General features: G+C 69.4%; 215 protein-coding genes, 4 tRNA genes and 2 pseudogenes (1 of these 221 running past the window's edge). 129 read left to right on the plus strand and 92 right to left on the minus strand.

Features of this window, described 5'->3' with window-relative positions; translation table 11 throughout:
- Both L0984_RS24420 and ftsY read right to left on the minus strand, forming a co-directional pair.
- Window positions 1-1,129, minus strand: a pseudogene (locus tag L0984_RS24420) (hypothetical protein); the annotation flags it as partial.
- 506 nt (window positions 1,130-1,635) lie between these two features.
- On the minus strand, window positions 1,636-3,093 hold the full coding sequence (ftsY, locus tag L0984_RS24425) for a signal recognition particle-docking protein FtsY (RefSeq protein ID WP_234196951.1): 1,458 nt from the start codon (window positions 3,091-3,093) through the stop codon (window positions 1,636-1,638).
- Window positions 3,094-3,123: 30 nt separating this feature from the next.
- Between ftsY and L0984_RS24430 the strand changes: the two genes are divergently transcribed.
- The 7 genes from L0984_RS24430 to pxpA all read left to right on the plus strand — a co-directional run bounded on the left by L0984_RS24430 (window position 3,124) and on the right by pxpA (window position 9,758).
- On the plus strand, window positions 3,124-4,581 hold the full coding sequence (locus L0984_RS24430) for a M16 family metallopeptidase (protein ID WP_234196952.1): 1,458 nt from the start codon (window positions 3,124-3,126) through the stop codon (window positions 4,579-4,581).
- Window positions 4,578-5,936, plus strand: coding sequence for a M16 family metallopeptidase (locus L0984_RS24435; protein WP_370646179.1), 1,359 nt, complete (start codon window positions 4,578-4,580; stop codon window positions 5,934-5,936). Before L0984_RS24430 ends, L0984_RS24435 begins: the two co-directional genes overlap by 4 nt.
- A 44-nt stretch (window positions 5,937-5,980) precedes the next feature.
- Entirely contained in the window at window positions 5,981-6,631 is a 651-nt protein-coding gene (locus tag L0984_RS24440) for an RsmD family RNA methyltransferase (RefSeq protein ID WP_370646180.1), read from the plus strand.
- Between the two features lie 98 nt (window positions 6,632-6,729).
- The gene (gene coaD / locus L0984_RS24445; RefSeq protein WP_234196954.1) at window positions 6,730-7,233 is read left to right on the plus strand and encodes a pantetheine-phosphate adenylyltransferase; all 504 of its coding nucleotides are present in this window, start codon (window positions 6,730-6,732) and stop codon (window positions 7,231-7,233) included.
- Between the two features lie 55 nt (window positions 7,234-7,288).
- Window positions 7,289-7,954 carry a 5-oxoprolinase subunit PxpB gene (gene pxpB / locus L0984_RS24450; RefSeq protein WP_234196955.1) on the plus strand — a complete coding sequence of 222 codons (666 nt, stop codon included), beginning with the start codon at window positions 7,289-7,291 and terminating at the stop codon, window positions 7,952-7,954.
- Entirely contained in the window at window positions 7,951-8,991 is a 1,041-nt protein-coding gene (locus tag L0984_RS24455) for a biotin-dependent carboxyltransferase family protein (RefSeq protein ID WP_234196956.1), read from the plus strand. The genes pxpB and L0984_RS24455 overlap by 4 nt, the downstream gene beginning before the upstream one ends.
- Before the next feature lie 23 nt (window positions 8,992-9,014).
- The gene (pxpA, locus tag L0984_RS24460; RefSeq protein ID WP_234196957.1) at window positions 9,015-9,758 is read left to right on the plus strand and encodes a 5-oxoprolinase subunit PxpA; all 744 of its coding nucleotides are present in this window, start codon (window positions 9,015-9,017) and stop codon (window positions 9,756-9,758) included.
- Window positions 9,759-9,800: 42 nt separating this feature from the next.
- Here pxpA and L0984_RS24465 read toward each other — a convergent pair whose 3' ends face one another.
- The 3 genes from L0984_RS24465 to L0984_RS24475 all read right to left on the minus strand — a co-directional run bounded on the left by L0984_RS24465 (window position 9,801) and on the right by L0984_RS24475 (window position 12,906).
- On the minus strand, window positions 9,801-10,970 hold the full coding sequence (locus L0984_RS24465; protein ID WP_234196958.1) for a serine hydrolase domain-containing protein: 1,170 nt from the start codon (window positions 10,968-10,970) through the stop codon (window positions 9,801-9,803).
- Window positions 10,971-11,130: 160 nt separating this feature from the next.
- Window positions 11,131-12,078 (minus strand): helix-turn-helix domain-containing protein, encoded by a 948-nt coding sequence (locus L0984_RS24470; RefSeq protein WP_234196959.1) that lies wholly within the window; start codon window positions 12,076-12,078, stop codon window positions 11,131-11,133.
- Between the two features lie 108 nt (window positions 12,079-12,186).
- Entirely contained in the window at window positions 12,187-12,906 is a 720-nt protein-coding gene (locus L0984_RS24475; RefSeq protein WP_234196960.1) for an alpha/beta fold hydrolase, read from the minus strand.
- 119 nt (window positions 12,907-13,025) lie between these two features.
- Here L0984_RS24475 and L0984_RS24480 point away from each other — a divergent pair, with 119 nt between their 5' ends.
- The 4 genes from L0984_RS24480 (at window position 13,026) to add (ending at window position 16,403) form a co-directional block, all read left to right on the plus strand.
- On the plus strand, window positions 13,026-13,640 hold the full coding sequence (locus L0984_RS24480; protein ID WP_234196961.1) for a Yip1 family protein: 615 nt from the start codon (window positions 13,026-13,028) through the stop codon (window positions 13,638-13,640).
- A 21-nt stretch (window positions 13,641-13,661) separates the two neighbouring features.
- Entirely contained in the window at window positions 13,662-14,351 is a 690-nt protein-coding gene (locus tag L0984_RS24485) for a histidine phosphatase family protein (RefSeq protein ID WP_234196962.1), read from the plus strand.
- An 8-nt stretch (window positions 14,352-14,359) separates the two neighbouring features.
- Complete coding sequence (locus L0984_RS24490) at window positions 14,360-15,292, plus strand: nucleoside hydrolase (RefSeq protein ID WP_234196963.1); 933 nt, start codon at window positions 14,360-14,362, stop codon at window positions 15,290-15,292.
- 70 nt (window positions 15,293-15,362) lie between these two features.
- Window positions 15,363-16,403, plus strand: a complete 1,041-nt coding sequence (gene add / locus L0984_RS24495; RefSeq protein WP_234196964.1) for an adenosine deaminase — start codon at window positions 15,363-15,365, stop codon at window positions 16,401-16,403.
- A 3-nt stretch (window positions 16,404-16,406) separates the two neighbouring features.
- Here add and L0984_RS24500 read toward each other — a convergent pair whose 3' ends face one another.
- From L0984_RS24500 to L0984_RS24530, 7 genes are all read right to left on the minus strand, one after another.
- Complete coding sequence (locus L0984_RS24500) at window positions 16,407-16,718, minus strand: type II toxin-antitoxin system RelE/ParE family toxin (protein WP_234196965.1); 312 nt, start codon at window positions 16,716-16,718, stop codon at window positions 16,407-16,409.
- A complete protein-coding gene (locus L0984_RS24505; RefSeq protein ID WP_255697616.1) occupies window positions 16,718-17,017 on the minus strand; it encodes a YlcI/YnfO family protein in 300 nt (99 codons plus the stop codon). The genes L0984_RS24500 and L0984_RS24505 overlap by 1 nt, the downstream gene beginning before the upstream one ends.
- A 21-nt stretch (window positions 17,018-17,038) precedes the next feature.
- The gene (locus L0984_RS24510) at window positions 17,039-17,935 is read right to left on the minus strand and encodes an ATP-binding cassette domain-containing protein (protein WP_234196967.1); all 897 of its coding nucleotides are present in this window, start codon (window positions 17,933-17,935) and stop codon (window positions 17,039-17,041) included.
- Between the two features lie 80 nt (window positions 17,936-18,015).
- Complete coding sequence (locus L0984_RS24515) at window positions 18,016-19,083, minus strand: ABC transporter ATP-binding protein (RefSeq protein ID WP_234196968.1); 1,068 nt, start codon at window positions 19,081-19,083, stop codon at window positions 18,016-18,018.
- Entirely contained in the window at window positions 19,080-19,979 is a 900-nt protein-coding gene (locus tag L0984_RS24520) for an ABC transporter permease (protein ID WP_234196969.1), read from the minus strand. The genes L0984_RS24515 and L0984_RS24520 overlap by 4 nt, the downstream gene beginning before the upstream one ends.
- 189 nt (window positions 19,980-20,168) lie before the next feature.
- Window positions 20,169-21,134 carry an ABC transporter permease gene (locus L0984_RS24525; RefSeq protein ID WP_234196970.1) on the minus strand — a complete coding sequence of 322 codons (966 nt, stop codon included), beginning with the start codon at window positions 21,132-21,134 and terminating at the stop codon, window positions 20,169-20,171.
- A gap of 18 nt (window positions 21,135-21,152) precedes the next feature.
- The gene (locus L0984_RS24530) at window positions 21,153-22,748 is read right to left on the minus strand and encodes an ABC transporter substrate-binding protein (protein ID WP_234196971.1); all 1,596 of its coding nucleotides are present in this window, start codon (window positions 22,746-22,748) and stop codon (window positions 21,153-21,155) included.
- 153 nt (window positions 22,749-22,901) lie between these two features.
- Between L0984_RS24530 and L0984_RS24535 the strand changes: the two genes are divergently transcribed.
- The gene (locus L0984_RS24535; RefSeq protein WP_234196972.1) at window positions 22,902-24,086 is read left to right on the plus strand and encodes a M20 aminoacylase family protein; all 1,185 of its coding nucleotides are present in this window, start codon (window positions 22,902-22,904) and stop codon (window positions 24,084-24,086) included.
- Here L0984_RS24535 and L0984_RS24540 read toward each other — a convergent pair.
- The 13 genes from L0984_RS24540 to L0984_RS24600 form a co-directional block, all read right to left on the minus strand.
- Complete coding sequence (locus L0984_RS24540; RefSeq protein ID WP_234196973.1) at window positions 24,074-24,316, minus strand: oxidoreductase-like domain-containing protein; 243 nt, start codon at window positions 24,314-24,316, stop codon at window positions 24,074-24,076. The genes L0984_RS24535 and L0984_RS24540 overlap by 13 nt on opposite strands.
- A gap of 38 nt (window positions 24,317-24,354) precedes the next feature.
- Window positions 24,355-25,092, minus strand: a complete 738-nt coding sequence (locus tag L0984_RS24545; protein ID WP_234196974.1) for a GntR family transcriptional regulator — start codon at window positions 25,090-25,092, stop codon at window positions 24,355-24,357.
- Window positions 25,073-25,906 carry an ABC transporter ATP-binding protein gene (locus L0984_RS24550; protein ID WP_234196975.1) on the minus strand — a complete coding sequence of 278 codons (834 nt, stop codon included), beginning with the start codon at window positions 25,904-25,906 and terminating at the stop codon, window positions 25,073-25,075. Before L0984_RS24550 ends, L0984_RS24545 begins: the two co-directional genes overlap by 20 nt.
- A gap of 10 nt (window positions 25,907-25,916) precedes the next feature.
- A complete protein-coding gene (locus L0984_RS24555; protein WP_234196976.1) occupies window positions 25,917-26,669 on the minus strand; it encodes an ABC transporter permease in 753 nt (250 codons plus the stop codon).
- A complete protein-coding gene (locus L0984_RS24560) occupies window positions 26,666-27,382 on the minus strand; it encodes an isochorismatase family protein (RefSeq protein ID WP_234196977.1) in 717 nt (238 codons plus the stop codon). Before L0984_RS24560 ends, L0984_RS24555 begins: the two co-directional genes overlap by 4 nt.
- Window positions 27,382-28,506: an ABC transporter substrate-binding protein gene (locus tag L0984_RS24565; protein ID WP_234196978.1), complete on the minus strand. Its 1,125-nt coding sequence runs from the start codon at window positions 28,504-28,506 to the stop codon at window positions 27,382-27,384. The genes L0984_RS24560 and L0984_RS24565 overlap by 1 nt, the downstream gene beginning before the upstream one ends.
- Before the next feature lie 178 nt (window positions 28,507-28,684).
- Entirely contained in the window at window positions 28,685-29,389 is a 705-nt protein-coding gene (locus tag L0984_RS24570) for a phosphoribosyltransferase (protein WP_234196979.1), read from the minus strand.
- A gap of 116 nt (window positions 29,390-29,505) precedes the next feature.
- Window positions 29,506-30,861, minus strand: a complete 1,356-nt coding sequence (locus L0984_RS24575) for a tetratricopeptide repeat protein (RefSeq protein WP_234196980.1) — start codon at window positions 30,859-30,861, stop codon at window positions 29,506-29,508.
- 34 nt (window positions 30,862-30,895) lie between these two features.
- A complete protein-coding gene (locus L0984_RS24580; protein WP_234196981.1) occupies window positions 30,896-32,386 on the minus strand; it encodes an ABC transporter substrate-binding protein in 1,491 nt (496 codons plus the stop codon).
- Between the two features lie 92 nt (window positions 32,387-32,478).
- Window positions 32,479-33,297, minus strand: coding sequence for an ATP-binding cassette domain-containing protein (locus tag L0984_RS24585; protein ID WP_234196982.1), 819 nt, complete (start codon window positions 33,295-33,297; stop codon window positions 32,479-32,481).
- Window positions 33,298-33,376: 79 nt separating this feature from the next.
- Window positions 33,377-34,372 carry an ABC transporter ATP-binding protein gene (locus L0984_RS24590; protein ID WP_234196983.1) on the minus strand — a complete coding sequence of 332 codons (996 nt, stop codon included), beginning with the start codon at window positions 34,370-34,372 and terminating at the stop codon, window positions 33,377-33,379.
- Window positions 34,373-34,430: 58 nt separating this feature from the next.
- On the minus strand, window positions 34,431-35,324 hold the full coding sequence (locus L0984_RS24595; protein WP_234196984.1) for an ABC transporter permease: 894 nt from the start codon (window positions 35,322-35,324) through the stop codon (window positions 34,431-34,433).
- Complete coding sequence (locus tag L0984_RS24600) at window positions 35,321-36,280, minus strand: ABC transporter permease (protein ID WP_234196985.1); 960 nt, start codon at window positions 36,278-36,280, stop codon at window positions 35,321-35,323. The genes L0984_RS24595 and L0984_RS24600 overlap by 4 nt, the downstream gene beginning before the upstream one ends.
- Window positions 36,281-36,381: 101 nt before the next feature.
- Between L0984_RS24600 and L0984_RS24605 the strand changes: the two genes are divergently transcribed.
- Complete coding sequence (locus tag L0984_RS24605; RefSeq protein ID WP_234196986.1) at window positions 36,382-36,660, plus strand: YfhL family 4Fe-4S dicluster ferredoxin; 279 nt, start codon at window positions 36,382-36,384, stop codon at window positions 36,658-36,660.
- 21 nt (window positions 36,661-36,681) lie between these two features.
- Here the strand turns inward: L0984_RS24605 and L0984_RS24610 are convergent, their stop codons facing one another.
- From L0984_RS24610 to L0984_RS24645, 8 genes are all read right to left on the minus strand, one after another.
- Window positions 36,682-37,191, minus strand: coding sequence for a hypothetical protein (locus L0984_RS24610; RefSeq protein WP_234196987.1), 510 nt, complete (start codon window positions 37,189-37,191; stop codon window positions 36,682-36,684).
- Window positions 37,192-37,221: 30 nt separating this feature from the next.
- Complete coding sequence (pth, locus tag L0984_RS24615) at window positions 37,222-37,851, minus strand: aminoacyl-tRNA hydrolase (RefSeq protein ID WP_234196988.1); 630 nt, start codon at window positions 37,849-37,851, stop codon at window positions 37,222-37,224.
- A gap of 141 nt (window positions 37,852-37,992) precedes the next feature.
- A complete protein-coding gene (locus L0984_RS24620) occupies window positions 37,993-38,625 on the minus strand; it encodes a 50S ribosomal protein L25/general stress protein Ctc (protein WP_017758154.1) in 633 nt (210 codons plus the stop codon).
- 126 nt (window positions 38,626-38,751) lie between these two features.
- Window positions 38,752-39,726 (minus strand): ribose-phosphate pyrophosphokinase, encoded by a 975-nt coding sequence (locus tag L0984_RS24625; RefSeq protein ID WP_234196989.1) that lies wholly within the window; start codon window positions 39,724-39,726, stop codon window positions 38,752-38,754.
- Between the two features lie 54 nt (window positions 39,727-39,780).
- Window positions 39,781-39,857, minus strand: a tRNA-Gln gene (locus L0984_RS24630).
- 70 nt (window positions 39,858-39,927) lie between these two features.
- A complete protein-coding gene (gene ispE / locus L0984_RS24635) occupies window positions 39,928-40,797 on the minus strand; it encodes a 4-(cytidine 5'-diphospho)-2-C-methyl-D-erythritol kinase (RefSeq protein WP_234196990.1) in 870 nt (289 codons plus the stop codon).
- Window positions 40,794-41,276: an outer membrane lipoprotein LolB gene (locus L0984_RS24640; RefSeq protein ID WP_234197189.1), complete on the minus strand. Its 483-nt coding sequence runs from the start codon at window positions 41,274-41,276 to the stop codon at window positions 40,794-40,796. Before L0984_RS24640 ends, ispE begins: the two co-directional genes overlap by 4 nt.
- Window positions 41,277-41,290: 14 nt before the next feature.
- On the minus strand, window positions 41,291-43,060 hold the full coding sequence (locus L0984_RS24645) for a tetratricopeptide repeat protein (protein WP_234196991.1): 1,770 nt from the start codon (window positions 43,058-43,060) through the stop codon (window positions 41,291-41,293).
- A gap of 82 nt (window positions 43,061-43,142) precedes the next feature.
- Here L0984_RS24645 and mutM point away from each other — a divergent pair, with 82 nt between their 5' ends.
- The 3 genes from mutM (at window position 43,143) to mutY (ending at window position 47,128) form a co-directional block, all read left to right on the plus strand.
- The gene (gene mutM, locus L0984_RS24650) at window positions 43,143-43,958 is read left to right on the plus strand and encodes a bifunctional DNA-formamidopyrimidine glycosylase/DNA-(apurinic or apyrimidinic site) lyase (RefSeq protein ID WP_234196992.1); all 816 of its coding nucleotides are present in this window, start codon (window positions 43,143-43,145) and stop codon (window positions 43,956-43,958) included.
- A gap of 99 nt (window positions 43,959-44,057) precedes the next feature.
- Window positions 44,058-46,028, plus strand: coding sequence for a dynamin family protein (locus L0984_RS24655; RefSeq protein ID WP_234196993.1), 1,971 nt, complete (start codon window positions 44,058-44,060; stop codon window positions 46,026-46,028).
- A gap of 29 nt (window positions 46,029-46,057) precedes the next feature.
- The gene (gene mutY, locus L0984_RS24660; RefSeq protein WP_234197190.1) at window positions 46,058-47,128 is read left to right on the plus strand and encodes an A/G-specific adenine glycosylase; all 1,071 of its coding nucleotides are present in this window, start codon (window positions 46,058-46,060) and stop codon (window positions 47,126-47,128) included.
- A 65-nt stretch (window positions 47,129-47,193) separates the two neighbouring features.
- On the opposite strand, the gene rapZ is transcribed toward mutY, so the two are convergent.
- Genes rapZ through L0984_RS24675 form a run of 3 tightly spaced genes read right to left on the minus strand, consistent with a single transcriptional unit; the run spans window position 47,194 to window position 50,663 of the window.
- Window positions 47,194-48,075: an RNase adapter RapZ gene (gene rapZ, locus L0984_RS24665; RefSeq protein WP_017758146.1), complete on the minus strand. Its 882-nt coding sequence runs from the start codon at window positions 48,073-48,075 to the stop codon at window positions 47,194-47,196.
- Window positions 48,076-48,080: 5 nt separating this feature from the next.
- Window positions 48,081-49,763, minus strand: a complete 1,683-nt coding sequence (gene recN, locus L0984_RS24670) for a DNA repair protein RecN (RefSeq protein WP_234196994.1) — start codon at window positions 49,761-49,763, stop codon at window positions 48,081-48,083.
- Window positions 49,764-50,663 (minus strand): NAD kinase, encoded by a 900-nt coding sequence (locus L0984_RS24675; protein ID WP_234196995.1) that lies wholly within the window; start codon window positions 50,661-50,663, stop codon window positions 49,764-49,766.
- 96 nt (window positions 50,664-50,759) lie between these two features.
- Between L0984_RS24675 and hrcA the strand changes: the two genes are divergently transcribed.
- Entirely contained in the window at window positions 50,760-51,773 is a 1,014-nt protein-coding gene (hrcA, locus tag L0984_RS24680; protein ID WP_017759773.1) for a heat-inducible transcriptional repressor HrcA, read from the plus strand.
- A gap of 62 nt (window positions 51,774-51,835) precedes the next feature.
- Here hrcA and L0984_RS24685 read toward each other — a convergent pair whose 3' ends face one another.
- Entirely contained in the window at window positions 51,836-52,600 is a 765-nt protein-coding gene (locus L0984_RS24685; RefSeq protein WP_234196996.1) for a Crp/Fnr family transcriptional regulator, read from the minus strand.
- 117 nt (window positions 52,601-52,717) lie between these two features.
- Window positions 52,718-55,618 carry an adenosylcobalamin-dependent ribonucleoside-diphosphate reductase gene (locus tag L0984_RS24690; RefSeq protein WP_234196997.1) on the minus strand — a complete coding sequence of 967 codons (2,901 nt, stop codon included), beginning with the start codon at window positions 55,616-55,618 and terminating at the stop codon, window positions 52,718-52,720.
- Window positions 55,619-55,780: 162 nt separating this feature from the next.
- Here L0984_RS24690 and L0984_RS24695 point away from each other — a divergent pair, with 162 nt between their 5' ends.
- Window positions 55,781-56,356 (plus strand): PadR family transcriptional regulator, encoded by a 576-nt coding sequence (locus L0984_RS24695; protein WP_234196998.1) that lies wholly within the window; start codon window positions 55,781-55,783, stop codon window positions 56,354-56,356.
- A 26-nt stretch (window positions 56,357-56,382) separates the two neighbouring features.
- Window positions 56,383-56,733, plus strand: coding sequence for a DUF3861 domain-containing protein (locus L0984_RS24700; protein ID WP_234196999.1), 351 nt, complete (start codon window positions 56,383-56,385; stop codon window positions 56,731-56,733).
- Here L0984_RS24700 and ppsR read toward each other — a convergent pair.
- Window positions 56,727-57,548 carry a posphoenolpyruvate synthetase regulatory kinase/phosphorylase PpsR gene (gene ppsR, locus L0984_RS24705; RefSeq protein WP_017757862.1) on the minus strand — a complete coding sequence of 274 codons (822 nt, stop codon included), beginning with the start codon at window positions 57,546-57,548 and terminating at the stop codon, window positions 56,727-56,729. The genes L0984_RS24700 and ppsR overlap by 7 nt on opposite strands.
- A 201-nt stretch (window positions 57,549-57,749) precedes the next feature.
- Here ppsR and ppsA point away from each other — a divergent pair, with 201 nt between their 5' ends.
- The 6 genes from ppsA (at window position 57,750) to dnaB (ending at window position 63,447) form a co-directional block, all read left to right on the plus strand.
- On the plus strand, window positions 57,750-60,143 hold the full coding sequence (gene ppsA / locus L0984_RS24710; protein ID WP_234197000.1) for a phosphoenolpyruvate synthase: 2,394 nt from the start codon (window positions 57,750-57,752) through the stop codon (window positions 60,141-60,143).
- Between the two features lie 241 nt (window positions 60,144-60,384).
- Complete coding sequence (gene rpsF / locus L0984_RS24715) at window positions 60,385-60,765, plus strand: 30S ribosomal protein S6 (protein WP_017757860.1); 381 nt, start codon at window positions 60,385-60,387, stop codon at window positions 60,763-60,765.
- A 1-nt stretch (window position 60,766) separates the two neighbouring features.
- Window positions 60,767-61,072, plus strand: a complete 306-nt coding sequence (gene priB / locus L0984_RS24720) for a primosomal replication protein N (protein WP_234197001.1) — start codon at window positions 60,767-60,769, stop codon at window positions 61,070-61,072.
- Between the two features lie 20 nt (window positions 61,073-61,092).
- Window positions 61,093-61,374: a 30S ribosomal protein S18 gene (rpsR, locus tag L0984_RS24725; RefSeq protein ID WP_017757858.1), complete on the plus strand. Its 282-nt coding sequence runs from the start codon at window positions 61,093-61,095 to the stop codon at window positions 61,372-61,374.
- A gap of 19 nt (window positions 61,375-61,393) precedes the next feature.
- Window positions 61,394-61,846 carry a 50S ribosomal protein L9 gene (gene rplI, locus L0984_RS24730; RefSeq protein ID WP_234197002.1) on the plus strand — a complete coding sequence of 151 codons (453 nt, stop codon included), beginning with the start codon at window positions 61,394-61,396 and terminating at the stop codon, window positions 61,844-61,846.
- A gap of 188 nt (window positions 61,847-62,034) precedes the next feature.
- Complete coding sequence (gene dnaB, locus L0984_RS24735; RefSeq protein WP_234197003.1) at window positions 62,035-63,447, plus strand: replicative DNA helicase; 1,413 nt, start codon at window positions 62,035-62,037, stop codon at window positions 63,445-63,447.
- 140 nt (window positions 63,448-63,587) lie between these two features.
- On the opposite strand, the gene L0984_RS24740 is transcribed toward dnaB, so the two are convergent.
- From L0984_RS24740 to L0984_RS24765, 6 genes are all read right to left on the minus strand, one after another.
- The gene (locus L0984_RS24740) at window positions 63,588-64,289 is read right to left on the minus strand and encodes a helix-turn-helix transcriptional regulator (protein WP_234197004.1); all 702 of its coding nucleotides are present in this window, start codon (window positions 64,287-64,289) and stop codon (window positions 63,588-63,590) included.
- 12 nt (window positions 64,290-64,301) lie between these two features.
- On the minus strand, window positions 64,302-64,805 hold the full coding sequence (locus L0984_RS24745) for an EVE domain-containing protein (protein WP_234197005.1): 504 nt from the start codon (window positions 64,803-64,805) through the stop codon (window positions 64,302-64,304).
- A gap of 4 nt (window positions 64,806-64,809) precedes the next feature.
- Entirely contained in the window at window positions 64,810-65,181 is a 372-nt protein-coding gene (locus L0984_RS24750; protein WP_234197006.1) for a VOC family protein, read from the minus strand.
- A 174-nt stretch (window positions 65,182-65,355) separates the two neighbouring features.
- Window positions 65,356-67,092, minus strand: coding sequence for a PhoH family protein (locus L0984_RS24755; protein WP_234197007.1), 1,737 nt, complete (start codon window positions 67,090-67,092; stop codon window positions 65,356-65,358).
- Window positions 67,093-67,285: 193 nt separating this feature from the next.
- On the minus strand, window positions 67,286-67,762 hold the full coding sequence (locus tag L0984_RS24760; RefSeq protein WP_234197008.1) for a peroxiredoxin: 477 nt from the start codon (window positions 67,760-67,762) through the stop codon (window positions 67,286-67,288).
- A 153-nt stretch (window positions 67,763-67,915) separates the two neighbouring features.
- A complete protein-coding gene (locus L0984_RS24765) occupies window positions 67,916-68,302 on the minus strand; it encodes an Mth938-like domain-containing protein (protein WP_234197009.1) in 387 nt (128 codons plus the stop codon).
- A 68-nt stretch (window positions 68,303-68,370) separates the two neighbouring features.
- On the opposite strand from L0984_RS24765, the gene L0984_RS24770 reads away from it, so the two are divergent.
- From L0984_RS24770 to moaD, 6 genes are read left to right on the plus strand one after another with little or no spacing between them, the layout of a single operon-like run.
- Window positions 68,371-69,594: a pyridoxal phosphate-dependent aminotransferase gene (locus tag L0984_RS24770; RefSeq protein WP_017757303.1), complete on the plus strand. Its 1,224-nt coding sequence runs from the start codon at window positions 68,371-68,373 to the stop codon at window positions 69,592-69,594.
- 52 nt (window positions 69,595-69,646) lie between these two features.
- Window positions 69,647-70,969 (plus strand): homoserine dehydrogenase, encoded by a 1,323-nt coding sequence (locus L0984_RS24775; protein WP_234197010.1) that lies wholly within the window; start codon window positions 69,647-69,649, stop codon window positions 70,967-70,969.
- Between the two features lie 10 nt (window positions 70,970-70,979).
- A complete protein-coding gene (gene thrC / locus L0984_RS24780; protein ID WP_234197011.1) occupies window positions 70,980-72,398 on the plus strand; it encodes a threonine synthase in 1,419 nt (472 codons plus the stop codon).
- Entirely contained in the window at window positions 72,395-72,940 is a 546-nt protein-coding gene (mobB, locus tag L0984_RS24785) for a molybdopterin-guanine dinucleotide biosynthesis protein B (protein ID WP_076511829.1), read from the plus strand. The genes thrC and mobB overlap by 4 nt, the downstream gene beginning before the upstream one ends.
- On the plus strand, window positions 72,933-74,228 hold the full coding sequence (locus tag L0984_RS24790; RefSeq protein WP_234197012.1) for a molybdopterin molybdotransferase MoeA: 1,296 nt from the start codon (window positions 72,933-72,935) through the stop codon (window positions 74,226-74,228). The genes mobB and L0984_RS24790 overlap by 8 nt, the downstream gene beginning before the upstream one ends.
- Complete coding sequence (gene moaD, locus L0984_RS24795; RefSeq protein WP_234197013.1) at window positions 74,225-74,482, plus strand: molybdopterin converting factor subunit 1; 258 nt, start codon at window positions 74,225-74,227, stop codon at window positions 74,480-74,482. The genes L0984_RS24790 and moaD overlap by 4 nt, the downstream gene beginning before the upstream one ends.
- A gap of 85 nt (window positions 74,483-74,567) precedes the next feature.
- Here moaD and L0984_RS24800 read toward each other — a convergent pair whose 3' ends face one another.
- Entirely contained in the window at window positions 74,568-75,515 is a 948-nt protein-coding gene (locus tag L0984_RS24800; RefSeq protein WP_234197014.1) for a dihydrodipicolinate synthase family protein, read from the minus strand.
- Between the two features lie 336 nt (window positions 75,516-75,851).
- Here L0984_RS24800 and L0984_RS24805 point away from each other — a divergent pair, with 336 nt between their 5' ends.
- Window positions 75,852-76,331 carry a molybdenum cofactor biosynthesis protein MoaE gene (locus L0984_RS24805; protein WP_234197015.1) on the plus strand — a complete coding sequence of 160 codons (480 nt, stop codon included), beginning with the start codon at window positions 75,852-75,854 and terminating at the stop codon, window positions 76,329-76,331.
- A gap of 63 nt (window positions 76,332-76,394) precedes the next feature.
- On the opposite strand, the gene L0984_RS24810 is transcribed toward L0984_RS24805, so the two are convergent.
- The 7 genes from L0984_RS24810 to L0984_RS24845 all read right to left on the minus strand — a co-directional run bounded on the left by L0984_RS24810 (window position 76,395) and on the right by L0984_RS24845 (window position 85,180).
- Window positions 76,395-80,498 (minus strand): pilus assembly protein, encoded by a 4,104-nt coding sequence (locus tag L0984_RS24810; RefSeq protein WP_234197016.1) that lies wholly within the window; start codon window positions 80,496-80,498, stop codon window positions 76,395-76,397.
- The gene (locus tag L0984_RS24815; protein WP_234197017.1) at window positions 80,495-81,127 is read right to left on the minus strand and encodes a pilus assembly PilX family protein; all 633 of its coding nucleotides are present in this window, start codon (window positions 81,125-81,127) and stop codon (window positions 80,495-80,497) included. Before L0984_RS24815 ends, L0984_RS24810 begins: the two co-directional genes overlap by 4 nt.
- Complete coding sequence (locus L0984_RS24820) at window positions 81,121-82,320, minus strand: PilW family protein (RefSeq protein ID WP_234197018.1); 1,200 nt, start codon at window positions 82,318-82,320, stop codon at window positions 81,121-81,123. Before L0984_RS24820 ends, L0984_RS24815 begins: the two co-directional genes overlap by 7 nt.
- Window positions 82,317-82,793: a type IV pilus modification protein PilV gene (gene pilV / locus L0984_RS24825; protein ID WP_234197019.1), complete on the minus strand. Its 477-nt coding sequence runs from the start codon at window positions 82,791-82,793 to the stop codon at window positions 82,317-82,319. The genes L0984_RS24820 and pilV overlap by 4 nt, the downstream gene beginning before the upstream one ends.
- Window positions 82,787-83,416: a GspH/FimT family pseudopilin gene (locus tag L0984_RS24830; RefSeq protein WP_370646187.1), complete on the minus strand. Its 630-nt coding sequence runs from the start codon at window positions 83,414-83,416 to the stop codon at window positions 82,787-82,789. Before L0984_RS24830 ends, pilV begins: the two co-directional genes overlap by 7 nt.
- Entirely contained in the window at window positions 83,416-83,919 is a 504-nt protein-coding gene (locus L0984_RS24835; RefSeq protein WP_370646188.1) for a type IV pilin protein, read from the minus strand. Before L0984_RS24835 ends, L0984_RS24830 begins: the two co-directional genes overlap by 1 nt.
- A 304-nt stretch (window positions 83,920-84,223) precedes the next feature.
- The gene (locus L0984_RS24845; protein ID WP_234197193.1) at window positions 84,224-85,180 is read right to left on the minus strand and encodes a Bug family tripartite tricarboxylate transporter substrate binding protein; all 957 of its coding nucleotides are present in this window, start codon (window positions 85,178-85,180) and stop codon (window positions 84,224-84,226) included.
- Window positions 85,181-85,412: 232 nt separating this feature from the next.
- On the opposite strand from L0984_RS24845, the gene clpB reads away from it, so the two are divergent.
- The 3 genes from clpB (at window position 85,413) to L0984_RS24860 (ending at window position 89,946) form a co-directional block, all read left to right on the plus strand.
- The gene (gene clpB, locus L0984_RS24850) at window positions 85,413-88,034 is read left to right on the plus strand and encodes an ATP-dependent chaperone ClpB (RefSeq protein ID WP_234197021.1); all 2,622 of its coding nucleotides are present in this window, start codon (window positions 85,413-85,415) and stop codon (window positions 88,032-88,034) included.
- Between the two features lie 154 nt (window positions 88,035-88,188).
- Window positions 88,189-88,536, plus strand: coding sequence for a hypothetical protein (locus tag L0984_RS24855; RefSeq protein WP_234197022.1), 348 nt, complete (start codon window positions 88,189-88,191; stop codon window positions 88,534-88,536).
- A gap of 51 nt (window positions 88,537-88,587) precedes the next feature.
- Complete coding sequence (locus tag L0984_RS24860) at window positions 88,588-89,946, plus strand: amidase (RefSeq protein WP_234197023.1); 1,359 nt, start codon at window positions 88,588-88,590, stop codon at window positions 89,944-89,946.
- 53 nt (window positions 89,947-89,999) lie between these two features.
- On the opposite strand, the gene L0984_RS24865 is transcribed toward L0984_RS24860, so the two are convergent.
- Together L0984_RS24865 and L0984_RS24870 are read right to left on the minus strand one after the other, a co-directional pair.
- Complete coding sequence (locus L0984_RS24865; protein ID WP_234197024.1) at window positions 90,000-91,502, minus strand: CapA family protein; 1,503 nt, start codon at window positions 91,500-91,502, stop codon at window positions 90,000-90,002.
- Window positions 91,503-91,568: 66 nt separating this feature from the next.
- The gene (locus L0984_RS24870; protein ID WP_234197025.1) at window positions 91,569-92,351 is read right to left on the minus strand and encodes a transporter substrate-binding domain-containing protein; all 783 of its coding nucleotides are present in this window, start codon (window positions 92,349-92,351) and stop codon (window positions 91,569-91,571) included.
- 204 nt (window positions 92,352-92,555) lie between these two features.
- Between L0984_RS24870 and L0984_RS24875 the strand changes: the two genes are divergently transcribed.
- The 4 genes from L0984_RS24875 to L0984_RS24890 all read left to right on the plus strand — a co-directional run bounded on the left by L0984_RS24875 (window position 92,556) and on the right by L0984_RS24890 (window position 95,695).
- Window positions 92,556-93,341: an enoyl-CoA hydratase/isomerase family protein gene (locus L0984_RS24875; RefSeq protein WP_234197026.1), complete on the plus strand. Its 786-nt coding sequence runs from the start codon at window positions 92,556-92,558 to the stop codon at window positions 93,339-93,341.
- 40 nt (window positions 93,342-93,381) lie between these two features.
- Window positions 93,382-94,569 (plus strand): acetyl-CoA C-acyltransferase family protein, encoded by a 1,188-nt coding sequence (locus L0984_RS24880; protein ID WP_234197027.1) that lies wholly within the window; start codon window positions 93,382-93,384, stop codon window positions 94,567-94,569.
- A gap of 31 nt (window positions 94,570-94,600) precedes the next feature.
- Window positions 94,601-95,200, plus strand: coding sequence for a DUF938 domain-containing protein (locus L0984_RS24885; RefSeq protein ID WP_234197028.1), 600 nt, complete (start codon window positions 94,601-94,603; stop codon window positions 95,198-95,200).
- A 141-nt stretch (window positions 95,201-95,341) separates the two neighbouring features.
- Window positions 95,342-95,695: a VOC family protein gene (locus L0984_RS24890; RefSeq protein WP_234197029.1), complete on the plus strand. Its 354-nt coding sequence runs from the start codon at window positions 95,342-95,344 to the stop codon at window positions 95,693-95,695.
- Between the two features lie 54 nt (window positions 95,696-95,749).
- Here L0984_RS24890 and L0984_RS24895 read toward each other — a convergent pair whose 3' ends face one another.
- Window positions 95,750-96,646 carry a LysR family transcriptional regulator gene (locus tag L0984_RS24895; RefSeq protein ID WP_017762371.1) on the minus strand — a complete coding sequence of 299 codons (897 nt, stop codon included), beginning with the start codon at window positions 96,644-96,646 and terminating at the stop codon, window positions 95,750-95,752.
- 109 nt (window positions 96,647-96,755) lie between these two features.
- Here L0984_RS24895 and L0984_RS24900 point away from each other — a divergent pair, with 109 nt between their 5' ends.
- Complete coding sequence (locus L0984_RS24900) at window positions 96,756-97,769, plus strand: TerC family protein (protein ID WP_234197030.1); 1,014 nt, start codon at window positions 96,756-96,758, stop codon at window positions 97,767-97,769.
- A 74-nt stretch (window positions 97,770-97,843) separates the two neighbouring features.
- On the opposite strand, the gene L0984_RS24905 is transcribed toward L0984_RS24900, so the two are convergent.
- On the minus strand, window positions 97,844-98,041 hold the full coding sequence (locus tag L0984_RS24905) for a hypothetical protein (protein WP_017762369.1): 198 nt from the start codon (window positions 98,039-98,041) through the stop codon (window positions 97,844-97,846).
- A 98-nt stretch (window positions 98,042-98,139) separates the two neighbouring features.
- Between L0984_RS24905 and L0984_RS24910 the strand changes: the two genes are divergently transcribed.
- Complete coding sequence (locus tag L0984_RS24910; protein ID WP_234197031.1) at window positions 98,140-99,063, plus strand: MurR/RpiR family transcriptional regulator; 924 nt, start codon at window positions 98,140-98,142, stop codon at window positions 99,061-99,063.
- Here L0984_RS24910 and L0984_RS24915 read toward each other — a convergent pair.
- Window positions 99,050-99,880 carry an HAD-IIA family hydrolase gene (locus L0984_RS24915; RefSeq protein ID WP_234197032.1) on the minus strand — a complete coding sequence of 277 codons (831 nt, stop codon included), beginning with the start codon at window positions 99,878-99,880 and terminating at the stop codon, window positions 99,050-99,052. The two genes, L0984_RS24910 and L0984_RS24915, sit on opposite strands and share 14 nt — an antisense overlap.
- A gap of 188 nt (window positions 99,881-100,068) precedes the next feature.
- Here L0984_RS24915 and L0984_RS24920 point away from each other — a divergent pair, with 188 nt between their 5' ends.
- From L0984_RS24920 to L0984_RS24940, 5 genes are all read left to right on the plus strand, one after another.
- Entirely contained in the window at window positions 100,069-101,004 is a 936-nt protein-coding gene (locus L0984_RS24920) for a phosphate/phosphite/phosphonate ABC transporter substrate-binding protein (protein WP_234197033.1), read from the plus strand.
- Between the two features lie 44 nt (window positions 101,005-101,048).
- Window positions 101,049-101,888 (plus strand): phosphonate ABC transporter ATP-binding protein, encoded by an 840-nt coding sequence (locus tag L0984_RS24925; RefSeq protein ID WP_234197034.1) that lies wholly within the window; start codon window positions 101,049-101,051, stop codon window positions 101,886-101,888.
- A complete protein-coding gene (gene phnE, locus L0984_RS24930) occupies window positions 101,885-102,922 on the plus strand; it encodes a phosphonate ABC transporter, permease protein PhnE (RefSeq protein WP_234197035.1) in 1,038 nt (345 codons plus the stop codon). Before L0984_RS24925 ends, phnE begins: the two co-directional genes overlap by 4 nt.
- A gap of 184 nt (window positions 102,923-103,106) precedes the next feature.
- Entirely contained in the window at window positions 103,107-103,316 is a 210-nt protein-coding gene (locus L0984_RS24935; protein WP_234197036.1) for a hypothetical protein, read from the plus strand.
- 61 nt (window positions 103,317-103,377) lie between these two features.
- Window positions 103,378-105,630 carry a phosphocholine-specific phospholipase C gene (locus L0984_RS24940; protein WP_234197037.1) on the plus strand — a complete coding sequence of 751 codons (2,253 nt, stop codon included), beginning with the start codon at window positions 103,378-103,380 and terminating at the stop codon, window positions 105,628-105,630.
- A 152-nt stretch (window positions 105,631-105,782) separates the two neighbouring features.
- On the opposite strand, the gene L0984_RS24945 is transcribed toward L0984_RS24940, so the two are convergent.
- The 3 genes from L0984_RS24945 to L0984_RS24955 form a co-directional block, all read right to left on the minus strand.
- Window positions 105,783-106,766, minus strand: a complete 984-nt coding sequence (locus L0984_RS24945) for a GGDEF domain-containing protein (protein WP_234197038.1) — start codon at window positions 106,764-106,766, stop codon at window positions 105,783-105,785.
- 196 nt (window positions 106,767-106,962) lie between these two features.
- Window positions 106,963-107,958 (minus strand): YcjF family protein, encoded by a 996-nt coding sequence (locus L0984_RS24950; protein WP_234197039.1) that lies wholly within the window; start codon window positions 107,956-107,958, stop codon window positions 106,963-106,965.
- A gap of 159 nt (window positions 107,959-108,117) precedes the next feature.
- Entirely contained in the window at window positions 108,118-111,066 is a 2,949-nt protein-coding gene (locus tag L0984_RS24955) for an autotransporter outer membrane beta-barrel domain-containing protein (RefSeq protein WP_234197040.1), read from the minus strand.
- Window positions 111,067-112,030: 964 nt separating this feature from the next.
- On the opposite strand from L0984_RS24955, the gene L0984_RS24960 reads away from it, so the two are divergent.
- Window positions 112,031-112,828, plus strand: coding sequence for an IclR family transcriptional regulator (locus L0984_RS24960; RefSeq protein WP_234197041.1), 798 nt, complete (start codon window positions 112,031-112,033; stop codon window positions 112,826-112,828).
- Between the two features lie 68 nt (window positions 112,829-112,896).
- On the opposite strand, the gene L0984_RS24965 is transcribed toward L0984_RS24960, so the two are convergent.
- From L0984_RS24965 to gstA (L0984_RS24985), 5 genes are all read right to left on the minus strand, one after another.
- The gene (locus L0984_RS24965; protein WP_234197042.1) at window positions 112,897-113,871 is read right to left on the minus strand and encodes a Bug family tripartite tricarboxylate transporter substrate binding protein; all 975 of its coding nucleotides are present in this window, start codon (window positions 113,869-113,871) and stop codon (window positions 112,897-112,899) included.
- 57 nt (window positions 113,872-113,928) lie between these two features.
- Complete coding sequence (locus tag L0984_RS24970; protein WP_234197043.1) at window positions 113,929-114,918, minus strand: Bug family tripartite tricarboxylate transporter substrate binding protein; 990 nt, start codon at window positions 114,916-114,918, stop codon at window positions 113,929-113,931.
- Window positions 114,919-114,945: 27 nt separating this feature from the next.
- Complete coding sequence (locus L0984_RS24975; RefSeq protein ID WP_234197044.1) at window positions 114,946-115,920, minus strand: Bug family tripartite tricarboxylate transporter substrate binding protein; 975 nt, start codon at window positions 115,918-115,920, stop codon at window positions 114,946-114,948.
- Between the two features lie 30 nt (window positions 115,921-115,950).
- On the minus strand, window positions 115,951-116,610 hold the full coding sequence (gene gstA / locus L0984_RS24980; protein WP_234197045.1) for a glutathione transferase GstA: 660 nt from the start codon (window positions 116,608-116,610) through the stop codon (window positions 115,951-115,953).
- 94 nt (window positions 116,611-116,704) lie between these two features.
- Complete coding sequence (gene gstA, locus L0984_RS24985; protein WP_234197046.1) at window positions 116,705-117,331, minus strand: glutathione transferase GstA; 627 nt, start codon at window positions 117,329-117,331, stop codon at window positions 116,705-116,707.
- A 502-nt stretch (window positions 117,332-117,833) separates the two neighbouring features.
- On the opposite strand from gstA (L0984_RS24985), the gene L0984_RS24990 reads away from it, so the two are divergent.
- The 13 genes from L0984_RS24990 to L0984_RS25050 all read left to right on the plus strand — a co-directional run bounded on the left by L0984_RS24990 (window position 117,834) and on the right by L0984_RS25050 (window position 129,516).
- Entirely contained in the window at window positions 117,834-118,820 is a 987-nt protein-coding gene (locus L0984_RS24990; protein ID WP_234197047.1) for a Bug family tripartite tricarboxylate transporter substrate binding protein, read from the plus strand.
- Between the two features lie 39 nt (window positions 118,821-118,859).
- Window positions 118,860-120,422 (plus strand): acetolactate synthase large subunit, encoded by a 1,563-nt coding sequence (locus L0984_RS24995; protein ID WP_234197048.1) that lies wholly within the window; start codon window positions 118,860-118,862, stop codon window positions 120,420-120,422.
- A gap of 40 nt (window positions 120,423-120,462) precedes the next feature.
- Window positions 120,463-121,257 (plus strand): SDR family NAD(P)-dependent oxidoreductase, encoded by a 795-nt coding sequence (locus L0984_RS25000; protein WP_234197049.1) that lies wholly within the window; start codon window positions 120,463-120,465, stop codon window positions 121,255-121,257.
- Window positions 121,258-121,292: 35 nt separating this feature from the next.
- Window positions 121,293-122,330 (plus strand): WD40/YVTN/BNR-like repeat-containing protein, encoded by a 1,038-nt coding sequence (locus L0984_RS25005; RefSeq protein ID WP_234197050.1) that lies wholly within the window; start codon window positions 121,293-121,295, stop codon window positions 122,328-122,330.
- A gap of 16 nt (window positions 122,331-122,346) precedes the next feature.
- Window positions 122,347-122,847, plus strand: coding sequence for a VOC family protein (locus L0984_RS25010; RefSeq protein ID WP_234197051.1), 501 nt, complete (start codon window positions 122,347-122,349; stop codon window positions 122,845-122,847).
- A 44-nt stretch (window positions 122,848-122,891) separates the two neighbouring features.
- Entirely contained in the window at window positions 122,892-123,494 is a 603-nt protein-coding gene (locus L0984_RS25015) for an amino acid synthesis family protein (RefSeq protein WP_234197052.1), read from the plus strand.
- A 19-nt stretch (window positions 123,495-123,513) separates the two neighbouring features.
- Entirely contained in the window at window positions 123,514-124,386 is an 873-nt protein-coding gene (locus tag L0984_RS25020; protein WP_234197053.1) for an alpha/beta fold hydrolase, read from the plus strand.
- Entirely contained in the window at window positions 124,383-124,679 is a 297-nt protein-coding gene (locus tag L0984_RS25025; protein ID WP_234197054.1) for an NIPSNAP family protein, read from the plus strand. Before L0984_RS25020 ends, L0984_RS25025 begins: the two co-directional genes overlap by 4 nt.
- A 40-nt stretch (window positions 124,680-124,719) precedes the next feature.
- The gene (locus L0984_RS25030; RefSeq protein WP_234197055.1) at window positions 124,720-126,426 is read left to right on the plus strand and encodes a bifunctional 3-(3-hydroxy-phenyl)propionate/3-hydroxycinnamic acid hydroxylase; all 1,707 of its coding nucleotides are present in this window, start codon (window positions 124,720-124,722) and stop codon (window positions 126,424-126,426) included.
- Between the two features lie 22 nt (window positions 126,427-126,448).
- Window positions 126,449-127,876, plus strand: coding sequence for an NAD-dependent succinate-semialdehyde dehydrogenase (locus L0984_RS25035; protein ID WP_234197194.1), 1,428 nt, complete (start codon window positions 126,449-126,451; stop codon window positions 127,874-127,876).
- A gap of 7 nt (window positions 127,877-127,883) precedes the next feature.
- Complete coding sequence (locus L0984_RS25040; protein WP_234197056.1) at window positions 127,884-128,021, plus strand: hypothetical protein; 138 nt, start codon at window positions 127,884-127,886, stop codon at window positions 128,019-128,021.
- Between the two features lie 49 nt (window positions 128,022-128,070).
- Window positions 128,071-128,667: a nitroreductase family protein gene (locus tag L0984_RS25045; RefSeq protein ID WP_234197057.1), complete on the plus strand. Its 597-nt coding sequence runs from the start codon at window positions 128,071-128,073 to the stop codon at window positions 128,665-128,667.
- Between the two features lie 108 nt (window positions 128,668-128,775).
- Window positions 128,776-129,516 carry an IclR family transcriptional regulator gene (locus L0984_RS25050; protein ID WP_043118971.1) on the plus strand — a complete coding sequence of 247 codons (741 nt, stop codon included), beginning with the start codon at window positions 128,776-128,778 and terminating at the stop codon, window positions 129,514-129,516.
- A 321-nt stretch (window positions 129,517-129,837) separates the two neighbouring features.
- On the opposite strand, the gene L0984_RS25055 is transcribed toward L0984_RS25050, so the two are convergent.
- Window positions 129,838-129,913 (minus strand) — tRNA-Lys (locus L0984_RS25055).
- Between the two features lie 288 nt (window positions 129,914-130,201).
- Here L0984_RS25055 and L0984_RS25060 point away from each other — a divergent pair.
- From L0984_RS25060 to L0984_RS25075, 4 genes are read left to right on the plus strand one after another with little or no spacing between them, the layout of a single operon-like run.
- A complete protein-coding gene (locus L0984_RS25060) occupies window positions 130,202-131,275 on the plus strand; it encodes an NAD/NADP-dependent octopine/nopaline dehydrogenase family protein (RefSeq protein ID WP_234197058.1) in 1,074 nt (357 codons plus the stop codon).
- Complete coding sequence (locus L0984_RS25065) at window positions 131,265-132,329, plus strand: 3-hydroxybutyryl-CoA dehydrogenase (protein WP_255697617.1); 1,065 nt, start codon at window positions 131,265-131,267, stop codon at window positions 132,327-132,329. Before L0984_RS25060 ends, L0984_RS25065 begins: the two co-directional genes overlap by 11 nt.
- Complete coding sequence (locus L0984_RS25070; protein ID WP_234197059.1) at window positions 132,326-133,132, plus strand: alpha/beta fold hydrolase; 807 nt, start codon at window positions 132,326-132,328, stop codon at window positions 133,130-133,132. Before L0984_RS25065 ends, L0984_RS25070 begins: the two co-directional genes overlap by 4 nt.
- Window positions 133,129-133,995 (plus strand): quinone oxidoreductase family protein, encoded by an 867-nt coding sequence (locus tag L0984_RS25075; protein ID WP_234197060.1) that lies wholly within the window; start codon window positions 133,129-133,131, stop codon window positions 133,993-133,995. Before L0984_RS25070 ends, L0984_RS25075 begins: the two co-directional genes overlap by 4 nt.
- 75 nt (window positions 133,996-134,070) lie before the next feature.
- On the opposite strand, the gene L0984_RS25080 is transcribed toward L0984_RS25075, so the two are convergent.
- Window positions 134,071-134,547 (minus strand): MarR family winged helix-turn-helix transcriptional regulator, encoded by a 477-nt coding sequence (locus tag L0984_RS25080; protein ID WP_234197061.1) that lies wholly within the window; start codon window positions 134,545-134,547, stop codon window positions 134,071-134,073.
- Window positions 134,548-134,689: 142 nt separating this feature from the next.
- Between L0984_RS25080 and L0984_RS25085 the strand changes: the two genes are divergently transcribed.
- The 21 genes from L0984_RS25085 (at window position 134,690) to L0984_RS25185 (ending at window position 159,767) form a co-directional block, all read left to right on the plus strand.
- Window positions 134,690-136,861 carry a thiamine pyrophosphate-dependent enzyme gene (locus tag L0984_RS25085; protein WP_234197062.1) on the plus strand — a complete coding sequence of 724 codons (2,172 nt, stop codon included), beginning with the start codon at window positions 134,690-134,692 and terminating at the stop codon, window positions 136,859-136,861.
- Window positions 136,862-136,880: 19 nt separating this feature from the next.
- A complete protein-coding gene (locus tag L0984_RS25090; RefSeq protein ID WP_234197063.1) occupies window positions 136,881-138,419 on the plus strand; it encodes an indolepyruvate oxidoreductase subunit beta family protein in 1,539 nt (512 codons plus the stop codon).
- Window positions 138,420-138,432: 13 nt separating this feature from the next.
- Window positions 138,433-139,437, plus strand: a complete 1,005-nt coding sequence (locus tag L0984_RS25095; RefSeq protein WP_234197064.1) for a PDR/VanB family oxidoreductase — start codon at window positions 138,433-138,435, stop codon at window positions 139,435-139,437.
- A gap of 27 nt (window positions 139,438-139,464) precedes the next feature.
- The gene (locus tag L0984_RS25100) at window positions 139,465-140,784 is read left to right on the plus strand and encodes an aromatic ring-hydroxylating dioxygenase subunit alpha (protein ID WP_234197065.1); all 1,320 of its coding nucleotides are present in this window, start codon (window positions 139,465-139,467) and stop codon (window positions 140,782-140,784) included.
- Between the two features lie 2 nt (window positions 140,785-140,786).
- Entirely contained in the window at window positions 140,787-141,284 is a 498-nt protein-coding gene (locus tag L0984_RS25105; RefSeq protein WP_234197066.1) for an aromatic-ring-hydroxylating dioxygenase subunit beta, read from the plus strand.
- An 11-nt stretch (window positions 141,285-141,295) separates the two neighbouring features.
- Window positions 141,296-142,924, plus strand: coding sequence for an AMP-binding protein (locus L0984_RS25110; protein WP_234197067.1), 1,629 nt, complete (start codon window positions 141,296-141,298; stop codon window positions 142,922-142,924).
- Window positions 142,924-144,099 carry a thiolase family protein gene (locus L0984_RS25115; protein ID WP_234197068.1) on the plus strand — a complete coding sequence of 392 codons (1,176 nt, stop codon included), beginning with the start codon at window positions 142,924-142,926 and terminating at the stop codon, window positions 144,097-144,099. Before L0984_RS25110 ends, L0984_RS25115 begins: the two co-directional genes overlap by 1 nt.
- Before the next feature lie 85 nt (window positions 144,100-144,184).
- Window positions 144,185-145,438 (plus strand): SDR family NAD(P)-dependent oxidoreductase, encoded by a 1,254-nt coding sequence (locus tag L0984_RS25120; RefSeq protein ID WP_234197069.1) that lies wholly within the window; start codon window positions 144,185-144,187, stop codon window positions 145,436-145,438.
- Window positions 145,439-145,460: 22 nt separating this feature from the next.
- Window positions 145,461-146,282 carry a cyclase family protein gene (locus tag L0984_RS25125; protein WP_234197070.1) on the plus strand — a complete coding sequence of 274 codons (822 nt, stop codon included), beginning with the start codon at window positions 145,461-145,463 and terminating at the stop codon, window positions 146,280-146,282.
- Window positions 146,279-147,019 carry an SDR family oxidoreductase gene (locus L0984_RS25130; RefSeq protein ID WP_234197071.1) on the plus strand — a complete coding sequence of 247 codons (741 nt, stop codon included), beginning with the start codon at window positions 146,279-146,281 and terminating at the stop codon, window positions 147,017-147,019. The genes L0984_RS25125 and L0984_RS25130 overlap by 4 nt, the downstream gene beginning before the upstream one ends.
- 216 nt (window positions 147,020-147,235) lie before the next feature.
- Window positions 147,236-148,402, plus strand: a complete 1,167-nt coding sequence (locus tag L0984_RS25135; RefSeq protein WP_234197196.1) for an ABC transporter substrate-binding protein — start codon at window positions 147,236-147,238, stop codon at window positions 148,400-148,402.
- 122 nt (window positions 148,403-148,524) lie between these two features.
- Window positions 148,525-149,670 (plus strand): ABC transporter substrate-binding protein, encoded by a 1,146-nt coding sequence (locus L0984_RS25140; RefSeq protein WP_234197072.1) that lies wholly within the window; start codon window positions 148,525-148,527, stop codon window positions 149,668-149,670.
- A 44-nt stretch (window positions 149,671-149,714) separates the two neighbouring features.
- A complete protein-coding gene (locus tag L0984_RS25145) occupies window positions 149,715-151,031 on the plus strand; it encodes an aromatic ring-hydroxylating dioxygenase subunit alpha (protein WP_234197073.1) in 1,317 nt (438 codons plus the stop codon).
- A 215-nt stretch (window positions 151,032-151,246) separates the two neighbouring features.
- Window positions 151,247-151,765 (plus strand): aromatic-ring-hydroxylating dioxygenase subunit beta, encoded by a 519-nt coding sequence (locus L0984_RS25150; RefSeq protein WP_234197197.1) that lies wholly within the window; start codon window positions 151,247-151,249, stop codon window positions 151,763-151,765.
- Between the two features lie 40 nt (window positions 151,766-151,805).
- Window positions 151,806-152,975: an ABC transporter substrate-binding protein gene (locus L0984_RS25155; protein WP_234197074.1), complete on the plus strand. Its 1,170-nt coding sequence runs from the start codon at window positions 151,806-151,808 to the stop codon at window positions 152,973-152,975.
- 61 nt (window positions 152,976-153,036) lie between these two features.
- Window positions 153,037-154,092, plus strand: a complete 1,056-nt coding sequence (locus L0984_RS25160) for a branched-chain amino acid ABC transporter permease (protein WP_234197075.1) — start codon at window positions 153,037-153,039, stop codon at window positions 154,090-154,092.
- Complete coding sequence (locus L0984_RS25165) at window positions 154,089-155,876, plus strand: branched-chain amino acid ABC transporter ATP-binding protein/permease (protein ID WP_234197076.1); 1,788 nt, start codon at window positions 154,089-154,091, stop codon at window positions 155,874-155,876. Before L0984_RS25160 ends, L0984_RS25165 begins: the two co-directional genes overlap by 4 nt.
- Window positions 155,873-156,610, plus strand: coding sequence for an ABC transporter ATP-binding protein (locus L0984_RS25170; RefSeq protein WP_234197077.1), 738 nt, complete (start codon window positions 155,873-155,875; stop codon window positions 156,608-156,610). Before L0984_RS25165 ends, L0984_RS25170 begins: the two co-directional genes overlap by 4 nt.
- Window positions 156,597-158,198: an ATP-dependent acyl-CoA ligase gene (locus L0984_RS25175; protein ID WP_234197078.1), complete on the plus strand. Its 1,602-nt coding sequence runs from the start codon at window positions 156,597-156,599 to the stop codon at window positions 158,196-158,198. Before L0984_RS25170 ends, L0984_RS25175 begins: the two co-directional genes overlap by 14 nt.
- 2 nt (window positions 158,199-158,200) lie before the next feature.
- Complete coding sequence (locus tag L0984_RS25180) at window positions 158,201-158,968, plus strand: SDR family NAD(P)-dependent oxidoreductase (protein WP_234197079.1); 768 nt, start codon at window positions 158,201-158,203, stop codon at window positions 158,966-158,968.
- Window positions 158,969-159,191: 223 nt separating this feature from the next.
- Entirely contained in the window at window positions 159,192-159,767 is a 576-nt protein-coding gene (locus L0984_RS25185; protein ID WP_234197080.1) for a MarR family winged helix-turn-helix transcriptional regulator, read from the plus strand.
- Window positions 159,768-159,819: 52 nt separating this feature from the next.
- Here the strand turns inward: L0984_RS25185 and L0984_RS25190 are convergent.
- A tRNA-Pro gene (locus tag L0984_RS25190) sits at window positions 159,820-159,896 on the minus strand.
- Window positions 159,897-159,910: 14 nt separating this feature from the next.
- Complete coding sequence (locus L0984_RS25195; protein WP_234197081.1) at window positions 159,911-160,618, minus strand: glutathione S-transferase N-terminal domain-containing protein; 708 nt, start codon at window positions 160,616-160,618, stop codon at window positions 159,911-159,913.
- A 311-nt stretch (window positions 160,619-160,929) separates the two neighbouring features.
- Here L0984_RS25195 and L0984_RS25200 point away from each other — a divergent pair, with 311 nt between their 5' ends.
- The 3 genes from L0984_RS25200 to L0984_RS25210 all read left to right on the plus strand — a co-directional run bounded on the left by L0984_RS25200 (window position 160,930) and on the right by L0984_RS25210 (window position 164,485).
- The gene (locus tag L0984_RS25200; RefSeq protein ID WP_234197082.1) at window positions 160,930-161,754 is read left to right on the plus strand and encodes a GNAT family N-acetyltransferase; all 825 of its coding nucleotides are present in this window, start codon (window positions 160,930-160,932) and stop codon (window positions 161,752-161,754) included.
- 97 nt (window positions 161,755-161,851) lie between these two features.
- The gene (ppk1, locus tag L0984_RS25205) at window positions 161,852-163,990 is read left to right on the plus strand and encodes a polyphosphate kinase 1 (RefSeq protein ID WP_234197198.1); all 2,139 of its coding nucleotides are present in this window, start codon (window positions 161,852-161,854) and stop codon (window positions 163,988-163,990) included.
- 33 nt (window positions 163,991-164,023) lie between these two features.
- Complete coding sequence (locus L0984_RS25210; protein WP_017760638.1) at window positions 164,024-164,485, plus strand: SixA phosphatase family protein; 462 nt, start codon at window positions 164,024-164,026, stop codon at window positions 164,483-164,485.
- A 140-nt stretch (window positions 164,486-164,625) separates the two neighbouring features.
- On the opposite strand, the gene L0984_RS25215 is transcribed toward L0984_RS25210, so the two are convergent.
- A complete protein-coding gene (locus L0984_RS25215) occupies window positions 164,626-166,143 on the minus strand; it encodes a Ppx/GppA phosphatase family protein (protein WP_234197083.1) in 1,518 nt (505 codons plus the stop codon).
- A gap of 218 nt (window positions 166,144-166,361) precedes the next feature.
- On the opposite strand from L0984_RS25215, the gene pstS reads away from it, so the two are divergent.
- From pstS to phoR, 7 genes are all read left to right on the plus strand, one after another.
- On the plus strand, window positions 166,362-167,399 hold the full coding sequence (gene pstS / locus L0984_RS25220; protein ID WP_234197084.1) for a phosphate ABC transporter substrate-binding protein PstS: 1,038 nt from the start codon (window positions 166,362-166,364) through the stop codon (window positions 167,397-167,399).
- A 218-nt stretch (window positions 167,400-167,617) separates the two neighbouring features.
- Window positions 167,618-168,541, plus strand: coding sequence for a phosphate ABC transporter permease subunit PstC (pstC, locus tag L0984_RS25225; protein WP_017762160.1), 924 nt, complete (start codon window positions 167,618-167,620; stop codon window positions 168,539-168,541).
- Window positions 168,538-169,449, plus strand: coding sequence for a phosphate ABC transporter permease PstA (pstA, locus tag L0984_RS25230; protein WP_234197085.1), 912 nt, complete (start codon window positions 168,538-168,540; stop codon window positions 169,447-169,449). Before pstC ends, pstA begins: the two co-directional genes overlap by 4 nt.
- Window positions 169,450-169,468: 19 nt before the next feature.
- Window positions 169,469-170,248 carry a phosphate ABC transporter ATP-binding protein PstB gene (gene pstB / locus L0984_RS25235; RefSeq protein ID WP_017762158.1) on the plus strand — a complete coding sequence of 260 codons (780 nt, stop codon included), beginning with the start codon at window positions 169,469-169,471 and terminating at the stop codon, window positions 170,246-170,248.
- Between the two features lie 20 nt (window positions 170,249-170,268).
- Window positions 170,269-170,970, plus strand: a complete 702-nt coding sequence (gene phoU / locus L0984_RS25240; protein WP_234197086.1) for a phosphate signaling complex protein PhoU — start codon at window positions 170,269-170,271, stop codon at window positions 170,968-170,970.
- Window positions 170,971-171,148: 178 nt separating this feature from the next.
- On the plus strand, window positions 171,149-171,841 hold the full coding sequence (gene phoB, locus L0984_RS25245; RefSeq protein ID WP_017760498.1) for a phosphate regulon transcriptional regulator PhoB: 693 nt from the start codon (window positions 171,149-171,151) through the stop codon (window positions 171,839-171,841).
- A gap of 112 nt (window positions 171,842-171,953) precedes the next feature.
- Window positions 171,954-173,312 carry a phosphate regulon sensor histidine kinase PhoR gene (gene phoR, locus L0984_RS25250; protein ID WP_234197087.1) on the plus strand — a complete coding sequence of 453 codons (1,359 nt, stop codon included), beginning with the start codon at window positions 171,954-171,956 and terminating at the stop codon, window positions 173,310-173,312.
- A 45-nt stretch (window positions 173,313-173,357) separates the two neighbouring features.
- Here the strand turns inward: phoR and L0984_RS25255 are convergent, their stop codons facing one another.
- A complete protein-coding gene (locus tag L0984_RS25255; protein WP_234197199.1) occupies window positions 173,358-174,410 on the minus strand; it encodes an HD domain-containing phosphohydrolase in 1,053 nt (350 codons plus the stop codon).
- A gap of 27 nt (window positions 174,411-174,437) precedes the next feature.
- Window positions 174,438-175,136: pseudogene (locus L0984_RS25260) on the minus strand (SOS response-associated peptidase family protein); the annotation flags it as partial.
- A 120-nt stretch (window positions 175,137-175,256) separates the two neighbouring features.
- Here L0984_RS25260 and L0984_RS25265 point away from each other — a divergent pair.
- The 5 genes from L0984_RS25265 (at window position 175,257) to L0984_RS25285 (ending at window position 177,194) form a co-directional block, all read left to right on the plus strand.
- A tRNA-Asn gene (locus L0984_RS25265) sits at window positions 175,257-175,332 on the plus strand.
- A gap of 472 nt (window positions 175,333-175,804) precedes the next feature.
- Window positions 175,805-175,999, plus strand: coding sequence for a hypothetical protein (locus L0984_RS25270; RefSeq protein WP_234197088.1), 195 nt, complete (start codon window positions 175,805-175,807; stop codon window positions 175,997-175,999).
- Window positions 175,989-176,270, plus strand: coding sequence for a hypothetical protein (locus tag L0984_RS25275; protein WP_234197089.1), 282 nt, complete (start codon window positions 175,989-175,991; stop codon window positions 176,268-176,270). Before L0984_RS25270 ends, L0984_RS25275 begins: the two co-directional genes overlap by 11 nt.
- Window positions 176,236-176,907, plus strand: a complete 672-nt coding sequence (locus tag L0984_RS25280; RefSeq protein WP_234197090.1) for an SOS response-associated peptidase — start codon at window positions 176,236-176,238, stop codon at window positions 176,905-176,907. The genes L0984_RS25275 and L0984_RS25280 overlap by 35 nt, the downstream gene beginning before the upstream one ends.
- The gene (locus tag L0984_RS25285; RefSeq protein ID WP_234197091.1) at window positions 176,904-177,194 is read left to right on the plus strand and encodes a hypothetical protein; all 291 of its coding nucleotides are present in this window, start codon (window positions 176,904-176,906) and stop codon (window positions 177,192-177,194) included. Before L0984_RS25280 ends, L0984_RS25285 begins: the two co-directional genes overlap by 4 nt.
- A 16-nt stretch (window positions 177,195-177,210) precedes the next feature.
- Here the strand turns inward: L0984_RS25285 and L0984_RS25290 are convergent, their stop codons facing one another.
- Genes L0984_RS25290 through L0984_RS25300 form a run of 3 tightly spaced genes read right to left on the minus strand, consistent with a single transcriptional unit; the run spans window position 177,211 to window position 178,723 of the window.
- Complete coding sequence (locus L0984_RS25290; RefSeq protein WP_234197092.1) at window positions 177,211-178,320, minus strand: tyrosine-type recombinase/integrase; 1,110 nt, start codon at window positions 178,318-178,320, stop codon at window positions 177,211-177,213.
- Window positions 178,320-178,583 carry a hypothetical protein gene (locus L0984_RS25295; protein ID WP_234197093.1) on the minus strand — a complete coding sequence of 88 codons (264 nt, stop codon included), beginning with the start codon at window positions 178,581-178,583 and terminating at the stop codon, window positions 178,320-178,322. Before L0984_RS25295 ends, L0984_RS25290 begins: the two co-directional genes overlap by 1 nt.
- Complete coding sequence (locus L0984_RS25300) at window positions 178,580-178,723, minus strand: hypothetical protein (protein ID WP_234197094.1); 144 nt, start codon at window positions 178,721-178,723, stop codon at window positions 178,580-178,582. Before L0984_RS25300 ends, L0984_RS25295 begins: the two co-directional genes overlap by 4 nt.
- 135 nt (window positions 178,724-178,858) lie before the next feature.
- Between L0984_RS25300 and L0984_RS25305 the strand changes: the two genes are divergently transcribed.
- On the plus strand, window positions 178,859-179,110 hold the full coding sequence (locus L0984_RS25305; protein ID WP_234197095.1) for a hypothetical protein: 252 nt from the start codon (window positions 178,859-178,861) through the stop codon (window positions 179,108-179,110).
- 177 nt (window positions 179,111-179,287) lie between these two features.
- Here L0984_RS25305 and L0984_RS25310 read toward each other — a convergent pair whose 3' ends face one another.
- From L0984_RS25310 to L0984_RS25380, 15 genes are all read right to left on the minus strand, one after another.
- Window positions 179,288-179,566 (minus strand): hypothetical protein, encoded by a 279-nt coding sequence (locus L0984_RS25310; RefSeq protein WP_234197096.1) that lies wholly within the window; start codon window positions 179,564-179,566, stop codon window positions 179,288-179,290.
- Window positions 179,563-181,470, minus strand: coding sequence for a DNA cytosine methyltransferase (locus L0984_RS25315; protein WP_234197097.1), 1,908 nt, complete (start codon window positions 181,468-181,470; stop codon window positions 179,563-179,565). Before L0984_RS25315 ends, L0984_RS25310 begins: the two co-directional genes overlap by 4 nt.
- Window positions 181,464-182,786 (minus strand): hypothetical protein, encoded by a 1,323-nt coding sequence (locus L0984_RS25320; protein WP_234197098.1) that lies wholly within the window; start codon window positions 182,784-182,786, stop codon window positions 181,464-181,466. Before L0984_RS25320 ends, L0984_RS25315 begins: the two co-directional genes overlap by 7 nt.
- Complete coding sequence (locus L0984_RS25325; protein WP_234197099.1) at window positions 182,779-183,417, minus strand: hypothetical protein; 639 nt, start codon at window positions 183,415-183,417, stop codon at window positions 182,779-182,781. Before L0984_RS25325 ends, L0984_RS25320 begins: the two co-directional genes overlap by 8 nt.
- Window positions 183,418-183,419: 2 nt before the next feature.
- Window positions 183,420-185,519: a ParB/RepB/Spo0J family partition protein gene (locus L0984_RS25330; RefSeq protein ID WP_234197100.1), complete on the minus strand. Its 2,100-nt coding sequence runs from the start codon at window positions 185,517-185,519 to the stop codon at window positions 183,420-183,422.
- Window positions 185,516-185,956 carry a hypothetical protein gene (locus tag L0984_RS25335; RefSeq protein ID WP_234197101.1) on the minus strand — a complete coding sequence of 147 codons (441 nt, stop codon included), beginning with the start codon at window positions 185,954-185,956 and terminating at the stop codon, window positions 185,516-185,518. The genes L0984_RS25330 and L0984_RS25335 overlap by 4 nt, the downstream gene beginning before the upstream one ends.
- A complete protein-coding gene (locus L0984_RS25340; RefSeq protein ID WP_234197102.1) occupies window positions 185,953-186,657 on the minus strand; it encodes a hypothetical protein in 705 nt (234 codons plus the stop codon). Before L0984_RS25340 ends, L0984_RS25335 begins: the two co-directional genes overlap by 4 nt.
- Window positions 186,657-186,827, minus strand: coding sequence for a hypothetical protein (locus L0984_RS25345; protein WP_234197103.1), 171 nt, complete (start codon window positions 186,825-186,827; stop codon window positions 186,657-186,659). Before L0984_RS25345 ends, L0984_RS25340 begins: the two co-directional genes overlap by 1 nt.
- Window positions 186,828-186,986: 159 nt before the next feature.
- Window positions 186,987-187,349 (minus strand): hypothetical protein, encoded by a 363-nt coding sequence (locus L0984_RS25350; RefSeq protein ID WP_234197104.1) that lies wholly within the window; start codon window positions 187,347-187,349, stop codon window positions 186,987-186,989.
- A gap of 7 nt (window positions 187,350-187,356) precedes the next feature.
- The gene (locus L0984_RS25355) at window positions 187,357-187,506 is read right to left on the minus strand and encodes a hypothetical protein (RefSeq protein WP_234197105.1); all 150 of its coding nucleotides are present in this window, start codon (window positions 187,504-187,506) and stop codon (window positions 187,357-187,359) included.
- A complete protein-coding gene (locus L0984_RS25360; protein ID WP_234197106.1) occupies window positions 187,503-187,691 on the minus strand; it encodes a hypothetical protein in 189 nt (62 codons plus the stop codon). The genes L0984_RS25355 and L0984_RS25360 overlap by 4 nt, the downstream gene beginning before the upstream one ends.
- Window positions 187,688-188,002, minus strand: a complete 315-nt coding sequence (locus tag L0984_RS25365) for a hypothetical protein (RefSeq protein ID WP_234197107.1) — start codon at window positions 188,000-188,002, stop codon at window positions 187,688-187,690. Before L0984_RS25365 ends, L0984_RS25360 begins: the two co-directional genes overlap by 4 nt.
- Window positions 187,999-188,562 carry a hypothetical protein gene (locus L0984_RS25370; protein ID WP_234197108.1) on the minus strand — a complete coding sequence of 188 codons (564 nt, stop codon included), beginning with the start codon at window positions 188,560-188,562 and terminating at the stop codon, window positions 187,999-188,001. The genes L0984_RS25365 and L0984_RS25370 overlap by 4 nt, the downstream gene beginning before the upstream one ends.
- Before the next feature lie 9 nt (window positions 188,563-188,571).
- Entirely contained in the window at window positions 188,572-188,775 is a 204-nt protein-coding gene (locus L0984_RS25375) for a hypothetical protein (RefSeq protein ID WP_234197109.1), read from the minus strand.
- 691 nt (window positions 188,776-189,466) lie between these two features.
- On the minus strand, window positions 189,467-190,186 hold the full coding sequence (locus L0984_RS25380) for a LexA family protein (protein WP_234197110.1): 720 nt from the start codon (window positions 190,184-190,186) through the stop codon (window positions 189,467-189,469).
- Here L0984_RS25380 and L0984_RS25385 point away from each other — a divergent pair.
- Window positions 190,185-190,457, plus strand: a complete 273-nt coding sequence (locus L0984_RS25385) for a transcriptional regulator (RefSeq protein WP_234197111.1) — start codon at window positions 190,185-190,187, stop codon at window positions 190,455-190,457. The two genes, L0984_RS25380 and L0984_RS25385, sit on opposite strands and share 2 nt — an antisense overlap.
- A gap of 176 nt (window positions 190,458-190,633) precedes the next feature.
- Here L0984_RS25385 and L0984_RS25390 read toward each other — a convergent pair whose 3' ends face one another.
- Complete coding sequence (locus L0984_RS25390) at window positions 190,634-190,810, minus strand: hypothetical protein (protein WP_234197112.1); 177 nt, start codon at window positions 190,808-190,810, stop codon at window positions 190,634-190,636.
- A gap of 229 nt (window positions 190,811-191,039) precedes the next feature.
- Between L0984_RS25390 and L0984_RS25395 the strand changes: the two genes are divergently transcribed.
- The 27 genes from L0984_RS25395 to L0984_RS25525 form a co-directional block, all read left to right on the plus strand.
- Complete coding sequence (locus tag L0984_RS25395; protein ID WP_234197113.1) at window positions 191,040-191,411, plus strand: hypothetical protein; 372 nt, start codon at window positions 191,040-191,042, stop codon at window positions 191,409-191,411.
- Entirely contained in the window at window positions 191,411-192,421 is a 1,011-nt protein-coding gene (locus tag L0984_RS25400; RefSeq protein WP_234197114.1) for a toprim domain-containing protein, read from the plus strand. The genes L0984_RS25395 and L0984_RS25400 overlap by 1 nt, the downstream gene beginning before the upstream one ends.
- A 4-nt stretch (window positions 192,422-192,425) precedes the next feature.
- Window positions 192,426-194,060, plus strand: a complete 1,635-nt coding sequence (locus L0984_RS25405; protein ID WP_234197115.1) for a primase-helicase family protein — start codon at window positions 192,426-192,428, stop codon at window positions 194,058-194,060.
- 259 nt (window positions 194,061-194,319) lie between these two features.
- The gene (locus L0984_RS25410; protein ID WP_234197116.1) at window positions 194,320-194,637 is read left to right on the plus strand and encodes a hypothetical protein; all 318 of its coding nucleotides are present in this window, start codon (window positions 194,320-194,322) and stop codon (window positions 194,635-194,637) included.
- Between the two features lie 5 nt (window positions 194,638-194,642).
- Window positions 194,643-195,224: a hypothetical protein gene (locus tag L0984_RS25415; protein WP_234197117.1), complete on the plus strand. Its 582-nt coding sequence runs from the start codon at window positions 194,643-194,645 to the stop codon at window positions 195,222-195,224.
- A gap of 2 nt (window positions 195,225-195,226) precedes the next feature.
- Window positions 195,227-197,752, plus strand: a complete 2,526-nt coding sequence (locus L0984_RS25420) for a DNA methyltransferase (RefSeq protein WP_234197119.1) — start codon at window positions 195,227-195,229, stop codon at window positions 197,750-197,752.
- On the plus strand, window positions 197,749-198,858 hold the full coding sequence (locus tag L0984_RS25425; RefSeq protein ID WP_234197120.1) for a phosphoadenosine phosphosulfate reductase domain-containing protein: 1,110 nt from the start codon (window positions 197,749-197,751) through the stop codon (window positions 198,856-198,858). The genes L0984_RS25420 and L0984_RS25425 overlap by 4 nt, the downstream gene beginning before the upstream one ends.
- Window positions 198,855-201,023, plus strand: a complete 2,169-nt coding sequence (locus L0984_RS25430) for a phage terminase large subunit family protein (RefSeq protein WP_234197121.1) — start codon at window positions 198,855-198,857, stop codon at window positions 201,021-201,023. The genes L0984_RS25425 and L0984_RS25430 overlap by 4 nt, the downstream gene beginning before the upstream one ends.
- Entirely contained in the window at window positions 201,020-201,463 is a 444-nt protein-coding gene (locus L0984_RS25435) for a hypothetical protein (RefSeq protein ID WP_234197122.1), read from the plus strand. Before L0984_RS25430 ends, L0984_RS25435 begins: the two co-directional genes overlap by 4 nt.
- A gap of 204 nt (window positions 201,464-201,667) precedes the next feature.
- Window positions 201,668-202,369 (plus strand): hypothetical protein, encoded by a 702-nt coding sequence (locus L0984_RS25440; RefSeq protein ID WP_234197123.1) that lies wholly within the window; start codon window positions 201,668-201,670, stop codon window positions 202,367-202,369.
- On the plus strand, window positions 202,366-202,593 hold the full coding sequence (locus tag L0984_RS25445; protein WP_234197124.1) for a DUF6148 family protein: 228 nt from the start codon (window positions 202,366-202,368) through the stop codon (window positions 202,591-202,593). The genes L0984_RS25440 and L0984_RS25445 overlap by 4 nt, the downstream gene beginning before the upstream one ends.
- The gene (locus L0984_RS25450) at window positions 202,593-204,194 is read left to right on the plus strand and encodes a phage portal protein (protein ID WP_234197125.1); all 1,602 of its coding nucleotides are present in this window, start codon (window positions 202,593-202,595) and stop codon (window positions 204,192-204,194) included. The genes L0984_RS25445 and L0984_RS25450 overlap by 1 nt, the downstream gene beginning before the upstream one ends.
- Entirely contained in the window at window positions 204,191-205,528 is a 1,338-nt protein-coding gene (locus L0984_RS25455) for a S49 family peptidase (RefSeq protein ID WP_234197126.1), read from the plus strand. The genes L0984_RS25450 and L0984_RS25455 overlap by 4 nt, the downstream gene beginning before the upstream one ends.
- A 5-nt stretch (window positions 205,529-205,533) precedes the next feature.
- Window positions 205,534-205,926, plus strand: coding sequence for a head decoration protein (locus tag L0984_RS25460; protein ID WP_234197127.1), 393 nt, complete (start codon window positions 205,534-205,536; stop codon window positions 205,924-205,926).
- A 2-nt stretch (window positions 205,927-205,928) separates the two neighbouring features.
- Window positions 205,929-206,939 carry a major capsid protein gene (locus L0984_RS25465; RefSeq protein ID WP_234197128.1) on the plus strand — a complete coding sequence of 337 codons (1,011 nt, stop codon included), beginning with the start codon at window positions 205,929-205,931 and terminating at the stop codon, window positions 206,937-206,939.
- A gap of 2 nt (window positions 206,940-206,941) precedes the next feature.
- Window positions 206,942-207,190 (plus strand): hypothetical protein, encoded by a 249-nt coding sequence (locus L0984_RS25470; protein ID WP_234197130.1) that lies wholly within the window; start codon window positions 206,942-206,944, stop codon window positions 207,188-207,190.
- On the plus strand, window positions 207,187-207,516 hold the full coding sequence (locus tag L0984_RS25475; protein WP_234197131.1) for a hypothetical protein: 330 nt from the start codon (window positions 207,187-207,189) through the stop codon (window positions 207,514-207,516). Before L0984_RS25470 ends, L0984_RS25475 begins: the two co-directional genes overlap by 4 nt.
- Window positions 207,516-207,995 (plus strand): hypothetical protein, encoded by a 480-nt coding sequence (locus tag L0984_RS25480; RefSeq protein WP_234197132.1) that lies wholly within the window; start codon window positions 207,516-207,518, stop codon window positions 207,993-207,995. The genes L0984_RS25475 and L0984_RS25480 overlap by 1 nt, the downstream gene beginning before the upstream one ends.
- A gap of 23 nt (window positions 207,996-208,018) precedes the next feature.
- Window positions 208,019-208,783, plus strand: coding sequence for a hypothetical protein (locus tag L0984_RS25485; protein WP_234197134.1), 765 nt, complete (start codon window positions 208,019-208,021; stop codon window positions 208,781-208,783).
- 76 nt (window positions 208,784-208,859) lie between these two features.
- The gene (locus L0984_RS25490; protein WP_234197136.1) at window positions 208,860-212,639 is read left to right on the plus strand and encodes a tape measure protein; all 3,780 of its coding nucleotides are present in this window, start codon (window positions 208,860-208,862) and stop codon (window positions 212,637-212,639) included.
- Window positions 212,636-213,046 (plus strand): hypothetical protein, encoded by a 411-nt coding sequence (locus L0984_RS25495; protein ID WP_234197137.1) that lies wholly within the window; start codon window positions 212,636-212,638, stop codon window positions 213,044-213,046. Before L0984_RS25490 ends, L0984_RS25495 begins: the two co-directional genes overlap by 4 nt.
- Window positions 213,047-213,051: 5 nt before the next feature.
- Window positions 213,052-215,094, plus strand: a complete 2,043-nt coding sequence (locus tag L0984_RS25500) for a hypothetical protein (RefSeq protein ID WP_234197138.1) — start codon at window positions 213,052-213,054, stop codon at window positions 215,092-215,094.
- Window positions 215,095-215,098: 4 nt separating this feature from the next.
- On the plus strand, window positions 215,099-216,721 hold the full coding sequence (locus tag L0984_RS25505; RefSeq protein WP_234197139.1) for a hypothetical protein: 1,623 nt from the start codon (window positions 215,099-215,101) through the stop codon (window positions 216,719-216,721).
- A 9-nt stretch (window positions 216,722-216,730) separates the two neighbouring features.
- Complete coding sequence (locus tag L0984_RS25510) at window positions 216,731-217,945, plus strand: hypothetical protein (RefSeq protein WP_234197140.1); 1,215 nt, start codon at window positions 216,731-216,733, stop codon at window positions 217,943-217,945.
- Window position 217,946: 1 nt separating this feature from the next.
- Window positions 217,947-219,314 (plus strand): family 16 glycoside hydrolase, encoded by a 1,368-nt coding sequence (locus L0984_RS25515; RefSeq protein WP_234197141.1) that lies wholly within the window; start codon window positions 217,947-217,949, stop codon window positions 219,312-219,314.
- A complete protein-coding gene (locus tag L0984_RS25520; protein WP_234197142.1) occupies window positions 219,311-219,733 on the plus strand; it encodes a hypothetical protein in 423 nt (140 codons plus the stop codon). Before L0984_RS25515 ends, L0984_RS25520 begins: the two co-directional genes overlap by 4 nt.
- A 13-nt stretch (window positions 219,734-219,746) precedes the next feature.
- Window positions 219,747-220,790: the 5' portion of a hypothetical protein gene (locus tag L0984_RS25525; RefSeq protein WP_234197143.1), read on the plus strand. It continues 822 nt past the right edge of the window; only the first 1,044 of its 1,866 coding nucleotides appear in the window; it begins with the start codon at window positions 219,747-219,749; its stop codon lies off the right edge, out of view.

A 220,790-nucleotide genomic window follows, 5' to 3' on the forward strand; every position in this document is an offset into this window, starting at 1 on the left:
CGGTGGGGTCGAGCAGGGCATCTGCGTCGGCATCCGCATCCGCATCCGCATCCGCATCTGCGTCCGCATCCGCATCCGCGTCCGCGTCCGCGTCCGCGTCCGCGTCAGCATCGGCGTCGGCGTCGGCATCGGCATCGGCATCGGCATCGGCATCGGCGTCGGCGTCTGCGTCTGCGTCAGCGTCAGCGTCGGCGTCTGCGTCTGCGTCAGCGTCAGCGTCAGCGTCAGCGTCAGCGTCAGCGTCAGCGTCAGCGTCAGCGTCTGCGTCTGCGTCTGCGTCTGCGTCGGCGTCGGCGTCGGCGTCGGCGTCGGCGTCGGCGTCTGCGTCCGCATCGGCATCGGCATCGGCATCCGCATCCGCATCCGCATCCGCATCCGCATCGGCATCGGCATCGGCATCGGCATCGGCATCGGCATCGGCATCGGCATCGGCATCGGCATCGGCATCGGCATCGGCATCGGCATCAGCATCAGCATCAGCATCAGCATCAGCATCAGCATCAGCATCGCCGTCATCAGGCGGGGTCGTGGGCGGGTTGGTGCCGCCAGGCTGTGTGAGGAAGACGGGGAAGGCCGTGCCGTTGTCGTCGCCGCCGCCGGCCAGTGCGCCCAAGACCAGTCCACCGCCCAGGGCGGCCAGGGCGAACTCGCCGAGCCCGAGGCCGCCGGCCATCGGGGGCGCGCCTTTCTTCACGGCCAGCGCGGCGGAGTCGACGCCCGAGTCGACCTGCAGATCGCCCGAGGCAAGTCCCACATCGAGCTGGGAGCCGCCGCCTTCGAGCGCGCGGGTGGTCACGGTGGCGTCCGTGCCACCGACGAAGGTGCCGCTGATCGGCTGGGCGTTCGGCCCCGTCGGGTTGAACACCACGCCTGCCTGGCCGTCCTGCGGCACGAGGACCCGGTCACCGGCCTGCAGCAACTGGTTGGCCTGCGCCGGGATATCCACGCCGTCGCGCACCACCATCACGCCGGGCGAAACACTGGTCAGCGTTCCAATTCCGGCGGCGGCATTGGCGGTGCCCCCCCCCATCGGAATTGGCGTGGCCATGACGCCCGCGGATGAGGCCTGCGCCATGAGTACAGGGGCCGTGCCGGAATTGCCGGCCGTGTCGGTCGTCGTCGTTGCCATCGCTCTTGCTCCACGCGTCTGGTTGAAAGATGCGGCTGAAGGGGGCAAGACGTGTGCCGCAGCGAAAGCGGCCACGGGCACGCACAAAAGTGTGGATTTTTTGGCGTTTTGAGGGGGCTGCCGGGGTCCTCGCCCAGGATGTTCCGGCGGGCGTTACGTAACGGCCGCGGTAACGAAGCGGTGACGTGCCGGGGGTCGCAGGGGCGCCATGAGGCTGCGCGAAACGTCGAAATTCAATTCGGACGAAATAGACCGAACCGTGGAAAAACAATTCTTTTGCGTACGGATTGCCGGCCAATCCGGAATTGAAATTCGAGGCCAGGGGCCAATCGGAATCGGCACGGCCAATTGCTGGCAGGGGCTTGTCCCGCCCACGGCCCGCGCGCGACGGGCGGTTCGACGCAGCCGGACTTTCCTGCGGGCGGGGTCATGGCGGGCCGGCGATCAGCTGCGCCGGTCCGCCGAAGCGGCGGCCGCGCATGGCGAGCCGCCGCGCCTGCGCGCAATCAGCCCACCAGCGCCTGGGCGAACTCGCGGGCGTCGAAGGTCTCGAGGTCCTCGAGCTTCTCGCCCACGCCGATGAAGTAGACCGGCACCGGCGCCGTGCCCGGCTTGGTCCGGGCGCGTTCCTCGCCCCAGCGGGCGATGGCGCAGAGCACGCCGCCCTTGGCGGTGCCGTCGAGCTTGGTGACCACCAGACCGGTGAGGCCCAGCGCATCGTCGAAGGCCTTGACCTGGGCCAGCGCGTTCTGGCCGGTGTTGCCGTCAATGACCAGCAGCACCTCGTGCGGCGCGGCCACACCGCCGGCCGCGTCGGTGTCGGCCTTGCCGATCACGCGCTTGATCTTCTTGAGCTCGTCCATCAGGTGCAACTGCGTGGGCAGGCGGCCGGCGGTGTCGACCAGCACCACGTCCTTGCCGCGCGCCTTGCCGGCGTTGACGGCATCGAAGGCGACGGCCGAGGGGTCGCCGCCCGCCTGGCTGACGATCTCGACCAGGTTGCGGTCGGCCCAGATGGCGAGCTGCTCGCGAGCGGCGGCGCGGAAGGTGTCGGCCGCGGCCAGCAGCACCGTGCAGCCTTCGTTGGCCAGGTGCTTGGTGAGCTTGCCGATGGAGGTGGTCTTGCCCGCGCCGTTGACGCCCGCGACCATGATCACGGTGGGCGTGTGTCGGCCGATCTCCAGCGGCTTTTCCAGCGGCTTGAGCACCTCGGCCACGGCGTCCACCAGCAGGGCGCGCACGGCCTGCGGCGTGGTGGCGCTGTGGCGCCACACGCGGTCCTTCAGGTCCTGCAGGATGTGCTCGGCCGCTGGGATGCCGGTGTCGGCCATCAGCAGCGCTTCTTCCAGCTGTTCGTAGAGCTCGTCGTCGATCTGGGCATTGACGAACACGGCCTGGATGCCGCTGCCGGTCTTCTTGAGCCCTGTGCGAAGGCGGTTGAGCCAGCCCTGCCGCGAGGGCTCGGGCGCCGGCTCGGCAGCGACGGGCGGCGCCGGCCGCACCACGGGCGTCGGCGGGGCGACCGGCACGGGGGCGGGCGTGGCGACACTGGCGGGCGGCGCTGTGGGAGCCGGTGGGGTCGGTGGCGTCACCGGTGCCGGGGCAACCGACGGGATGTCGCGGCCGGCAGGAGCGGGCGTCTGGGCCGGCGGCACGACGGGGGGCACCGCAGGCGTCGGCGCCGGGCTGGGTGTTGGGGCCGGGGGCTGCGGTGCGACCGACGGGCCGGGCGATGCCGGAGCAACCGGGGCCGGTGCCGGCGCGGGCGCCACCGGTGCCGCGGCGGGAGGCAGCGGCGAAGGCCCCGGGGTCGGCGCGCTCGGCTTGTTTCCGAACCAGCTCGACGGCGAGAACACCGAGCGCCCGCCGCCGGCTTCAGGGGCCGGCGCAGGTGCAGGGGAGGGCGGGGAGCCGGCCGGCGCCGCAGGCTCCGCCGGCGGCTTTTTCTTGAAAAAACTGAACATCCAGGCGCTTTTTAGAATCCGAGCCATTCTATGAAACACCCCCCGCCGAGCCGCCGGCCCCTTGCTGCGGCCCTGCTGGCGGCCTGCCTTGTACAGGCGGTGCCCGTCCATGCCCAGCAGCCCCCCGCCGAAGGGGCGCCCCTCACCCCCTCCGCATTGCCTTCGGCGGCCCAGCCGCCCCAGCAGTTCCGGCTGGCCAACGGCATGACGCTGATCGTGCAGCCCGACCACCGCGCCCCCACCGCCGTGCAGATGCTGTGGGTGCGTGTCGGCTCCGTCGACGAGCTGGACGGCACCAGCGGTGTCGCGCACGTGGTCGAGCACATGATGTTCAAGGGCTCGGCCCAGCTCAAGCCGGGCGAGTTCTCGCGCCGCGTGGCGGCGCTGGGCGGGCGGGAGAACGCCTTCACCACCCGCGACTACACCGGTTACTACCAGCAGATCCCCGTCGAACGGCTGGAAGAGGCCATGCGCCTGGAGGCGGACCGTTTTGCCAGCAACCAGTGGCCGGACGACGAATTCAAGCGCGAGATCGAGGTGGTGAAGGAAGAACGCCGCATGCGCACCGAAGACCAGCCCCGCGCACTGCTGGGCGAGCAGCAGAACGCCGCCATCTTCGACGCTTCGCCCTACCGGCGGCCGGTGGTCGGCTGGATGAGCGACCTGTCGGCCATGACGCCCGACGACGTGCGTGCCTTCTACCGCCGCTGGTACGTGCCCGACAACGCCGCCGTCGTGGTGGCCGGCGATGTCGACCCGCAGAAGGTGCGGGCCATGGCCGAGCGCTACTACGGCCGCATCCCGGCGCGCGCCGTGCCGATACGCAAACCCTACACCGAGCTGCCGCAGCGCGGCATCCGGCGCATCGAGTTCAAGGCACCCGCCGAGCAGGCCTATGTGTCGCTGGCCTTCCGTGTGCCGCAGCTGGACTCGTTGGACCAGGACTCCGATGCCTGGGCCCTCCTTGTGCTGGCGGCAGTGCTGGACGGCTACAACGGCTCGCGGCTGGACCGTGCACTGGTGCGCGGCCCCGAGCGCGTGGCCGACGGCGTGAGCGCCGGCTACGGCCTCTACGGCCGCGGGCCGCAGCTCTTCTACCTGACCGGCGTTCCGGCGGCCGGCAAAACCACCGAGGCCGTCGAGGCGGCCTTGCGTGCCCAGGTGGCGCGCATCGCCCAGGAAGGCGTCTCCGAGGCCGAACTCGCCCGCGTGAAGACGCAGTGGGTCGCCAGCGAAACCTACAAGCGCGACTCGGTCATGGCCCAGGCGCGCGAGCTGGGCAGCCAGTGGGTGCAGGGCCTGCCGCTCGACGCCGATGCCCGCATGCTCGCCAGGCTGCTGGCCGTGACGCCGGCCCAGGTGCAGGCCGTCGCCGGCCGCTATTTCGGGGACGACCAACTGACCGTCGCCACGCTGCGGCCGCAGCCCATGTCGTCGGCGGCCAAACGGCCGCGCAGCCCCTTCGGCCCGGTGGGAGAGATCCGATGAAGCGCGCTCTTGTCCTGATGCGGCGCTGTCGCCGCACCGCCCTGCTGGCCGTGCTGGCCGGCGCCGCCGGCCTGGCCCAGGCGGGCGTGGCGATCGAACATTGGCGCCTGGCCAACGGCGCGCAGGTCTACCTGGCGCGCACCCCGGCCCTGCCCATCGTCGATGTGCAGATCGACGTCGACGCCGGCAGCCGGCGCGACCCCGCCGCCCAGTCCGGCCTGGCGGGCGCCACGGCCGGCATGGCCGAGAAGGGCGTGCGGGCCAGCGGCAGCGAACCCGCGCTGGACGAGAACCAGCTGGGCGAAGCCTGGGCCGACCTGGGCGCCGAGTTCGACGTCGGCGCCAGCGCCGACCGCATGAGCTTCAGCCTGCGCAGCCTGGCCGATCCGGCCCTGCTGGCCCGCGCGGCGGCCCTGGCCTCGCGCGAGATCGGCGAGCCGGCCTTCCCCGACGAGGTCTGGCGCCGTGAACGCGAGCGCATCGCCGCCGGCCTGCGCGAGGCCGACACCCGGCCGGCCAGCGTCGCCGGACGCGCCTTTGCGCGCGATGTCTACGGTGGCCATCCCTACGGCCAGGAGATGACCCAGGCGACCTTGGCGGCCATCGGCATCGAGGACATGCGGCGCTTCCATGCCGAGCTCGTGCGGCCCTGCCGGGCGAAGGTGAGCGTGGTGGGGGCCATCGACCGGCCTGGCGCCGAACGCCTGGCGACGCAGCTGCTGTCTCGACTGCCGCAGCAGGGCTGCCCGGCGCTCGCCGCCGTGCCCGAGGTGCCGCCCCTGGCCGAGGCCCGGCTGGAGCGCATCCCCTTCGACGCCGCGCAGGTTCATGTGTGGATCGGCCAGCCGGGCTATCGCCGGGCCGATGCCGACCACTTCGCGCTCACGTTGGGCAACTACATCCTGGGCGGCGGGGGCTTCGTCTCGCGCCTGACCGAGGCGGTGCGCGAGAAGCGCGGGCTGGCCTACAGCGTCTACAGCGGCTTCTCGCCCGGGCTGCATGCGGGCGCCTTCCGCATCGGCTTCCAGACGCGGCCCGAGCAGGCCGAGCAGGCCGTGGCCGTGGCGCGCGAGGTGCTGGCGAAGTTCGTCGCCGACGGGCCGACGGCGGCCGAACTGCAGGCCGCCAAGGACAACCTGATCGGCGGCTTTCCCCTGCTGCTGGACAGCAACCGCAAGCTGCTGGGCAACGTGGCCAACATCGCGTGGAACGACCTGCCCCTGGATTACCTCGACACCTGGCGCGAACGCGTGAACGCCGTCACCGTCGAGGACGTGCGCGCCGCCTTCCAGCGCAAGCTGCAGCCGCAGCGCATGGTGACGGTCATCGTGGGCGGCACGGAGAAAGCGCGCTGAGCACGGCGGGGCGCATCGGCGCCCCGGCGTCTTCGGTCCGGGTCATGTGCGCCGTTAAGCTCGGCCCGATGAACCGAAGCAAGTCCTCCACGAAGGCCGGTGCGGGCCGGCCCCACGAAGTCCGCATCATCGGCGGCGCGTGGCGCCGCACGCGGCTGCCCGTCGCCGATCGGCCCGGTCTGCGCCCCACGCCCGACCGGGTCCGCGAGACCCTCTTCAACTGGCTGGCCAGCCTGGCGGGTGCCAGCGGCGGCGAGCTGCCGGGCTGGCGCTGCATCGACGTCTTCGCCGGCACCGGCGCGCTCGGCTTCGAGGCGGCCTCGCGCGGTGCGGCCGAGGTGCTGGTCTGCGAGCAGGATGCCGCGCTGCTGCAGCAGATGAAGGCCACGCGCGACAAGCTGCAGGCCGATGCCGTGCAGGTGCAGCGTGGCGATGGCGCCGCCTGGCTGGAGCGCAGCAGCCCGCGCCACTGGCATGCCATCTTCCTCGACCCGCCCTTCGAACAGGCGGCGCTGTACGAGCGCGCACTCAAGGCCGCGGCGGCAGCGCTGCAGCCCGACGGCGTGGTCTATCTGGAGGCCGACCAGGTCTGGACCGACGAGCGCCTTGCGCCTTACGGGCTGGCCGTCTTCCGCCACCTCAAGGCAGGCGCTGTGCATGCGCACCTGCTCAAGCCCCTGGCGCCCGCGACCTGAGGCGCGTCCGCGCGACCCGGGCGCGATATGGTGCAGTGCAGCGTGGCGTACATAATGCGCGCCGAGACAACCCCCGGCCCCCGACCCAGGAGGAAGAGATGACGACCGATGTGATAGCCGTCTACCCCGGCACCTTCGACCCCATGACGCTTGGCCATGAGGACGTGGTCCGCCGTGCCACGCAGCTGTTTCCGAAGGTGATCGTGGCCGTCGCGGCCGGACACCACAAGAAGGCGCTGTTCTCGCTGGCCGAGCGCATCGAGATGGCCCGCGCCGTGGCCGAGCCCTTCGGCGACCGCGTGACGGTCGAGAGCTTCTCGGGCCTGCTGCGCGACTTCGTGGTCGAGCGCGGCGGCAAGGCCATGGTGCGCGGCCTGCGCGCCGTGACCGACTTCGATTACGAATTCCAGCTGGCCGGCATGAACCGCTCGCTCATGCCCGAGGTCGAGACCGTCTTCCTCACGCCCAGCGACAAGTACCAGTTCATCTCCAGCACCTTCGTGCGCGAGATCGCCATGCTCGGCGGCGAGGTGGACAAGTTCGTCTCGCCGCATGTGCAGGAGCGGCTGGCCGCCAAGGTGCGCAGCCTGGGCCGCGAATGAGGCCGATGGGCGGACCCGTGCACGTTCCGGACTCGCCCGCCGTCCTTCGCGCGGCATGAACGCGCCGGCCCTTCCCCGCCTCCACGCCTTGGGCGACGCCGCCCTGCTGTGCGAGCTGCCGCCGCCTGCCACGCTGCCGGCGCAGCAACGCATCTGGGCCCTGGCGCGCGAGGCCGCCGCGTGGCCCGAGGTGCAGGAAGTGCTCCCGGGCATGAACAACCTCACCCTGCTGTTCGATCCGCAGCAGGTCGATGCCGACGAGCTGGAGTTGCGCGTGCTCACCGCATGGCCCGCGCTCGCCGTCGAGGCCCCGGGCGCCGGCCGCGTCGTGGAGATTCCGGTCGCCTATGGCGGCGAGCACGGCCCCGACCTGGGCGACGTCGCCCGTCACACGGGTTTGTCTCCGGCCGAGGTGGTGCGCCGCCATGCGGCCGGCGAGTACGTGGTCTACCTGCTGGGCTTCTTGCCCGGCTTCGCCTTCATGGGCGGTCTGGCGCCAGAGTTGCACACGCCGCGCCGCCGCGAGCCGCGCACCGCGGTGCCGGCGCGCTCGGTGGGCATCGGCGGTGCGCAGACGGGCATCTATCCGCTCGACTCCCCGGGCGGCTGGCAACTGATCGGCCGCACCGCGCTCACGCTGTTCGACCCGGCTGCCGAGCCGCCCACGCTGCTGCAGCCGGGCGACCGGGTGCGCTTCGTGCCTGAAAGCGTGACGCTGTGATCCTCGTCCACAAGCCCGGCCTGGTGGCCTCGGTCCAGGACCTGGGCCGGGAGGGCCATCGCCAGCGCGGCATCTGCCCGGGCGGCGCGTTGGACCGTGCGGCGCTGGCGGTGGCCAACCGGCTGGTGGGCAATGCGTATGGCGCCGCCGGGCTCGAACTCACGATGGGCAACGCCGAGTTGCGTTTCGAGGCGCCGACGCGCATCGCACTGATGGGCGACGACTTCGGCGCCCGCCTGGACGGTCGCGCGTTGCGCCCGGGCTGGAGCGTGCCCGTGCAGGCGGGCGCGCGCCTGGTGCTGGGCGGCGTCAATGCGCAGGCGGGCAAGGCCGGCGTGCGCAGCTGGCTGGCCGTGGCGGGCGGCATCGACGTGCCGCAGGTCCTGGGCTCGCGCAGCACCGACCTCAAGGCCGGCTTCGGCGGGCTGGACGGCCGCGCGCTGAAGAAGGGCGACCGGCTGGCGCTGGGCGTGTCGGCGCTGGCCGAGGCACAGCGCGCGCGGCGCGCCTTCGGCATCCACCTGCTCGACCCCTGGCGCGACGAGGGCGCCGACGAGCCGGTCTGCGCGCTGCCGCCCGAAGACGGTGTGTGGCCGCTGCGCGTGATGCCCGGCCCCGAATACGCGCAGTTCGGCGCAGCGGCGCGCGCGCAGTTCTGGCAGGCCGCCTGGCGCATCACGCCGCAGAGCAACCGCATGGGCAGCCGGCTCGACGGCCCGCCGCTGCGGCGCGAGCAGGAGGCCGACATGCTCTCCGCCGGCGTGGTGCCCGGCACCATCCAGGTCCCGCCCTCGGGCCAGCCCATCGTGCTGATGGGCGATGCCCAGACCACCGGCGGCTATCCGCGCATCGGCGTGGTGGTCCGCGCCGACCTGTGGAAGCTGGCGCAGGCGCCGCTGGGCAGCCGGCTGCGCATGGTCGAGGTCGACGCCGCCGCGGCGGCGCGGGCCTGGCAGGCGCTCGAACGCTGGCGCCACGACATCGACCGCGGCCTCGCCGCGCTCGGCTGGCCGGCGGCGCCGCCGGTACGCCTCTGACTCTCTTCCTGGAGCAAGGAACCATGCAGATCGACCTGAATGCCGACCTCGGCGAAGGCGCCGGCAACGACGAAGCCCTGCTGGGCCTGGTGAGTTCGGCCAACATCGCCTGCGGCTGGCATGCCGGCGACGCGCTGACCATGCAGCAGTGCGTGCGCTGGGCGCTGGCCAAGGGCGTCGCCATCGGCGCGCATCCCAGCTTTCCGGACCGCGAGAACTTCGGCCGCAGCGCCATGCAGCTGCCGCCAGCGCAGATCGTGGCCGACATGCTCTACCAGATCGGCGCGCTGGACGCGATCGTGCGTGCCGAAGGCGGGCGCCTGGCCCACGTCAAGCCGCACGGCATGCTCTACAACCAGGCCGTGAAGGAACCCGAGCTGGCCGCGGCGCTGTGCGAGGCGGTGCGCCGCTTCGACCCGTCGCTCAAGTTCTTCGGCCTGGCCGGCAGCGGCATGATCGACGCGGCTCGCGCCGCCGGCCTGACGCCGGTCGAAGAGGTCTTCGCCGACCGCGGCTACATGCCCGACGGCAGCCTGGTGCCGCGCAGCCAGCCGGGCGCGCTGATCGAGAGCGAAGAGCAGTCGCTCGCGCAGACGCTGTCGCTGGTGCGCGACCGGAAGGTCACCGCCATCGACGGCAGCGTGGTGCCGGTCAATGCGCAGAGCGTGTGCCTGCACGGCGACGGCGCCCATGCGCTGGCCTTCGCGCGCCGCATCCGCGAGCGGCTGGCCGCCGAGGGCATCGGCGTCGTGCCCTTCGCGGGCTGACGCTCGCTTTCGCCCTTGGCGCCGGGCAGGCAGCGCAGGCGCTCAGCCCAGCGTGTCGTACACGCCCTTCTCGAAGCGGTAGAGCAGCTCCATCACCCGCGCATCCGCGAAAGGGAAGGTCTGCGTGGCTAGCAGCCCGGCGATGCCGGTCTGCGGATCGATCCAGAAGAAGCTGTTGGCCAGGCCCGCCCACGACAGGCTGCCGGCGGGCCGGCCGGTGGGCGCCGGTTGCTCGTTGATCTGGAAGGCCAGGCTCCAGCGCTTGGTGATGCCGGGAAAGAACTCCGCATCGGCCGTGAGCGGGATGGCCGCCTTGAGCAGGCTCACGCGCGCATTGCCGATCTGGTTGAGCGACAGGTGCGTGGTCACCGTCTCGGGCCGCAGCACGCGCTCGCCGTCGAGCTGGCCCAGGTTGAGCACCATGCGCATGAAGCGCGCGTAGTCGCCCATGGTGCTGTAGAGCCCGCCGCCGCCCATGTGGAATTCGGGCTCCTGCGCGATCTCGAAGGGGAAGGGCGCGAAGGCGCCGTCCTCGCCGCGCAGATGCACGCCGGCCAGGCGCTGGCGCATGTCGGGCGTGATGCGGAAGCCGGTGCTCGCCATGCCCAGCGGCTCCCAGAGGTTCTGGCGCATGAACTTGCCCAGCGTCAGGCCGCTGACGGCCTCGACCATGCGGCCGGCCCAGTCGATGCCCACGCCGTATTCCCAGCGCTCGCCGGGGTCGGCCACCAGCGGCAGCCTCAGGGCCTTGAGCTGGCAGCCGATGACGCCGGGGATGTCCAGCGCCGCCTGCACCTTCTGCATGTCGGGGTTCCAGATCTCGTAGCTGCAGCCGGAACTGTGCGAGAGCAGGTGGCGCAGCGTGATCGGCCGCCTGGGCGGCCGGGTGGTCGGCCGGCCCTCGGCGTCGAAGCCGGTCAGCACGCCCAGTTCGCCGATGGCGGGCACCACGCGGGCAGCGGGCGCGTCCAGGTCGAGCAGGCCGCGCTCCACGCACTGCACGGCCGCCACCGAGGTGATGGCCTTGGTCATGGAGGCGATCCAGAGCACGGTGTCGGGCGTCATGGCGACGCCGCTGCCGAGCTGGCGCTCGCCGGCGGCGCCTTCGTAGCGCAGGCCGTCGCGGTCGGCCACGAGGGCCACCACGCCGGGGGCCTGGCCGCTGGCCACGCCTTCGGCCAGGATCGTGTCGAGGGTCGTCTTGAGGGTCATGTCTGTCTCCTGTGTCGTTGGAAGCGCACCCGCCGGCGTACGCACGCGGGCGCGGCGGCCGCGCGGGCGGCCTGCCGGAAAAAAGTCTAGGAAGCCGGGGCGCCGGCGGCTCGCCGTATCGCGCCAACCGGCTGGCCGCTGCGTGCCAGCGCGCAAGCGCCTAGCGCAGGGCCTGGGCGCGGAAGGCGGCGGGCGCGATGCCGCGCTGGCGCAGGAACTGCCGTGCGAAGTGCGAGGCATCGGCAAAGCCGCATCGCCGGCCGATCTCGGCCACGCCCAGGTGGCGCAGGCGTGGTTGCACCAGCATGCCGGCGGCGGCCTCCACGCGCAGCGCCATCAGCGTGGGCAGGAAGCCGCGGCCCCCGGCCGCCATGGCGCGGTGCAGGGCGCGCAGCGACACGCCCGCTTCGGTGGCGACCTCGGCGGCCGTCAGCCCGGGTTGCATGAAGCGCGCGCGCAGCACGCCGAGGATGCGGGCCTGCGCATCGGCCGGCTCGGGCTGCGCCGGCGCGTGCGCATCGCCCAGCAGCGAGAGCAGGCCGCCGAGCTGGGCCTCGATCAAGGCGTCATGGTCGGCCGGCTGTTGGCGCAAGGCCCGGGGCACCAGCGCCTCCTTGACGCCGCGCAGCGCCAGGCCCCAGCCGGCGTCGGCGCGCAGCGGCCGGCCGATGAGCCGGGCCGGGTCGGCCACCCAGTGGGCCACCCAGTCGATGGGCAGCTCGATGGACAGGTCGTCCAGCCCTGCGCCGAAGTCGAAGGCATAGGGCTCGCGCGAGTCGATCAGCACCGCATCGCCCGGCTGCAGCAGGGCCATGTGGCCGGCCTGGGCGGCGCGCCAGGGCAGGCGCGGCTGGGAGAGCAGGTAGTAGGCGTTGTGCTGGCTGCGTGCGATGTCGGCCGCGCCGCGCACGATCTTCTGTGGCGTGCCGCGCGCCTGGTGCGGCAGGATGCGCTGCAGGGCACAGCGCTCGATGCTGCCGAAGAAGCCGTCGCGTTGCAGCGGCACGGCGTCCATCTCCAGCACGGTGGCATGCAGCGCATCGCGCCAGCCGCGCAGCCGCTGGGGCTCGGGCAGGCTTTCCGAAGACCAGGAACAGAGGTTTCTCATGGGCGACCTCGGCAGCGGACGGGAGGCCGAGCATACGTCCGGCGGCGTGCGGCGAGGCTGACGCCGGAGACGGGCGCTGCTTCGTCGGGCGCGCGACGTGCAGGGTGATCAGCGCAGGAAGGGCGCCAGCCAGCGCAGCAGCGCCGCGTTCACCGCCTCCGGCGCTTCCATGGTGAGCATGTGGCCTGCCTCGGCCAGCCACACCACCTCGGCCTGCGGGATCAGCGCCGCCATCGCGTGCGTGCAGTCGGGCGGTGTGAGACGGTCGGCCTCGCCGCACATCAGCAGCACGGGGCAGCGCAGGTCGCCCAGGTGCAGCCGCGCATCGGGCCGCGCCATGACGGCGCGGTTCTGGCGGATCAGCTGTTCGGCGCCGGCATCCAGCACCATGGCCAGGTAGCGCTGCACCAGGGCCGGGTCCGTGGCATTCGTCGGATGGAAGGCGAAGGCCACGTTGGCGCGGATCACCGCCTCGGCGCGGCCGGCGGCGAACTCCTCGATGGCGGCGCTGCGCAGCGCATGCATCTCCGGCGTTTCCGGCAGGGGCGAGGTGCCGAGCAGCGCCAAGCCGGCGATGCGCCCGGGCGCCTGGCGTGCGGCCTCCATGGCCACCATGCCGCCCATGGAGGCACCGGCCAGCAGCAGCGGGCCGTCCTCCTGCGCCAGCAGCGCGGCGGCCATGGCTTCGATGGTGTCGTGGTGGCGGCTGACGTCGGCCACACGGGGGCGCAGCGCGGCCGGCATGGCCGGCATCTGTGCCTCCCACAGGCGTTCGTCGCAGGCAAGGCCGGGCAGGAAGACGAGGCGGGGCAGGGCGGTGTCGGACATGCGGCCATTGTTGCAGCGGCCGTCGCGCGGTGCGCCATCGGCATAGGCTGCACGGCCAGCAGCCAGCGCGGTGCTGGCTGCCTAGACTGCGCGTCGATCCAACGCCGGAGCCCCTTTCCATGAACCTGGTCCAACGCGTGCAGGACATCCTGCTGCGCCCCAAGCACACTTGGCCCGAGATCGAGGCCGAATCCACCGACGCGGCCACGCTCTACCGCGAGTACGTGCTGATCCTGGCGGCGATCCCGGCCATTGCCGGCTTCATCGGCCTGTCGATCATCGGGGCCGGCGCGTTTGGCGTCAGCTTCCGGCTGCCCATCGTGACGGGGCTGGTGCAGGCGGTCGTGAGCTATGGGCTGTCGCTGGTGATGGTCTATGTGCTGGCGCTGATCGTGGACGCGCTGGCGCCCAGCTTCGGCGGGCAGCGCAGCCCGATCCAGGCCCTCAAGCTGGTGGCCTATGCCAGCACCGCCGGCTTCGTGGGCGGCATCTTCGGCCTGCTGCCCTCGCTTGCGGTGCTGGGGGCGCTGGTGGGCCTCTATTCGGTCTATCTCTTCTACACCGGCGTGCCGGTGCTCATGAAATGCCCGGCGGACAAGGCGCTGGTCTACACAGTGGTGTTCGCGCTGTGCGCCATCGTGGCCTCGCTGGTGCTGGGTGCGCTGCTGTCGGTGTTCACACCCGCTCCTCGCATGCCGGTGGGGGCCTTGCCCCTGGCTCTGCCTCTGGCTTGACAGGAACAGGGCCGGCCCGCCATGGACAATGGCCGGCGCATGCCCACCGACCTGATCCTCATCCGCCATGGCGAGACGGACTGGAACCGCGAATTGCGCTTCCAGGGCCACATCGACGTTCCCCTCAACGACACCGGCCACGAGCAGGCGCGGCGCCTGGGCCTGGCCCTGGCGCACGAGCCGGTGCGCCACATCGTCTGCAGCGACCTGCTGCGCACCCAGCAGACGGCGGCGCCCGCGGCGCAGCAGCTGGGCCTGCCGGTGCGCACCACGGTCACGCTGCGCGAGCAGTCCTTCGGCGTGGGCGAGGGCCTGCGGGCCGAGGAGATCCGCGAGAAGCATCCCGAAGCCTGGGACGGCTGGCTGCGCTTCGAGGCCGACCGCTCGCTGCCGGGCGGCGAGAGCACGCGGCAGTTCCATGCCCGCGCGATACAGGCTCTGGCCGACATCGCCGCGCAGTACACGGAGGGCCCGGTGCTGGTGGTCACGCATGGCGGCGTGCTCGACATGGTCTGGCGCACGGTGCACGGCCTGGGCCTGGACGGGCCGCGGCAGAGCGACATTCCCAATGCCGGCATCAACCGCATCCGCATCGACGACCCGGCGAGGCCCGAGGCGCTGGTCATCGTCGGCTGGGCCGAGACGGCGCACCTGCAAGGCCTGGGCCCGCAGCCCAGCTACGACCAGCGGCGGCATCTCAAGCTGGGTTGAACTGCGGCATGAACCACGTCTGGATCGACACCGACCTCGGTTTCGACGACCTGGCCGCCGTGATCACGGTGGCGCAGCAGCCGGCCTGGACCATCGACGGACTCTCCCTGGTGGCCGGCAATGCGCCGCTGCCGGTGGTGACGGACAACGCCCTGCGCGCGGCGCACTGCTTCGGCTGGCGCATGCCGATCCATGCGGGCTGCGCGGCGCCGCTTGTGGGCACGCTGGTCACGGCGCAGAACATCCTGGGCGACGACGCGATGGCCTCGGCTGGCGAGCAACTGCCGCCTGCGCGCGCGGTGCTCGATGCGCTGCCTGCGGTCGATGCCCTGGCCGCCTGGCTGCGCCAGGCCGACGCGCCGGCCACCGTGCTGGCCCTGGGCCCGCTCACCAACATCGCCACGCTGTTGCAGCGCGACGCCACGCTGGCACCGCGCATCGGCCGGCTGGTCTGGATGGGCGGCAGCGCCGGCCCGGGCAACCACACGGCCGCGGCCGAGTTCAATGCCGCGGTGGACCCGGAGGCCATCAACGTCGTGCTCGATGCCGGCGTGCCGCTGGAGATGGTGGGCCTGGATGCCTGCCGCCAGGTGCGCGTGCATGCCGACGATGCGCAGCGCCTGCGTGATCTGGGTACGCCGCGCGGCCGGCTGCTGGGCGACCTGCTGCTGGGCTATGTGCGCATCGCCAGCCCCGACGGCCGCCTGCCCATGTCGCTGTACGACCCCACGGCCGCTGCGGCGCTGGTGGACGCCGACTGCATGCAGTGGCGCCCGGCCCATGTGGTGGCCGAGTGCGAGGGCCGCCACACCCGCGGCATGACCGTGGTGGAGTGGCGCGTGCCGCGCAAGGCCACGGCCAATGCGCGGGTGGCCCACATCGCCGACGAGGCGCGCGTGCGGCGCGTGGTGCTGGACGCCCTGGCCGCCGCCGCGGTCTGAGCCCGAGCCCTGCGCTCGGTCGGGCGCTGCGCATCACGCTCACCGAGGCGCCCCGCACTACGATGCCCCGATGACCGACGCGCTCACCGACTTCTGCCACGCCCTGCCCAAGGTGGAACTGCATTGCCACCTGCTGGGCACCGTGCGCCACGCCACCTTCAGCGACCTGGCGCGGCGCGCGCAGGCGGCCATCACCCAACCCGAGATCGACGCCTTCTACATCCGCGGCGAGAAGCCGGTCGGTGTGCTCAAGGCCCTGCGCACGCTGGACGCGCAGCTCATCCGCTCGCCTGACGACCTGCACCGGCTGACCTACGAATACCTGCAGGACGCCGCCGCCCACACCGTGCGCTATGCCGAGTTCTTCTGGAACCCCACGGGCACCGCGCAGAAGTCGGGCATCGCCTATCCGCAGGCGCTGGCCGCCATCGTGTGCGCCATCCATGACGCCCAGGCGGACCACGGCATCGTGGGCCGGCTGATCCCCGCCATCGACCGCGAGGCCTCGCCCGAGGCCGCGGTGGAGATGGTCGAGTGGGTGCGTGCGCACCGCGTGGACGAGGTGGTGGGCATCGGCATCGACTACAGCGAGATCGACCACCCGCCCGAATGGTTCGCACCCGCCTATGCGCTGGCGCGCGAGGCCGGGCTCAAGACCACGGCCCACGCCGGCGAGTTCGGCATGCCCTGGACCAACGTGCGCACCGCGGTCGATCTGCTGAAGGTGGACCGCATCGACCACGGCTACACCATCGTCGATGCGCCCGACTTCGCGCGCGAGTGCGCCGAGCGCGGCATCGTCTTCACCGTGGTGCCGACCAATTCCTACTACCTGCGCACCCTGCCGCCCGAGCGCTGGGCGCTGGACCACCCCATCCGCCGCATGCCGGGCCTCGGCCTGCGCATCCATCCCAACACCGACGACCCGACGTTGCACCTGGTCACGCCCACGCAGGCCTGGCGCAAGATGGTGAGCGACTTCGGCTTCACGCGCGAGGACCTGCGTGGCTTCATGCTCAATGGCCTGGACGCGGCCTGGATCGACGACAGTACGCGCCGCGACTGGCGGGCAGCGTTCACGCGCGAGTTCGATGCGCTGACGGTGGCGTGAAGCTCAGAGGTAGTCGTCCTCGCGCTGGTGGCGCAGGGCGGTGACCACGACTTCGCGGTCGCTTTCGATCTGGAACAGGGCCACATAGCCCGAGCCGCCGAACGGAATGACCAGCTCACGTTCGAGCCGATCGTCGAAGGCGATGCGGCACGTGAAGGGATTGCGCCGCAGGATGGCGAACTCCTGCTGGATGGCATCCATGGCGCGCCCGGGAAGGTCGAAGTCGCCGTGCTTCAAGGCCGCGTCGACCAGGAAGTCTTCCAGGCGCTGGAGGTCTTCGAGCGCTTCCGGCGTCAACCGGACCGTGTAGCCCATCAGCGGGGAGTCGGTTTCTTGCCGGCGGCCTTCGCCTTTGAAAGGCGAGCTGCCATGCGGCTGCGCATGGCTTCCAGCGCTTCGTCGGCGTCATGGAGTTCGCCCGTTTCTCGCGCGCGGGCCAACGAAGCGCGCCCCCGGGCGATGAATTCCTGTTGGGCCTGGCGGCGCCGCGCCGCATCGACAGCGGCGCGCTCGACGAACTGCGACAGGCTTTCGCCTTCGAGCAGCACGTTCTCGATCTGTTGCCTCACGTCGGCCGTGACGCGCACGGGCGGCAGTTGTGCGTTTTTCAGCATGTCCGCAGTGTAGTGCAGATGCTATGCGTCCAAGCGCTGCGTCGTGCTCGCTCCCCCCATCGACAGCCGGCCCGGATCCGGCACCGGTGTCGCCGCCAGCAGCCGCTGGGTGTACGCATGCTGCGGCCGCTCCAGCACCTCGTCGGCGCTGCCGCTTTCGACCACGCGGCCGCCTGTCATGACCAGCACGCGGTCAGCCAGGGCGCGGACCACGCCCAGGTCATGCGTGATGAACAGGTAGGCCAGGCCGCGCGCGCGCTGCAGCTCGGCCATCAACCGCAGGATCTGCGCACGGATGGAGACGTCCAGCGCCGAGACTGGTTCGTCCGCCACGATCACGGCCGGCTGGGAGGCCAGGGCGCGGGCGATGCCCACGCGCTGGCGCTGACCGCCCGACAGCTCGTGCGGCAGCCGGTGGCGGAAGTGCGCGGGCGGCAGGCCGACCTGCTCCAGCAGTGCATCCACCTCGCGGGCGCTCGCAGCCGCGTCGAGTCCGCGGTTGTGGCGCAGCGGCAGGGCCACGCTCTGGCCGATTGTGTGGCGCGGGTTGAGCGAGCCGCCGGTGTCCTGGAAGACGACTTGAACCTCGCGGCGGAAGCGCTGCCAGGCGGCGCCGCGCAGCTGCGCCACGTCTTCGCCGCGGAACAGCACCTGGCCGCTGCTGGGCGCCGTGAGGCCCAGCAGCATGCGACCCAGCGTGGTCTTGCCGCTGCCGCTTTCGCCGACCAGGGCCACCACCTCACCGGGGTGGATCTGCATCGAGACGCCATCGACCGCCAGCTGGGTCTGGCGCGCGCGCCACAGGCCGCCGGTGCCGCGCTGGGCGAAGCTGCGGCCGACGTCGCGGGCTTCGAGCAGCGGCGCAGTGCTGGCAGCGCGCTGGGCGTCGGCAGGTGATGGTGCGATGGATGCGTCCACAGGCATCTGCACGCCGGCTATCGGAGAACCCTCTGCATGGCTTGCAGCAGGAGCGCGGCTCGGCGCGGTCGTGCGGATGCTCATGCGCCAGCCTCCACCGAGCGCCACGCATTGGCGCTGCCACGCTCGGCACTCAGGTGGCAGCGGTCCGCGCCTTCGCCCATGCCGCTGCCCAGCAGCGCCGGCGGTTGCACGTCGCACAGACCGGGGCGCGCGATGGGGCAGCGCGGATGGAAGCGGCAGCCCGTCGGCCAGCGCCCGGCGATGGGCACCGCGCCCGGAATGGAGAACAGCGAATGCGCCCGCGAGCGCGGCGTCAGGATGCTGCCCAGCAGCCCCTGCGTGTAGGGGTGGCGCGGTGCGGCGAACAGCGGGCCGACGGCCTCCTGCTCGACGATCTCGCCAGCGTACATCACGTTGACGCGCTGGCAGGTCTCGGCCACCACGCCCAGGTCGTGGGTGATGAGCAGGATGCCCAGGTCCAGCTCGCGCCGCAGCCGCGCCAGCAGTTGCAGGATGCCAGCCTGCACCGTCACGTCGAGCGCGGTGGTGGGCTCGTCGGCGATCAGCAGGGCGGGCCGCATGGCCAGTGCCGCCGCGATCAGGATGCGCTGGCGCTGGCCGCCCGACAGCTCGTGCGGGTACTTGCGCGCGGTCTGTGCAGGCTGGGGCAACTCCATCAGCTCGATCAGCTCGCGCACGCGGGCGTCGAGCCCGTCGGTGCGGCCGTGGGCGCGCAGCGGCTCGGCGATCTGGCGGCCGACGGGGATCAGCGGGTCGAGGTAGCTGGTCGGGTCCTGGAAGACCATGCCGATGCCCGCGCCGCGCACCTGCCGCAGCGATTCCGCGTCCAGGCCACGCAGGTCGCGGCCCTGCAGCCGCACCTCGCCCCCGGCCACGCGGGCCAGCGGCGAGGGAAAGAGGTTCATCAGCGCGAAGGCCGTCATCGACTTGCCCGAGCCGGACTCGCCCACCAGGCCCACGGCCTCGCCGCGGCGCACGGTGAAGCTCACATCGCGCACCACGCGCAGCGCCTGCGTACCGCGGCCCACGTCGACCGACAGGCCGCGCACGTCGAGCAGTGGCGGCTCGGCCGACGCGCTTTGCGGATCGCTGCCGAACATCGCGGAGGAGGATGTGCCATTCATCGGAAGGACTCCCCGCGCGGATTGAGCGCATCGTTCAGGGCGTCGCCCATCAGGTTGAAGCCGAGCACGGTGAGCGCAATGGCCAGGCCCGGGAAGACCGACATCCACCACGCATCGCGCAGGTACTGCTGGGCCTCGTTGAGCATGGTGCCCCAGGAGACGAGGTTCGGATCGCCCAGGCCGAAGAAGCTCAGGCTGGCCTCGATCAGGATGGCCATGGCGATGTCCAGCGAGCCGAGCACGATGATGGGCGCGGCCACGTTGGGCAGGATCTCGCGCAGGATGATGCCGCCATGGCCCATGCCCGCCACGCGCGCCGCCTCCACGAACTGCGACTGCCGCAGGCTCGCCACCGACGCCCGCACCACGCGCGCCAGTTGCGGCCACGAGAGCGCGGCGATCACCATCACCATCTTGGCGACGCTGGTGCCGTAGAGCGCGATGACGATCAGCGCCACCACGAAGCGCGGCAGGGTCTGAAAGAACTCGGCCGTGCGCATGAGCACCGCATCCAGCAGCCCGCCGAAGTAGCCGGCCAGCGCGCCCACGACGACGCCGACGGCCACCGCGAGCAGCGCGCTGGCCACGCCCACGATCAGCGAGATGCGCGAGCCGTGCACCACCCGCGCCCAGACGTCGCGGCCCAGGTCGTCGGTGCCCAGCCAGTGGCCGGCGGACAGTGGGGGGAGCAGCGCATCGCCGCCGCCCGAGAGCGGATCGACCCGGCCCACCCAGGGCGCCAGGATCGCCGTGGCCAGCAGCAGCACCAGCCAGGCGAGTGCGAGCCGGCTGCCGGGCCGGCGCAGCAGCCGGCGCCAGAAGCCGGCATGCTGGAAGGCCGTGCCCACCGCGGGCTCGTTCGCCAGCGGCAAGGAAGGAGAAGAGGAGGAGGTCATCGTCGTCTCGCCATGACAGCGCAAGAGCACGGCATTGCTCCCTCTCCCCTCGCGGGAGAGGGCGGGGGAGAGGGGGCGGCGGCGCTGGCATAGCGCGAGGCTGCGGGCATGGGCACACCCCCTCTCCCCAACCCCTCTCCCGCGAGGGGAGAGAGGCTCGAGGCCGCGCTTCGGTCGAGCTGCTTCATCTCAGGTGCGTTCCAGGCGCGGGTCCAGCAGGCGATGCAGGATGTCCGTCAGCAGGTTGGCCAGCACCACCGTCACCGACACCATCAGCAGGATCGCCAGCATCACCGGATAGTCGCGCTTGGCGATGGATTCGTAGAGCAGGCGGCCAATGCCCGGCCAGGCGAACACGGCCTCGATCAGCGCCGAGCCGGCCAGCACGAAGCCGAGGTTGTAGCCAATCACGGTGAGCACCGGCGCCGCCGCGTTGCGCAGCGCATGGCCCAGCACCACCTGCCATTCGGCACTGCCGCGGGCGCGGGCGGCCAGGATGTAGTCGGCATTCATCACCTCCAGCATCGAGGCGCGCGTGATGCGGGTGATGAGCGTGAGGTAGCGCATCGACAGCGCCAGGGCCGGCAGCAGCAGGTAGCGCAGGTGCTGCACGAAGCCTTCCCAGCCCGGCGCCACGCCGCGCACCGGGTTGTAGCCCTGCGAAGGCAGCCAGCCCAGCCCGATGGCGAAGGCCAGGATCAGCAACTGGCCGAGCCAGAAGTCCGGCACCGCATAACCGGCCGACGATGCGGCCTGGACCACGGAATCGGCCGGCCCGCCGCGCGCCCGGGCCGCCAGCACGCCGAAGGCGACGCCCAGCACGCTGGCGAGTCCCAGCGCGGTGAGCGTGAGCTCTAGCGTGGCGCCCAGCCGCTCCAGGATCAGGCTGGCCACCGGCTGCTGGTTGGCGAAGGAATAGCCGAAATCGCCCTGCAGCACCTTGCCCAGGTAGTGCAGCAGCTGCATCCACACGGGCTTGTCCAGGCCGTAGTCGTGGCGCATCTGCGCAAGGTATTCGGGCGGCGCCGGAAAGTCGCCGACCAGCAGCGTGATCGGGTCGCCGGGCGTGAAGGCGATCAGCAGGAAGTTGAGCACCACCACCGCGAGCAGCAGCGGCACCGCCTGCAGCAGGCGGCGCAGGATGAAGCGTCCCATCGGGCTGGCGGGCCGCGCTCAGTCGGCGCGGCGCACGCCGGCCCACTGGTCGCGGGCGTCCAGCGCGGGGAAGACGCCGCTGAGCTTCTTCGAGGCGGTGTCCACCGTCTCCTCGTCGAACAGCACCAGCGAGGGCAGGTCCTCGTTCAGGATCACCTGCAGCGCCTGGTAGTCGCGGGCACGCTGGGCGCGGTCCACCGAGGTGGCGGCCTCGGCCAGCAGCGCATCCACCTTGGGGTTGGAATAGCCGCTGGCGTTGGTGTTGGGCGCCGTGCCGGTGTAGGTGGTGTACAGCCGCGTGTAGCCGATAGCCGGGTCGCCGGCCGAGAAGTACGAGGCCAGCGTCATGTCGAAGTCGCGCTTGGCGAACACGCGGTCGTAGTACACCGAGCGCTCCAGGGGCTCCAGTTTCACCTCCAGGCCGATCTGGCGCAGGTTGTCCTGGATGATCTGGGCCTGCGCCCGCATCTGTGCGCGGCCGGCGTCGAAGGGCATGCGCAGCGTGGTCGTGCCGGGCTTGACGCCCAGCTTGTCGAGCAGGGCCTTGGCCTTGGCCGGGTTGAGCGGGTACTTGCGGTCGTAGCCCACCTCGTCGTTCATCAGCCACTTGAAGCCGTCGCCGAAGGCGCCGGCGCCCGGCCGGGCGATGCCGTTCATCACCTGCTTGACCAGCCGCGGCCGGTCGATGGCGAAGGCCAGCGCATGGCGTGCCTCCACCTTCGACAGCAGCGGCGACTGCGTGTTGAACATCAGGAAGTAGATGGCCGGGATGTTGACGCCGCGGCGCGTGGACAGGCCCTTGTCGGCCAGGATGCGCGGCACCTCGGGCTTGGGCGTATAGAAGTCCAGCAGCCCGTCGATCTCGCCCGTCTGCAGCGCCGGCACGCGGTTGGCCGCCTGCGGAATGACCTGGAAGATCAGGCTCTGCAGGTAGGGCTTGCCGGCGTCCCAGTACTGGTCGTTGCGCACCAGCGTCAGGGTGGAGCCGCGCTTCCATTCGCTGAACTTGAAGGGGCCCGTGCCCACCGGCTTCTGGTTGGCGGGGTTGGTGCCGACGTTGCCGTTCTCGTACAGGTGCCTGGGCAGGATGGGTGCGTCGAACACCGTCATCTGCGACAGGAAGGGCGCATAGGGCTTCTGCAGCTTGATGACGACGGTGGAGGCATCGGGTGCCTCGACCTCCACGCCCAGGTTCTTGAACACCGGCGCCGCACGCGGATGCAGCTTGCCCACGATCTCGGTCAGCGAGAAGCGCACGTCGGCGCTGCTGAAGTCGCGGCCGTCGTGCCACTTGACGCCCTTGCGCAGCGTGAAGCGGTAGGTCTTGCCGTCGGGCGAGACGGTCCAGGCCGTGGCCAGCGAGGGCTGCGGGTTGTATTGCTGGTCCAGCCAGACCAGCCCTTCGAGGATCTTGGCCGACACGTCGCCGGCCGCGAAGTCGGTGGTGGTGCCCAGGTTGAGCGTGGGTGGATCGGCATCGATGCCCAGCACGGCCGTGCCCTTGCCGGTGGCGGCCCAGGCGCGCGGACCCGCGGCCAGCCCGCCGGCCAGGGCGATGGCGCCCAGGCCGAGCTGGCGGCGGGTGAGGGAAGGAAGGAGGTCGGAGGGTGCCATGGTGTTGTGGGTTCTGGGCAGGCCGGGAGGGCACTGTTTATAGCAAGTTCAGGGCCATTTGCCGGGGGCTGGCGCAGCGGCGCAGAATGCGCGCCTTCGGCTGACCGGCGCCTGCCCGTCGCCGTGTGGCATGGCAACTGCAAGACCCTTCGCATGATCGACGTCCCCATCCATCCCGGCATCGCCGCCCACCTCGACGACATGGTGGGCCTGCGCCGGCAGATCCATGCCAACCCCGAGCTGGGCTACGAGGAAGAGCAGACCAGCGCACTGGTGGCCGAGCGCCTCGCGCGCTGGGGCTACACCGTGCACCGCGGCCTGGGCGGTACCGGCGTGGTGGGCACGCTGACGGTGGGTGCGGGTGGCAAGCGCCTGGGCCTGCGTGCCGACATGGATGCGCTGCCCATGACCGAGACCACCGGCCTGCCCTGGGCCAGCCGCCAGCCCGGACGCATGCATGCCTGCGGCCACGACGGCCACACCGCCACGCTGCTGGCGGCGGCGCAGGTGCTGGCCGCGAGCCGGGCTTTCGAGGGCACGCTCAACCTCATCTTCCAGCCTGCCGAGGAAGGCCTGATGGGCGCCAGGCGCATGGTCGAGGAAGGCCTGTTCGAACGCTTTCCCTGCGACGCCGTCTATGCGTACCACAACGAGCCGGGCTTTCCGGCCGGGCGCTTTGGATTCCTGGCGGGGCCGATCTACAGCTCGTCCGACACGGCCGTCATCACCATCGAGGGCAAGGGCGGCCATGGCGCCATGCCGCACACCACGGTGGACCCGGTGGTCGTGGCGGCGCACCTCATCCTGGCGCTGCAGACGCTGGTCTCGCGCGAGGTGGACCCGAACGACATGGCGGTGGTCACCGTGGGTTCGGTGCACGCGGGGCAGGCACCCAACGTGATTCCCAACACGGCCGAGCTCAAGCTCACCATCCGCGCGCGGCGGCCCGAGGTGCGGGCGCTGCTGCGCGACCGCATCACGGCCATGGCGCCCGCACAGGCGGCGGTGCACGGTGCCACCGCCAAGGTCGACTATCAGTGGAAGATGCCGCCCTGCGTCAACGATGCCGGAGCCGCCGCGTTCGCCCGCGAGGTGGCACTGCAGACCATGGGCGAGCGGGCGCTGATCGCGGACATGGCGCCGCTGCAGGCCAGCGACGACTTCGCCTTCATGCTCAATGCAGTGCCAGGCTGCTACTTCATCGTGGGGAACGGCGACGGCACGCCGGGCAACGGGCCGGGGTGCATGGTGCACAACACGGGCTACGACTTCAACGACGAGATCCTGCCCAGCACGGCGAGCTACTGGGTGTCGCTGGTGCAGGCCTACCTGCGCTGATCGCTGCCTGTGGCCTTCGCGGCCGTGAGCGCCTCCTGCGCGTCTTCCATCCACCAGTCGGCAGCGGCATAGAAGCCGTCCCACACGCAGCCGTTGCAGCCGCGGCCGCAGCAGGTGGTGGGCTCGGGCGGCGGTGGGCGCAGCGGCACGCCCGCTTCGGCCGCCCGGCGCTGCATCCGCGCGAAGAGTTCGCGGACCTGGGGCAGGGCGGGCGGCGTGGCGGCGTTCATGGGGCGCCGAGTGTAGGAGCGGCCAGGCGCCCACGGCTTCAGCCCTCTTCGGCGTGATGGCGAAGGTAGAGCCCCAGCACGATGTCGCGCACGCTCTGCACATGCGCGGCCACGGCCCGGGCGGCGCCTTCGGCGTCGTCGCGGCGGCAGGCCGCCACGATGACGCGGTGGTCCTCGTTGGAGCTGCGGTTGAAGCCGGCCAGGGACAGCTGCATGAAGGACATGCGCTGGATGTGCCCCTGCAGCATGGCCAGGATGTTGCGCGACAGTGGCAGCTCGGCCGGCGCATAGAGCAGTTCGTGGAAGCGGCTGTTGCAGTCGCTGAAGCGCCAGGCGTCCGTGGCTACGTCCATGTCCCGGATCAGCGACTCGGCCTGGTCCAGCATCGTGGGTGTGAGCCCTGCCGCCGCCGTGCGCATGAGGTGCGGCTCGATCATCAGCCGCAGCTCGAAGGCGTCGCGCAACTGCGCCAGGGTCGGCGCCTTGACGAGGGCGCCGCGGTTGAGCTGCAGTTCGACGAAGCCCTGCGCTTCGAGCGTGCGCAGTGCCTCCCGCACCGGGATCTTGCTGACGTGGAACAGGGCGGCCAGCTCGTCCTGGCGCAGTGCGCGCCCGGGCGCCAGCAGGCCGCGCACGATGGCCTGGTGCAGCACATGCACGATGTCGTCGGTGGTCGGCCGTGCACCCGCGGTGCCCAGGCGCTCGCGCACCAGGCGGGCCAGCGGGCTCTCTGCGGCTGGCGCGAGCGCCACGGCCTCAGGCCTGGCGCTCGCCATGGCCCTCGTGGATCCTGTCGCGCACGAAGGCGCAGATCTGGTTGAACACCGGGTCTTCCTGCAGCCCTGCATGCCGTGGCCGCGCGAGCGGCACGCGGATGTCGGCCACGATGCGCGAGGGCCGCGCGTTCATCACCAGCACCCGGTCGGACAGCAGCACGGCCTCGCGGATGCTGTGGGTGATGAAGACGGCGGTGCGGCGCTGCTGCTGGTCCCACAGGCGGGCCAGCGCCAGGTTCATGTCGTCGCGGGTGATGGCGTCCAGGGCCGAGAAGGGCTCGTCCATCAGCAGCAGCCGCGGGTCGTGGATGAGGCCGCGGCAGATGGCCACGCGCTGGCGCATGCCGCCGGAGAGTTCGGCCGGGCGCTTGTCGCGGAAGTCCCACAGGCCGGTCAGGCGCAGCAGCCGCTCCGCTTCGGGCCGGAACTCGGCCACCGGACGCCGGTGCGCCCGGATGGGAAAGAGCACGTTGTCTAGCACGCTCTTCCAGGGCAGCAGGGTCGCGTCCTGGAACACGTAGCCGAAGTCGCGCCGCGGACCGTCCACGGGCGTGCCGCCGACGCGGATGCGGCCGGCACTGGGCGCTTCCAGCCCGCCGATCATGGACATCAGCGTGCTCTTGCCGCAGCCGCTCGGGCCGACCAGGCTGACGAAGTCGCCCTCGTCGATGTCGAAGTCGGCATGCGCGACGGCCTGCACGGCGCCGCTGCGGCCGTCGTAGGTCTTGCCGGCGTCCTGCACGCTGAGGTAGCTCGCCGTGCGGTCGGGGGCTGTGCTGCGCGGGAGCAGCCAGGAGGGTGCGTTCGGGGTCATGGTCATGGCATCAGCCACCGAAGCGGCGCTGGGTCCAGCGCTCCAGCATCGCCACCAGGCCATAGAAGGCCAGGCCGAAGAAGCACAGCACCAGGATGGCCGCCAGGATGAGCGCGGTGTCGGCCTGGGCCGAGGCGAACAGCACCAGGTAGCCCAGCCCCGCCTGCGAGGTGATGAACTCGCCCACCACCACGCCGATGATGGCGAAGGTGGTCGCGATCTTCATGCCGCTGAACACGTAGGGCAGCGCATGCGGCAACCGCACCCAGGCGAAGACCTGCCAGCTCGACGCGGTGAGCGCCCGGCACAGCCGCAGCAGCGACCGGTCCACATGGTCCAGCCCCGCGAGCGTGGCGATCACCACCGGAAAGAAGCTGATGAACACCGAGAAGGTCAGCCGCGACTGGAAGCCGATGCCCAGCCATACGATGAACAGCGGCGCCAGCGCGATCTTGGGGATGAGCTGGAACAGCACCACGTTGGGATAGAGCATGTCGCGCATCAGCGCCGATGCGCTGAGCAGGGCGGCCAGCGCCACGCCCAGCACCGATGCGATGGCGAAGCCGGCCACGCTTTCCCACACGGTGGGCCAGGCATGGTGCATGAGCAGCGGAAAGGTGTCGACCAGCCGCGCGGCGACGGCGCTGGGCGCCGGCAGCAGCACCTCGCGGATGGCGAAGACGCGCACCGCGGCCTCCCAGGCCAGCAGGGTGACCAGGGCAAAGGCCAGGGGCAGGACGATGCGGCGCAACGGTGCTGTCATGGGGCGATGGCCTCGGCGCCCGGCGCCGCCAGACCCTCCAGGAAAGCCACCATGTCGGCGGTCGTGGCGGTCCAGCCGAAGAACTTCTGGATGTTGAACACGCTGGATTCATAGACGGACGGCGGGCCGGCCTGCAGCGTGGCGTCGGCGACCATCACGGCGAAGAACTCGCGGTGGAAGGCATCGCGCACGGCGGTCTCGACGCACACATTGGTGTTGACCCCGACGAAGACCAGGGTGGTGATGCCATGCGCCCGCAGCATCATCTCCAGGTTCGTGCCGGCGAAGGCGCTGTAGCGGGGTTTGTGCACCACGGGCTCGTGCGGCAGCGGCTGGAGGGCTTCGACGATCGCATGGTCCCAGGTGCCGCGGATCAGCAACTGGCTGCCGGGATGGGCGCGCATGTACTTGAGCGGATTGGACTTGTGCCACATCGGCGAGCGGCGTGGCCCTGCTTCGGCCAGCGAGGGGCTCCAGCCGTTCTGCGCATGGACCACCATGAGCCCCGCGCGGCGTGCCGCCTGCAGCACCTGCGCCGCACGTTCGATCACCGGCGGCGTGCCGCTGACATCGAAGCCGGCCAGGTCCAGGTAGCCGCCGGGCGACAGGTAGCCGTTCTGCATGTCGATCACCACCAGCGCCGTCTGCGAGGCGCAGGCCTCCAGCGGCTCCGGCAGGGTCGGCAGCGTGATCGCCCTGGCCTGCGCGGCCATCAGGCCATGCCCACCAGCTTGGCGTAGGGCGCCACGTTGCGCCGCACCGCATCCCATTCGGCGGCGCTCAGCTTGATGCGGCCGGCGAAGCGGTTGGTGGCCAGGTCTTCGGGCACCAGCGGCTTGGCATCGGCCTTGAGTGCCCCGGCGCGCGCGGCCAGCGAGATCATGCCGGCCAGCTTGGGAATGCTGCTGTAGCCCATGCCGTGCTCGATGGCCTCGGGCGCCACCATGGTGGCCTGGGCCAGGCCCTGCGACAGGCGGGCGTTCTCCTTGCCGCCCTTGGTCAAGGCGATCTCGGGCTGGGCCTTGAACAGGATCTCCAGCGATTCCTCCGGCTTCTTGAGCGTGTAGACCACCGATTCGAGGATGCCGTCGACCATCGCCTGGCACAGCCCCGGGTCGGCCTGGATGGTCTCGGTGCGGGCGATGACCTGGGCCGCATACAGCTCGATGCCGGCGGCGGACCAGGGGATGAAGCGGGTCTTGACGCCCAGGGAGTCGAGCACGGGGATGCTGGACGAGCCGATGGCCGTGATGGCGTCGACCTGCTTGTCCATGAGCGCGCGTTCGATCAGCCGCGCATCGAGCTGCTGGCGCGTGACCTTGGCGAGGTCGATGCCGGTCTTGGCGGCGTAGGCGGCCCAGTAGGGCGACTCGGCCGACGTGGCGACGGTGCCGACGCGCTTGCCTTCGAAGTCCTTGGGGCCGCGGATCGGCGAGTCGGCCAGCACCAGGTTGCCCATCAGCGAGTCGTAGCCCACGGTGGCCAGTGCCTGCAGCGGCAGGCCGCGCGCCATGTTGACCAGGGTGCCGCCAAAGAACACGACGCCCATGTCGAACTGCTTGTTGGCCACGGCCTGGGCCGCGGCCACCGAACCGTTGCCGCGCGACACGGTCAGGTCGATGCCGCGCTTCTTGAAGAAGCCCAGTTCCTTGCCGACCATCGGCCAGTAGTTGGAGCCGTTGACCACCCACGGCAGGGTGATGCTGATGGCGCGGGTCTGCGCCAGGACCGGGGCCGAAATGGTGGCGCCGGCCGCGGCGGCGGCCTGCAGCCAGCTGCGGCGGGTGAGAGTGCCTGCAGGCGCGTGCGGGCGAGTGGTCGGGGCGGGTTGGGACATGCGGGACTCCATCGCACACCCTGGCGCGGCAGCAGCGCGGCCGGGGCGCGAGCCGCTGCATGCACCAGAACGTATACGAAAAGGGATACGGAAGGGTGATGCGGCTGCTTCAAGCAGTTTGCGTACCACCTTGGCAGCGGAGCGGCGGCCGCGATGCCCAGGCGGGCTCCGCGGGCGCTCAGTCCCGCGGCACCCAGCCCTCGTCGGTGGCGCGCAGCAGCGGGCTTTCGAACACGCCGACCACGCGGGCGACGCGCTCCGGCCCCAGCGTGTCGCGCCACCGGTTGCCCTGGCGCATCGCCACGCCCACCGCCGCCACCTGCACGCCGATGGACTCCAGCATGGTCCAGGGCGCCAGCAGGGTGCGGCCGCTGCTCACCGCATCGTCCACCACCACGGCGCGCTTGCCCTGCACCAGCGGCAGCAGGTGCGGGTCGAGGTAGACGCGCTTGCCGCCTGTCGGCGTGGTGATCGACTGCACCGCCCCCGACAGCGCCTCGTCGTACCAGAACTTGCGCGAGTAGCCGAGCGGTACGTACCGCGCGTGGCCCAGGTGGCGGGCCACCAGCGGCGCGAAGGTCAGGCCCAGCGTGGGCAGGCCGATCACGACCTCGGGTGCCAGCGGTGCCAGGCGCTCGGCCAGCAGGCGGCTGAGTTCATCCACCACGTCCAGCGAGGCCTGGTTGCACAGGAAGGAGGCGACCGCCAGGCCCGGGTCGTCGGCCATCTGGCGGATGGGCAGCACCAGCACCCGGCCGTCCGGCAGCGTGGCGGGCACGCCGTGGCGCCACGGCGGCGTGGGCGCCGGTGCGGCGTCGGCCGGCAGCAGTTGCTGCCAGTAGTGGGTCGTCGGCTCGGTGAAATGCGGGACGGGCGTGGTCATGGAAGGGCGGAGGCCGAAGACGATGAGAGGGATGCGGGGGCAGGGGCCGATGGAGGCGCGGCGCCAGCAGCGCACGCCGACGGCGTGTCGCACACGCCGTTGCAGCGGCCGCGTGCTCAGTGCGCCACCGGCGGCAGCCCCAGGCCGGCGTGGATCGTATCGGCCAGCCGCGCCAGCCGCAGCGATTCCGGCTGGCCGTTGCGCTGCGGCTGCACCACGTCCAGCGCCTGCGCCAGGTGGCGGGCTTCGCCGCTGCGCACCAGCGCATCGACATGGATCTGGCCGAAGAGGTCGCGCTGCGCATGGCTGCCGCCGATCTCGATCATGCGCGGCAGCGCAGTGCCCAGTGCCTCGGCCGCCTTCTTGAAGTCGCCGCGCGCATGGGCCACCAGGCCATGGGCCGCGGGCACGCAGACCTTTTGCCAGGCATGGCGGCTGGCTTCCGGCGCCTGGGGCGCGAAGGCCTCGATGCGCGCCAGCAGGGCGTCGGCCTCTGGCCGGGCAGCGCGGGCCAGGCCGTAGAGGTACTGCAGGTCGAGGAAGGGCAGCACCTGGTCCTGCGTGTGCTCGGCGAGGTAGGTGCCCAGTTCGGTCCAGCGCTCGCCCACGTCCTGGCCGGCCAGTTCGAGCCGCGCGAGCAGCGACACGGCGCCGATCTGATCCTGCGAATAGGCCTTGGCCACGCCCCAGCAATGCCGGTCATGCACGGCCAGCGCCTCGTCGGCACGGCCCAGGTCGATCAGGAACAGCGCCAGGTGCCACCAGTTGTGCGTGACCATGAAGGAGTTCAGGCCCGTCCAGGTCTCGCTCACGTCCTCCATGAAGGCCAGGCCTTCGCGCAGCCGGCCTTCGGTGAGCATGACGTGCGCCAGCGCATGGTGGGCCCAGGGCTCCTTGCGCTGCAGGGCGATGGCGCGGCGGGCGCTGGCCTCGGCCTCGCGCAGGCGATGGCATTGCTCGAAGCCGAAGGCCACCATGCCATGAACCTGTGCCACGTCGGCCGCATGCGGCAGGGCGGCCAGGCCGAGCCGCAGCATGCCGGCGCAGTCGCCCAGGTTGAAGCAGTGGTACTGGCCCAGCTTGACCGAGACCAGGTCGCGCGGGAAGTCGCGGGCCTGTTCCTCGTGCAACTGCACCGCGCGGCGCATGTCGCCCTCCACCCAGGCGGCCACGGCCTCGATGAAGCGCCGTTCGCGTTGCGTGACGCCGGCGGCACCCGCCCGCGCGCGCTCGATGTGGGGCCGGGCGGCGGCGGGCGCATCGCCCGTCTCCGCGAACATCTGCAGGGCCGCCGCATAGGCCTGGAAGAGCGGCGCGTCGTCGTCGTGGCCTTCGGTGACCAGGTTGGCCGCCTTGGATTCGCAGGCCAGGAAGCCAGAGGCGAAGTTGTCGATCAGCCGTCGGCTGGTGCTGTCGCTGACGCTGATCGGATTGCCGAACGGATCGGCGGGCAAGTTGGAGGCGGCGGGCATGCATCCATTCTGCCGCCGCCTCTTCAACCAGGCATCAGCCCCAGTGCAGCGCGGCCAGGTCGTTGCAGAAGATGGGCATCTGCGTCCACAGGCCCTTCACGCTCTTCTTGGCGATCACCGGGAACTGCGGCTGGTACATGAAGCCGTTGGCCGCGTCCTGGGCCAGCAGCTTCTGCGCGTCGCCCAGCAGCTTGTTGCGCTCCTTGGCGTCGCCCGTCGTCTTGATCTTGTCGTAGAGCTGGGTGAAGGCCTTGTTGTCGTAGCCCCAGTAGTAGTCGGGCTTGGAATAGTTGCCCAGGTCGAAGGGCTCGACGTGCGAAATGATGGACAGGTCGTAGTTGTGGCCGCCGCCGTAGGTCTGGCTGAGCCACTGGGCCCACTCGACGTTCTGCGTCTTGACGTTGATGCCTACCTTGGCCAACTGGGCCACGACCACCTCGCCGCCCTGGCGGGCATAGGGCGGGGGCGGCAGCGTCATGGTGAGTTCCAGCGGCAGCTTGACGCCGGCCTCGGCCAGCAGCTTCTTGGCCTTCTCGGGGTCGTAGGGGTTGATGCCGGTGGTGTCCACATAGCCGGGCGCGCCGGGCACGTAGTGGCTGCCGATGGGCGTGCCGAAGCCGTCGGCCGCGCCGTCGATGAAGGCCTTGCGGTCGATGGCGGCCAGGATGGCGCGGCGCACGCGCACGTCGTCCAGCGGCTTCTTCTTGCTGTTGATGGCCACGATGGTCTTGGCGCGCGAGCCGCCCAGGATCACCTGGAACTGCGGGTTGGCCTTGAACTGCGGCACCACGCGCGTGGCGATGCGCGGGAAGGCGTCCACGTCGCCGGCCATCAGCGAGGCGGCCTGCGCGGCCGGGTCGGAGATGAAGCGGAAGACGATCTTGTTGAGCTTGGCCAGCTTGGGGTCGCGGAAGCCGTCCCACTTGCTCAGCGTCAGCGTCGAGCCCTTGGCCCAGGCGTCCAGCTTGTAGGGGCCGGTGCCCACGGGCTTGGCGGCGTTGCCGTCGGCGCTCTTGGGCTCGACGATCACGGCCGTGGCCTGGCCCAGCACGAAGGGCAGGTCGGGGTCGATCTCTTTGTTGATCAGCACCACGGTGTACTCGTCCACCGCCTGCGTGCTGATGGCGGCGAAGGTGCGCTTGTCCTTGTTGGTGCTCTTCTCGCCACCGGCACGGTCGAAGGCGAACTTGACGGTCTGCGCGTTGAAGGGCTCGCCGTTGCTGAACTTCACGCCGCGGCGCAGCTTGAAGGTGTAGGTCTTGAGGTCGGGCGAGACTTCCCAGCTCTCGGCCAGCAGGGGCGACACGCTGCCGTCGGCATTGATCTTGGTGAGCGTTTCCAGGACGTTGTAGAGCACGACTTCGCCGATGGCCGAGGCGGCGCCGGCGGTCGGGTCCAGGCCCGGCGGCTCCAGCGTCATGCCCAGCACCATGGTGTCCTTGCGGCTCTGGGCCAGCGAGGCGAGGGGGCTGGCCAGCGCGACAGAGGCGCTGCCGGTGACCAGGAGGGTGCGACGATTCAACATGAGGTGATCTCCGAAAAGGCTGACGGAAACGGGTCTCGAGCGGCCGGCGGCCCCTCGGCGCGGGCCATTGTGGCCCAACTCTGGAGCGGCTTTCAGGCCGCGTGCAGCACATCGCCGGAGGGCGCATGCTGCACCGCCTCCAGCAGGCCGCGGGTGTACGGATGCTCCGCCTCGCGGAACAGCCGCTCGGGCGGCCCCTGCTCGACGATGCGGCCCTTGAGCACCACGCAGACGTCGTCGCACAGGTGGTTGACGACGGCCAGATCGTGGCTGATGAGCAGGTAGCTCACGCCGAACTGCTGCTGCAGGTCCTGCATGAGGTTGAGCACCTGGGCCTGCACCGACACATCAAGCGCGCTCACCGGCTCGTCGGCCACGATGAGCTTGGGCCGGGTGATGAGGGCGCGGGCGATGGCGATGCGCTGGCGCTGGCCGCCCGAGAACTCGTGCGGGTACTTGTCGATGTCGGTGCTGCGCAGGCCCACGGCGGCCAGCGACTCGGCGGCGCGCTCGCGCTGCTCGGCGCGCGAGGCGTTGGCGAGCGCGTCCAGCGGCTCGGCCACGATGCGGCCCACGGTCTGGCGTGGGTCGAGCGAGCCGTACGGGTCCTGGAACACCATCTGGAAGTCGCGGCGCGCGGTGCGCAGCTCGGCGGCCGACAACCGGTTCAGGTCGCGGCCGAGCAGCTCGATGCGGCCGGCCGTGGGCTTGTCCAGCCCCATCACCAGCCGGGCGATGGTGGACTTGCCCGAGCCCGATTCGCCCACGATGCCCAGGCTGCGTCCGGCCTGCACCTCGAAGCTCACGCCATTGAGGGCCTTGACGGTGGGGGGCGGCGAGAAGAGCTTCTCGCGCGGCAGCGCGTAGTGGCGGACCAGGTCGGTGACCTTCAGCAGGGGCGGGGTGCTCATCGGAAGGCCCTGGAGAGGAGGGAAGCGTCGCGCATGGCGGCGGCTGCGTCTGCGCGCGTGGTGAGGGCTTGGCGCGCGCTCATGCGGTGGCTCCTTCGGCCGCGGCCGCGGCAACGGCCTCCAGCCGCAGGCAGCGCACCGCATGGTCGCCCGGCAACTGCGTGGGCGGCACCGGCGTCGTGTGGCAATAGTCTTCGGTGAAGCTGCACCGGCCGGCGAACGGGCAGCCGGCCGGCAGGTCAACCAGCTCGGGCACGCTGCCGCGGATGGTGGCCAACCGGCCGCCGCGCGGCGCGCCCAGCACCGGCCGGGCCGCGAACAGGCCCTGGGTGTAGGGATGCGCCTTGGCCGCGAACACCGAGGTCGTCGGTCCGCTCTCGACCACGCTGCCGCCGTACATCACCAGCATGCGCTGGACGTTGTTGGCGATCACGCCCAGGTCGTGCGAGATCAGGATCAGGCCCATGCCGCGCTCCTTCACCAGGTCCTGGATCAGGTCGAGGATCTGCTTCTGGATGGTCACGTCCAGCGCGGTGGTGGGTTCGTCGGCGATCAGCAGGTCGGGCCCGCAGGCCAGCGCCATGGCGATGCCGATGCGCTGGCGCTGGCCGCCGGAGAACTGGTGCGGGTACGCGTCCAGCCGCGAGGCCGCGTCGGGAATGCCCACGCGGTCGAGCAGGGCCAGCACTTCCTTGCGCGCGTCGGCCTTCGACAGGCCGCGGTGCAGCCGCAGCGGCTCGCCCACCTGGCGGGCGATGGTGTGCACCGGGTTCAGCGCCGTCATCGGCTCCTGGAACACCATGCCGATGCGGTTGCCGCGGATGTCGCACAGCGCCTTCTCGGGCAGGCCCACGAGTTCCTGGCCGTCGAAGCGGATGCTGCCCGTCACGCGGGCCGTGTTGGGCAGCAGGCCCATCAGCGCCATCACGGTGATGGACTTGCCGCAGCCGGATTCGCCGACGATGCCCAGCGTTTCGCCACGCTCCAGCGAGAAGGAAATGCCGCGCACCGCCTCGGCCGGGCCGCGGTGGGTCTGCAGGCCGATGTGCAGGTCGTTGACGTCGAGCAGGGCCATGGTCAGCGCGCCGCCCGGTGCAGGCCGGGCGCGTAAAGGGAGGCGGAAGGAATGCGGTTCATCGGGCGCGGGCCAGGCGGGGGTCGAGCAGGTCGCGCAGGCCGTCGCCCATCAGGTTCAGGCCGAGCACCGCCATGGCGATGGCCGCGCCGGGCCACACCGCCAGCAGCGGCTGCTGGAACATCAGCGTCTGCGCCTCGCTCAGCATGCGGCCCCACGAGGGCTGCGGCGGCTGCGTGCCAAGCCCCAGGTACGACAGCGCCGCCTCGGCCAGGATGGCGATGGCGAAGCGGATGGTGATCTGCACGATCAGCACCGCCGAGATGTTGGGCAGCACGTGCTGCACCGTGATCGCGAACGGCCCCTTGCCGCAGGCCTGCGCCGCCGCGATGTACTCGCGCGACCACACGGCATTGGCCGAGGCGCGCGTGATGCGCGCAAAGATCGGGATGTTGTAGATGCCGATGGCGATGATGGCGTTGACGATGCCCGCGCCGAACACGGCCGTTAGCATGATCGCCAGCAGGATCGCCGGGAAGGCCAGCGAGAAGTCGGTCAGGCGCATGATGGCCTCCTCGACCCAGCCACGCTTCGCCGCCGCGAGCAGGCCCAGCCCCGTGCCGGCCACCAGCCCGATGCCCACCGCGATGATGCCCACCAGGATCGAGGCCCGCGCCCCCACCAGCAGCAGCGAGGCCACGTCGCGGCCGAAGGCGTCCGTGCCCAGCCAGTGCTGGGCCGACGGTCCGGCCAGCTTGTTGGCCATGTCCATGTCGTAGGGCGACCAGGGCGTCCACACGAAGGACAGCGCGGCCGCCACGATCAGCGCCAGCGTGAGCACGCCGCCGATCATGAAGCTGCGGTGGCGCAGCGCGCGCTGCCAGAAGCCGTGCCGGCTCGCAGGGCGGCCGGCGGCGGGGGGCGTGGCCGCGGGAATGCCGGCGCTGCTCATATGTCGGAAGCCTTGATGCGCGGGTCGATCACGGCATAGAGCACGTCGACCACGAAGTTGACGATCACCACGAAGGCGGCCAGCAGCATCACGCAGTTGCGCACCACGACCAGGTCGCGGTTGCTGATGGCCTGGAAGATCAGGCGGCCCAGGCCGGGCAGGTAGAACACGTTCTCCACCACGATGGTGCCGGCCAGCAGTTCGGAGAACTGCATGCCCATCACCGTGATGACCGGGATCAGCGCATTGCGCAGCACATGCAGCCACAGCACGGCGCGCTGGCTCACGCCCTTGGCGCGGGCGGTGCGCACGAAGTCCTCGCGCATGACCTCGAGCACGGCCGAGCGCGTGATGCGCGCCAGGATCGCGGCCTGCACCACCGCCAGCGACAGCGCGGGCAGCAGCAGCGACTTCACGCCGTCGAGGATGCCGCCCGCGCCTTCGCCCCAGCCGTCGAAGCCGCCCGCCGAGAACCACTGCAGCTTCACCGAGAACAGCAGGATCAGCAGGATGGCGAACCAGAAGTTGGGAATGGCGATGCCCACCTGCGTCAGGCCCATCAGGCCCACGTCGCCCAGCTGGTTGTGGCGCGCGGCGGCCGTCATGCCCACCAGCAGCGCCAGCACCGTGGTCAGCAGCATGGCCATGAAGGCGAGGGGAATGGTCAGCTGCAGCCGCTCCAGGATCAGCTCGGCCACTGGCGAGCCGTAGGTATAGCTGTCGCCCAGGTTGCCGGTGAGCATGCCGCCGACCCAGTGCCAGTAGCGCGTCCAGGCCGGCTGGTCCAGGCCCAGCTTGGTGGCCAGGGCCGCCACGGCATCGGGCGAGGCATCCGGGCCCATCAGCATCTGGGCCGCGTTGCCGGGCAGGATTTCGAGAACGAGGAAGATGATGACGGACGCCCCGATCAGGGTGCCGACCAGCGTCGCCAGACGCTTGAGAAGAAAGAGACTCATCGTGAAAGCTGGGCCCGCGAAGGCAAGCGGCGCAGCATAACCGGACAGGGGAATGATTCACGCGCATGCAACGTGCGTGCCCGCCCAGGGATAATCCGGGGATGGCCCTGATGATCACCGACGAATGCATCAACTGCGACGTCTGCGAGCCGGAGTGCCCCAACGACGCGATCTCGATGGGCGAATCCTTCTATGAGATCGATCCGCACCGCTGCACCGAATGCGTGGGCCACTTCGACGAACCGCAGTGCGTGCAGATCTGCCCCGTGGCCTGCATCCCGGTCAACCCGGCGCATGTGGAGACGCGGCCGATGCTGATGGCCAAGTACGAGCGGCTGACGGGCGCCGTGTCCGTGGGGCCGGTCGAGCCGCAGCGTTGAGCGCTGCGGCGCCAGGCCGCTTCACGCCTCCGACTTTTTCTTCTTCTTTTTCTTGGCGCCAGCGGGTGCCTCGCCCGCGGCACGTGCGCTGAAGTCGCCGCCGACGGTGGCGCGCTTGGGCGCGCGGGGCTTGTTCAGGTGGTGGTCGGCCAGTGCAGGCCCGGCGTGTTGCGCCGGGGGGTGGTCGAAGACGGCAGGCCGCTGACCATTGGCCCGGTCTTCCATCCGCTCCCGCTCGCGGGCCATGGCATCGGCGCGGCGCTGGATGCGGTCGGTCTGGGCCTGCGCCTCGCGGGCCTTCTGGGGTGATGACGGCGGGGTCTCGTCGAGCGAGCGCCCGTTGTCGCAGGGGATCTGGCTGTAGGTGTTGCCGCAGCGCCAGATGGTCCCGCTGCGAGCCGGCTGGGGCTGCGCCTGCGCTGCTGCAGTCGTTGCCAGCAGCACCGTCAGCACGGCGAGCATGGACTGCCGGCCCGGGCGCTGCCCTGGATGATCGTGGTGCGCCGGTTGTTGGTGGTGGATGGGTCGCACGGTTCCTCCCTGATCGAACGAGTGGTGGATCTAGCCTGGCGGTTTTTCCGCAGGCGCGTTCTCCTGGCGCGGCGGCTTGGGCCGGGGCGGCTTGTGGGTGTGGATCTGCTGCATCGCGGCGGTCATGTCGCCGGCCAGGAGGGTGGGGACCGCCCGCAGGCTGCGGACGATGGCGTCGTCGATGGCATCGCGCTGTTCGCGCAGGGGCTTCTTGAGCACCCAGTTCACCACCTCGGACTTCACGCCCGGATGGCCGATGCCGACGCGCAGCCGCCAGTAGTCGCCGGTGCCCAACTGCGCATGAATGTCGCGCAGGCCGTTGTGGCCGGCGTGGCTGCCACCGAACTTGAGCTTGGCCTGGCCGGGCACTACGTCCAGTTCGTCGTGCACCACCAGGATTTCTTCCGGCGCGATCTTGAAGAAGCGGGCGAGCGCCGCCACTGACTTGCCCGACAGGTTCATGAAGGTCTGCGGCTCCAGCAGCCAAACTGTCTGGCCGCCCACATTCGTTCGGGCGGCCAAGCCGTGGTAGCTGCGCTCGGGTGCGAGGTGGAGCTTCCAGTCGCGGGCGAGGGCGTCGATCCACCAGAAGCCGGCGTTGTGGCGCGTGTCCTCATATTCGGGCCCCGGATTGCCGAGGCCGACGAAGAGCTTGATCATGGATGGATTATCCCGGCGCCTGGCCGGGCCAAGGAGAGAAGGAGTAGGCGATCGGCCCATGAAAAAGGCCCGCGCGAGGCGGGCCTGTTCGAGCCGTGAGGCGGGTGCACCGAAGGTGCGCAGCCTCGGGCGAAGAAGCAATTACTTCTTCTTGCCCTTGCCCTTGGCGGGCTCGGCAGCCGGAGCGGGCGCAGCAGCAGGCGCCTCTTCCTCGACCACAGGCGCCACGGCCGACACAATCACGGGGTTCGGCTTGCCATGGGTGATGGCCTTGGCGCGGCCAGGCAGCTTGATGTCGGCCAGGTGCACGGTACCGCCAGCAGCCAGACCCGACAGGTCGACCTCGATGAACTCGGGCAGGTCGGCCGGCAGCACGCTGATTTCGATTTCCGTCATCACGTGGTTCACCAGGTTCTGGTGCAGCTTGACGGCTTCGGACTCTTCTTCACCCTTGAAGTGCAGCGGCACCTTCACGGTCAGGCGGGTGCGGGCATCGACGCGCTGGAAGTCCACGTGCTGGACCAGTTGCTTGTACGGGTGGTACTGCACATCGCGCAGCAGCACCTTGGTCACGTTGCCGCCCAGGTCCATCTCGAGGATGGAGGAGTGGAAGGCTTCCTTCTTCAGGGCGTGCCACAGGGCGTTGTGGTCGAGCTCGACCAGTTGCGGCTGGCCTTCGCCACCGTAGACGATGCCGGGCGTCTTGCCCGAATTGCGGAGACGGCGGCTCGCACCCGTGCCCTGCTTGGCGCGCTCGAAAGCGACGAATTTCATAAGTGACTCCTGTGAGGCCTGGACCGAAGGCCCGCCTCTGTGGCACCCACCGCGACCAGTGCGGTGCCGTTCGACAAAAAGGCGCCGCGAGGGCGCCCACTGGAAGTTCCAGGACCGGAATGCGCCTCAGGCGGCGCTGTCCGAATCCGAGAACAGGCTCATGACCGATTCGCCGTTGGCGATACGGTGGATGGTTTCCGCGAAGAGGGGGGCCACGGACAGCTGGCGGATCTTGCCGCAGGCCAGGGCGCCGTCGGACAGCGGGATGGTATTGGTGACGCAGACCTCGTCGAGGGCCGAGCCCTGGGCGATGCGCTCGATGGCGGGACCCGAGAAGACCGGGTGCGTGCAGTAGGCGTACACCTTCTTGGCGCCGCGCTCCTTGAGCACCTCGGCCGCCTTCACCAGCGTGCCGGCCGTGTCGATCATGTCGTCCATGATCACGCAGTTGCGGCCTTCGATCTCGCCGATGACGTGCATCACCTCGCTGACATTGGCCTTGGGGCGGCGCTTGTCGATGATGGCCAGGTCGCAGCCCAGCTGCTTGGCGATGGCGCGGGCACGCACCACGCCGCCGACGTCGGGGCTCACCACCATCAGGTCTTCGTAGTTCTTGGTGCGCAGATCGCCCAGCAGAACCGGAGAGGCGTAGATGTTGTCGACGGGGATGTCGAAGAAACCCTGGATCTGGTCGGCGTGCAGGTCCATCGTCAGTACGCGGGAGACGCCGACGGTCTGCAGCAGGTTGGCGACGACCTTGGCCGAGATCGGCACGCGCGAGGAGCGCGGGCGGCGGTCCTGGCGGGCATAGCCGAAGTAGGGGATCACGGCGCTGATCCGCTCGGCCGAGGCGCGCTTGAGCGCGTCGACCATGATCAGCAGTTCCATCAGGTTTTCGTTCGTGGGCGCGCAGGTGGACTGCACCACGAAGACCTCACGGGCCCGCACGTTCTGGTTGATCTCGACCGTGACCTCGCCGTCGGAGAAGCGGCCGACGCGCGCAGCGCCAAGCGAGGTGTGGAGATGCTGAACGATCTCTGCTGCCATGCCCGGGTTGGCATTGCCGGTGAAAACCATGAAGTCAGGATGTGGGGCCTGCATGTGTGCTTCCCGGCGGTCAGAGAGAAAAGGTGGAGCCTGATGCTTTAGAGCATTTGGCAGGGGAGGAAGGACTCGAACCCTCGAATGCCGGAATCAAAATCCGGTGCCTTAACCAACTTGGCGACTCCCCTACACAGGAGGACGGTCCAGTGACCATCCACCGATGAATGTCGCAACCAACCGCGAGCGATTGGTTATTGCCTACGCGGCCCAGCCCTGGAGGGGATGGTGCGCGAGATTGCTGCAGATCCGATGTTGCCAACCCTCGGGAAGATCCTTCGAGAGATGATCGATCGGGCCTTGCGGCGCATCGTTCGGCAGCTGCGCGAAGACGGCACTTCCGGAGCCGGTCATCCTGGCACTGAGGCCTTGTGCATCGAGCCATTGAAGGGCTTGACTCACTTGCGGACAAAGCCGCTGGGCAACCGGCTGCAGGTCGTTGTGTCCGAATCGGAAGATTCGTTTGCCGTCCTGAGCAGCGAAGACAGAAACTATAGCAGGTTTTGTGGCCCTGTGAAGATCATCCGCAGAAAAAATAAGGCGTGTGTCGAGTCCAGCCTCTGGCTTGAGCACGGCGAAGCGGGCTGCGGGCAGCGTCAGCGGAGTGATCTGCTCGCCGATGCCCTCGACCCACGCATTGCGGCCGCGCAGAAAGAAGGGCACGTCGGCGCCCAGGGTGAGGCCGATGCGTTCGAGTTCGGCGAGCGGCAGATCCAGCCGCCAGAGCCGGTTCAGTGCCAGGAGGCAGGTGGCCGCATCCGATGAGCCGCCGCCCATGCCCGCCTGCGCCGGTACGCGCTTGTGCACGCCGATGTGTGCGCCCTGCTGCGTGCCGGTCGCGCTCTTCAGCGCGCGGGCTGCGCGCAATACGAGGTCCTCGACGGGCAGGGGTTGTCCCAGGTCTTCGCGCGACAGGCCACCGTCCAGGCGCAGCTCCACATGCAGCGTGTCGCACCAGTCGATCAGCATGAACACCGACTGCAGCAGGTGGTAGCCATCTGCACGCCGACCAGTGATGTGAAGGAAGAGGTTCAGCTTGGCAGGCGCGGGCAGGTCATAGAGGGCCTTCACGGCGAAGGGCGCTCGAAGACGACGCGCAGCTGCGCGGTGGGCAGGGGGGCATCGCGCGTCGCCTGGAGTCGGCCTTGCGCCACCTGCGACAGTTCGGCCCGCCAGCCCGGAACCTGGGCCGGGCGGCCCTGCAGCCATTCGAACAATGCGTCGATGGGCAGTGCCGCGCCGGTCACGGCCTCGGTCAGCGCGGCGATGGAGGCGAAGCGTCGCTGCTGTGCGCCATCGCGCAGCACGGCGGTGCCGGGGCTCCATTGCAGGGCGCCCAGGGTGTTGCCAAGCGGCGTGGTCAGCAAGAGCTCGCCCTGCTCCGGATTGCCGTCCAGCTCGAACACGGCTGCGAAGGACTGCGGCGGGTTGCTGTCGACCGACAGGGACAGGCGGCCGCTCCAGTGGCTGCTGCCCGTGTCCGCGCGGCGTGCCGCCTGGGGGGCGGCGCAGCCGGCCAGCGCAAGGGTGGCGCCCGCCACGCCGGCCATCAGCACGCGTCGCTTCACAGCTTGACGCGCAGGCGCCGCAGCGTGGCCTGCAGGGTCTCGTTCTCCGCGTCGGCCATGGAGGCCTCGCGCCAGATGCTCAGCGCACGGTCGCGTTGGCCCTGCGCCCACAGCACCTCGCCGAGGTGGGCGCCGATCTCCGGATCGGGCCGCGTCTTGTAGGCGCCTTCGAGGATGCGCTGCGCCTCGGCCATATTGCCGAGCCGGAACTCGACCCAACCCAGGCTGTCGGCGATGAAGGGATCGTTGGGCGACAGTTCCACCGCCTTGCGGATCAACTGGCGGGCTTCCGGAAGACGGATGTTCCGATCAGCGAGCGAATAGCCCAGCGCGTTGTACGCGTTGGCATTGTCCGGCTTGAGGGCGATCACGCGGCGCAGCAGCCGTTCGGTCTCGTCCACGCGGTTGAGCTTCTCGGCCGCCATGGCGAGGTCGTAGAGCAGGTCGGCGTCGTTCGGCGCCTGGGCGCTGGCGGCGGCAAGCAGGTCGTACACGGCCTGGTTCATCTTGGCCTCGCGCAGCACCTGGGCTTCGGCCTGCAATTGCTGGCGGCGGTCGGCATCCGTGCGTGCGGGCATGCTGCGCACGATCTGGCGTGCCTCGGCCACCTTGCCTTGCTTGGCCAGCAGCATCGCCCGACGCAACTGGGCGGACGCCATGTCCTCGTCGCCCTCCACGCGCGACAGGTACTGTTCGGCGGCGGCGAAATCCTTGCGACGTTCTGCCAACTGGGCGAGCTGCAGGTAGGCCTGCGCGATGCCGCGGGCGCGTTCGTCCGCATCGCTCTGGCGGGTGGCGAGGTCCAGGTAGCGCTGCAGGGACGTCTGCGCGGCCGCGTCCTGATGGACCTGCGCCTGCAGGGAGCCGAGCAGCAGCCAGGGATCGGGCAGGTCGGGTCGGCTGCGCGTGAGCGTCTCCATCTGCGCCGTGGCCTCGTCGTAGCGCTGCCCCAGTGCCAGTGCGCGGGCATAGGCCACGCGCGCCTCGGGCAGGGCGTCCTCCTGGCTCAGGTAGCGGCGTACGAGCGCCTCGGCTTCGGGCCGGGACGGGTCCATCAGTTCGAGTGCCAGCACGGCAGGCGCGTCGGCCTTCGGGTCGGCGGCGTTGCCCTGCTGGGCAGCCGCCAGGGCGCCGGCGGTGTCGCCTGCGTTCAGGCGCAGACGGCCGACGGCCGCCCAGGCCAGGCCAGCCGAGGGGGCGCCCGCCTTCAGTTCATCCGACAGGCCTTGTTCGAAGGCCTGGGCAGCGGCCTGCTTGTTGGACGCCCGGCTGTAGGCCCGGACGGCGCTCGCAAGGGCTGCGGGGCGCTCCGGTACCGGCGTGGCGGCCAGGTCGGCACGCAGCGGGTCCACGGTCTCGGTCAGGCGGCCCAGCAGGATCAGGATCTGCAGCTCCAGCCGGCGCGGCTCCCGGGCGTCCGGGATGGCTTGTTTCCAGGCTCGGACAGCCACCAGGGCAGCCTCCGGTGAGCGGGCGCGCACGGCGACATCGACGGCGCGCTGGAAGAGGGCCGGCTCGCGCGTGCGGCGAGCGGAGTCCAGGAGCAGTTGGAAGCCCTCGACCGGATCGCCGTCGCGGGCGTTGAGTTCGCCCAGCAGCACTTCGTAGAACAGCTCGGCCGTCATGGCCGAGGGCTGGGCTGGTTCTGCCGCCGGGGCGGGCGGCGCGGGTGGTGGACCGGGGGGCACCGACTGCGCGGCGGCGCTGAGCGAGGCGAGGGTCAGAACGGCTGTCGCCAGATGGCGCCGGCGGGGCAAGGGACTCATCGAACCATAATAATCCAAGCCTTTGTCCGCATCTGGGGCGAGGGCGATGGTGCGCTGCTCCTGCGCATGCGGCGTGTTTCCGATGCCCGAGCTCCCAGAAGTCGAAGTCACCCGCCGCGGTTTTGCCGACCGCATCGCCGGCGGCGTCATCACCGCCCTGCGTGTGGGCAAGCCGCTGCGATGGGCGCTGGAGGTGGACCCGGACGCGGTGGTCGGGCGCACCGTGGTGCAGGTGCGGCGGCGTGGCAAGTACCTGCTGATCGATCTCGACCGGGGCATGCTGCTGGTGCACCTGGGCATGTCGGGCAGCCTGCGGTTTGCGCCGGCGCTGCCCGAGCCCGGACCGCACGACCACTTCGACCTGACCACCACGCGTGGCACGCTGCGGTTGAACGATCCGCGGCGCTTCGGCGCGGTGATCCATGTCGATGGCGAGGACGCGCCGCTGGCGCGCAAGCTGCTGGGTGGGCTGGGCATGGAGCCGCTCGGCGATGCCTTCGACCTCGGCCGCTTCCACGAGGGGCTGAGAAGACGGCGCGCGCCGGTCAAGCAGGTGCTGCTGGCCGGCGACGTGGTGGTGGGGGTGGGCAACATCTACGCGTCCGAGGCACTGTTCCTTGCCGGCATCCGGCCGACGGTGCCGGCGGCCCGTATTTCACGGCCGCGTGCCGCACGGCTGCATGCCGCCGTCCGCGAGGTGTTGGCGCGCGCGGTCGAGGCGGGCGGCAGCACGCTGCGCGATTTCTCCCACATCGACGGTCAGGCTGGGCACTTCCAGTTGCAGGCCATGGTCTACGGACGGGCAGGCGAGCCCTGCCGGCAGTGCGGGGCGCCAATCCGGCTTCTGCGCCAGGGCCAGCGCTCGACCTATTTCTGCCCGAATTGCCAGAAGGCCTGAGCGCCGTACGGATCGGAGCCCCGGGCGCCGACGCCTTGCCGGTGGGCGGTGAAGGGCATTCGCAACTGTTATATTTTGTAAATTCTTCCGCAGGCGTCCGTGAGCGTTCCTTTCTCCCAGCAGTTCGAGCAGCACGGCGCGTGGCGACGCAGTCTGGCCCATCGGCTGCGTTGGCTGGCTTCCTGGCTGGGCGACAACGACCTGCTCGATGACGCCGTGGCCGAGCGGCTGAGGGATGCCGAGTCCCTGATGCGCGACAGCCGGGTCATGGTGGCCTTCGTCGCGGAGTTCTCGCGCGGCAAGTCCGAGCTGATCAACGCCTTGTTCTTTGCGGACTATGGCCGGCGCATCATGCCGGCCAGCGCCGGACGCACCACCATGTGCCCCGTGGAGCTGCGCCATGACGCGGGGCAGGCCCCCGGGCTGCGGCTGCTGCCGATCGACACGCGGCTCGTGCCCCGGTCGCTGCAGCAGTGGCGCGAATCGTCCGAGGGCTGGACCGGGATTGCCCTGTCGCCGGATGACGGCGAGCAGCTCGCGGCCGCCATGCAGAAAGTGGCCGAGGTCGACCGTGTCCCGCTCGAACGGGCCAAGGCGCTGGGTTTCTGGCGCGAGGACGCTGGCGACGACGCCCTGCCCGTGGATGCCCACCGGCACGTCGAGGTCCCGCGCTGGCGCCATGCGGTGCTCAACCTTCCGCATCCCCTGCTGGAGCAGGGCCTGGTCATCCTGGACACGCCGGGCCTCAACGCCATCGGCGCCGAGCCCGAGCTCACGATGAGCCTGCTGCCCCAGGCCCACGCCGTGCTGTTCATCCTGGGGGCCGACACGGGCGTGACCCGCTCCGACCTCGCCATCTGGCGCGAACACCTGGGCGGGGCCGCACCGGCCGTTGCCTCGCGCATCGTCGCGCTGAACAAGATCGACACGCTGTGGGACTCGCTCAGCGCACCCGGACAGATCGAGGCCCAGATCGAACGGCAGTGCGCCCTGTCCGCCGACATGCTGGGCGTGCCCCGCCGGCGCGTGCTGCCGGTGTCGGCGCAGAAGGGCCTGCAGGCGCGCATCGCAGGCGATGCGCCGCTGCTGCAGGCCAGCCGGTTGCCGGCCCTCGAGGCGCTGCTGGGCCAGGGGCTGCTCGCCGAAAGGGAGGCCATCCTGCGCCGCGCCGTGGAGGGCGGGCTGGACGCCTTGCGCGCCGAGGCACAGCGCATCCTGCGCCTGCGCCAGCGGGAGCTGACGGAGCAGGGCATGGAGCTCGAAGGCCTGCGCGGCAAGAACACCGCCACGCTGCGGCACATGATGCGCCGGGTCGAGCAGGAACAGTCGGAATTCGAGGCGGGCGCCGAACGCGTCTCGGCCCTGCGCGCCGTGCTGGGCAAGCGCATGCGCGAGATGCAGGCCGTGCTCGGCCCGACGGCCCTCAAGTCCGACATGGCGCAGTTCGCGCAGGCCTTGGGCCGGCCCGGCATCAAGCTGCAGCTTGCGCAGGTCTACGCCCGCACCTTCGACGGGCTGCGCACCAACCTCGGCGATGTGCAGGCCACCATGGCCGAGCTGCAGGCCATGCTGCATGCGGCCTTCCGCCAACTCAATGCCGAACATGGCTTTGCCCTGCAGGCCCCGGCCGAGCCCGATCTGTCGAAGTACATTGCCGAGATGAGCAGCATCGAGCAGAGCCATCTGCACTACCTCGGCATGGGCAACATCCTGCGCCTCGTGCAATCCGAATTCTGCGAGCGGCTGGCGCAGGCCCTGTCCAGCCGCGTGCGCACCGTCCGCGACGCCGCGCTGGGCGAGATCGAGGACTGGCGCCGCAGCGCCTTTTCCCAGATGGACCGCCAGATGAACGAGCGCCGCGCCACCTATGCCCGGCGCGTGGAGTCGATGGCCCGCGTGCGCGACGCCGCCAGCAGCCTGGACGAGCGCCTGGCGGAACTCGCCGGCCAGGGCGCGCAGCTGCGCGCCCTGGAGCAGCGGCTGCGCGACCTCTGCGAGGTGCTCGTCGGCCGCAAGCCCGAGCCCGGCGCCCCGCCGGCTGCCGGCGACACCCAACTGCGCGCGGCGTGAGATCCGCCGCGACCGACGCCGCACCGGTCGTGCGGCAGGCGCGCCAATGCGCCGATGCGTTCTGGCTGCGCCTGGTGACCTGGCAGAAGACGCATGGCCGCAGCAGCCTGCCCTGGCAGAACACCCGCGACCCCTACCGGGTCTGGCTGTCCGAGATCATGCTGCAGCAGACGCAGGTGTCGACCGTGCTGGGCTACTACGAGCGCTTCCTGACGCGCTGTCCCACGGTGGCGGACCTGGCTGCCGCGCCCGAGGACGAGGTCATGGGCCTGTGGAGCGGACTGGGCTACTACAGCCGCGCACGCAACTTGCACCGCTGCGCCCAGGACGTGGTCGTGCGCTTCGGCGGCAGCTTTCCGCACAGCGCCGAACTGCTGCAGACGCTGCCCGGCATCGGCCGCTCCACGGCGTCCGCCATCGCCGCCTTCTGCTTCGGCGAGCGGGTGTCGATCATGGACGGCAACGTCAAGCGCGTGCTCTCGCGCCTGCTGGCCTTCGAGGGCGACCTGGCGAGCAGCGCCAACGAGAAACTGCTGTGGAAGGCGGCCGACGAACTGCTGCCGCCCGAGGGCGACACCGAGGCCATCTCCCGCTACACCCAGGGCCTGATGGACCTGGGCGCCACGGTCTGCCTGCCGCGCCAGCCGCAGTGCCTGATCTGCCCGGTCGAGGCGCTGTGCGAAGGCCGCCGCCAGGGCGATCCGGCGCGGCTGCCCATCAAGACGCGCAAGCTCAAGCGCAGCGCGCAGTCGCTGTGGCTGCTGCTGGCGCGCTCGGCCGACGGGCAGGCGGTGTGGTTGCAGAAGCGGCCGGCCAGCGGCATCTGGGCCGGCCTGCATGCGCTGCCAGTCTTCGACAGCGCTGAAGCGCTGGAGGACGCCCTGCCGACGGCGTTGCGGCCGGCGTTGCGGCATCTGCCGGCTTTCCTGCATGTGCTCACGCACAAGGACCTGCACCTGCATCCGGTCGAGGTCGACGCCGCGCGCAGCGAGATGGCTGGTCTGGAAGGGCGGTGGGTGGCCGCCGAGGACTGGCCGGCGCTGGGCCTGCCTGCGCCGGTGCGTCGGTTGCTGGAAGAGCGCGCCACCCGGATCGGCTGAGTCCGCCGGGTGGGACCCGGGTCAGGACGCCTCACCCGGGGCGCTGGAGCCCGGGCGACCAGCGGTTATTCGGCGTCCATCTCGCGGTGCCGCCGCAGCGTCACCCAGCGTTCGCCGAAGGTGCGGGCCAGTTGCTCGACCAGGAAGACCGAGCGGTGCTGACCGCCCGTGCAGCCGATGGCCACGGTGACATAGCTGCGATGGTCGTCCGCCAGCGCATCCATCCAGTGCTGCAGGAACTGCTCGATGTCGCCGAACATGCGTGCCACGGCATCGTGCTGGCGCAGCCAGTCGATCACCGGCTGGTCGCGGCCGGTCAGCGGGCGCAGCGCCGCCACGTAATGCGGATTGGGCAGCATGCGCACATCGAAGACGTAGTCGGCATCGAGCGGCACGCCGCGCTTGAAGGCGAAGGACTGGAACACCAGGGTCAGCGTGCGCTGCGGCGCCTCGATCAGGGCCTTGATGTAGGTGCGCAGCTGGGCCGGGCGGATCAGGCTCGTGTCGATCAGGTCTGCGCCCTCGCGCAGTTCGGCCAGCAGTTCGCGCTCCAGCTCGATGGCCTGGATCAATGCGCGCTCCTGCTCCGGCGCGTCGACGCCGCCGTGCTGGCGCGACAGCGGATGGCGGCGCCGGGTCTCCGAATAGCGGCGCACCAGTGCCTCGGTGGTCGCGTCGAGGAACAGCGAGCGCACGGCCATGCCTTCCTGCCGCAGCGCCGCCAGGCGGATGGGCGCCTTCGACAGCGAGGTGCCGCTGCGCGCATCGATGGCCACGGCCACCAGTGGCGCCTGGTTCTCCTTCTGCAGTCGGATGAAGTCATCCAGCAGCTCGGGCGGCAGGTTGTCGACGCAGTAGTAGCCGGCGTCTTCGAGCGCGGCCAGGGCCACCGACTTGCCGGAGCCGGACATGCCGGTGATCAGCACCAGGTCCATGGAGGGGTTCATCGTCGTCAGCTTTCCTGCGGGCTCAGCATTTCGCGGGCATGGGCGAGGGAGGCGGCCGAGACACGCTCGCCGCCCAGCATGCGGGCGATCTCCTGCATGCGGCCTTCGCCGTCGAGCGGCGCGACCGTGCTTTCCGTGACCGGCTGCGGCTTGCCGCCCTGTGCGGTCGCCGCATTGAGCGTGCGTTTGGCCACGCGCAGATGGTGGTCGGCGCAGGCCGCCACCTGCGGCAGGTGGGTCACGGCCAGCACCTGGCGATCGCGGCCGAGCTGGCGCATCAGGCGACCCACGGTGTCGGCCACTGCGCCGCCGATGCCGGTGTCCACCTCGTCGAAGATCAGCGCCTGCGCGGTGCCCAACTGGCTGGTGGTGACGGCAATGGCCAGCGCGATGCGCGACAGCTCGCCGCCCGAAGCCACCTTGCCCACCGGCCGCGGGGTGCCGCCGGCATGGCCGGCGACGAGGAAGGCGATGTCTTCCATGCCGTGGCGCGCTGGTTGCGGCAGCGGCTGCAGCTCGACGGCGAAGCGGCCGCCCTGCATGCCCAGGCCCTGCATCGCTTCGGTAATGGCCGCGGCGAGCTTGGGGGCGGCCTTCTTGCGGGCCTGGCCGACGGCGCGTGCCTCCTTGTCGAAGGCCTGGCGTGCCCGCTGCTCGGCCTGTTCCAGCGCGGCCAGGTCGGCCTGCGCTTCCAGCGTCTGCAGTTCCTGCCGCCAACTGGTGAGCAGGGCAGGTAGCTCCTCGGGCGGGCGGCGGTAGCGGCGGGCCAGCGACATCCACAGGCCCAGGCGTTCGTCCAGCGCCTGCAACTGGTCGGCGTCGGTCTCGGTACGGCGCAGGTAGCCGTGCAGCGCATGCAGCGCGTCGGAGGCCTGGGCCAGGCTGCCGGCAAGTTCGTCGCCCAGCGCCTTGAATTCGGGCTCGATGTGGGCCAGGTCCTGCAGGCGGTCGGCGGCGCGCGAGAGCAGGGCCAGGGCGCCCTGTTCGTCCTCATCCAGCAGGCCGGTGGCGGCCTGCGCGGCGTCGATCAGTGACTGGGCATTGGCCAGGCGCGTGTGCTGGCTGGAGAGTTCTTCCCACTCGTCCGCGCCCGGCGCCAGCTTGTCGACCTCGCCGATCTGCCACTGCAGGCGTTCGCGCTCGCGCAGCAGGCTTTCCTGTGCATTGCGGGCGGCTTCCAGCGCGGTGCCGGCCTGGCGCCAGTTCTGCCAGGCGGCGTCCAGGGCGGCGGTGCGGACGCCGGCGTAGGCGTCCAGCAGCCCGCGCACGGCATCGGGCCGGGTCAGGCTCTGCCACGCATGCTGGCCGTGGATGTCCAGCAGGTGGCCGCCCAGTTCGCGCAGCTGCGTGGCGGTGGCCGGGCTGCCGTTGATCCAGCCGCGGCTGCGGCCCTGGGTGTCGACGGTGCGGCGCAGCAGCAGGGTGTCGCCGGCCTCGAAGCCGCCTTCTTCCAGCCAGGTGCCGAGCGCCGGGTCGGCGTCGAATTCGGCGCTCACATCCAGTCGCTCGGCGCCTTCGCGCACGGCGCCGGCGTCGGCCCGGTTGCCCAGCGCCAGTTGCAGGGCGTCGATCAGGATCGACTTGCCGGCGCCGGTTTCGCCCGTGAGCACGGTAAAGCCCTCGGCCAGGTCCAGGTCGAGGGCGCGGACGATGACGAAGTCGCGCAGGACGATGCGTCGCAGGGCCACTCAGGAGCCTCCTTCGTTCCAGTGAAGTTTCTTGCGCAGGGTGTCGAAATAGCTCCAGCCGCGCGGATGCAGGAAGCGCACGCGGTGCTCGGAGCGCCGCACCAGCACCTGATCGCCATGGGCGAGCGAGGCAAGGGACTGCATGTCGAAATTGGCGCTGGCGTCGCGCCCGCCCACCACCTCGACCGAGATCTCCTCGGCGTCGGGCAGCAGGATCGGCCGGTTCGACAGGGTGTGCGGCGCGATCGGCACCATCACCCAGCCGGGGATGGAGGGATGCAGCATCGGCCCGCCCGCCGACAGCGCATAGGCGGTGGAGCCCGTGGGCGTGGCGATGATCAGGCCGTCGGCACGCTGGTTGGCCACCAGATGCCCGCCGACCGAGACGCGCAGCTCGACCATGCCGGAGGTGGCGCCGCGGTTGACCACCACGTCGTTCATGGCCTGGGCGGTGAACACGACCTCGCCGGCGCGCATGACCCGCGCCTGGATCAGGCTGCGGTGGTCTTCCTCGTACTCGCCGGCCAGCATTGGCGTGAGTGTGGCCTCGTAATGTTCCAGCGGGATGTCGGTGACGAAGCCCAGGCGGCCGCGGTTGATGCCGATCAGCGGCACGCCGTAGCGGGCAAGCTGGCGGCCGATGCCGAGCATCGTGCCGTCGCCGCCGACGACCAGGCCCAGGTCGCATTGCTCGCCGATTTCCTGCACCGTGAGCAGGGGCCAGCGGCCGGCGCGCGGCACGCCGTCCTCGCCGCATTCGGCGCTGCTGCGCTCGAGCACCACGACGCAGCCGCGCGACTCCAGGAACGCCGCAATGCCCTCGATGACGGCATCGCGCTCGCGCGCGGCCGTCGCCTGGTACTTGCCGATGAGCGCCACATGGCGGAAGGGTGCGTGCATGGGGACAAATTACATCACGACACCGGAGGCGTCCCACCGCGTGGCAAGGCCTTGTCCGCCGCCTATGGATCGCGGGCCGCGGGGTATCATTTGCCGATGCTGGACGACCGCGCCAAGCTGCTGCTCAAGACCCTGGTGGAACGCTACATCGCCGACGGCCAACCCGTCGGCTCGCGCACGCTCTCGCGCGCCGCCGGTCTCGAGCTTTCCCCCGCCACCATCCGCAATGTGATGGCCGACCTCGAGGACCTGGGGCTGATCGTCAGTCCCCACACCTCGGCCGGCCGCATCCCCACCGCGCGCGGCTACCGCCTGTTCGTCGACACCATGCTGACGGCGCAGCGGGCCCAGTTGCAGGCCACGCCACCCAGCCTGCCGCCGGACCAGCCGCAGAAGGTGATCGCCAGCGCCGCGCAACTGCTCTCGAACCTGTCGCAGTTCGTGGGCGTGGTGATGGCGCCGCGGCGCACCACGGCCTTCCGGCACATCGAATTCCTGCGGCTGTCGGAGCGCCGGCTCCTGGTCATCATCGTCTCGCCCGACGGCGACGTGCAGAACCAGGTGATCTTCACCGACCGGGACTACACGCAGTCGGAGCTGATCGAAACGTCGAACTACCTCACCGCCCACTACGGTGGCCTGTCCATCGAGCAGGTGCGCGACCGCCTCAAGGGCGAGATGGACGGCCTGCGCGCCGAGATCGCCTCGCTGATGCAGGCGGCCGTCCAGGCGAGCTCGCAGGCGTTTTCGCAGGCGCAGGAGGAAGTCATCATCGCGGGCGAGCGCAACCTGCTGGCCGTGAGCGACTTCTCCAGCGACATGGGCCAGCTGCGACGCGCTTTCGAGCTCTTCGAGCAGAAGGCCGAGCTGATGCGGCTGCTGGACATGTCCAGCAAGTCCGACGGCGTGCGCATCTTCATTGGCGGCGAAAGCCAGGTGGTGCCGTACGAAGAGCTGTCGGTCGTCAGCGCCAATTACGAGGTCAACGGCGAGGTGGTTGGCACCCTGGGCGTGATCGGACCGACCCGCATGCCCTACGACCGCATGATCCAGATCGTGGACATCACGTCGCGGCTGGTCAGCAACGCGCTGAGCCACAACAACAAGTAGCGGTTCGCCGCGGCACGGGCGAGGCGCCGAGGCGCGCGACCCGCGTTGCGGCCGGTCGCCGCTCAACGCGCCGGCGCTTCCCCCGCCAGCGCCTGCAGCGCCGGCACGTCGCGGATCAGCACGACGTAGCCATGCATCTCGATGCAGCCCAGTTCCACCAGCCGGCGGAAGCAGCGGGACAGCGTGGCCTGCGCCATCACGAGCTGGCGCGCAATGGAGCGCTTCTGCACCGGCAGCCGGACCGAGCGGTCCTTGCCGGCGGGCTCGAAGGGCTCGCGCAGCAGCCAGGCGGCCAGCCGGCCCAGCACGTCCTTGGTGGCCAGTTCGTGCCGGCCATCGGTCAGCTGGCGGATTCGCTCGGCCATCACCAGGCCGACGGCGCGCTGCAGGGCGGGGTCCTGCCGGGCGGCTTCGAGCAGGTGCTCCAGCGGCAGCGCCGCCAGGGTGACGCGGGCCGGGCACACGGCCGACTCGATCCAGTCCGATTCCAGCCAGGCGGAGGCCAGATCCAGCCATTGGCCGGGACCCAGGACGCGGTTCTCGACCAGGCCCCCATCCGCACCGATGCGGCCAACCACGATGCGGCCTTCGGCAACGAGCCACCACGACGGTGGATGGTTGTCCGGCATGGCGGCGATGGCGCCTTTGGGCAGCACATGCAGGCGCAGGGCGCCGGCCAGCCGCTCCAGCGTGGCCGGTGCCGGCTCGCACGGGGCGAAGGCACCGCGCAACAGGGGCACGCCGGACAGCACGACCGGCCGCCGCCCGGTGGCGGCTTTCCAGCGCCGCGCTTCGGGGCGCGGGGCGTCGGAGGTCAGGGAGGACAAGGCCGGCAGCATGAAAGGTCGGGGTGGCGTCAGGTGGTCGATGCCCGACTCTGCCCACGATGCGACCGCGCTGCCTTGAGCCAGCGCAAGGGTTGGCGGATCGGCCGCCGCCTGCGCTCAGCCGCACAGTCCGGTGAAGCCGCAGGCGGTACAGAAGCTGCAGCCGTCCTTGCGGATCAGGGTGGCGTTGCCGCATTCGGGGCAGGCGGTACCGGCCATGGCCTGCTGCACGCCCGGCGCTGTGGCGGCAGGGGCCGCCAGGATGCCCATCTCCTGGAGCGGAAAGCCTTCCTCGTCCAGCACACCGAGCATGGCGTAGCGATGGATCACCAGCCGCGCCAGGTACGCCACGGTCGAGGGCCAGGTCTGCTGCCGCCGCACCTTCGGGTCTAGGCTGGGCACGAAGGCCATGAAGTGGCCCAGCGGCTCGGCATAGCTCAGCAGCTTGCGCAGCTTCATGCCGATCCAGGCCGGGTCGATCACCCGCATGTCCAGCGACAGCACGCGCGCCAGGCCGTCCAGTGCGCGCGGGTAGTTGCCCGAGAAGCCCAGGGCGCAGGGCCGGGTGTGGGGGGCGCCGCCGGGGCTGGGCAGCAGCACCTCCTTGAGCGTGAGGGTGAAGGCTTCGCCCGTGGCCGGGTTCTCGATGTCCACCGCCCAGGCCAGCGTGCCGGAGGGGCCGGTGTGCGGCTCGTCCAGGCTGAACAGGGCGTCGAGCACCGGCGTGCCGGGTGCGGGCGGGTTCCACAGGCCCAACTGCTCGCAGCGCCAGCACAGCACGGCGGCGGTGGCGGCAACCACACCGGGGAAGGTGCGGACCTCGCCATGGGGTGGGAAGGGCATGTCGAAGGGGCGCTCCTCCTGCACGGTGGCCAGCGCGTCGAGCTTGAGGCGCACCCATTCGGCGTCGCGCGCCCGCAGGTCCATCGACAGCGTCTTGGCCAGGGCGCCCAGGCCGCGCGGCTGCTCGGCGCCGTTGACCCACACCTCGAAGGGCAGCGGGCTGGCGCCCTCGCCGCCGTCCGGGGCCTCGCCGACGAAGAGCGCGAACTGCCCGTGCGGATGCCGCACCATGGTGCACCAGGCCGCATTGCCGGCGGGAAAGTCGGGCCGGCCGGGCCAGCGCAGCGAAGCCAGCACGGGCTCGCGCGGCAGGCGCTCCAGCGCCAGGCGGCGGTCGGCGATGTCCGGCGCGGGCAGGGCGGTGGCCGGCTGCGGCACGCTGAGCACGGCGCCCAGCACGGCATTGGGCCGGTAGGTGGCCAGGCCCTTCAGGCCGGACTGCCACGCCTGCAGGTAAAGATCCTGGAAGGCCGCGTAGGGATAGTCGGCCGGCACGTTCACCGTCTTGCTGATCGAGGTGTCGATGAAGGGCGCGACGGCGGCGACCATGGCCGCGTGCGACTGGGCGCTCATCTCCAGTGCCGTGACGAATGCGGGTGGCAGCGGCGCGTCCGGCCCGTGCAAGTGGCGGAACAGGCGCCAGGCATGGTCCTCCACCGCGAATTCCTGGAAGGTGCCATCGGCCATGCGCTTCTTGCGCTGGTAGGTCCAGCTGAAGGGCGGCTCGATGCCGTTGCTGGCGTTGTCGGCAAAGGCCAGGCTGATGGTGCCGGTGGGCGCGATCGACAGCAGGTGCGAGTTGCGCAGCCCGTGGCGGCGGATGCGCTCGCGCAGCGCGGCCGGCAGGCGTGAGGCGAAGCGCCCGCGCTGCAGGTAGAGGTCGGCATTGAACAGGGCGAAGGCGCCGCGCTCGCGCGCCAGTTCGGCGGAGGCGGCATAGGCCGCGTCGCGCAGCCGCTCGGCGATGTGGGCCGCCATCTGCCGCGCCGCCTCCTCGTCGTAGCGCAGGCCGAGCATGGCCAGCGCATCGCCCAGGCCGGTGAAGCCCAGGCCGATGCGGCGCTTGGCCATCGCTTCCTCGCGCTGGCGGGGCAGGGGCCAGATCGACACGTCGAGCACGTTGTCGAGCATGCGCACGCAGGTGGGGATCAGCGCGTCGAAGGCCGCCTCGTCGAAGCGGGCCTCGGGCTCGAAGGGCTGGCGCACGAAGCGCGTGAGGTCGATGGAGCCCAGGCAGCAGCAGCCGTAGGGCGGCAGCGGCTGTTCGGCGCAGGGATTGGTGGCGGCGATGGTCTCGCAGTAGCCGAGGTTGTTGTCGGCATTGATGCGGTCCAGGAAGAGCACGCCCGGTTCGGCGTGGTCGTAGGTGGCCCGCATGATCTGGTCCCACAGCGCCCGGGCCGGTACGCGGCGGTACACCCACAGGCCGTCGCCGCGCGGATGGGCGCCTTCGGCCCTCTGCGCGTCGCCCGGCTCGGCGCGGTGCACCAGCTCGATTTCGGCATCGGCCTGCACGGCCTGCATGAAGGCGTCGGTGATGCCGACCGAGATGTTGAAGTTGCGCAGGTCTCCCGCGTCCTTCGCGTGGATGAATTCCTCCACGTCCGGATGGTCGCAGCGCAGCACGGCCATCTGGGCGCCGCGGCGGGCGCCGGCCGATTCCACCGTCTCGCAGGAGCGGTCGAACACGCGCATGTAGCTCACCGGGCCCGAGGCGCTCGATTGGGTGCTGCGCACCCGGGTGCCCTTGGGCCGGATGCGCGAGAAGTCATAGCCCACGCCGCCGCCGCGCCGCATGGTCTCGGCCGCTTCGGTCAGGGCCGTGTAGATGCCGGGATGGCCGTCGTCGTCCTCGGCAATGGAATCGCCCACCGGCTGGACGAAGCAGTTGATGAGCGTGGCTTCCAGCGGGGTGCCGGCGGCCGAAAGGATGCGGCCAGCGGGGATGAAGCCGGCCTCCAGCGCATCGAAGAAGGCGCTTTCGAACTGGGCGCGGCGCTCTGGCGCCTCGACGGCAGCCAGCGCCCGGGCCACCCGCCGCCACACGTCGCCGACCTCGCGTTCGTCGCCCTTGGCGTATTTCTCGCGCAGCACGTCCTGGCTGATGGCCTGGGCGGGCGGGACGGTGGTGTTCAGGATGGACACGGGCAACTCCTGGCGGGTGGGCCGCTGCATTGCCTGGGAGGGGCGTAGCAGCGATCAGGCGAACTGTATGGAAATCCAGCTCCGCGGTCTGTCGGAAGACCCCTTTCGCGCCGTGGGCTGGAGTTTTTAAACTCGTTCTTGATCTTTCAAGATATATCATTGAGTCATCTTGAGCTTATTGAAAGAAGCGTGATGACTGAAGAATGGATGCACCCGGGGCGCGGCGGCGGTCGAGGCCATGGCCATCGGCGTTCAGGTGCCGACACGCTGGCCGAGGGGGCGATGGAAGGCCGCGGTGGCGGCCGGCGCCCGCGCCAGCTGGAGCCCGGCGACCTGCGACTGCTGATGCTCCATGCGCTGGCCGCCCAGCCGAGCCATGGCTATGAACTGATCAAGGCGATCGGAGAGTGGGTCGGGGGTGACTACACCCCCAGTCCGGGAACCGTCTATCCGACGCTGGCGTTGCTGGAGGATCTGGGCCTCGCCCGCTCGGAAGCCAGCGATGGGGGCCGCAAGCGCTTCCATCTGACGCCCCCGGGCGAGGCGGAACGTGCTGCGCAGGCGTCGGCCATCGAGGCGGTGCTGGAGCGCCTGGCGCAGGCGCGGGCCCGCGCCCATGCGCGCCGGCTCCCCGAGATCCGCCGCGCGATGGAGAACCTGAAGATGGCGCTGCGCCTGCGCCTGGAAGGCGAGATGGAGTCGACGGAACTGGTCCGTCGACTCGCCGAGATCATCGACCGCGCCGCGGTCGAGGTGGAACGCGCCTGAGAGGCGCCCCGACAGAGAGACCGACCATGAAACAACACCGCTACCAGATCGCCGTCGAACACCTGGCCGATGCGCACGGCAACCCGTCCACCCACGCCGAGCCGCTGCGCTTCGAAGCCGGCAACCACGACGACATCCTCGCCATCGCCGAGCGCATGCGCGGACGCGGCGAATTTCCGCCCGACACAGCCAATGCGTTGGCCGTGGGCCTCAAACTGTTCAGCGAGGTGATGCTGGAGAACCGCGGCCATCCGCTCTTCGCGGAATTCGCGCCGCACTTCCGCGCCTTCATGCAGCACCTGAAGAAGGGCCCGCAGCGAGCCGCCGGCGATGCGCCGGCGACCGACGTCTCGCCCGAATCCGACCAGGCTCAGTAGTTGAGCCGCTCCGGCCGCAGCTCCTGCAGGATGGTGGTCGCGATCTCCTCGATCGACTTGGTGGTGGTCGACAGCCAGCGGATGCCGGCGCGGCGCATCATGGCCTCGGCCTCGCTCACCTCGTAGCGGCAGTTCTCGATGCTGGCGTAGCGCGAATTGGGCCGCCGCTCGTTGCGGATCTCGGCCAGCCGCTCGGGCTGGATGGTCAGGCCGAAGATCTTCTTGCGGAAGGCGATCAGCGCCGGCGGCAGCTGCCGGCGGTCGAAGTCCTCGGGGATCAGCGGATAGTTGGCTGCCTTCAGCCCATGCTGCATGGCCAGGTAGAGCGAGGTCGGCGTCTTGCCGCTGCGGCTCACGCCCACCAGGATCACGTCCGCCGCCTCCAGGTCCGCATGGCTCTGGCCGTCGTCGTGCTGCAGGCTGAAGTCGATGGCGGCGATGCGGTCGTGGTATTCCTTGCTCTTGCTGATGTCCGAGAAGCGACCGATGCGGTGGTTGGACTTCATCGCCAGCTCGATCTCCAGCGGCCGCACGAAGGTGCCGAACAGGTCGAGCAGCATGCCCTTGCAGCCGGTCTCGATCACCTCCAGCACTTCCATGTTGGCCAGGGTGGTGAAGACGATGGGCCGGTAGCCCTCGAGTTCGGCCGTGTGGTTGATCTGGCGCACCGCCTGGTGGGCCTTGTCCACCGTGTCGGTGAAGGGCATGCGCACGTGGCGCGCCTTGAGCTCGAACTGGTTGAGCACGGCATTGCCGAAGGTCTCGGCGGTGATGCCGGTGCCGTCCGAAACGAAGAAAACGGTGCGCTTGTGCATGGGGCGGCCTGTAGTTTCTGTCCTGCGGCGCCGGCTCGGGCCGGCCCCTACAATCCCGCAGATTATCGGCGCGTGCCCTCCGCGCGCCGCACCCGCATCCCTTCCCATGCAGTCGCCCCGCGCACCCAGAGCAAGAAGAACGATCGCGCCCGGCTGCCCGCTGCATGGAACGCACCGCTTTTTAAACTCCGGAGTCTTCCCATGTCTGCACTGTTCGAAGCGACCGCCCTGGTCGTCCCCTTCGAAAACCTGAGGATGAGCGATGTCGAGGCCGTTGGCGGCAAGAACGCCAGCCTCGGCGAGATGATTTCCCAACTGCCCGAGGGCGTGCGCGTCCCCACGGGCTTTGCCACCACCGCCCACGCCTTCCGCGAATTCCTGGCGCATGAAGGCCTGACCGAACGCATCGCCCAGCGCCTGGCCACCCTGGACATCGAGGACGTGCGCGCCCTGGCCGCCGCCGGCGCCGAGATCCGCGGCTGGATCGAGGCCCAGCCTTTCCCCGCCAACCTCGAGAAGGCCGTGCGCGACCATTTCGCCAAGCTGAGCGCGGGCAACGACCAGGCCAGCTTCGCCGTCCGTTCTTCCGCCACCGCCGAGGATCTGCCCGATGCCTCCTTTGCCGGCCAGCAGGAAACCTTCCTGAACGTCGTCGGCATCGAAGACGTGCTGCACAAGATGAAGGAGGTGTTCGCCTCCCTCTACAACGACCGCGCCATCAGCTACCGCGTGCACAAGGGCTTCGCCCATGACGTGGTGGCCCTGTCCGCCGGCGTGCAGCGCATGGTGCGCTCCGACCTGGGCGCCGCGGGCGTCATGTTCACCATCGACACCGAGTCGGGCTTCGACCAGGTCGTCTTCATCACGTCCAGCTACGGTCTGGGCGAGACGGTGGTGCAGGGCGCCGTCAACCCGGACGAGTTCTATGTGCACAAGCCGATGCTCGAAGCCGGCAAGCGCGCGGTGATCCGCCGCAACCTGGGCTCCAAGCTGATCCAGATGGAATTCGCCACGCCGGAGGAGAAGAAGGCCTCGGGCAAGCTGGTCAAGACCACCGACGTCAAGGCCGAGCTGCGCAATCGCTATTCGCTGACCGACGCCGAGGTCGAGCAACTGGCGAAGTACGCCATGGTCATCGAGAAGCACTACGGCCGCCCGATGGACATCGAGTGGGGCAAGGACGGCACCGACGGCCAGCTCTACATCCTGCAGGCCCGCCCCGAGACGGTGAAGAGCCAGCAGCAGGGCAAGGTCGAGCAGCGATTCAAGCTCAAGGGCAAGAGCGCCGTGCTGGCCGAAGGCCGCGCCATCGGCCAGAAAATCGGCACCGGCCCTGTGCGGCTGGTGCACAGCATCAGCGAGATGGACAAGGTGCAGGCCGGCGACGTGCTGGTCACTGACATGACCGACCCGAACTGGGAACCGGTGATGAAGCGCGCCAGCGCCATCGTGACCAACCGCGGCGGCCGCACCTGCCACGCGGCCATCATCGCGCGCGAACTGGGCATTCCGGCCGTGGTGGGTTGCGGCGACGCCACCAGCCTGCTCAAGGACGGCACGCTGGTCACCGTCAGCTGCGCCGAGGGCGACACCGGCCACATCTACGACGGCCTGCTGGAGACCGAGGTCACCGAGGTCCAGCGCGGCGAGATGCCCAAGATCCCGACCAAGATCATGATGAACGTGGGCAATCCTCAGCTCGCCTTCGACTTCGCCCAACTGCCCAACGAGGGCGTAGGCCTGGCGCGGCTGGAGTTCATCATCAACAACAACATCGGCGTGCACCCCAAGGCCATCCTGGACTATCCGCAGGTCGATCCCGACCTGAAGAAGGCCGTGGAATCGGTGGCCCGCGGCCATGCCTCGCCCAAGGCCTTCTACGTCGACAAGGTGGCTGAAGGCGTCGCCACCATCGCGGCGGCCTTCTGGCCCAAGCCGGTCATCGTGCGCCTGTCGGACTTCAAGTCCAACGAGTACCGCAAGCTGATCGGCGGCAGCCGCTACGAGCCGGAGGAAGAGAACCCGATGCTGGGCTTCCGCGGCGCGGCGCGCTACATCAGCGCCGAGTTCGGCGAGGCCTTCGCCATGGAGTGCGAGGCGCTCAAGCGCGTGCGCAACGAGATGGGCCTGACCAACGTGCAGATCATGGTGCCTTTCGTGCGCACGCTGAAGCAGGCCGAGCGCGTGACGACGCTGCTGGGCGAGCACGGCCTCAAGCGCGGCGAGAACGAGCTCAAGATCATCATGATGTGCGAGGTGCCCAGCAACGCCATCCTGGCGGACGAGTTCCTGCAGTACTTCGACGGCTTCTCGATCGGCTCGAACGACCTGACGCAGCTCACCCTGGGCCTGGACCGCGATTCCGGCCTGGAACTGCTGGCGGCCGACTTCGACGAACGCGACCCGGCGGTGCAGGCCATGCTGTCGCGCGCCATCGAGGCCTGCAAGAAGCAGGGCAAGTACGTGGGCATCTGCGGTCAGGGCCCCAGCGATCATCCCGACTTCGCCCTGTGGCTGGCGGACCAGGGCATCGCGTCGATCTCGCTCAACCCGGACAGCGTGATCGAGACCTGGCAGCGACTGGCGCAGCGCTGATCGCAACCTGCAGCGCTGCGAGGCCGACCCGGCATGTCGCCGGGACGGACGCACATTGAAAAGGGCGGCCCGTCTGTGCGGGCCGCCTTTGTCTTTGCAGCTTCTGGAAGAACGCTGGCGAGGTTTGCCCGTTCCGGCATATACTCGTGGGCTTTCCCTTGCCACACTGCCTGGACGCGGCGGGTGGCTTTTCTGGACGGTGCGCCTACGCGCATGTGTCCGCAAACCCCCAAGGAGTGTCATGCGTCACTACGAAATCATTCTGCTGATCCATCCGGATCAAAGCGAGCAGGTTCCGGCCATGCTGGAGCGTTACAAGGGCATGATCGCCGCCGGCAACGGCAAGGTGCATCGTGTCGAAGACTGGGGCCGCCGCCAGCTGGCCTACCAGATCAACAAGCTGAACAAGGCCCACTACCTGTGCGTCAACATCGAGGCCGACCAGGCCGTGATGTCCGAACTGGAGCATGCCTTCAAGTTCAACGACGCCGTGCTGCGCCACCTGACCGTGCTGAAGAAGAAGGCCGACACCGGCCCGTCCTCGATGATGAAGACCGTCGAGCGCGAGGAAGCCCGCAAGGCCCAGCAGGCCGAGTACGCCGCCAACAACAGCAGCAACTGATGTGGCTGCGCCCGCGGCGGCCAACCATCTGCTCCTGACGGCCTGCATCGAAGAGATCGCCGCCTTGCGTTTCACCCCGGCCGGACTCCCGGCCATCGACCTGCGGCTCGACCATGAGTCGACCCAGGACGAAGCCGGACAGACCCGGCAGGTGAAGGCGGCACTCAAGGCAGTGGCCTTTGGCGCAGTGGCCGAGCGGCTCGCACGGCAGGCGCTGGGCAGCCAGTGGCGGTTCCAGGGTTTCCTGGCCAACCCCCGCAACGGCAAGCACCCGGTGCTCCACGTCACGGATTTTCAGCAAGATTAATTTTCGACAGAGGTCCCTCCATGGCCACGTTCAAGAAATTCAACAAGGACAAGCGTCCTAAGCGCAACACCCAGTCGCTGCTGTTCAAGCGCAAGCGTTTCTGCCGCTTCACCGTCGCCGGTGTCGAAGAGATCGACTACAAGGACATCGACACCCTGCGCGACTTCGTCGGCGAGAACGGCAAGATCGTGCCGGCCCGCCTGACCGGCACCCGCGCCATCTACCAGCGTCAGCTGAACACCGCGATCAAGCGCGCCCGCTTCCTCGCGATGCTGCCGTACAGCGACCAGCACCGCGTCTGAGCCGGAAGGAGTACATCCCATGCAAGTCATTCTTCTGGACAAGATCGTCAACCTCGGTGCGCTCGGCGACATCGTCAAGGTCAAGGACGGTTATGCCCGCAACTTCCTGATCCCTACCGGCCGTGCCCGCCGCGCCACCGAATCGGCCAAGGCCGAGTTCGAAGCCAAGCGCGCTGAACTGGAAAAGTCTGCCGCGGCCAAGCTGGCCGAAGCCCAGTCGCAAGGCGAGAAGCTGTCGGGCTCCACCGTCAAGCTGACCCAGAAGGCCGGCGTCGACGGCCGCCTGTTCGGCTCGGTGACCAACCACGACATCGCCGACGAACTGAAGAAGTCCGGCTACGACGTGGTCAAGTCGCAAGTGCGCCTGCCCAACGGCCCGATCAAGACCGTGGGCGACACCACGGTGAGCGTGGCCCTGCACACGGACGTGGTCGTCGAGATCACCGTCACGGTCTACGGCGAAACCGCCTGATCCCCCTTGCGAACGGCCGGCGGATTTCCGCCCGCCCTCGCATTTCAAGGCCGCCTCCGGGCGGCCTTGTCATTGGCGCGCCGGCCAGTTGTCCCGGCCTGCGCACCGGAAGCCCACGGGTTGTCCCCAGACTTATCCCGTGACTCGGCTGCCATGGCGGCCTAGCATCGCCGCCTGCACTGCACGCCATGTCCGCTGTCTTTTCTCCCTTTGCTCCCAACGATCCTTCCGGTGACCGCCAGGTGGCGCAGCTGCGCGTGCCGCCGAACTCGGTGGAAGCCGAATCCAGCGTGCTGGGCGGCCTGCTGCTCGACAACAGCGCCTGGGACCGCGTGGGCGACCTGCTCACCGACGGCGACTTCTACCGCCACGAGCACAAGCTGATCTTTGCTGCCGTCGGCCAGCTGATCAACGGCAACAAGCCGGCCGACGTCATCACGGTGCACGAGCACCTGCAGAACCTCGGCCAGTCCGAGGAGACGGGTGGCCTGGCCTACCTCAACTCGCTGGCGCAGTTCGTGCCGAGCGCGAGCAACATCCGCCGCTACGCCGAGATCGTGCGCGAGCGGGCGGTGCTTCGAAAGCTGATCTCCGCCGCCGACGAGATCTCCACCGCGGCCTTCAATCCGCAGGGCAAGGCCGTGGACAAGATCCTGGACGAGGCCGAGCAGAAGATCTTCAACATCGGCGAAGAGGGCGCGCGCAACAAGCAGGGCTTCCACAGCATGGACTCGCTGGTGGTCGAGCTGCTGGACCGCGTGACCGAGATGGCCGACAACCCCAACGACATCACGGGGGTGCCGACCGGCTTCTACGACTTCGACCGCATGACCTCGGGCATGCAGGCTGGCGACATGATCGTGCTGGCGGCGCGGCCGTCCATGGGCAAGACCTCGCTGGCCATCAACATCGCCGAGCACGTGGCGCTCAACGAGGGCCTGCCGGTGGCGGTGTTCTCGATGGAAATGGGTGCCGCTCAGCTGGCCATCCGTATCGTGGGCTCCATCGGCCGCATCGACCAGGGGCACCTGCGCACCGGCAAGCTGACCGACGAGGAATGGCCGCGCCTGACCGAGGCCATCGAGAAGCTGCGCAACATCTCGCTGCACATTGATGAGACGCCGGGCCTGACCACCAGCGAGCTGCGCGCCAATGCGCGGCGGCTGGCGCGCCAGTGCGGCCAGCTGGGCCTGATCGTGGTCGACTACCTGCAGCTGATGAGCGTCTCGGGCGGCATGGCCGACGAGAACCGCGCGACGGCGGTGGGCGAAATTTCCCGCGGCCTCAAGATGCTGGCCAAGGAGCTCAAGTGCCCGGTGATCGCGCTGTCGCAGCTGTCGCGCGGCGTGGAAAGCCGCACCGACAAGCGCCCGATGATGAGCGACCTGCGCGAATCGGGCGCCATCGAGCAGGATGCGGACGTGATCATGTTCATCTACCGCGACGACTACTACAACAAGGACTCCAAGGAGCCGGGCGTCGCCGAAGTGATCATCGCCAAGCAGCGGAACGGCCCGACCGGCACGGTGAAGCTGGCCTTCCTGAAGCCGTTGACCAAGTTCGAGAACCTGGCAGGCGGCTTCGGGGGCGATGACTTCTGAGTAGGAGCGACCGCCGACCCGCTGGTGAATGCACCGCGGCGGGAGGCCGGCGTGGCTGGGGGCGCTCCCGATGCTGCATGTGCGGTGCGCCGTCGTGGCAATCCGCACGCTCTGTTTCTTGAACGTCGCCGGTCGGCCGCTCAGATGCTGCGGTCGTCCGCGCAGTTGGCTTCGATCCGGCGGCGCAGGTCGGCCAGTGTGCGACCGGGCTCGTCCCTGAAGCCTTCCTCCAGCATGCGCGCATCGCGGATCCGGTCCATGCGGAAGGCGCGGAAGTCCTGCCTCAGCTCGCACCAGGCGGCCAGCGTCCAGACCTTGCCCCAATAGAAGCAGCCCAGCGGACGCACCTGGCGCTCGCTGGGCTTGCCGCCCTCGTCGCGATAGTCGAGCCAGAGCTTGCGGCGCGCCTGCACTGCCTCGCGCAGGGTGCGCAGGTGGACGCGGGTCGCGTCGTCCAGGGCGATGGCGGGCGCGTACAGCGCCAGCGACTCGGCGGCCGCGCGCGCCGTTGGCGGCAGCACCGACAGGATCTTGCCCAGCGCGCCGTCGATGTTGTCGCCCAGCGCCGGATCGACCCAGCTTTGCGCCAGCCGTGCCGCAGCCACCAGCGCCCGGGCCTCGTCCTGCGTGAACATCAGCGGCGGCAGGTCGAAACCCTGGCCTAGCCGGTAGCCGATGCCGGCTTCGCCCTCGAGTGGCACGCCCTGGCGCTGCAGGTCGGCGATGTCGCGGTAGACGGTACGCTCCGACACCTCCAGCCGCCCGGCCAGGAAGGCGGCCGTGGTGAGCCGCCGGCCGCGGATCAGCTGGACGATCTGGAACAGGCGGTCGGCACGGCGCATGGGGGAAACGGATCAGGCGGGATCGGCGATGGGAAGGCGGGCCTGCATGGCGGCGGCGATGCGGCGCATGTCGTCCGCGCTGATCTCGAACAGGCCGAAGCGCAGCTTATAGCCCCATCCGCGGCGGTCTCGGGTGAAGTCCAACTGGTCCACCAAGCCGGCGATCGGCACCTCGCAGGCCTCGGCGTAGTGCATGTCGCGCCGCCATGGCACGAAGCCGCCGCCCATGTCGGCCTGGTAGGGCGCGGACGCGGCGACCGTGCCGACCGAGACGAAGGCCTGCAGCCGGTCGCGCGCGCCAAAGTGCTCGGAGGGCGCGTAGTAGGCTACGCAGTCGCCCGTCGCCAGGCGCCGCAGCGGCGCGCCGTGGCCATGGCACACCTGCATGAAGCCGGCGGGCCGGTGATCGCGGCCCAGGCGGGCATGTTCGGCGCTGGCCACGGCGATCCAGTGGCGGGCCGGCCGGGCGGACGCGCTGCACGGCGGCATGAGCAGGCCGAAAGGTGGGGGCGGCATGGCGTCAGTCCAGGGCATGCAGGCCGACCACATTGCCCTCGGGGTCGCGCACCAGGGCGAAGTAGCCGATGCCGGGCGCGATGAGCGTGCGCGGCGCGACGACCTGGCCACCGGCGGCCACGGCACGGTCGAGGGCCCCCTGCACGCCCGGCTCGCAGTCGAGGTAGACGACGGTGCCGCCCTCGGCCGGGCGGTGGCCCTCGCGGCGCACGAGACAGCCGCCGGCGCCGGGCTTGTCGTGGTCGAACACGGCCATGATGTCGCCGCCCACGTCCTCGGTGCCGCGCATCGCGCGGTCGAGCATGCGTTCGTAGAAGCGCTGGGCAGCAGCAAGGTCGGTGACGGGGATCTCGAACCAGGTATTGGCATTGCGCATGGAAAGCTCCTTCCGGTGGTGTTGAACAGGAGCGTGATGCTGCGCCGGGCCTCCTGACAGCGTGTTGTCAGGAGGCCGGCGGCGGTCCGCATTCGGCCTTCGATCGCCCAGGAAAAAGCCCGCGCGGCCTGGCGGCGGCGCGGGCTGACGGCGATGCGAGCGTCTACGGCCGCGTCAGAGCACGTCGCTGGCGAAGTCGGCCAGCCGCGAGCGCTCGCCGCGCGCCAGCGTGATGTGGCCGCTGTGCGGCCAGCCCTTGAAGCGGTCGACCGCGAAGGTGAGGCCCGACGAGCCCTCGGTGAGGTAGGGCGTGTCGATCTGCGCCAGGTTGCCCATGCAGATGATCTTGGTGCCCGGGCCGGCGCGGGTGATCAGCGTCTTCATCTGCTTGGGCGTCAGGTTCTGTGCCTCGTCGATGATCACGTACTTGTTGAGGAAGGTGCGGCCGCGCATGAAGTTCATGCTCTTGATCTTGATCTTGGAGCGGATCAGTTCGTTGGTGGCTGCGCGGCCCCATTCGCCGGCGCCGCCGTTGTCGCCCTTGGCCAGGAACTCCAGGTTGTCGTCGAGTGCGCCCATCCAGGGGCCCATCTTCTCTTCCTCGGTGCCGGGCAGGAAGCCGATGTCCTCGCCCACGCTCACGGTGGCGCGGGTCATGATGATCTCGGTGTAGCGACGGTCGTCGAGCACCTGCGTCAGGCCCGAGGCCAGGGCCATCAGCGTCTTGCCGGTGCCGGCGGTGCCGGTCAGCGTGACGAAGTCGATGTCCGGGTCCATGAGCAGGTTCATGGCGAAGTTCTGCTCGCGGTTGCGCGTGGTCACGCCCCAGACGGCGTTCTTGCCCGAGCTGTAGTCCTTCAGCGTCTTGAGCACCGCGGTCTTGTCGCGCACCTCGGTCACGCGGGCGTACATGCTCGGCTCGCCGGGGGCTTCGAAGTAGACGAACTGGTTGATGTACAGGCTGGGCACCATCGGGCCGGTGACGCGGTAGAAGGTGCTGCTGCCCGACTGCCAGCTTTCCACCGCCTTGCTCTGGCGCGTCCAGAAGTCGGGCGGCAGCGCGAGCGAGCCGGAATACAGCAGGTCGCCGTCCTCGAGTGCCTTGTCGTTCTGGTAGTCGTCGGCGGCCAGGCCCAGGGCGCGCGCCTTGACGCGCATGTTGATGTCCTTGGACACCAGCACCACCTCGCGTCGGTCGGCGCCCTTGTTCTTTTCGTGGAGCGCGCGCAGGGCCTGCACCACCCCCAGGATCTGGTTGTCCGCCTTGCCCTGGGGCAGGCTGGTGGGCAACTGGTAATCGAGCGGCTGGGTCTGGAAGAACAGCCGGCCACCCGCTTCCTTGTGGCCGGTGGTGTCGAGCTTGAGCCCTTCGCCCATGTCGGCGCCCTGCGCGCCCGCCAGGGCGTCGAGCGTGCGGCTGGCCTGGCGGCCGTTGCGCGCGACTTCGGTCGTGCCTTTCTTGTGGCCGTCCAGTTCCTCCAGCACGATCATCGGCAGGTAGATGTCGTGCTCCTCGAAGCGGAACAGGCAGGTCGGGTCGTGCAGCAGCACGTTGGTGTCGAGCACGAACAGGCGCTTGGGGCCGGTCTTCTTCACGCTGCGCTTGCGGCGATCCTGGGCCGGCTCCTCGGCGGCACGGCTGGCCAGCGGTGCCGGGGGCAGCGGGGCGACGACTGGCTCCGCCTGGCGGACCGTGATCGGCGCCGCGACGGGCGCGAGCGCCACGGCTGGCGAGGCACCGCCTGCATCGGGCAACTGGCGGTCGTCGAACAGCGTGGGGGATTCTTTCCGCGCGTCCGTCTGCCGTTCAGCCGAAGTACGGCGCGCCTTGGGGGCGGCGCGCGCCGGTGCGTCGAGCGCTTCCGGCGAAAGCAGGGCTGCACGCTTGGTCGGGGCGGGGGGCAGGGGCATGGAGGAACAGGCTCGCTGAAAAGTCGCGCGCAAAGGCGCAGGGGCCGAAAAACGAAAAAGCCGCCTGGAGACCAGGGCGGCTTCTTTCGGGGGATGCTGTCGTCGGGCTCAACGGCATGGGGCCATTATGCACACCGACCGGGCTCCCTCTCGTGACGGACAGCGCCGCTTGGCGATGAACGCCACCAGGGCGTCAGGTGGCCTTCTTGAGCGCCTTGACTTCCTTGAGGACCTCGTCCACATGGCCGGGCACCTTGAGTCCGCGCCATTCGGCCTTGAGCACGCCGTCGGGGCCGATCAGGAAGGTGCTGCGCTCGATGCCCTTGACCTTCTTGCCGTACATGATCTTGTTCTTGACCACGCCGAACATGTGGCACATCTTTTCTTCGGTGTCGGCGATCAGTTCGAAGGGCAGCTCGAGCTTGGCCTTGAACTCGTCATGGGACTTCATGTTGTCGCGCGACACCCCGAAGACCACCGCGCCGGCCTTCACGAAATCCTTGTAGTGGTCGCGGAACTGCATGGCCTCGGTGGTGCAGCCGGGCGTGTTGTCCTTGGGGTAGAAGTACAGCACGACGGTCTGGCCGAGGTGGGACGTGTTCGAGACCTTGATTCCGCCGGTGGCGCTGGCATCGAATTCGGGAATGGGTTTGTTGACAACGATCGCCATGAAACTTGTAATCTCCGCTCTGGGTTCCCGAGAAATGACGCGAAACCGGGATCCCTTGATGCAACGTGGTTGCGTTCCACGACGCAAGCATGTGCAAATTCTTCGAGGGAACGCGGTCCGGTCTGCAACCGCCGATTTTATCCCGATTGCCAATCAGCGGATAGCCGTCCGTGCTTCCAAAAGGAGGGCGGCGACCACATGGCGCCCTTCGCCGGCCAGGATGTTGTAGGTGCGGCAGGCGGCGGCGGTGTCCATGGTCTCCACCCCGGTGCCCGCCGCGATCAGCGGGGCAAGCCATGCAGGCTTGGGAAAACGGATCCGCTCCCCGCTGCCGAAGATCACCACCTCCGCCTTCAACGCGGCCAGCTGTGCGAAGTGCGCGGGCGTCAGCGCCTCGAACCGGTCGCAGGGCCAGTCGAAACGCTCGTCGCGCGAGCCGACAACCACGCTCGCATCCACCCGCTGACCATTGATGGCCACCCATCCAGGCCCCGTCGCGGTAACGGTCTGGACGTCGTGTTTGTCGGGCTGGAGCTTCATCGGGAGGGGGCTTTCATCTGTGTTCCAATTGTAGGTTTCCCCTTTTGGCGGCGCCCCTCGGAGGGACTTTGAAAGCGATCAAGAAATCGGCCAAGCTGGCCCATGTGCTGTACGACATCCGCGGTCCCATCATGGACGCGGCCAAGCAGATGGAGGAAGAGGGCCAGAAGATCATCAAGCTGAACATCGGCAACCTCGCGCCCTTCGGCTTCGATGCGCCCGAAGAGGTGCAGCAGGACATGATCCGCCACCTGCCGGCGTCGGCGGGCTACTCCGACAGCAAGGGCATCTTCGCCGCGCGCAAGGCGGTGATGCACTACACCCAGCAGCAGGGCATCGCCGGCGTCACGCTCGAGGACATCTACCTGGGCAACGGTGCCAGCGAACTGATCGCCATGGCCACCAACGCGCTGCTGGACGACGGCGACGAACTTCTGCTGCCCGCGCCCGACTATCCGCTGTGGACCGCCGTCACCAGCCTGTCGGGGGGCAAGCCGGTGCACTACCTGTGCGACGAGGCCAACCAGTGGATGCCCGACCTGGACGACATCCGCGCCAAGATCACGCCGCGCACCAAGGGCATCGTGGTGATCAACCCCAACAATCCCACGGGCGTGGTCTACAGCGACGCGCTGCTCAAGGGCCTGGTTGAGATCGCCCGCGAGCACGAGCTGGTTCTGCTGGCCGACGAGGTCTACGACAAGGTGCTGTACGACGGCGTCAAGCACACGGCGCTGGGCAGCCTGTCGACCGACGTGCTGACGCTGACCTTCAACTCGCTGTCCAAGAGCTACCGCTCCTGCGGCTACCGCGCGGGCTGGATGGTGGTGTCGGGCGACAAGCGCGCCGCCAGCGACTACATCGAAGGCCTGAACATGCTGGCCAACATGAAGCTGTGCTCCAACGTGCCGGGCCAGTGGGCCATCCAGACAGCGCTGGGCGGCTACCAGAGCATCAACGAGCTGGTCGGCCCCGGCGGCCGGCTGCGCCGCCAGCGCGACCTGGCCTACGACCTGATCACCTCGATCCCCGGCGTGAGCTGCGTCAAGCCGCAGGCGGCGCTGTACATGTTCCCGCGGCTCGACCCCAAGGTCTATCCCATCGCGGACGACCGGCAGTTCTTCCTCGAACTGCTCAAGGAAACCCGCGTGATGCTGGTGCAGGGCACCGGCTTCAATTTCCCCGACCAGCAGCACTTCCGCATCGTCTTCCTGCCGCACGAGGACGACCTGCGCGAGGCCATCGCCCGCATCGAACGCTTCCTTGCGCGCTACCGCCAGCGCCACGCCTGATTCCCGAGCATCCCGATTGACTGACGAGTGATCCGCTATGACGACTGAATCCATGAAACCCATCCAGGTCGGCCTGCTCGGCATCGGCACCGTGGGCAGCGGCACCTTCGAAGTGCTGCGCCGCAACCAGGAAGAAATCCGCCGCCGCGCCGGCCGCGGCATCGAGATCGCCATGGTGGCCGACCTCGACACCGAGCGCGCCCGACGCGTGGTGGGCGAGGGCGTGAAGGTGGTGGGCGACGCCCGCGAGGTGATCGCCAATCCCGAGATCGACATCGTGATCGAGCTGATCGGCGGCTACGGCATCGCCAAGGCGCTGGTGCTGGAGGCCATCGCGGCCGGCAAGCATGTGGTCACGGCCAACAAGGCCCTGCTGGCCGTGCATGGCACCGAGATCTTCGCGGCCGCCCACCAGCGCGGCGTGATGGTGGCCTTCGAGGCTGCGGTGGCCGGTGGCATCCCGATCATCAAGGCGCTGCGCGAGGGCCTCACCGCCAACCGCATCGAATGGATCGCCGGCATCATCAACGGCACCACCAACTTCATCCTGTCGGAGATGCGGGACAAGGGCCTGGACTTCGGCACCGTGCTGAAAGAAGCGCAACGCCTGGGCTATGCCGAAGCCGACCCCACCTTCGACATCGAAGGCGTGGACGCCGCCCACAAGCTCACGCTGATGAGCGCCATCGCCTTCGGCGTGCCGGTGCAGTTCGACAAGGCCTATGTCGAAGGCATCACGCAGCTGGCCGCGCAGGACATCAAGTACGCCGAGCAACTGGGCTACCGCATCAAGCTGCTGGGCGTGACGCGCCGGACGCCCAAGGGCATCGAGCTGCGCGTGCACCCCACGCTGGTGCCGACCAAGCGCCTGCTGGCCAATGTGGAGGGCGCCATGAATGCCGTGGTCGTGCACGGCGACGCCGTCGGCACCACGCTGTACTACGGCAAGGGCGCGGGCAGCGAGCCCACGGCCAGCGCCGTGATCGCCGACCTGGTCGACATCACCCGCCTGCATTCGGCCGACGTGCAGCACCGCGTGCCGTACCTCGCCTTCCATCCGCAGTCGATGAGCGACCTGCCCGTGCTGCCGATGAGCGAGGTCACCAGCAGCTACTACCTGCGCCTGCGCGTGGCCGACCAGGCCGGCGTGCTCGCCAAGGTGACGGGCCTGCTGGCGACCGCCGGCATCAGCATCGACGCCGTGCTGCAGCGCGAGGCGGAGGACGTGGGCGGCGAAGGCTCCACCGACACCGACCTGATCATCCTCACGCACGACGCGCGCGAAGGCGCCGTGGACAGCGTGATCGCCGAACTGCAGGCCCTGCCCACGGTGCTCGCCCCGGTGGTGCGCCTGCGCAAGGAAGAACTGCGCTGAAGACGCCGCGATGAACTACCTTTCCACCCGCGGGGACCCGACCCCCCGCAAGTTCTGCGAGATCCTGCTCGAAGGCCTGGCCCCTGACGGCGGCCTGTACCTGCCCGAGCGCTATCCGCAGGTCGATGCCGCCATGCTCGCGCGCTGGCGCACGCTGGCCTACCACGAGCTGGCCTTCGAGATCCTGTCGCTCTACATCGACGACATCCCGGCCGACGACCTGCGCACGCTGTGTGCAAAGACGTACACCGAAGAAGTCTTCGGCACGGCCGACATCACGCCGCTGCGTGAGCTGGAAGACGGCGTCTACCTCGAAGGGCTGTCCAACGGCCCGACGCTCGCCTTCAAGGACATGGCGATGCAACTGCTGGGCAACCTGTTCGAATACGAACTGGGCCGCCGCGGCGAGCAACTGAACATCCTGGGCGCCACCAGCGGCGACACCGGGAGCGCCGCCGAATACGCGATGAAGGGCAAGAAGGGCGTGCGCGTCTTCATGACCTCGCCCGACGGCCGCATGAGCCCCTTCCAGCAGGCGCAGATGTTCAGCCTGCAGGACGCCAACATCCACAACATCGCCATCACCGGCGTGTTCGACGACTGCCAGGACATCGTCAAGGCGGTGAGCAACGACCTGGCCTTCAAGCGCCAGTACCGGATCGGCACCGTCAATTCGATCAACTGGGCACGCCTGCTGGCCCAGGTGGTCTACTACTTCAAGGGCTGGATCGAAGCCACCGGCCCGCAGGGCGGCGAGGTGAGCTTCACCGTGCCCTCGGGCAACTTCGGCAACGTCTGCGCCGGCCATGTGGCGCGCATGATGGGCCTGCCGATCCGCAAGCTGGTGGTGGCCACCAACGAGAACGACGTGCTCGACGAGTTCTTCCGCACCGGCGTCTACCGCGTGCGCGGCGCGGCCGACACGCACGAGACCTCCAGCCCGTCGATGGACATCAGCAAGGCCAGCAACTTCGAGCGCTTCGTGTTCGACCTTTTGGGCCGCGACGGCGCGCGCACCAAGGCGCTGTTCCAGGACGCGCTGGCGCGCGAAGGCAAGTTCGACCTGAGCGCCGACCCGGTCTTCGCCGATGCGGCGGGCCGCTTCGGCTTCCGCTCGGGCCGCAGCACGCATGCCGACCGCCTGGCCACCATCCGCGACACCGACGAGCGCTTCGCCGTGCTCATCGACACCCACACGGCCGACGGCCTGAAGGTGGCGCGCGAGCACATTGAGCCCGGCGTGCCGATGGTCGTGCTCGAGACGGCGCTGCCCATCAAGTTCGCCGCCACCATCGTCGAGGCCCTGGGCCGCGAGCCCGACCGGCCGGCCAGGTTCGAGGGCATCGAGTCGCTGCCCAAGCGCGTGGTGCGCATGCCGGCCGACGCCGAGCAGGTCAAGCGCTACATCGCCGAGCACTGCGCCGCATGAAGGTCGTGGTCTTTGCCGGCTACTCCGGGGCGGGCAAGACCACCCTGGTCGAGCGGGTGATCGCCGAGTTGCGCGGCCAGGGCCAGCGCGTGTCGGTCATCAAGCATGCCCACCACAAGTTCGACATCGACCATCCCGGCAAGGACAGCTGGCGCCATCGCCAGGCGGGTGCCTTCGAGGTGGTGGTCGCCTCCGACCGGCGCATGGCGCTGATGCGCGAGTTCGAGCAGCCGACCGAGCCCGACGTGCATCACCTGCTGGCCGAACTGTGGGACGGCGTGGACTGGGTGCTGGTCGAGGGCTTCAAGCACTGCGACCTGCACAAGGTCGAGGTCATGCGCCGCATCGAGCCGGGCCAGGAGCCGCGTCCGGCGCTGTATCCGCTGGACGATTCCGTCTGCGCCATCGCCACCGACACGACCGAGAACCTGCCCCAGCCCACCGGCCTGCCGGTCTTCGACCTGGACGATGCCGCGGGCGTGGCGCAGTGGCTGCTGCAGAGCGGCGAACGCTTCGTCTACCACCCCGAGCACCATGTCTGACGCAACCGCTGCCCCGGCGCCAGCTGCGCGCCGCCCGCTGATGCCCCTGGACGACGCCCTGGCCCGGCTGATGGCCCAGGCGCAGCCGCTGGCGGGCATCGAGGACTACAACACCTTCGACGCCGATGGCCGCGTGCTGGCGCGTGACCTCGTCGCGGCGCTCACCGTGCCGCCGGCGGACAACAGCGCCATGGACGGCTATGCGGTGCGCACCGCCGACTGCGCCGCGCCGGGCACGGTGCTGCGCGTGGCGCAGCGCATCCCGGCCGGCAGCACGGGCGAGCCGCTGGCGGCCGGCACGGCGGCGCGCATCTTCACCGGCGCGCCCATCCCGCCCGGTGCCGATGCCGTGGTCATGCAGGAAGACACCGAGGCCCTGCCCGAAGAGGGCAGCCTGGGCCGGGTCCGTGTGACGAACCTGCCGCAGGCCGGCCAATGGATCCGCCGCGCTGGCGAGGACGTCGAGCGCGGCAGCGTGGTGCTCGCCGCCGGCCAGCGTCTCACGCCCCAGGCGCTGGGCCTGGCCGCCAGCATCGGCTTCGCCAGCCTGCCGGTGCGCCGCCGGCCGCGCGTGGCGATGCTTTCCACCGGCGACGAGCTGGTCATGCCCGGCACCATCGCGCCCGAGGCCATGCCGCCCGGCGCCATCTACAACTCCAACCGCTTCTTCCTGCGCGCGCTGCTGCTGCGCATGGGCTGCGAGGTGCAGGACCTCGGGCTGGTGCCCGACCGGCTGGAGGCCACCATCGACGGCCTGCGCGCCGCCGCCTCGCAGAACGACCTGATCATCACCACCGGCGGCGTGTCGGTGGGCGAGGAAGACCATGTGAAGGCCGCCGTGCAGTCGCTCGGCACGCTGGAGCACTGGGCGCTGGCCATCAAGCCGGGCAAGCCGTTCGCGTACGGCACCATCGCGCGGCCGGCGCTCGAAGAGGGCGGCATCGAGCTGTGCCATGTCTGCGGACTGCCGGGCAATCCGGTCTCCAGCTTCATGACCTTCCTGCTGCTGGTGCGGCCCTTCCTGATGGCGCTGCTGGGCGCCACCCAGGCCGTGCCGGCCGCGGTGCAGATGACGGCGGGCTTCGACTGGCCGCGGCCCGACCGGCGGCGCGAGTTCCTGCGCGCGCGCATCGGCGCGGACGGCCGTCTCGAACTTTTCGCCAACCAGGGCTCGGGCGTGCTGACCTCCACCGTGTGGGGCGACGGCGTGATCGACAACCCGGGCGGCCAGGCGATTGCGGCTGGCGACACGGTGCGCTTCATCCCCTTCGGCGCGTGGCTGGCATGACGAAGACCATCCGCGTCCGCTATTTCGCCTCGATCCGCGAGGCCCTGGGCACGGGCGAAGAAGCCATCACGACCCAGGCCGAAACGCTCGGCGCCCTGCGCGACGAACTCATCGCACGGGGTGGGTCGCATGCCGCCGCGCTGGCCCGCGGCCGCGCCGTGCGGCTGGCGCTGGACCAGGTGATGGCGAGGGACGACGCCGCGCTGCGCGACGGCGCCGAGGTCGCCTTCTTTCCGCCCGTGACAGGCGGCTAGGGCCGGTCAACGGCCCCTGGGCGTCTGCCACCGTCCTCTGCGTCATCGGCCCGGCGCTGTCGTGTCCCGATGATGCTGATCGACCTCAGCCGCCGCTGGACAGCGCCGCATCCAACGCCAGCAGGCGCGCCGTCAACGCCGCACCGGCGCTGGTCATCGGTGCGCGCAGCTCACCGGCCATCTCGCCACGGCCGCTCAGCAGCGCCTTGATCGGTGCCGGGTTGGGCGCCTCGAACAGCCCTTCGATCAGCGGCAGCAGCGGCTGCCACAGCGCCCGGGCCTCCAGCAGCCGGCCCTGGCGCAGCAGCGTGATGACGCGGGCCAGCCGTGCCGTCTGCACGTGGGCGCAGGCCGCAATGGCGCCGCAGCCGCCTTCGGCGACGGTGGGGAAGATCTGGGCGTCCTCGCCCGCCAGCACCTGCAGCCGGCCGTCGGCGAGGAGGGCGCGGGTCTTGCCGAAGTCCCCGCCGCAGTCCTTGATGCCGACGATGCGCGGGTGGGCGGCCAGGGCCAGCAGCGTGTCGCGGGCCAGCGTGCTGCCCGTGCGATACGGGATGTCGTAGACGAGCACCGGCACCGGGCTGGCATCGGCCAGCTGCTGGAACCAGTCGAGCAGGCCGGCCTGCGAAGGACGGATGTACAGCGGTGCAGGCAGCAGCACCCCAGCCAGCTCTGCGTCGACGAGTGCGCGCAGCCGCTGCGCGGTGTCGCCCAGGTGGTAGCCGGAGATGCCGAGCACCCGACGCACGCCGGGTGCTACGCCGGCGATGGTGGCCAGCACGGCCTGCTGCTCGGCATGGCCCAGGGACGCGGCTTCGCCCGTGGAGCCGCAGACCACGAAGCCGGCGATCGGCTCCGCGGCCAGACGCAGGGCCAGCGCTGCCAGGGCCGCATGGTTCACGGCACCGTCACGGAAGGGCGTGACGAGCGGTACCCAGAGGCCCGAGAAGTCGCGGCTCGGCGAAACATTCGGCGATGCGCCGACGGCGTCCGATGCCGCATCGGTGGAGAGGAGGGAGGAGAAAGAGGACACGCGTTTTCCTTGAACAACAGGCTTCGACCGACGACGAGGCCGTGGGCGGATGCAGGCAACAGGGGAAACGCAAGGACGGCTGCTGCCGCCCGGAGGCTGCCGTGTCGCTCATCCGACGACGGCAGCCGCAGCTCCGGTCAGATGAGCTGGACTTTCTTGGCTTTGGTCGCAGCCGCCGGCTGCACGCCGACCGCCTGGGCGCGATGCCGGGCGGAGAGCGTGTACAGGAAGCGGGTGGCCATGGGGCGCGAGTGTAGCGACCCTGGGCCCGCCCGCCCGCGCCCGCCCGGGGCTAGCCACACCGCCCGCCGACATCGGGCGCGGCAGAATGGGCGGATGACTGCCCCATCGCGTGTTCGCATCCAGACCCAGGACTTCGACCTGACCACCGAGGTGGCCCTGCTGCGGGCGGGCAACGCCGGCGTCGGTGCTGTCTGCGCCTTCGTCGGCACCGTGCGCGACCACAGCGACGGCGCCACTGTGGCGGCCATGGAGCTGGAGCACTACCCCGGCATGACCGAATCGTCCGTCGAGGCCATGATCGACGAGGCGCATCGGCGCTTCGACATCCTCGGCGCACGGGTGGTGCACCGGGTCGGGCCGCTGCAGCCGACGGACCAGATCATGATGGTGGCGGTGGTCTCGGCCCACCGGGGCCAGAGCTTCGAGGCCTGCGAGTTCCTGATGGACTACCTCAAGACCCAGGCGCCGTTCTGGAAAAAGGAATCCACGCCCGATGGTGCCCGCTGGGTCGACGCACGGGTGAGCGACGACCGGGCGTTGGCGCGGTGGGGGCTGGACCTGCCGAACGCATGAGCGCCACGCGGGCGTCGGTCGTGTAACGGACCGGCCCGGGTCGCCTGTCGGCATCCACGCGTCTCAGGAGCCGTCCTGCAGCCGCCGCCAGGAGATGCGGCGGGTGCCGGCCGCGGTGGTGGAGGTGGGCACCGTCGTGATCTTCACCGCGCCGGTCGAATCCTTGGTGGTGGCCACGATCCGGCCCGAAGGCGTGATCGAGAGCGTCGCCGCGCTCGACACGCCGGCGCTCGACAGCAGCGCCCCCACGTTGGTGGTCCCCGTCACCGCCAGGCCGGTGGCGAAGTTCACGTAGTTGATGAAGCTCGAGCCGCCCGTGGTGCAGGCGCCGGCATTGCTGGGCGTGTTCGACACGTAGACCAGCGTGCCCGCGTACAGGATCGGGTCCACATCGACCCGCTCGCCCGAGCGCGGCAGGTCGGCGAACCAGCCGTTCATCGTGCGGAAGTCCATCGTGGTGTTCGCCAGGCTGCTGGCCGTGCGCGTGCCGGCGTTGTCGGTCAGCGTGATCGGCATGAAGCAGTTGATGGTGGAACCCGTGGTGCAGGCGTTGGTGCGGGGCGTGTTGAACAGGGCGCTGGTGCTCGTGGTCAGCGGGTCCTTGATGGCGTACATGGTCTGCGCCTGCGTGGTGGTCACGTCGGTCACGCCCAGGTAGGCGCCGGTGCCGACGAAGACCACGTGCTGCCCGGCTGCCAGGCCCAGTTCGGGCGTGGTGGTGACGGGTTGGCGGGTGTTGGCTGCATCGGTCAGCACGGCCAAAAGCTGCACGGGTACGGTGCCACCGCTGGCGGTCAGGCTCCGCAGGTCGAAGCGCCAGAGATTGCCGTAGAGGTCGCCGCCGTAGACCTGCGTGGCGGTGTTGTCGACGGTGCTGTCCGTCCAGGCGCTGATCTGCGACAGGCCGCTGGGGCAGGGCGCTGCCGAGCAGCCGGTGACCGTGCCCGTGCCGCTGGTGCCCAGGCCGTTGCCGATCTTCTTGATGACCGCGCCGGTCACGGCGTTGAGCACCCAGATCGTGCCCTGGCCGCTGCCGGGCGACAGGTTGTTGTAGCCCGAGCTGACGATGGCGACCCAGGTGCCGTCCGACAGCTTGGTCACCACCGGGGCGCCGTAGGTGAAGCCCACGTCGTCGTCGCGGCGGCTGGTGGGCAGCACGCTGCTGCTGCCGAATTCCCACAGCACCGTGGGCGAGGCCGGGTTGGTCACGTCGAGCGCCCAGTAGGCACGGCCGCCGCCGCCCAGGCCACCCACCAGGATCGTGCGCCAGCTGCCGCTGGCGTACACGTCCGCCTGCGTGATCTGGCCGTCGACGAAATAGCTGTGGTTGGCGGCGTAGTTCTTGTCGGCGAGCTTGTACAGATTGGGCAGCAGCACGGAGGGGATGTAGGCCCAGGCCTCGGCGCCGGTGCCGGCATTGATGGCGTGCAGCATTCCGTCGTTGGCACCCACGTAGACCATGCCGGTGCGCGAGGCCTGGCTGGACTTGTAGGCGGCGTAGCCGGTGTCCGCGTAATTGCGCAGGGGCGCCTGCACGTACACCGGCGCCGAGTTGACGATGTCGCCCAGCACATGCGTGCGCGAGCGGTAGTAGCGGGTGCGCGGCGTGCCCTCGTTGCTGCGGTCGCCGCGCAGGTAGTTGACGAGGTTGAGGCCGCCGGCGCCGGTGGTCGTGCCGGCCTGCGTGCTGTCCACCCGCTGGTCCGCCGGCAGGCAGCTGGTGCCGGCCGTGCACAGCTGGGACATCGACGAGATGGACGCGATCTGGAAATAGCCCTGCATCGTCGGCGTGAGCGAACTCCAGTCGAAGCTCACCCGGACGTTGTTGGTCGCGTCATAGGTGAAGAGGGTGCGGGCGGTGTAGGTCGTGTTGTCCAGCAGCGGCGCCGTGGTGAGGGCGCCGGAGTTGCTCGCGCAGTCGCTGCCCGCGCCCGACAGCGACCAGTCGGGTGTGGTGCCGGTCGCGCCCGTGGTGGCATCCACGGGGTAGCGTGCCAGGTCCCCGAACCACTTGCCCGAGCAGAAGGTCGCCGAGTAGGTGTAGCTGTTGGTGCTGGTGCTCAGCACCTGGGCGCTCTGCGCCACGGCCGCGGAGCTGGCGGTGGTGGCGTCCACCGTGTTCAGGAAGTTGCTCAGTCCGGCCTTGATGTCGGCGGCGTTGGCGGCGCTGTAGTAGGTGCCGCGGCCGTTGACGGCGGCGTGCCAGAGGTCGTCGATGGCCGTCTGCGTGTCGCCCACCGGCGCCGGCCAGGTGCAGCGGCCCGAGCTTTGCCAGATGCAGGTGCCGGCGGTCTGGGTGCTGCCGCTCGTGAGCGTGCCATTGGCCACGTCGAAATAGTCGCCACTGGTGGCGTTGGCATAGTCCGGGTCGTAGAGCATGAAGCCCGAGGCCCCCAGCCCGATCGTGGACGTGACCATGTTCTGCCACTTGTTGGCGTAGGCGTTGCTCGAGACGTCGGTGCCGGCGCTGTTGGTGGTGTTGCCGAAGGCCGAGGCGCGCAGGTCGGTGACGTAGTAGTACTCGGCCACGTCGGCCAGCGTGTCGGCGATGGCGTTGCCGTCCAGGAAGGGCCGCGATTCGGCGCCATCGCGATCGCCGATGGCGCCGCCGGTGACGGTGACGCCCAGCTGGCCGGTGGCGGTCGAGGCGTTCCAGTAGCCGTCGGTGGACAGCAGCGTGTAGTTGCGCTGGCAGGCGTACTGCATCGGGTCGGTCGTGGTCACGCCGTTGATGCTGCTCACCTTGGCCGCGTAGTACTGGCCGGCCTGCGACAGCGCGAAGCGCAGCGGCGTACCGCCGCCGGGCAGGGCGGTGGTCAGGCGGCTGTACCACAGCTGCTTCTGGCCGCCGCTGCCCGCGTTGTTGTCCGCCACGTTCAGGAAGTTGGTGGTGCCGCTGCTGTTGTTGATGCTCATGTACCCCAGCCGGTAGTTGGCCGTCAGGGTGTTGAAGGCGATGCTGGTGGCGCTCTTCATGGCCTGCATCCGCGTGCGGTAGTACGCCCACCAGTTGGCGAAGTTGGTCATCTCCTCCGCGTAGGTGCAGGTGGTGGTGTTGGTGGTGCAGTCGGTGCGGGTGCTGGCGCGGGTCGTGGTGCCGGGGTAGGTGTAGGTGGCCGTGCTGGACGTGATCGTCGTCAGCAGGTTGCTGCCGGGCGTGCCGCCGCTGAAGGCGGAGGGCGTGACCGAAAGCACGCCAGAGCTGGTGACCACCGGCGTCGCCGTCGTGCCGCCGCTCGCCGCGTTCACGGTCACGGTGCTGCCGCTCACGCTGGCGCTGTAGCCCGAGACCTGGCAGTTGCCCGTGGCGGCGGCCGTGCAGTTGTTGATGTTGGCGGCGATACGCGAGGCCACGGTCGAGGTGCTGGTGCTGCCCGAGGTGGTCCCCGACAGGATCTCCAGCCCATTCACCTTGATGCTGCTCACGCTGGTGTTGGTGAACAAGGCGAAGCCCGAGACTGAAATGGTTGCCGTGGCTGGAATTCCGGCGGGGCGTTCCCAGGTGTAGGTGGCCGGTGCACTGCTGCTGTCGATGCGCGAGGCCTGGCAGTTGGTCAGCGACGCCGACGTGCACCAGCGCAGGTAGGCCGGAAAGGGGTAGGTCGTCGAGGGCGCGTTCTGCGTGTTGCAGGTGCGCAGGTTGGCAGCGGTGCAGTACTCGCCGGGCACGAAGGTGTAGTAGTAGGCCTGGCTGGTGAGGTTCTGCGTGCTGCCCGAATTGGAGTTGGTGAACAGGTTGGTGGTGCCGGTGTTCGGGATGTTGCTCGTCGACATGGCGCCGAAGCCGTCGTAGGGCACCCGCGTCCAGCTCGACGTGTTGGCCGCCGTCATGCTGGGATAGCTGCTGCCGTCGTAGTAGAGCGGCGGCGAGTAGGTGATGGCCGGGTCGTAGTACACGCCGTTGAAGCGGCTGTTGCGCACCAGCGGATCGTTGCCGGCATAGTCGCCCGCCCAGTCGGGCATGAAGTCCCACACCATGCTCCCGGAGTTGTCGAGCACGTACAGGATGTTGGGCTTGACCAGCGTGGCGCTCGACGTTTCCAGCGGGGCGGTGGCCAGGTCGGTCACCGCGCCGAGCGCCGGCGCCACCAGGCCTAGCGCCAGCAGGCCCAGGTGCACCCGCCAGCTGCGGGCGCGCGCGACGTGACGGCGAAGGGATGCATTCATAGCGCCACCATGGCTTGGATGAAGGAGACGGTGTTGCGCGGCCCCGCCACGCGCACGGTGATGCGGTAGTACACCTGAGCGTTGGTCGGAGGCGCCAGGCTGCCGGCCTTGCGGCTGCTGGAGGTGTCCAGCGCCAGCGGCGAGGCGCTGCATCCGTTGGTGCTGGAGGCATCGCCGGCCGTGCTGCACATGCGCTGGATCAGGTAGGCGGGGGTGTTGCCTGCGCTGTCCTGGGCGGGACTCAGCGTGACGGCGGTGTAGCCGGCCGCGACGAGGGTGTTCCAGACCGTGGTCCAGGTCTGGCCGCTGGCCGGGTCGGTGCGCACTGCCGCATAGCCGGCGGCCTTCTGGTCGCAGGCGAGCACCGTGGTGCCGGTGCTGCAGGTGCCCAGGCCCGACACGCTGGCCTTGCCCGTGCTGTTCTCCAGCCACGCGATGGCCGCCTCGACGGCGCGGTCGGCCGACGTCGCGGCCGCCTGTTCGAACGCGAGGTTGCCTGCGATGGTGGCCGAGGTGGAGACAGTGCGCATCAGGCCCAGGGCCGCCAGCGTCATGATGACCAGCGCCACCAGCGCAATCACCATGATGAAGCCGCGCTGGCCGCGGCGTGGCCGGCGCGTGCTCAGCATTTGACGTTGCCCCCCTGGTAGCTCTGCTGGTTGCCGTTCCAGATGATGTTGCGCAGCGGGATGCTCACCTCGATGGTCTTGTAGCGGTAGTGCTGCCATTCGCTGTTGCCGCTCAGGTCGATGGGGGCGGCCGTGGGCGTGACGGTGGCGAGCGTGCTCGTGGTGCTGGTGTTGGCCGTGGCACCCGACCAGGTCGGCGCGGCCGTGGTGACGAGCGCCTTGTCGTACTGCTGGCTGCGTGCCACCAGCGCCAGGCGCAGCCCGATCACGCGCAGCCAGCCGCAGTACAGCGGCACGGTGCCGCCGCTCGCCGGCGTGGTCTGGTCGAAGCTGTCGACCACGCCGTCCATGACCGGTGGCGTGCTGCTGGTGCCGCTGGTGTCGCGGCCGTACTGGGCACGCAGGCTCACCACATTGCTGGCGATCGGCACCCACACCGCGCTGTTGCTGGTGGCGCTGCTGCTGCCGCAGTTGTTGACCAAGTAGTCGCACATGGTCAGGTTGCCGTTGCGCACGGCAAAGGCATGGATGTTCGGCCGGGCCCCCAGGTTGTAGGCGCCGCTGTTCAGGGGCAGGCTGGCTGTCGCCGAGGTCAGTGTCAGGGCCGAGCCGGAGATGGCCGTCACCCGGCCCAGGCGCAGTGCGCAGGCCGAGCTGCTGTCGCGCGTGGTCCCGGCCGCCACCACCCAGTCGCCGACGGCAAAGCTGGTGGGCGTGCTGACCGTGAGGCTGGTCGATGTGCTCACGGCCAGGGTCGCGTCGCCCTCGGACGGGCTGCCGGAGGCGCCGCCGATGACCAGCAGCGTGTCGGTGTTCGCGTCGCCCGCCGGCACCAGCGAGGTGGCGGGATTGACCGTCACCGGCGCCAGTGCCCCCAGCGTCACGGCCGCGCCATCGCCGGTCGTGGTGTAGCCCAGCGAGCAGCCGAGCAGCGTGTAGGCGCTCAGGCCCAGGCCGGCCTGCGTCAATTCGCGGCTGAGCAGGTGCGAGGCGATGGCGCCGTTGATCTGCGCGTCGCCGCTGCTGCCCGCCAGCCGCTGCTGCGTGCTGGTGGAAGAAAGCAGCTGCAGGATCACCAGCACGGCGAACATGCCGATGAGGATGCCCACCATGATCTCGACCAGGCTGAAGCCGCCCAGGCGGCTGCGGCGCCCGGTGCGGGGGGCAGGGAGGGTAAGGCGGGTGGCGGTCATGGCTTCATCTGCGCCAGGGCGACGTACTGGTGGGCGGTGGCATCGCCGGGGCCCTTCCAGAAGATGGTGATGGTGGCCAGGCTGGTACTGACGGGCGATGTGCCGCCGCCGCTCACGGTGCTGAAGGTGACGGTGGGGGCCAGCGTGCTGCTGTCCGCCCCGGGCAGGCCCGAGTTGGTGACCGCGGCGCGCCAGCTGGCATAGCCGGCGCCGTTGCCGCTGCTGCCGTAGTTGCCCTGCAGCGTGGCGGCGGTGCGGTCGCTCATCCACATGCGGCCGATCAGGTCGTTGGCCAGCATGGCCGCGGTGGTGCGGTACTCGGCACCCGAGGCCTGGCGCACGGCCGTGGCATAGAGGCCGGCGATGCCCAGCATGCCGATGGCGAAGATGGCCAGCGCGACCAGCACTTCGATGATGGTGGCGCCCTGCTGCGGCCGGGCGCGGCGGGCGCGGGTGTGCACCGGGGTCAGCATTTCATGGGGTCGTTGGTGGTGGTGCGGGTCAGGTCGCACAGGCGCGCGTCGCCGCTGACGCTCACGGCGATGCGCAGGCAGCGCACGTTGCCGCCCTGGGCGATGCAGCTGCCGCCGCTGCTGCCCAGGTCGACCGTGAACTGCGCCGGCGTCGCGACGGTGGGGTTGGTGGTGCCCGTCATGCGGCCGAGCGGATCGAAGGCGATCACGCCGCTGCCGCTGGCGGTCAGGGTGATGTCGCTGGTCGCATTGCTCACCACCGGACTCTTCTGGATCAGGAAGGGCGAGACGGTCGCGCTGATGGCGCCGGCGCAGCCCGAGGCCGGCGACACGGAGGCGCCGGCGTTGCTCACCCAGAAGGGCCCGCTGGTGCTCAGCGCGCAGCCGTTGTCCAGGGTGGTCACCAGCTGGAAGCGCACGTTGGCGTTGCGGCGGATGGCTTCGGCGCGCGCCTGCTGCAGCCCGGCGCGCAGCGACTCGGCCGTGGTGCGCACCCGGGCGTTGCGCATCCAGTCGCCGAAGGCGGGCACCGCGAGCGCCAGCAGGATGGCCAGCAGGGCCACGCCCACCATCAGCTCGATCAGGCTCATGCCCCCCGCGCCCCGCCGACGCCCCCGCTGCATCAGCAGATCCCGCCCTTGTTGGTGACCCAGCAGTTGTTGGGCGTGGCGGCCGTCCAGCCGGAGACGCCGGTGATGGTGCTCGTCTTGTTGCCGTCCTGGTCGACGGTGTAGGTGAAGCCAGCCATGCTGCCGGAGCCCATGGCGGTGAGGGTGTAGGTGGTGGTCGAGCCGTTCGTGTTGGCCGCGCCGGGCGTGCAGCTCAGGCCGAAGTACTTCAGCGTGACCGCCGCCTGCATGGCGCCGCAGACCGTGGCGGAACCGGGCGCGGAGTAGGTCTTGGCGTCCTGGAACCATTGCTCCATGCGCCCCTGGTAGGCGGCGAGGTTCGAGGTGGCCTCGGGGATGCGCCCGCGGCGGACGTAGTCCGAGTAGGCGGGCAGGGCGATCGCCGCCAGGATGCCGACGATGGCCACGACGATCATCACCTCGATGAGGGTGAAGCCCGCCGACGCGGGGCGCCGTAGGCGGCCGGAGGAGGAGAGGGGGCAGTGCGAGGAGGTCACGTCAAGATTCTTCATATTGCAAACAAGTGCAATATTCCTCGAACTTAACGTGGCGTCGGGCGGGTGTTAACGCTTTCGGTTGACGTTCATTAACATTTCCGACGAGCGGTTTTCATGGCGCGACGAGTGGCACGGGCGGCGCTTGGCTCTGTCAGAGGGCCGGCCTCGTCCCCGTGCATGGGTGGGCCTGCCCGGCAGCCCGCGACCTTCCCGACCGAGGGCGGACATGAAAAAGCCCCGGGCCGGAAGCCGCGGGGCAAGTGGGACGTCGGTGCCGTCGGCCGCGCAGGCGCGGCCCACCGGCTCACTGGGGCTGGAAGCCGCTGTCCTTGATGATGCGTTCCCAGGTCTGGGTATAGCTGCGCACGCGGCCGGCGAACTGGCCCTGCGGCTCGTAGTTCACATGCAGGCCCATGTCGACCAGCTTCTTCTTGGTCTCGGGCTGCGCCAGCACCTTCTGCAGCGCCGCGCTGAACTTGTCGATGACGGGCTGGGGCGTGCCCACGGGGGCGAAGACGCCGTACCAGGGATAGTCGTCCAGGTTGTCGAAGCCGAGTTCGGTGAAGGTGGGCACCTGCGGCAGCAGCGGATCGCGCTTGGCGCCGATGGCGGCCACCACGCGGACCTTGCCGGTGCGCTGCAGTTCCATCAGGTCGGGCACGCCCGCGATGCCGGCAGCGATCTGGTTGCCCATCATGTCGGCCAGCAGCGGCGCGCCGCCGCGGTAGGGCGCGGCCTGCACGTCGATGCCGTACTTCTTGCCGATCAGCTGCGTCAGGAAGACCGGGATCGAGCCCGGCGCGGGCACGCCGATGGAGTCCTTGCCGTCCTTCTTGGTCTTCACCCACTGGACGTATTCCTGGATCGTCTTGGCGGGCGTGCCGCCCGAGACGGCCAGCACGTTGGAGAAGGTGGCGATGCCGGCCACGGGCGTGAAGTCGGCCGCGGGGTTGAAGCCGGGGTTCTTGGTCACGGCCGGCAGGATCGAGATCGTGTGGTCGTGCGACACGAAGAAGACGTGGCCGTCGGCCGGCGCGGTCTTCAGGTACTGCGCGGCGATCTGTCCGCCCGCGCCGGCGCGGTTCTCCACCACCACGGGAGTGCCCAGCTCGTCCTTGAGCTTGTCGGCGATGGTGCGGGCCAGCGCGTCGGTGCCGGCACCGGCCGGGAAGCCGACCAGCAGGCGGATCGGACCGGTCGACTGGGCCTGGGCCAGACCGGCGGCGACCAGCAGCGCGCCGAGTGCGAAGGTGCGGCGCATCAGGCCCGGACGAAAGACAGAAGGCAGGGACATGGGGCAGAACTCCGAGGAAAAAAGCGAGCGTACCCGCAACAGGGACAGGGGACCGACTCGTTTGTTGAAGGAATGATCCATGGTTTCACCAATGGATCATGTGAGAGGTTTGAGCCAACGCAAGAGATGTGCCCGCGCTGGTCTTGAATCGTCCGCGGCCAGCCCAATCTCCCCGTCAACCCGGAGGTTTTTCACCACCATGCGCCAAGACAAACTCACCACCAAGTTCCAGGAAGCCCTGGTCGACGCCCAATCGCTCGCCCTGGGCAATGACAACGCCTACATCGAACCCGCCCACCTGCTGCTGGCCATGCTGCGCCAGAGCGACGGCCCGCGCCCGCTGCTGGAGCGCGCCGGCGTCAACGTGCCGGGCCTGAGCCAGGCGGCCGAGCAGGCCGTCAAGAACCTGCCGCAGGTGCAGGGCGGCGACGGCGTGCAGGTCGGCCCCGAACTCGGCCGCCTGCTGCAGGCCACCGAGAAGGAATCCATCAAGCGCGGCGACCAGTTCATCGCCAGCGAGCTCTACCTGCTGGCCGTGGCCGACGCCAAGGGCAGCGTGGGCGACATCGCCCGCCAGAACGGCCTGACGCGCAAGTCGCTCGAAGCGGCCATCGACGCCGTGCGCGGCGGCCAGTCGGTCAACAGCGCCGATGCCGAGGGCCAGCGCGAGGCCCTCAAGAAGTACACGCTGGACCTCACCGAGCGCGCCCGCATCGGCAAGCTCGACCCGGTGATCGGCCGCGACGAGGAAATCCGCCGCGCCATCCAGGTGCTGCAGCGCCGCAGCAAGAACAACCCCGTGCTGATCGGCGAGCCCGGCGTCGGCAAGACGGCCATCGTCGAAGGCCTGGCCCAGCGCATCGTGGCCGGCGAGGTGCCGGACTCGCTCAAGGGCAAGCGCGTCCTGTCGCTCGACCTGGCGGCACTGCTGGCCGGTGCCAAGTTCCGCGGCGAGTTCGAGGAACGGCTCAAGAACGTGCTCAACGAGCTGGCCAAGGAAGAAGGCCAGGTCATCGTCTTCATCGACGAGATCCACACCATGGTGGGCGCCGGCAAGGCCGAGGGCGCCATGGACGCCGGCAACATGCTCAAGCCCGCCCTCGCGCGCGGCGAGCTGCACTGCATCGGTGCCACCACGCTGGACGAATACCGCAAGTACATCGAGAAGGACGCCGCGCTGGAGCGCCGCTTCCAGAAGATCCTGGTGGGCGAGCCCAGCGTGGAGGACACCATCGCCATCCTGCGCGGCCTGCAGGAGAAGTACGAGGTGCACCACGGCGTGGAGATCACCGACGCGGCCATCGTCGCGGCGGCCGAGCTGTCCAACCGCTACATCACCGACCGCTTCCTGCCCGACAAGGCCATCGACCTGATCGACGAGGCCGCGGCCAAGATCAAGATCGAGATCGACTCCAAGCCCGAGCAGATGGACCGGCTGGACCGGCGCCTGATCCAGCTCAAGATCGAGCGCGAGGCCATGAAGAAGGAGACCGACGAGGCTTCCATGCGCCGCCTCGAACTGCTCGACCAGGAAGTGGCCAAGGTGCAGAAGGAGTATTCCGACCTGGAGGAAATCTGGAAGTCCGAGAAGGCCGCCGCCCAGGGCTCGGCCCAGATCAAGGAAGAGATCGACAAGCTGCGCTTCCAGATCGAGGAATCGACCCGCAAGGGTGACTTCAACAAGGTCGCGGAGATCCAGTACGGCCGCCTGCCCGAGCTGGAGAAGCGCCTCAAGGAAGCGCAGGCCAAGGAAGCCGGCGCCGACGGCAAGGGCAGCGGCAACCGCCTGCTGCGCACCGAGGTGGGCGCTGAAGAAATCGCTGAAGTCGTCTCGCGTTCCACCGGCATCCCGGTGTCCAAGATGATGCAGGGCGAGCGCGAGAAGCTGCTGCGCATGGAAGACAAGCTGCACGAGCGCGTGGTGGGCCAGGACGAGGCCATCACCGCGGTGGCCAATGCCATCCGGCGCTCGCGCTCGGGCCTGTCGGACCCGAACCGGCCGACCGGCTCCTTCCTCTTCCTGGGCCCCACGGGCGTGGGCAAGACCGAGCTGTGCAAGGCGCTGGCGGGCTTCCTCTTCGACAGCGAGGACCACCTCATCCGCATCGACATGAGCGAGTTCATGGAGAAGCATTCGGTGAGCCGGCTGATCGGCGCGCCGCCCGGCTACGTGGGCTACGACGAAGGCGGCTACCTCACCGAGGCCGTGCGCCGCAAGCCCTACAGCGTGGTGCTGCTCGACGAGATGGAGAAGGCCCATCCGGACGTGTTCAACATCCTGCTGCAGGTGCTGGACGACGGCCGCCTGACCGATGGCCAGGGCCGCACCGTGGACTTCAAGAACACGGTGATCGTCATGACCAGCAACATCGGCTCGCCCATCATCCAAGCGATGGCGGGACGCGACCAGCAGGAGGTGAAGGACGCCGTGTGGGACGAGCTGCGCAATCACTTCCGCCCCGAGTTCCTGAACCGGATCGACGAGACGGTGGTGTTCCACGGTCTGGACGCGAAGAACATCGAGGCCATCGCCGCCATCCAGCTGGAGGTGCTCAAGGCACGGCTGGCCAAGCTGGAGATCGGCCTGGACGTGGCGCCGGCCGCGCTGGCCGAAGTGGCCAAGGTGGGCTTCGACCCGGTGTTTGGCGCGCGGCCGCTCAAGCGGGCGATCCAGCAGCGCATCGAGAACCCGCTGTCGAAGCTGCTGCTGGAAGGCCGCTTCGGGCCGAAGGACGAAGTGCGCGTGACCGTGGACCCGATCCGCGAGCCGGGCGCCTTCCACTTCGCCAAGGCGGGCGAAAGCGCCGAGGCGGCTGCCTGATCGCAGCGCCTGGCGCCCACAGGAGGCCTGCGCCCTTTGAAGGCGCAGGCCTTCGTGCATCTGCGCCCTGAGCGCACGCGCGTCTCCTGCTGCTTCTTTTCAATTCGTATCGATGCGGGAACCGCAGGTTTCCGCCTTCGCCTAAGCTTTCATGATGAACTTCCTGATCCGAATCGTCCTCGTGCTCATCGGCCTCGTCTTTGCGGCGAGCCTCGCCGTCGCAGCCCTGCTGCTGGCGGCCGTGCTGATGGTTCGGAGCCTGTGGGCGCGGCTGACGGGCAAACCGGTGTCGCCCCTGGGGGCGGCGGTGTTCGGCAGCCGCTTCGATCCGCGCGCCGGCTTCGAGCGCTTCCGCGCCGCGGCCGAGGCCCGCAAGCCCGAGCGCACCGCGGCCGACGAGATGGCCGCGCGGGCTCGTGGCGAGCTGGTGCCTGCCGGCCGTCGCGGCTTCAACGCCGACGTGAGCGACGTCAGCGCCCGTCCGGTCGGCCGCGACGACTGAGCATTCTTGCGGGCGCGCGGCCCGCCGCCGGGGCGTGCTAGAAACGCCCGCATGACCTCCGCGCTTCCTCCCATTTCCGAACTGCGCCGGCGCATCGCTGGTGGCGCCCTGACGCACCTGTCACTGGTCGAGCAGGTACTCGAAGGCGCCTCGGCGCCGGCCGCTGGCCACGTCTTCACCCGCCTCTATCCCGACGCCGCGCGGGCGGCCGCGCACCATGCCGATGCCATGCAGGCCGCGGGCGTGACGATGCCCCCGCTGGGGGGGCTGCCGGTGTCGATCAAGGACCTGTACGACGTGGCCGGGGAGGTCACGCTGGCCGGCTCGGTGGCCTGCCAGGGCGAGTCGCCAGCCAACCGGGATGCAGCGGCCGTGGCACGGCTGCGGCTTCAGGGCGCCGCCATCGTCGGCAAGACCAACATGACCGAGTTCGCCTTCTCCGGCGTGGGCATCAATCCGCACTACGGCACGCCGCGCAATCCGGCGGATGCGCAGGTGGCGCGCATTCCCGGCGGCTCCTCCAGCGGCGCCGCGGTGTCGGTGGCGCTGGGGCTGTCGGTGGGCGCGCTGGGTTCGGACACGGGCGGCTCCATCCGCATCCCGGCCGCGCTCTGCGGGCTGGTGGGCTTCAAGAGCACGCAGTCGCGCACGCCGCGCGACGGGGCCTTCGAGCTGGCCCGCTCGCTGGACACCGTCTGCGCCATGGCGCGCACGGTCGAGGATTGCCTGGCCTTGGACGCTGCCATCGCCGACACGCCGCTCGTGGTGCGTCGGCGCGACGGCGTGGCGGGCTTGCGCCTAGCCGTGCCGACCTCGCTCATGTTCGACGGCGTCGAGCCTGCCGTGGCCCGCGCCTTCGACCGCGCGCTGTCGTGCCTTTCGGCTGCGGGGGCGCTGGTGACCGAATTGCCGCTGGAGGAATTGACCGAGATCGCCCGCATCAACGCGCCCGGTGGCTTCTCGCCGGTGGAGGCCGCGGCGGTGCACCGCCATCGCATCGGCGCCCGGCGTGCCGAGTACGACCCCCGCGTGGCGGCCCGCATCGACCTGGGCATGTCGGTGGGGGCGGCCGACTACATCGCCATGCAGGACGGCCGCCGGGGCTGGATCGCGCGCATGGAGGCGGCCTTGCAGGGTTTCGACGCGCTCGTCTGCCCCACCGTGCCGATCACCGCGCCGCCCATCGACGAACTGCTGGCCAGCGACGAGGCCTTCTTCAAGGCGAATGGCCTGCTGCTGCGCAACACCTTCGCCATCAACTTCCTCGACGGCTGCGCCTTCAGCCTGCCCTGCCAGGCGCCGGGCGAACTGCCGGTGGGGCTGATGCTGGCCTCGGTGCGCGGCGACGATGCGCGGCTGGCGGCGGCCGCGTTGGCGGTGGAGGCGGCGTTGCAGGCGGCCCCTGTCTGAGCCGTTCGCGGACGCCAGGCCGAAGTGCCCGGGCCGCCGTGCCCGGTCGCGGATCAGGCGGCGCCGCGCGTGGCGGGCAAGTCGAGCACGATGCGCTGCGGCATCCGCACCCAGGCATGCCGCTGGTCCGGGCCGATCACGCGCACCAGCACATCCAGGACGCCGCTGCGCAGCCGGTCCTTGGGAGGCGGGCGCAGCAGCACCTCGTCGCGGTAGACCAGTCCCGGTCGCCACAGTGAGGTGGGATGCATCCAGTCGCAGGGGTCGTGGTCGGAGTCGCCGCCCCAGGCCAGCGGCGGCTGCGCGCCGTCCTGGCACACGGCGCGGATCTCTAGCCGCCAGTCCTGCGCCAGCGGGTGCGCCGCCAGTCGCCAGAAGGACGTGACCCGCAGCAGCGCGCGGCCATCGAGGCGCGGCGGGCCGATGCGCAGGCCCAGCAACCGCAGCGGGCCGAAGTCGCAGGGCGCAGGCAGACGGGCGTCGGCCGGCACCTCGTCGGCCAGCCATTCGGGTGCAGGCACCTGCGCCGCCCTTAGCTGGGGCAAATTGCGCACCGGCCAGGGGGCGCCCTGAGGCGAAAGCGCCAGAAAGGCCGTGCCGTCGGCATTGCGGGTGAAGTGGCTGCCGAGGGCCTCGCTGCGTGCCATGAAGCACGCCACGGTCGACTCGGCGTGCGCGCCTTCATCCTGCCGCGAGTGGCCGAAATCCACCCGCAAGGGCGTGAAGCCCACCCGTTCGATGCCGCCGGGTCCCAACGTCAGCGAGAACACGCCGCCCCGATGGTCCTGGCGCTGAACGGCGTCGAACAGCAGGTCGCCCGCGTCATGCAGGATCGGCCGGCCTTTGTGAATCTCCACGCCCTGGACCACATGGGCGGAGGCACCGAGCACTGCGTCGGCACCGAGGTCGATCAGCGTGCGACAGAAAGCGCGCGAATGGGCATCCGGTTCGGCGGCGAAATTGCGGCCGGCATGCACGGCCACCAGCACCGCGCTGGCGAAGCGCCGGGCGAATCGGATCGGCCCGGCCAGGTGCTTGCGCAGCCCATCCAGATCGGCTGTCCGCAGGTAGGCGTGGCCCGGTCGACCGGGGCCGGCGGCGCTGCTGGCCTGGGTGGTGTCCACGGCGAACAGGGCGATCAGGAACGGCCCTGCGTCGCACCAGAGCGGCCGGAAGGCCTGAACATCGTCCAGGCCCGAGCCGACTTGGCCGATGCCTGCGGCGGCCAGCCAGCGATGTTGATCGAGCATCGCGGCGGGCCCGTAGTCGCCGCTGTGATTGTTGGCCGTCACCACAACGTTCACGCCCGCTTCGGTCAGCACACGCAGCATGTCGGGCCGTGCGCGAAAGTGGTAGGGGCCCTTCTCGCCTTTGTCGAGGGCCGGCGTGCCCAGCGGCGACACCACGCATTCGAGGTTGACGATGGTGAGGTCCGCCTCGCGCAGGACGGGGACGTCCAGCACGGGCGAGGGCAGGGCAGCCGCACGGGCATGCTGGCGCCGGCCAAGATTGACGTCGCCACCCCAGGCGATGACCGCGCGTGCGGCCGGGTTCATTTGCCCGGGGTCACCCGATGGCTGGTGCATGCGGAAGGACGTCCGATTGTTCGCGACAGGCCGCGCTCACTTCAGCCATTTATCCGCGGCTTGCCGCAGCGCGCCACGCGTCTCCAGCTGGTCCCAGACGAAGTTCATCACGCGCAGGTAGTCGGTGTCGTCGGCCGGCAGCATGAAGCCCAGCTTGCTCGGCGGGGTTAGCGGCGTGTCGATGAAGGCGGCATGCAGGCGCGGGTCGGCCTTGGCGTAGACCAGCGCCTCATAGGTCTCGGTGATCATCACGTCGCCCTTGCCCTCGGCGATCAGCGCGGGGATCTCGGCGTTCTTCTCGTGGGTGCTGACCTCGGCGGCCTTGAGGTTCTCCAGCACGAAGGCCTCGTTGGTGCCGCCGGGGTTCTTGATGACGCGCACGCCGGGCTGGTTGAGCGATTCGAGCGTGGTGAACCTGGCCTTGTCGGCCGCGCGCACCAGTGCCACCTTGCCGAAGGGCGCATAGCCCGGGAGCATCGCCACCACGCGCAGGCGCGTCACGTTGCGCGTGATGCCGCCCACGGCCAGGTCGTACTTGTCGGCCTGCATGTCCTTGAGCAGGTTGGGCCAGGTGGTGGGCACCCATTCGATGCGAACGCCCAGCTCCTTCGCCATGCGCTCGACCAGGTCGATGTCATGGCCCGAGTAGCCGTCGCCGGTCTTGATGGCGAAGGGCCGGTAGTCGCCCGGCGTGCCGACGCGCAGCACCTTGGTGTCCAGCACGCGGTCCAGGCGCGGGCCGGCGTGGGCGGTCGAGATCAGCGTGAGGCCGGCGACCAGGGCGGTGGCTGCGAAGGAGAAGAAACGACGGGTGAGCATGGGCGGTGGCTCTTCGGGGAAGTGGAAGTGCGCGCATTGTGCGGCGCGCCCGCCGCGCGCCGGCATGGGTGACGCGTGCCCGGCATCGGCGACCGGCGCGGCGCCGCGGTGCCGGGGCGCGCGCCGCAGGAGGCCGTCCCTAGAATCCGGCGGCCCGCCCGTCCATCGCCGGCAGCGGGCGTCCTTCATCGGAGACAAACGAGCATGAGCGACGACGCATCCCCCCTGCTGACCTCGCGCGAAGGCGCGGTGGCCATCCTGCGATTCAACCGGCCGCAGGCGCTCAACGCCATCGACGTGCCCATGGCCCAGGCCTTCCTGGCGGCTGTCCAGGGGCTGGCCGCCGATCCGGGCGTGCGGGCCCTGCTGCTGTGCGGCGAGGGCAAGGGCTTCATGGCGGGCGGCGACCTGGCGGTGCTGTCGGCCGATCCGCAGGGCGGCGCTGCCGCGCTGATCGGTCCGCTGCACGAGGCCCTGCAACTGCTCGCCACGCTCGACCTGCCCGTCATCGCCCAGGTGCACGGCGTGGCGGCCGGTGCGGGCCTGAGCCTGATGCTGCAGGCCGACTTCGTGCTCGCCGCCAAGGGCACCCGCTTCAACCTGGCCTACGTCAACATCGGCGCCAGCTGCGACGTCGGCGCCTCCTGGGCGCTGCCCCGCTGGGTGGGCCTGCGCCGCGCGCTGGAGATCGCGATGCTGGGCGACATGCTCGACGCCGAGGCGGCCGAGCGCATGGGCCTGATCAACCGCGTGGTCGAACCCGACGCCCTGCCGGCCGAGGCCCTGGCGCTGGCGCAGCGGCTGGCGGCCGGCCCGACCCGGGCGCTGGGCCAACTGCGGCGTCTCCTGCGTGGCAGCGTGGAGCGCGATCTTCCGGCACAGTTGGCGGCCGAGGAGGCCGCCTTCCAGGCCTGTGCCGCCACCGCCGATTTCCGCGAAGGCGTCGACGCCTTCTTCGCCCGGCGCAAGCCCGCCTTCCAGGGCCGCTGATCCGCCGCCCGCTTTCGACTTTCACGACGAGGACTTCACCATGACCCCACGCGACATCTACGTCGTCGGCACCGCCCGCACGGCCATCGGCACCTTCGGCGGCGCCCTCAAGGACGTGCCCAACACCCAGCTCGCCACTACCGCCGTCAAGGCCGCCCTGACCCGCAGCGGCGTGGCGCCCGACGCCATCGGCCATGTGGTGATGGGCAACGTGATTCCCACCGACACCAAGGACGCCTACCTCAGCCGCGTGGCCGCCATCGACGCGGGCTGCCCCATCGAGACGCCGGCCTTCAACGTGAACCGGCTGTGCGGCTCGGGCCTGCAGGCCATCGTGTCGGCGGCGCAGGCCATCGCCCTGGGCGACTGCGACATCGCCATCGGTGCCGGCTCCGAGTCGATGAGCCGCGGCCCGTACTTCGACACGGCCGCCCGCTACGGCGCCCGCATGGGCGACGTGCAACTGGTCGACTACATGCTGGGCATCCTGCACGACCCCTGGCAGAAGATCCACATGGGCATCACGGCCGAGAACGTGGCCGAGCGCCACGGCATCACGCGCGAGCAGCAGGACGCCCTGGCCGCCGAGAGCCACCGCCGCGCCGCCGCCGCCATCGCCGCGGGCCGCTTCAAGGAGCAGATCGTCCCGGTCGAGATCAAGACCCGCAAGGGCGTGGTCGTCTTCGACACCGACGAGCACGTCAAGGCGTCCACCACCGTCGAAGTGCTGGCCGGCATGAAGCCCGCCTTCAAGAAGGAGGGCGGCACGGTCACCGCCGGCAACGCGTCGGGCATCAACGACGGCGCTGGTGCCGTGGTGCTGGCCGAAGGCGAACGCGTCAAGGCGCTGGGGCTCAAGCCGTTGGCGCGCCTGGTGGGTTATGCCCATGCGGGCGTGGAGCCCGCGTACATGGGCATCGGCCCGGTGCCGGCCACGCGCAAGGTGCTGGCGCGCACCGGCCTGAAGGTGAGCGACCTGGACGTCATCGAGTCCAACGAGGCCTTCGCCGCCCAGGCCTGCGCCGTGATGAAGGAGCTGGACTTCGACCCGGCCAAGGTCAACCCCAATGGCTCGGGCATCTCGCTGGGCCATCCCGTGGGCGCGACCGGCGCCATCATCACCGTCAAGGCGCTGGCCGAGCTGCACCGGGTGCAGGGCCGCTATGCGCTGGTGACCATGTGCATCGGCGGCGGCCAGGGCATCGCCGCCATCTTCGAGCGCGTGTGAGGCGCACGCGCAGCCAGGCGAGGGCGACGCGGTGCCGGGCCTGATCACCAGCCCGGCGGCCGAGCGCAACAAGGGGCCGATCCTGGCCGAGTTGCTGCGCCTGCTGCCGGTGCGCGGCCACATGCTGGAGGTGGCGGCCGGCACCGGCCAGCATGCGGCGCACTTTGCGGCGGCGCTGCCCGAATGGACCTGGCTGCCCACCGAGCCCGACGCCGCCATGCTGCCCGCCATCGCGGCGCGCACGGCCGATCTGCCCCAGGTGCTGGCGCCGGTGGCGCTGGATGTGCGCGAGGCCTGGCCCGTCGCCCCGGCCAGCCTGGACGCCGTGTACTGCGCCAACATGGTCCACATCTCACCCTGGGACTGCACAGAAGGCTTGATGCGGGGCGCGGGCCGGGCGCTGCGGCCGGGCGGGCTGCTGGTGCTCTATGGCCCCTATGTGGTCGAAGGCGAGCCCCTGGCCCCCAGCAACGCGGCCTTCGACGCCGACCTGCGCCGCCGCAATCCCGCCTGGGGGCTGCGGACGCTGGCCGAGGTCACGGCAAAGGCGGCCGAGGCCGGGCTCGACGCGAAGGAGCGGGTGGACATGCCTGCCAACAACCTGCTGCTGGTCTTCGTGCGGCGGGCCTGAGGGCGCCCGTCGGCCGCAACCCGGCCGGGCCCGGGTCGGCGCAATAAGGCGGGCTGCGATCCTACGTCGTCCTACGCCGACGTCTCTCCATCCCCCGCCCGGCTCGGTCGCATATTGAGCGCGCAAACTGCAGAGACACCCATGCGCATCACCAACATGCTGGCCGGCGTGGCCGTGAAGGACCTGGACCAATCCATCGCGTGGTATGCGCTGCTCATCGGCAGCGCGCCCGTGCGCCGCGATGCCGAAGTCGCCGAATGGCGCTTCGAAGGGGGTTGCTGCCTTCGGCTGATGCGACAGACGCGGGGCGCGGCGGGTGCGTCGGTCACGATGGTGGTCGACGACCTGGATCAGCAGCTGGAGCAGATGGACTTCGCAGGCCTGCGCCCGACCCGGCGCCAGGATGCGGATGCCGTGCGCATCGCCTTCCTGCGCGATCCCGATGGCAACCAGCTGGTGCTGGCGCAGGTACTGAGCGCGGCGCTCGCCTGCTGACTTCTTCCCGCCTTCGCCCGTTCCGGTCACCCTTCGCGTTGCTGGCGTGCGTTCTCAGCGTGCGCGGGCGTGGGCTTCGATCTGCTGCACCAGCGGATGATGCTGGCCCCGCCGCGACCGGATCAGGTGGATCTCCTCCTGCAGGTCGTCGCTGCGGCCCAGCAGCCGCAGCCCGCGCATCAGCCCCAGGTCGCCGGCCCCGAGCCGGCTGACCGGAAACACCCCCAGCCCACGGGCCGCGAACACCGCCAGCAGCGCGGAATCCTCGAACTCGCCCGCCACGCGCGGGCGCAGGCCATGCCGGTCGAACCAGCGCTCCAGTTGCGGGCGCAGGGCCGAATGCGCGGTCGGCAGCAGCACGGGCAGGTCGGCCAGGCTCTGGGGAAACTGGCGCATGGCGGCCGCACGCACCAGCGCCGCCGGCCCCCACCAGTCGACGGGTGCCTCGGCAATGCGATGGCTGCTCAGCCGCAGGGCCGGCCTGGAGGGCGCCGGCTGGCCGGCCAGAACCATGTCGAGGTGGTGCATGGCCAGCTCGCCCAGCAGTTGCTCCAGTTCCCCCTCATGGCAGACCAGGCGCAGGGCCGGGGTGTGCAACACCGGCTCCACCATCGCATGCGCGGCGAGCTTGGAGATGCCGTCCGACAGTCCGACGGCCAGGCGCACCGCCGGCTCGGTGGCGGCCTGGCGGACCAGCTCGGGCAGCTCCTGGCCGAGCTGGAAGATCTCCTCGGCCCGCTGCAGCGCGGCCATGCCGGCCTCGGTCAGCGCGACGCTGCGGCCCTCGGGCTTGAGCAGCTGGTGACCCAGCGACTTCTCCAGTTCGCGCACCTGGGCGCTCACTGTCTGCACCGCCACGCCCAGCCGCGCGGCCGCCTTGGAGAAGCCGCCCTCGCGCGCCACGGTCCAGAAGTAGTGCAGGTGCCGGTAGTTGAAGTCGTAGGACGCCATGCCTTGAAGTTTCGTAAAAACCGAAGGGTTGTTCCATCTCTGGCTGGTTTTTCTTGAGCGGATGGCTGGGCATCATCGCCGCCAGTTTCACTCCAACACCCCCGACACCATGGAAACCCTGCTCTCCTTCCTTGCGGCCGACTTCCTCGGCCGGCCGGCCGGCCTCTGGCTGGCCTTCATGGCCATCGTGGTCACCCTGCTGGCGCTCGACCTGGGCGTGCTGCACAAGGGCGACCGCGAGATCGGCGTGCGCGAAAGCCTGCTGCTCTCGGGCGGCTACATCAGCGTGGCCCTGCTCTTCGGCGGCTGGGTCTGGGGGAGCCTGGGTGCGCAGAGCGGCATGGAATACCTCACCGGCTTCATGATCGAGAAGTCGCTGTCGATGGACAACGTGTTCGTCATCGCGCTGATCTTCAGCTTCTTCGCCATCCCGCGGCAGTACCAGCACCGGGTGCTGTTCTGGGGCATCCTGGGCGTGATCGTGCTGCGCGCGCTGCTCATTGGCGCAGGCGCGGCCCTGATCACCAACTTCAGCTGGGTGCTGTACTTCTTCGGTGCCTTCCTGGTGTTCACCGGCATCAAGATGTGGCGCATGGCCGATGCCGAGCCCGACATCGCCAACAACCCGGTGCTGCGCTTCCTGCGTGGCCGCATGCGGGTGACCGAAGGCCTGCGCGGCAACGCCTTCACGGTGAAGGAGGTCGACCCCAAGACCGGCCGCGTGGCCCGCTTCGCGACGCCGCTGCTGCTGGCCCTGGTGCTGATCGAGATCGTGGACCTGGTGTTCGCCGTGGACTCGGTGCCGGCCATCTTCGCCATCACCACCGATCCGTTCATCGTCTACACCAGCAACATCTTCGCCATCCTGGGCCTGCGCGCGCTGTACTTCGCGCTGGCCGCGATGATCCATCGCTTCCATTACCTCAAGTACGCGCTGGCCCTGGTGCTGGTGTTCATCGGCACCAAGATCTTCCTGGTGAACTTCATCGGCAAGTTCCCGCCGGTGATCTCGCTGGCCGTGACCTTCGGACTGATCGCGGGTGGCGTGCTGTACTCGCTCTACCGCACCCGCGGTCAGCAGGCCGAGACGCCGCCGTTGCCCGACCAGTCGGCCGCGCGCTGACCGTCGGCAGGCCCCGCGAAAAGCGGCCGGGGTTGGCGCCCCGGCCGCTTTTTTTCCTGGGCGCGGCGCGGGGCTCAGCGGGTCTCGGACTGCATCTGATGCAGCGCCTGCTGGCCCGCATGGAGCGCCGACATCAGGGTCGGGAAGGTGCCCAGCGATTCGCACAGTGGCACGTCCTCCTCGTCCAGGCGTTCGACGATCAGCCAGGCATAGCGGCGGTAGGGCGGGGGCGTCTGCGTGGCGAGGACGGCGAACGGCTGGGAAGGCGACATGGCCGGCAGCTTGGCGGGCTTTCAAGTCGGCCTCATGAAGGCGCGGGTGGGGGCCCTGTGGCCGGGAGCGCCATGTCCGCCGGGTAAGCTCGCGCCCCATGAAGCGCAGCAGCCCCGCCCGACCGTCCCATGCCAAGACCCCTGCGCCTGCGCCCCGGCCGGCCGCAGCGGGCGGGCAGGCCCTGGCGGTGCTCGCGCGCATCGAGACGCTGTGGTCCTCGCTCGGGCCGGTGGGCCAGCGCATCGCCAGCTTCATCGCCAACCATCCCCGCGAGGTGGTGCACATGTCGGTGAGCGAGGTGGCCGAGCGAACCGGCTCCAGCGAAGGCAGCGTGGTGGGCCTGTGCAAGAACCTGGGCGCCACCGGCTTCCAGCAGGTCAAGATCGCCCTGGCGCAGGAGATCGTGCGACCGGTGCAGTTCATCCATGAGGACCTCGACCCGCAGGACACGTCGGCGGCCGTGATCCGCAAGATCTTCCAGAGCAACATCCAGACCCTGCACGACACGCAGGCCTCGCTCGACGCGGCGGCGCTGGAGCGCGCGGTCAAGCTGCTGCGCGAGGCCGAGCGCATCGAGATCTACGGCATCGGCAGCTCGGCCACCATCGCCGAGGATGCGCACTACCGCATGCTGCGCATCGGCCTGAATGCCAAGGTGGTGGTCGATTCGCATGTGCAGGCGATCTGTGCCTCGCTCACCGATGAACGTGTGGCGGTGCTGACCATCTCGCATTCGGGCAGCACGCACGAGACGGTGACGGCCACGCGGCTGGCCAAGGAGGCGGGCGCCTCCACCGTGTGCATCACCAACTTCGGCAAGTCGCCCCTGCAAGCATTCGCCGACGTGGTGCTGTTCACCATGGCGCGCGAGACCCATTTCCGCACCGAGGCCATGACCAGCCGGCTCGCGCAGCTGGCCATCATCGACGTGCTGATCGCGTGCCTGGCGCTGTCGGACTACGACACCGCCGTGCGCACCCTGCGCCAGACCTTCGACGTGCTGTCGATCAAGCGCTACTGAGCCGTACCGGCGCCGCCGGCAGGGCCGCCAGCTGCGCCACGGAGGCGGCGTGGGCGCCGGGCGCATCGCCCACCAGCAGGCAGGCCAGGCCCATCCGGGCCGCACCGGCAGCGTCGGTGGCCGGGTTGTCACCCACCACCAGCGTGCGGGCCGGGTCGGCGCCCAGGCAGCGCAGCCCCTGCTCGAAGAGAAGCGGCTCGGGCTTGCCCACCACGCGCCAGGGCCGCACGCCGCTGGCGGCCACCACGGCGGCCAACAGGGCGCCCGTCTCCGGCACCAGGCGGCCCTGCGGACCCGGATGGCTGGTGTCGACATTGGCCACCAGCAGGCGGGCGCCGCCGCGCAGCTCGTGCACCACGGCCGACAGCCGGGCGTGGCTGAAGCGCAGGTCCAGCGCCAGCAGCACCACGTCGGCTCCTGTGGCCACGGGCCGCAAGCCCCGGCCCGCCGCGAGCCGCTGCAGGGCCGCGCTGCCCACCACCATCACGCGCGCGCCGGGCTGCTGCCGTGCCAGCAGGTCCACGGCGCCTTCGCCAGCCAGCACGATGCGCGCAGGCGGCACCCGCAGGCCCAGCCGCCGCAGGCGCAGCGACAGGCCCTGGGCCGTGTGCGTGGAGTTGTTGGAGACGATGGCGAAGCGGCCCTCGAAGCGCGCGAGCAGCTCGGCGGCGCCGTCGATGGTTTCGTTCTGCCGCACCAGCGTGCCGTCGAGGTCCAGCAGCAGGTGGTCGGCCCGTGCCAGCGCGTCGCGGACGGAAGCGCCCGTCTTCTGCAGGGGCAGCGGCGACGGGCGGGCGAGGGAAGCGAAGGTGTTCATGAATCGACGGGGCAGGCGGCCGGCGGGCAGGGCGCCGGCGTGGGGCGGGATTCTATTGAGTAAAGCTCAGTAGATCGTATTGAATAAAATGAGCTTATTTCATTTGCCTGTCATCTTGGCTTCCTAAGCTCACCGGCATCCGAGCGGCACCGGCCCTCGTCCCCGCCTCAGCAACGAAGGAATCCATCATGAAGAAGCTCCTGGCCCTCGCGGCCGCCGCCGTCTCGCTCACCGCCATGCTGGCACTGCCTTCGGTCGCGCAGACCGTCGCCGACGGCTCGCGCGAGCATCCGCTGCGCGTGCTGCTGATTCCCGCCGATGGCGGCACCGAATCGGGCACCAAGGCCGACTACGCGCCAGTCTTCAACGCCGTGAGCCGGGCCACCGGCCTGAACTTCGACCTCAAGGTGGGCCAGTCCTACGGTGCCGTGGTGGAGGGCATGTGCAACCAGCTGGCCGACATCGCCTTCTTCGGGCCGGTGTCGTACGTGCAGGCCCACAAGCGCGGCTGCGCGCAGCTGCTGGCCGTGGGCGTGGAGAAGGGAGCCTCGGTCTACTACGCCGGCATGTTCGCCAAGGCCGATGCGCCCATCGCCACCATCGCCGACGTCAAGGGCCGGCGCGTGGCCTTCGGCGACGTCAATTCGGCCTCCAGCTTCACCTTCCAGGTCGCGATGCTCCTGGACGCAGGCATCGATCCGGCGCGCGACCTGGCCGCCATCCGCATGACGGGCAGCCATGCCAGCAGCCTGGCGGCGCTGGTCCAGGGCCAGGTGGACGTGGCCTCGCTCTCCTTCGATTCGTACGAGAAGGCGGTCAAGCAGGGCGCGGTCGATCCGAAGACCATCAAGGTCGTCGCGCGCAGCATGGCCATTCCCTATCCGCCGCTGGCGCTCAACGCCCGCCTGCCCGAGGCGATGAAGGCCCGCCTGAAGGAGGCCTTCCAGACCGTCAACAAGGCGCCGGGCGTGACGCCCGAGATGATCCGCGGCTACGGCGGCGCGCGCATCGACGGCTACGACACCCGCTTCTCGGAAGACGAGTTCAACGTCGCGGCCGAGAAGCTGGGCCTGCTGACGGACGACCTCAAGGGCCGCATCCTCGCCAAGGCGGCCGAGCGTTGAGCGCCGGCGCCCGCATCCCGATCCCCCATACCGGAGGCCTGCCCATGCTGTGCTTCGACTCGGTCGCCCTGCGCCATGCCGACGGCACCCAGGCGCTGGACGGTGTCTCGCTCGACGTGCCCGCGGGCCAGTTCTGCGTGGTGCTGGGGGCTTCGGGAGCGGGCAAGTCCACGCTGCTGCGCACGGTCAACGGCCTGGCCCGGCCCACCGCGGGCGCGGTGCGCGTGCAGGGCACGCCGGTGGCGCCGCGCAACCTGGCCCGCCTGCGCCCGCGCATCGGCATGATCCACCAGCAGTTCAACCTGGTGGCGCGGGCCACGGTGGCGCAGAACGTGCTGTGCGGCGCGCTGCCGGCCATGCCGCTCTGGCGCGTGCTGCCGGGCCTGTTCACGGAGGCGGCCCGGCGCAAGGCCTGTGCGCTGATCGAGGCCGTCGGCCTAGGCGAGGAACATCTGCTGCGCCGGGTGGGCGAGCTTTCCGGCGGGCAGCAGCAGCGCGTGGGCATCGCGCGCGCCTTCATGCTCGATCCGCCGCTGGTGCTGGCCGACGAGCCCGTCGCCAGCCTGGACCCGCAGACCAGCCACGACGTGCTCGACCTGCTGCGCCGCCAGGCGCGCGAGCGCGGCGCCACCGTGCTGTGCAGCCTGCACCAGCTCGACCTGGCGCGGGAGTTCGCCGACCGCATCGTGGCGCTGCGCCGTGGCCGCGTCGTGTTCGATGGCGCGCCGCAGGCCTTCGGGCAGGACGCCTTCGAGGCGGTCTACGGGCGCAGCGCCGAGACGCCGGCCCAGGCCGCGTCTCCGGCCGGACGCCGCCCCTTGCCCATCGCGGCGCCGATGCCGCCGTCGGCGCTGCCGGCCGGTCTTCTGGAGCTTGCGCCATGACGGTCCCCGCATCCTTCGCGACCGGCGCGCAGGCGCCCGTGCGCCCCGCGGCGCAATGGGCCTTGCCGCGGCCCTTCGGCCTGCGCACGCTGCTGGTCCTGGCGCTGGTGCTGGCCGGCGGACTCTGGGCCGGGCAGCGCGTCGAGCTGGGCCGCATGCTCTCGCTCACGGGCGAAGGCGTGCTGGCGGCCGTCGGCCTGCGCGAGCAGTCGCAGGTGCTGAACGGGCTGGGCACGATCGCCCGGTCGCTCTTTCCGCCGCAGATTTCCGAGCGCACCGAAGTTACCCGCATCGAGGGCTTCGACCGCCAGCGGCTGCCCTGGCTCTCCCACATCGAGACGGTGGAGATGCACGAGCCGCGGCTCAATCCGCAGACCCTCGCCATGGAGGACCGCGTGGTGCGCCAGGAGGTGCTGGTCGAGCCGCTGGGCTACCTGTGGCATGTGGCGGCCAAGATGCTGGAGACCTTCGAGATCGCCGCCTGGGCCACGCTGATCGCCGTCGTGCTGAGCGCGCCGCTGGCCTGGTGCAGCGCCCGCAACTACGCGCCGCACCGGCTGGTCTATGCCGCGGCGCGGACGGTGGTCGGCCTGCTGCGGGCGGTGCCCGAACTGGTGAGCGCGCTCTTCCTGGTGCTGGCCTACGGCTTCGGTCCCATCGCCGGCGTGCTGGCGCTGGCCCTGCATGCGGCCGGCTTCCTGGGCAAGTTCTACGCGGAGGACATCGAGACCGCCGACAAGGGCCCGCAGGAGGCGCTGCGCGCCATCGGTGCCGGCCCGCTGGCGGTGATGCGCTTTGCCGTGCTGCCGCAGGTGATGCCGGGCTTCATCGCCTACACGCTCTACGTGCTGGACCGCAACGTGCGCATGGCCACCGTGGTGGGCCTGGTGGGGGCGGGCGGCATCGGGCAGGAGCTCAAGGGCCGCTACGACATGTACAACTATGCGCATGTCGGGACGATCCTGATCGCGATCTTCCTGACGGTGCTGGTGCTCGACCGCGTCGCCGCCCGGCTGCGCAGCCGCTATGGCTGAGCCCTGATCCCGCGCTGGCCGCTTGACGCGCGCCTGTCCGCGCCCCGGCCTGCCGCCGCATTCCGCTTTCCTCGTCTGCCCGATTCCGTGGGGCCTGCCCGGCCCTGCGGATCGGTCCTGGCCGCGCCCTGCGCGCGCGTGCCTTCTTCTCCCCCTCGTGTCCTTCGATCCCAAAGGAAACCCCATGAAGACAGCATCTTCCCGATACGGCCTCGCTGCGGCGGGCCTTCTCCTGTGCCTGGCCCTCGGCGCCTGCGGCGGTGGCAGCGGCGGTGGTGGCCTGGCCTTCCTGCCCGGGCAGGGCGCGCCGGCCGGCAATGGCAACGGCAGTGGCACGCCGCCCGCCGCGGGCGGCGGCACGGCCGCCGAGCCTGCGCTCAAGTGCGCGCCCTGAGCCCCTGGCGCACCGCCTTCTTCACCGAATCCCCTGTCGTCCCTGGCGTTGAAAGAACCCCATGAACCCCTCTTCCCGTCGCGATTTCTTCCGCAAGTCGGCCGGTGCGCTCGGCGCAGCCTCGGCCCTGAGCGTGCTGCCGCCCGCCATCCGCAAGGCCCTGGCCGTCGAGGCCGCGGTCGACAAAGGCACCATCGATGACGTCAAGCACATCGTCATCCTGATGCAGGAGAACCGCAGCTTCGACCACTACTTCGGCACCCTGCGTGGAGTGCGCGGCTTCGGCGACCGCTTCCCGCTGCCGCTGTCCACCGGCAAGCCGGTGTTCTACCAACCCAACCCCAGCGGCGGCGCGGACATCCCGCCCTTCCGCCGCGACTCGCGCATTGCCAATGCGCTGATCGGCTCGGGCACGCCGCACAACTTTCCCGACCAGCAGGCAGCCTGGAACCAGGGAAAGATGGACCGCTGGATCCAGTTCAAGAACCAGGCCACGATGGGCTACTACCTGCGCGACGACATCCCCTTCCAGTTCGCGCTGGCCGATGCCTTCACGCTGTGCGACGGTTACCACTGCTCCATCCTCACCGGCACCGATCCCAACCGGATCATTTTCTGGTCGGGCTCCAACTTCAATCCGGAGCTGCGCAAGAAGGGCATCAACAGCACCGATGCCGACTCCGAGCCCGTCAACTCGCGCTGCTGGCCCAGCCCCTCGAACTGGGTCGCCGGCCGCGCGCAGCAGGCGGACGGCTCCGGCCAGGTCGATCCGGGCACTGGCGCCTACAACTACAAGTACGTCAACACCGCCTTCAAGTGGGACACGCTGCCCGACGTGCTGCAGAGGGCCGGCATCAGCTGGCACATCTACCAGAACATGAACAACAACTGGACCGGGGCGATGCACGGCTGCCTGGCCTTCCAGAGCTTCCGCACCGCGCAGCCGGGCTCGCCCATCTACGAGCACGGCCTCACCGGCGGCCCGGCCACCGCCGATGGCGCCACCAACTTCCTGGCCCAGCTCAGGCAGGACGTCATCAACAACACGCTGCCGCAGGTCTCGTGGGTGCTGCCCACGCAGGCGCTGGCCGAGCATCCGGGCAGCAGCGAGGGCGTGGCCGGTGCGGCCGACTTCATCGCCGACGTGCTGGACGCGCTCACCGCCAATCCGGCCGTGTGGAGCAAGACGGTGCTGTTCGTCACCTTCGACGAGAACGACGGCTTCTTCGACCATGCGGCCATGCCGGCGGTGCCGTCGTACGACGCCAGCGGCAACCTGATGGGCAAGTCCACCGTGTCGCTGGACGGTGAGTACTTCGACGCCTCGGTCGGCAGCTACCTCAAGGCCGAGGACACCACCAGCGGCAAGATCCGCCCCTGGGGCCTGAGTTCGCGCGTGCCGATGTACGTGGTCTCGCCCTGGAGCAAGGGCGGCTGGGTCAACTCGCAGGTGTTCGACCACACCTCGGTGGCCCGCTTCCTGGAGCAGCGCTTCCGTATCAGCGTGGACGCCATCAGCCCCTGGCATCGCGCGGTGTGCGGCGACCTGACCTCGTGCTTCGACTTCGCCACGCCCAACGATCCGGTGGTGCCCAGGCTGCCCGACACGAGCAACTACGCGGCCATCAATGCCGCGCAGCGCCTGCTGCCCACCTCGCCCGTGACCACGGCGCCGGCCACGCCGCAGCCGCTCTACCAGGAGACCGGCACGCGCCCCTCGCGCGCACTGCCCTACGAGCTGCACACCAGCGCGCGCGTGGAATCGCGTGGCATGGTGCAGCTGATCTTCAGCAACACGGGCAGCCAGGGGGCCGTGTTCCATGTCTACGACAAGCTGCACCTGGACCGCATTCCGCGCCGCTACACCGTGGAAGCGGGCAAGCAGCTGTCGGACTACTGGGACGCCGGAGCCTCCGATGGCGGCAAGTACGAGCTGTGGGTCTACAGCAGCAACGGCTTCGTGCGCACCTTCAAGGGCGATGCGCTCGCCCAGGACGCGGCCGGCTTCAAGCCCGAAGTGCAGGTCTGCTACGAGCCGGCGGGCGGGCAGGTCTACGTCAAGGTGCGCAACGCCGGCAAGGCCGCCGGCAGCGTCACCGTGACGTCCAACGCCTACCGCAACGACGGGCCGTGGACGCTGGCCGTGGACGCCGGCGCCACCGGCATGCTGCACTGGAACCTGGACGGCAGCGGCCGTTGGTATGACTTCACGGTCGCCGCCGCCGGCATGGAGCGCCGCTTTGCCGGCCGCGTGGAGACCGGCAAGCCCAGCGTGAGCGACCCGGCCATGGCGCTGCACCTGGCCAAGCTCTGAAGCCCGCCACCGCGGCCCGGCCGCCAACCGGGACGGCCGCTACGGCATCAACTTGGGCCGAGGCGTGACGCGGCGCGTGCGTGGTGACGTGGCGGGCGCTGATGACGGGCCTGTTCGCCTGCGCGACCACGCCGCCGGCCAGCCCCGGGCGTTCAATGCGCGCGCCCGCCGCCCGGGGCCGGGCGCTGCTGCTTGTGCCGGTACATGGCCCGGTCCGCGTCCTGGAGCAGGTCGTGGATGTCGGTGCCTTGCCGGGGCGACCAACGGGCCAGGCCCGCGCTGTAGCGCAGGGCCATGGCCGGCGGGCGGCCCGCGTTGCAGTCGTCGATGACGGCCCGCAGCCGGGCGAGCGCCGCCTCGGCCGCCGCATCGTCGGCATGGCTCATGAGCACCACGAACTCGTCGCCGCCCAGCCGCGCGCCCACGTCGGCCGCGCGGAAGACCCGCCGCAGCGCCTCGGCAAAGCGCTGCAGCGCGGCGTCGCCCTCGGCATGGCCGAAGCGATCGTTGATCTGCTTGAAGCCGTCCAGATCGAGAAAGAGCAGCCGCGCGGGCATGGCCAGCCGCTCGCACACCTTCAGCACATGGCCGCCCAGCAGTTCCAGGCCGCGCCGGTTGCTGAGCTGGGTGAGGTGGTCGGTGGTGGCCGCGTGGGCGGCGATCAGCTCCTCGCGCACCATGTCGGCCAGGTCGCGCAGCAGGGCGCGGTCCTCTCCCGTCAGGTGGCGTGGCTCGCGGTCGAGGATGCACAGCGTGCCCAGACGCAGGCCCTGCCGGTCCGTCAGGGGTGCGCCGGCATAGAAGCGCACGCGCGGGTCATCCACCACGAAGGGGTTGTCGTGGAAACGCTCGTCGAGGGTGAGGTCGGGCACCTCCAGGATCCCGTCCTGCAGGATGGCGTGGCCGCAGAAGGACGTCTCGCGCGCCGTCTCTGCCGTGTCGAGGCCCTGGCAGGACTTGAACCACTGGCGGTCGGTATCGACCAGCGAAACCAGGGCGATGGGCACCTGGAACATGCGGCGCGCCAGGCGGGTGACGCGGTCGAAGCGTTCCTCGGGCGGCGTGTCCAGCACCCGCAGGGCATGGAGGGCGCACACGCGGGCGGTGTCGTCGGGTGGAATGGGGGCAGCAATCATGGCGCGGGTCGAAGGCGCGGCGCGGCGGCCATGGCGGGCGGGCAGGCGCCGGCGGGCTTCGCACGTTGGGATGTCTCCAGGGAGAAGGGCGGCGGGCGGCCGGGGACGGCCCACGATGCGATCCATTCTGCGGGCCGTGTCCCGCACGGGGCAAGATCAGCCGAAAGTGCTACTTCTTGCAGCCGGCGCCGGCGGCTCAGCGCCAGCCCTTGGCCAGGGCCATCACCTTGCCCAGGTCCATCTGGCTGGCCTGCTGCTGCATCTGCGGCAGGTGGCGGCCCTGCAGGCCCTTGCCCTGTTCGAGGATGCTGGCGTAGCTGTCCTTGAGCATCTGCGGCGAGAAGCTGCGGCCCCCGGCGTAGTAGCGCCGGGCCAGGTGACCCAGCGCATAGGTGGTGGCGAAGCTCATGCCCGAGCTCACAGCCTGTTTGCCAACCCCGCCCAGCAGCCCGCCGCCCATCTTGCCGAACAGCCCGCCGATCAGCTTGCGGCCGGCCTGCTCGAGGTACTGCGAGGTCAGGCCGACCCCGGCGGTGGCCAGGAAGTCCTTGATGTGGCCGCGGTCGAGCTCGTAGCCGTGGGCCTGCCCGATGGTGTAGACCAGCCGCATCTGCAGCGGAATGATGGCCAGCGTGGACAGGGTCTCGGGCAGCAGTTCCAGCGCGCCACAGGTGATGGCGGCCTTGAGGATGCGGTCGTCCAGTTCGGCGCCGTCCACCGCGGCGGCCGGTCGTGCGGCGGGTTCATCGAGCGGTGTGGGCGGGAGGGCTGCTGCGCCCGCGGCAGCGGCCGGCGCCAGGGCGGTCGGGCCGGCCAGGGGCGCCTCGGCCAGCGTGCGGGCCTCGGACTCGAAGGCTTCTGCCGCGCCGTCCAGCGCCAGGACGCGGCGGGCCTCGGCCAGGAAGGCCTGCTCGCGGGGGGACAGGGCGCCGTCGGCATCGCACACGCACACGGCCATCTCGTAGGCCAGTTGCCGGGCGCCGCGCTCGGGCAGTCCCTGTGTCACGTCGGCCAGCGTCACGCGCTGCAGCAGCACGTCCTGGTAGAGCGTAGGCAGGTGCACCGCGCCCTCGGCGCCCAGGCCCTGGGCGATGCGGCGGATCTCTTCGCGCTCGCGCTCGTGCTTGTCGCCATCGGCAAAGGCCGCCATCAGGCTGAGCGACAGGGTGGCGCGTAGGGCGGAGGTGTCCATGAAGGCATCCTTTCTGGGTGAAGAACGCCAGTCAGGTCATGGTCAGGAAGAAAAGTTTCCGCGAGGCCAAGGGCCGGCCTTGCGGGCACTCGGCCCGGCCCTGGCGCCCGGCCCCCGGCGGAGGCGACCGGGCCGCCCGAACCCGCGCCGGGGTGCCGCTCAGAACCGGAAGTCCAGATTGCCGCGCAGGCCCTGGCTGCGGGCGTGGCTGCCGAACTGCCCGGTGTAGGACAGGCGCAGCGAGGCATTGCGTGCGAGTTGCGTGGACACGCCGGCCTCGACGAGGGCGGCGTTCTTCGCGATGGGCACGCCGCTCACGCCGAAGGCGTCCGAGCCGAGGAAGCGGAAGCTGGCCTGCGGCGTGGTGTCGCCGAAGGCATGGCGCCAGGCGAGCGAGGCGCTGGCGGTCAGGGTGCGCCCGCCCAGGTTGAACTCGCCCGAGCCGCGCAGTCCCAAGGTGGAGAAGTTGACGTCGGTGTTGCTGCTGCCGGAGGTCAGGGCCGCCACGCCGCCGCGCTCGGTGAAGCCGTCGGTGCGCACCGCCACATGCGCCAGGCCGGCGAAGGGCTCGAGCGCCACCGCGCCGGCGTCGATGCGGTAGCCCGCCTCGGCGAAGGCCTGGAAGGTCCGGCCGTCGTACTTGGCCGACAGGCCGTTGGCCAGGCCGCTGAAGACGACGTCGCGATGGGTGCTCACGTCGCTCCAGGTGTAGGCCGTGCCCAGCCGCACGCCGACGCCGCCGACCTGCGTGCCGCCGTAGGCGCCCAGGGTGTAGCCGTTGGACGAGCCCGAGGCGCTGCGTCCGTCGCCGTCGTACGAAGCATGGCCGTAGCCCAGCAGCACACCGGCCCGGGCCGTGTCGAAGACGGGCAGGTCCGCGCCGCCGACGAAGCCACCCGTGTCGTGCGAGAGCGAGGAGGCATTGCCGTTGCCGCTCGTCTTGCCCCAGGTGCCGTAGACGTGGGACCACACGGCCAGGCCGTTGGCGTCGGCACTGGCGCCTGCCGGCACGGTCGCAGCGCCGGAGGCGGCGCGCAGCCGGTCGATGGCGGCCGTGCGCACGAAGCGGCTGTCCTCCACCATCGCACCGCGGAGGGAGGCGTGGATCTCGCCCGAGAGCTGGTCGAAGGCGACGCGGGCCTGGGCGTCGTCCGGCAGGTAGCCGATGGCGGTGCGCAGGGCGCCGCCGGCGGCCAGGCTCTGCAGCGCGCCGGCCGTGGCGACCTGGTTGGGCGTGAGCGCCGCGCTGGTGAAGGCGCGCACCTGCTGGGCGGCGACGTAGACGCTGCCCGCGTCGGTGCCGGTCGTGAGGGCGTAGAAGGTGGAGATGCCGGTGTCGCCGGTCAGCACGTAGCGGCCGGTGACGCCGCCGTCGGCGGTCAGCACCGTGTAGCGGTCGGTGAGGCTGAAGGGCGCGGTGCTGCCGTAGCGCGAGACATGCAGGACGGCGCCATCGGCGATCTGGGCCGTGCCCTTGACGGCGATGCGGTCGGAGGTGCCGGTGCCGGGCACGAACTCGGCCTCGTAGGTGGAGCCGGCGGCCTGGGTGTAGTTGCCGGCGACGGTGAGCGTGCCGGGGCTGTTGCCGGGCGCCACGGTGGCGCCGGACTGCAGGCTCAGGCTGCCCACCGTGCCGCTGCCCGACAGGCGCGCGCCGCTGCCCACCGTCACCGCGGAGCCGGCCAGCGAGCCGTTGACCCGCAGCTCACCGCCCTTGACGGCGGTGCTGCCCGTGAAGGCCGAGCTGTCGCCGCTCAGGATCGTGGTGCCGGCCAGTGCCTTCAGGGTGCCGTTGCCGCTCAGCGTGCTGCCGAACAGCAGGCCCGTGCCCGTGTGGTTGAAGACCAGCTCGCCCGCGCCGTCGCCGAAGACGATGCCGTTGGCTGCGATCACGTTGCCGGGTGCGGCCGCGGCCTGGCCTTCCTGGGCGCCGATGACCAGCTTGCCGGAGCCGCTGTCGTAAGCGATGCGCACCTCGTTGTCGGCCTTGATGGTGCCGCCGTCCGAGACCACGACCAGCGCGTCGCCCGCGTAGCCGACGTAGAAGTTGCCGCGCGTCGGCGTAGTCAGCGCCGTGTTGGCCTTGGCCCAGAGCTGCGAGCCGTTGCCGGTCACCACGGCCACGCCCTTGGAATGCGGGTCCATGCCCACGCCCACCGTGCCGCCCCAGGCGGTGGCGCCGTCCGCGATGGTCAGCAGGCCATTGCCGTTGACCGGATCGACGTCGCGCGAGCCGTTCTGCCCGCCGACATAGATGCGCTGCTCGCCGATGAAGCTGGTGCCCTGGCCCGTCACGGTCATGGTGGTGGCCCAGGCGCCGCTCGCACCGACGTAGGTGCCGCTCGTGTAGAGGCTGGCGCCGCCCGAGACCCGGATGTTGCCGCCATCGGCGCTCAGCCAGCCCGAGGACGTGGCCTGCAGATCGTTGGGGTCGGTGGGGTCGCCGATCTCGACGCGGGTACCGGCGCCCGTGAAGTTGAGCGTGGCCCCCGCGCCGGTGTAGACGCCCGTGCTGCGGATGCGTGCCGTGGCACCGTCCGAGATGGTCAGGGTGCCGGTGGACCCCGGGCTTTCGTTGCGCGCGACGTCGACGCCCGCGGTGTTCTCCCACAGCGTGCCGGCACCGCTCACGGTGAGCGAGCCCGAGCCGCCAGCGGGCGTGCCGCCGGCCACCTCCCAGGTCGGCGTGCCGAGGGCCAGCCGGCGAGACACCAGGTGCGCGCCGCCGGTGACGGTGAGCGAGCCGGTGCCGTTGCGGCCGATGGTCATTTCCGAGGTGTTGGTCAGCATCGAGCCGGGGCCGCTGACCACGACGCTGCCGCTGCCGCCCGTGGCGCCGATCACCCCGAGGGCGGCGGTCAGTCGGCCGCCGCCGCTGATGGTGAGGCGCGTCGTGTCCGCGAGGCTGGTGGCCAGCGAGAAGGCATTGAGGGTCACCGATTGGTCGGCGATCAGGATGCTGCCCGTGCCGTTGAGCACGGCCGTGTCGGTGCTGCCGGGGACCGCGCCGCCGATCCAGTTGCCGGCCGTGGACCAGTTGCTGCCGCTGGGGTCCGACCAGCTGATGTCGGCGGCATGGGCTGGCCCCCAGATGGACGCCAGCAGCAACGGAAGAGCGAGGCGTTTTGGCAGCCGCACGAATACTTTTTTTTGCACGTCGTATTTCGTGTCTTCCGGGTGCGGCGGGCGCTTTGCTGAATGTGGGGCCATGGGTGTGATCTCCTTGGTGAAGACCGGACATTGGCGTTGGGTCCGATCAATTGGCTGGGAAATTGAATTGGCAGGCGCACCGAGCCGCGGCGCAAAGGCAATGGCTCGCGCGAAATGAATTTAAAAGGAATTGCCCCGCTGCCAGGCGGCGTCGGGGCCCGCGGATCAGGGCGCTGCGGCCATGCGCACCGCTTTCCGGGCGGGCCGAGGGGTGCCTGCCCCGGTATCGGCGGGTGTGTTCGTCCAGGGAAGAACGCTCGCTTCATGGCGAGGTGGGATGCAGCTTTCAAGGACTGCAGATCGACGGCTCATGCCCCCTCCGGAGACTCATTGTTTTTGATTCATGGATCGTCGGGATCCGACACGGAACTGGCGGCCCGCATCCCGGCGAGCGAATAAATCGGCTTTCAATCCGGGAGCGCCATAGCGTATGTTGTCGGCGCGCAGGAGGCAAATATTTTTTCCCGCCTGTTGTTCACGGTCAATTTCACAATTGATCGTGATTAATTGAAACGGTGAATTTGCATCTGAAATTTCTGGCGGGGCGGCGCAAGATTTCGGGTCGGCAATCCGCCCGACGACCTCGCGTTCCTCCGGGCCGGGGCGTGCTGTCTGGCGCTGCAGCGCGGCGATGCGCTGGCTCAGCCGCGCAACCGGGATGCCGCTGCTGTGGCCGGCCGGCCGGCTGCGCTTGCGGTGGAACCTCTGCCTGTGCCGCCTTCGCTACCATCGTGTGAAGCAGTGATGTACAAGGAAAGTCGAGTCGATGGCGCACAAAGGCCGGCGCAAGGCGCTGCAGGAACCAGTCGAGCCGGCCGCGCGCCCGGTACAGATGGATGAAGATGAAGGGCCGGAACGGCGCGTGCAGACCGATGCTCTGGACGAGGCCGGAGCCGAGCCCCCATCGCGTGCGGCCAGCGAATCCAGCCTGTCCCGCCTGCTCGGCACACTGGGCCTGTTCTCCACCGACGCCCCCTCGCTCACGGTCGAGGAGATCGCCGCCCGCCTGGGCGTGCCCAAGAGCACGGCCTACCGCTACATCCAGGAGCTGTCGAAGGTGGGCCTGCTGGTGCGCCTGGACCGCAGCATCACGCTGGGTCCGCGGATCATCGAGCTGGACCGCTGCATCCGCGAGTCCGACCCCGTGATCCGCGCCGCCGCGCCGCCGATGCGCGAACTGGCCGAGCAGACGGGGCTGGACGTGTTCCTGTCCAAGCTCTACGGCCATTCCATCATCACGGTGCACACCGAGTTCAACGACCCGCTGCCGCATCTGCGCTATGGCCGCGGCCGGCCGGTGCCCGTCTCGCGCGGTGCCAGTGCCAAGGCGCTGGTGGCCTTTCTCCCGGCGGCGCGGCTGCGGCGGCTTCACCAGGAGCTGGCGAGCGAATCGCCGGACACGCTGCCCTGGGAGGCCTTCTACGAAGAGGCGCAACGCATCCGCCGCGAGGGCTACTGCCGCACCTCGGGCGAACTCAATGTGGGCAAGACGGGCGTGTCGGCGCCCATCTTCGGCCGCGGGCGGCTGGTGGTGGCCAGTGTCACGGCGCTGGGCAGCGATGCGCGGCTGGCGCTGTTCGACGCCGAAGCCATTGCCGAACTGGTGCAGCGAACGGCCCACATGATCAGCGTGCGGCTGTCGGCGGACGGCCACCTGTAGCCGGCCGCGGTGCAGCCCGCTTCGTATGGCCAGGCCGCTGGCGTGATGCAGGGCCTGCCGCGCGAGGCTCAGAAGACGATGTTCGCCTTCTTGACGATGGGCGCTGCAGCCGCCAGCGAGCGGCGCCAGGTGTCCATCGCCTGGGCCGGCGTGCTCACGACGGGTTCCAGGCCCAGGGCCACCATGCGGGCCTGCACGTCGGCATCGGCGGCGATGGCCTGCAGCGCCGTGGCGAGCGTGCTCACCACCGACGCGGGCGTGCCGGCCGGCGCGAAGACGGCGAACCAGCCGGCATTGCCCATGTCGCGCACGCCCAGTTCCTCGAAAGTGGGCACCGCGGGCAGGGAGCGCACCCGGCGCAGTCCCGTCACCGCCAGGGGGCGCACCGAGCCGGCCGTGACCATGGCCTCGACCGCGGCGACGGTGAGGAACACCGCATCCACCTGTCCACCCATCAGGTCCGTCAGGGCGGGGGCGGAGCCCTTGTAGGGCACGTGCAGCAGATCGATGCCGGCCGATTCGGCCAGCACCTCGCCCATCACGTGGGCCGACGAGCCCGCGCCGAAGCTGCCGTAGCTGAGCTTGTTGGCCCTGGCCCGCTGCAGAAAGCCGCGGAGGTCGTGGGCCGGGCTGTCGGCACGCACGGCCAGCACCAGCGGCGCATTGGCCATGACGCTCACGATGGTGAAGGCCTCCTGCATGGTCTTGCCCGGTGCCACCGACTGCTTGGAGGCCAGGGCGGCGATCACATGGGTGGAATTGCTGCCAAACATCAGCGTGTGGCCATCGGCCGGCGCCTGCAGCACGGCGCGGGCCGCGATCAGGCCGTTGGCGCCGGGGCGGTTGTCGATGACCACCGTGCCGCCGAGCGCCGCCTGCAGCTTCTGGCCAATGAGCCGGGCCACGGTGTCGGTACCGCCGCCGGCGGCGAAGGGCACCACGAGGTTGATCGGGCGCTCGGGCCAGGCCGCGGCGCGGGCCATGCTGCAGCCCGCCGCGGCGAGTGCGGCCAGGGTGGCCAGCGCCTGGCGGCGCTGTGGCAAGAAGGTTGTGCGTGAAGAAGGCATGGAAGGTCTGGAGAACAAGAGAGTGGGGAGCCGTCAGTCGACGTGGATCTGCCGCGCCTTGACGATGCGCGCATAGGTGGCGCGGCCCTCGGCGATGCGGGCGGCCATCTGTTCGGGCGTGCTGTAGACCGTGGTGAAGCCCAGGTTGCCGAAGGCCTTGGCCACGGGCTCCGAGGCCAGGGCCGTGCGCATCGCTCCGTTGAGCCGTGCCACGATCTCCGGTGGCGTGCCGGCCGGCGCCAGCAGGCCGAAAAAGCCCTGGATGGTCATCTCGGGCAGGCCCGCCTCGGCGGCGGTGGGGATGTCGGGGAAAGCGGGGTCGCGCCGCTCGCCGGTCATGAACAGGGGCACCAGTTGCCCGGCGCGCAAGGCGCCGATCAGGGGCGAGGTCACTTCGTCCATCAACTGCGCCTCGCCGCGGATCACGGCGTCCTTGGCCATCACCGCGCCCTTGTAGGGCACATGCACCACGGGTGCACCGGTGGCGGCCAGAAAGATCTCGCCCAGCAGGTGGTTGCTGGAGCCCATGCCGGCCGAGGCGAAGTTGAGCTGGCCCGGCTGCCGTTTGGCCAGCGCGACGAATTCCTGGACCGTGCGTACGCCGAGTGAGGGGTTGGTGACGAAGACGAAGGACTGGGTGGCGCCCAGGCTCACCGGCACCAGCGTTGCCACATGGCCCTGGTCGGGGTAGAGCACCGGCGCGGCGGTCAGGCTGCTGCCGCTGCCCCACAACAGGGTGTAGCCATCGGGCCGGGCCAGTGCGGCGGCCTTGGTGCCGATGCGCCCGCCTGCGCCGGTGCGGTTCTCGACCACCACCGGCTGTTTGAGCTCCACCGCCAGTGCCTGCGCCACGGCGCGGGCCGAGATGTCGGTCGAGCCGCCGGGCTCGAAAGAGACGATGAGCGTGATGGCGCGCGCCGGCCAGCTGTCGGCGGCGCGGGCAGCGGTGCTGGCGAAAAGGCTGGCGACCGCCAGCAGGAGGAACAGGCCGGCGCGGCGGCGGGTGGCATGACGAAGGGGCATGGCGGACTCCGGCAACTGAGGGAGGTGTCAGTCCAGCGACACGTTGGCCTCGCGGGCCACGCGGCGCCACTTGTCCAGCTCGGCCTGCAGCTTGATGCGGAACTGGGCGCCGTCTGCGGCCGTGACCACCACGCCGCGGGCATTGAGCCGGGTTTCCATGTCGGGCGTGCGGATGACCTTGTCCAGCGCCGAGCCCAGGGTGCGCACGATGGCAGGCGGCGTGCTGGCGGGGGCGAACACGCCCATCCAGCCTTCGGCGACCAGGCCGTCGTAGCCCAGTTCCTGCAGCGTGGGCACCTCCGGCAGGCTGGGCAACCGCGTGGGCGAGGGCGTGGCCAGGGCGCGCAGCTTGCCGGCCTTGATCTGCGGCAGCGCCACGGCGGTGGTGTCGAAGGTGAAGTCCACGTCGCCGGCCAGCAACGAGGACATGGCCTGCTGGCTTCCCTGGAAGGGCACATGCGTGGCCCGCGTGCCGGTGGCGTGGAGGAAGAGCTCGCCGATCAGGTGATTGGTCGAGCCCATGCCGAAGGACGAGTAATTGAGCTTGCCCGGCTGCGCCTTGGCCCGGGCGATCAGCTCCTGCACGTTCTGCACCGGCGAGCCCGCGGGCACGGCCAGCACGAAGGTCACGATGCCCACCTCGGTGATCGGCACGAAGTCCTTGAGCAGGTCGTAGGGGGCGGTCTTGCGGGTGACGGGGTTGATGAGCAGCTCGGCCCCGGTGCCGAAGAACAGCGTCTGGCCGTCGGGCCGGGCGCGCGCGACCGACTGTGCGCCGATGGTGCCGCCCGCGCCTGCGCGGTTGTCCACGACCACGGACTGGCCGAGCTCGGGCGCCAGCTTCTCGGCGATCAGCCGGGCCGCACCGTCGGTACCGCCACCGGGCGGAAAGGCCACCACCAGGTGGACCGGCGCGGAGGGGTAGGCGGCCGGCTGGGCGCAGGCCAGTGCCGGCGCCAGGGCGGCCAGGCAGGACAGAAGAAGACGTCGCGACAACGGCATGGTCGTTCCTTCGAGGAGTGGAATCCGGGGTCAATGGGCCGGGGCGGCGGCGGCTCGGGCGGCGGCCCGTTCGCGCTCCCGCACGCCCTGCGCGGCAGCGGCCGCCTCGGCGGCGCGCACGCTCGGGCGGGCGCCGCAGCGCGCCAGGTAGCCCTCCAGGTGGGGCCAGCCCTGCGTGTCGATGGCATGGGCGCGGGTCCACATGGCGATCGTGTAGCAGTGCGCGTCGGCGATGGTGAAGTGCTCGCCGGTGAGGAAGCTGCGCCCGGCCAGCTGTTCGTCCACCCACTGCAGCTTGGCCTCGACGATGCGGCGCGCGATGGCCTTGTACTCGGGCGGCGTCACGGCCTTGAACAGCGGCATGAAGCCGCCCTTGTGCAGGTCGGCGGCGATGAAGCTCATCCACTCCAGCACGCGGTAGCGCGGCAGGCCCGCGGCCGGCAGCAGGGTGTTGCCGGGGCACTGGTCGGCCAGGTACTGCATCACGATGCAGCCCTCGCTCAGGTGCTGGCCGTCGGGCATCTCCAGCGTGGGCACGGTGCCCTTGGAGTTGACGCTGAAGTAGTCGCGCCCGTCCTCCAGGCGCTTGGTCTTCATGTCCACCCATTCGAGTGCCAGGGGCAGCTGCAGTTCGCGCGCGACGATGTCGACCGCGAGCGAACAGCCGCGGACTTCGTGATAGAGCTTCATGGGGTTCTCCGTGGAAGGGTTCGCAAGGTGTGAATGGATCCGGCGTGTTCCGGCGGGAGGAGCGGGCAGGGCGGGCTCGTTCGCCTTGTCAGGGTCAGGCGTTGGCCCGCCGGGCGATCTCGGCACGCTCCGCGGCGCGGGCGGCCTGCACGCTGGGCCGCGCCTCGATGCGCTGCACATAGGCCTGAAGGTGGGGCCAGGCCCCGAGCGGGATGGCCTGCAGCCCGGCCCAGCTCACGACGGCATAGGCATGGGCATCCGCGGCGGTGAAGCCCTCGCCGTGCAGGAAGTCGCGCCTGGCCAGCACCTCGTCGAGCCAGGCCAGGCGGCGCTGCACGTTCTCGGTGGCGATGGGCCGGTACTCGGGCGGCGTGTTGGCGCGGAACAGCGGCGTGAAGCTCTTGTGCAGCTCCGAGCCGAGGAAATTCATCCACTCCAGCACGCGGTAGCGCGCCATGTCCAGCGCGCGGGGCAGGAGCGCGTCGGCGCCGTGCCGGTCGCATAGGTACTGGAGGATCACGGCCGCCTCGGTGAGCACCTGGCCGTCGTCCGTTTCCAGCGCGGGCACCTGTCCCTTGGGGTTGATGCGGTGCAGATCGCGGCCGTCGGCCAGCCGCTTGGCGCGGACATCCACCCAGACGAGGTCGAGCGGCACACCGATCTCGCGCGCGACGACGTCCACTGCCAGGGCGCAGGTGTGGGGGCTGAGGTAGAGCTTCATTGGCGGGTGGTCCTTGCGCGGCGTGGTTGCCGCCTTGTGGTGCGGCTGTGCACCGATTCGTTGCATAGGGTCAAAACCATGGTCATGAAATTACTGCTATGCGATAAATGTGCCATTCGGCGCGGCGGGGGTGTGTTGGTGGAACTACCTGAGGGGGAAGGGCGTGCCTCTGTCCTTCGGCGCGTCGAATGACCGGCCTCGCTTGAAGAAGGGCATCCGGGTGGATCGTGGATTACTGCATTGCGGTAATTCGTGGTCCTTCATCGGTCATCCAGCCTGGAACGACCCTTGCATGCTCCGATGTCACTTGGACAAAACTGTGCACTTCACCGCCATTTTGTTGCTTGATATTAATGCTGTATTTCGTCACTAAGAAAAAACAGCATATGATCTGCACATCGACGAGCGGTTCGGAGTTGCCCGTTGTCCATCGCCGCCCAGGTGCTCACCCCCGGCACCTGGTCCCGGCCCCGTCTTCGCTGGGGTGCCAAGGAATCGCGCAATGAGAAGGAAATCCGTACTGCAGGCCTGTGCCGCCATCGCTCTGGCGGCGGCATCCGGGCTGCTGCCGCTGCAGGCATCGGCCCAGGGCAACTGGCCCTCGCGGCCCATCCGCATCGTGGTGCCGTACCCGCCGGGCACCGGCCCCGACGTCATGGCCCGCCTGGTGGCAGACGGCCTGGGCAAGGAGCTCAAGGCGTCCATCGTGGTGGAGAACAAGGCGGGGGCCAACGGCATCATCGGCACCACCGAAGTGGTGAAGGCGCCGGCCGACGGCTACACCTACCTGCTGGTCGACCGGCTCACGCTCACCGTGAATCCGCTGCTCTACCAGCCGCCCTACGACCCGAAGAAGGACCTGGTCTCCGTCAGCAACATCGCCGACGTGAACCTGTACCTGGTCACCAGTGCCCAGTTGCCGGCCAACGACTTCAAGTCCTTCATCGCCTACGCCAAGGCGCATCCGGGCAAGGTCACCTTCGGCACCGGCGGCGTGGGCAGCGTGATGCACCTGAACATGGAACTGCTGCAGTCGGGCACCGGCGTGCAGTTCCTGCATGTGCCCTACAAGGCGCTGGCCGAGGTGATCCCGGCCATGCTGGGCGGGCAGGTCGAGGCCACTTCCGGCGGGGTCGAGGCCATGCTGCCCTACGTGCAGAAGGGCAGCTTCAAGCTGCTGGCGGTAGGCGCGCCCACGCGCCAGTCCATCGTGCCCAACGTGCCGACCATCGTGGAGGCGGGCGGCTCCGACATGCTGCTGTCCACCTCGTACTCCTTCCACGCGAAAAGCGGCGTGCCGCCGGAGATCCTGGCGCGCATGAACGAGGCGCTGACCAAGGTGCTCTCCCAGCCCGAGCTCAAGCGCTGGGCGGCCGAGCGTGGCCTGGGCGCAGGTGCTTCCACGCCGGCCGAGCTGGACGCGCGCATCGCCGTCGACAACGAGCGCATCGGCCGCCTGGTGCGCGAGCGCGGCATCAAGGTGCAGTGAGCACCGCGTCTCGACCCACAAGCAAAGAGGACATCGGCGATGACTGAGCAGACTGGCGCGCAGGCCCTGTGGGCGGCGCTCTCCGGCGAGGGGGTGGACACCTGCTTCGCCAACCCCGGCACGACGGAGCTGGATCTGGTGCGCGCGCTGGAAGGCCAGGATGCGATCCGCTGCGTGATCGGCCTGCAGGAGAACGTCTGCACCGGCGCGGCCGACGGCTACGGCCGCATGACGGGGCGGCCAGCCGCCACGTTGCTGCACCTGGGGCCTGGCTTCGCCAACGGCATCGCCAACCTGCACAACGCGCGGCGTGCGCGCACGCCCATCGTCAACCTCATCGGCGACCACACCAGCTGGCACCTGCCCTTCGATGCCCCGCTCAGCTCGGACATCGAATCGCTGGCGCGGCCGGTGTCGGGCTGGGTGCACCGCATCGCCAGCACGGCCGATGCGCCGCGGGCGGCGGCCGAGTCGGTGCGCCAGTCGCTGGCCGACGGGGGGCAGGGCGCGACGCTGATCTTTCCGGCGGACTACCAGGCCGAGCCGCTGCCGGGCACGCCCGCGCCGGCCGCAGTGCCTGCCGCGGTCGCGGCGCCCGAGGCGCCTGCCCTCGACCTGGCGGCCTGCGCGCAACGCCTGCGCACGGCCCGCCGCATCGTGCTGCTGCTCGGCGGCGGTGGCGAAGCGGGCGGCCTGGGTGCACGGGCCCAGCGCGCGGCGTCCCGCCTGTGCGCCGCCCTGGGCGCCACCGCCTATGCCGAGACCTTCCCGGCCCGCGCCGAGCGCGGCCAGGGCCTGCCGGCCTTCGACCGGCTGCCCTACTTTCCCGAGCCGGCACGCGCCGTGCTCGACCCGGCCGACCTGGTGCTGCTGGCCGGTGCGCTGCCGCCGGTCACCTACTTTGGCTACGCGGGGCATCCCAGCCTGCTGGTGGCGCCCGAGCGCCTGCTGAGCCTGGGCTCCCCCGGCCGTCCGGTGGCCGAGGTGCTGGAGCAACTGGCCGACGCGCTCGATGCACCGCCCTTCGAGGCCCCGGTTCACCCGCTGCCTGCCGCGCCCACCGGGCCGCTCACGCCGGCCGCCATCGGTGCAGTGCTCACGCGGGCTCTGCCGGAAGGCGCCATCGTCTCGGTCGAAGGCGGCACCTGCGGCTATCCCTTCTATGCCGCTTCGGCCGTGGCGCCGCTGCACACGGCGCTCACCAACACCGGCGGTGCCATCGGCCAGGGCCTGCCTGTGGCGGTGGGCGCGGCCATCGCCTGCCCGGGGCGGCAGGTGGTGGGGCTGCTGTCGGACGGCAGCACCCAGTACACGATCCAGGCGCTCTGGACGATGGCGCACGAGCAGCTCGACGTGGTCGTGCTCATCGCCGCCAACCACCAGTACGCCATCCTGCGCAACGAACTGCGCCGCGGCGGCGCACCGCTGGGCAAGCGGGCCGAGGCGCTGACGGCGCTCGATTCGCCGCGCATCGACTGGGTCGGGCTGGCGCAGTCGTACGGCGTGCCCGCCACGCGCGCGGCCACGGCAGAGGAACTCGCGGCCCAACTGCAGGACGCCTTCGGCCGCCGCGGCCCGGCCCTCATCGAAATGGCCCTCTGAGCACCCGCTCGGGCCGGAACCCTCCAAGGAGCAAACGAACATGGACCTCAGACTCAAGGGCAAGGTGGCCGTGGTGACCGGCGGCAGCCTGGGCATCGGCCGCGCGGTGGCCGAGGCCTTCGCGGCCGAAGGCGTGCGCGTGGCCATCGTGGCCCGCAGTCAGGGCGCGCTGGAGCAGGCCGCGCGCGAGATCACCGAGAAGACTGGCACCGAGGTGCTGGCCGCCCCGGCCGACGTGAGCGACACGGCGCAGGTGCAGGCCGCCGTCGACAAGGTGGCGGCGCACTTCGGCCGCATCGACATCCTGGTCAACGGTGCTGCCCATCCGGGTGGCCTGGTGCGCAGCGAGATCGAGAACGCCGACCCCGAAGGCCTGCTGCAGGACATCGACATCAAGGTCGTGGGCTACATGCGCTTCGCCAAGGCCTGTGCGGCGCACATGCGAAAGGGCGGCTGGGGCCGCATCGTCAACATCGGCGGGCTCACCGGGCGCGGCAGCAAGCAGCTGTCGGGCATGCGCAACGTGGCCGTGGCGCACCTGACCAAGACGCTGTCCGACCAGCTCGGCCCCTCGGGCATCACCGTCAACGTGATCCATCCGGGCGTGGTGGAGACGCCGCACATCCACGAGCTCTACGCCAAGGAGGCCAAGCTGCAGGGCCTGACGCCCGCGCAGGTGGAGGCCAACTACGCCAAGGCGACGCCGATCCGCCGCGTGCTGCAGGTGGACGAGATCGCGGACGTGGTGCTCTTCCTTTCGTCCGACCGCGCGGCGGCCATCACCGGCGAATCCATCGCGGTGGATGGCGGCATCACGCGCGGCATCTTCCTCTGAGACCGAGACATCCAGCCATCCAAGGAGCGATCGACATGAACGGAACCATTCTTGTGGGCACGGCGGGACAGGGCATCCTGCGCAGCGTGGACGACGGCGCCACCTGGCACCGCCTGGGCCTGAAGGAGGCCATCGAGTTCGACGGCACAGTGCGGGCGCTGGCGGTGGATCCGTCCGACCCGAGCCGGGTGCTGGCCGGCGCCGACGTGGGCATCTGCCTGTCCACCGACGGCGGCGCGCATTTCCAGCGCGTGGCCTCGCCGGCGGACGGCCAGACCGTCTGGGCCCTGGCCTTCTGCCCGACCGATCCGCAACTGGTGCTGGCGGGCACCGGAGCACCCTCGCGGGCCTGCATGTACCGTTCGCGCGATGGCGGGCGCAGCTGGCAGACGCTCGACGTGGAACTGCCCGAGTTCTGCGCCGGCGTGAACCGCCCGCGCATCCTCACCATCGCCTTCCATCCGCAGAAGGCCGGCGAGGCCTGGTTCGGCGTGGAGGAGGGCGGCGCCTGGCGCACGCGCGATGCCGGCGACCGGTGGGAGCGCATCGACACGCCCGGCCGCGGCATCAACAACTCCGACATCCACGCCATCGCCGTGCTGCCCGCCACGGCCGATGCGCCAGCCAAGCACATCGTGGTGACGGTCAACGCCGTGTGCGAGAGCACGGACGACGCCGAAAGCTTCCGCTGCCATCCGTCGAAGGACCGCTTCGATGGCCTCTACTACACCCGCACCGTGCAGCCGCTGGACGCCGAGGGCCGCGAGCTGCTGCTGGCCATCGGCGACGGCACGCCGGGCTCGCGCACGCGCATCTACCGCTCCGCCGACCGCGGCGAGACCTGGGCGCAGACCCTGCTGAACACGGCGCCCAATTCCACCGTGTGGACCTTCGGCACGCATGCCAGCGACCGCGGCCTGCTCTTCGCCGGCACCAAGTACGGGCACCTGCTGCGCTCGACCAACGGCGGACGCAGCTGGTTCAAGGAATGGCGCGACTTCAGCGAGATCACCTCGGTGGCCTGGACGCCCTTCGTGGCGCCCGTGCACGCGCATCCGCAGTCCATCAACTGACATCCGAAGGCCGGCCATGAACACCCGCACCCCCGCATCCGCCAACGGCGCCGGCACCGAGGTCCGCCCGCGCATCCGACGTACCCACCTGGCGCTGTTCGTGAAGGACCCCTTCGCCTCGGCCCCGTGGTACGAGGATGTGCTGGGCATGCAGGTCACGGCGCGCGGGGCGCGCTGGGTGTTCCTGTCCTTCGGCCAGAAGCACCACGACATCGCGCTGATCAAGGTGGACGACCCGGAGACCGCCACGCGCGGCACGATCAACCTGCAGCACTACGGCCTGGAGATCGAGGGCGACATCGACGACCTGCGCCGCCTCTACGGCATGCTGCTCCGCAAGAACGTGGAGGTGGTCAAGACCACCGACCACAAGGTGGGCTACGGCCTGTACTTCCACGACCCCGACGGGCACCGCTTCGAGTTCTTCCTCGAAGTGGTGCACGACGACGAGGAGGCCAAGCGCCTGCTGGGCGAATACAACGCCCCCAGCGATGCCTTCGACCTGCAGCCGTTGTGAGCCGCCGGTCCCGACCCTTCTCCGCATTCAGAAAGACGCCTTCCATGAGCACCCCCGACCTCAGCGCCTTCCACATCCGCAAGTGGTACCTCCAGATCGAGGACACCCTGGCCGGCGAGACCGGTGCGCCCGCCGACGGCGAGCCGCTGCGCAAGATCGTCATCGCCGCCTGCCTGCGCAACCCCTTTGCGGGCCGCTTCGTGCAGGACCTGTCCGAATGGATCGGTCCCTCGCCCGAGCTGGGCAAGGAATTCGGCCGCCGCATCCGCGAGGCCGCGGCCGGCCAGCGCATCGAGAGCTACGGCAAGGCCTGCCTCGTCGGCATCGACGGCGAGTACGAGCACGGCAACGCGCTGCTGACCAACCCCGCCGCCAACCCGGTGCGCGAGGGCGTGGGGGGCGGCAAGTCCTGGGTGCCTTCCACCGGCAAGCGCGGCGGCCCCGGCACCATCATCGACATCCCGCTGGCGCACAAGGACGCGCTGTACGTGCGCTCGCACTACGACACCGTGTCCGCCATGTTCGGCGACGGACCCAACCGCGACGAGGTGGTGCTGATCTGGGCCTTCGCCACGCGCGGCCGTCTCAATGCACGCCTGGGCGGCCTGAAGGCCTCCGAGATCAAGGGCGCGGACGGCCTGGTCTGAGCGCCGCAGGAGAGGCTCCATGCAACGCTGCGATCATCGCCTGGCCCTGAACGGCCTGGTCTTCCATGTCACCGAATGGGGCGAGCCCGACGCCTGGCCGGTGCTGATGCTGCACGGCATCCGCGGCTATGCCGAGACTTTCGCCGGCGTGGCTGCCGCGCTGCAGCCGGGATCGCGCGTCATCGCCTTCGACCAGCGCGGCCGCGGCGAGACCGACTGGGACCCGAAGCACGACTACTACACCGACGCCTACGTGGCCGATGTCGAGGCGCTGGTGGCGCAACTGGGCCTGGCGCGCTTCGACCTGTTGGGCCATTCCATGGGCGGCATCAACGCCATCGTCTATGCCGCCCGGCATCCACAGCAGCTGCGCCGCCTGGTCATCGAGGACGCCGGGCCCGGTGCCTTCGAGGCCAGCGATGGCGCCACCCGCATCCGCAAGGAGCTGGCGACCACGCCCACCACCTTTGCCAGCTGGGACGAGGCCGCCGCCTTCATGCGCGCGCTGCGACCCACGGTGACCGAAGAGGCACGCCAGCAGCGGCTGCAGAACATGCTCAAGCCCCTGGAAGGCGGCGGCTTCACCTGGCGCTACGACCATGCGGGCATCGTCGCCACGCGGCTGAACCCGGACCCGGCCCGCAAGGTGGACCTGGCCGCGCATGTGCAGCAGCTGCGCTGCGAGACGCTGGTGGTGCGGGGCGGCCGCTCCGATTACCTGCAGCCGGCCATGGTCGCGCACATGCAGGCGCTCAATCCGCGCATCGCCGCCATCGAGATTCCCGATGCGGGCCACTACATCCACGACGACCAGCCGGCGCGCTTCGCCGAGGCCGTCACCGCCTTCCTGAAGCGGCCCGACGCGGCCGCCATCGACCCCCTCCGACCATGATTCACGAACTGCGAACCTACACCCTGGTGCCCGGCGGTGTGCGCGACTACCTGCGCATCTACAACGAGACCGGCCGCGAGTTGCAGACCGGCATCCTGGGCCGGCTGGTGGCGCTCATGACGCCCGAGAGCGGCGACGTCAACCAGCTGGTCTTCCACTGGTCCTTCGACAGCCTGGACGAGCGCAGCCGTCGCCGCGCCACGCTGATGGCCGACCCGGCCTTCGCGGAGTTCCGCAAGCAGGTGCGTCACCTGCTGGTGCGGCAGGAAAGCCGGCTGCTGTCGGCCGCCTGAGTTCCCGGCCCCGTTCCCCTCCCACGTCTCCGGAGTCCCCATGAGCGCTTCCGCGGAAGAAGTCCCCGTCCTCATCATCGGTGCCGGCCCGGTCGGCGTGACGCTGGCCAACCTGCTCGGCACCTACGGAGTGCAGACGTTGGTGGTCGAACGCAGCCCCGCGGTGCTGGACTTCCCGCGTGCCGTGGGCCTGGACGACGAAGCCCTGCGCACCTTCCAGGCCACCGGCCTGGCCGAAGAGATGCTGCGCGACATGATCCAGAACGTGCCCATGCGCATGTACACGGCGCGCAAGCAGTGCTTCGCCGAGATCCTGCCCAGCACACGCGAGTTCGGCTGGTTCCGCCGCAACCTGTTCTCGCAGCCGCTGGGCGAGAAGACGCTGCGGCGCGGCCTGGCGCGCTTTCCCCACGTGCAACTGCGGCTCGGTGTGGAACTGGTCGCGCTGACGCAGGACGAGGCCGGCGTCAGCGCCAGCCTGCGCGACGAAGCCGGAGCCGAGCGGCAGGTGCGCGCCGCCTATGTGGTGGCCTGCGACGGCGGTCGCAGCACGGTGCGAGAGATGCTCGGACTGCCCTACGAGGGCCGCACCCATCCCGCCAAGTGGGTGGTGATCGAATGCGACCAGGATCCGCTGGACGCGCCCTACACCGCGCTGCACTGCGAGCCCGCGCGCCCCTACGTCTGCCTGCGCCTGCCCTACGGTCTGCGCCGCTGGGAGTTCATGCTCTTTCCCGGCGAGGACGGCGAGCAGATGCTGGCGCCCGACAAGGTGCGCGAGCTGCTGGGCCGCCATGTGGCCGATCCGTCGGCGCTCAACGTGATCCGCGCGCGGGTCTACACCCACAACTCGCGTGTGGCCGGCCGCTTCGTCAGCGGGCGCGTCTGCCTGGCCGGCGATGCCGCCCACATCACGCCGCCGTGGATCGGCCAGGGCCTCAATGCCGGCCTGCGCGATGCCTTCAACCTGGGCTGGAAGCTGGCCTGGATCCTCCAGGGCCGGCTGCGGCCCGCGCTGCTGACCAGCTACCACGACGAGCGCCATGCCCATGCCAAGGCCATGATCGACCTGGCCGACACCTTCGGCGCCGTGCTGTCGCAGCGCAATCCGCTGCTGGCCTGGGCGCGCGACCGCTTCTTCATGGCCATCCGCGGCGTTCCGGCGGTGCGCGACTATGTGCTGCAGATGAAGTTCAAGCCTATGCCGCGCTTCGTGCAGGGCGTGGTGCGCAACAGCGGCGTGGCGGCGCGGGACGCGCTGGTGGGCCGCATGTTCATCCAGCCCAACGTGGAGCGCCGGCGCGGCGGCGCCGAGAAGCTGGACGACCTGGTCGGCGCGCGCTTCGCGCTCATCAGCTGGCGCTGCGATGCGCTCGCCGATGCGCCGCCTTCGCTGCGCGAGCAGCTGGCGCGCCTGGGTTGCGACCACTACCTGGCGGTGCGCTCGCGCAGCGCGGGCAATGAGGCGGGTTCGCCCATGCCGGCGCAGCCCTCGGGCACCGTCGTCGAGGACCTGGAGAACGGCCTGCACCTGTGGTTCCAGGGCAAGGACGTGGACTGGGTGCTCGTGCGGCCCGACCGCTTCATCGCGGCCGTCGGCCGCGTCGGGGACGCGGTGATGGAACTGGGCGCGTTCTGCGAGGCGGTGTTGCCGCCGGCGGATGCCACCCCTGCCACGCATGCCGCGCAGGCGGGCGGCACGGCGGCCCAGCTTTCCCGCGTCGGGGCAGAGGCGCTCGCTGCCTGACGCCGTGCCCGCCACCCTTGCCATGTACCCCGAACTCTTCCTCTACATCGCCGGTCGCTTCGTCGGTGCCGAAGGTCGCCGCACGCAGGCCGTGCAGGACCCGGCCACCCAGCAGGCGCTCGGCCACCTGCCCTGGGCCGAACCCGAGGATGTCGACGCTGCCGTGCAGGCGGCCCACGCTGCCTTCACCCTCTGGCGCCGCGTGTCGCCCGTCGAGCGATCCGACCTGCTGCGGCGCGTCGCAGCACTGGCGCGCGAGCGGGCGCAGGCCATCGGCCAGGCCATGACGCTGGACAACGGCAAGCCGCTGGCCGATGCGGTGGCCGAGGTGCTCAATGCGGCCGAGCATGTGGAATGGCATGCCGAGGAAGGCCGCCGCATCTACGGCCGCGTGGTGCCGGCGCGCCAGCCGGGCGTGCGCCAGCTGGTGGTGCGCGAGCCGGTCGGCGTGTGCGCGGCCTTCAGCCCCTGGAACTTCCCTTTCGGCCAGGCCATGAAGAAGGCCGCGGCCGCCATCGCCGCAGGCTGTCCCATCGTGCTCAAGGGGCCGGAGGAATCGCCCAGCGCCCTGGTGGCCATGGCGCAGCTCTTCCACGATGCCGGGCTGCCGGCGGGCGTCTTCAACCTGCTGTGGGGCGCACCGGCGGACATCTCGCGCCGGCTGATCGAATCGCCGCGGGTGCGTGTCGTCTCCTTCACCGGCTCGGTGCCGGTGGGCCGGCAACTGGCGGCGCTGGCCGGGCAGCACATGAAGCGCATGACCATGGAGCTGGGCGGCCATGCGCCGGTGCTGGTCTTCGACGATGCCGACGTGGACGCCGCCGTGGCGCTGCTGGCGCGCCTGAAGACGCGCAACGCCGGCCAGGTCTGCGTCTCGCCGAGCCGCTTCTACGTGCAGTCGGGCATCTACGACCGCTTCGCCGCCGCCTTTGCCGAGGCGCTGGCCGCGGTGAAGGTGGGGCACGGGCTGGAGGCCGGCGTGCAGATGGGGCCGTTGATCCACGAACGGCGCTTCCAGGCGGTGCAGGCGCTGGTCGAAGACGCCCGCGGGGCCGGCGCCGAGTTGCTGACGGGGGGCGGCCGCCTGGGCACGCAGGGCCACTTCCACGCGCCCACGCTGTTGGTGCGCGTGCCGGCCGGCGCGCGCGTGATGCACGAGGAGCCCTTCGGCCCCATCGCCGCGATGGTGCGCTTCGACACCGTGGAAGAGGCGCTGCAGCAGGCCAATGCCTTGCCCTTCGGCTTGGCCAGCTATGTGTTCACCCGTTCGCTGCAGACCGCCACCCGCGTGGGCGACGGCCTGGAGGCCGGCATGGTCAACATCAACCATTCGGGCATGGCCCATCCGGAGCTGCCCTTCGGCGGCATCAAGGACAGCGGCTTCGGCAGCGAGGGGGGTACCGAGTCCTTCGACGCCTTCCTGAGCACCAAGCTGATCACGCAGATTTGACGTGCCCATGCCGACCTTGAACAACTTCTTCCTGTCGCGTTCACAGCGCCTGGTGGCCGGCGAACGGATCGCCGGCGAGCTGTATGCCCGGGTACGTCAGCGCCGAGCCGCCGACACCGGCATCGACAAGGCGGGCCTCCTCTGAGAGGCGCATCCGCCACCCCACCCCTTTCTTTCGCACCTTCAACTTTCGAATGAGCAAGCACCGCCAACCCGCCCATCCCATCGATCCCCTGTTCACCGAGCGCTGGTCGCCGCGCGCCTTCACCGAGGAGGCCATCGCCGAGCCGGCCCTCATGAGCCTGCTCGAAGCCGCGCGCTGGGCGCCCTCGGCCTACAACGCGCAGCCCTGGCGCTTCATCTACGCCCGCCGCGACACGGCCGCCTGGCAGCCCATCTTCGACAGCCTGGTCGAGTTCAACCAGATGTGGACGAAGCGCGCCGCCGCGCTGGTGGTGATCGCCTCGGCCCGCGAAGCCGTGTTCCCGGGCAAGACCGAGCCGGTGCCCAACGCCTCGCATGCCTTCGACGCTGGCGCCGCCTGGGCCAGCCTGGCCTTCCAGGCGCAACTGTCGGGCTGGTCGGCCCATGCCATGGCCGGCTTCGACGCTGGCAAGCTGCGCACGGCCATTGGCCTGCCCGAGATGTACGCCATCGACACCGTCGTGGCCGTGGGCCGGAAGGGCGATCCGGCCGTGCTGCCCGAAGGCGTCCGCGCCCGCGAAGTGCCGAGCGACCGCCGCCCGCTGGCCGAGTCGGCCTTCGAGGGCAAGTTCGGCGCGCAGGGCTGAGGGGGCGCCGGGCTCGGCCCCGGCGACGCGGGGCTTACTGGAGAATGCAATGTTGCCGCGCCGCTGCGGCCTCTGCCCATCCCCCATCCCGACCGCGCCTCCCCGACGATGAACAGCCTCCGACGCATGCTCGATGTCCTCGACCTCTTCCGGCCCGACCAGCCGGTCATCGATGTCGAGATCATCTGCCAGCAGCTTGGCTACACCCCGGCCAGCGCCTACCGCTACCTGCGCGAACTGGGCGACGCAGGTCTGCTGGTGCGGCTGCCGCGCGGCTATGCGCTGGGCCCGCGCATCATCGCGCTGGAGCACCAGATGACCGACTACGACCCGGTGCTGGTGCGCAGCCGCGACCTGGTCGAGAAGCTGGTGGCCGAGACCGGCCTGGACGCCATGATCAGCGAGTGGTACGGCGATGCGGTGGTCAACGTGCTGATCCGGCGCGGCCCCGACCCGGGCCCGGCGGGCGGTGGCCGGGGACGGCCCATCGACCTGTTCCACAGCGCGACCTCGCGCGTGGTGCTGGCCTACCTGCTGCCGCGGCAGATCCGCCGCATCTTCGATGCCCATGCCAGCACGCCCGAGGCGCAGGCGCAGGGTCTGGAATGGAAGGCGTTCTCCAAGGGCCTGCTCGCCATCCGCAAGCAGGGCTACTGCATCAGCGAGAGCGAACTGCATGCGGGCCGCACCGGCGTGGCCGCGCCCATCTTCGACGAGAAGCAGCGCGTGCTGGGCAGCATGACGCTGGTGGGCCGCAACGAGCGCTTCCGGGCCTTCCAGGAAAGCTACCTCTGCAACCTGGTGACCACGGCCGCCGCCGAACTCACGGCGCGCATTGCGCAGCAGTAGGGCGGGCCGAACTTCTCCGGCGGCAGCGCGGCCTGGGCGTCCGTACGCCTCCAGCGCGCTGGCCGTCGTGGTCTATCTCAGGTGCGCGCCGGGCATGTCGCGCTCGGTGACGACCAGGTCGCAATCGGCATCGGGCGGAACGGCCGGCAGGCTGGCGTACCAGTCGGCATAGGCCTGGCGCATCTGTGAAAGTCGCGCGGGCTCGTCGACGGCGCGGTTGGTGGAAGCGGCCGTTCATGGCGCAAATCCGTCACAGGCCGGGACGGACAAGAAAAAAGCACCTAGGTCGCGAGACCTAAGTGCTTGATTCATTCTGAATTTTGGTGGGCCCTGAGTGACTCGAACACTCGACCTACGGATTAAGAGTCCGCTGCTCTACCAACTGAGCTAAGAGCCCGCTTGCATCGATCTGTCGATCAACTCAGCGAAGAACGCGATTATAGGCAGGCTTTTTCGGCATGGTCAACACCCCTCGCAAAAATTTTTCGCCGGGGTGCGGTCACCCCGTGATCGGGCGCGGTCACGGCTGGCCGGGCAGCCCCGAACGCCGCGCACAGGACCGTCCCAGCCGCGGGCGGACCCCAGCAAGCGGAGGGCGCCAATTAAGTTGACAACTAAACCAATCAAAAGTAATGTTTATGCGGCCTCGGCAGACCCTCGTCCGCCAGCCATTCCAGGAGCAGACATGAGGATTGCGGTATTGGGTGGAGGGCACGGCTGCTACGCCGCGGCCGCCGATCTGTCGGAGGCCGGCCACGAAGTGCGGCTGTGGCGCCGCGACGCGCAGGCGCTGCAGCCGGTGGTCGAGGCGGGGAGCATCCGCCTGAAGGACGCGGCCGGGGCGCGCGACGTGCCCATCGCCCTGGCCACGGCCGACATCGGCCAGGCCCTGCGCGACGCCGAACTGATCGTGGTGCCGGTGCCGGCCACCGCGCAGGCCGACATCGCCCGCGCCATGGCGCCGCATCTGGTCGATGGCCAGGTGGTCTTCCTGCCGCCGGGCACCTTCGGCAGCGTGGTGATGGCGCGCATCGTGCGCGAGTCCGGCAACCGTGCCGACGTGGCCTGGGCGGAGACCGGCACGCTGCCTTACCTGGCGCGCAAGCACGGCGAGCGCGAGGTCAACGTCACCATCCGCGCGATCCGCCTGCCGACCGGCGTCTACCCGGCGCGCCACGCCGATCACGCGATTGCCGTGATCCGCGGCGCCTATCCGGCGGTGCATGGCTGCGGCGATGCGCTGTCGGGCGCGTTGATGAACGCCGGGCCCATCATCCATCCGCCCCTGATGGTGATGAATGCCGCGCCGCTGCAGCACTTCGAGCGCTGGGACATCCACAACGAAGGCACGCAGCGCGCCGTGCGCGAAGTGACCGACCGCCTGGACCAGGAACGCATCGCCGTGCGCGAGGCCTTCGGCCAGGGCGCGCCGCACTATCCGCTGGCCGACCACTACGACAACGACCGCTGGATGTACGGCGACGCCCACAAGCAGCTGGTGAAGTCGGGCGACTGGCGCGAGAACATCGACCTCTACGGCCACCGCTACATCACCGAGGACACCGAACTCGGCCTGGCCTTCCTGGCCTCGGCCGCGCGGCACGCGGGCGTGGATGCGCCCATCGCGCACGGCCTGCTGGCCATCGTCGGTGGCTTCCTGGGCCGCGACCTGCGCCAGGGGCCACGCAGCTTCGAGGCGCTGGGCCTGTCCTCGCTGTCGCGCGAGGCGCTGGCGCAAAGGCTGCACGATGGCGAATGAGCCTGGTGCGCCCGAGGCGCCAGTCGGCGAGTCCGCCGGCCGAGTGGGCGCTGATGGCACGGCGCCGCGCCCCCGCTTCGTCGCCGTCGGTGCCGGCCGCATGGGCCGCGGCATCGCCATCGCCTTCGCCTATGCCGGCCACCGCATCGCCCTCGTCGACCTGCGCCCGCGCAGCGACGAGGCCTGGGCGCGCCTGACGGCCGAAGCCACGGCCGAGATCGAGGGCGCCCTGCGCGGCCTGGCCCGCCAGGGCGTGTTGCGCGAAGCGCAGGTCGCGCCCATCGCCGCCCGCGTGCAGTTGGTCCGCGTGGACGAAGCGCCCGCTGCGCTGGCGGCCGCCGAGCTGGTCTTCGAGGGCGTGCCCGAGACCCTGGAGGCCAAGCGCGAGGCCTTCGACTGGCTCAACCGCCATTGCCGCGACGAGGCCATCCTCACCTCCACCACCAGCAGCATCCTGGTGACGCAGTTGGCGGCGCTCGTGCGGCGGCCGGAGCGCTTCCTCAACATGCACTGGCTCAATCCGGCCTACGTGATCCCGGTGGTGGAGCTCAGCTGCCATGCCGGCACCGACGCCGAGGTGCTGGCCCGCACCAAGGCGCTGCTGGAGGCCATCGGCAAGCTGCCCGTGGTCTGCGGTGCCACGCCCGGCTACATCGTGCCGCGCCTGCAGGCGCTGGTGATGAACGAGGCGGCCCGCATGGTGGAGGAGGGCGCCGCCACCGCCGAGGAGATCGACAAGGCCACCCGCTTCGGCCTGGGCCTGCGCTTCGCCGCACTGGGCGTGGTCGAGTTCATCGACTTTGGCGGCTGCGACATCCTGCACCACGCCAGCCGCGAGATGTCGCAGACCATCGACCCGGCGCGCTATGCCGCGCCCGCCATCGTCGAGGACATGGTGCGCCAGCAGCGCCTGGGCCTGAAGACGGGCAGCGGCTTCTATGCCTATGAAGGCCGCGACCTGGCGGCCTACCGTGCCGACGTGCTCGCCCGCACGCTGGCCCAGTTGCGCAGCGCCGACCTGTGGCGCGGCCCGCAGGACGAGACGCTGGCATGAGCCTCGCCGTCCGCCGCACCTTCACCGACCTGTCGGTGGGCCAAGTGCACCACGCCGCCTGCGGTGCCCCGCCCGCGCCGGCGGTGCTGCTGCTGCACCAGTCGCCACGCAGCTGGCGCGAATACGCGGCCGTGCTGCCGCGGCTGGGCGCGCACTGGCATGCGATCGCCATGGACACCGTCGGCTTTGGCGACTCGGCCGCTGGCGAGGGGCTGGCCTCCATCGAGCACTTCGCGCGCGTCGCGCTGGAGCTGATCGACGCGCTGCAGTTGCCGCGTGTGCATGTGGTCGGCCATCACACCGGCGGCGTGGTCGCCATCGAGCTGGCTGCCCTGGCGCCTGCGCGCGTGGCCTCGCTGGTGCTGTCCTCGACGCCCTTCACCGATGCCGCATTCCGAAAGGCGCGCGCCGAACGGCCGCCCATCGACGAGGTGGCGCCCAGCACCGACGGCAGCCACCTGATGGCGCTGTGGCAGCGGCGCCAGGGCTTCTACCCGCCCCAGCGGCCGGACCTGCTCGAGGCCTTCGTGCGCGACGCGCTGGCCGTGGCCGACCCCGAGGCCGGCCACCGTGCCGTGGCGGCCTACCGCATGGAAGACCGCATCGGCCGGCTCACCCAGCCGGTATGCCTCCTGCGCGCGACGGCCGACCCCTTCGCCGCGCCGCATGCGCAGGAGCTGATGCACCAGCTGCCGCAGGCCACGCTGGTGGAGATCGAAGGCGGCATGGTGCCGCTGCCCGACCAGATGCCCGAGGCCTTCGCGGCTGCGGTGCACGGCTTCCTGTCGGGCCTGCCGGCATGAAGGCCTGGCGCGTCCATGCCTGGGGCCAGCCGCCGGTGTTGGAGGATGTCCCCGATCCGCAGCCGCGCGCTGGCCACACGCTGGTGCGCACGGCCGCCGCGACCGTGGCCCATGTGGACCGTACGGTGATGAAAGGCGGCTTCCTGCAGCCGCCACCGCTGCCCTACACGCCCGGGGTGGAGGCGGCGGGCATCGTCGTGCAGTCGGACCGCTTCGCGCCCGGCACCCGCGTGTGGCTGCGCGGCGGTGGACTCGGCACGCGGCGCGACGGCACCTGGTGCGAACTGATCGATGCGCCCGATGAGTCCATCGGACTGTTGCCGGAGGGCGTGGACATGGCGCTGGGTTCGGCCTTCTTCTCGCCCTGCACCTCGGCGTGGGCGGCGCTGCGCCATGTGGCGGATCTGCAGCCGGGCGAGCGCGTGGGCGTCACCGGCGCGAGCGGGGCCGTCGGCAGCATCACGCGGCAACTGGCGCGCGCATGGGGTGCCGACCTCGTCGAAGCGCCCGGTGTCACGGAGCCGGTGGACCTGCTGGTCGACACCGTCGGCGGCCCGGTGCTGGAGCAGGCGCTGTCGGCCATCGCACCGGGTGGCCGCATCGTGCTGGTGGGCTACACCGCGGGCGAGCAGGTGGGCCTGTCGCTGCCGCTCTTGATGCAGCGGGACGTGCGGCTGCTGCCGCTCAACATGTACCGCCGCGAGGCGCAGGGCCGGGCCGCGGCGCCGCAGTTGCTCGAACTGCTGCGTGATGGCCGCCTGAGCCTGGCCACGCAGCGCTTCGCGCTGGCGCAGGCACCCCAGGCGCTGGCTTGGCTCGGCCAGCGCGGGCACCGCGGCCGGGCGGTGCTGGCCTTCGACTGAAGGCCACCGGCAGGCGCCGGCATCGTCGCGCACGTCGCGCTGCAGTGGCAGCGATGAGCGTCACGTCAGCGGCATTCACTCTGTCTCTTCACTGTCCTCGGCCTGGTCCGCGTGCAGCGCGATCATCTGCCGCAGCGTCTTCTTCAGCTCTTCCGCGCGCTGCAGGCCGAAGGGCTCCAGCACGCGGTGTTCGTGCTCGCGGGCCAGCTTCATGAGCTGCGCCACCGCCTCGGCGCCCTGGGGCGTGATGCGCACCAGCGTGATGCGGCGGTCACTCTCATGGGGCAGGCGCTCCACCTGGCCCTTGGCCTCCATGCGGTCGAGCAGGCGCGTCACCGTGGGCTGCTTGGTCACCGTCACCTGCGCGAGGTCGCCGATGCTGATGGCCTCGCCATCCGCCAGCGAGGCCATCACCCGCCATTCGGACACCGAAAAGCCGTGCTGCCGCGCCACCTTGTGGAACTCGCCGGAGATGAGCTGGCTGGCCTGCGCCAGCAGCGCGGGCAGGTAGTCGTCGACGAACAGGCGCGATTCGGGGGTGTGCAAAGTCATGGCCGGGATGATCCTCTCGCTGGCATACCGATTGCTTGGCTAGGGTAATGCATGATTGTGAATAGATTCAGGTCTAAATAGAGTTGGATCTTGCCACCCCACGAATGGAAGCGCCGTACGCGTTTCCCAGGAGAGCAGTCCCATGGCCGAGCGTTCGTTCGTCGAAGAAGTCAAGAAGCTGCGTCTTGCCGAAGGCGAGACCTTTCGCGGTGAGGGCATTCTGGCCGTCACCAAGGCCCTGCTGGAGTCCGGCGTCTCGTACGTCGCGGGCTACCAGGGCGCACCCATCTCGCACCTGATGGACGTGCTGGCCGATGCGCAGGACATCCTGGCCGACCACGGCATCCGTTTCGAGAACAGCGCCAGCGAGGCCACGGCCGCCGCCACGCTGGCCGCCTCGGTCAACTATCCGCTGCGCGGTGCCGTGACCTTCAAGGCCACGGTGGGCACCAACGTGGCGTCGGACGCGCTGGCCAACCTGGCCTCGGGCGGCGTCACCGGCGGCGCGCTCATCATCGTGGGCGAGGACTACGGCGAGGGCTCGTCGATCATGCAGGAGCGCAGCCATGCCTTCGCCATGAAGTCGCAGATGTGGATGCTCGATCCGCGGCCCAACCTGCCGAGCATCGTGCAGGCGGTGAAGACCGGCTTCGAGCTTTCGGAGGCGAGCAACACGCCCGTGATGCTGCAGCTGCGCATCCGTGCCTGCCACGTACACGGCCAGTTCACGGCCTCCGACAACCGCCGCGCCAGCTTCACGCTGAAGGAGGCGCTGGAGAACCCGCGGCGCGACGTCGACCGCATCGTGCTGCCGCCCGCGAGCTTCCTGCACGAGCAGGAGAAGATCAAGCAGCGCTGGCCCGCGGCCGTGCGCTTCATCGAGGAGCGCGGCCTCAACGAGTTCTTCGCCGAGGGCGCGGACGACATCGGCATCATCGTGCAGGGCGGTTGCTACAACACGCAGGTGCGGGCGCTGGAGCGTCTGGGCCTGGCCGACGTGTATGGCCGCTCCAAGGTGCCGCTGTACGTGATGAACGTGGCCTACCCGGTCATCGACAGCGAGGTACGGCGCTTCTGCGAAGGCAAGCGCGCCGTGCTGGTGGTCGAAGAAGGCCAGCCCAACTTCGTCGAGCAGAACATCGCCACCATCCTGCGCCAGGCCGGCAGCAACACCGCGCTGCACGGCAAGGACCTGCTGCCCGTGGCCGGCGAGTACACGGCCCAGGCCGTGATGGCCGGCACGCGCGCCTTCTGCGAGCGCTACGGCCGCCTCGCGCCCAAGGCCGTACCCGCCGAGGTGGTACCCGCCAGGCCGCGCAAGATCATCCCGCTCATCAGCGAGGCGCAGCTCATGCCGCTGGAACGCAGCGTGCATGCGCGACCGCCGGGCTTCTGTACCGGCTGCCCCGAGCGGCCGATCTTCAGCGCCATGAAGCTGGTGCAGCGCGAGCTGGGCCAGCACCATGTGTCGGCCGACATCGGCTGCCACCTGTTCTCCATCCTGCCGCCCTTCAACATCGGCAACACCACCATGGGCTACGGCCTGGGGGCGGCCGGTGCGGCGGCACTCAACACCCAGGCCGACAAGCGCGCCATCGCGGTGATGGGCGACGGCGGCTTCTGGCACAACGGCCTGACCAGCGGCATCGCCAATGCGGTGTTCAACCAGAGCGACAACCTCACGGTGGTGGTCGACAACAACTACACCTCGGCCACGGGCGGGCAGGACATCCTGTCGTCCAAGGCCGTCAACGCCACGCGCAGCACCGGCCACGAGATCGAGCAGGCGGTGCGCGGCGTGGGCGTCAAGTGGGTCAAGACCCTGCGCCGCACCTACGACGTGGCCGGCATGCGCGACACGCTCAAGGAAGCGCTGACCACCAAGGACAAAGGCCCCAAGGTCATCATTGCCCAGTCCGAGTGCATGCTGAACCGCCAGCGTCGCGAGAAGCCGCTGGTGCGCAAGGCCATCGCCGACGGCAAGCGCATGGTGCGCGAGAAGTTCGGCGTCGACCCGGACACCTGCACCGGCGACCATTCCTGCATCCGCCTGTCGGGCTGCCCCTCGCTGTCGATCAAGCCCAACCCCGATCCGCTGCGGCAGGAGCCCGTCGCCGCCGTGATGGACAGCTGCGTGGGCTGCGGCGTGTGCGGCGAGGTGTCGCATGCCGCGGTGCTGTGCCCCTCCTTCTACAAGGCGCAGGTGGTGAGCAACCCCACCGGCTGGGACCGGCTGCGCGAGCGCGTGCGCGGCGCCGTCATCGGCTGGATGCAGCGCCGCGACGCCGAGCGCCGCGCGCGCCTGGCTTTCTGATGCAACCCGGGAGCTCGTGATGACGCAACAACCCATCAAGATCGCCATCCTCGCCATGGGCGGCGAGGGCGGCGGCGTGCTCGCCGACTGGCTGGTGGACCTGGGCGAGGCCAACGGCTGGATCGCGCAGACCACCTCGGTGCCGGGCGTGGCCCAGCGCACGGGCGCCACCATCTACTACGTGGAGATGTACCCCGAGGCACAGGCCCATGCCGACGGCGGCCAGCCCGTGCTGGCGCTGATGCCGCTGCCGGGCGACGTGGACGTGGTGCTGTGCTCCGAGCTGATGGAGGCCGGCCGCGCCGTGCAGCGCGGGCTGGTCACGCCCGATCGCACCACGCTGGTCGCCTCCACGCACCGCGTCTATTCCATCGCCGAGAAGAGCGCGATGGGCGACGGCCGGGTCGACAGCACGCAGCTGCTGGCGCATGCCGAGCAGGCGGCGCAGCGCTTCGTGCGCTTCGACATGGCCGAGGCCGCGGCGCAGAACGGCAGCGTGATCAGCGCCGTGCTCTTCGGCGCGCTGGCGGGCACCGGCGTGCTGCCGTTCGGACGGGAACAGTTCGAGGCGACCATCGAGCGCGGCGGGGTGGGGGTGAAGCCCAGTCTCAAGGCCTTCGGCGCGGCGTACGCGCGGGCGCAGGCCGGCGAGGCTGCGGCGCAGGCTGAGCCCGTGGCGCCCACGGCGCCGCGCGCGACTTCGGCCGATCCGGCCATCCAGGCGCTGCTGACGCGTCTGTACGGCGAGTTTCCAGTCCAGGCCCAGCCGCTGATGCTCGAAGGCCTGCGCCGCCTGGTCGATTACCAGGACACGGCCTATGCCGCGCTCTACCTGGACCGCATGGCCGAGGTCTGCCGCCTGCCCGACGACGCGGCCCGCACGCTGGCCTGCGAGACGGCCCGCCACCTGGCCCTGTGGATGAGCTACGAGGACACGGCGCGCGTCGCCCAGCTCAAGACCCGCTCCAGCCGCTTCGCCCGCGTGAAGCAGGAGACGGGCGTCAACGCCGACCAGGTCATCGCCATCAACGAATACATGCACCCCGGCCTGCGCGAGATCTGCGAGACGCTGCCTGGCGGCATCGGCCGCTGGCTCATGGGCTCGGGCGCGCCGCGCCGGCTGGTGGAGGGCATGACGAAGAAGTGCCGCGTGGTGCAGACCAGCTCGGTGCACGGCTTCCTGCTGCTGTCGGCCGTGGCCTTTGCCCGTCGGTGGCGCCGCAGCACCATCCGTTACTCGGAAGAGAACGGCCGCATCGCGCAATGGCTGCACGGCCTGCGCGAGGCGGCCACGGCCTCGCCGGAGCTGGCGGTGGAACTGGCCCGCTGCCAGAAGCTGGTGAAGGGCTACAGCGACACCCACGAGCGCGGCGTGCGCAACTACGACACCGTGATCGCTGCCTGGCGTGAAGCTGGCCCAACGCTGGCGCCCGCCACGCTGCGCGCCTGGCGCGAGGCGGCGCTGGCCGACGAGCACGGCCATGCGCTGAAGGCTGCACTGGCAAAGCATTCGGCCACGGCCTCGGCGACGTTCGGCGCCCTGGCCGTTCCCGCCTGACGGAAGCCCACCCATGACGGCATCGCCCGCCATCGCGACCCTGCCACTGCGCGTGACCGAGGCGCGTGCGCTCAACCCGCTGATCCGCCTGCTGCGCCTGGAGCATGCCGAGGGCGCCGCGCTGCCCGGCTGGACGCCGGGCGCCCACATCCAGGTGCAGGTGCAGCTGCCGGACGGGCAGGCCGACTGGCGCCACTATTCGCTGATTGACCTGGACGGCGTGGCTGGGACGCCGGGCTTCTCGCCCTCGGCCTACACCATCGCCGTGCGGCTGGAAGAGGGTGGCCGCGGCGGCTCGCGCTTCATGCACGACGGCCTTCAGCCCGGCGACCGCCTGAACGTGCAGGCACCGCGCAACGACTTCCCGCTGGACGACGGTGCCACCCGCGCTGTGCTTCTGGCCGGCGGCATCGGCATCACGCCGCTGGCCAGCATGGCCGCTCGCTGCCGCGCCCAGGGCCGCCGCGTCAGCCTGCACTACGCCGGCCGCAGCCGCACGCTGCTGGCCTTCGCCGACGAACTGCAGGCGATGCTGGGTGCCGACCTGCGCCTGCATGCGGACGACCAGGCCGGCGGCCAGGGCTTCGACATCGGCGGCCTGCTGGACGGCATGGGCGCCGACGAACCGCTCTACGTCTGCGGCCCCAAGCCGCTGCTCGATGCCGTGCTCGCCGCTGCCCAGGCGCGCGGCTGGGCGCCGGGCCGGGTGCACTTCGAACTGTTCAGCGCGCCGGTGGTGGAAGCCGGCGACCAGCCCTTCGAGGTCGAGCTGGCGCAGTCCGGCCAGCGCTTCACCGTGCCGGCCGACCAGACGATCCTTGATTGCCTGATCGAGCACGGCTGCGACCCGCTCTATGACTGCAAGCGTGGCGAATGCGGCGTCTGCGCGGTGCCGGTGATCGAGGGCGAAGTCGACCACCGCGACTACGTCCTCTCGCAGGCCGAGAAGGACGGCGGCCAGGTGATGCAGATCTGCATCTCCCGCGCCAAGGGCCCGCGCCTGGTGCTGGACCTGTAGGCCCCACGATTGCAAGGAAGGCATGCCATGACACGCTACCGAGACAACCCCGAGGCGATCCGCGCCCTGGTGCAGCCGCAGCAGGTGCACCGCGACCTGTACATCAGCCCCGAGCTCTTCGAGCTGGAGCAGGAACACTTCTTCGCCAACACCTGGAACTACGCCGGCCACGACAGCCAGGTGCCCAAGCCGGGCGACTTCATCACCGTGGACATCGCTGGCCGGCCGCTGATCGTGGTGCGCCACACCGATGGCACCGTCAAGGTGCTGATGAACCGATGCGCCCACAAGGGCTCGCGCGTGGTCAACGGCGCCTGCGGCAACACGGGCAAGTTCTTCCGCTGCCCGTACCACGCCTGGACCTTCAAGACGGACGGTGCGCCGCTGGCCATTCCGCTCAAGAACGGCTACGAGGGCACGGCGCTGAAGGAGTGCGATGCGGCCAAGGGCCTGGCGCCGGTGCGGCATGTGCGGCTCTACCGCGGCTTCATCTTCGTCAAGCTCAACGACGTGGGACAGGACTTCGAGGAGTACTTCGGCGACTCGCTCTCTTCCATCGACAACATGGCCGACCGCTCGCCCGAGGGCGAGCTGGAGGTGGCCGGCGGGTGCCTGCGCTTCATGCACCAGTGCAACTGGAAGATGTTCGTCGAGAACCTCAACGACACCATGCACCCGATGGTGGCGCACGAATCCTCGGCCGGCACCGCCAAGGCCATGTGGGCGGGCCAGCCAGCCGATGCGCCCAAGCCCATGGCCATCGAGCAGTTCGTGCCCTTCATGTCGGACTACCAGTTCTTCGACGGCATGGGCGTGCGGGTGTACGACAACGGCCACAGCTTCTCGGGCGTGCACTTCAGCATCCACAGCAAGTACTCGGGCATCCCGGGTTATGAAGAGGCGATGAAGGCCCGCTACGGCGAGGAGCGTACGGCCCAGATCCTGGGCATGGCGCGGCACAACACCGTGTACTACCCCAACCTCACGATCAAGGGTGCGATCCAGGCGATTCGCGTGGCGCGGCCCATCGCGGTGGACCGCACCCTGGTCGAGAGCTGGACCTTCCGCCTCAAGGGCGCGCCGGACGAGCTGCTGCAGCGCACCACCACCTACAGCCGCCTCATCAACTCGCCCTTCTCGGTGGTGGGCCACGACGACCTGCAGGCCTACCGCGGCATCCAGGCCGGCCTGCATGCCAGCGGCAACGACTGGGTCAGCCTGCACCGCAACTACGACGAGAACGAAGGCCGCGCGCCCGAAGAGACCAGCAACGGCACCAACGAGCTGCCCATGCGCAACCAGTACCGGTCGTGGCTCAAGCACATGACCCTGACGATGGGAGCATGACCATGGCTGAACTCACGCCCGCCACCGTCACCCGTGACCAGCTGATCGACTTCGTCATGAACGAGGCCCGGTTGCTCGACGAGAAGCGCTTCGACGAGTGGAATGCGCTGTTCACCGACGACGCCATCTACTGGGTGCCGCTCACGCCGGGCCAGCCCGACGGCCTGAACCACACCTCGCACCTGTACGAGGACAAGCTGCTGCGCGACCTGCGCATCGAGCGCTTCAAGAGTCCGCGCGCCTTCTCGCAGCAACCGCCCAGCCGCTGCCAGCATGTGCTGCAGCTGCCGGGCCTGGAGTCGCGCGACGAGGCCGCCAACCGCTTCGTGCTGCGCACGCCCTTCCACTACAGCGAGGCGCAGGCGGACGAGATGCTCTTCCTGACCGGCGTGGCCTGGCACCACCTGTGCGTGCAGGATGGGGCACTGCGCATGGTGCAGAAGCGCGTGGACCTGATCAACAGCGACGCCGCGCTGCCGGCGGTGCAGCTCTTTCTTTGAAGCGGGCCCGCATGTCCCACCGCACCATCCACGACGCCTTCGCGACCAGTGCCGCACGCACGCCGCAGGCGGACTTCCTCTACACCGAGTCGGTCACGGCCGAGATCTACGGTATCCCGCCCGGCGTCACCGCGTGGGCCGAGGCCGCGGCAGAGGTCGAGCGCCTGCGCCTGGCCTATGCCCACGCCGGCTGGGGCCACGGCCACCGGGTCGGCCTGCTGCTGGAGAACCGGCCGGCCTTCCTCTACCACTGGTTCGCGCTCAATGCCCTGGGCGTGAGCGTGGTGCCCATCAATGCCGAGATGCGCTCGGCTGAGCTGGCCTACCTGATCGGCCACAGCGAGATCGGCCTGGCCGTCACGCTGCCGCAGCGCGCCGCGGACCTTGAAGCCGCCGCGGCCCAGGCCGGCCGCCACCTGCACACCATGGCGGCCGACAGCACAGATGTGCCCAGGCCCGCCGAGCCCGCGCCCCGCGCCAACGAGGTCGTGGGCCTGGGCACCGAATGCGCGCTGCTCTACACCTCGGGCACCACCGGCCGGCCCAAGGGCTGCATGCTGAGCAATGCCTACTTCCTGCGTGCAGGCGAGTGGTATGCGGGCCTGGACGGCGTGTGCGCCTTCCGCTGCGACCAGGAGCGGCTGATGACGCCGCTGCCGCTCAATCACGTCAATGCCATGGCCTTCTCGACCATGGTGGTGCTGGTGGCCGGCGGCTGCCTCGTTCAGCTGGACCGCTTCCATCCCCGCAGCTGGCTGCAGAGCGCGCGCGACAGCGGCGCCACCATCGTCCACTACCTGGGCGTGATGCCCGCCATGCTGCTGGCCGCCGCCGAGACGCCGGCCGACCGCGACCATGCCATCCGCTGGGCCTTCGGCGCTGGCGTGGACCGCAAGAACCACGCGCCCTTCGAGGCCCGCTTCGGCTTCCCGCTGGTGGAGGCCTGGGCCATGACCGAGACGGGCGCCGCCGCCTGCATCATGGCCAACCATGAGCCGCGCCACGTGGGCACCAGCTGCTTCGGCCGGCCCGAGGATTTCGTCGAGGCGCGCCTGGTCGATGACGAGGGCCAGGACGTGCCCGCCGGTACGCCCGGCGAACTGCTGGTGCGCTCCAGCGGCGACGACCCGCGTCGCCACTTCTTCCGCGGCTACCTGAAGGACCAAACGGCCACCGACGAGGCCTGGCAGGGCGGCTGGTTCCATACCGGCGACATGGTGCGGCGCGACGAGGCGGGCAGCCTCTATTTCGTGGACCGCAAGAAGAACGTCATCCGCCGCAGCGGCGAGAACATCTCGGCGGTGGAGGTGGAGAGCGTTCTCAACCAGCACCCGGCCGTGAAGGTGTCGGCCGTGGCCGCCACGCCCGATGCGGTGCGCGGCGACGAGGTGCTGGCCTGCATCGTCATCGACCCCGACGCCGCGGCCGCGCCCGGCGAGGCCCTGGCGGCCGACATCGTGCGCCATGCGCTGGCCCAGTTGGCCTACTACAAGGCGCCGGGCCATGTTGCCTTCGTCGAGGCCCTGCCGCTCACGGCCTCGCAGAAGATCCAGCGCGGCGAGCTGCGGCAGATGGCGCAGGCGCTGCCGGGCAGCGCGGGCTGCTTCGACACCCGCGCCATGAAGAAGAGGCAGGACTGATGGGCCGGCGACAACGCAGCAACTACGACGGTGTGGCCGTGGCCGTGCCGGTCACGGTGCCCTACCAGCGCTATTCCACCGAGGGTGCGCACTTCTTCCTGGGCAGGGCCGTGCGCGCGCTGCTGGAGGTCAGCGGCATCGCCAAGGACGACATCGACGGCCTGTGCCTGTCGAGCTTCTCGCTGGCGCCCGACACGGCCGTCGGCGTCACACAGCACCTGGGCCTGTCCCCGCGCTGGCTGGACCATGTGCCCACCGGCGGTGCCTCCGGCGTGATGTGCCTGCGCCGCGCGGCGCGCGCCGTGCAGTGCGGCGACGCCGAGGTGGTGGCCTGCGTGGCGGCCGACACCAACCATGTGGATTCCTTTCGCCAGACGCTGGGCGCCTTCAGCAACTTTGCGCGCGACGCCACGTACCCCTACGGCTCGGGCGGACCGAACTCCATCTTCGCGATGATCACCGCGCACTACATGCGGCAGTTCGGTGCGAGGCGCGAGGATTTCGGCCGCATCTGCGTGGCCCAGCGCCAGAACGCCCTGGGCAACCCCAACGCCATGTTCAAGAAGGCGCTGACGCTCGACGAGTACATGGCGGCGCGACCCATCTCCGACCCGCTGCACCTGTTCGACTGCGTGATGCCGTGCGCCGGCGCCGAGGCCTTCCTGGTGATGACGGCGGAGCGGGCTCGCGACCTGGGCCTGCCGTACGTCACGGTGCGCGGCAGCATCGAGCGCCACAACGCCTTCGCCGACGACCCGATCATGGTGCGCGGCGGCTGGGCCCGCGACCGCGACGACCTGTATGCGCAGGCCGGCGTGCAGCCGAAGGACATCGACTTCATCCAGACCTACGACGACTACCCGGTCATCGTGATGATGCATTTCGAGGACCTGGGCTTCTGCGAGAAGGGCGAGGGCCCGGCCTTCGTGCAGTCGCACACGCTGACGCACGACGGCAGCTTTCCCAACAACACCAGCGGCGGCCAGCTCTCGGCCGGCCAGGCGGGCGCCGCGGGCGGCTTCCTGGGCATGACGGAGACGCTGCGCCAGCTCACCGGCCAGGCCGGGCCGCGCACCGTGCCCGACGCGCAGCTGGGCCTGGTGGCGGGCTTCGGCATGGTCACCTACGACCGCTGCCTGTGCACCGGCGCGGTGATCCTCGGGAAAGAACCATGACCCCCACGTTTGCCACTTCGTGTGCTGCACTGCCCCCCGAGGGGGCCGCGCAGCTGCCCTGGGGCGGCCCGGCGGAGGTGCCACGATGACCATGCCCCTGATGCGCCCCAAGCGCAAGAACCCCGTCCTGCGCACCCGCCAGATGAACCTGCCGCCCTGGGCGCGCGGGCGCGAGGCGCTGGGCATCACCGCCGCCGCGGCCGAGGGCCGCTTCGAGCTGCAGGTGTGCGAGGAATGTGGCACCGTGCAATACCCGCCGCGCGGCGCCTGCAAGCAGTGCCTGTCGACCGAGCTGCGCTGGCGGCCCCAGACCGGCGAGGGCGAGCTGCTCAGCGCCACCACGCTGCACCACAGCAACGACCTGTTCTTCCGCGAGCGCCTGCCCTGGCGCCTGGGCATGGTCAAGCTCGACAGCGGCCCCTCCCTCATGGTCCACCTGCATGGCGAGGTGGGCGAGGCACCGCAGCGCGTGCGCGTGGGTGCCCGGCTCGACCGCGCCGGACAGGCGGTACTGATCGGATTCCCCTTTGAAGGAACTGCACACATGGCCGACGACCCGATGCTCCGCGAAATGACCAGCGACCCCAAGTTCCGCAAGGTGCTGGTGACCGACGGCAAGACGCCCGCCGGGCAGGCCCTAGTGCGCGCCCTGGTCAAGGCCGGCGCCGACATCGTCTGGGTCGGCCATGCCGAGCCGTGGAAGCAGCTCGGCGGCCTGGAGGACATCAGCGCGCTGCCGCAGGTGACGCTGGTGCCGCTGGACCTGACCAACGGCCGCGCCGTCACCGAGCTGGCCGGCGAGATCGGCGGCAAGGTGGACATCGTCATCAACAACGCCGAGGTGCACCGCACCTTCGGCATCGGCGCGCGCCGCGGCACCGACGTGGCCAGGCTGGAGATGGACATCAACTATTTCGGTCTGCTGCGGCTGGCGCAGGAGTTCGGCCCGGCGCTCAAGGGCCGCTCGGCCGATGGCGCGACCGGGGCCACGGCCTGGGTCAACCTGCTGTCGATCTATGCGCTGTCCAACTTTCCGCCGCACGGCACCTTCAGCGCCAGCAAGGCGGCAGCCTATTCGCTGGCGCAGTGCCTGCGAGCCGAGATGCGACCGGCCGGCATCCGTGTCATCAATGTCTTTCCCGGCCCCATCGACGACGAATGGAACCAGCACATGCCGCCGCCCAAGCTGGGCCCGGACGCGCTGGCCAATGCCATCGTGAAGGCGCTGCGCGACGGCGTGGAGGACGTCTACCCCGGCGACGTGGCGCAGGAATGGCTGCAGCGCTGGCGTGACAACCCCAAGGTGCTCGAACGCGAACTGGCGACAAATGGTGGCTGAACCCGCTGGCAAGGAGACACCCATGAGCAACGCAACCACGACCCCCGCCGCCGCACCCACCGGCCTCGACGCCCTGGCCGGCCTGGTGGGCGCGCTGGCCACCGGGCGCATCCGCGTCATCGACCTCACGCAGACGCTGACGCCCGAGTTCCCGCAGATCGCGCTGCCGCCCGAGATGGGCCAGTGCTGGCCCTTTCGCATCGAGGAGGTGTCGCGCTACGACGAGCGCGGTCCGGGCTGGTACTGGAACAACTTCTCCTGCGGCGAGCACACCGGCACGCACTTCGACGCGCCCATCCACTGGATCTCCGGCCGCGACCTGCCGAACAACGCGGTGGACACCATCCCCGTGCAGAACTTCGTGGCGCCGGCCTGCGTGATCGACTGCTCGCCGCAGGTCAAGGACGACCCGGACTACCTGCTCACGCTGGACGACATCGCCGAATGGGAGGCCGCGCACGGCCGGATCCCGAAGGGCGCCTGGGTGCTGATGCGCACCGACTGGTCCAAGCGCACCGACCCGGCCGAGTACCAGAACTTCGACGAGACCGGCCAGCACACGCCCGGCCCCAGTACGGCCGCCGTGCGCTTCCTGGTGGAAGAGCGGGACGTGCTGGGCTTCGGCTCCGAGGCCATCGGCACCGATGCCGGTCAGGGCTACCACCTGCGCCCGCCGTACCCCTGCCACTACTACATGCACGGGGCAGGACGCTACGGCCTGCAATGCCTGTGCAACCTGGACCTGCTGCCGCCGGCTGGCGCGGTGCTGATCTGCCCGCCGCTCAAGATCGAGAAGGGCAGCGGCAGCCCGCTGCGGGTGCTGGCGCTGGTGGGGTCGGCATGAGCGCGGTGACTCCAGACCGCGGCGTCGCCGTCGTCACCGGCGGCAGCGCCGGCATCGGCAAGGCCATCTGCCAGGACCTGCTGGACGGCGGCTGGGAGGTGGTGAGCCTGGCCCGCCGCCCGGCCGACATCGCCCATGCGCGGCTGCACAGCATCGAGGTGGACCTGAGCGACCGCGCCGCCACGGCCCAGGCCGCGGCCGAGGTCGCGTCGCGCTGGCCCGTGACCACGGTCGTGCACAACGCGGGCGTGATCCGCGCCGCCCTCTTGCCGCAGGTGCAACTGACCGACCTGGATGCGCTGGTGGACCTGCACCTGGGCTGCGCCGTGCAGCTCGTGCAGGCCGCCTTGCCGGCCATGCGCGCCGCGGGCTTTGGCCGCGTGGTGCTGCTGTCGTCGCGGGCCGCCCTTGGCCTGGCCACGCGCACCAGCTATTCGGCCACCAAGGCCGGCATGCTGGGCATGGCCCGCACCTGGGCGCTGGAGCTGGGCGGCGAGGGCATCACCGTCAACGTCGTCGCGCCCGGGCCCATCCGCACCGACATGTTCTACGACGTGGTCGACGCCGGCAGCGAGAAGGAACGGGCGCTCGCGGCCAGCGTGCCCGTCAAGCGCCTGGGCGAGGCCGCCGATGTGGCACGGGCCGTGCGTTTCTTCGTGGAGCCGGCCAACAGTTTCGTGACCGGACAGGTGCTCTACGTGTGCGGAGGCACCAGCGTGGGGAGCCTGACGCTCTAGGTCGTGCATCGACGCACCACGCTGCGGCCCGGCTTTCCACCATGAGGACAGTCCCCTTGCAACGCCTGGATGTGCTCGCTAGGATTGTTTAAGACTAAATAATTGATAAGTCATGTGCCAGTGCGACAGCCGCAGGAGTGTGGAAGAGGCGGCCCGTCGGCAGTGGCGTTGTTCCACCGTGTTGCCACCGAAGAGATGGAGTCCGCGATGAAGATGATGAAGTCAGTACGTCCCCTGCGCAGCCTGGCTGCCCTGGCCTGTGCCACGCTGCTGGGGGCCACAGCCCCCGCCGCGCTGGCCGCCGACTACAAGGTCGGCTTCATCACCTCGCTGTCGGGCCCGGTCTCGTCGCTGGGCATTCCCTACCAGAAGGGCATGGCTGCGGCGCAGGCCTTCAAGGGCGACATCGACGGCAAGAAGGTGCAGGTCATCCAGCTCGACGACGCGTCGGACCCGAGCACCGCGGCCCGCAATGCGCGCAAGCTGATCGACGAGGACAAGGTCGACGTCATCATCGGCACCGCAGGATCGCCGGGCGCGCTGGCCATCGCCGCCGTGGCACGCGAGACGAAGACGCCGCTCATCTCCATCGCCAATGCCAACCTGCCGGGTGAGGAGGGCGCCTGGATGGTCACGCTGCCGCAGCCCGCGCCGCTGATGGTCAGCGCGGTGGTGGACCGCATGAAGAAGTCCGGCGTCAAGACGGTGGGCTACATCGGCTTCTCCGACGCCTGGGGCGACCTGGTGTACGACGCGTTGCAGAAGAGCGCCGAGCCGGCCGGCATCAAGGTGGTCTCCAACGAACGCTATGCGCGCGCCGATTCGTCGGTGACGGGCCAGGTGCTCAAGATCGTGGCGCTGCGGCCCGACGCGGTGCTCACCGGCACCTCGGGCACGCCTGGCGCCTTGCCCTACCTGGCGCTGGCTGAGCGCGGCTACAAGGGCCAGATCTACGGCATGCATGCGCTGATCAACCCCGACTTCGTGCGCGTGGGCGGTGCCTCGGTCGAAGGCCTGCTGGCGCCCACCGGCCCGGTGATCGTGGCCGAGCAGCTGCCGGCCGACAACCCGATCCGCAAGGTGTCGATGGACTTCCGGGCCGCCTACCAGAAGGCCAACGGCGCCATGCCCACCGATGCCTTCTCGGCCTACAGCTTCGACGCCTGGCTGATCTTCCTGGACGCCGCCAAGCGCGCCTCGGCCAAGGCCGAGCCGGGCACGCCGCAGTTCCGCGTGGCCTTGCGCGACGCCATCACCAGCACGAAGGAGCTGGCCGGCACCCACAGCGTCTACAACTTCACGCCCAACGACCGCTACGGCTCGGACGAGCGCTCGCGCGTGGTCGTGCGGCTCGAAAAGGGCCAGTGGAAGCTGGTGCCCTGAGCCGGCTCCATCGCGCCGCCATGCGGGCGACCGCCGGCGCACGCCACTGACGGAGGCCGGCGGTCCACTGCGCCGGCCCCGACTTCGTCCCTTCCTGCCCTTCCTTTTTGGAGTCCCTGTCGATGGCCTCTCGTGTGCTTCGTCCTCTCGCCCTGCTGGCCGCCTCGGCCTTCGCCGTCGGCGCCTTCGCGGCCGACCTCAAGGTGGGCGTCATCAGCTCGCTCTCCGGCCCGGTGTCCGCGCTGGGCATTCCGTACGAGAAGGGCATCCGCGCCGCCCATGCGCAGATGCCCACCATCGCCGGCCGCAAGGTCGAGCTGATCGTGCTGGACGATGCCTCCGACCCGACCACGGCCGGCCGCAATGCCCGTAAGCTGGCCACCGAGGACAAGGTGGACGTGCTCATCGGCACTTCGGGCGTGCCGGGCGCCATGGCCATCGCCGCCGTGGCGCGCGAGCTGAACGTGCCGCTGATCTCGCCCACGCCCGTGTCGCTGCCGGGCGCCGAGAACGGCTGGACGGTGTCGGTGTCGCAGCCCTTCGAGCTGATGGTTGCCGCGGTGGTTGAGAAGATGAAGGCCGCGGGCGTGAAGACGGTGGCCTTCATCGGCTTCTCCGACGCGCTGGGCGACCTGGCCTACGACTCGCTGGTCAAGAGCGCGGGCGAGGCCGGCATCAAGGTGGTGGCCAACGAGCGCTATGCGCGCGCCGACAACTCGGTCGCAGGCCAGGTGCTCAAGATCGTGGCCCAGCGGCCCGACGCGGTGTTCGCCGGCAACTCGGGCACGCCCGGCGCGCTGCCCTACCTGGCGCTGGCCGAGCGCAACTACAAGGGCCGCATCTACGGCACGCATGGTCTGATCAATGCCGACTTCGTGCGCGTGGGCGGCAAGTCCATCGAGGGCCTGGAAGTGCCCAGCGGTCCGGTGCTGGTGGCCGAGCAGCTGCCGGCCGACAACCCGATCCGCAAGGTGTCGATGGACTTCCGCGCCGCCTACCAGAAGGTCAATGGCTCGCCGCCGGTCGATGCCTTCTCGTCGTACACCTACGACGCCTACCTGCTGCTGGCCAATGCCGCGGCGCGCGCGAAGGGCGAGCCCGGCACGCCGGCCTACCGCCAGTCGCTCAAGGACGCCATCGTCGCCACCCGCGAGCTGGTGGGCACGCATGGCATCTACAACTTCACGCCCGACAGCCGCTACGGCTCGGACAAGCGCGCGGTGGTGATCGTGCGCATGGAGAAGGGTCAGTGGAAGCTGGTGCCCTGAACGCCTGACCCGCTAACCGCCTTCACCGCAGCACGACCCACGCCATGAGCACGCGCTACCGCGAGGACCCCGCCGCCCTCCAGGCCCTGGTGCAGGATCGGCGCGTCCACCGCGACCTGTACCTGAGCCAGGAACTCTTCGCGCTGGAGCAGGAGCGCTTCTTCGCCCGCACCTGGCAGTTCGCCGGCCATGCGAGCGAAGTGCCCGCGGCTGGCGACTACTGCACGCGGGAGATCGCCGGCCGGCCGCTGCTGATGGTGCGGCAGGCCGATGGCGACGTGGGCGTCTTCTACAACCGCTGCGCCCACAAGGGCGCGCAGCTGGTCACCGAAGCGCACGGCAACACGGGCCGCTTCTTCCGCTGCCCCTACCACGCCTGGACCTACAAGCTGGACGGTGCGCCGCTGGCGCTGCCGCTCAAGGCAGGCTATGAGGGCACGGGGCTGGCGCAATGCGAATCGGGGCAGGGCCTGCAGCCGGTGGCCGGCGTGGCGGTGTACCGCGACTTCGTCTTTGTGCGGCTGGCGAAGGAGGGCCCCGCCTTCGACGACTACTTCGGCGACATCCTGCAGGTGATCGACAACATGGTCGACCGCTCGCCCGAGCGGCGGTTGACGGTGGCGGGCGGCGTGCTGCGCAACGTCATCCACTGCAACTGGAAGATGTACCTGGAGAACATCAACGACACGGTGCATCCCATGTCCACCCACGAGTCGGCCACACAGGCGGCCAACGCGCTGTGGAAGGACCAGCCGGCCGATGCGCCCAAGCCGATGGCGATGGAGCAGATCCTGCCCTTCGGCTCCGGCTACGACTTCTTCGACCGCATGGGCGGGCGCGTGTATCCCAACGGGCACAGCGTGCTGGGCACGCGCTTCAGCATCCATTCCAGCTACGCGCAGTTGCAGGACTATGAGGACGCGCTGCGCAGCGCGTTGGGCGAGGAGCGCGCCAACGAGGTGCTGCAGCGCTCGCCGCAGAACGCGGTGCTCTTTCCCAGCCTGTCGGTCAAGGGCTCGCCGCAGGCCATCCGCGTGATCCGCCCATTGGCGGCGGACCGCACGCTGGTGGAGGCCTGGAGCTTCCGCGCCGAGGGCGCGCCCGAGCTGCTGCTGCAACGTTCGATGAACTACAACCGGCTGGTCTTCTCGCCCATGTCGGTGGTGGCGCATGACGACGTGCACCTGTTCGAGAGCATGCAGCAGGGCCTGCGCGGCGAGGGCAACGAATGGGTCAGCCTGCACCGCGGCTTTGCCGAGGGCGAGCGCAGCGACGTGGTGGAAGAGACCAGCGGCACCGACGAGCGCCTCATGCGCAACCAGTTCCGCGCCTGGGCGAAGTGGATGGGAGAGGGCGTATGAATCCCGATCCCGACCCCAACCCCGCTCGCCCCGAGTCGGCCAACGCCGTGCGCCTTGAGGCGTCCAACCCCGGTCGCCCCAAGTCGCCCAACCCCGTTCGCCTCGAGTCGCCCAACCCCGTTCGCCCTGAGCTTGTCGAAGGGCAGGACGGCGCGCAGGCGGACGTCGCGTCCCGGCTTCGACAAGCTCAGCCCGAACGGATCGTTGGGGTGCCGGTGGCGGAGGGGCGACTCTCTCCCGAAGACTTCGTCGTCCACGAAGCCGAGCTGATCGACGACCGCCGCTGGGACGACTGGCTGGCCCTCTTCGCGCCCGACGGCCGCTACTGGGTCCCGTTGCAGGGCGCCGCGCAGGCCGACGCCCAGACCCACAACGCGCTGGCGCTCGAAGACCGCTTGCTGCTCGAACTGCGCGTCAAGCGCCTGCACAGCCCGCGGGCCCACTCGCAGCATCCGGCCAGCCGGTGCCAGCACGTGCTGCAGGCGCCGCGCCGCTTGCCCGCCGGGCCCGACGCTCGCGTTGCCGAAGGAGACAGCCTCGTCAACGTCGAAGCAGTCCGCCTGCGCACCGCCTTCCTCTACATCGAGTCGCGCGGCCCGCAGCAGGTGCTGCTGGCCGGCCACTGCATCCACACGCTCGTGCCCGGCGGGCCGCTGGGTTGGCTGATCCGCGAGAAGCGGGTCAACCTGCTCGATGCGGGCCAGCCGCTGCCGGCCATCCAGTTGTTTGTCTAGTCCTTCCGTCCGTCCCCATTTCTCCCAAGCAGGAGTTGCCATGAAGAAGATGCTGATGTCCCTCGGCCGCGGTGCGCTGGCTGCCGGTGCCCTGGCCGCGGCCGCGGTCGTCGCCCAGGCGGCCGACCTCAAGGTCGGCCTGAGCGTGTCGCTCTCCGGCCCGAACTCCTCGCTGGGCGTGCCCTATGCCAAGGGCATGCAGGCCGCACTGGCCTACAAGGGCGAGATCGCCGGGCGCAAGGTGCAGCTGATCGTGCTGGACGACGGCTCCGACCCCACCACCGCCGGCCGCAACGCCCGCAAGCTGGTGGAAGAGGACAAGGTCGACGTGCTGATGGGCACCTCGGGCGTGCCCGCCGCCATCGCCATGGCGCAGGTTGGGCGCGATGCCAAGGTACCCATGATCGGCCTCACGCCCATCATGCTGAACCCGGCCGACAACGCCTGGGTGATGACGGTGGCCCAGCCCACGCAGCTGATGATCGACGCGGTGGTACAGCGCATGAAGAAGGACGGCGTGCGCTCCGTGGGCTACATCGGCTTCTCCGACGCCTGGGGCGATCTGGTGTTCACCGCCCTCAACCAGGCGGCCAAGGAAGCCGGCATCCAGGTGCTGGGCAACGAGCGCTATGCGCGCTCCGACCAGTCGGTCACCGGCCAGGTGCTCAAGCTGCTGGCCATGCGGCCCGACGCGGTGATGACAGGCGGCGCCGGCACGCCCGGTGCCTTGCCCTTCCTGGCCCTGGCCGAGCGCGGCTTCAAGGGCAAGGTCTACGGCCAGCACGGCCTGATCAACCCCGACTTCGTGCGCGTGGTCGGCGCGGCCGGGCAGGGTGCGCTGATGCCCACCGGCCCCGTCATCGTGGCCGAGCAGCTGCCGGCCGACCATCCGACCCGCAAGATGGGCATGGCCTTCCGCGACATCTACCAGAAGGTCAACAACGCGCCCACCAGCGATGCCTTCTCGGCCTATTCCTTCGATGGCTGGCTGGTGTTCGCCGACGCGGCCCAGCGCGTGCTGGCCGCCGGCAAGACCGAGCCCGGCACGCCCGAGTTCCGCTTGGCCCTGCGCGACGCCATCTTCAGCACCCGCGAAGTGGTGGGCACGCACGGTGTCTACAACTTCAAGCCCGGCGACCTGTACGGCGTGGACGAGCGCGCCCGCGTGATCGTCACGCTCGACAAGGGCCAATGGAAGCTCGTGCCCTGATCGCCCGCGCACGCCTGCAACCTATGGGAAAGAACGCAATGACGCAAAGGACCGCCCGACCATGACCTGGGACGTCGCCCTCATCCTGGGCATCGACGGTTTGGCCAACGGGGCCATCTACCTGCTGGCCGGCATCGGCCTGGTGCTGATCTTCTCGGTCACGCGGGTCGTGTTCGTGCCCTTCGGCGACATCGCGGCTTTTTCCGCGCTGACGCTGGCGGCCTTCGAGACCGGCAAGCTGCCGCCCACCATCGGCATGGTGATCTTCCTGGCCGCGCTGGCGCTGCTCACCGAGGTGGGCAGCCTGCTGCGCAAGGGCGAGGCGCGGCACATCCCGAAGGCGCTGCTGCTGTGGGGCGTGCTGCCGCTGGTGCCCTGCGCCATCGCCTGGGCGGCGGCGCGGGCCGGCGTGCCGGTGGCACTGCAGATCGTGGCCTCGGTGCTGCTGGTGGTGCCGGTGGCGCCGCTGCTGGCGCGGGTGGTGTTCCAGCCCATCGCCGATGCCTCGGGGCTGGTGCTGCTGATCGTGTCGCTGGCGCTGCACTTCCTGCTCTCGGGCCTGGGCCTGCTGTTCTTCGGGCCCGAGGGCTCGCGCACCAGTGCGCTGACCTCGGCCACGCTCACCCTGGGCGACGGCTTCACCGTCAGCGGCCAGGTGGTGCTGATGGTGAGCGCGGCCATCGTGCTCAGCGGCCTGTTCTTCCTGGTGTTCGAACGCACCGTCACCGGCAAGGCGCTGCGCGCCACGGCGGTGAATCGCACGGGCGCGCGGCTGGTGGGCATCCGGCCCGCGCGCACCGCGCTGCTGGCCTATGGCTGCGCCTCGCTGCTGGCGGGGCTGATCGGCGTGCTGATCGCGCCGGTGACCACCATGTACTACGACTCGGGCTTCATCATCGGCCTCAAGGCCTTCGTGGCGGCCATCATCGGCGGGCTGGTGAGCTATCCGGTGACGGCCATCGGCGCGCTGGCCGTGGGCATCATCGAGAGCTTCGCCTCCTTCTGGAGCGGGGCGCTCAAGGACGTGATCGTGTTCAGCCTGCTGATCCCGGTGCTGATGGCGCGCTCGTACATGGCGCGCCACCACGAGGAAGAAGCCGAGGAGATCGACCAATGAAGCGCGGCACTTCCGCATTCCTCATCGCGGCGGTGGTCGTCGTGCTGGCCCTGCTGCCGGCGGTGGCCGGCAGCTTCACCGTCTCGCTGCTCAACGACATCGGCATCGGCGCGCTGGTGGCGCTGGGGCTGGTGCTGCTGACGGGCGTGGGCGGTGCCACCTCCTTCGGGCAGGCGGCCTTCGTGGGCATCGCGGCCTATTCGACCGCTTGGCTCACCACGGCGCAGGGCCTGTCGCCCTGGCTGGGGCTGCCTTTCGCGCTGCTGCTCACGGGCCTGTCGGCCCTGGCCATCGGCGCGCTCACGCTGCGGCTGGGCGGGCACTTCCTGCCGCTGTCGACCATCGCCTGGGGGCTGTCGATCGCGCTGCTCTTCGGCAATGTGGACGGGCTGGGGCGACACACGGGCCTGTCGAACATTCCGCCGCTGCGCATCGGCAGCTGGGCGCTGTCGGACCCGCGCTCCATCTACTACCTGATCTGGGCCCTCGTGGGCCTCGCCTGCCTGTTCAGCCACAACCTGCTCAATTCGCGGCCGGGCCGCGCCATCCGCGGGCTGCGCGGCGGTGCCACGCTGCTGGCGAGCGTCGGGGCCGATGCCTACCGCGTCAAGCTCACGCTCTTCGTCACGGCCGCGTTGTTCGCGGGGCTGGCGGGTTGGCTGTATGCGCACATGAACCGCTTCGTCAGCCCCTCGCCCTTCGACGTGCGCGCCAGCATCGAATACCTGCTGATGGCCCTGGCCGGCGGCCTGGGCAGCCTGGCGGGCGCGCTGGTGGGCGCGGGCTTGGTGCTGGTGCTCAAGAACGTGCTGCAGGACGTGCTGCCGCTGGTCACCCAATGGGCCGGTCAGCTGGAGGCCGTGACCTTCGCGGCCCTGTTCATCGCGCTGCTGCACTTTGCGCGCGGCGGCGTGATGGGCTATGTGCGCCGCTGGCGCCTGCGCCGCGGTGCACGCGCGCCCGTCGCCGTGCCCGAGCTGGCGGCGCCGGTGCCGCCCCTGGCGCAGCGCGCCATGCCGGCGCGGGGCACGCCGCTGCTGTCGGTGCAGGGCGCCGTGAAGCGCTTCGGCGGGCTGGTGGCGGTCAACGACGTGAGCTTCGACGTGCAGGCCGGCGAGATCGTGGGCCTGATCGGGCCCAACGGCGCGGGCAAGTCGACCATGTTCAACCTGCTCACGCGCACCGCGCAGATGACTTCGGGCCGGGTGCAGTTCCTGGGCCAGGACATCAGCACGATGCAGCAGCGCGACGTGGCCCGGCTGGGCCTGGCGCGCACCTTCCAGCACGTCAAGCTGCGGCCGCACATGAGCCTGCTGGACAACGTGGCCCTGGGCGCCCATGCCCGTGCGGGTGCCGGCGTGCTGCGCGCCGGCCTGCGGCTGGACCGGCAGGAGGAGCGCCAGATCCTGCAGGAGGCCCAGCGCCAGCTGGACCGCATCGGCCTGGGCGACCGGGCGCACGAGATGGCCGGCGCCCTGCCGCTGGGCACCCAGCGAATCCTGGAGATCGCCCGCGCCCTGGCGGCCGACCCGGTGCTGCTGGTGCTGGACGAGCCCGCCGCGGGCCTGCGCCGCAAGGAGAAGATGGCCCTGGGCGATCTGCTGCGCAAGCTGCAGGGCGAGGGCGTGACCATCCTGATCGTGGAACATGACATGGACTTCGTGATGAAGCTGGTGGACCGCCTGGTGGTGATGAACTTCGGCTCCAAGCTGGTCGAGGGCGTGCCCGCCGCGGTGCGCGCCGACGAGCGGGTGCAGGCGGCCTACCTGGGGAGCACGGTATGAGCGGTACGCCCATGCTGGAGATCGCCGACCTGCACGTGGGCTACGGCCAGGTCGAGGCGGTGCGCGGTGTGTCGCTGGCCTTGCAGCCGGGGCAGATCATTTCGGTCATCGGCCCCAACGGCGCGGGCAAGACCACGCTGCTGGCCGCGGCCATGGGCCTGCTGCCTTCGCGCGGGACGATCCGCTTCGAGGGTGAGGACCTGGCCGGGCTCGACGTCGAATCGCGCGTGGAGCGCGGCCTGTGCCTGGTGCCCGAGAAGCGCGAGCTCTTCGGCGAACTCACCGTGCTGGACAACCTGCGCCTGGGTGCCTATTCGCGCCGCCTGCGCTCGGACGCGCTGCGCCAGCGCCTGGACGGCGTGTATGCACGCTTTCCGCGCCTGGCCGAGCGCCGCGGGCAGCGGGCCGACACGCTCTCCGGCGGCGAGCGGCAGATGCTGGCCGTGGGCCGCGCACTCATGTCCGCGCCGCGCCTCCTGATGCTCGACGAGCCCAGCCTGGGGCTGGCGCCGCTGATCGTGCAGGAGATCCTGTCCATCGTGCGGCAGCTGCGCGAGGACGGCGTGTCGATCCTGCTGGTGGAACAGAACGCCCGCGCCGCGCTGGAAAGCTCGGACTTCGGCTACGTGCTGGAGACGGGCGAGGTGGCGCTGTCGGGCGACTCGGCGGCCCTGGCCGATGACGAGCGCGTGCGCGCGACCTACCTGGGCGGCGGCACCCATGACGACGACTGAGGCCGACGCGCTGCTGCCCGTGGCGCAGCGAACGCTGCCGCAGATGCTGCGGCGGCAGGCCGAGCGCTTCGGCGACGCGCCGGCCGTGCGCATCGGCGGCCAGCGCTGGCGGCACGCCGAGGTGCCGCAGCGCGCCGCGGGACGTGCCGGCGCGCTGGAGGCCGCCGGCATCGCGCGCGGTGACCGCGTCGCGCTCCTCGCGGGCAACCGGCCGGAGTTCCTGGAGGCCTTCCTCGGCTGTGGCTGGGCAGGCGCGGTGGCGGTTCCGGTCAACACGGCGTCCATGGGGCCGCAGATCGAATACTTCCTGGCCAACAGCCAGGCGAAGCTGCTGGTCATCGAGGCGCAGTACCTGCCGCGGCTGGCCACGGCCGACTTGGCGCGCACGTCGCTGCAGCGCATCTGGGTGCTGGAAGGTGAGGGCGATGCCATCGACCTGCCGGGCGTGGCCGTCGAAGCCTGGCCCGCGCCCGGAGAAGAAGTGGCCGCGGCAGAGACCGGCCCGGCCGACACGCTCGCCATCCTCTACACCTCCGGCACTACCGGCCCGTCCAAGGGCGTGCTGTGCCCGCATGCGCAGTACTACTGGTGGGGCGTCAACAGCCTGCGGGTGCTGGGCGTGCGCGCCGACGACGTGCTGTGCACCACGCTGCCGCTGTTCCACATCAATGCGCTCAACACCTTCGCGCAGGCCTGCCTGTCGGGGGCCGAGGTGGTGTTCGAAGGCCGCTTCTCGGCCTCGGGCTTCTGGCCGGCCATGCAGGCGTGCGGCGCCACCGTGGTCTACCTGCTGGGCGCCATGGTGCCGATCCTGCTGGCGCAGCCCGAAGGCGCGGCCGAGCGCCAGCACCGCGTGCGCATCGGCCTGGGCCCCGGCGTGCCGGGCGCGGCGGGCGAGGCCTTCGCGGCCCGCACCGGCGTGCGGTTGCTCGAAGGCTATGGCTCCACTGAGACCAACTTCGTCATCGCCACCGCGCCCGATTCGCCGCGCGGCGGCGTGATGGGCTGGGTGCTGCCGGGCTTCGAGGCCCGCGTGGCCGACGAGCACGATGCCGAACTGCCCGACGGCCAGGCCGGCGAGCTGCTGCTGCGCGCGCATGAGCCCCACGCCTTCGCCAGCGGCTACTTCAACATGCCCGACAAGACGGTCGAGGCCTGGCGCAACCTCTGGTTCCACACCGGCGACCGCGTGGTGCGCGAGGCCGACGGTGCCCTGCGCTTCGTGGACCGCATCAAGGATGCGATCCGCCGCCGGGGCGAGAACATCTCCTCCTTTGAGGTCGAACAGGTCCTGCAGAGCCACCCGGCGGTGGCCACCGTGGCGGTGTACCCGGTGCGCTCCGAGCTGGCCGAGGACGAGGTGATGGCCGCGCTGATCCTGCGCGAGGGCCAGGCGCCCGCGCCGCAGGAACTGGCCGACTGGTGCGAGGCGCGCCTGCCGTACTTCGCCGTGCCGCGCTGGTTCGACATCGTGGCCGACCTGCCGCGCACCGAGAACGGCAAGGTGCAGAAGTACAAGCTGCGCGAGCGTGGCGTCACGTCCACCGCCTGGGAGCGGCCGCCGCAGGCGCGCGCCCGCCGGGCCTGAGCATGCCGGCGACACCTTCCGCCCCCGTGCTGGCCGGCCGCGTGGCCCTGGTCACCGGCGCGGCGCAGGGGCTGGGCCTGGCCATGGCCCATGCGCTGGGACAGGCCGGTGCGCGCGTGCTGATGGCCGATGCGCAGGCGGCCGTGCACGACGCTGCCGCGCCACTGCGGGCCGAAGGGCTGGAGGTGCGGGCCGTGGTGGCCGACGTCGCGACCGAGGCCGGTTGGCAGCAGATGCTGCAGGCCGGCTGCGACGCGTGGGGCTTCGTCGACGTGCTCGTCAACAACGCGGCGCGCACGGCCTCCACCCCGCTGTGGGACATCGCGGTGGAGGAATGGGACGCCCTCATGGCCGTCAACCTGCGCGGCTGCTTCCTGGGCTGCCGCGCCCTGGGTGCACACATGCGCGCGCGGGGGCAGGGTGGGCGGATCATCAACCTGGCTTCGCTCGCCGGGCAGCAGGCGAGCGCGACCACGGGCCTTCATTACGCCGCCTCCAAGGCCGGCATCCTGGCGCTCACGCGCGGCTTCGCCACGGAACTGGCGGCCGACCGGATCACCGTCAATGCCATGGCCCCGGCGGCCATCCGCAGCCCGGCGCTGGAGGCCCTGGCGCCCGCCCGGCAGGATGGGCTGTTGAGCGCCATTCCCCTGGGCCGTTTCGGCGAGCCCGAGGAGGTCGGCGCGGCGGCGGTCTTCCTGGCGTCGGACGCGGGGGCCTTCATCACGGGCGCGACGCTGGACATCAATGGCGGGCGGCTGATGCGCTGATGCCCACCGCGCGACACACGCTCTTCATTCACTGGCCGGGGCCGGTGCGAAGCCGGCGCGCGGGGGCGAGGTGATGGGCACGCCCTGCGCCGACAGCCGAAGGCAGGCCTGCCGGCTATGCTCGGCGGCAGGGATCCGGCATGCGCTGGCCGGCGGGTGGGGGCGTGTTGGGGCGCCTCGGCCTCACGAGCGTGACTGAAGACACAACAACAGGACAACCCGAATGGCCACCCATTCCAAGCATTTCCGCCTCGTCGAGTCGCTCGGCGACGAACACATCGGCCTGGAGGCCCGTGCCCAGGTCGACGACCACCTGGACACCAAGATCTGGCTGCGCCTGCTGGCCTGCAGCACGCAGATCGAGCAGCAGATCCGCCAGCAGTTGCGCACCCGCTTCGGCACCACGCTGCCGCGCTTCGACTACCTGGCCCAGCTCGACCGATATCCGGAGGGGCTGCGCATGAACGTGCTGTCGCGCTACCTCATGGTGACGGGCGGCAATGTGACGGGCCTGACCGACCAGCTGGTGAAGGAAGGCCTGGTGGAACGCATCGACGATCCGGAGGACCGCCGGTCCTGGCGCGTGTGCCTCACCGACAAGGGCCGCACCGAATTCGCCGCCATGGCGGCCGAGCACGAGAAATGGCTGATCGCCATGTTCCAGGGGCTGCCCGCGGGCAGCAAGGAAGCCCTGTACGAGCACCTGGGCCGCCTGCGGGTGCACCTGGTGCAGAAGCCGGCCGAGCCGGAAGCCGGCGCGGCGGCGGAGAAGCGCACGGCGCGCAAGCCGCGAAAATGAGCAAATGAAAATGCCCGCAGTGGCCGAAGTCACTGCGGGCATTCGCATGGAGTGGTCGGAACGGCGGGATTCGAACTCGCGACCCTCTGCTCCCAAAGCAGATGCGCTACCAGGCTGCGCTACGTTCCGACAAGCCCGCCATTCTAGCGCTTCTGATACTGGGTCTTGCCGAACAGGATCTCGCGCGACTTGTCGTCGGTGATCGGCTTGCGCCGATCGGCCAGCACCTGCACGCCCCGCTGCACCGCCGGACGGGCCGCGATGCCGTCGAACCAGGCCTTGAGGGCGGGGTAGTCGTCCATCACCACGCCCTGGTTCTGCCAGCTGCGCAGCCACGGGAAGATGGTGATGTCGGCAATCGAGTAGTCGGCACCGCCGACGAAGGCGCTTTTCTCCAGGCGGCGGTCGATGACGCCGTACAGCCGCTTCGCCTCGTTGGTGTAGCGCTCGATGGCGTAGGGCAGCTTCTCGGGCGCGTACATGCGGAAGTGGTGGGCCTGGCCCAGCATGGGGCCGACGCCACCCATCTGGAACATCAGCCACTGCAGCACCTCGAAGCGCGCACGGTCGCCCTGGGGCAGCAGCTGGCCGGTCTTGGCCGCCAGGTAGACCAGGATGGCACCCGACTCGAAGAGCGAGATCGGCTGCCCGTCCGGCCCCACGGGGTCGGTGATCGCCGGGATCTTGTTGTTGGGGCTGATGGCCAGGAAATCGGGCGCGAACTGGTCGCCCTGGCCGATGTCGACCGCGTGCGCCCGGTAGGGCAGGCCGGTCTCCTCCAGCATGATGTGGACCTTGTGGCCGTTGGGCGTGGGCCAGGAATAGACGTCGATGACAGGTTGTGCGGACATGGGCTGATGGCTCCTGGGGATGCGCTTCACGAATCGAGCGGCAAGTGGGCGCTGCGGATCGGAATGAGATGCTAGGCGCAAAGCGCAGCAATAGCCCAGCTATTGCGAGCATTTGCAACAACGCAGATCGCGATTCCGCAGATGCCCACGGCGCGCGCATTCGTGAAGCGTATCCCTATGCAGGCGGGCCGCAGGATAGCGCCGCGCGGCCACCCGTGCGGGGCCGTCACGCAATTGCCACGGCTTCGACATGCGGGCTTCATCCGCGCGGCACAGACTGCGCGGCAATCCGAAAAGACCAGAAGCCGCTCATGAAAGAACTGCCGACGCCCACCCTCGCCCTGTCCCGCCTCGGCCTGCGCGAGACGCTGTGGCCGCAGCCGCCGCAACTTCCCCAGCCAGCCGCGGCCGGCGGCGTGACGGTCGCCTGGGCCCGCCACCAGGACGAGGTGCGCGAGGCGCAGCGCCTGCGCTGGCGCGTGTTCGTGCAGGAGATGGGCGCGCGCCTGCCCACGTCGCTGCCGGGCCATGACGTGGACCTGTTCGACGACTTCTGCGAGCACCTGCTGGTGCGCGCCGAGCCGGGCGGCGAGGTGGTGGGCACCTACCGCGTGCTCACGCCGGCCCAGTCGCGCCGTGTGGGCGGCACCTACAGCGACACCGAGTTCGACCTGACCCGCCTGCGTGGCCTGCGCGAGCGCATGGTCGAACTGGGCCGTAGCTGCGTGCATCCGGACCATCGCCAGGGCGGCGTGATCCTGGCCCTGTGGGGTGCGCTGGCGGCCTTCATGCACCGCAACCGGCTCGACACCATGATCGGCTGCGCCAGCATTCCGATGCTGCAGAACGGCGTGCATGGTGGCGATGCCGCGGCCAGCATCTGGCGCCAACTGTCGGCCACGCACATGGCGCCCATCCAGTACCACGTGCAGCCGCGCCTGCCGCTGCCGGTCGACCAGCTCGACGGCTCGCTCGATGTGGATCCGCCCGCGCTCATCAAGGGCTACCTGCGCCTGGGCGCCAAGGTGCTGGGCGCGCCGGCCTGGGACCCGGACTTCAACACCGCCGACCTGCCGATGATGATGCGGCTGGCCGACCTGCCGCCCCGCTATCGCCGGCACTTCCTCGGCGCCTGAGAGGGGGCGGCGCGGCACATGACAGTGTCATGACGGCGTCACATTCAAACATGACAATCGGATGACAGTCTTGCCTCTGTCCCTCGACCCCGACGTCATGCCCTTTTCCGAAGAGTCCCTGCCGACGCCGAATGTGCCGGCAGCCACCCCGTTGCTGGACCGGGACCACAGCATCCTGGCCTTCAACCGGCGCGTCCTGAACTGGTCGGAGCGGCCCGAAGTGCCGCTGCTGGAGCGCCTTCGCTACCTGTGCATCGTCTCGTCCAACCTCGACGAGTTCTTCGAGGTGCGGGCCGAGCCGCACGTGCGGGCGTGCCTCGAAGCGCAGGGCACCGGGCCCTACACGGCCGAGTCCTTCGATGCCCTGTCGGCGGCTGCGCATGCGCTGGTGGCACGCCAGTACCAGCTCTACAACGACGAGTTGCTGCCGGCCTTTGCCGAGCATGGCATCCATGTCATCTCGCACGGCAAGCGCAATGCGGCACAGCGCAAGTGGGTGCAGGAATACTTCGAGCGCGAGGTGCGGCCGCTGCTGATCCCCGTCGCGCTGGACCCGGCCCATCCCTTTCCGCAAGTGGCCAACAAGTCGCTGAACTTCATCGTCAAGCTCTCGGGCAAGGACGCCTTCGGCCGCGAGAACCCCATCGCCATCCTGAAGGTGCCGCGCGTGCTGCCGCGGCTGATCCGCATGCCGGCCAAGGTGTCCGAGGGCAAGACGCTGGTGGTGGCGCTGTCGAGCATCGTGCGGGCGCACCTGCATGCGATGTTCCCGGGGCGCGAGGTGGGGCAGTTCTCGCAGTTCCGCGTCACGCGCCATTCCGACCTGGCCGTGGACGAGGAAGATGTGAAGAACCTGCGCACCGCGCTGCGCCAGGGCCTGCAGCACCGCAACTTCGGCCAGGCCGTGCGGCTGGAGGTGTCGGCCGACTGCGACGAGTCGCTGTGGAGCTTCCTGCTGGCGCAGTTCAACCTGCCGCAGGGCGCGCTCTACCGCGTGCCGGGTCCGGTGAACCTGGCGCGCTTCTCGCAGATGGTCGACCTGATCGACGAGCCGCGCTTCAAGGACCTGCGCTTCACGCCCTACCAGGCTTCCTACCCGATCAACCTGTCGACCGGCCAGTCCTTCTTCGACCGGCTGCAGCGCAGCGATGTGCTGATCCATCAGCCCTTCGAGAGCTTCGACGGCGTCATCGAGTTCCTGCGCGAGGCGGTGGCCGATCCGCAGGTGCTGGCCATCAAGCAGACCATCTACCGCACCGGCTCCGACTCGGTGCTGATGGACCTGCTGCGCGAGGCCGTGCGCCGCGGCAAGGAAGTGATGGCGGTGGTGGAGCTCAAGGCCCGCTTCGACGAAGAGGCCAACATCAACTGGGCCGAGGTGCTCGAATCTATCGGCGCGCAGGTGGTGTATGGCGTGGTCGGTCTCAAGACGCACGCCAAGATGCTGCTGGTCACCCGCCGCGAAGGTCGCCACATCCGCCGCTACGGCCATCTCTCGACCGGCAACTACAACCCCCGCACCGCGCGGCTGTACACCGACATCAGCCACCTGACGGCCGACCCGCAACTCACGGCGGACATGGACGCGCTCTTCGTGCACCTGGCTGGCCAGAGCCGGCTGCCCAAGCTGCAGCGGCTGTGGGTGGCGCCCTTCGACCTGCACAGGAACCTGGTGGCCCGCATCGACGCGCTGGCCGAGGCTGCGGGCGAGGGCAAGACCACGCGCATCGTCGCCAAGATGAATGCGCTCACCGACGAGGCACTGATCGCGGCACTGCTGCGTGCCGGCAGCCGCGGTGTGAAGATCGACCTCATCATCCGTGGCGCCTGCATGCTGCCGGCGCAGGTGCCGGGCCTGAGCGAGAACATCCGCGTGCGCTCGATCATCGGGCGCTTCCTGGAGCATTCGCGGGTCTTCTACTTCCGCGTGGACGAAGACGAGAGCCTGTACCTTTCCAGCGCCGATTGGATGAACCGCAACATGATGCGGCGCGTCGAGGTGGCCTGGCCGGTGACGCACCCGGTGCTGCGCCAGCGGCTGATCGACGAATGCCTGGTGGCCTACCTGCACGACGGCCGCGATGCCTGGGAGCTGGAAGCCGACGGCCGCTACGAGCGGGTGGACCGCAACCTGCATGCGGGCGAGCCCGGTGCCTCGCGCGCCATCGAGGCGCACGGGGCACAGGCGGCCCTGATGGGGCGCTATGCCTTCCGCGGCCGTGGCCCGGGTGTCTGAGACGCGCACTGTTCGCAAGGGAAGGACAAGACCATGGACCTGATCCTCTGGCGCCATGCCGAAGCCGAAGACTGGCACGAGGGCTGCGACGACCTGGCCCGTTCGCTCACGCCGCGGGGCGAGAAGCAGGCCAAGCGCATGGCGGCCTGGCTCGACCGCCAATTGCCCGAGGGCACGCGCATCCTGTGCAGCCCGGCGCGCCGCTGCGAGCAGACGGTGCTGGCGCTGGGCCGCAAGTACAAGTTGCGCGAGGAAATCGCCCCGCACGCGACCGGCGATGAACTGCTGGCCGCGGCCGGCTGGCCGCATGGCAAGTCGGTGATCGTGCTGGTGGGCCATCAGCCGGCCCTGGGTCAGGCCGTCGCGCGCCTGCTGGGGCTTCAGCAGGACAGCTGCGCCGTGCGCAAGGGCTCGGTGTGGTGGCTGCGCACGCGCGAGCGCGATGGCGAGGAGCAGACGGTGATGGTCACGGTGCAGGCGCCCGAGCTGCTCTGAACGTCGTCCTGCGCCCTGGCTTCGACAGGCTCAGCCCGAACGGTTGCCGGTGAGCCGAGCGGCGCTCGAGGCGCAGCGGCGCGGCTTCGGGACAGATGCATTCCTCCGTCCAGGTGCAGCCTTCAGTCCAGGGACAGCCTTCAGTCCAGGTGCAGCCCGAGCATCCAGCTCGTCTTCTGCCAGGCCAGCACCTCTTCGCGCAGCAGGTGCGCCGACTGGGGATAGCGCTCCGCCCAGTCCTGGCGCGCCCGCACCGCAAAGCCGCGCGCGCCCGACAGTTCCACGGCCAGCGCATCGGCTTCCGGGTCGCGCCGTGCGTGGCAGAGGATGACGGCCAGCCGCAGGGCCAGCAGCTGCGCGGCGAAGGTCTCGTCGGCCATCGAGGCCTCGACCTTGCGCAGCTTGCCGCGATGGCCGAGCACCAACTGGCTCAGCGCATGGGTCTCGTTGACCGCGAAGCCGGGCACGTCCACGTTGTCGAGGATGTAGGCGCCGTGCTTGTGGTAGTCGCTGTGCGAGATGTGCATGCCGATCTCGTGCAACTGCGCCGCCCAGCGCAGCTTGCGCAGGGCCCGGCCGGCCCGGCTGGCGCCGGCGCCGCCGCGGGCCTCGGGCACCAGTTGCACGAAGAGCGCCGCGGCCACGTCGCCCACGCGCCGCGCCTGCGCCTCGTCGGCGTCGAAGCGGTGCGCCAGCCGCGCCACCGTGCTGTCGCGCAGGTCGGCCACGCTGTCGTCGCGCTCCAGCAGTTCGTACAGCACGCCGTGGCGCAGGGCGCCCTGGGCGACGCGCATCTCGTCGATGGAGAGCAGGTCGAACAACGCCCGCAGCACGGCCAGGCCGCCGCCGATCACGGGCTTGCGGTCTTCGCGCAGGCCATCCAGGCGCAGGCGGTCGGCGCTGCCGGCCTTGAGCAGGCGCTCGAGCAGCCAGTCCAGGTCGGCGCGCGTGACCACGCCGGCGCGTCCGCCGGCCGCGGCCACCAGGTCGCCCACGGCGCCGATGGTGCCCGAGGCGCCATAGGCCGTGTCCCACTGGTCGCGGGTGTAGTTGTTGAGGGCGTCGTCCATGACGGCCTTGGCCGCGATCTCGGCGACGCGGAAGGCACTGGCCGAGAACTGGCCGTCCGGAAAGTGCTTCATCGACCAGGCGACGCTGCCCACCCGGTACGACTCCGTGGTCTGCGCCTGCAGGCCCGAGCCGATGATCATCTCGGTGGAGCGGCCGCCGATGTCGACCACCAGCCGGCGCTCGCTGTCGGCCACCTCGTTGCGCGGCAGCAGGTGGGCCACGCCCTGGTAGATCAGGCGGGCTTCCTCGCGCCCGGGGATGACGTCGATGCCGAAGCCGAGCACGGTGCGGGCGCGCAGCAGGAATTCCTCACGGTTGCGCGCCTCGCGCAGCGTCTGCGTGGCCACCGCGCGGACCTGGGCGCGCTCGAAGCCGGCCAGCCGCTCGCCGAAGCGGGCCAGGGCCTCCCAGCCGCGCTGCATGGCCTCGTGGGTCAGGTTGCGTGCGCTGTCCAGGCCGTTGCCCAGGCGCACGGTCTCCTTGAAGTATTCGGCCCGCTGGATCTGCCCGTGGTCCACGCGGCCGATCTCCAGGCGAAAACTGTTGGAGCCGAGATCAATGGCGGCCAGGCGCGTTCCGTTCTGCATACATCAAGGAGGGAAAAGTCGGCCCCGATGGTAGCGGCGGCAGGCTGGCGATCCTCCGTCCGGGACATGACGGATTGATGACAGTGTCATGGTGGGCGAGGGCGCCCCGGGGCGCTTTTCCCTCGGAGACGGGGTGTCACATGGCTGTCACATGGCCTTTCTACAGTCCGCCGCAGACCCCCGGACCCGGGGGTGGTGACCCTTCGGAAAGGAAGACCATGAAGTCCGTGTTTCAAATTGCCGCCGCCGGCCTGACCCTCGCCGCCTTCGCGCATGTGCCCGCCTTCGCCCAGGAAGCCACCGGCGCCGGCGCCAGCTTCCCCGCCCCGCTGTACGCCAAGTGGGCCTCCGATTTCAACAAGACCACCGGCGTCAAGATCAACTACCAGTCGGTCGGTTCCGGCGCCGGCATCAAGCAGATCGAAGCCAAGACCGTCGACTTCGGCGCTTCCGATGCCCCGCTGAAGGACGCCGAGCTGGAGGCCAAGGGCCTGCTGCAGTTTCCCACCGTCATCGGCGGCGTGATCCCCGTCGTGAACATCCAGGGCATCAAGGCCGGCGAGCTCAAGCTCAGCGGCCAGGTGCTGGGCGACATCTACCTGGGCAAGATCGCCAAGTGGAACGACCCCGCCATCAAGGCCCTGAACCCCTCGCTGAACCTGCCCGACGCCGCCATCGCCCCGGTGCGCCGCGCCGATGGTTCCGGCACCAGCTTCCTGTTCACCAACTACCTGTCGAAGGTGAACACCGAGTGGAAGGACAAGGTCGGTGAAGGCACCGCCGTGAACTGGCCCACTGGCGCCGGTGGCAAGGGCAACGAAGGCGTGGCCGCGTTCGTGGGCCGCCTGCCCAACTCGATCGGCTATGTCGAGTACGCCTACGTCAAGCAGAACAAGATGACCTACGCCCTGCTGCAGAACGCCGCCGGCAAGTTCGTCTCGCCCGAGGACACCGCCTTCAAGGCTGCCGCCGCCGGTGCCGACTGGAACAAGAGCTTCTACCAGGTGCTGACCAACCAGCCTGGCGACGGCGCCTGGCCCATCACCGGTGCCACCTTCATCCTGATGCACAAGGTGCAGGACAAGCCGGCCCAGGGCACGACCGTGCTCAAGTTCTTCGACTGGGCCTACAAGAACGGCGACAAGACCGCCGACGACCTGGACTACGTGCCGATGCCCGACGCCGTGAAGGCCACGATCCGCAAGTCGTGGGACGGCATCAAGGACGGCTCGGGCAAGGTCGTCGCCTCGCACTGAGCCCGGCCCCCTCGGGATTCCATAACCAAGACAAACCAGGAACAGGGAGCCGCATGACCCGCATCGCTGCCGAGTCGACGGTGCGGGTCGATGCGCGCCCGCAGGAGGTTCACACCGTGTCATCCACTCTCACCGCCGACGGCCAGGGGCTCGAGCGGCCCGCCGAGCGGGCCCGCCCCGCGGTGCCGCCGCCGGTCAAGCGTCCGCGCTCCGGCCCCATGGCCGACCTGCTGTTCGGCTGGGCCGCCAAGGGCGCCGCGCTGCTGACGCTGGCGCTGCTGATCGGCATCCTCGTCTCGCTGGTCATCGGCGCCTGGCCCGCCATCGCCAAGTACGGCCTGGGCTTCCTGACCAGCAGCGTCTGGGATCCGGTGCAGGAAGAGTTCGGCGGCCTGGTGATGATCTACGGCACGCTGGCGACCTCCATCATTGCCCTGCTGATCGCGGTGCCGGTGAGCTTCGGCATCGCGCTCTTCCTCACCGAACTCTCGCCCAGCTGGCTCAAGCGCCCGCTGGGCACGGCCATCGAACTGCTGGCCGCCGTGCCGTCCATCGTGTACGGCATGTGGGGCCTGCTGGTCTTCGGCCCCATCCTCGCGACCTATGTGCAGCAGCCCCTGCAGAAGCTGCTGACCGGCGTGCCCGTGCTGGGGGCGCTGGTGGCCGGCCCGCCGGTGGGCATCGGCATCCTGTCGGCCGGCATCATCCTGGCCATCATGATCATTCCCTTCATCGCCTCGGTGATGCGCGACGTCTTCGAGGTCACGCCCCCGATGCTGAAGGAGTCCGCCTACGGCCTGGGCGCCACCACCTGGGAGGTGGTGAGCAAGGTCGTGCTGCCCTACACCAAGGCTGGCGTGGTCGGCGGCATCATGCTTGGCCTGGGTCGCGCCCTGGGCGAGACCATGGCCGTGACCTTCGTCATCGGCAACATGAACCAGCTCGATTCGCTGTCGCTGTTCCAGGCGGCCAACAGCATCACCTCGGCGCTGGCCAACGAATTCGCCGAGGCCGGCGCCGGTCTGCACCAGGCCGCGCTGATGTACCTCGGCCTGGTCCTGTTCTTCATCACCTTCGTCGTGCTGGCGCTGTCCAAGCTGCTGCTGGCCCGCATGAAGAAGAGCGAAGGAGCCCGTTCGTGAGCACCCCCAGCCCCCTCAGCCCCACCAGCACCTCCCAGCAGCTGCTGGCCGCCCAGGCCCTGGCCCGCACCCGCGAGGCCAAGTACGCCCGCCGGGCGCGCGTCAACCAGATGGCCCTGGCCCTGTCGCTGGCCGCGATGGCCTTCGGCGTGTTCTGGCTGATCTGGATCCTCTGGCAGACGCTGTACCTCGGCATCGGCGGCCTGTCGGTGGCGACCTTCACCGAGATGACGCCCCCGCCCAACGAGGCTGGCGGCATCCTGAACGCCATCTTCGGCTCGCTGGTGATGGTGGGCGTCGCCACCTTCGTCGGAACGCCCATCGGCATCATGGCCGGCATCTACCTGGCCGAGTACAACCCGCACGGCTGGCTGTCGTCGGTGATCCGCTTCGTCAACGACATCCTGCTGTCGGCGCCGTCCATCGTGATCGGCCTGTTCGTCTACTCGCTGGTGGTGGCGCAGTTCAAGTCCTTCTCGGGCCTGGCCGGCTCCATCGCGCTGGCGCTCATCACCATCCCCGTGGTGATCCGCACCACCGAGAACATGCTGCAGCTGGTGCCGCCGGGCCTGCGCGAAGCCGCTTACGCCCTGGGCACGCCCAAGTGGAAGGTGATCCTGTCGATCACGCTGCGTGCCGCCCGCGCTGGCGTCGTGACCGGCATCCTGCTGGCCGTGGCCCGCATCGCCGGCGAGACCGCACCGCTGCTGTTCACCGCCCTGAACAACCAGTTCTGGACGGCCGACGTCACGCAGCCGATGGCCAGCCTGCCCGTCACCATCTTCAAGTTCGCGATGAGCCCGTACGAGAACTGGCAGCAGCTGGCCTGGGCCGGCGTGTTCCTGATCACCGTCGCTGTTCTCGCCCTCAACATCCTGGCCCGCGTGCTTACGCGCGGCAAGAACTGATACCAAGAAGAGTCAAGCCATGGTTGCCACCGTCTCCACCCCCCCGCGTTCCAAGATCGCCGTCAAGGACCTGAACTTCTATTACGGCAAGTTCCACGCGCTCAAGGGCATCAACCTCGACATCCCCGAGAACAAGGTCACCGCCTTCATCGGTCCTTCGGGCTGCGGCAAGTCCACGCTGCTGCGCACCTTCAACCGCATGTTCGAGCTCTATCCCGAGCAGCGCGCCGAAGGCGCCATCGAGCTGGATGGCGAGAACCTGCTGACCTCCAAGCAGGACGTCGCCCTGGTGCGCGCCAAGGTGGGCATGGTGTTCCAGAAGCCCACGCCCTTTCCGATGTCGATCTACGACAACATCGCCTTCGGCGTGAAGCTGTTCGAGAACCTGTCGGCTTCCGACATGGACGACCGCGTCGAATGGGCGCTCAAGAAGGCCGCCCTGTGGACCGAGGTGCGCGACAAGCTGCACCAGAGCGGCTCCGGCCTCTCTGGCGGCCAGCAGCAGCGCCTGTGCATCGCCCGCGGCATCGCCATCAAGCCCGAGGTGCTGCTGCTGGACGAGCCCTGCTCCGCGCTGGACCCGATCTCCACCGCCAAGATCGAAGAGCTGATCGCCGAGCTCAAGGACGAATACACCGTGGTCATCGTGACCCACAACATGCAGCAGGCAGCCCGCTGCAGCGACTACACGGCCTACATGTACCTGGGGGATCTCATCGAGTTCGGTGCCACCGAGCAGATGTTCTTCAAGCCCAAGCGCAAGGAGACCGAGGACTACATCACGGGCCGTTTCGGCTGATGCCGCAGGGAGACACAGCGATGGCTGACAAGCATCTTTCCACCCAGTTCGACAGCGAACTCAACGGCGTGTCCTCACGCGTCATGGAACTCGGCGGCATGGTCGAGTCCCAGATCCGCCAGGCCGTCTATGCGCTGCTGCAGTTCGACACCGACGCCGCCGAGCGCGTGATCGAGACCGAGCCGCGCGTCAACGCGATGGAGATCGAGATCGACCGCGAGCTCTCGTCCATCATCGCCCGACGCCAGCCGACGGCGCGCGACCTGCGCCTCCTGATCGCCATCTCCAAGACCACCGCCAACCTGGAGCGCGTGGGCGACGAGGCGACCAAGATCGCCCGCATGGTCAAGTCGATCATCGAGAGCGGCTCGGCCCGGGCGCTGCCGTGCTCCGAGCTGCGCATCGCGGCCGATCTGGCGTCGGGTCTGCTGCGCAAGGCGCTGGACGCCTTCGCCCGCCTCGACACCGCCGGTGCGCTGTCGATCCTGAAGGAAGACGACCTGATCGACCAGGAGTTCGACGGCTTCGTGCGCAAGCTGGTCACCTACATGATGGAAGACCCGCGCACCATCTCGCCCAGCCTGGACCTGCTGTTCCTGGCCAAGGCCATCGAGCGCATCGGCGACCATGCGAAGAACATCGCCGAGTTCATCATCTACATCGTCAAGGGTGAGGACGTGCGGCACACTTCGATGCAAGAGATCGAGAGCGCGTTGAAGTGATGCCCCCCCAGGCTTCGCGCTTCGCGCTCCGCCAACCCCCCGGAGGGGGGCGCACCCAGCGGCCTGGCAAAGCCAGTTCCGCGGGTGCTTTGGCGTGGCCTGCTCCGCGGCCGTTCGTGCAGTGGCTGGCTGAGCGGCCATCGGCGATGGCTGCGCTGCCCGGGACTGGAAGAACACCATGAAGAAACCTCGTGTACTGATCGTGGAGGACGAGTCCTCCATCGCCGAGCTGCTGGCGGTGAACCTGCGGCACAACGGCTTCGAGCCCATCTGGGCCGAGGACGGCGTGAGCGCGCAGCGCGAGATCGATGCGGTGCTGCCGGACATGATCCTGCTGGACTGGATGCTTCCGGGCCAGAGCGGCCTGCAGCTCGCGCGCCAGTGGCGCCGCGACGCCCGCACGAAGCAGGTGCCGATCCTGATGCTCACCGCCCGCGGCGACGAGCCGGACAAGGTGGCCGGGCTGGACGCCGGCGCCGACGACTACATCACCAAGCCCTTCTCCACGCAGGAGATGCTGGCCCGCATCCGTGCCGTGCTGCGCCGCCGCGCGCCCGAGGCCGCGGTCGAACGGCTGGAGGCCGGCGAGCTGGTGCTCGACACCGCGACCCACCGCGTGACCTGGCAGGGCGCCGCCCTCAAGATGGGCCCGACCGAGTTCAAGCTGCTGGCCTACCTGATGCAGAACGCCGAGCGTGTGCACAGCCGCTCGCAACTGCTCGACAAGGTGTGGGGCGACCACGTCTTCATCGAAGAGCGCACGGTCGACGTCCACGTCAAGCGGCTGCGCGAGTCGCTGGGCGCCGCCGCCAGCATGGTCGAGACCGTGCGGGGCGCGGGCTACCGCTTCACCGTCCAGGCGACCGTCTGACCTGCCTGGCGACGGGCCGCCGGATGCGCCGGCCGCTGCCCGTCTTCCTTCCTTCCGTGCGCGACTTTGCCCGCGGGCCCGCCGAGGCGGTGCCTGCCGATAATCCATGGCCATGCCCGGTCGTCTAGCCGCCTTTCTCTGCCTGTCCGCCGCAGGTGCCGCTGCCGCGGGCTTCTTGATGGGATGGCGCCTGGCCTGGGCCGGGGCCTGGGCGGGGGCGCTGGGCTGGCTGGTGCTGGACATGCTGCGGGCCCACAGCCTGATCCAGGCGATGCGCAACGACGCCCTGGGACTGCCGCCCGGCCGCTTCGGCCTGTGGGGCGAGCTGTCGGACCGCATCCGCCGCGCCTTGCGCCTGCGCGAGCAGCAGACCCAGCAGGCAGAGCAGCGCCTGCAGGAGTTCCTGGCCGCCATCCAGGCCTCGCCCAACGGCGTGGTGCTGGTCGACGAGGAAGGCCGTATCGAATGGTGCAACCAGACCGCCGGCGTCCACCTGGGGCTGGACGTCGAACGCGACCTGCAGCAGCTCATCGCCAACCTCGTGCGCGATCCGGCCTTCATCGGCTACCTCGCTTCGTGGAACTACAGCCGGGAGGTGGTCATCGACGCGCCGGCGGCCTCGCGCTCCACGTCCGGACAGCCGATGCGGCTGTCGGTGCAGGCGCATCCCTACGCCGGCAACCGCCGGATGCTGCTCACGCGCGACATCACGGCGCTCGAGAAGGCCGAGGAGATGCGGCGCGACTTCGTCGCCAACGTGTCGCATGAGATCCGCACGCCGCTCACGGTGCTCACCGGCTTCGTCGAAACGCTGCAGACGCTGCCGCTGGACGCCGACGAGCGGGCCCGCTACCTGGCCCTGATGGGCCAGCAGGCGCAGCGCATGGGCACGCTGGTGGCCGATCTGCTGACGCTGTCGCGCCTCGAAGGCAGTGCGGCGCCGCCGGTCAACCAGTGGACGCGCATGCGGGCGCTGATGGCGCACTGCGAGGACGAGGCGCGCGGGCTCTCGGGCCGCATCGCCTCTCAGCCGCACAAGCTTTTCTTTGCCGTCGAGGCCGATTCGGAAGTCTCCGGCGTGCCGACCGAGCTGCAGAGCGCCATGTCCAACCTCGTGACCAATGCCGTGCGCTACACGCCCGGCGGCGGCGAGGTGGTCGTCACCTGGCGCCTGCTGTCCGACGGACGCGGCGAGTTCATGGTGCGCGACACGGGGCCGGGCGTGGCCGCCGAGCACATTCCGCGGCTGACCGAGCGCTTCTACCGCATCGACCGCAGCCGCTCGCGCGAGACGGGCGGCACGGGCCTGGGCCTGGCCATCGTCAAGCACATCGTGCAGCGGCACGGCGGGCAGTTGCGCATCGAGAGCGAGTTGGGCAAGGGGTCGCGCTTCTCGATCACCTTCCCGGCGACGCGCGTGCGCGAGGTGCGGGCGCGGCTGGCGGCCTCGGCCTCCGCACCGGCCGCCTGAGGCGCCACGCGCCACCGTTTGTGGCCAGGCGGGCGCCCGGCGCGCTCAGTCGATGGGCCAGCGCTGGCGCACTTCGGCCAGGCGCGGCGCGATGGCCAGGAAGAGCGAGACCAGCGTGGGATCGAAGTGCCGGCCCGATTCGCTGCGGATGTAGTCGAGGGCCCGTTCGGCGGCCCAGGCCTCCTTGTAGGGACGACGCGAGGTGAGGGCGTCGAACACGTCCGCGATGGCCACGATGCGTGCCTCCAGCGGGATCGCCTCGCCGCGCAGGCCCTGCGGATAGCCGGTGCCGTCCCATTTCTCGTGGTGCGACAGGGCGATGGCGCGGGCCATGGTCAGGATCTCCGAGCTGTCGTTGCCGATGATCTCGGCGCCGATCAGCGGATGGCGGCGCATCACGTCCCATTCGTGGCTGTCGAGCGGGCCGGCCTTACGCAGCAGCGCGTCGGGGATGCCGATCTTGCCCACGTCGTGCATGGGCGCGGCATGCAGCAGGTCGTCGGCCCATTCCTGCGTGCTGCCCGCGGCCAGCGCCAGCTCGCGGGCGTAGTGGCTCATGCGGATGACGTGCATGCCCGTCTCGTTGTCCCGGTACTCGGCGGCGCGGCTGAGCCGCTGGACGATCTGCAGCTGGGTGCGGCGCAGTTCCTCCGCGCGCACCAGCGACAGGTGGGTGCGCACGCGCGCCCGTACCACCGGTGGGTAGAGCGGCTTGGTGATGTAGTCGACGGCGCCGGCTTCCAGGCCCAGGGCCTCGCCCTGGCTGTCGGCGCGCGCGGTGCAGAAGATCACCGGGATGCTCGCCGTGGCCGGGTCCTCCTGCAGCACGCGGCAGACGGCATAGCCGTCGAGCTCCGGCATCATGATGTCGAGCAGGATCAGGTCGGGCCGGTGTTCGCGGGCGAGTTGCAGGGCCCGCCGCCCGTCGGTGGCGAACACCAGCCGGTAGTCGGCCTGCAGCGCCAAGCGCAGCACCTGGAGGTTGGAGGGTTCGTCGTCCACCAGCAGCAGGCAGGGCCGGCGATGGCGCGGGGCGGCCGCTTCGCCCGCCGTGGCGGGCAGGGCGGTGGGCGCAGCCGCGGAGGCGGGGGCCGGCATCTCCGGCGCCTGCGGTGCGACAGCCTCGCCCACCAGCTGCTCGGCGGGCAGCGGACGCAGGAACTCGTGGCGCTCCCGGCCCCGGGCTTCGAGCCAGGCCCGCACCAGGCCCCGCGGCAGCAGCGCCGGCATCCGCCGTTCATGGCCACTCGCGCCGTAGCGGGCCATCAGCGGATGGTCATCCGCGTTGATGGTGAGCAGTGCGAAGCTCAGTTGCCGCACGCCGTTGTCGTCCAGCCAGCTGCTCCACAGGCCGGCGATGCACAGGGCATGGCCGTCGCGCCGGCTGATGCGTGCGAGTTGCGGCACCCGGGGGTCGACGCGGAAGTCCTGCACATAGATGGCCGCCACCGGCACCACGCAGAGCTGGTCCTTGGTCCAGGCCGTGGCGTAGGGCGACTTGCGCACTTCGTCGTCACGCACGAGGGCGGTACGCAGCCGCAGCGCGGCCTCCATGCCGCCACGCCGGCTTTCCGCCGTCACCAGTCCCCAGCGCCCCATGCCCACCACGGGCGCGCCGGTCTGCTTGTGGATGAAGGCGCCCTGGCCGCCGGGCAGGACATCGTCCGCATGTGCCGCCGGGAGCTCCAGCGGCATGCTCTGTCGAAGATCGCGCGCAAGGACATCCCAGTGGCGATCTTGAGCAGGAGCGTATCGGGAGATCATCGATATCCAGCATAAGCGTTTGCGGGTCAGCGATGCGTCAGCCGAATCGCACTCGGCCATTTGGCATGCCGGCTGCCGTGTCGGCGGCCCGAAAGTGCAGGGCAATCCCGGCTATTTCCGACTGTTTATGTTGGTTACTCTGTGCGACCCAAAAACCATCGCTATACTCTAAGGCTTCCTTCCCCGATAGCTCAGTCGGTAGAGCGCCGGACTGTTAATCCGTAGGTCCCTGGTTCGAGCCCAGGTCGGGGAGCCAAACAAAGTGGCGGTGAATCAATCACTTAGCCGCTCAGAGAGCCCGCCTTGTGCGGGCTTTTTGCTTTGGTTTTGGGCGTCATTTTAGGCAGATGCCCAATATCCAGCTCCTGAGTGCCGCGGGCGAGTCCGGCCGGTCTCATGAGAGCGGCCGGACATAGGCCATCAGGAGCCCGGCTGATCGCCTCCATCGATGCGCTCGGCGTGGATCGCATGCCACCCCCAGTGGCGCATCTTGTAGTGCTTCCACAGTCTGCACTCCAGCGTGACCCGGACCCGACCCGTCTGGGCGGTGTCCATTTCAACCGTCGCCGTCTTCGGTTGATCAGGGCCAGCCGGTGGGAGCATGCTTCCGGCGTCCGAAACTTCGGGCCCGAGCATCTTGCAAAGCACCCCGCTACTACTGTTCCACGCCATATAGCCTCCAAAAAATGCTGGTGAAATATACAGTGTTTGTCGCTAGACTGAGGGCTATGGAACAGCTCGACGACGAACTCTGGATTGCGGCATGTGCCCACCGCCTACAGCAGCACTGGCGCACGGTAGACCCCCTTGAACTGGAGGCGACGGCGAGGGAGCTTGCGCACGATCTGGAGTTGCGCAAGCTGGCGCCGGCCGCGGCTGCCTCGCGCTGGCTCGCGCCTGTGGAGCTGACGGTTGGGTGCTGATCAGGCCCTGATCCTGATGTGCGGCGCCACCGCGGCCTGGCTATCTCAGGATCAGCGACCCGCTCGATCCCGGTGGGCCTGTCTCTTCGGCCTGGCCAGCCAGCCGTTCTTCCTGCTGTCGACTTGGCGCGCGGAGCAGTGGGGAATGTTCCTGCTGGCCATCCTCTACACGGCCGCCTGGTCAAAAGGGGCATGGTCCTATTGGCTTGCGCCGGCGCTGCGCCACAGAATCCGGCATGTGCAATCGATACGTCGCCCCAAACGAGGCTGACATGGAGCGCCTGTTCCACGTCGGTGCGCGCAACCCGTTTCCTTGGAAGCCGCATGTCTTCCCTCGTGCTGCGGGCCCTTTCATCCGGCGCGCACGCGACGACATGGGATACGCGCGTGAGTTGGTAGTGGGGCAGTGGGGCTTGGTGCCTTGGTTTGCCAAGACTGCCAAGCTGACCTATTCGACCAACAATGCCCGGTCCGAGGAGTTGTCGGAGAAGGCCACTTTCCGGGATCCGTGGAAGCGTGGCCAGCGTTGCATCATCCCAGCGCTTAGCTTTGATGAACCGAATTGGGAAACCGGGCGAAATGTCTGGTGGACCTTCCGCAGAGCGGACGGCGCGCCCTGGGGTCTGGCTGGCCTGTGGAACACGTGGACGGACAAGTCGACTGGCGAGAGGATGGAGAGCTACACGATGCTCACCATCAACGCCGACCAGCATCCCTTGATGCGTCGAATGCACAAGCCCGACAACAAGCTGCCGCCCGACCAGCAGGACAAGCGGAGCGTAGTTCCCCTGGAGCAGGTCGATTGGGATTGCTGGTTGGCCGGGACTGTTGAAGAAGCGCGTTCCCTGCTCCGCCTCGCCCCTGTCGAGATTTTCATGGCCGCCCCGGCCGAGGAGTCCGCTTTATGAACGTGCAGTTGGAAGTGTTCTGTGAGGGCGCCACCGCAGCGCAACTGGAAGCGGCAGTGCAAGCAGCCGCTGGGGTATTCGCCGCCGCTGACGTCGACCCTATGGTTGCTTGGTGCGCCTTAGGCGCGCTGGAGGATTGGGATGACATGGGCTTCCCGGAAGACTGGGCCATGTCAGCTCGCGAGAAGCGAGCAGTGGAAGTGTTCGGAGATGCACAAGCCGCGGCTAGCGATGTACTGAACTGTCCTCCGGGCAAGCCGGCGATGCTGGACTTTCGGGAGGTTTAGCCGCGCCTGGCGGTCATTAGCCGAGCGACACCATGTTGGGCTCGGCAGTCTCCAGCCATCGCTGCTTGATGTAGATCTCGGTCGTGGTCTTCGAAGCGTGACCGCACAGCAGCTGGATCCGCTCGATGGGCTCGCCGGCCAGCCACATGTCGGTAGCGCCCTTTCCCTTCAGGTCGCGGAAGCCGAAGGACGGCATGGGCTGGCGTCCAGCCTTCATGCGCAGGCGGTTGGCCTCGGCGATGGAACGGCGCAGCATCGAGCACAGGCCGTCATATGTGTAGGCCTCGCCATCCAGGCGGTGCACCAGCGGTTGGCGCAACTTCTGCACTGTGGCGCCGGTGCCCAGGGCCTGATCCAGCATTTTCAACAGCGTTTCGGGCAGGGCGATCTTCATCTCTTGCTTCGTCTTCCACTGGCGGTGTACCAGCAAGCGCCGGCCGCCCTCGGTTACGAGGTTCGCCGAGGTCCATCCGATGATGTCGCTTTCGGGGCGCTGCAGCGTCCTGTAGGTCAGCTCCATCATCATCCGCTCGCTGGCAGTCGCGACGGCGTAGACCTCGCGGAACTCCTCATGCGTCACATAGCGCGCCCGTCGCTTCTCAGTGTTGCGCTTCACACCGCTCTGACGTAGGCAAGGGTTCACCACCAGCCCTGTGACCTTGCCGGTCCGCAGCAACCAGCTGAAGCAAGCCGACAAGCAGGCACGCTCACGGTTCGCCGGCACCGGGCGCCCCAGCTCGGCGTTGATGGCCAGGAAGTCCTGGACCATTGCCGGGGTGATATCGAGGGGTGTCGCCGGCGGCTGGAAGAACTCGCGAAGGGCGCCCCGCCTGGTCTTTCTCGCATCTGGCGCGAGGATCGCGTCCCGATAGTCGTCTAAGGTGCGCTGGCTAAGCGTTCCGCGCTTCACGCGCTCCTCGCAGTGCAGCACGAACTGATCGAGCCAGTACACCATCGTGCCAAACAACCCATTAGGGTCGTTGTAGATGGCAGCTTTGCGGTTGGCCTCGTTCTTGTCGGTGCCCAGATGTTCCCATTTGCCATTGCGATGGGCGTAGTAGAAGGCCCCATGGCTTTTGTAGACGCGAAGGGCCAGGCCCTCGTCCGTTTTTCTCTTTCGTGGCATCAGGTGGCTTTCTGGGCGAAGCGCTGGATGTAGGCGACGCGATCAGGTTTGAATGGAGTGGGTGGTTGCTCGGAAGCGGGGCCGAACTGGGTGCGGCCGCTCAGCACCGCCTCGGCGTGCGAGCGGATCACGAGGGCGCGGCCGTTGGGCTTCTTGTTGACGACGAGGCCCAGGATGCGAAGGTGTCTGATCTTGGCGGCATTCGTGGTGAGGCCGGCGCAGATCGCGTCCACTTCGTCGTCATTCAGAAAGAGGTCGGTCATGGCTCTTCCTCCTCGTCCGCGTGTTCCTCGATGTCGAAGATCTCGCCGCACGCTGCGCATCGCTCCAAGTTCTCGATCTGGGGCGCATCCTCGTCGTTGAACTGGTAGCAGACCTTGCATCCGCAACGGGGGCAGGCCATCACCTTTTCTCCAGGGCGCGGAAGCTCACGGCCCCGCCGTCGATGGCGGTGTTTTCAGCCATTGCAGTTCCCTTGCGTGATAACGGCGCGGCTCCTGCGCAAAGGCATACTTCCGAGCGCTGATCGAGAGAGGAGATGAAGATGGGCAAGCCGACGCGCACCGCTGCGCAGCTCAAGGCAATGCTGTTGGAGCGAATTGAGGCGATCCCCGACCTTGCAGGCCGCACGACCGATGTGCACCGATGCGGCGTGATGTGGACCGAGACAGACGGTGAAGGTGGACCGAACTGGACGGTACCGGTGGTCAGCGACCGCAGCCTGCACCGTACGGACATTGCCCGCATCATTCGCGAGCTGCAGATGCGCTACGACCTGGAGGAAGACTGAGCATTGCGTCATGCGCCGGCTCCTTAAACGGACATCGGGACGACGACGTTGCGCACCGAGATGGGCGTGCTGTCGAGGGCGAAGGTCTCGCCCCTCTAGGCCAGCATCGAACTGGGGCTTAGCGTGGAATAAATCGGTAGAGCTGCCGCTCATGCCTGCGTCTCCGATGGAAGAGCCTCAGCGGCCATGGTCTGCGCCTCCTGCTGGTGGGGCACTGGAGGCATCGAGGTTGGCGCGGATCATCACGGTGCTGGTGATCGCCATGTTCAGCGAGTCGTCGCCGTGGCGTCCTTGCTGCCAGTTCATTTGGATCGGGTCGCTCCAGTCCTGCCGGAACCCGGGACGGATGGTCAGGCCGATGGACTCAAAGCCAGCTTCACGGCCAAGCCTCGCAACGGTCTTGCAGAATTCGACGTAGGCCTCGGGAATCGGGCCCGATATGGTGTCGATGCTCATGCCCGGTCTCCCGGGCTCGCGCTGACAGCCACAGCCACATTGCGCACCCAGATTGGCGTGCTGCCCAGGGCGAAGGTCTCGCCGCTCCAAGCCAGCATGAGCGTGCGGCCCATTTCCTCGGCGACTGCCTGCGCGGCCTTGGGCGGGACGGCGTTGCCGATGCGCTCGCGCCATGCCTGATCACTCAGGCCGTCGAGTTCGAGCTGCTCTTCGGGGTCCACCAGCGACTGCAACGCGGCCAGCTCCAGCGTGGTGAACGGCCGGTGCCAGGTGCCATCGAGCGATCGGATGCGGCAGACCAGTTTGTCGGCCGGCGCGGGCATGGGGCGCGGATCGGCCACGCTCCATCGGCCGTTGTCGTGGCCGGCCGAGGCGCTGACGGCGCCGCTCTGGCCGTCCCATGCCACCACGCCGTAATGGCCGCCCGTGAGGTAGGCATCGCCGGCGCTGCGCTGGATGCCCGGCCGCGGGTCGGCGACCGCATAGGAGCCCTCGCCCGAAGTGCTTCCGCCGATCACCGTGCGGCCCGCGGCGGTCCAGTCCGCGCAGTGGTACTTGCCGAAGAGTCGCTCTTGCGGGCCGCGCGGATCGGCGACGGCCTGGGCGCTGCCATGCGCGCCGGTGACGGTGTTGCCTGCTCGGTCCCGGGCGACGATGCGGAACTCGTTCGAGAACTTGGCGGGCCCGCCGTGGCGCGGGTCGGCCACGCTGAATGTGCCTTGGCCAGGGGACTTCACGCCGATCACCGCGCCCGCGGTCTGATCCATGCGCATGACTCCGTACTGCTGGTACTGGGCGGCGCTTGCCTCGGCGCGTGGGTCGGCCACCGCGAAGCGGCCATTGCTGGGCAGCGACTCGCCCGCGATAGCGCCGGACGTACCGGTCCAGTCCGTCACGCCGCAGCCGGCACCGTAGAGCTGGTGCCGCGGATCGGCCACCGAGAAGGCACCGTTGTGCGGCCTGTTCGCGCCGGCGACCACGCCCGTCGGTTCGGCCCAGTCGCGCACGCCCAGGGCGCCGCCGTGCATGTCGGGCACGATGAGGAAGTCGCTCAGCACGCCATCCTCCACGGCCAGCCGGTTCAGGCTGCGCCAGTCGCTGCCGGCCTCGACGAACGCGAGGCGAACCCATGTCTTCCACTGCAGCGACGGCACGCGGTGCATGGGCCCGGCGCGCAGGTCGCCCGGCAGCGGCATGCGGCCGAGCACGTCGCCCACGGCGCGCAGCTGCTGCTTGGCGGGCTCGTAGAGGAAGGGCGGCACCTTGGCGATGTGGCGAGCCACCAGCAGGAAGCGCTTGCGGCTCTGGGCCAGGCCGGCCAGCTCGCCGCAGTCGTGGGTGGTTTCGGCGACCGCGTAGCCATAGGCGCGCAGCAGGTCGCCGATCTGGTCGAGCAGGTGCCGGCCGCGCGTGGCGATGCGCGGCACGTTCTCGAAGAGCAGCATTTCGACCGGGTCGTCCTTGTAGGCCTCCAGCAGGAGCCAGATGCCGCGGAGAGTGAGGCGGTTGAGGGCCTGGTATTTCTCGGTCTTGCTCTTGCCCTCGGACAGCAGTCCGCTGAAGCCCTTGCAGGGTGCCGACAGGAAGACGATGTGCGGCCGCTCGTGGTGGAAGGCCGAGTGAATGTCGGCGGGCGTGGCCTCGCGCCAGGTGGCCGGCGGCTCGGCGCCGTGGAAGGCCGTGTACTGGCTGCGGTCGAACATGTCGAGCACGGTGCCGGCGACGCCGGCGGCGCGGCTGAAGTCGGCGATGGCGGCCGGGTCGTTGTCGATGCCGCCGACGCAGCGGAAGCGCGCGCGCTGGCTGCCCAGCACCGGCCGCGCGGCATTGAAGCCCTTCGCGCCGCCGCCCAGGCCGCAGAAGAGGTGACCATGGCGGATCTCGATGGTGGTGGGCATCAGCATGCTGCACCGCCTTCCTTCGACTGGGCATGCAGCGCCGCGTCAACGGCCGCATCCAGGCTGTCGCCATTGAGCACCACGTTGTCCGGAACTAGGCCGGCGAACACGCCACCCTGCTTGATGGTGTCGAGGGGGCGGGACCGCAGGTAGGCGTATCGCGCAGCGTCTTGGCGAATCGCCTCGGTCCGATCTGGGCGGGCGCATGCGTTGAACGCCATCGCTGCGCACTCAACGCTCTGCGACCCATCGAAACGCCCGCAGTCGGGATGTGTGCATGCGCGGCAGCCCAGCGGGTCGGGAAGCTGCTCGGCCGGTGCGGGCTGCGGTGCTGCGGTACTTGTCCCGTGGTGCCACAAGAAGGCACAGTACGCAGCAACGTCCCGCGGGTCGCCCTTGGCGATGTGCTCCATGAGCTTCGCGCGGCACTCGTCCATCCAGTCCGGCGACCGCCATCCGTCGCTGTAGCCGTACTTCCTTTCCGCAGCCGCCAGCTTTTCGGCCAGCGCGCGGGCAAAGCGCACGACGAGGCGGATCGTCTCGGGGTGAAGGGCGGCACGGTTCGTCAGCCAGTCCGCTGCGAAGGAGTCGTTCACGAGATCGGCGGGCTGCGGTGCTGCTGCGAGTGCTTCCGTGTGTCTGGACCTCGCGGCTTCATGAAACGCCGCATCCAGCTTGCGGACGACGGTGCCCGGCATATCGGACGCGTGGATGCTCGCCCCATGCACATACGCGCTCGGCGGCCGCTCCGGTGCCTTGTCGCGCATCACCTCGCTTACTGCCTCGCATGCGGACAGCGCAGGTTCATCCCTTGGTAATGGCTGCGTGTCAGCGTCGGAGGCCGACGAAGGAGATCCCTCATGTGGAAGTGCAAGGCCTGCGGGCTGGAGATGATGTTTCGAGCCGTCACGCCCGAGGTCGATGAGCGGGGATGCTTTTTCCTCTGCCTGGGCTGCGGCCACCGCAACCGGCTGATCAACGTCAGCCGCGGAGAGGGCGTCGCGCTCGCCCAGCCCGACGACTGAGAGCGGCCCGGCATGGCCGGCGCAGTAAGCGGATGCAGTCTGGACCCGTGCATGCTCCCGCTCGGCATGAGGATCGAGTCCCAGCTGCTCGCGCAGGTGACCTGAATGGACGAACACCTGCTGATACCAGTCCTCGGCGGTGGCTGCGAGATAGCGGTCGGTCAGGGTGGCTGCAATCGGGTTGTGCGCCATCCAGCGGCCGTCTTCCTGCAGCATGAGCCGCAGATGCTCCATCTGGTGCGCTTGCCAATAGCGGCGGTTCTGCCACGCACGAAAGCGGCGGATGAGTTCACGCATGGGCCTTCTCCTTGTTCAGGACTGGATGGCGTGATGGCCAGACCTCAACGTCATGGCAGGCATGGCCCATCGCGAAGGGCTGCAGCGGTAAGCGCTCTATGCGCACGCATATGCCGTTCTTTTCGGCCAGAAGGACAAGTTCCCAAGCAGCTTGGCTAATGTCTCTGACATCGGTGCGGCCTTGCCTCTCCAGGGGGGCCGGTGCTGCAGCAAGCAGCGCCAGGATCTGCATGACCATCTCGCGTTCGGCGCGGCCACGCACATCGTTCCAGCCGTGCTCGTTCAGATAGCTCACGCATTCGTCGATGGTGAGGTCGTCGCGTTCAAGCTGGTGATAAGTCAGCCGCTCCAGAATGTCGGGGCGGCAAGGCTCTGGGGTCGCAGGCACCGTGGTCGCGGCGGTTTGCGGCGCGAGCGCGGCGTGACCTATCACCGCAGTCACAGCGGCGCGCATGCGGTCGCGCAGGATGTCCTGCTCGGGCTCGACCTTGGTGACGCCGAACCAGGCGGCCACGCCAGCATCGAGGGCGGCGGCGTCCATGGCGAAAAAGCGGTGCCCTTCGGTGCCGGGCTTGAAGGGGTTCGCCAAGCCGCTAGTGAGGAGGTACTTGGGTTGTGCGTCGTTGCTCATGGTCAGATGACCTCCAGTTCGGTGTAGTCGGCGGAGAGAGAGAAGCTCAGGTGATCGGGCTGCACCATCCAGGCGCGGTCGCCCACGGCGTGCAGGATCTCGGCGGGCTTGCCGGCCGTGGCGATCACGTCCATGCCGCGGCGTAGGTCGACCTTCACGGTGACGCGCTGGCCAGGCTGGAACGCGTTGGGGTTGCCGGCGTCCTGCAGGCCTGCCGCGATCTCCGCGGAGGCCTCGGCGGCCGTCTTGCGAGGCTTGCGCCCCGTCTTGGTGGGCTCGGGCCCGGCCTGGCCCTTCACGGCCGCGGCGGCGGCATCCACGCGTTTCTCGCGCTGGGCGTCGCGCAGCTCTGCCTTGACCTCGGCGCGCACCTCCGAAAGGTCGACCTGCAGGTCGACGGCGAGCGCATCAAGGCGGGGTGTTGTGGTCGCCTTGCCCGTCGAATGGTCGATCAGGGCGCGCATATCGTGCTGGGCCAGCAGCAAGTGCATCACGCGCTCGATCTGGTCTTCGCCACAGCTGCGGATGTGGTCGGCAAGGCCCTCGGCTTCGGCGACCTTGCCGATGCCCAACAACTGCGCGCTGTGGCTGCGCTCGTCGGCCGTCAGGCCGGCCAGCAGCAGGATGGCGATTTGGCGCATGGCGTCCGCGCTCACGCCGTTGGCTCCCTGCTCGTCGGCCGCTGCATCAAGGCGCTCCACCGCACGGCGGCGCCACGTGCGTTCGTAGCGCTCCAGCGCCTTGCGCTTCGCTTCCGCCTCACCCTGGTCTGCGGGCGCCTTGTAGCCTTGGCTCTTCAGCAACTGGCCCACGGTGGGCGAGGGCAGTACTTCGACCAGTGCCTTCGTGTGCGGGTGCTCGATCAGGACCGTCGCCGGCATGTCCTGGCCAAGCGCTTCGCGCAGCGGCTTGACCTCGCCGCCGACCTTCACGGTGTCATCGACCGCGACATATCCCCGCAGCTGGCCGCCCGGCATGATCTCGCGCGCCTCGCGGCCGGTGATGATCGTCTGGCCTCGCGACTCCGCTCTGGCGCGCAGCACGGTGTAGTGCGCCTCCTTCTTCGCGGCGAAGCACGCCGGATCCGTGCAGGTGTCCCCGTTCGCTATGTCGTCGAAGAGTTGAGGGTTTGCGCCGGCGCGCTTCGGGCAGGTCGCGCAGGCGCCTGCCTCCGGCACCAGGCTTGCGTCCGCTGTGTTGAACGCCGCTTCGGTCAGCTTCAGGCGGTAGCGATCATCGACCAGCGCCTTCGCGGCCCGGAAGCTCAGCGGATCGCCCGCGAAGTTCTTCGCCGTGAAGGACTTCAGCGCCTCGGGCTGCAGGTGGCTCGGCAGCGTCGCGAGCAGGCCGGCGGTGGACCGCGTCAGCTCGCCCGCATAGAACGCTTCGCGCGCTGCGTCCACCAGCGCGATCAGCTTCAGCGTGTTGTAGACGTAGGTGGTCCCCTTGCCGATGCGCGCTGCGATGTCCTCCGCAGCCATGCCCAGGTCGGTCATCAGCTTCTGGTAGCCCTCGGCCTCCTCCATTGGATGAAGGTCCGCCCGCTGGAGGTTCTCCACGAGCTGCAGCTCCAGCACCGCCGCGTCGGTCAGGTCGCGCACGAGCACCGGGATCTGGTGGACGCCGGCCATTTCGCAGGCCCGCCACCGGCGTTCGCCGGCGACGATCTCATGCGTCGGCCGCGGCGCGTCGGCGCGGCGGTCGGTGTACGTCTCCTGCAGGCGCTCGCCAGGCAGTGGCCTGGCCAGCAGAGGCTGCGCGACGCCGTGCGCACGGATGCTGCTGGCCAACTCCTCCATGAACGCCGCGTCGAAGCGCTTGCGCGGGTTGGTGCGGCTGGCGACCAGTGCGCGCCGGTCGAGCACCATCAGGCCGGCGGGCGGGGCATGCTCCGCACGCGGTGCGTCAGGCACGCTGACCGTGGCCGCCGGCGCGGCGGCGCTGGCCGCCTTGTTGCGGCGGTACTCGCGCTTGATGGCGGTGCCGCAGCTGCGGCAGTACCGCTGCAGGCCATCGGCCGATGCGGCGTTCGCGGCGAAGGCGCTGGCGGGCAGGTCCCTGTCGCAGTGGTTGCAGTGCTTGGTGATGGGCGTGGTGGTCATGTCGAGGACTTCCCAGGAAAGGGCACCACGCGGCCGTCGCGGTAGTGCAGACGATCTCCCATGCGGCTGGGGTGGACGAAGGCATCCATGGCCCCGGGGCGGCCCTCGTAGGGCTCCAGTTCTTCACCGGCATAGCTGTCGGCGGACCGCTCGTAGATGCCTGTGCGGCGCTCTGCCACAGGCAGCGGCATGCCCTCGGCATCCAGCTGCTCCAGCACCCGGCGGCCGGCGCGGGTGATGCTGTAGAGGTCGGTCGGTTTGCCATCGGCACGCCTGGCTTCACTGAGGTAGAGCAGGCTGTGACGGCACAGCACGCGCAACTCGCGCACGGCGCTGCCGGAGTGCTCGCGCGCGAAGGTCTGGGACTCGCTGAAGTCGGCCTTGCTCGCAGTACGGAGCACGGCCACTTCGCGGGGGGTCAGGACAGGCGCGCTCATGCTGCGATCTCCACGCGCACGCGGCTGCGGTCGATGTCCAGGTCTCGCGATATGAACTCGGCCAGAACCACGCCCTGAAGGTGCCGCACGTCGTGCAGGTTGTTCACGACGAAGGCGGGGGAAAAGTGGCAGCCGTCCGTGGCGCTGCTGTGGCCTCCCTCCAGCTCGCCATTGCGGCCAGGGCGGGCCACCTGCCAGATGCATGCGCCCATGGAGCGCAGCGCGGCCGCTTCGTTGTCCATTCGGACGTCGGTGATGACAAAGCGCGTGCCCAGCTGCTTTTGCATCAGGAGAATCAGCCGCGAGCGCAGCTGGTGCACCCAGTAGTCTGGGTTCTGGCGGCGGCGGTATTCGCTGCCCCACCATTGCATGATCTGTCGCGGGGACCGCGGCGCACGCATCCAGGTCGTGTCCGTCGCCACGCATTCGCGGCCCTTGGCGCAGTCCGCGAAGCCATGGCACCGGAGCGCGTTCACGAAATCGAATGGCGCCCTGTCCAGGCTCAGCGATGCCGAAGGCTCCTGTTTGGTGACAGGGTTCGTCAGCAACTCCATGTCCACGCCGAAAGCATCGGCAACCTCGCCGCGCAGCGCGTCTGCGAACGCCAGCTTGCGGAAGCCAGCATGCGTCACCAGAAGGTCGGCGACCGTGTCCTTGCCGGTGCCGGCATAGCCCGTCAGGCCGATGATGTGGCGGCGCATCAGCGAGCCCCTCCCGCGGCCGAGTTGCGCTGCTCGATGGCCGCGGAGAAGGTGCGCAGCTCATCGAGCAGGCTGTGGGCAATGACCGTGGCCTGTTCGATGGACGTGTCGCGTGCACCGGCCTCCAGCCAGCGATGGGTCGCTTCGAGGGCTCCGGCGTAGAAGGCCATGCGAAGGGCTTCAACCCAACTCGCAGAGGTGCCGGCGGGAACGGTGGCCACGTTGAACGCGAGCCACGCATCGGCCAGTGACCACTGGGCGGAAGGGATTCGGCTGGGCGCGGGCGTGTTCGTCCGTGCCCCGGTTTCGGGGTGGTTCATTTCAGGCTTTCAGGGGTGAGGAGAGGAAGAGGGCGCCGGGCCTTGAAGGGCGGGCTCGGCGTGGTAGCTGGGCCACCGCTCGGGGGCGAGCTGGCAGTCGGTGATGAACGCGATCAGGCCGTCGCGCGTGGGGTGTGGACGGACCCGATCCAGCTTCAGGCGCAATGCAGTGCCTCGCACCAGGTGTCGCCGATAGGCATCCACGAAGAGCGATGCATCCGGGTCCGACCAGTACGCAACCAGCCGCTGCGTGCCGCGCTTGTGGCGCTCCAGCAGGTTGAACTGGTGCACGAGCTGGTCGCCGCGCTCGCGCGTGGTGATGTGGGCCACGCTCGGCGCAGACGTCAAGAAGAACAGGCCGGTCGCATCCATGTCGGCCTCAGCGGCTGAGCAGGTAGCCGACGAGCAGAAGGGCGACGACGGCGAACGCAACCAGCTCCAGCAGCCAGACGGCACCGCGAGCGAGCCACGCCGGCGCAACGTCTTCTTCGGGCTCGTGCGTGCGCATGAGAGGGTCGTGGTAGTTCATCGCACGGGCCCTCCCAGCGCGAGGCCGGGGCCCTCGCGGCCGAGGTCGGCCACGATGTCGGCCGTGATCTGAAGCGCGTCGGTCTCTTCGGGCAGGTCCAGAAGATGGGCCAGCGAGGGGGCCCCGACGAACAGGAGCAGCAGCAGGGCCGCGATGAGGCGGCGCGACAGATGGGCGGCGCTCACGGTGCACCCCCTTCCTGCGCAGCCAGCTGCAGGATCCGCGTGGGCTCCCAGTACGCCATCTTCTCTGCGAGCTTGCGCGCCTGGATGCCGGTCTTGCCGAGACGCTGACCGAGGCGCAGGAAGCGGGCTTCGTCCCAGGTCGCCACGATGGCGCGCGCCTTGGCCCGGTCCCTCGCGCGCTGAGCGCTGCGCACGAGGCGCTCAGCGCGCTCAGCCTTGCGCTTCTCGCGCTTGGCCTTGTCGACCTGTGCGTCGATGTTGCCCTGGCGCTTGTGCAGCGGCAGGTTGAGGATGCCGTGATCGAAGCTCATGCGGCACCGCCTTCCTGCACCCCATTCGCGGCCAGCTCCTCGCGGAATTGGCGCAGCTCGGCCAGCAGCGTCTCCGCGGGAAGGATCGTGGGCGGGATGTCGCACACGCTGCGGCGGAGGTCGGCCTCGTGCCAGCACACGGGCGCAATGGCGGCCTCGACCTCCGCCTGGCTCAGCGTCGTTGCGACCTCCAGGTCGTCAAGCGACGTCTTGCCATCCCAGCAGGTCAGCGTGCCGCCGTAGGCGTAGTCGAAGGCGTCCTTCAGTCCGCGCAGCTCTTCCATCTCGGCCGCGCTCGCGAGGTAGATGGTGGTTCGTGGCTGCTGCAGGTTGCCGATCTGGTCGACCGAGTCGTCCGTCAGGTAGACGGACGCGCCGAGGTGATCGTCAAAGAGCGCCGCACGGGCATGCCCCGGCTGGCTGATGGCGTGGCTGACCGCCGCAAGGATCAGGTTGGCCTGCTCGATGCTGTGGACGGGGATGTCGGCCGGGCGCTGGCCGTGGTGTCCGCACTGCCACTCGGTGAAGCGCAGCGTGTAGGGGGCCGATTGCGTCGCCATGGCTGCCCCTCAGGCCGTGGCGACGTCGTCCAGGCGCTCAACCCCGGTGATGGGGCAGCCCGTGACGTGGTGGGCGGCGCGCTGGGCGCGCTCCGCGTCAGCTTCCTTTAGCTGCACGAAGGGCTGGACGCCGCTCTCGCACAGATCGGGCGCGCCGAAGCGGTCGAGGGGGGTGAAGAAGCAGCGGTAGCTGCGCTTGGGCGTGATCTGCATGTCCATCTCCGGTTGGGATGGACAAATTATCACGAACGTGATTTATCGTGTCAACACGAACGTGATAACGAGTGCCTTGGCTCTTTGCGCCCTCCCGTTCTCACAGCTGCCAAGCACAGGAGTGGCGTTATCGTGTGCCGATGTGGACCAGATCTAGGGCAATGCTCTACGGAACCGCGCTGGTTGGGGTTGCCCTGGCTGGCGGCCATATCGGCGCGATAGCGCAGGTAGCCTGCGAAATGCCGAACGGCAAGACCATCACCTTGCAACTCACTCGCACCTGCCCGTCCGGAGCGGTCAGCGCACGAGCCCTTGACGGTGGGGCCGTGCAGGTTGCTCCGTCACCGATGCCGAAGCCAGCGCCGGAGCCCCCGGCTCGAAAGCAAGCTGGAGTCGCGCTCACTGAGGAAGAGCGGGAGCACGCAAAGAGGGTGCGCGCCTTGGCCGTCGAGGCGGAGAAGCTCTGCCGAGTGTTCACGCAGTCTGTCGCAACCGAGTGCTCGGTGAGCCCCCACTACTTCGACCTCAGCACGATTGACTTGCTTGTCAAACTAGACTGGATTGGGGCGCAAATGGCATGCCCTGCCTTCACTCGCGAAGTGAGGCAGCGCACAAAGCAGTTCACGGGGGCGGGTTGGGCGCTGCGTCTGTTTCACCTGAGTGCAGACCATGAGCCGGTCGTATGTGATTTCTAGCCGTCTTCCCATTTGCCAATGACCGTGCCAAGCACCCTGAACCTTTGGCGGATCGGCTCATGTGACGGGTTGATCGGCTGCAGCCACTGACGGCCGTCCTCGTTCTTGTAGATCTTGAACGTGACCTCGCTCTCTCCATCCAGGATGGCAACGATGCGATCACCGTTCATTGGTGACCGCTTTTCGGGATCCACGAAGATCAAGCAGCCCTCTGGGTAGCTTCGGGTATTGGGATAAGGCGCAGTCATGCTGTCGCCCTTGACGCGCAGTGCATAGGTGCCCTTGCTGTGCGGCAATGGGCAGCCAAGCCACCGTTCTGCGTCGCCAGGAAGGAGAGGGTTGCTGGCCTCGTCCCAGCTGCCGGCCCGGATCCAGGAGATCACTGGTACCAAGCCACGGACCTCTGGCCCGGCCTCGACGTTTGAATCAAAGGTCCACTCGCCCTCAGCGGTCTCCAGCCAGTTCGCCGAAGCACGAAGGGCCTTCGCGAGGGCAATCAGTTCGCGGGGCTTTTCGCGAAGCCCTGATTCAAGGTTGCCGATAGCGCTGGTCGACACCCCGGCTGCCTTGGCCAGTTGCGCCTGCGTCATCTTCCGCTCGGTGCGGGCCCATTTCACTCGTTCGCCAATCGTTTTCACGCTTGTGATTTGACAGGCTCGTTGCATCACATTGGTGTTTTCGTGATAATCACGAACGTGACAATTCGGAAGGGCCATGGACCTAGACACCAACCGTTCGGCGGATTGCCTTGCCGCCCTTGACGACGCAATCAAGGCAGCGGGAGGCGTGGGCGCCTTGGCAGAGCGCATTGGCGCCGCGGCCAGTGCCCCGAGCATGTGGCGCAAGAGAGGCCGCGTCCCGGCGGAGCACTGCCCAGCCATCGAGCGTGAGACCGGCGTGCGTTGTGAAGCGCTGCGCCCCGACGTGGCGTGGCACGTCTTGCGAGGTTGCGCTGCAGCACCTCAAGCGGAGGGCGCTCATGCTTGAACGCACGGTGCTTCGGTATGCGTCCGCCGCCGCTCGCCGGCCGTTGCCTCCGCTCCCACCGCGCAAAGCCAGCCTGCGCATTGCCGAGCGGGAGGCGCTGCGCCGTGCGCGCCTGGAGCCGCCCCTGGGGATCGTCGAGCAGTGGGAGGCCTGGCGCGCTGCCCGACGTGCGTGGTTCAGCGGATCGCCCGCTGCAGGTCGATGAGCAGCGACTCCACCATCGTGTCGCCGGCCTCTTCGGCGGCCATCGCAAAGGCGGCCAGGTCGTTCGCCATTGCCTCGCGGTCTGCTTGGGGCAGGCGCCGGGTCAGCACCATGGCCAGCGCGCCCATGGCCTCGGCGACTGCATTCAAGGATTCGGACGACAAGGGTAGGGGCGTTGCATGCATGGGCGTCCGCCGAGCCGGCGGGATTGGTTGGGGAACCGGATTCTCCGGCGCGGAGGGACGCCCACCCCTGTGTGGACTGCTGGATGGCGGGATTGATCGTCATGACCAGCAGTCTCTTTTTTTTGCCCGGACGAGTCTTTACGAACGCTTCCGAACGATTCGGAAGCGTTCGTAAAGGGTGGGAAGGAACACCATGCAAGAGTCATTGAACGACGCCATCATTGAGTGCGTGCGCGCCTGTGGCGGCAGCAAACAGGTGGGCGCGGCCTTGTGGCCGGAGAAGACGCCCGATGCCGCGCAGCGCGCGCTGCTGGATTGCCTCAACGAGGACAGGCCGGCGAAGCTCTCGCCGGAGCAACTGCTGCTGATCCTCCGCATGGCCCGCCAGCGAGGCCACCACGACGGCATCAACTACATCGCGGCCGAACTCGGCTATGGCACGCCGGTGCCCATCGAGCCGCGCGACGAGATCGCCGACCTGCAGCGCCAGTTCATCGAAGCCTCGCGTGCCATGACGCGCATGGCCGAGCGTATGGAGAAGCTGGGTGGGAGCGCCGCCAGCTGATGGACAACCTGGACAACGTGCTCCGGCAGATGGAGCTGTTCGGCATCGACCTGCGCGACATCGACAAGGCCAAACTGCATAGCTTGATGGGCAGCCGGCATGTGGGCCGGCGGGTGACATGCGGCAAGGGTGGCAAGCACTGGTTCAAGTTCTACCTGTTCCACCCGAATGCCGGGGGTTCCTACATCACCGGCAGCTTCGGCTCCTACCGCTCCGGCAAGTGGGAGAAGGTGGAGCAGGACTGGGCGCCGCTGAGCGAGGCCGAGCGGGCCCGGCAGCGCCGCGAGCGCGAGGCGCAGGCGCGCGCGGCCGCGGAGCGCCGCGAGGAGGAGCGCCGCGTGGCCGCTATGGATGCGGTGGCGCTGTGGCACCACGCCGCGCGCACGGGTCGCTCCCCCTACCTGGAGCGCAAGGGTCTGGAGGGCGAGTGCTGCCGATACCTGAAGGACGGCACGCTGGTGCTGCTGCTCCTGCGCTACGACCTGCCGCGGGCCGAGGCCGTCCAGGCCGCGCAGCGGATCCTGCCGAGTGGAGGGAAGTACTTCACCAAGGGCTTCGCCAAGCCTGGCTGCTCGCTCCGGCTGGGTGACGTCGGCGATGACGTGCAGCTGGTGATGGTGGTCGAGGGCTATGCGACCGGCTTGTCGGTTCGCCTGGCCACCGGCCGCAGGTGGCCGGTGTACGTGGCGCTCGATGCTGGGAACCTGGCGCACGTGGTGCCGATGCTGCGGCAGCTGCATCCCGAGGCGCGGATCCTCATCTGTGCCGACGACGACTGGCGCACGCGCGACCCCATCACGCTGCGGCTGACGAACCCGGGGCGCACGGCCGCCATGGCCATCGCCCGTCAGGTGCCCGGCTGCGACATCGTCTACCCGATCTTCCACGCAGCGATGCGTGGCGAGAAGGACACCGACTTCGATGACCTGCGGCAGCGCCAAGGCCTCGCGGCCGTCGAGGCCCAGCTGCAGGGCGCGATCCGGATGCTGGAGCGCGTGCATGGTGGATGAGCCCATGGACCCAGTCGACGGATTGACCCAGCCGCCGGCACTGCCACCGGACGCGCCGGAGGACGCGGCCGCTCCTGCGCCAGAGGCGCAGGAGCCTTCTGAAGCTCTCGGCGCGCAAGCGCCGCTCGATGACAAGGTCGTGAGCATCGCGCAGCGCGCGAAGAAGAGACGCGTGGGCGCGGCTGAGGAGGCCAGATCGTCTGCGGTCGCCCCCCCACCCCCGGGAAATGCGACTGCGCCGACCGCGGGGACGGGGGGAAGCAAGGGCACCGATGGCGCTGGCGAGGCCGGGCCGAAGAAGCGCGAGCGGGTCATCGACTGGGGGAAGTTCAACTTCCTGGCCGAGCACTTCGCGCTGATCTACGGCACGGACACCGTGTGGGACGGCTCGACGCGGATGATCATGAAGATCAGCGCCATGGCGCACGCGCACAGCGGCGACATGGTGAAGATGTGGAAGGCGTCGGAGCGGCGCCGAACGGTGCTGCTGACCGATGTGGTGTTCGATCCCACCGAGCAATGCGGCGACCACTGCGTCAACCTGTACGACGGCATGGCGCTGGAGCCGGCCGAGGGCGACGTGCAGCCCATGCTTGACCTGATCCGGTTCCTGACCAGCCGCGCGTCCGACAACTACGACGACTGCGACCAGATCATGCACTGGCTGCTGTGCTGGCTGGCCTACCCGATGCAGCACCCGGGAGCCAAGCTCCGGTCGGCCGTGATCATGCACGGCGACGAGGGAGCGGGGAAGAACTTCCTCTTCGACACGGTAGTGGCCATCTACGGCAAGTACGGCGCGCTCGTGGGCCAGGATGAGCTGGAGGACAAGTTCAACGACTGGCGCAGCGCCAAGCTGTTCATCGTGGGCGATGAGGTGTCGAGCCGGGCCGAGCTGGTGCACAACAAGAACCGGCTGAAGGCGCTGATCACCAGCCCGACGGTGATGATCAACCCGAAGAACTTGGCCCGGCGCGAAGAGAAGAACCACATCAACATCGTGTTCCTCTCGAACGAGTTGCAGCCGCTGGCCCTGGACAACTCAGACCGGCGCTATCTGGTCATCTACACCCCGCGCGCCAAGGACGTCAGCTACTACCGGCAGTTGGGCCGATGGCGGGACGAGGGCGGGATCGCGGCCTTCTATCACTACCTGCTGACGTATCCGCTCGACGGCTTCGACCCCTATGCGCCGGCGCCGCTCACGCAGGCCAAGCTGGATCTGATCGACATCAACCGCAAGTCGCCGGAACGGTTCTGGTCGGAGTGGTCGGATGGTCAGCTCGAACTGCCGTACTGGAGCTGCGCGGTGTCGCAGGCATACCAGGCGTACCTGAAGTACGCGCAACGCACCGGCGACCGCTTCCCTATGCAGCGGCACATCTTCACGCGAATGGTCACGCGCTTCAGCGAGGCGATGGGCAAGCCCGCGCGCGAGAAGGTGATGAAGGTCGAGCGGGCGGGTACGAAGAAGGCCGAGCGAATGCTGCTGGTGATCGACCCGCCCGCCGACCAGCCGCAGGGTGAGTGGGCCTCCGAGTGTGTGGAGAAGTTCCAGGAGCACCTGAAGGTCTATTGCGGCTGGATGCCCCCGTCCCCCGGCGATGGTGATTCTGGTCGCAGAGGAGCGCCGGAATGACCCGCCGCCGTTACGCGGTTACGGCGCCCCGTAACTCGCAAACCCAGCACTGGCGCGGGAAGTTACGCGGTTACGCGGTTACGGCCCCCTGCGTGTGCATGTGTGCAGGCGCGTGGGTGCGTGCATGTGGGCGCGCAGGTGTGTACGTGCGAGGGGTGCGTAACCGCGTAACCGCGTAACTCGCTAGGCGTGGTGCGGGTGTGCCTGTTACGCGCGCCCGTAACCACGTAACTCAATCTCTTTGAAAAGGAAAAAGGAAATGATGAAGGTGATGGTGAACGAGGCGGCCGGGCAGAACCGGCGGCCGGGCATCGAGAAGGTGATCGCCGAGGTGCGCCGCCGAAGCCCAAGGCTGAGCGAGCAGGAGGTGCTGGCCCAAGCCAAGGTGCTATGGACGTCGCGCTACCTGGTGGCCGATGGCAGCCGTGGTCGGACCTCGGTGCACCAAGGCGGTGCCACACCCCCCCGGGGTGGGTCCTTCCGCCGCGAGGTCCGCGGGGGTAATTCGACCCCCGCGCTCGCGCCAGTCGCTGGCCCGGACAAAAGTCCGGTATCCGGTCCGGTCCAAGGGGTCTAGGTCCGATGGCGATGCGCCTGATGTCCAAGGCCGAGTACGCGCGCCACCGCGGCTGCGACGAGAAGGCCGTCCGCAAGGCGATCAAGGAAGGCCGGATCTCGGCCATTCCGCAGCCGAACGGCCGCGAACTGATCGACCCCGAGGTCGCGGACATCCAGTGGGCGCGCAACACCCGCGCGCGGGCCGACAGCGCCCGCACGGCGCCGCTTTCCGAGGCCGAGGCAGGGCAAGGGGTGCCTGCACCTGAAAACGCTCCTGAGGGCCCCGTGGCCGAGGCTGCTGCCAAGGCGCCGGCCTATGCGGACTTCCGGGCCCGGCGGGAGGCGGCCGACGCCGAGATGGCCGAGATCGCTCTGGCGAAAGAGCGCCGGCTGCTGGTGGACCGCAAGGTGGCCGAGCAGGCCGCCTTCGAGAGCTTCCGCGCGCTGCGCGACAAGGCCTTCAACGTGCCACTGCGCGCGGCGTCCCGGATCGTCGGTCTGGCCGACGTGCGGGCCATCGATGCCGTCATCGCCGAGGAGCTGCGACTGGCCTTCTCTTCCTGGGAAAGCGACATGCTGGCAAGGCTGCCGGCCAAAGAGGACTGACCATGGACTACGGATCCTTCCTTCGCGCCAAGATCAAGCTCGCGCCGACCGCCGGCATCGAGGTGCCGCTGGCGGACATCAACCCGAGCTTGAAGCCCCACACCCGCGACATCGTGCGCTGGGCGCTGGCCGGCGGCAGCCGCGCCATCTTCGCGAGCTTCGGCTTGCACAAGACGGCCACGCAGCTGGAGATCCTGCGGCAGCTGGGCGTGTGCTTCCCCGAGCTGCTGCGTCTGCAGGTCGCACCACTCGGCGTGCGCCAGGAGTTCAAGGCAGAGATCGAGGCGCGCTTCCGCGGCGACTTCGGCATCGACCTCCGCTTCATCAGGAGCGACGCCGAGGTCGACGGGCCCGGCCCCGTCTACATGACGAACTACGAAAGCGTGCGTGATGGCAAGGTGACGCCCGGCCGCTTCGGAGCCACGAGCCTCGACGAGGCGAGCGTGCTGCGCAGCTACGGCAGCAAGACCTACCAGGAGTTCCTGCCGGCCTTCGAGCCCGTGCGCTTCAAGTTCGTGGCCACCGCCACGCCGAGCCCGAACCGCTTCAAGGAGCTGATCCACTATGCCGGCTACCTGGGTGTGATGGACACCGGCCAGGCGCTGACCCGCTTCTTCCAGCGCGACACCCAGAAGGCCGGCAACCTCACGCTCTACCCGCACAAGGAACGGGAGTTCTGGATGTGGGTCGCCAGCTGGGCGGTCTTCATCCAGCGCCCGAGCGACTTGGGCCATTCGGACGACGGCTACGTGCTGCCCGAGCTGGATGTGCGGTACCACGAGGTGCCGAGCGACTACAGCGCGGCTGGCACTGAGAAGAACGGCCAAGGCCTGCTCATCCCCGACCTGGCCATGGGCCTCTCCGCGGCGGCAGCCGAGAAGCGGCAGAGCCTGCCCGCGCGAGTCGCCAAGGTCCGCGAGCTGGTGAAGGCTGACCCCGCCGACCACTTCGTGGTCTGGCACGACCTGGAGGACGAGCGCCACGCCATCCAGCAGGCGATCCCCGAGGCTGTCAGCGTGTGGGGCACGCAGGACCTGGAGGAGCGCGAGCAGCGCATCGTCGACTTCGGCAACGGCGCGCACCGGATCCTGTCCACCAAGCCTGTGATCGCGGGCAGCGGCTGCAACTTCCAGCGGCACTGCCACCGCGAGGTGTTCGCCGGCGTGGGCTTCAAGTTCAACGACTTCATTCAGGCCATCCACCGCGTGCACCGCTTCGGCCAGAGCAGGCGCGTGCGCATCGACATCGTCCACACGGAAGCGGAGCGCGACGTGCTGCGCACGCTGCAGCAGAAGTGGGCCCAGCACGAGGAAATGCAAAGGACCATGACAACCATCATTCGAGAGTTCGGCCTGAACCGGCTGGCGATGCAGGACGTGCTCGCGCGCTCCATCGGCGTGAAGCGGATCGAGGTGGCGAGCGACCTCTTCACCGTCGCCAACAACGACTGCGTGGAGGAGGCGAAGCTGCAGCCGGAGAACAGCGTCGACCTGATCGTCACCAGCATCCCTTTCGCCAACCACTACGAGTACAGCCCCAGCTACAACGACTTCGGCCACACCGAAGACAACGGCCACTTCTGGGCGCAGATGGACTTCCTGACGCCCCAGCTGCTTCGCATCCTCAAGCCCGGCCGCGTCTACGCCTGCCACGTCAAGGACCGCATCAACTTCGGCAACGTCACGGGCGCCGGCATTCCCACCGTCAGCCCATTCCACGCGGAAGCCCTGTTCCATGGCCTGAAGCACGGCTTCGACTACCTGGGCATGATCACCGTGGTCACCGACGTGGTCCGGGAGAACAACCAGACCTATCGCCTGAGCTACAGCGAGATGTGCAAGGACGGCAGCAAGATGGGGGTGGGGTCGCCGGAGTACGTCCTGCTCTTCCACAAGCCGCAGACGGATCGGGCCAAGGGCTATGCCGACACCCGGATCGCGAAGCAGAAGAACGACTACAGCCTGGCACGCTGGCAGGTCGATGCCCACGCCTTCTGGCGCAGCAGCGGCAATCGGCAGCTCACAGCGGCGGAGATGGCCGGCTACGGCCCCGAGAAGCTCGCAAAGCTCTTCACCACCTTCTCGCTGTCCCAGGTCTACGACTACGAGTTCCACATCCGCATCGGCGAGGAGCTGCAGGCGCGCGGCGCGCTGCCGACCGAGTTCATGAGCCTCGCACCGGGGAGCCATCACCCCGAGGTCTGGCACGACGTGGTGCGCATGCAGACGCTGAACAACGACCAGGCGAAGCGCGCTGTCGAGCAGCACGTGTGCCCCCTGCAGTTCGACATCGTCGACAGGCTGATCGAGCGCTACAGCATGCGGGGTGAAACGGTCTACGACCCGTTCCATGGCCTGGGCACCGTGGGCGTGCGTGCGATCCGTGCCGGCCGCAAGGCGCGAGGCTCCGAACTCAACGCCGGCTACTTCATGGACCAGGTGCACTACCTGCGCGCGGCCGAGCGCGAGGCGCAGACCCCGTCGCTCTTCGACTTCGAGGCCGAGCAAGAGGAGCGGACTGCAGCATGAGCGTCGTGCATGTGGTCAGCGTCTCAGGCGGGAAGGACAGCCTTGCCACGCTGCTGATCGCCATCGCTCGCTGCGGGCTGGCCAACGTGATTGCCATCTTCTGCGATACCGGGAATGAGCACCAGGAGACGTACTCTTACCTTGACTATCTTGAGCTTGCGCTGGGCCTCAAGATCGTGCGCCTGAAAGCCGACTTCCGCGAAGAGGTGTTGGCGAAGCGAGCGTTCATCGCGGCCGATGTGCGCAACGCGCGCGTTTACGCCACCCGGCCAGTGTTCGAGGCAGATGGCAAGACGCCAGTGCTCAAGCGTGACGGCCGCGGCAACATCGTGCTCAACAAGAAGGGCAAGCCCTTGCAGAAGACGGTGAAGGTGGGTGGCGGGCGGCGGATTCGCTGGACCAACAAGGCGAAGCGTCGCGCGTTGGCCGTGATGCTCCCCACCGGAAATCCGTTCTTAGACCTGTGCATGTGGAAAGGGCGGTTCCCCAGTCGAAAGGCCCAGTTCTGCACGGAAGAGCTGAAGCGCAACATGGCCGTCAGCTACCAGCTGCAGCTCCTGGAGGCCGGCCACCGAGTGATTTCCTGGCAGGGTGTCCGCCGCGACGAGTCGCCGAACCGTGCCAACGCCAAGAAGTGGGAGCGCGTCGGCCGGGGCCTGTGGATTGCCAGGCCCCTTGTGGAAGCGACCGCAGCGGATGTCTTTGCGCTCGCCCAATCCCACGGCATCCGCCCGAACCCCCTCTATCTGCAGGACATGGGGCGCGTCGGCTGCATGCCGTGCATCAACTGCAGCAAGGCTGAGCTGCGAGCCATTGCCGCACGCTTCCCCGAGCACCCTGTCCGTATTGCTGAATGGGAGCGGATCGTCGGCCAGTGCAGCAAGCTGGGCTACAGCACCTTCATGGCCGATGCGCACCCTGCCAAGGACCGGCGCGTGGTGTTTGCAGACCTGAACATCCAGGCTCGCGTTGAATGGTCCAAGACCAGCCGCGGCGGCCGCCAGTTCAACCTCCTCGACGAGGAGGAAAACGAGGGCGGCGGCTGCAGCTCGTCCTATGGCCTCTGCGAACAGCTGGAAGCCACGGTCGAGGCGGAGGTCACATGAGCCTCGCTGACGGCCACGAGTTGATCGTCCGTAAGGCTATCGAGGGCGCGCGCCCGGATCCGGAGTTGCGCGTAGATGACTGGGCAGAGGAACACATCATCCTGCCCAAGAGCGGGGCCCAGCCGGGCGAGTTCCGCTTCACGCGCACGCCCTACGCGCGCCGCGTGCATCAGGTGCTGTCCCCATCGCATCCATCGAAGCGCGTGGTGGCCCGTGTTGCTTCCCAGATGTTCAAGACGCAGACGGCGTTGAACTGGATCGGGTCGATCATGCATCGCCGGCCGCGGAACATCCTTGCACTGGAACCCACAGACACGCTGGTCAAGCGCTTCTCGGCACGCGTGTCGATCATGATTCGGCTCGCCAAGGATGGCGTTCTGACATCGCGAGTGGCCGCCGCAAAGAGCCGCGATTCGCGCAACACGGTTCAGGCCAAAGACTTCCTGGGCGACGCCACGCTTTACATGAACACGGCAGGCTCCGCAGCGAACCTCGCGGAGGTATCGGCGCCGTACATCTACGTCGACGAGATCGACCGCCTGGAGCGGAACGTTGATGACGAAGGCGATCCAGTTGAACTGGCCGAGGCGCGCGCCACCCAGTTTGGCAACGACTGCAAGTTCTTCTACACGAGCAGCCCTTCCGTGGTGGGCTTCTCCAAGATCGACGAACTGCACGCGCTCGGCACCCAGGAGGAGTACCACGTCCCCTGTCCACACTGCGGCGAACTGCACCCGCTGCTGCTCGAACGCTTCCGGTACCGCCGCGACCCCGACACCGGCTACATGGACCGCGCCTGGTTCGTCTGCCCGGCCTGTGGCGCGGACATCGAGGAGCACCACAAGGCGACCCTTCTGCCGGACGAAGCGGCTGGCGGTACCGCCCGCTGGGTCGCGACCAGCCGAGGGGACGGCGAGACGATCAGCTTCACGATGTCGGCGTTCTACATGCCGGTCGGCGCGATCACCTGGCTGTCTCTGGCGCGCCAGTATGCGCGTGCCAAAGAGCGCCTTGCGCGTGGCGACCACGAGGCGATGCAGGTGTTCTACAACACCCGCCTGGGCCTCAGCTACCAGAACACCGAGCGCGTCAGCACTGCCAAGGACCTGATGGACCGCGCCGAGGGCTATGCCTCGCGCGTGCTTCCCGATCAGGCGCTGGTCGCGACCATGGCCGTCGACACGCAGGCCAACCGGCTGGAAGTCCAGATCGAGGCATGGGGCCCCGGCATGGAACATTGGGTGCTCGACTATGTCGTGCTGTCAGGCTCTCCCTCGGTGCCGCCGACGACAGAGGGAAGCGTCTGGCAGCGGCTCGATGAGCTGCGGCGCACGCCGCTCATGCACGCCGGCGGCGGCAAGCCGATCTACATCAGCGCCTATGGCATCGACTCGGCAGGTCACAACACCCAGGACGTCTACAACTACGGATCCGGCCGGCAGGCCATGGGCTGTACCGTGCTCCACGGCGCGACCCGTCCTAATCGCCCGGTGATCAGCAGCGCGCCGAGCCGCGTGGACATCGACTGGAACGGGAAGAAGACCCCGGGCGGCGTGGAGTTGTGGCAGGTCGGTACCGACGTGGCGAAGGACTACCTGCACAACCGCATGCAGCTGCAGGGCGGCCCTGGCGCGATGCACTTCCACAAGGATCTGCCGCCAGCTTGGTTCGAAGGCCTCGTGATTGAACAGCCGCGCACGCGGTATGCACGCGGCCGCACCATCCGGGAATGGATCAACCCGCCCGGCGGGCGTAATGAACCGCTGGATCTGTCCGTCTACAACTTGGCCGTTGCCTACAAGCTGGGCCTGCACCGTTGGTCAGATCTGGACTGGAGCCGGCTGCGCCGGAAGCTGGTGCCGCCCGGTGCGACCCCCGACCTGTTCGTCGCGCAGCCGCCCCCCGTAACCCCACTGCCGGCGCCCCCGGTGGACGCCGCGCAGGCCGTCGATCTGCTCGATGTTCCACGCGAAACCGCAGCGGGTTCGCCGCCAGTCCACACGTCTGGACAAGCTGCGGCAGAGCCTGTGCCCTTGCCGCCGGTGGCTCCGCCGCCCGCGCATGCATCCCCCCCGCCGCCTGTCCAGGCGGCACCATTGCCACCGCCGGCACTGGCCGGCCCGGCGTACGGTGGACGCCGCTATCGCTCCCGAGGAATCCAATGACCGCAGACCCATCCACCGTGGGCACCAATAAGCCCGAGACCACCGAGGAACTGTGCGAGCGCTGGCTGGCGTGGTGCCGCAGTCGTCGCATGTTCGGGCCGCCGCCAGTCAAGGAGAACGTGTTGGCACGGCTGCAGAAGGCGCCGCCGAAGCCGAAGCGCGAGTTCGATCCGGGGTGCAGCCCGCGGATGGCGGCATTCCACATGGCCTATCTCAGCCTCGGCGATGGCCAGCAGCGGCGCGTCTTCGACCTGTACTACGTGCACCACGTGCGCCCGGTCAAGGCGGCCGCGGACGCCCTGGGTATCTCTCGGGTGCACTTCTACCGTCTGCTTGCGGAGGCGAGGCAGTCGCTGTCCGAGCGCGCCGCGGCGATTGAGCACGACGTGGAGCGGACGCGGGCTGTTGTGATCGACGTGTCCGGAGAATCGACGCCATGACATGCGCGCATCGAAAGCGCAACCGCTTTTTTGTCACCTAAACAGGTGACAAAAAAGGGCTCACGCTCATGTGACAAATCGGCCCAAAATTCGACCCAATTCAGGCAGTTCTGAAAAGTCCGTCTGAAGATTCCTGATCAAGTTTCATCGTGGGTTAGGCCCCGGCACCGCAAGGTTCCGGGGCCTTTTTCTTTGGGTCGCTCAATGCTCGATGTCCGCCGCTCCGGGGCCAGCCTGGAACAGATTGCCGCCGAGATCCAGGGGCTTCCCACGCGCGTGATTCCTTACGCCGCGGCCACCGCGCTGACCAAGGCGGCGAAGCGGGGTCAACAAGCCGTGATCGACGCCATGCGTGTCGACTTCAACAACCCGGTCGCCTACACGCTGAACGCCACGCGGATCGAGCCTGCTTTCAAGGACCGGCTGTGGGCGCGCATCGCGGTGAAGAACCAGAAGCCGGGCCGCGGCGTCCGCCCCGAGAGCTATCTGCTTCCCGAAGTGGAGGGCGGAGACCGGCAGGCCAAGGGCCTCGAAGTCGGCCTGCGCGCTGCGGGGATCTTGCGCAGCAACGAGTTCGCGCTCCCCGGCAAGGGTGTTCAACGCGACGCGTTCGGCAACGTCAGCGGCGCGACGGTGCGCAGCATCCTCAAGCAGGTGGCCCGACCCGGCGCAGCCCAGCGCCGAAGCGGGAAGGTCTTCGCCGGCGAGGTGGGGCGCCGGCAAACGCGCGGCATTTGGCAGCGCGATGACCGGCGGCTCAAGGCGCTCTTCATCTTCACCACCTCCGTTCCCAGCTACACGCCGCGCCTCGACTTCGAGGGCGCTGCTCGGCAGGCGGTGGATGCGCACTTCGCCACGGACTTCAGCGCGGCGGCGCTGTCTCTGATGCAGAGGTACGGCCGATGACGCTGCAGCAACTGCGCGACCGCCTCTCTGCCTACCTGGCCGCAGAGACCTCGATCCTCAAGGCCCAGGAGTACCAGGTGGGCCAGGGCTCGACCGCCCGCCGCCTGACGCGCGCCGACCTGTCCGAGGTGCGCGATGAGATCCGGCGCCTTCAGGGCGAGATCGCACAGGCCGAGCGGAGTCAGGCCGGCGGCCGCCGCGTCACCTACCTGAGGCCGTTCTGATGAGCGTCTCCCTCTTCGACCGAGCATTGGCCACTGTGGCACCGGGCCTTGCCATGCGCCGCGCGGCGGCCCTCGGCGCGATGCGCGCCATGGACGGGCCCGGCGATCCCGGGCCGTTCGGCACCCAAGCCGGCGCGGCGCCCATCGCCCGGCGTTGGTGGAAGCCTCTGGCACGCGATGCCCGCACGGACACGGTCCGGGAGTTGCGCGACCAGCGTGCCAAGTCGCGCGATCTCGCGCGCACCACGCCTCTGGCGGTGGGCGCGATCAACACGAACGTCGACCGAATCGTGGGGACGGGCCTCGCCCTCAGCGCGCAGCCCAATCGCAAGGTACTGGGCTGGAGCGATGACCAGGCCGAGGCCTGGCGCGAGAGCGTGCAGAACGAGTTCTCGATGTGGGCCGACAGCAACCTCTGCGACTATGGCCAGGAGCTGAACTTCTACCAGCAGCAGGCACTCGTGCTGCGCTCGACCCTGGAGTCTGGCGACTCTTTCACGCTGATGCCGGACGGGGAGCGAAGCGCGTCCATGCCTTACGCGTTGCGCCTGCAGCTGCTGGAGGCAGACCGTTGCGGAAACCCGGACGGGGGGATGGACACCCCCGAGATGTGCGCCGGGGTGCGGATGGCGGCCAACGGTGCGCCGCAGGCCTACTTCATCTACGACCAGCACCCGGGTAGCGGCCTCGGCCTGTTGCGAGGCAACCCGATGGCGGGCAACTGGATCGAGCGCGTGGGCCCGTCCGGCCGCCGGAAGATCCTGCACCACTACCGCAAGCTGCGCCCGGAGATGCCGCGGGGCGTGCCGTACCTGGCGCCCATCGTTGACTGCATCAAGCAGCTCGCGCGATTCACCGAGGCCGAGATCATGGCCGCGGTCATCAGCGCCTATTTCACGGTGTTCATCGAGACCCCCGGTGGTAGCGCCGCTCCGGTGTTCGACGGCGGCGCCCCTGGTGAGGCCGATGGCTCGCCTGAGGCGCCCATCGGGCTCAGCCCGGGGGCCGTGATTGGTCTGGCGCCCGGGGAGAAGATCAACGCAGCCCAGCCGTCGCGACCCAACCCCAACTTCGACCCGTTCGTCCAAGCCATCATCAAGCAGATCGGGATCGCGCTGAGCATCCCCTACGAGATCCTGGTCAAGCAGTTCCAGTCGAGCTACTCGGCCAGCAAGGCGGCGCTGCTCGACTTCTGGGTGTATGTGCGCACCATGCGCTTCTGGCTGGCCGCCAGTCACTGCCAGCCCGTGTACGAGACCTGGATGGCCGAAGCCGTGGCGCAGCGTCGCATTGCCGCCCCGGGCTTCTTCACCGATCCGCTGATGCGCTGGGCATACACACGCGCTGCCTGGCCTGGCGATTCCATGGGTTCGATCAACCCGAAGGACGAGATAGAGGCCTATGTGCGGGCCATCGACAACCGCCTGATGACGCGCGAGCAGGCGGAATGGTTGCTCTGGGGCACCGACTGGAACCAGACCTTCCCCCTGAAGGCGGCGGAGCAGAAGCGCCTGGTCGGTGCCGACCTGCTGCCCATCTCGGCGCCGGGCTCCAACAGCGCATCCACCCGTGACTCCACCAAGGAAGGAAGCCCCGCATGAGCCTGCTCGACATCCTGCGCGCCCCCTGGGCGCTGCATCCCGAGAAGCTCGACGAGCTGCAGGCGATCTATGCCACGCACCTGCGCGGCGAGAAGATCGACATCGAAGCCGTGGAGGCCCGCCTCGGTCGGCCCCTCGCCAATCAGGAGGCGGGCTACGAAGTACTCGACAGCGGCGTGGCCGTGCTCACGCTCGACGGCGTGATCGCGCCCAAGGCCAACCTGTTCATGCGCATCAGCGGCGGTGTCTCGGCGCAGCAGGCCGAACAGGCCGTCTTGACCGCCATGGAGGATCCGGCTGTTCGCGGCATGTTGACCGCCATCGATTCCCCTGGCGGGGCCGTCCACGGCACGCCCGAGCTGGCCGCCGCCATGCGCCGCTTCGGAGAACGCAAGCCGCTGGCGTCCGTCGGTACCGCCGTGATGGCAAGCGCCGCGTACTGGGTCGGCAGTGCCGCCAATGCGGTCTACATCACCGGGCCCACCGTCACCGTCGGCTCCATCGGCATCGTGGCCCGTCACGACTACACCCCGAATGCCACCGGCGGCCAGCGCACCGAGATCACCGCCGGCAAATACAAGCGCATCGCATCGAGCGACGCACCCCTCACGGCGGAAGGCCAGGCCTACATCCAGGCGCAGGTCGACCACCTCTATCAAGTCTTCGTCGATGCCGTCGCGGAAAACCGCGGCGTGTCGGCGGAGCAGGTGCTGGAGCACATGGCCGACGGCCGTGTCTTCACAGGCAATCAGGCAGTGCAGGCTGGTCTGGTGGACGGTGTTGCCACCCTCGACCAGCTCGCCGCCGAGATGGCCAAGTCCCCCGACCGCTTCGTGAAGCGCCGCAAGGCGCAGATCGTCGTGGCCAACCCCCCGTCGAAGGGCGCCGGTGCTGCGCCCAAAGACACCCAACCCGTGAAAGGAAAGTCGATGTCCGACCCCATCACGCGTGCGTCTTTGGAGCAAGACCACGCGCCTCTCTTCGCCGCCCTCAAGGGCGAGTTCATGGCCCTGGGCGCCCAGGCCGAGCGCGAGCGCATGGCCGGCGTGCGCGCCCAGGTGATCCCGGGCCACGAGGCCCTAATCGAGCAGCTGGCTGCCGACGGCAAGACCACCCCGGCTGAAGCCGCCATGGCGGTCAACGCCGCGCATCGCACGGCGCTGGCCGCCGCCGCGGCCGCACACGCCAAGGACGCGCCGCCCGCGGCCAAGCCGTCCATGACGCCCCCCGGCGCCGATCCCAAAGGCGACGGCACGGCAGGCGCCGCCAAGGCGGACGCGAAGGCCGCGGCCGCCGGCATCGTCGACATCTTCAAGCGCGCCAACGGAGGCTGATCACCATGACCGACACCACCCTCGCCGCAGGCGTCAGCTCGGCCGACAGTCCTGTCTACCAGGAGCTGATCGCCAACAACTCCAGCCTGCTTTTCGCACGCAAGGCCACCCTGGCCGCGGGTCAGAACCTCAAGCGCGGCGCGCTGCTCGGCCGAATCACCGCCAGCGGCAAGCTGGTGCTGTCGCTGGCCGCGGCCAGTGACGGCTCCCAGACGCCGGTGGGCGTGCTGGTGCACGACACCGATGCCACGGCGGCCGACGTCGAGACGCTGCACTACGTGCGTGGTGACTTCAACAGCGCCGGCATGACCATCGGCGCGGGCCACACCCTCGACAGCATCGCCGGCGGCTTGGCCGACCTCGGCATCTTCATCAACAAGACCTACGGAGTGGCCTGACCATGAGCGACATCCTTTTCGACACCGCGACGCTGCAGGGCGTGGTGCGTGCCCTGCCGCTGCCGAAACTCGGCTTTGCGGCGAAGTACTTCCAGCGCGTCGTGGAGTCGGATGCCCCCGAGATCAACTTCGATGTCGAGGGCACCGACCTGACCATGTCGCCCTTCGTCTCGCCCCTGGTGCCGGGCAAGATCGTGGTGGAAGAAGGCTACAACACCAAGACCTTCCGGCCGGCCTACGTCAAGGACAAGACGCCGTTCACGCCGCAGCGGGCCACCACGCGGATGCTGGGCGAGAAGATCGGCGGGGAGTTCTCCCCGGCCGAGCGTTTGCAACTGGCCATTGCGATGGAACTGTCCAAGAAGCTCAATCGCCTGGAGCGCCGTCTGGAATGGATGGCCGTGCAGGCGCTGATGTATGGCAGCGTCGAGATCAAGGGCGACAACTACCCCGCGCGCATCGTCAACTTCGGCCGGGACGCTTCGCTGAGCATCACCAAGGCGGCCGGCACCAAGTGGACCGACGCCGGCGTGTCGCCGATGGACGACCTGCATCTCTGGTCTGCGCTGGGCGAAGCGCCGATCACCGACTACTTCATGACGCAGGACGTCTACGCCGTCTTCCGCGCCTCCGCCGACGTCAAGGAGCGCATGCTGTGGGTGCGCGGCAGCGACACCATCACCACTGCCGCCGTGCTCAGCCGCGACCTGACGCTGATGGGCACCCTGGACAGCTTCCGTATCTGGGTGATTCCCAAGCTGGAGATCAAGAACGAGGCTGGCCAGAAGGTGCGCATGGTGCCCGACGGCACCGTGCTGGGCGTTGCCGACCTCTACTTCGAGGGCGTGCGCCACTACGGGGCGATCCAGGACGTCGACCATTTCGAGCCCGGCGCCTACTTCGTCAAGTCGTGGGTGGATCCGGACCCCAGCGTGCGCTACATGATGCTGCAGTCGGCCCCCCTCATGGTCCCCTACCGGCCCAACTGCACGCTGCGTGCGACGGTGAAGTGACGATGGACTACGTCGCCGTCGAAGCCCTCGTCGTCGCCGTGCCCGCCCGCAAGGGCGCGCGACCGGAGACGCGCACCATCGCCCCGGGCGAGCCTGTGCCCGACCTGGGCGCCGCTGAGCTGGAGCGCCTGCACCGCCTCGGTGCCATCGGCATCGACGTGGAGGCCAAGGCCAAGGCAGACGCCGATGCCAAGGCCAAGGCGGACGCCGACGCCAAGGGCGACCTCAACGCAGGGCCCAAGCTGCTGTGATCGACCACGCCGCCGACCTGGCCGAGGTCTTCTACGGGCCCGACTCTGCCTATCCGTTCACTCGGAAGCGGCCGGGCTTCGCCGATGTGACCGTGATGCTGATCCTGGGCGCGGATGACCGTTCCGCACTGGAGGACCGCGTCATTGCCACGCATCGCCTAGGGCGCTTCGTGGCCGGCCAGGACGTGCGCGCGGGCGACCTTCTGGTCGCACAGCAGGAGGTCCCACTTCAACTCGCACAGGGCGCCGCGCTGCGCGTGCTGGAGGCGCCGGAGCGGGTCAACGACGGCATGGAAATGGAGGCGCTGCTCGGCAGCGGGGCGTGATGGCGACCGGCATCGATCCCTTCCCGCTCGGTCTGCCCTACGCAATGGGCGACGCCATCTACGCCGCGCTGAGAACCGCGCCGGCCCTTCAGGATGCGCGGGTCCTCGACAACCCCGTTCGGCGCGCCGACATCCAGGAGGGTGAGCGCATCGTCTTCTTCGAGGACGTCGGCGATCAACCGCGGGGCGGCGACAAGGACGGAAACCGGACCTACAGCTTCAACGTCTGCGCGATCAACCGCAGCGAGCAAGCGCGGAGAGGCTCCCATGCCGACTACCGCGCGGCGAAGCGTGCAGTCCGGGCCGCGCTGAGCAGTCTGCCCAAGGTGCCGATCAGCAGCGTGCTGCGGGAGGGCGCCGTGACCTACCGCCTCGAAAACATCGACGTCGGGGGCTCGCTTGTGCTGGGCACCTTCAGCGTCGATTACCGCGATCCGACCCCTGCGTCGGAGCGCTTCACCCAATCGCCTACCCCGTAGGCACCCTCTCTCAGGAGCACACCATGGCTGATGCACAGGCAATCCTCGGAGCCGGCGCCGTCCAGCTCAACATCTACGACCCCGCCACGCAGTCCTATTCGGGCTGGGGCGACCAGATCGGCGCCGACAAGTTCGCCATCACCCCCGACTCGGACCTCAAGGAGAAGACCTCCAAGCGGCGCGAGAACTATGGCCAGGCCATTGCCTCGCTGCCCATCGGAAAGCCGACCAAGATCGCCATCACGATCTCGGCCGCCGACAAGGCGTCCATCGCCATCCAGCTGCAGGGCACGCTCTCGACCTTCTCCCAGGGCGCCGGCGCTGTCGACGAGACGATCACCGCAAAGCTCGGCAAGTGGGTGTCGCTGTCGAAGCGGAATCTGCAGGACACGGGCTTCGCGGTGAAGAACGCAGGCGGTACCACCACGTACGTGCTCGGCACCGACTACGAAGTGAACTACGCCACCGGCGAGGTCAAGGCCCTGGCCAGCGGCGACATCGAGGCGAACGAGCAGATCAAGGTGACCGGCAATGCAAATGCCGTGAGCGGCCAGCGCATCCGCGGCGGCACGCAGGTCAAGGTGCGGGCACAGGTCCGCTTCGTGGGGGTGAACCTGGTGGATGACCAGCCCATTCGCGTGCAGGTCTGGGAGGCCAGCATGCGCTCGACCAAGGAGCTGGATCTGCTCGCCGACGACTTCAACGGCGTGGAGCTGGAGGGGACGCTCGTGATCCCCGCCGGGAAGACCGAGCCGTACGTCATGGACTTCGACGACGCCGCCGCGTAGGCCCAACGCACTCCCGCTGAAGCGCGCCGGCACATCGCCCGTCTGTCGGCGCGCATCCCACACCTCGACTGCACCCATGGCTGATCCGAAAATCAGGTACGACATCGAAGCCGCCATTGGCGGCGAGTCGGATGTCAAGCGTCTGGCCGACCTGCTGCGCAACCTCGGCGCAACGCTGGAAGGCGACCTGAAGAAGCAGGCGGAGGACGCCGCGCTGGCCCTGGAGAGCCTAACGGGAAAGCAGGACGCCGTCACGAAGTTCGTAGAGCTTCGGCGTGAGACGCAACGGCTTGGCGCCGACCTGAATGCGGCCACTGCTGAGGTCGACCGTCTGGCGGCCGACATGACCCGGGCCGCCCAGGACAGCGAGCGATTCGCCCGAGCCGAGCGAGAGGCCCAGCAGGCAGTGGAGGAGGCTAAAGCCGTCTTTGACGAGCAGAAGCAGGCCCTCAAGGATCTGCGGGAGCGTTACACCGGCGCAGCGCGGCGCACCGATGAGTACCGGGAGGCCAGCAAGCAGCTGATGGTGACCATCAAGGAGCTGGATCGGGCCTACGGAGAGAAGAGCACCGCCCTGAAAGCTGCCGAGCAGCAGGCAGATCGCGCCGCCACCGCAGAGAAAGCATCCAACTCTGAGTACCAGAGGTCGGTCGAGGCCGCCCGTCGGCTCAGCGCAGAGCTGGGCGTCAAGAACGAAGCGCTCGCCAGATCCCGCGCGACGCTCGACAGCGTCGGCATCAGCACCGATCAGCTTGCTGCCACGGAGCGCGGCCTGGCCGCGGCAGTGGCCGAGGCGCGCAGGGGTATTCCTGCGCTCGCGGCGTCGCTGACACAGACGGCGGAGGCCACGGAGAAGGCTGCACAGGCTGCAGCGGCTGAAGAGGCAGCGCTGGGGAGCCTCCAGGACCACATCACTCGCATCACGCAGGCGATTCGCGAGGAGGTCGCTGAGCGCACCGCGAGCCTTGACGTCGAGCGCCGGCAGTTGGAACTGGACAAGCAGCTCGTTCTGGCACAGCAGGACAACGCCCGGGCCCAGCAGGACGTGGTAGCCGCGGATCGGGCAGCTCTGGCCGTGGCTGATCAGGAGCTTCGCGTCAGCCGCCTGGCTGTTGAGGCGAAGCGGTTGGAGGCCGATGCTCTCCAGCGCACGGCAGACGCTCGCCGTACAGCCCTTGCCTCTGTCGGGCCTTTGACACAGGCGCAATCCCGAGAGTTGGCCCTGTCGGAACTCAAGGCCGAAGCCCTGCGCGTTGAGGCCGCGCAGATGGACGTGGCAGCCAACCGGCGCCGCGCGGCGGCGGAAGAGGCGCTGAGGGCTGCCAAGGCCGAGCGCGATGCGGCAGCGGCTGCAGGTGCAGCGGCAGATCAGTCGGCGGCGAAGGTCAACGTGCTGAGCGACGCGGTTCGGACACTGCTGCCGCTGATGGCATCCGCCTTCAGCGCACAGCAGTTCGTCGGCCTGGTCGCTGAGTCTCAGCAGCTTTCCCTGTCCTACGAGGCGATCTTCGGATCCGCCAAGCGAGCCGCCGAGGAGATGGATTTCGTCCGCGGGATGGCCAACCGCCTCGGGATCGAGAGTCAGACGCTTGCCCGCAGTTACCAGTCGTTGGCTGCAGCCACCCGCGGCACCACCCTGGAAGGCCAGCAGACCCGGGCCGTCTTCGAGGCCACCGCGCGGGCCATGAGCATGCTGGGCAAGAGCAGCGTGGAGACGGATCGCGCGCTGACCGCAATCTCTCAGATGGCCAGCAAGGGCACCGTTTCCATGGAAGAGCTGCGGTGGCAGCTCGGTGAGGCGCTGCCCGGGGCGCTGCAGGCGACGGCGAAGGGCGCTGGAATCACGACCGAACAGCTGATCGGAATGGTCGAGAACGGGCAGGTTCTCGCGCGGGATTTGCTTCCCGCCCTGACGGTCGGGCTCAATGACCTCTATGCCAACGCGCGGCCGCCTGAGAACCTCATCTCTGAATGGGCCCGGCTGAAGAACGTCATCGCCGACACCGCTGCCGAAGTTGGCAAGAGCAAGGCGGCCGACGCCTCTGCACGTGTCCTCGCGGGTATGGCGCTTGGCCTGCGCGGCGTCGTCGGGTGGGCAGATGTCGCCGGTACCGCGGTCGGGGAATTCGCCGCCAAGGTGGCCACAGGCAACTATGCGCTTGGGACGGCCGCGGACCTCTACGCGAGATACGACTCCGACCTGAACAAGGCGGCGGTCTCCGCTGGCCTGGCAGCAGGATCACAGCAGTCGCTGACAACTGCCACCCAGGCGCAGGTGCGAGCCGTCGACAACGCCACCGACGCCCAGACCCGCAACGTGCAGTCCACATTGGCGGTGCGGGCTGCTTACGCCGAGACGATCAAGGGCGCCAAGCAATACACCGAGCTTGCAACCAAGGTCGTCGATGCGCGGGAGAAGGAAGCGTCGGTCCTGACCTCTTTGGTGGGCATCTACGGGACGGAGCAGGAACGGCGCCTTGCATCTGTCGAGGCGACCAACATGCAGGCCCGGTCGCTGAAGGACAAGGCCGATGCGATGAACGTCGAGGCGATCATCCTCCAGAGCTATTCCTTGAAGCTGCAGGAGGAGGCGCAGCGTCGTGGGGCCGTGGATGAGGCCACCAAGAAGGAGATCCAGAGCGCGCAGCAGGCCGCCAGCGCGAAGCGTGCTGAGGCAGACCAAGCAGCGGCGGTCGCGCAGGCCAAGAAGATCGAGGTGGGTGCGGTGGAGGCGTCCGCCGCTGCGTACGCGGACAACGCAGCGAAGGTCTACCAGTACCGCGGAGCCGCCGCCGACGCCGCGCGTGAAGTCGACCGCCTGGTGGCGTTGGAGAAGCAGGGGCGTGCGACGAGTGAACAGGTGGCGGCCGCGCGCGTCGCCGCAGCCAAGGCCACAGCGCTGTACCGCGATGCTCTGAGCGATGCCACCGCCGCTGCGCAAAGGCAGCTCGATCAGGACCGGCAGATGGCCCAGACCACGCAGGCGGCGATCAGCCTGGACGTTGAGCGAGCCAACGCGCAGCGGGAGGTCGCCGAGGCGAGCGGAAACGCCAAGGAAGCCGAAGCCGCGCGAGGGGCAGCAACAGCGGCCCAGGTCCGGGCCGCCCGCGAGTCCGCAGCGGCGGCAAGACAGGAGGCCGCAGACATCCGCGCGGTCGCCGACGCTCAGGAGACCGAGCTGCGCGCGACAGGCCAGCTCACGGCAGAGAAGAAGGCGCAGCTCGACGCCCAGCGTCGCTCTGCGGACCTCAAGGACATCGAGGCGCAGAAGGCCGACATTCTGGCGGGCAAGCTGATCGCCCTGGCCAACAGCGAGAACGCCCGGACCGAGGCTCTGGAACGCCAGATCAGCGCGCAGGAAAAGGCGGTGGAGCTGGAAGAGCGCCGGCAGGCACTCGAAGACAAGCGCCTCGGCCGTGACAAGGCCGGGTTCAGTACCGACAAGAACGGCAACACCGTCGTGGCCGGCGGTGAGCTGACCACGCTGACCGGGATCGCCGCCTTCCTGAAGGCGGCCGGGGTCGCTGACGATGCCGCTGCCCGCAAGATCGCCCTGGAGTTCGCAGACGGCCGCGGGCAGATCCCGTACTTCAACAACCCCGGGCAGAAGCGGTACGGCGGGGACACCCTCAGCGTAGCGCTGCTGCGCGCTGCCGAGCGCTACACATTCGGCGGCGCCGGCCAGCAGGCCCAGCAGCCCTCCACCGTTCCGCAACCCCAGAGCACACGCAGCGTGCGGCTGGATCTGAACCTCAACGGCAGCAGCATGGGGGCACTCAACACCGACGAGGCCGGCGCAGCCACCTTCCAGGCCTTCATCGAGGCCCTCAAGCAGGACAAGGGGCGCGCCCAATGATCACGCTTTCCAACGGAACGGACACGGTCGAGCTCGACGCCGACCTGCGGTGGACGGACGAGTTCGATTGGTCGCCTGTGATCGAGAGCCGGGATCGCAGCCTCACCGGGGCGCTGCTGGTCGACAGCTCGGAGTTGATTGCGGGACGGCCGATCACCCTGGCGCCCTTCGACGCCGACAGCGGGTGGATGACGCGCGGCCAGGCGCTCGCTCTGCGGCAATGGGCGGCCGAAGCTCCTGATGCAGCCATGACTCTCACCTGGAACGGCGCAGCTTATGCGGTGCGCTTCCGCCATCCCTCCGCTGAGGGTGAGCAGCCCGCCGTCGGCGCCGAGCCCGTCGTGTTCTACGCCGACCCGCAGGACGAAGACCCCGTCCTCGTCACCCTGCGTCTCATCACTGTCTGACTTCCATGACCATCCAACAAGGCGACATCAAGCTCAAGGCCACGCAGGTGATGCAGGACGTGCCGGAAGGCGGCGGCGCTCCCACCTCTGTGGTCATCCCAGACGGCACCAGCAATGCCGTTTATCCCGACGTGTCGGAAACCGACCGCGCCCTGGGCCGTGTGAACCTTCGCAAGGTGGTGGTGCATGTGGACAGCCCGGGCACCGAGGACTATCTGGGCGCCAATGCGGTGGTATCGCGGCAGCCCAGCGATCCGAACATCTCTATCACGGCTTTCAGTACGGGCGACCTGTTCGACACACGCAAGTCGGCGGTCGCCCGCATGGAGGCCTACCTGTTCACGGGGCCGCAGTACCAAGGCTATCTGTTCGGCAACCACATCGCGGGGCAGTCCACGCTGTTGCTCTTTCAGAAGACCGACGCGTTGCCCGGCATCGGCGACACCCTGGTGCTCACGAAGCGCGAAGGCTACCCCGATGAGCACACCCAGTACGTCCGCGTGACGGAGGCCAGCGCCGTCCTCACGACCTTCGAAGACGACCGCGGCACGTACACGCGCTATGTGGTGACGTTGAAGCTGCAGGGCACGCTCGATGCCGACTATCCCGGGCATGACGTGAGCCGGTTTGAGATCACGAAGGCCGCCTTGGCTGCGGCGACCAAGATCAGCAGCACTGTGGTGGCGGACGCGGCCCGCTACTACGGATCCACGGTCTCCCAAGAGGCCGGAGCCGTCGGGCAGTACTCCCTGAAGTGCGAAAGCATCTTCGCGCAGTTGGTGCCGAGTTCGCAGATCGAGTCGCCTATCGCTGATGCGCGAACGAACCAGACCTCGGCGGCCGCTGCTCCTTCCGGGCAGACGATCACGCAGACGGTCAACGGGCTGTTCACGACCACGCAAAACCTGTTCTTTGGCGGAACCAGCGCGCCCGGCACCGTCTCGATCTCGGCCGGCGGCGTCACCGTCACCGACAGCGGCGGCCGCCTCATGAGCGCGGGCACGCAGGTGGGCACCATCGACTACGACAATGGCGTAGGCGCGCTCACGACGAATGTCTTCGGCACTGTTGCCCAGGTGTTCACCATCGTCTACGACCCGGGCGCAACGCCCGCAGCAGTGAACCAGTCCCAGGGCTTCGTCGTCACTGCTGCAAACCGCGCCCTGAACTACGTCCGCACGATCCAGCCGGCGCCGCAGCGCGGAACGCTGGCGGTCAGCTACATGTCGCAGGGCCGCTGGTACGTGTTGCGAGAGCAGGGAGACGGCGCGCTGAGGGGCCAGGAGTCGGGCTACGGCGCGGGGAACCTGAATTTCACCACGGGTACGGTGTCGGTCACGCTGGGGGCCTTGCCCGACGTGGGGAGCGCCATCATCTACACCTGGGTCGACCCGACAGCGAGCCGCGGGACCGATGCGCTGCAGCTCGACAACGACGGGAAGCTGTACTGGCCCTTCAACACCGCCGGAGCGTCAAGCCTCGAACCGGGGCCGAAAGCCATCGAGCCGCACGGACTGAGCATCACCTGGGACGACAACGGAGCGACCCGCGTTGCGACGGATGATGGCGCCGGCCGCCTGATCGGTGACGCCACCGGCAGTGTGAACTACGCACGTGGCGTCTACCGCCTGACGCCCAACGAGCTGCCGGCGCCCGGCACCCCGATCCAGTCGACGCTGGCAACCCGGGCAGTTACCCAGGCAGACGTGAGTGCCACGGGCGGAATCATCGAACTGGGCGTGAGCGATGTTGAGCCTGGCTCCGTCGCCTTGACCATCCCCTGCGCGCTCACCGGCACCTACCTTGTGACCCCAGCCGTGTTGTGGGAAACGACAGAGCGGCTTGTCACCGACGACGGCGCAGGTGCGATGCAGCTCCATGTCGGCGACTACCTGGTGACGGTGGGCTCCATCAACTACGCCACCGGGCGTATCACGCTCGCGTCGAGCACAGATCTCCCCGCGCCCGCTGTGCAGCAGGTCGCGGGCTTCCACACCTTCCAGTACTGGGATGGTGCACCTCCTCTCTGGCAGAACGTCGGAGGCTGATCCCATGGCGCTCATTGACATTCGACCCACCGCCGGCGCAGCAACGGCGCGGCAACTTCCCTCGGCGATGGTCGCCCTGGGCTCCGTCCTGCGAGCCAGCTTCGGGGCGACGGCGAAGGCCCGTTACGCCACGACCTCGGCTGCAGGCAGCGACATCCTGTCCGCCGACATGACCGCGCTGCATCTGCGGACCAACGTCGCGAATGCCTTCAGCCTCTCGGGGGCAAGGTTCCGGCAGGGTGGCCGCGATTACGTGGTCAAGGCCGACGGCAGCGTGCAGGTCGCACCATCGCCCGCCACGGGCATCGGCACCACGGTGGGCACCATGACACCCGCGCAGGGCGAGGTGGTGCTCAACAGCTGGCAGCGCGGAACGGCCCCGCAGGTCACCGACTGGCGAGGCGTGGCAGGCGCTCCGGTCAACGGCAGCGATAGCCCTTTCAGTACCTACGCGGTGACCTTCCGCGTGCCAACCGCGCCTTTGCGTCCCGGCAGCATGTCGGTGCTGGGCACCATGATGGACGGGACCACGTTCAACGTGACCGCAGATGCGAACGGCTACATCAACAGCAGCCGCATCAAAGGGCGCGTCAACTACAACACGGGCGTGGCGGTGCTCGTGGGCGTGTCTCCAACGGGCGCGGCGGGCCAGGGGCAGGCCGATCTGTCCTTTCTTGGCATTCCTGGGGTTGCTGAGGCCTTCATTGACCTGATCCAGCAGGAGACGCTCCGCTACAACGCGGTCGCCTACGCCTACCTGCCCATTGATCCGAGCATCCTCGGCATGGACCCAGTGCGGCTGCCCACCGATGGGCGTGTGCCGATCTTCCGCGCCGGCGGCGTCGTCGTCGTGGGCCATGCGGCGACCACTGCTCCGGCCAATGCCGTCAACGGTGGGACGGTCGACGTGGGGCGCACCAGGTTGTCGCGTGTTCGAGTGATCGGCAACGATGGCCAGACCATCAACTCCGGCTACTCGGTTGACTTGGACGCCGGGGTGCTGACGTGGACCGACGTTTCCGGCTACAGCCAGCCAGTGCGCATCGAGCACCGAATCGAAGACATGCTGCAGGTGCGTGACGCGCAGATCGACGGGACGCTCACCTTCACCCAGCCGCTGACTCACGTGTATCCGCTCGGCGCCTACGTGTCGAGCGCGCTGCTCTTCGGGGACATGCGCGCGCGCGTCTCGGTTGTGTTTGACCAGGCCAACTGGGATGGCGTGACCTTCTCGGATGTCATCGTGGGCAACCCTGCGACCGGCACCTACAACCATGCCGAGCATCCCATCGTGGTGACCAACGCGGGAGCCGTCACCGAGCGCTGGGTCCTGCTTTTCACGAGTAACACGTCCTTCCGCATCATCGGTGAGCACGTGGGCGAAGTGGGTACCGGGAACATCAACAGCACCACTGCGCCGATGAACCCGAGCACCGGCCAGCCCTACTTCACGATCCCCGAGGCCGGTTGGGGTGGCGGATGGGTGCCGGGAAACATCGTGAGGGAGAACACGGTGGGCGCCATGGCGCCGATCTGGCTCGCCCGGACGATCAAACAAGGTCCCGCCGTGGGCGAGGACTACGCCTTCGAGCTGCTCGTGCGTGGCGGCATCGACAACCCTCTCTGATCTATCACCATGACCTCTGTTGTCGACACCTCGGTTAAGTTCGTCCACAGCGACATGGCCGGTGCGCCCGTGCTCACTGGGCAGGCGGGCTCGCTGATCGCGCTGCTCGATGCCTTCCTTGTGACGGGTTTCGGCTTGATGAACGCCACGAGCCTGGTTGTCAGCGGCGGGGTCGCAACGCTGGCGTTCAGTGGCAGCACGGCAGCGGAGGCCGATGTTGTGATCGTGGTCGCCGGAAGCAGCGTCGCAGCGCTGAATGGCGAGCAGCGAGTCACGGGCAAGACGGCCGGCACCGTGACCTTCGCCACCGCGGCTCCGGATGGTGCGGCCAGCGGGAGCATCACGTTCAAGATTGCGCCGCTCGGTTGGAGCAAGGTTTACGCGGACACAAACAAGGCCGCATACAAGTCCAACGATCCGGCGACCACGGGATGCGTCCTGCGCGTGGATGACACCGACCCTCAGGTGGCACGAGCGGTGGGATTCGAGAGCATGTCGAGCATCGACATCGGCACCGGCCAGTTCCCCCTCAACTCCCAAGTCTCTGGAGGCCTGCGCTGGGCCAAGTCCTATTCTGCGAACAGTAATCCCGTTCGCTACACCCTGTGGGGGGACTTGCGGGCGTTCTTCATGGCGCTCGCCGCCCGTACGGGCAGCAGCCCGTCCGATGCGCAATACGTCGCGGCCGGCGTCCGTGGATTCGGCGACATGGTGGCGCTGCGCCCGAGTGGTGACGTCTTCTGCTGCGCCATCTCTGGCAACCCGGATGACTCCTGGCAGAGCTACCCCCACTACGGAACGTTCAGCAGCAGCGACGGCGCAGGACTGTTCATGCCGCGGAGTTGGAGTGGCTTTGGTTCCTCCTGGCAGGCCTACAGCCGCGCGTACATCGGAAGTGAGGGGGCGACTTCTGGCGCTGACCAGGTTTTGGGGACGTTCCCAAGCCCCATTGACGGCAGCATGCGGCTTTCCCAGCGCTATCTCCGGCAGTACGCCATCGGCAATACCAGCGACTACGCCCCGCGCGCATCGATTCCCGGCATCTACCACGTCCCCCACGCGGGTGTCTACGCGACGCTGGGGTACCGGGCGAAGATTCCCGGCACTGGCTCTTTGACAGGGCGCAAGCTCTTGTCCGTGGCGGTCTCCAACACCTATGGTGCCCAAGACGTGAACGGGGGCATGGGTGTGGTGATGATCGACATCACGGGGCCGTGGCGCTGAGATGGCCGCACATCGCTACTGGCGCGCCCGGACATTCACCACCTATGAGGGTGGGCGCGTTTTCGCGCTCTCCGAGTTTCAACTGCTGGCCGGGGCCACGCGGGTTGACGGATCTGCCGTGTTGACGGCCGATGCCTCGCCTGTGAGCGGGACTCTGGCGTCGTTGAAGGACGCGAGCACCGCAACAACCTGCGTGCTGCCCATCTCGGCGGTTCTGCAGTGGGATTTCGGTGGCTCGCCCCAGAACGTAACGGACGTGCGTCTGGGCTCAACGGCCTCGCAGCTGCCGTTTCTGCTCTCGTTCTTCATCGACTGGTCGGACAACGGCGCGGATTGGTCGGTGCTGTACGAGGACGGCTTCCCGGGCGTGGCGTGGCCTGGGCCGTCGTCTATGACCGTCACGGCCCCACGGTTGATGGCCGGTGAAACCATGGTCGACCGCGACTGGAGTGACGGTGTAACCAGCGATGGCACGACCTACAGCACGGGCAGTCCCACCTACGGAATGAGCGGGGGAGGTGACACGCTCGCCTTGGGGGTGTCAGGCACGGACGTGAAGGTCCGCTTCACCCCGCATGTCAGCTTCGCCGATGTGGACCTGACGTGCGAGTTGGTGCCGGCGGGAGGCGAGGCTGGGATCGTCCTGCGCACGGCAGGCTGGTCCAACGCAAACGACTCCTATGCCTACGGCGTGTTCATGAACGCGACCGCGGTGGCAATCGCTCGGGGCGACAACGGCGGCAGCGGCTCTTACACGCCGATGGTGAGCGCCGCACACGGGGCGAACGTCGGCAACCTCAACACCATGAGGGTGCGCTGGGTGGGAAACCAATACTCGGTGTGGGTCAACGGTACGCTGCGGCTCACCGGAACCGACAGCACATACCTCGGAGCTGGTGAAGTCGGCCTGCGGGTCTACAACAGCACTGCCTACTTCAAGAGCCTTGTTGCTCGCAAGGTGTACACGCAGGACTCCCTGGCGCTGAACCCCATCGGCGGCCCTGTGGCACCGCCTGACTCGCCGTTTCTGCCGCTGGGGGCGTACGCGCCTTCAGTCGCGGCCTTCGACGTCACGAGGCCGCTCGCTGCGCGACCGAACTTCCTCTATTCGGCAGAAGCGCGAGGACGGATCAGTGGGACCGTCAAGCGCAAGGCCGATCCCACCAACGTCCCGGTGCGTCGCCGCGTCAGGCTGATTCGGGATCGCGACGGCCTGCTCGTGGCTGAGACGTGGAGCGATGCGGTGACGGGCGCCTACGAGTTCCTATGGGTCGAAGAATGGGAGGCGTACACCGTCATTGCATATGACTTCGAGCACGACTTTCGTGCAGTCGTCGCAGACAACCTGCAGCCGGAGGTGATGGCGTGAGCGCGCTCGACTTCTCCGTCGACGTGAGCGACGCGATCCTTGCGGGCATCGCGTCGCTGCTGGATGCAGGCAGTGCCTCCGCCTTCATCACCCTGTTCTCTGGGCCGCGACCGGATCCTGGTGCGGCTGCGGGCTCCGCTGTCGCTCTGGCCACCATCGTTCTGGCCAAGCCGGCGACATCCCTTGTTGACCATCACCTGGTCTACGTGCCGGCGGATGCGTCGGGAGCGTTGGTGATGGCGCAAGGGGATGCCGTTTGGGGCCGCTGCGTGACCGGCGCGAATGTTTGGGTCTGGGATGCTGACGTGACGGGGCCTGGCGGTGCTGGCCCGATCAAGATCCAGGGAGCGTCTGCCGAGCTGCCGACGCGGCTCTATGCGGGCGCTTTGGTTCGTCTCGTTGACCTCTTGATGGCGTGACGATGTGGCAGCCGTGGACCTCCTCTTCCAGCAGGCGCCCGCAGCAGACGGGCAGCTTGTCTTCGGCGATGACGGCGCCCCGCCGGGTGGCGATGCGACGGTCGGTGGCTTCATCGCGCTCAGGCTCCCCGCGCTTGCTGGGCGCGTGCAGGTGGTGCATGCCGTGGGCGGTGCGCTGGTCGCATTGCGTCCGACGCTTTCGGGGGGCGTCCGCTATCTCTCCAACACGGAGCGGCCGCTGGTCGGCAAGTCGGCGGTCCGCTTTCAGCAGTCCGCCCAGCGTGCTGACGGCGTGCGCGATGCGGCAGGTCCGTCAGGCAGGCAGTTGCATGGCGTGGTGGATCTCTCCCAGGCGGCGCAGCCCCTGTCAGGTCGCCTGTCTGGCCGCTTCGCGGCAGCAGTGTCCGCCGGCGATCTGTCCACCGTTCGAGCGGGACAGGCAAGCGCGCTCGGTGGTCGAGGGGCTTCGCGGTTTCAGCGCGCCCTTGGCGCATCCGCCTGGCGGTCTGCGCGCTTCCAGGGAGCACTCGGTCGAGGCGAGCAGCACGACTTTCGTTTCCAGCGGGCGGATGAGCGGGGCGGACGCTGGCGGAGTACTGCCGGTCCTGCGCTCGCTCGCGCCGTCTCGCTCCTCGCGCCCATCGGTCCCGCGCACCCGCTGCAGATCGGAGCTGTGGGGCGCTTCCAAGATGCGCGACGGCCGCCGGCCGGCATCTGGATCCGGCCGGGCCCGCAACCTGAGGATCCCTGCTACCTGCCGTCTGCGGAGCTGCTGTTCGCTGAAGCCTGGACCGGATCGCCAGACTTGCTCTTCATCTGTGAGCGGCACTCACCGGAGCCACCTGCGGGCACGGTGGTTGTGCCCATTCGAAGGATCTATGCCGTGAAGAACAGCATCGTGCTCACCCGGGTGGATACCAGCGAGCCCATCCCGGCGACGGGCTTTGGCCTCAACCTCGACGCCGATTCGTGGGACTGGCAATGGTCTGCGCAGGTGCCGGGTCGATACCTGCCCGTGGTGACGCCGGCCGACCCTCGGGCGCCGTTGGACGTGCTG

This window comes from Pseudacidovorax sp. NFM-22 (assembly GCF_021401245.1).
Taxonomy (GTDB): domain Bacteria; phylum Pseudomonadota; class Gammaproteobacteria; order Burkholderiales; family Burkholderiaceae_C; genus Xenophilus.

Excerpts from the sequence above, each read along its gene's own strand:
- L0984_RS25005 (WP_234197050.1), top strand. The coding sequence starts at position 121,293 with ATGAACGGAACCATTCTTGTGGGCACGGCGGGACAGGGCATCCTGCGC.
- rpsR (WP_017757858.1), top strand. The coding sequence starts at position 61,093 with ATGGCCACGTTCAAGAAATTCAACAAGGACAAGCGTCCTAAGCGCAAC.
- L0984_RS25130 (WP_234197071.1), top strand. The coding sequence starts at position 146,279 with ATGAGCGCGGTGACTCCAGACCGCGGCGTCGCCGTCGTCACCGGCGGC.
- L0984_RS25380 (WP_234197110.1), bottom strand. The coding sequence starts at position 190,186 with ATGGCCCTTCCGAATTGTCACGTTCGTGATTATCACGAAAACACCAAT.
- L0984_RS24490 (WP_234196963.1), top strand. The coding sequence starts at position 14,360 with ATGAACCACGTCTGGATCGACACCGACCTCGGTTTCGACGACCTGGCC.
- L0984_RS24875 (WP_234197026.1), top strand. The coding sequence starts at position 92,556 with ATGAGCGACGACGCATCCCCCCTGCTGACCTCGCGCGAAGGCGCGGTG.
- L0984_RS24890 (WP_234197029.1), top strand. The coding sequence starts at position 95,342 with ATGCGCATCACCAACATGCTGGCCGGCGTGGCCGTGAAGGACCTGGAC.
- phoU (WP_234197086.1), top strand. The coding sequence starts at position 170,269 with ATGGCTGACAAGCATCTTTCCACCCAGTTCGACAGCGAACTCAACGGC.
- L0984_RS25085 (WP_234197062.1), top strand. The coding sequence starts at position 134,690 with ATGGCCGAGCGTTCGTTCGTCGAAGAAGTCAAGAAGCTGCGTCTTGCC.
- L0984_RS25285 (WP_234197091.1), top strand. The coding sequence starts at position 176,904 with ATGAACGTGCAGTTGGAAGTGTTCTGTGAGGGCGCCACCGCAGCGCAA.
- L0984_RS24485 (WP_234196962.1), top strand. The coding sequence starts at position 13,662 with ATGGACAATGGCCGGCGCATGCCCACCGACCTGATCCTCATCCGCCAT.
- L0984_RS24470 (WP_234196959.1), bottom strand. The coding sequence starts at position 12,078 with ATGAGAAACCTCTGTTCCTGGTCTTCGGAAAGCCTGCCCGAGCCCCAG.
- L0984_RS25110 (WP_234197067.1), top strand. The coding sequence starts at position 141,296 with ATGTCCCACCGCACCATCCACGACGCCTTCGCGACCAGTGCCGCACGC.
- L0984_RS25165 (WP_234197076.1), top strand. The coding sequence starts at position 154,089 with ATGAAGCGCGGCACTTCCGCATTCCTCATCGCGGCGGTGGTCGTCGTG.
- rapZ (WP_017758146.1), bottom strand. The coding sequence starts at position 48,075 with ATGAACCCCTCCATGGACCTGGTGCTGATCACCGGCATGTCCGGCTCC.
- L0984_RS24740 (WP_234197004.1), bottom strand. The coding sequence starts at position 64,289 with ATGCGCCGTGCCGACCGCCTGTTCCAGATCGTCCAGCTGATCCGCGGC.
- L0984_RS25440 (WP_234197123.1), top strand. The coding sequence starts at position 201,668 with ATGCTCGATGTCCGCCGCTCCGGGGCCAGCCTGGAACAGATTGCCGCC.
- L0984_RS25180 (WP_234197079.1), top strand. The coding sequence starts at position 158,201 with ATGCCGGCGACACCTTCCGCCCCCGTGCTGGCCGGCCGCGTGGCCCTG.
- L0984_RS24465 (WP_234196958.1), bottom strand. The coding sequence starts at position 10,970 with ATGACCCTCAAGACGACCCTCGACACGATCCTGGCCGAAGGCGTGGCC.
- ppsR (WP_017757862.1), bottom strand. The coding sequence starts at position 57,548 with ATGCACAAGCGCACCGTTTTCTTCGTTTCGGACGGCACCGGCATCACC.
- add (WP_234196964.1), top strand. The coding sequence starts at position 15,363 with ATGACCGACGCGCTCACCGACTTCTGCCACGCCCTGCCCAAGGTGGAA.
- L0984_RS25075 (WP_234197060.1), top strand. The coding sequence starts at position 133,129 with ATGAAGGCCTGGCGCGTCCATGCCTGGGGCCAGCCGCCGGTGTTGGAG.
- L0984_RS25345 (WP_234197103.1), bottom strand. The coding sequence starts at position 186,827 with ATGGCCTTCTACGCCGGAGCCCTCGAAGCGACCCATCGCTGGCTGGAG.
- L0984_RS25355 (WP_234197105.1), bottom strand. The coding sequence starts at position 187,506 with ATGAACTACCACGACCCTCTCATGCGCACGCACGAGCCCGAAGAAGAC.
- L0984_RS24545 (WP_234196974.1), bottom strand. The coding sequence starts at position 25,092 with ATGGCGAGCGCCAGGCCTGAGGCCGTGGCGCTCGCGCCAGCCGCAGAG.
- L0984_RS24645 (WP_234196991.1), bottom strand. The coding sequence starts at position 43,060 with ATGAGTCCCTTGCCCCGCCGGCGCCATCTGGCGACAGCCGTTCTGACC.
- L0984_RS25320 (WP_234197098.1), bottom strand. The coding sequence starts at position 182,786 with ATGCGTGAACTCATCCGCCGCTTTCGTGCGTGGCAGAACCGCCGCTAT.
- L0984_RS24500 (WP_234196965.1), bottom strand. The coding sequence starts at position 16,718 with ATGGGCTACACGGTCCGGTTGACGCCGGAAGCGCTCGAAGACCTCCAG.
- L0984_RS25115 (WP_234197068.1), top strand. The coding sequence starts at position 142,924 with ATGGGCCGGCGACAACGCAGCAACTACGACGGTGTGGCCGTGGCCGTG.
- L0984_RS24905 (WP_017762369.1), bottom strand. The coding sequence starts at position 98,041 with ATGTCGCCTTCCCAGCCGTTCGCCGTCCTCGCCACGCAGACGCCCCCG.
- L0984_RS24620 (WP_017758154.1), bottom strand. The coding sequence starts at position 38,625 with ATGAAATTCGTCGCTTTCGAGCGCGCCAAGCAGGGCACGGGTGCGAGC.
- L0984_RS24525 (WP_234196970.1), bottom strand. The coding sequence starts at position 21,134 with ATGGGACGCTTCATCCTGCGCCGCCTGCTGCAGGCGGTGCCGCTGCTG.
- L0984_RS24690 (WP_234196997.1), bottom strand. The coding sequence starts at position 55,618 with ATGCAGCGGCCCACCCGCCAGGAGTTGCCCGTGTCCATCCTGAACACC.
- L0984_RS24585 (WP_234196982.1), bottom strand. The coding sequence starts at position 33,297 with ATGAGCACCCCGCCCCTGCTGAAGGTCACCGACCTGGTCCGCCACTAC.
- L0984_RS24675 (WP_234196995.1), bottom strand. The coding sequence starts at position 50,663 with ATGCACGCACCCTTCCGCCATGTGGCGCTCATCGGCAAGTACCAGGCG.
- L0984_RS25160 (WP_234197075.1), top strand. The coding sequence starts at position 153,037 with ATGACCTGGGACGTCGCCCTCATCCTGGGCATCGACGGTTTGGCCAAC.
- L0984_RS25090 (WP_234197063.1), top strand. The coding sequence starts at position 136,881 with ATGACGCAACAACCCATCAAGATCGCCATCCTCGCCATGGGCGGCGAG.
- L0984_RS25135 (WP_234197196.1), top strand. The coding sequence starts at position 147,236 with ATGAAGTCAGTACGTCCCCTGCGCAGCCTGGCTGCCCTGGCCTGTGCC.
- L0984_RS25310 (WP_234197096.1), bottom strand. The coding sequence starts at position 179,566 with ATGAGCATCGACACCATATCGGGCCCGATTCCCGAGGCCTACGTCGAA.
- L0984_RS24590 (WP_234196983.1), bottom strand. The coding sequence starts at position 34,372 with ATGGCCCTGCTCGACGTCAACGACCTGCACATCGGCCTGCAGACCCAC.
- L0984_RS24700 (WP_234196999.1), top strand. The coding sequence starts at position 56,383 with ATGAAACAACACCGCTACCAGATCGCCGTCGAACACCTGGCCGATGCG.
- L0984_RS25215 (WP_234197083.1), bottom strand. The coding sequence starts at position 166,143 with ATGCAGAACGGAACGCGCCTGGCCGCCATTGATCTCGGCTCCAACAGT.
- L0984_RS24765 (WP_234197009.1), bottom strand. The coding sequence starts at position 68,302 with ATGAAGCTCCAGCCCGACAAACACGACGTCCAGACCGTTACCGCGACG.
- dnaB (WP_234197003.1), top strand. The coding sequence starts at position 62,035 with ATGTCCGCTGTCTTTTCTCCCTTTGCTCCCAACGATCCTTCCGGTGAC.
- L0984_RS25350 (WP_234197104.1), bottom strand. The coding sequence starts at position 187,349 with ATGGATGCGACCGGCCTGTTCTTCTTGACGTCTGCGCCGAGCGTGGCC.
- L0984_RS25120 (WP_234197069.1), top strand. The coding sequence starts at position 144,185 with ATGACCATGCCCCTGATGCGCCCCAAGCGCAAGAACCCCGTCCTGCGC.
- L0984_RS25515 (WP_234197141.1), top strand. The coding sequence starts at position 217,947 with ATGGCCGCACATCGCTACTGGCGCGCCCGGACATTCACCACCTATGAG.
- L0984_RS25000 (WP_234197049.1), top strand. The coding sequence starts at position 120,463 with ATGGACCTCAGACTCAAGGGCAAGGTGGCCGTGGTGACCGGCGGCAGC.
- L0984_RS24515 (WP_234196968.1), bottom strand. The coding sequence starts at position 19,083 with ATGAATGGCACATCCTCCTCCGCGATGTTCGGCAGCGATCCGCAAAGC.
- L0984_RS25015 (WP_234197052.1), top strand. The coding sequence starts at position 122,892 with ATGAGCACCCCCGACCTCAGCGCCTTCCACATCCGCAAGTGGTACCTC.
- L0984_RS24605 (WP_234196986.1), top strand. The coding sequence starts at position 36,382 with ATGGCCCTGATGATCACCGACGAATGCATCAACTGCGACGTCTGCGAG.
- L0984_RS25495 (WP_234197137.1), top strand. The coding sequence starts at position 212,636 with ATGATCACGCTTTCCAACGGAACGGACACGGTCGAGCTCGACGCCGAC.
- L0984_RS24830 (WP_370646187.1), bottom strand. The coding sequence starts at position 83,416 with ATGCAGCGGGGGCGTCGGCGGGGCGCGGGGGGCATGAGCCTGATCGAG.
- L0984_RS24560 (WP_234196977.1), bottom strand. The coding sequence starts at position 27,382 with ATGGCCGCGCAGGCCAGGGCGATCACGCTGCCGACCCTGCCGGAGCCG.
- L0984_RS25035 (WP_234197194.1), top strand. The coding sequence starts at position 126,449 with ATGTACCCCGAACTCTTCCTCTACATCGCCGGTCGCTTCGTCGGTGCC.
- L0984_RS25375 (WP_234197109.1), bottom strand. The coding sequence starts at position 188,775 with ATGCAGATCACGCCCAAGCGCAGCTACCGCTGCTTCTTCACCCCCCTC.
- L0984_RS25340 (WP_234197102.1), bottom strand. The coding sequence starts at position 186,657 with ATGCGCCGCCACATCATCGGCCTGACGGGCTATGCCGGCACCGGCAAG.
- L0984_RS25415 (WP_234197117.1), top strand. The coding sequence starts at position 194,643 with ATGGCGATGCGCCTGATGTCCAAGGCCGAGTACGCGCGCCACCGCGGC.
- L0984_RS24920 (WP_234197033.1), top strand. The coding sequence starts at position 100,069 with ATGAAGAAGCTCCTGGCCCTCGCGGCCGCCGCCGTCTCGCTCACCGCC.
- L0984_RS24550 (WP_234196975.1), bottom strand. The coding sequence starts at position 25,906 with ATGACCCCGAACGCACCCTCCTGGCTGCTCCCGCGCAGCACAGCCCCC.
- L0984_RS24625 (WP_234196989.1), bottom strand. The coding sequence starts at position 39,726 with ATGCAGGCCCCACATCCTGACTTCATGGTTTTCACCGGCAATGCCAAC.
- L0984_RS25450 (WP_234197125.1), top strand. The coding sequence starts at position 202,593 with ATGAGCGTCTCCCTCTTCGACCGAGCATTGGCCACTGTGGCACCGGGC.
- L0984_RS24440 (WP_370646180.1), top strand. The coding sequence starts at position 5,981 with ATGTGCGCCGTTAAGCTCGGCCCGATGAACCGAAGCAAGTCCTCCACG.
- L0984_RS24580 (WP_234196981.1), bottom strand. The coding sequence starts at position 32,386 with ATGTTGAATCGTCGCACCCTCCTGGTCACCGGCAGCGCCTCTGTCGCG.
- L0984_RS25365 (WP_234197107.1), bottom strand. The coding sequence starts at position 188,002 with ATGAGCTTCGATCACGGCATCCTCAACCTGCCGCTGCACAAGCGCCAG.
- L0984_RS24855 (WP_234197022.1), top strand. The coding sequence starts at position 88,189 with ATGAACTTCCTGATCCGAATCGTCCTCGTGCTCATCGGCCTCGTCTTT.
- clpB (WP_234197021.1), top strand. The coding sequence starts at position 85,413 with ATGCGCCAAGACAAACTCACCACCAAGTTCCAGGAAGCCCTGGTCGAC.
- L0984_RS24520 (WP_234196969.1), bottom strand. The coding sequence starts at position 19,979 with ATGACCTCCTCCTCTTCTCCTTCCTTGCCGCTGGCGAACGAGCCCGCG.
- L0984_RS24530 (WP_234196971.1), bottom strand. The coding sequence starts at position 22,748 with ATGGCACCCTCCGACCTCCTTCCTTCCCTCACCCGCCGCCAGCTCGGC.
- L0984_RS24845 (WP_234197193.1), bottom strand. The coding sequence starts at position 85,180 with ATGCGCCGCACCTTCGCACTCGGCGCGCTGCTGGTCGCCGCCGGTCTG.
- L0984_RS25460 (WP_234197127.1), top strand. The coding sequence starts at position 205,534 with ATGACCGACACCACCCTCGCCGCAGGCGTCAGCTCGGCCGACAGTCCT.
- L0984_RS24790 (WP_234197012.1), top strand. The coding sequence starts at position 72,933 with ATGTCTGACGCAACCGCTGCCCCGGCGCCAGCTGCGCGCCGCCCGCTG.
- L0984_RS25050 (WP_043118971.1), top strand. The coding sequence starts at position 128,776 with ATGAACAGCCTCCGACGCATGCTCGATGTCCTCGACCTCTTCCGGCCC.
- L0984_RS25480 (WP_234197132.1), top strand. The coding sequence starts at position 207,516 with ATGGCGACCGGCATCGATCCCTTCCCGCTCGGTCTGCCCTACGCAATG.
- pstS (WP_234197084.1), top strand. The coding sequence starts at position 166,362 with ATGAAGTCCGTGTTTCAAATTGCCGCCGCCGGCCTGACCCTCGCCGCC.
- L0984_RS25080 (WP_234197061.1), bottom strand. The coding sequence starts at position 134,547 with ATGACTTTGCACACCCCCGAATCGCGCCTGTTCGTCGACGACTACCTG.
- L0984_RS24570 (WP_234196979.1), bottom strand. The coding sequence starts at position 29,389 with ATGACCACGCCCGTCCCGCATTTCACCGAGCCGACGACCCACTACTGG.
- gstA (WP_234197045.1), bottom strand. The coding sequence starts at position 116,610 with ATGAAGCTCTATCACGAAGTCCGCGGCTGTTCGCTCGCGGTCGACATC.
- L0984_RS24750 (WP_234197006.1), bottom strand. The coding sequence starts at position 65,181 with ATGCGCAATGCCAATACCTGGTTCGAGATCCCCGTCACCGACCTTGCT.
- L0984_RS25270 (WP_234197088.1), top strand. The coding sequence starts at position 175,805 with ATGGAACAGCTCGACGACGAACTCTGGATTGCGGCATGTGCCCACCGC.
- L0984_RS25325 (WP_234197099.1), bottom strand. The coding sequence starts at position 183,417 with ATGAGCAACGACGCACAACCCAAGTACCTCCTCACTAGCGGCTTGGCG.
- L0984_RS25485 (WP_234197134.1), top strand. The coding sequence starts at position 208,019 with ATGGCTGATGCACAGGCAATCCTCGGAGCCGGCGCCGTCCAGCTCAAC.
- pstC (WP_017762160.1), top strand. The coding sequence starts at position 167,618 with ATGGCCGACCTGCTGTTCGGCTGGGCCGCCAAGGGCGCCGCGCTGCTG.
- L0984_RS24535 (WP_234196972.1), top strand. The coding sequence starts at position 22,902 with ATGATCGACGTCCCCATCCATCCCGGCATCGCCGCCCACCTCGACGAC.
- L0984_RS24915 (WP_234197032.1), bottom strand. The coding sequence starts at position 99,880 with ATGAACACCTTCGCTTCCCTCGCCCGCCCGTCGCCGCTGCCCCTGCAG.
- ftsY (WP_234196951.1), bottom strand. The coding sequence starts at position 3,093 with ATGTTCAGTTTTTTCAAGAAAAAGCCGCCGGCGGAGCCTGCGGCGCCG.
- L0984_RS25465 (WP_234197128.1), top strand. The coding sequence starts at position 205,929 with ATGAGCGACATCCTTTTCGACACCGCGACGCTGCAGGGCGTGGTGCGT.
- L0984_RS25280 (WP_234197090.1), top strand. The coding sequence starts at position 176,236 with ATGTGCAATCGATACGTCGCCCCAAACGAGGCTGACATGGAGCGCCTG.
- L0984_RS25030 (WP_234197055.1), top strand. The coding sequence starts at position 124,720 with ATGAGCGCTTCCGCGGAAGAAGTCCCCGTCCTCATCATCGGTGCCGGC.
- L0984_RS24975 (WP_234197044.1), bottom strand. The coding sequence starts at position 115,920 with ATGCCGTTGTCGCGACGTCTTCTTCTGTCCTGCCTGGCCGCCCTGGCG.
- L0984_RS25305 (WP_234197095.1), top strand. The coding sequence starts at position 178,859 with ATGAAGATGGGCAAGCCGACGCGCACCGCTGCGCAGCTCAAGGCAATG.
- L0984_RS24900 (WP_234197030.1), top strand. The coding sequence starts at position 96,756 with ATGGAAACCCTGCTCTCCTTCCTTGCGGCCGACTTCCTCGGCCGGCCG.
- L0984_RS25255 (WP_234197199.1), bottom strand. The coding sequence starts at position 174,410 with ATGCCGGCCCCCGCCTCCGCGGCTGCGCCCACCGCCCTGCCCGCCACG.
- L0984_RS24555 (WP_234196976.1), bottom strand. The coding sequence starts at position 26,669 with ATGACAGCACCGTTGCGCCGCATCGTCCTGCCCCTGGCCTTTGCCCTG.
- phoR (WP_234197087.1), top strand. The coding sequence starts at position 171,954 with ATGCCCGGTCGTCTAGCCGCCTTTCTCTGCCTGTCCGCCGCAGGTGCC.
- L0984_RS24505 (WP_255697616.1), bottom strand. The coding sequence starts at position 17,017 with ATGCTGAAAAACGCACAACTGCCGCCCGTGCGCGTCACGGCCGACGTG.
- rpsF (WP_017757860.1), top strand. The coding sequence starts at position 60,385 with ATGCGTCACTACGAAATCATTCTGCTGATCCATCCGGATCAAAGCGAG.
- thrC (WP_234197011.1), top strand. The coding sequence starts at position 70,980 with ATGAACTACCTTTCCACCCGCGGGGACCCGACCCCCCGCAAGTTCTGC.
- L0984_RS25505 (WP_234197139.1), top strand. The coding sequence starts at position 215,099 with ATGGCGCTCATTGACATTCGACCCACCGCCGGCGCAGCAACGGCGCGG.
- pxpA (WP_234196957.1), top strand. The coding sequence starts at position 9,015 with ATGCAGATCGACCTGAATGCCGACCTCGGCGAAGGCGCCGGCAACGAC.
- L0984_RS25125 (WP_234197070.1), top strand. The coding sequence starts at position 145,461 with ATGAGCAACGCAACCACGACCCCCGCCGCCGCACCCACCGGCCTCGAC.
- L0984_RS25100 (WP_234197065.1), top strand. The coding sequence starts at position 139,465 with ATGACACGCTACCGAGACAACCCCGAGGCGATCCGCGCCCTGGTGCAG.
- L0984_RS24695 (WP_234196998.1), top strand. The coding sequence starts at position 55,781 with ATGACTGAAGAATGGATGCACCCGGGGCGCGGCGGCGGTCGAGGCCAT.
- L0984_RS24575 (WP_234196980.1), bottom strand. The coding sequence starts at position 30,861 with ATGCCCGCCGCCTCCAACTTGCCCGCCGATCCGTTCGGCAATCCGATC.
- L0984_RS25425 (WP_234197120.1), top strand. The coding sequence starts at position 197,749 with ATGAGCGTCGTGCATGTGGTCAGCGTCTCAGGCGGGAAGGACAGCCTT.
- hrcA (WP_017759773.1), top strand. The coding sequence starts at position 50,760 with ATGCTGGACGACCGCGCCAAGCTGCTGCTCAAGACCCTGGTGGAACGC.
- L0984_RS25210 (WP_017760638.1), top strand. The coding sequence starts at position 164,024 with ATGGACCTGATCCTCTGGCGCCATGCCGAAGCCGAAGACTGGCACGAG.
- pxpB (WP_234196955.1), top strand. The coding sequence starts at position 7,289 with ATGAACGCGCCGGCCCTTCCCCGCCTCCACGCCTTGGGCGACGCCGCC.
- L0984_RS24870 (WP_234197025.1), bottom strand. The coding sequence starts at position 92,351 with ATGCTCACCCGTCGTTTCTTCTCCTTCGCAGCCACCGCCCTGGTCGCC.
- L0984_RS25335 (WP_234197101.1), bottom strand. The coding sequence starts at position 185,956 with ATGAGCGCGCCTGTCCTGACCCCCCGCGAAGTGGCCGTGCTCCGTACT.
- L0984_RS24435 (WP_370646179.1), top strand. The coding sequence starts at position 4,578 with ATGAAGCGCGCTCTTGTCCTGATGCGGCGCTGTCGCCGCACCGCCCTG.
- L0984_RS24745 (WP_234197005.1), bottom strand. The coding sequence starts at position 64,805 with ATGCCGCCCCCACCTTTCGGCCTGCTCATGCCGCCGTGCAGCGCGTCC.
- L0984_RS24895 (WP_017762371.1), bottom strand. The coding sequence starts at position 96,646 with ATGGCGTCCTACGACTTCAACTACCGGCACCTGCACTACTTCTGGACC.
- L0984_RS25185 (WP_234197080.1), top strand. The coding sequence starts at position 159,192 with ATGGCCACCCATTCCAAGCATTTCCGCCTCGTCGAGTCGCTCGGCGAC.
- L0984_RS24480 (WP_234196961.1), top strand. The coding sequence starts at position 13,026 with ATGAACCTGGTCCAACGCGTGCAGGACATCCTGCTGCGCCCCAAGCAC.
- L0984_RS24940 (WP_234197037.1), top strand. The coding sequence starts at position 103,378 with ATGAACCCCTCTTCCCGTCGCGATTTCTTCCGCAAGTCGGCCGGTGCG.
- L0984_RS24805 (WP_234197015.1), top strand. The coding sequence starts at position 75,852 with ATGACTGCCCCATCGCGTGTTCGCATCCAGACCCAGGACTTCGACCTG.
- L0984_RS25170 (WP_234197077.1), top strand. The coding sequence starts at position 155,873 with ATGAGCGGTACGCCCATGCTGGAGATCGCCGACCTGCACGTGGGCTAC.
- L0984_RS24540 (WP_234196973.1), bottom strand. The coding sequence starts at position 24,316 with ATGAACGCCGCCACGCCGCCCGCCCTGCCCCAGGTCCGCGAACTCTTC.
- pstB (WP_017762158.1), top strand. The coding sequence starts at position 169,469 with ATGGTTGCCACCGTCTCCACCCCCCCGCGTTCCAAGATCGCCGTCAAG.
- L0984_RS24595 (WP_234196984.1), bottom strand. The coding sequence starts at position 35,324 with ATGAGCAGCGCCGGCATTCCCGCGGCCACGCCCCCCGCCGCCGGCCGC.
- L0984_RS24565 (WP_234196978.1), bottom strand. The coding sequence starts at position 28,506 with ATGTCCCAACCCGCCCCGACCACTCGCCCGCACGCGCCTGCAGGCACT.
- L0984_RS25410 (WP_234197116.1), top strand. The coding sequence starts at position 194,320 with ATGATGAAGGTGATGGTGAACGAGGCGGCCGGGCAGAACCGGCGGCCG.
- L0984_RS25105 (WP_234197066.1), top strand. The coding sequence starts at position 140,787 with ATGGCTGAACTCACGCCCGCCACCGTCACCCGTGACCAGCTGATCGAC.
- L0984_RS24760 (WP_234197008.1), bottom strand. The coding sequence starts at position 67,762 with ATGGCGATCGTTGTCAACAAACCCATTCCCGAATTCGATGCCAGCGCC.
- L0984_RS25315 (WP_234197097.1), bottom strand. The coding sequence starts at position 181,470 with ATGCTGATGCCCACCACCATCGAGATCCGCCATGGTCACCTCTTCTGC.
- moaD (WP_234197013.1), top strand. The coding sequence starts at position 74,225 with ATGACGAAGACCATCCGCGTCCGCTATTTCGCCTCGATCCGCGAGGCC.
- L0984_RS25455 (WP_234197126.1), top strand. The coding sequence starts at position 204,191 with ATGAGCCTGCTCGACATCCTGCGCGCCCCCTGGGCGCTGCATCCCGAG.
- ppsA (WP_234197000.1), top strand. The coding sequence starts at position 57,750 with ATGTCTGCACTGTTCGAAGCGACCGCCCTGGTCGTCCCCTTCGAAAAC.
- L0984_RS24860 (WP_234197023.1), top strand. The coding sequence starts at position 88,588 with ATGACCTCCGCGCTTCCTCCCATTTCCGAACTGCGCCGGCGCATCGCT.
- L0984_RS25510 (WP_234197140.1), top strand. The coding sequence starts at position 216,731 with ATGACCTCTGTTGTCGACACCTCGGTTAAGTTCGTCCACAGCGACATG.
- phnE (WP_234197035.1), top strand. The coding sequence starts at position 101,885 with ATGACGGTCCCCGCATCCTTCGCGACCGGCGCGCAGGCGCCCGTGCGC.
- ppk1 (WP_234197198.1), top strand. The coding sequence starts at position 161,852 with ATGCCCTTTTCCGAAGAGTCCCTGCCGACGCCGAATGTGCCGGCAGCC.
- L0984_RS25175 (WP_234197078.1), top strand. The coding sequence starts at position 156,597 with ATGACGACGACTGAGGCCGACGCGCTGCTGCCCGTGGCGCAGCGAACG.
- mutM (WP_234196992.1), top strand. The coding sequence starts at position 43,143 with ATGCCCGAGCTCCCAGAAGTCGAAGTCACCCGCCGCGGTTTTGCCGAC.
- L0984_RS24475 (WP_234196960.1), bottom strand. The coding sequence starts at position 12,906 with ATGTCCGACACCGCCCTGCCCCGCCTCGTCTTCCTGCCCGGCCTTGCC.
- L0984_RS25385 (WP_234197111.1), top strand. The coding sequence starts at position 190,185 with ATGGACCTAGACACCAACCGTTCGGCGGATTGCCTTGCCGCCCTTGAC.
- L0984_RS25045 (WP_234197057.1), top strand. The coding sequence starts at position 128,071 with ATGAGCAAGCACCGCCAACCCGCCCATCCCATCGATCCCCTGTTCACC.
- L0984_RS24600 (WP_234196985.1), bottom strand. The coding sequence starts at position 36,280 with ATGAGTCTCTTTCTTCTCAAGCGTCTGGCGACGCTGGTCGGCACCCTG.
- L0984_RS25435 (WP_234197122.1), top strand. The coding sequence starts at position 201,020 with ATGACCGCAGACCCATCCACCGTGGGCACCAATAAGCCCGAGACCACC.
- L0984_RS25490 (WP_234197136.1), top strand. The coding sequence starts at position 208,860 with ATGGCTGATCCGAAAATCAGGTACGACATCGAAGCCGCCATTGGCGGC.
- L0984_RS24910 (WP_234197031.1), top strand. The coding sequence starts at position 98,140 with ATGAAGCGCAGCAGCCCCGCCCGACCGTCCCATGCCAAGACCCCTGCG.
- L0984_RS25470 (WP_234197130.1), top strand. The coding sequence starts at position 206,942 with ATGGACTACGTCGCCGTCGAAGCCCTCGTCGTCGCCGTGCCCGCCCGC.
- L0984_RS25195 (WP_234197081.1), bottom strand. The coding sequence starts at position 160,618 with ATGTCCGCACAACCTGTCATCGACGTCTATTCCTGGCCCACGCCCAAC.
- L0984_RS25430 (WP_234197121.1), top strand. The coding sequence starts at position 198,855 with ATGAGCCTCGCTGACGGCCACGAGTTGATCGTCCGTAAGGCTATCGAG.
- L0984_RS25060 (WP_234197058.1), top strand. The coding sequence starts at position 130,202 with ATGAGGATTGCGGTATTGGGTGGAGGGCACGGCTGCTACGCCGCGGCC.
- L0984_RS24810 (WP_234197016.1), bottom strand. The coding sequence starts at position 80,498 with ATGAATGCATCCCTTCGCCGTCACGTCGCGCGCGCCCGCAGCTGGCGG.
- L0984_RS25065 (WP_255697617.1), top strand. The coding sequence starts at position 131,265 with ATGGCGAATGAGCCTGGTGCGCCCGAGGCGCCAGTCGGCGAGTCCGCC.
- L0984_RS25010 (WP_234197051.1), top strand. The coding sequence starts at position 122,347 with ATGAACACCCGCACCCCCGCATCCGCCAACGGCGCCGGCACCGAGGTC.
- gstA (WP_234197046.1), bottom strand. The coding sequence starts at position 117,331 with ATGAAGCTCTACCTCAGCCCCCACACCTGCGCCCTGGCAGTGGACGTC.
- mobB (WP_076511829.1), top strand. The coding sequence starts at position 72,395 with ATGAAGGTCGTGGTCTTTGCCGGCTACTCCGGGGCGGGCAAGACCACC.
- L0984_RS24950 (WP_234197039.1), bottom strand. The coding sequence starts at position 107,958 with ATGGACACCTCCGCCCTACGCGCCACCCTGTCGCTCAGCCTGATGGCG.
- L0984_RS25140 (WP_234197072.1), top strand. The coding sequence starts at position 148,525 with ATGGCCTCTCGTGTGCTTCGTCCTCTCGCCCTGCTGGCCGCCTCGGCC.
- L0984_RS24815 (WP_234197017.1), bottom strand. The coding sequence starts at position 81,127 with ATGCTGAGCACGCGCCGGCCACGCCGCGGCCAGCGCGGCTTCATCATG.
- L0984_RS25400 (WP_234197114.1), top strand. The coding sequence starts at position 191,411 with ATGGACAACCTGGACAACGTGCTCCGGCAGATGGAGCTGTTCGGCATC.
- L0984_RS25300 (WP_234197094.1), bottom strand. The coding sequence starts at position 178,723 with ATGGCCTGCCCCCGTTGCGGATGCAAGGTCTGCTACCAGTTCAACGAC.
- L0984_RS24775 (WP_234197010.1), top strand. The coding sequence starts at position 69,647 with ATGAAACCCATCCAGGTCGGCCTGCTCGGCATCGGCACCGTGGGCAGC.
- L0984_RS24945 (WP_234197038.1), bottom strand. The coding sequence starts at position 106,766 with ATGATTGCTGCCCCCATTCCACCCGACGACACCGCCCGCGTGTGCGCC.
- L0984_RS25370 (WP_234197108.1), bottom strand. The coding sequence starts at position 188,562 with ATGGCGACGCAATCGGCCCCCTACACGCTGCGCTTCACCGAGTGGCAG.
- L0984_RS25395 (WP_234197113.1), top strand. The coding sequence starts at position 191,040 with ATGCAAGAGTCATTGAACGACGCCATCATTGAGTGCGTGCGCGCCTGT.
- L0984_RS24935 (WP_234197036.1), top strand. The coding sequence starts at position 103,107 with ATGAAGACAGCATCTTCCCGATACGGCCTCGCTGCGGCGGGCCTTCTC.
- phoB (WP_017760498.1), top strand. The coding sequence starts at position 171,149 with ATGAAGAAACCTCGTGTACTGATCGTGGAGGACGAGTCCTCCATCGCC.
- L0984_RS25025 (WP_234197054.1), top strand. The coding sequence starts at position 124,383 with ATGATTCACGAACTGCGAACCTACACCCTGGTGCCCGGCGGTGTGCGC.
- L0984_RS25095 (WP_234197064.1), top strand. The coding sequence starts at position 138,433 with ATGACGGCATCGCCCGCCATCGCGACCCTGCCACTGCGCGTGACCGAG.
- L0984_RS25200 (WP_234197082.1), top strand. The coding sequence starts at position 160,930 with ATGAAAGAACTGCCGACGCCCACCCTCGCCCTGTCCCGCCTCGGCCTG.
- L0984_RS25155 (WP_234197074.1), top strand. The coding sequence starts at position 151,806 with ATGAAGAAGATGCTGATGTCCCTCGGCCGCGGTGCGCTGGCTGCCGGT.
- pth (WP_234196988.1), bottom strand. The coding sequence starts at position 37,851 with ATGATCAAGCTCTTCGTCGGCCTCGGCAATCCGGGGCCCGAATATGAG.
- L0984_RS24820 (WP_234197018.1), bottom strand. The coding sequence starts at position 82,320 with ATGACCGCCACCCGCCTTACCCTCCCTGCCCCCCGCACCGGGCGCCGC.
- L0984_RS25330 (WP_234197100.1), bottom strand. The coding sequence starts at position 185,519 with ATGACCACCACGCCCATCACCAAGCACTGCAACCACTGCGACAGGGAC.
- L0984_RS25040 (WP_234197056.1), top strand. The coding sequence starts at position 127,884 with ATGCCGACCTTGAACAACTTCTTCCTGTCGCGTTCACAGCGCCTGGTG.
- rplI (WP_234197002.1), top strand. The coding sequence starts at position 61,394 with ATGCAAGTCATTCTTCTGGACAAGATCGTCAACCTCGGTGCGCTCGGC.
- coaD (WP_234196954.1), top strand. The coding sequence starts at position 6,730 with ATGACGACCGATGTGATAGCCGTCTACCCCGGCACCTTCGACCCCATG.
- pilV (WP_234197019.1), bottom strand. The coding sequence starts at position 82,793 with ATGCTGACCCCGGTGCACACCCGCGCCCGCCGCGCCCGGCCGCAGCAG.
- L0984_RS24755 (WP_234197007.1), bottom strand. The coding sequence starts at position 67,092 with ATGCCCCTGCCCCCCGCCCCGACCAAGCGTGCAGCCCTGCTTTCGCCG.
- L0984_RS25290 (WP_234197092.1), bottom strand. The coding sequence starts at position 178,320 with ATGCCACGAAAGAGAAAAACGGACGAGGGCCTGGCCCTTCGCGTCTAC.
- L0984_RS25295 (WP_234197093.1), bottom strand. The coding sequence starts at position 178,583 with ATGACCGACCTCTTTCTGAATGACGACGAAGTGGACGCGATCTGCGCC.
- L0984_RS25500 (WP_234197138.1), top strand. The coding sequence starts at position 213,052 with ATGACCATCCAACAAGGCGACATCAAGCTCAAGGCCACGCAGGTGATG.
- L0984_RS25420 (WP_234197119.1), top strand. The coding sequence starts at position 195,227 with ATGGACTACGGATCCTTCCTTCGCGCCAAGATCAAGCTCGCGCCGACC.
- L0984_RS24430 (WP_234196952.1), top strand. The coding sequence starts at position 3,124 with ATGAAACACCCCCCGCCGAGCCGCCGGCCCCTTGCTGCGGCCCTGCTG.
- L0984_RS24880 (WP_234197027.1), top strand. The coding sequence starts at position 93,382 with ATGACCCCACGCGACATCTACGTCGTCGGCACCGCCCGCACGGCCATC.
- L0984_RS24865 (WP_234197024.1), bottom strand. The coding sequence starts at position 91,502 with ATGAACCCGGCCGCACGCGCGGTCATCGCCTGGGGTGGCGACGTCAAT.
- L0984_RS24970 (WP_234197043.1), bottom strand. The coding sequence starts at position 114,918 with ATGCCCCTTCGTCATGCCACCCGCCGCCGCGCCGGCCTGTTCCTCCTG.
- L0984_RS24990 (WP_234197047.1), top strand. The coding sequence starts at position 117,834 with ATGAGAAGGAAATCCGTACTGCAGGCCTGTGCCGCCATCGCTCTGGCG.
- L0984_RS25445 (WP_234197124.1), top strand. The coding sequence starts at position 202,366 with ATGACGCTGCAGCAACTGCGCGACCGCCTCTCTGCCTACCTGGCCGCA.
- L0984_RS24640 (WP_234197189.1), bottom strand. The coding sequence starts at position 41,276 with ATGGCCGGCGTGGCGGGCGCCACCCTTGCGCTGGCCGGCTGCGCCGCC.
- L0984_RS25145 (WP_234197073.1), top strand. The coding sequence starts at position 149,715 with ATGAGCACGCGCTACCGCGAGGACCCCGCCGCCCTCCAGGCCCTGGTG.
- L0984_RS25405 (WP_234197115.1), top strand. The coding sequence starts at position 192,426 with ATGGACCCAGTCGACGGATTGACCCAGCCGCCGGCACTGCCACCGGAC.
- L0984_RS25020 (WP_234197053.1), top strand. The coding sequence starts at position 123,514 with ATGCAACGCTGCGATCATCGCCTGGCCCTGAACGGCCTGGTCTTCCAT.
- L0984_RS24995 (WP_234197048.1), top strand. The coding sequence starts at position 118,860 with ATGACTGAGCAGACTGGCGCGCAGGCCCTGTGGGCGGCGCTCTCCGGC.
- L0984_RS25070 (WP_234197059.1), top strand. The coding sequence starts at position 132,326 with ATGAGCCTCGCCGTCCGCCGCACCTTCACCGACCTGTCGGTGGGCCAA.
- L0984_RS24925 (WP_234197034.1), top strand. The coding sequence starts at position 101,049 with ATGCTGTGCTTCGACTCGGTCGCCCTGCGCCATGCCGACGGCACCCAG.